Annotated in this window: 216 protein-coding genes, 1 tRNA gene and 1 pseudogene (2 of these 218 only partly in view); 112 read left to right on the forward strand and 106 right to left on the reverse strand. The window is 64.8% G+C overall.

Going from position 1 to position 230,686, the window contains the following annotated elements; all coding sequences use genetic code 11:
- Positions 1-181: the 5' end (the start) of a GntR family transcriptional regulator gene (locus OG326_RS20960; RefSeq protein WP_327138786.1), read on the reverse strand. The gene continues 503 nt to the left of window position 1, outside the view; only the first 181 of its 684 coding nucleotides appear in the window; the start codon lies at positions 179-181; its stop codon lies off the left edge, out of view.
- Between the two features lie 89 nt (positions 182-270).
- Between OG326_RS20960 and OG326_RS20965 the strand changes: the two genes are divergently transcribed.
- Together OG326_RS20965 and OG326_RS20970 are read left to right on the forward strand one after the other, a co-directional pair.
- Complete coding sequence (locus OG326_RS20965) at positions 271-804, forward strand: YbhB/YbcL family Raf kinase inhibitor-like protein (protein ID WP_327138787.1); 534 nt, start codon at positions 271-273, stop codon at positions 802-804.
- Positions 805-844: 40 nt separating this feature from the next.
- Positions 845-1,687: an SDR family NAD(P)-dependent oxidoreductase gene (locus OG326_RS20970; protein WP_327138788.1), complete on the forward strand. Its 843-nt coding sequence runs from the start codon at positions 845-847 to the stop codon at positions 1,685-1,687.
- A gap of 143 nt (positions 1,688-1,830) precedes the next feature.
- Here the strand turns inward: OG326_RS20970 and OG326_RS20975 are convergent, their stop codons facing one another.
- Positions 1,831-2,382 (reverse strand): TetR family transcriptional regulator, encoded by a 552-nt coding sequence (locus OG326_RS20975; RefSeq protein ID WP_327138789.1) that lies wholly within the window; start codon positions 2,380-2,382, stop codon positions 1,831-1,833.
- Positions 2,383-2,465: 83 nt separating this feature from the next.
- Here OG326_RS20975 and OG326_RS20980 point away from each other — a divergent pair, with 83 nt between their 5' ends.
- The 5 genes and pseudogenes from OG326_RS20980 to pucL form a co-directional block, all read left to right on the forward strand.
- Positions 2,466-3,458 carry an NADP-dependent oxidoreductase gene (locus OG326_RS20980; RefSeq protein WP_327138790.1) on the forward strand — a complete coding sequence of 331 codons (993 nt, stop codon included), beginning with the start codon at positions 2,466-2,468 and terminating at the stop codon, positions 3,456-3,458.
- Between the two features lie 609 nt (positions 3,459-4,067).
- The gene (locus OG326_RS20985; RefSeq protein ID WP_327138791.1) at positions 4,068-4,712 is read left to right on the forward strand and encodes a hypothetical protein; all 645 of its coding nucleotides are present in this window, start codon (positions 4,068-4,070) and stop codon (positions 4,710-4,712) included.
- A gap of 209 nt (positions 4,713-4,921) precedes the next feature.
- Positions 4,922-5,296 (forward strand): hypothetical protein, encoded by a 375-nt coding sequence (locus OG326_RS20990; RefSeq protein WP_327138792.1) that lies wholly within the window; start codon positions 4,922-4,924, stop codon positions 5,294-5,296.
- Positions 5,297-5,557: 261 nt separating this feature from the next.
- Positions 5,558-5,938: a hydroxyisourate hydrolase gene (gene uraH / locus OG326_RS20995; protein ID WP_327138793.1), complete on the forward strand. Its 381-nt coding sequence runs from the start codon at positions 5,558-5,560 to the stop codon at positions 5,936-5,938.
- A gap of 140 nt (positions 5,939-6,078) precedes the next feature.
- Positions 6,079-7,056 (forward strand): annotated as a pseudogene (gene pucL / locus OG326_RS21000) (factor-independent urate hydroxylase); the annotation flags it as partial.
- 772 nt (positions 7,057-7,828) lie between these two features.
- Here pucL and OG326_RS21005 read toward each other — a convergent pair.
- Positions 7,829-8,575, reverse strand: coding sequence for a hypothetical protein (locus OG326_RS21005; RefSeq protein WP_327138795.1), 747 nt, complete (start codon positions 8,573-8,575; stop codon positions 7,829-7,831).
- 387 nt (positions 8,576-8,962) lie between these two features.
- Here OG326_RS21005 and OG326_RS21010 point away from each other — a divergent pair, with 387 nt between their 5' ends.
- Complete coding sequence (locus OG326_RS21010) at positions 8,963-10,195, forward strand: 2OG-Fe(II) oxygenase (protein ID WP_327138796.1); 1,233 nt, start codon at positions 8,963-8,965, stop codon at positions 10,193-10,195.
- Positions 10,196-11,071: 876 nt separating this feature from the next.
- Here OG326_RS21010 and OG326_RS21015 read toward each other — a convergent pair.
- Positions 11,072-11,145 (reverse strand) — tRNA-Ile (locus OG326_RS21015).
- 68 nt (positions 11,146-11,213) lie between these two features.
- Between OG326_RS21015 and OG326_RS21020 the strand changes: the two genes are divergently transcribed.
- Together OG326_RS21020 and OG326_RS21025 are read left to right on the forward strand one after the other, a co-directional pair.
- Positions 11,214-11,339 (forward strand): hypothetical protein, encoded by a 126-nt coding sequence (locus OG326_RS21020; protein ID WP_327138797.1) that lies wholly within the window; start codon positions 11,214-11,216, stop codon positions 11,337-11,339.
- A 194-nt stretch (positions 11,340-11,533) separates the two neighbouring features.
- Positions 11,534-11,935: a hypothetical protein gene (locus OG326_RS21025; protein WP_327138798.1), complete on the forward strand. Its 402-nt coding sequence runs from the start codon at positions 11,534-11,536 to the stop codon at positions 11,933-11,935.
- A 435-nt stretch (positions 11,936-12,370) separates the two neighbouring features.
- Here the strand turns inward: OG326_RS21025 and OG326_RS21030 are convergent, their stop codons facing one another.
- Positions 12,371-13,462 carry a hypothetical protein gene (locus OG326_RS21030; protein ID WP_327138799.1) on the reverse strand — a complete coding sequence of 364 codons (1,092 nt, stop codon included), beginning with the start codon at positions 13,460-13,462 and terminating at the stop codon, positions 12,371-12,373.
- A 471-nt stretch (positions 13,463-13,933) separates the two neighbouring features.
- Positions 13,934-14,464, reverse strand: coding sequence for a hypothetical protein (locus tag OG326_RS21035; protein ID WP_327138800.1), 531 nt, complete (start codon positions 14,462-14,464; stop codon positions 13,934-13,936).
- Positions 14,465-14,663: 199 nt separating this feature from the next.
- Here OG326_RS21035 and OG326_RS21040 point away from each other — a divergent pair, with 199 nt between their 5' ends.
- Positions 14,664-15,242, forward strand: coding sequence for a ferredoxin (locus OG326_RS21040; protein ID WP_327138801.1), 579 nt, complete (start codon positions 14,664-14,666; stop codon positions 15,240-15,242).
- 9 nt (positions 15,243-15,251) lie between these two features.
- Here OG326_RS21040 and OG326_RS21045 read toward each other — a convergent pair whose 3' ends face one another.
- From OG326_RS21045 to OG326_RS21070, 6 genes are all read right to left on the reverse strand, one after another.
- Positions 15,252-15,554 (reverse strand): hypothetical protein, encoded by a 303-nt coding sequence (locus OG326_RS21045; RefSeq protein ID WP_327138802.1) that lies wholly within the window; start codon positions 15,552-15,554, stop codon positions 15,252-15,254.
- Positions 15,555-15,613: 59 nt separating this feature from the next.
- On the reverse strand, positions 15,614-16,072 hold the full coding sequence (locus OG326_RS21050; RefSeq protein ID WP_327138803.1) for a hypothetical protein: 459 nt from the start codon (positions 16,070-16,072) through the stop codon (positions 15,614-15,616).
- Between the two features lie 497 nt (positions 16,073-16,569).
- Entirely contained in the window at positions 16,570-16,923 is a 354-nt protein-coding gene (locus tag OG326_RS21055) for a ubiquitin-like domain-containing protein (RefSeq protein WP_327138804.1), read from the reverse strand.
- A 123-nt stretch (positions 16,924-17,046) separates the two neighbouring features.
- Positions 17,047-17,283 (reverse strand): hypothetical protein, encoded by a 237-nt coding sequence (locus OG326_RS21060; protein WP_327138805.1) that lies wholly within the window; start codon positions 17,281-17,283, stop codon positions 17,047-17,049.
- A gap of 590 nt (positions 17,284-17,873) precedes the next feature.
- Positions 17,874-18,887, reverse strand: a complete 1,014-nt coding sequence (locus OG326_RS21065) for a hypothetical protein (RefSeq protein ID WP_327138806.1) — start codon at positions 18,885-18,887, stop codon at positions 17,874-17,876.
- Positions 18,888-19,049: 162 nt separating this feature from the next.
- Positions 19,050-19,937 (reverse strand): LysR family transcriptional regulator, encoded by an 888-nt coding sequence (locus OG326_RS21070; protein WP_327138807.1) that lies wholly within the window; start codon positions 19,935-19,937, stop codon positions 19,050-19,052.
- 70 nt (positions 19,938-20,007) lie between these two features.
- Here OG326_RS21070 and OG326_RS21075 point away from each other — a divergent pair, with 70 nt between their 5' ends.
- The 9 genes from OG326_RS21075 to OG326_RS21115 all read left to right on the forward strand — a co-directional run bounded on the left by OG326_RS21075 (position 20,008) and on the right by OG326_RS21115 (position 26,887).
- Positions 20,008-20,751, forward strand: a complete 744-nt coding sequence (locus OG326_RS21075; protein WP_327138808.1) for an SDR family oxidoreductase — start codon at positions 20,008-20,010, stop codon at positions 20,749-20,751.
- 223 nt (positions 20,752-20,974) lie between these two features.
- Positions 20,975-21,463, forward strand: a complete 489-nt coding sequence (locus tag OG326_RS21080) for an SRPBCC family protein (RefSeq protein WP_327138809.1) — start codon at positions 20,975-20,977, stop codon at positions 21,461-21,463.
- 322 nt (positions 21,464-21,785) lie between these two features.
- Positions 21,786-22,406 (forward strand): alpha/beta hydrolase, encoded by a 621-nt coding sequence (locus tag OG326_RS21085; RefSeq protein ID WP_327138810.1) that lies wholly within the window; start codon positions 21,786-21,788, stop codon positions 22,404-22,406.
- 147 nt (positions 22,407-22,553) lie between these two features.
- Positions 22,554-22,709: a hypothetical protein gene (locus OG326_RS21090; protein WP_327138811.1), complete on the forward strand. Its 156-nt coding sequence runs from the start codon at positions 22,554-22,556 to the stop codon at positions 22,707-22,709.
- Between the two features lie 371 nt (positions 22,710-23,080).
- Positions 23,081-23,461, forward strand: coding sequence for a hypothetical protein (locus tag OG326_RS21095; protein WP_327138812.1), 381 nt, complete (start codon positions 23,081-23,083; stop codon positions 23,459-23,461).
- A 903-nt stretch (positions 23,462-24,364) separates the two neighbouring features.
- Positions 24,365-24,700, forward strand: a complete 336-nt coding sequence (locus tag OG326_RS21100; RefSeq protein ID WP_327138813.1) for a histone-like nucleoid-structuring protein Lsr2 — start codon at positions 24,365-24,367, stop codon at positions 24,698-24,700.
- 234 nt (positions 24,701-24,934) lie between these two features.
- Complete coding sequence (locus tag OG326_RS21105) at positions 24,935-25,882, forward strand: TerD family protein (protein WP_327138814.1); 948 nt, start codon at positions 24,935-24,937, stop codon at positions 25,880-25,882.
- A gap of 129 nt (positions 25,883-26,011) precedes the next feature.
- A complete protein-coding gene (locus OG326_RS21110) occupies positions 26,012-26,275 on the forward strand; it encodes a hypothetical protein (protein WP_327138815.1) in 264 nt (87 codons plus the stop codon).
- A 261-nt stretch (positions 26,276-26,536) separates the two neighbouring features.
- Positions 26,537-26,887, forward strand: coding sequence for a hypothetical protein (locus tag OG326_RS21115; protein WP_327138816.1), 351 nt, complete (start codon positions 26,537-26,539; stop codon positions 26,885-26,887).
- 564 nt (positions 26,888-27,451) lie between these two features.
- On the opposite strand, the gene OG326_RS21120 is transcribed toward OG326_RS21115, so the two are convergent.
- The 4 genes from OG326_RS21120 to OG326_RS21135 form a co-directional block, all read right to left on the reverse strand.
- Positions 27,452-28,156 carry a flavodoxin family protein gene (locus tag OG326_RS21120; RefSeq protein ID WP_327138817.1) on the reverse strand — a complete coding sequence of 235 codons (705 nt, stop codon included), beginning with the start codon at positions 28,154-28,156 and terminating at the stop codon, positions 27,452-27,454.
- A 68-nt stretch (positions 28,157-28,224) separates the two neighbouring features.
- A complete protein-coding gene (locus OG326_RS21125) occupies positions 28,225-28,452 on the reverse strand; it encodes an anti-sigma factor family protein (protein WP_327138818.1) in 228 nt (75 codons plus the stop codon).
- Positions 28,442-29,104 carry an RNA polymerase sigma factor gene (locus OG326_RS21130; RefSeq protein WP_327138819.1) on the reverse strand — a complete coding sequence of 221 codons (663 nt, stop codon included), beginning with the start codon at positions 29,102-29,104 and terminating at the stop codon, positions 28,442-28,444. The genes OG326_RS21125 and OG326_RS21130 overlap by 11 nt, the downstream gene beginning before the upstream one ends.
- Positions 29,105-29,126: 22 nt before the next feature.
- Positions 29,127-31,349 (reverse strand): hypothetical protein, encoded by a 2,223-nt coding sequence (locus OG326_RS21135; RefSeq protein ID WP_442791045.1) that lies wholly within the window; start codon positions 31,347-31,349, stop codon positions 29,127-29,129.
- Positions 31,350-31,858: 509 nt separating this feature from the next.
- Between OG326_RS21135 and OG326_RS21140 the strand changes: the two genes are divergently transcribed.
- The 3 genes from OG326_RS21140 (at position 31,859) to OG326_RS21150 (ending at position 35,543) form a co-directional block, all read left to right on the forward strand.
- On the forward strand, positions 31,859-32,941 hold the full coding sequence (locus OG326_RS21140) for a tyrosine-type recombinase/integrase (protein WP_327146547.1): 1,083 nt from the start codon (positions 31,859-31,861) through the stop codon (positions 32,939-32,941).
- Positions 32,938-33,261 (forward strand): helix-turn-helix domain-containing protein, encoded by a 324-nt coding sequence (locus OG326_RS21145; protein WP_327138820.1) that lies wholly within the window; start codon positions 32,938-32,940, stop codon positions 33,259-33,261. Before OG326_RS21140 ends, OG326_RS21145 begins: the two co-directional genes overlap by 4 nt.
- Positions 33,262-34,388: 1,127 nt before the next feature.
- Positions 34,389-35,543, forward strand: coding sequence for a hypothetical protein (locus OG326_RS21150; protein ID WP_327138821.1), 1,155 nt, complete (start codon positions 34,389-34,391; stop codon positions 35,541-35,543).
- A gap of 178 nt (positions 35,544-35,721) precedes the next feature.
- On the opposite strand, the gene OG326_RS21155 is transcribed toward OG326_RS21150, so the two are convergent.
- A complete protein-coding gene (locus OG326_RS21155; protein ID WP_327138822.1) occupies positions 35,722-43,221 on the reverse strand; it encodes a LamG-like jellyroll fold domain-containing protein in 7,500 nt (2,499 codons plus the stop codon).
- A gap of 498 nt (positions 43,222-43,719) precedes the next feature.
- Here OG326_RS21155 and OG326_RS21160 point away from each other — a divergent pair, with 498 nt between their 5' ends.
- Positions 43,720-45,183: a cation:proton antiporter domain-containing protein gene (locus tag OG326_RS21160; RefSeq protein ID WP_327138823.1), complete on the forward strand. Its 1,464-nt coding sequence runs from the start codon at positions 43,720-43,722 to the stop codon at positions 45,181-45,183.
- Between the two features lie 43 nt (positions 45,184-45,226).
- Here OG326_RS21160 and OG326_RS21165 read toward each other — a convergent pair whose 3' ends face one another.
- The 5 genes from OG326_RS21165 to OG326_RS21185 form a co-directional block, all read right to left on the reverse strand.
- Positions 45,227-45,379 carry a hypothetical protein gene (locus OG326_RS21165; protein ID WP_327138824.1) on the reverse strand — a complete coding sequence of 51 codons (153 nt, stop codon included), beginning with the start codon at positions 45,377-45,379 and terminating at the stop codon, positions 45,227-45,229.
- A 56-nt stretch (positions 45,380-45,435) separates the two neighbouring features.
- Complete coding sequence (locus OG326_RS21170; protein WP_327138825.1) at positions 45,436-45,597, reverse strand: hypothetical protein; 162 nt, start codon at positions 45,595-45,597, stop codon at positions 45,436-45,438.
- A gap of 723 nt (positions 45,598-46,320) precedes the next feature.
- Positions 46,321-46,809, reverse strand: coding sequence for a MarR family winged helix-turn-helix transcriptional regulator (locus OG326_RS21175; protein ID WP_327146548.1), 489 nt, complete (start codon positions 46,807-46,809; stop codon positions 46,321-46,323).
- Between the two features lie 121 nt (positions 46,810-46,930).
- Entirely contained in the window at positions 46,931-47,599 is a 669-nt protein-coding gene (locus OG326_RS21180) for a hypothetical protein (protein ID WP_327138826.1), read from the reverse strand.
- The gene (locus OG326_RS21185; RefSeq protein WP_327138827.1) at positions 47,596-48,585 is read right to left on the reverse strand and encodes a cytochrome c oxidase assembly protein; all 990 of its coding nucleotides are present in this window, start codon (positions 48,583-48,585) and stop codon (positions 47,596-47,598) included. Before OG326_RS21185 ends, OG326_RS21180 begins: the two co-directional genes overlap by 4 nt.
- A gap of 263 nt (positions 48,586-48,848) precedes the next feature.
- Between OG326_RS21185 and OG326_RS21190 the strand changes: the two genes are divergently transcribed.
- The 5 genes from OG326_RS21190 to OG326_RS21210 all read left to right on the forward strand — a co-directional run bounded on the left by OG326_RS21190 (position 48,849) and on the right by OG326_RS21210 (position 54,886).
- Positions 48,849-50,579: a chloride channel protein gene (locus OG326_RS21190; RefSeq protein ID WP_327138828.1), complete on the forward strand. Its 1,731-nt coding sequence runs from the start codon at positions 48,849-48,851 to the stop codon at positions 50,577-50,579.
- A gap of 124 nt (positions 50,580-50,703) precedes the next feature.
- Positions 50,704-51,321: a TetR/AcrR family transcriptional regulator gene (locus OG326_RS21195; RefSeq protein ID WP_327138829.1), complete on the forward strand. Its 618-nt coding sequence runs from the start codon at positions 50,704-50,706 to the stop codon at positions 51,319-51,321.
- A complete protein-coding gene (locus OG326_RS21200; protein WP_327138830.1) occupies positions 51,293-52,033 on the forward strand; it encodes an ABC transporter ATP-binding protein in 741 nt (246 codons plus the stop codon). Before OG326_RS21195 ends, OG326_RS21200 begins: the two co-directional genes overlap by 29 nt.
- 5 nt (positions 52,034-52,038) lie before the next feature.
- Positions 52,039-54,390 (forward strand): ABC transporter permease, encoded by a 2,352-nt coding sequence (locus tag OG326_RS21205; RefSeq protein ID WP_327146549.1) that lies wholly within the window; start codon positions 52,039-52,041, stop codon positions 54,388-54,390.
- A 28-nt stretch (positions 54,391-54,418) separates the two neighbouring features.
- Complete coding sequence (locus OG326_RS21210; protein ID WP_327138831.1) at positions 54,419-54,886, forward strand: nitroreductase family deazaflavin-dependent oxidoreductase; 468 nt, start codon at positions 54,419-54,421, stop codon at positions 54,884-54,886.
- Positions 54,887-55,009: 123 nt separating this feature from the next.
- Here OG326_RS21210 and OG326_RS21215 read toward each other — a convergent pair whose 3' ends face one another.
- The 3 genes from OG326_RS21215 to OG326_RS21225 all read right to left on the reverse strand — a co-directional run bounded on the left by OG326_RS21215 (position 55,010) and on the right by OG326_RS21225 (position 57,633).
- Positions 55,010-55,669: a hypothetical protein gene (locus tag OG326_RS21215; RefSeq protein ID WP_327138832.1), complete on the reverse strand. Its 660-nt coding sequence runs from the start codon at positions 55,667-55,669 to the stop codon at positions 55,010-55,012.
- A gap of 486 nt (positions 55,670-56,155) precedes the next feature.
- Entirely contained in the window at positions 56,156-56,620 is a 465-nt protein-coding gene (locus tag OG326_RS21220; protein WP_327138833.1) for an ATP-binding protein, read from the reverse strand.
- Between the two features lie 167 nt (positions 56,621-56,787).
- Positions 56,788-57,633 (reverse strand): hypothetical protein, encoded by an 846-nt coding sequence (locus OG326_RS21225; RefSeq protein ID WP_327138834.1) that lies wholly within the window; start codon positions 57,631-57,633, stop codon positions 56,788-56,790.
- 780 nt (positions 57,634-58,413) lie between these two features.
- On the opposite strand from OG326_RS21225, the gene OG326_RS21230 reads away from it, so the two are divergent.
- Entirely contained in the window at positions 58,414-58,662 is a 249-nt protein-coding gene (locus OG326_RS21230) for a hypothetical protein (RefSeq protein ID WP_327138835.1), read from the forward strand.
- 29 nt (positions 58,663-58,691) lie between these two features.
- Here OG326_RS21230 and OG326_RS21235 read toward each other — a convergent pair whose 3' ends face one another.
- Positions 58,692-58,946: a hypothetical protein gene (locus OG326_RS21235; protein WP_327146771.1), complete on the reverse strand. Its 255-nt coding sequence runs from the start codon at positions 58,944-58,946 to the stop codon at positions 58,692-58,694.
- Here OG326_RS21235 and OG326_RS21240 point away from each other — a divergent pair.
- A complete protein-coding gene (locus OG326_RS21240; protein WP_327138836.1) occupies positions 58,875-59,387 on the forward strand; it encodes a DinB family protein in 513 nt (170 codons plus the stop codon). The two genes, OG326_RS21235 and OG326_RS21240, sit on opposite strands and share 72 nt — an antisense overlap.
- An 89-nt stretch (positions 59,388-59,476) precedes the next feature.
- Here the strand turns inward: OG326_RS21240 and OG326_RS21245 are convergent, their stop codons facing one another.
- Positions 59,477-60,829 carry an IS110 family transposase gene (locus OG326_RS21245; protein WP_327138837.1) on the reverse strand — a complete coding sequence of 451 codons (1,353 nt, stop codon included), beginning with the start codon at positions 60,827-60,829 and terminating at the stop codon, positions 59,477-59,479.
- 160 nt (positions 60,830-60,989) lie between these two features.
- Positions 60,990-61,457 (reverse strand): hypothetical protein, encoded by a 468-nt coding sequence (locus tag OG326_RS21250; protein WP_327138838.1) that lies wholly within the window; start codon positions 61,455-61,457, stop codon positions 60,990-60,992.
- A 258-nt stretch (positions 61,458-61,715) separates the two neighbouring features.
- Here OG326_RS21250 and OG326_RS21255 point away from each other — a divergent pair, with 258 nt between their 5' ends.
- Positions 61,716-61,877 carry a hypothetical protein gene (locus OG326_RS21255; RefSeq protein WP_327138839.1) on the forward strand — a complete coding sequence of 54 codons (162 nt, stop codon included), beginning with the start codon at positions 61,716-61,718 and terminating at the stop codon, positions 61,875-61,877.
- Positions 61,878-62,131: 254 nt separating this feature from the next.
- Here the strand turns inward: OG326_RS21255 and OG326_RS21260 are convergent, their stop codons facing one another.
- The 5 genes from OG326_RS21260 to OG326_RS21280 form a co-directional block, all read right to left on the reverse strand.
- On the reverse strand, positions 62,132-63,487 hold the full coding sequence (locus OG326_RS21260) for an IS110 family transposase (protein ID WP_327138840.1): 1,356 nt from the start codon (positions 63,485-63,487) through the stop codon (positions 62,132-62,134).
- A 193-nt stretch (positions 63,488-63,680) separates the two neighbouring features.
- Positions 63,681-64,022 (reverse strand): hypothetical protein, encoded by a 342-nt coding sequence (locus OG326_RS21265; protein WP_327138841.1) that lies wholly within the window; start codon positions 64,020-64,022, stop codon positions 63,681-63,683.
- Between the two features lie 522 nt (positions 64,023-64,544).
- On the reverse strand, positions 64,545-64,916 hold the full coding sequence (locus tag OG326_RS21270; protein ID WP_327138842.1) for a hypothetical protein: 372 nt from the start codon (positions 64,914-64,916) through the stop codon (positions 64,545-64,547).
- 235 nt (positions 64,917-65,151) lie between these two features.
- A complete protein-coding gene (locus tag OG326_RS21275; RefSeq protein WP_327138843.1) occupies positions 65,152-65,283 on the reverse strand; it encodes a hypothetical protein in 132 nt (43 codons plus the stop codon).
- Between the two features lie 511 nt (positions 65,284-65,794).
- Positions 65,795-66,247 (reverse strand): hypothetical protein, encoded by a 453-nt coding sequence (locus OG326_RS21280; RefSeq protein ID WP_327138844.1) that lies wholly within the window; start codon positions 66,245-66,247, stop codon positions 65,795-65,797.
- A gap of 263 nt (positions 66,248-66,510) precedes the next feature.
- Between OG326_RS21280 and OG326_RS21285 the strand changes: the two genes are divergently transcribed.
- Entirely contained in the window at positions 66,511-66,747 is a 237-nt protein-coding gene (locus OG326_RS21285; protein ID WP_327138845.1) for a hypothetical protein, read from the forward strand.
- A 733-nt stretch (positions 66,748-67,480) separates the two neighbouring features.
- Here the strand turns inward: OG326_RS21285 and OG326_RS21290 are convergent.
- The gene (locus OG326_RS21290; protein ID WP_327138846.1) at positions 67,481-67,975 is read right to left on the reverse strand and encodes a PAS domain-containing protein; all 495 of its coding nucleotides are present in this window, start codon (positions 67,973-67,975) and stop codon (positions 67,481-67,483) included.
- Positions 67,976-68,136: 161 nt separating this feature from the next.
- Here OG326_RS21290 and OG326_RS21295 point away from each other — a divergent pair, with 161 nt between their 5' ends.
- Positions 68,137-68,295, forward strand: coding sequence for a hypothetical protein (locus OG326_RS21295; protein WP_327138847.1), 159 nt, complete (start codon positions 68,137-68,139; stop codon positions 68,293-68,295).
- Between the two features lie 261 nt (positions 68,296-68,556).
- Here OG326_RS21295 and OG326_RS21300 read toward each other — a convergent pair whose 3' ends face one another.
- A complete protein-coding gene (locus tag OG326_RS21300) occupies positions 68,557-69,183 on the reverse strand; it encodes a winged helix-turn-helix transcriptional regulator (protein WP_327138848.1) in 627 nt (208 codons plus the stop codon).
- A 545-nt stretch (positions 69,184-69,728) separates the two neighbouring features.
- On the opposite strand from OG326_RS21300, the gene OG326_RS21305 reads away from it, so the two are divergent.
- The 3 genes from OG326_RS21305 (at position 69,729) to OG326_RS21315 (ending at position 72,545) form a co-directional block, all read left to right on the forward strand.
- Positions 69,729-70,091 carry a nuclear transport factor 2 family protein gene (locus OG326_RS21305; RefSeq protein ID WP_327138849.1) on the forward strand — a complete coding sequence of 121 codons (363 nt, stop codon included), beginning with the start codon at positions 69,729-69,731 and terminating at the stop codon, positions 70,089-70,091.
- Between the two features lie 259 nt (positions 70,092-70,350).
- The gene (locus tag OG326_RS21310; protein ID WP_327138850.1) at positions 70,351-71,787 is read left to right on the forward strand and encodes an MFS transporter; all 1,437 of its coding nucleotides are present in this window, start codon (positions 70,351-70,353) and stop codon (positions 71,785-71,787) included.
- The gene (locus OG326_RS21315) at positions 71,784-72,545 is read left to right on the forward strand and encodes a winged helix-turn-helix transcriptional regulator (protein ID WP_327138851.1); all 762 of its coding nucleotides are present in this window, start codon (positions 71,784-71,786) and stop codon (positions 72,543-72,545) included. The genes OG326_RS21310 and OG326_RS21315 overlap by 4 nt, the downstream gene beginning before the upstream one ends.
- Positions 72,546-72,551: 6 nt before the next feature.
- Here the strand turns inward: OG326_RS21315 and OG326_RS21320 are convergent, their stop codons facing one another.
- The gene (locus OG326_RS21320) at positions 72,552-72,914 is read right to left on the reverse strand and encodes a hypothetical protein (RefSeq protein ID WP_327138852.1); all 363 of its coding nucleotides are present in this window, start codon (positions 72,912-72,914) and stop codon (positions 72,552-72,554) included.
- Positions 72,915-73,406: 492 nt separating this feature from the next.
- Here OG326_RS21320 and OG326_RS21325 point away from each other — a divergent pair, with 492 nt between their 5' ends.
- From OG326_RS21325 to OG326_RS21355, 7 genes are all read left to right on the forward strand, one after another.
- On the forward strand, positions 73,407-74,363 hold the full coding sequence (locus OG326_RS21325; protein WP_327138853.1) for a DUF1702 family protein: 957 nt from the start codon (positions 73,407-73,409) through the stop codon (positions 74,361-74,363).
- Positions 74,360-75,331: a DUF1702 family protein gene (locus OG326_RS21330; protein WP_327138854.1), complete on the forward strand. Its 972-nt coding sequence runs from the start codon at positions 74,360-74,362 to the stop codon at positions 75,329-75,331. The genes OG326_RS21325 and OG326_RS21330 overlap by 4 nt, the downstream gene beginning before the upstream one ends.
- Complete coding sequence (locus tag OG326_RS21335) at positions 75,325-76,302, forward strand: DUF1702 family protein (protein WP_327138855.1); 978 nt, start codon at positions 75,325-75,327, stop codon at positions 76,300-76,302. The genes OG326_RS21330 and OG326_RS21335 overlap by 7 nt, the downstream gene beginning before the upstream one ends.
- A complete protein-coding gene (locus tag OG326_RS21340) occupies positions 76,299-77,246 on the forward strand; it encodes a DUF1702 family protein (RefSeq protein WP_327138856.1) in 948 nt (315 codons plus the stop codon). The genes OG326_RS21335 and OG326_RS21340 overlap by 4 nt, the downstream gene beginning before the upstream one ends.
- Positions 77,247-77,312: 66 nt before the next feature.
- Positions 77,313-78,821 (forward strand): MFS transporter, encoded by a 1,509-nt coding sequence (locus OG326_RS21345; protein WP_327146550.1) that lies wholly within the window; start codon positions 77,313-77,315, stop codon positions 78,819-78,821.
- A 17-nt stretch (positions 78,822-78,838) separates the two neighbouring features.
- Entirely contained in the window at positions 78,839-80,605 is a 1,767-nt protein-coding gene (locus OG326_RS21350) for an NAD(P)/FAD-dependent oxidoreductase (protein ID WP_327138857.1), read from the forward strand.
- 177 nt (positions 80,606-80,782) lie between these two features.
- Positions 80,783-82,102 (forward strand): cation:proton antiporter, encoded by a 1,320-nt coding sequence (locus OG326_RS21355; protein WP_327146551.1) that lies wholly within the window; start codon positions 80,783-80,785, stop codon positions 82,100-82,102.
- Here OG326_RS21355 and OG326_RS21360 read toward each other — a convergent pair.
- Positions 82,030-82,686, reverse strand: coding sequence for a bacterial transcriptional activator domain-containing protein (locus tag OG326_RS21360; protein WP_327138858.1), 657 nt, complete (start codon positions 82,684-82,686; stop codon positions 82,030-82,032). The two genes, OG326_RS21355 and OG326_RS21360, sit on opposite strands and share 73 nt — an antisense overlap.
- 533 nt (positions 82,687-83,219) lie before the next feature.
- Between OG326_RS21360 and OG326_RS21365 the strand changes: the two genes are divergently transcribed.
- The 5 genes from OG326_RS21365 to OG326_RS21385 all read left to right on the forward strand — a co-directional run bounded on the left by OG326_RS21365 (position 83,220) and on the right by OG326_RS21385 (position 93,809).
- Positions 83,220-85,013 (forward strand): NAD(P)/FAD-dependent oxidoreductase, encoded by a 1,794-nt coding sequence (locus OG326_RS21365; RefSeq protein WP_327138859.1) that lies wholly within the window; start codon positions 83,220-83,222, stop codon positions 85,011-85,013.
- Positions 85,014-85,065: 52 nt separating this feature from the next.
- Positions 85,066-86,790, forward strand: coding sequence for an NAD(P)/FAD-dependent oxidoreductase (locus OG326_RS21370; protein WP_327138860.1), 1,725 nt, complete (start codon positions 85,066-85,068; stop codon positions 86,788-86,790).
- Positions 86,791-86,799: 9 nt separating this feature from the next.
- Positions 86,800-87,705, forward strand: coding sequence for a thioesterase II family protein (locus OG326_RS21375; RefSeq protein ID WP_327138861.1), 906 nt, complete (start codon positions 86,800-86,802; stop codon positions 87,703-87,705).
- Positions 87,698-93,442: a type I polyketide synthase gene (locus tag OG326_RS21380; RefSeq protein WP_327138862.1), complete on the forward strand. Its 5,745-nt coding sequence runs from the start codon at positions 87,698-87,700 to the stop codon at positions 93,440-93,442. The genes OG326_RS21375 and OG326_RS21380 overlap by 8 nt, the downstream gene beginning before the upstream one ends.
- 82 nt (positions 93,443-93,524) lie before the next feature.
- Positions 93,525-93,809: a 4Fe-4S dicluster domain-containing protein gene (locus tag OG326_RS21385; protein ID WP_327138863.1), complete on the forward strand. Its 285-nt coding sequence runs from the start codon at positions 93,525-93,527 to the stop codon at positions 93,807-93,809.
- Positions 93,810-93,984: 175 nt separating this feature from the next.
- Here OG326_RS21385 and OG326_RS21390 read toward each other — a convergent pair whose 3' ends face one another.
- A complete protein-coding gene (locus tag OG326_RS21390; protein ID WP_327138864.1) occupies positions 93,985-94,314 on the reverse strand; it encodes an SCP2 sterol-binding domain-containing protein in 330 nt (109 codons plus the stop codon).
- Between the two features lie 94 nt (positions 94,315-94,408).
- Positions 94,409-95,287 carry an AfsR/SARP family transcriptional regulator gene (locus OG326_RS21395; RefSeq protein WP_327138865.1) on the reverse strand — a complete coding sequence of 293 codons (879 nt, stop codon included), beginning with the start codon at positions 95,285-95,287 and terminating at the stop codon, positions 94,409-94,411.
- 314 nt (positions 95,288-95,601) lie between these two features.
- Between OG326_RS21395 and OG326_RS21400 the strand changes: the two genes are divergently transcribed.
- Complete coding sequence (locus OG326_RS21400) at positions 95,602-97,284, forward strand: MFS transporter (protein WP_327138866.1); 1,683 nt, start codon at positions 95,602-95,604, stop codon at positions 97,282-97,284.
- 171 nt (positions 97,285-97,455) lie between these two features.
- Here OG326_RS21400 and OG326_RS21405 read toward each other — a convergent pair whose 3' ends face one another.
- From OG326_RS21405 to OG326_RS21415, 3 genes are read right to left on the reverse strand one after another with little or no spacing between them, the layout of a single operon-like run.
- Positions 97,456-98,271: an alpha/beta fold hydrolase gene (locus OG326_RS21405; RefSeq protein ID WP_327138867.1), complete on the reverse strand. Its 816-nt coding sequence runs from the start codon at positions 98,269-98,271 to the stop codon at positions 97,456-97,458.
- 9 nt (positions 98,272-98,280) lie between these two features.
- Positions 98,281-99,837 carry an AMP-binding protein gene (locus OG326_RS21410; protein WP_327138868.1) on the reverse strand — a complete coding sequence of 519 codons (1,557 nt, stop codon included), beginning with the start codon at positions 99,835-99,837 and terminating at the stop codon, positions 98,281-98,283.
- Positions 99,838-99,879: 42 nt separating this feature from the next.
- On the reverse strand, positions 99,880-100,776 hold the full coding sequence (locus OG326_RS21415; RefSeq protein ID WP_327138869.1) for an alpha/beta hydrolase family esterase: 897 nt from the start codon (positions 100,774-100,776) through the stop codon (positions 99,880-99,882).
- 142 nt (positions 100,777-100,918) lie between these two features.
- On the opposite strand from OG326_RS21415, the gene OG326_RS21420 reads away from it, so the two are divergent.
- The 12 genes from OG326_RS21420 (at position 100,919) to OG326_RS21475 (ending at position 116,310) form a co-directional block, all read left to right on the forward strand.
- Positions 100,919-101,986: a GAF domain-containing protein gene (locus OG326_RS21420; RefSeq protein WP_327138870.1), complete on the forward strand. Its 1,068-nt coding sequence runs from the start codon at positions 100,919-100,921 to the stop codon at positions 101,984-101,986.
- Positions 101,987-102,067: 81 nt separating this feature from the next.
- The gene (locus tag OG326_RS21425) at positions 102,068-103,300 is read left to right on the forward strand and encodes a GAF domain-containing protein (protein ID WP_327138871.1); all 1,233 of its coding nucleotides are present in this window, start codon (positions 102,068-102,070) and stop codon (positions 103,298-103,300) included.
- A 116-nt stretch (positions 103,301-103,416) separates the two neighbouring features.
- On the forward strand, positions 103,417-103,965 hold the full coding sequence (locus OG326_RS21430; protein ID WP_327138872.1) for a hypothetical protein: 549 nt from the start codon (positions 103,417-103,419) through the stop codon (positions 103,963-103,965).
- A gap of 440 nt (positions 103,966-104,405) precedes the next feature.
- The gene (locus tag OG326_RS21435; RefSeq protein WP_327138873.1) at positions 104,406-104,582 is read left to right on the forward strand and encodes a hypothetical protein; all 177 of its coding nucleotides are present in this window, start codon (positions 104,406-104,408) and stop codon (positions 104,580-104,582) included.
- Between the two features lie 581 nt (positions 104,583-105,163).
- Positions 105,164-107,080, forward strand: coding sequence for a cutinase family protein (locus OG326_RS21440; protein ID WP_327138874.1), 1,917 nt, complete (start codon positions 105,164-105,166; stop codon positions 107,078-107,080).
- A 224-nt stretch (positions 107,081-107,304) separates the two neighbouring features.
- A complete protein-coding gene (locus tag OG326_RS21445) occupies positions 107,305-108,297 on the forward strand; it encodes a peptidoglycan DD-metalloendopeptidase family protein (RefSeq protein WP_327138875.1) in 993 nt (330 codons plus the stop codon).
- Positions 108,298-108,450: 153 nt separating this feature from the next.
- A complete protein-coding gene (locus tag OG326_RS21450) occupies positions 108,451-109,830 on the forward strand; it encodes a MinD/ParA family ATP-binding protein (RefSeq protein ID WP_327138876.1) in 1,380 nt (459 codons plus the stop codon).
- A gap of 32 nt (positions 109,831-109,862) precedes the next feature.
- On the forward strand, positions 109,863-110,258 hold the full coding sequence (locus OG326_RS21455; RefSeq protein WP_327138877.1) for a hypothetical protein: 396 nt from the start codon (positions 109,863-109,865) through the stop codon (positions 110,256-110,258).
- A 25-nt stretch (positions 110,259-110,283) separates the two neighbouring features.
- Positions 110,284-111,033, forward strand: coding sequence for a hypothetical protein (locus tag OG326_RS21460; RefSeq protein ID WP_327138878.1), 750 nt, complete (start codon positions 110,284-110,286; stop codon positions 111,031-111,033).
- Between the two features lie 14 nt (positions 111,034-111,047).
- Complete coding sequence (locus OG326_RS21465; RefSeq protein ID WP_327138879.1) at positions 111,048-113,219, forward strand: hypothetical protein; 2,172 nt, start codon at positions 111,048-111,050, stop codon at positions 113,217-113,219.
- Positions 113,216-114,790 carry a hypothetical protein gene (locus OG326_RS21470; RefSeq protein ID WP_327138880.1) on the forward strand — a complete coding sequence of 525 codons (1,575 nt, stop codon included), beginning with the start codon at positions 113,216-113,218 and terminating at the stop codon, positions 114,788-114,790. Before OG326_RS21465 ends, OG326_RS21470 begins: the two co-directional genes overlap by 4 nt.
- 14 nt (positions 114,791-114,804) lie before the next feature.
- A complete protein-coding gene (locus tag OG326_RS21475) occupies positions 114,805-116,310 on the forward strand; it encodes an ATP/GTP-binding protein (RefSeq protein WP_327138881.1) in 1,506 nt (501 codons plus the stop codon).
- 5 nt (positions 116,311-116,315) lie between these two features.
- Here OG326_RS21475 and OG326_RS21480 read toward each other — a convergent pair whose 3' ends face one another.
- The 3 genes from OG326_RS21480 to OG326_RS21490 are packed head-to-tail and all read right to left on the reverse strand — an operon-like array spanning position 116,316 to position 119,444.
- Positions 116,316-117,998 carry a hypothetical protein gene (locus OG326_RS21480; RefSeq protein WP_327138882.1) on the reverse strand — a complete coding sequence of 561 codons (1,683 nt, stop codon included), beginning with the start codon at positions 117,996-117,998 and terminating at the stop codon, positions 116,316-116,318.
- 41 nt (positions 117,999-118,039) lie between these two features.
- On the reverse strand, positions 118,040-118,363 hold the full coding sequence (locus OG326_RS21485; protein ID WP_327138883.1) for a helix-turn-helix domain-containing protein: 324 nt from the start codon (positions 118,361-118,363) through the stop codon (positions 118,040-118,042).
- 4 nt (positions 118,364-118,367) lie between these two features.
- A complete protein-coding gene (locus tag OG326_RS21490) occupies positions 118,368-119,444 on the reverse strand; it encodes a tyrosine-type recombinase/integrase (protein ID WP_327138884.1) in 1,077 nt (358 codons plus the stop codon).
- Positions 119,445-119,743: 299 nt separating this feature from the next.
- On the opposite strand from OG326_RS21490, the gene OG326_RS21495 reads away from it, so the two are divergent.
- Genes OG326_RS21495 through OG326_RS21520 form a run of 6 tightly spaced genes read left to right on the forward strand, consistent with a single transcriptional unit; the run spans position 119,744 to position 126,268 of the window.
- On the forward strand, positions 119,744-120,184 hold the full coding sequence (locus OG326_RS21495) for a hypothetical protein (protein WP_327138885.1): 441 nt from the start codon (positions 119,744-119,746) through the stop codon (positions 120,182-120,184).
- On the forward strand, positions 120,181-121,581 hold the full coding sequence (locus tag OG326_RS21500; RefSeq protein ID WP_327138886.1) for a type IV secretory system conjugative DNA transfer family protein: 1,401 nt from the start codon (positions 120,181-120,183) through the stop codon (positions 121,579-121,581). The genes OG326_RS21495 and OG326_RS21500 overlap by 4 nt, the downstream gene beginning before the upstream one ends.
- On the forward strand, positions 121,574-122,065 hold the full coding sequence (locus OG326_RS21505; protein WP_327138887.1) for a hypothetical protein: 492 nt from the start codon (positions 121,574-121,576) through the stop codon (positions 122,063-122,065). The genes OG326_RS21500 and OG326_RS21505 overlap by 8 nt, the downstream gene beginning before the upstream one ends.
- A gap of 3 nt (positions 122,066-122,068) precedes the next feature.
- The gene (locus tag OG326_RS21510) at positions 122,069-123,445 is read left to right on the forward strand and encodes a DUF1173 family protein (protein ID WP_327138888.1); all 1,377 of its coding nucleotides are present in this window, start codon (positions 122,069-122,071) and stop codon (positions 123,443-123,445) included.
- Entirely contained in the window at positions 123,364-124,953 is a 1,590-nt protein-coding gene (locus OG326_RS21515) for a hypothetical protein (RefSeq protein ID WP_327138889.1), read from the forward strand. Before OG326_RS21510 ends, OG326_RS21515 begins: the two co-directional genes overlap by 82 nt.
- A 16-nt stretch (positions 124,954-124,969) precedes the next feature.
- The gene (locus OG326_RS21520) at positions 124,970-126,268 is read left to right on the forward strand and encodes a hypothetical protein (RefSeq protein ID WP_327138890.1); all 1,299 of its coding nucleotides are present in this window, start codon (positions 124,970-124,972) and stop codon (positions 126,266-126,268) included.
- A 358-nt stretch (positions 126,269-126,626) separates the two neighbouring features.
- Here the strand turns inward: OG326_RS21520 and OG326_RS21525 are convergent, their stop codons facing one another.
- The 4 genes from OG326_RS21525 to OG326_RS21540 form a co-directional block, all read right to left on the reverse strand.
- On the reverse strand, positions 126,627-126,944 hold the full coding sequence (locus tag OG326_RS21525) for a hypothetical protein (RefSeq protein ID WP_327138891.1): 318 nt from the start codon (positions 126,942-126,944) through the stop codon (positions 126,627-126,629).
- Positions 126,945-126,995: 51 nt separating this feature from the next.
- Positions 126,996-127,193: a hypothetical protein gene (locus tag OG326_RS21530; RefSeq protein WP_327138892.1), complete on the reverse strand. Its 198-nt coding sequence runs from the start codon at positions 127,191-127,193 to the stop codon at positions 126,996-126,998.
- A 56-nt stretch (positions 127,194-127,249) separates the two neighbouring features.
- Complete coding sequence (locus tag OG326_RS21535) at positions 127,250-127,678, reverse strand: hypothetical protein (protein ID WP_327138893.1); 429 nt, start codon at positions 127,676-127,678, stop codon at positions 127,250-127,252.
- A gap of 737 nt (positions 127,679-128,415) precedes the next feature.
- Positions 128,416-128,862 (reverse strand): hypothetical protein, encoded by a 447-nt coding sequence (locus tag OG326_RS21540; RefSeq protein ID WP_327138894.1) that lies wholly within the window; start codon positions 128,860-128,862, stop codon positions 128,416-128,418.
- Between the two features lie 241 nt (positions 128,863-129,103).
- Here OG326_RS21540 and OG326_RS21545 point away from each other — a divergent pair, with 241 nt between their 5' ends.
- Positions 129,104-129,973 carry a helix-turn-helix domain-containing protein gene (locus tag OG326_RS21545; RefSeq protein WP_327138895.1) on the forward strand — a complete coding sequence of 290 codons (870 nt, stop codon included), beginning with the start codon at positions 129,104-129,106 and terminating at the stop codon, positions 129,971-129,973.
- Complete coding sequence (locus OG326_RS21550; protein WP_327138896.1) at positions 129,970-130,299, forward strand: DUF397 domain-containing protein; 330 nt, start codon at positions 129,970-129,972, stop codon at positions 130,297-130,299. Before OG326_RS21545 ends, OG326_RS21550 begins: the two co-directional genes overlap by 4 nt.
- Positions 130,300-130,392: 93 nt before the next feature.
- On the opposite strand, the gene OG326_RS21555 is transcribed toward OG326_RS21550, so the two are convergent.
- The 5 genes from OG326_RS21555 to OG326_RS21575 form a co-directional block, all read right to left on the reverse strand.
- The gene (locus OG326_RS21555) at positions 130,393-132,432 is read right to left on the reverse strand and encodes a hypothetical protein (protein ID WP_327138897.1); all 2,040 of its coding nucleotides are present in this window, start codon (positions 132,430-132,432) and stop codon (positions 130,393-130,395) included.
- 161 nt (positions 132,433-132,593) lie between these two features.
- Positions 132,594-133,985: a cysteine--tRNA ligase gene (gene cysS / locus OG326_RS21560; protein ID WP_327138898.1), complete on the reverse strand. Its 1,392-nt coding sequence runs from the start codon at positions 133,983-133,985 to the stop codon at positions 132,594-132,596.
- A gap of 23 nt (positions 133,986-134,008) precedes the next feature.
- Positions 134,009-134,770 carry a hypothetical protein gene (locus OG326_RS21565; RefSeq protein ID WP_327138899.1) on the reverse strand — a complete coding sequence of 254 codons (762 nt, stop codon included), beginning with the start codon at positions 134,768-134,770 and terminating at the stop codon, positions 134,009-134,011.
- Entirely contained in the window at positions 134,683-135,438 is a 756-nt protein-coding gene (locus tag OG326_RS21570) for a hypothetical protein (protein WP_327138900.1), read from the reverse strand. The genes OG326_RS21565 and OG326_RS21570 overlap by 88 nt, the downstream gene beginning before the upstream one ends.
- A gap of 69 nt (positions 135,439-135,507) precedes the next feature.
- Complete coding sequence (locus OG326_RS21575) at positions 135,508-136,977, reverse strand: DinB family protein (RefSeq protein WP_327138901.1); 1,470 nt, start codon at positions 136,975-136,977, stop codon at positions 135,508-135,510.
- Between the two features lie 764 nt (positions 136,978-137,741).
- Here OG326_RS21575 and OG326_RS21580 point away from each other — a divergent pair.
- From OG326_RS21580 to OG326_RS21600, 5 genes are all read left to right on the forward strand, one after another.
- On the forward strand, positions 137,742-138,827 hold the full coding sequence (locus OG326_RS21580) for a helix-turn-helix domain-containing protein (RefSeq protein WP_327138902.1): 1,086 nt from the start codon (positions 137,742-137,744) through the stop codon (positions 138,825-138,827).
- 22 nt (positions 138,828-138,849) lie between these two features.
- Complete coding sequence (locus tag OG326_RS21585; protein WP_327138903.1) at positions 138,850-139,779, forward strand: inositol monophosphatase family protein; 930 nt, start codon at positions 138,850-138,852, stop codon at positions 139,777-139,779.
- Between the two features lie 68 nt (positions 139,780-139,847).
- Complete coding sequence (locus OG326_RS21590; RefSeq protein WP_327138904.1) at positions 139,848-140,897, forward strand: Gfo/Idh/MocA family protein; 1,050 nt, start codon at positions 139,848-139,850, stop codon at positions 140,895-140,897.
- Positions 140,898-141,496: 599 nt separating this feature from the next.
- The gene (locus OG326_RS21595) at positions 141,497-141,691 is read left to right on the forward strand and encodes a hypothetical protein (protein ID WP_327138905.1); all 195 of its coding nucleotides are present in this window, start codon (positions 141,497-141,499) and stop codon (positions 141,689-141,691) included.
- Positions 141,692-142,143: 452 nt separating this feature from the next.
- Positions 142,144-142,440 carry an STAS domain-containing protein gene (locus OG326_RS21600; RefSeq protein WP_327138906.1) on the forward strand — a complete coding sequence of 99 codons (297 nt, stop codon included), beginning with the start codon at positions 142,144-142,146 and terminating at the stop codon, positions 142,438-142,440.
- Positions 142,441-142,847: 407 nt separating this feature from the next.
- Here the strand turns inward: OG326_RS21600 and OG326_RS21605 are convergent, their stop codons facing one another.
- The 5 genes from OG326_RS21605 to OG326_RS21625 form a co-directional block, all read right to left on the reverse strand.
- The gene (locus tag OG326_RS21605) at positions 142,848-143,189 is read right to left on the reverse strand and encodes a DUF6907 domain-containing protein (RefSeq protein ID WP_327138907.1); all 342 of its coding nucleotides are present in this window, start codon (positions 143,187-143,189) and stop codon (positions 142,848-142,850) included.
- A gap of 71 nt (positions 143,190-143,260) precedes the next feature.
- A complete protein-coding gene (locus OG326_RS21610) occupies positions 143,261-144,724 on the reverse strand; it encodes a cytochrome P450 (protein WP_327138908.1) in 1,464 nt (487 codons plus the stop codon).
- 87 nt (positions 144,725-144,811) lie between these two features.
- Entirely contained in the window at positions 144,812-145,750 is a 939-nt protein-coding gene (locus OG326_RS21615; RefSeq protein WP_327138909.1) for a terpene synthase family protein, read from the reverse strand.
- Positions 145,751-145,889: 139 nt separating this feature from the next.
- Positions 145,890-146,420, reverse strand: coding sequence for a hypothetical protein (locus tag OG326_RS21620; RefSeq protein WP_327138910.1), 531 nt, complete (start codon positions 146,418-146,420; stop codon positions 145,890-145,892).
- Between the two features lie 114 nt (positions 146,421-146,534).
- Entirely contained in the window at positions 146,535-149,510 is a 2,976-nt protein-coding gene (locus OG326_RS21625; protein ID WP_327138911.1) for an amino acid adenylation domain-containing protein, read from the reverse strand.
- 516 nt (positions 149,511-150,026) lie between these two features.
- Between OG326_RS21625 and OG326_RS21630 the strand changes: the two genes are divergently transcribed.
- Positions 150,027-150,920: an SGNH/GDSL hydrolase family protein gene (locus OG326_RS21630; protein ID WP_327138912.1), complete on the forward strand. Its 894-nt coding sequence runs from the start codon at positions 150,027-150,029 to the stop codon at positions 150,918-150,920.
- A 263-nt stretch (positions 150,921-151,183) separates the two neighbouring features.
- On the opposite strand, the gene OG326_RS21635 is transcribed toward OG326_RS21630, so the two are convergent.
- The 3 genes from OG326_RS21635 to OG326_RS21645 form a co-directional block, all read right to left on the reverse strand.
- Positions 151,184-151,885: a hypothetical protein gene (locus OG326_RS21635; RefSeq protein WP_327138913.1), complete on the reverse strand. Its 702-nt coding sequence runs from the start codon at positions 151,883-151,885 to the stop codon at positions 151,184-151,186.
- A 100-nt stretch (positions 151,886-151,985) separates the two neighbouring features.
- A complete protein-coding gene (locus OG326_RS21640; RefSeq protein ID WP_327138914.1) occupies positions 151,986-153,485 on the reverse strand; it encodes an MFS transporter in 1,500 nt (499 codons plus the stop codon).
- A gap of 42 nt (positions 153,486-153,527) precedes the next feature.
- A complete protein-coding gene (locus tag OG326_RS21645) occupies positions 153,528-154,727 on the reverse strand; it encodes a DUF1214 domain-containing protein (protein ID WP_327138915.1) in 1,200 nt (399 codons plus the stop codon).
- Between the two features lie 177 nt (positions 154,728-154,904).
- On the opposite strand from OG326_RS21645, the gene OG326_RS21650 reads away from it, so the two are divergent.
- On the forward strand, positions 154,905-155,579 hold the full coding sequence (locus OG326_RS21650) for a TetR/AcrR family transcriptional regulator (protein ID WP_327138916.1): 675 nt from the start codon (positions 154,905-154,907) through the stop codon (positions 155,577-155,579).
- 185 nt (positions 155,580-155,764) lie between these two features.
- Here the strand turns inward: OG326_RS21650 and OG326_RS21655 are convergent, their stop codons facing one another.
- The 7 genes from OG326_RS21655 to OG326_RS21685 form a co-directional block, all read right to left on the reverse strand.
- On the reverse strand, positions 155,765-156,574 hold the full coding sequence (locus OG326_RS21655) for a class II aldolase/adducin family protein (RefSeq protein WP_327138917.1): 810 nt from the start codon (positions 156,572-156,574) through the stop codon (positions 155,765-155,767).
- 45 nt (positions 156,575-156,619) lie between these two features.
- Entirely contained in the window at positions 156,620-157,258 is a 639-nt protein-coding gene (locus OG326_RS21660) for a DUF3159 domain-containing protein (protein ID WP_327138918.1), read from the reverse strand.
- A gap of 17 nt (positions 157,259-157,275) precedes the next feature.
- Positions 157,276-158,727: a sulfatase-like hydrolase/transferase gene (locus OG326_RS21665; protein WP_327138919.1), complete on the reverse strand. Its 1,452-nt coding sequence runs from the start codon at positions 158,725-158,727 to the stop codon at positions 157,276-157,278.
- A 35-nt stretch (positions 158,728-158,762) separates the two neighbouring features.
- Positions 158,763-159,749: a formylglycine-generating enzyme family protein gene (locus OG326_RS21670; RefSeq protein ID WP_327138920.1), complete on the reverse strand. Its 987-nt coding sequence runs from the start codon at positions 159,747-159,749 to the stop codon at positions 158,763-158,765.
- Positions 159,750-159,778: 29 nt separating this feature from the next.
- A complete protein-coding gene (locus tag OG326_RS21675; RefSeq protein ID WP_327138921.1) occupies positions 159,779-160,105 on the reverse strand; it encodes a DUF202 domain-containing protein in 327 nt (108 codons plus the stop codon).
- Positions 160,102-160,515 (reverse strand): YidH family protein, encoded by a 414-nt coding sequence (locus OG326_RS21680; RefSeq protein WP_327138922.1) that lies wholly within the window; start codon positions 160,513-160,515, stop codon positions 160,102-160,104. Before OG326_RS21680 ends, OG326_RS21675 begins: the two co-directional genes overlap by 4 nt.
- Positions 160,516-161,172: 657 nt before the next feature.
- Positions 161,173-161,781 carry a TetR/AcrR family transcriptional regulator gene (locus tag OG326_RS21685; protein ID WP_327138923.1) on the reverse strand — a complete coding sequence of 203 codons (609 nt, stop codon included), beginning with the start codon at positions 161,779-161,781 and terminating at the stop codon, positions 161,173-161,175.
- A 444-nt stretch (positions 161,782-162,225) separates the two neighbouring features.
- Here OG326_RS21685 and OG326_RS21690 point away from each other — a divergent pair, with 444 nt between their 5' ends.
- Together OG326_RS21690 and OG326_RS21695 are read left to right on the forward strand one after the other, a co-directional pair.
- Positions 162,226-162,948, forward strand: coding sequence for a hypothetical protein (locus tag OG326_RS21690; protein WP_327138924.1), 723 nt, complete (start codon positions 162,226-162,228; stop codon positions 162,946-162,948).
- 26 nt (positions 162,949-162,974) lie between these two features.
- Positions 162,975-163,721, forward strand: a complete 747-nt coding sequence (locus OG326_RS21695) for a hypothetical protein (RefSeq protein ID WP_327138925.1) — start codon at positions 162,975-162,977, stop codon at positions 163,719-163,721.
- 563 nt (positions 163,722-164,284) lie between these two features.
- Here OG326_RS21695 and OG326_RS21700 read toward each other — a convergent pair.
- Positions 164,285-165,013: a hypothetical protein gene (locus tag OG326_RS21700; RefSeq protein WP_327138926.1), complete on the reverse strand. Its 729-nt coding sequence runs from the start codon at positions 165,011-165,013 to the stop codon at positions 164,285-164,287.
- Between the two features lie 155 nt (positions 165,014-165,168).
- On the opposite strand from OG326_RS21700, the gene OG326_RS21705 reads away from it, so the two are divergent.
- The 3 genes from OG326_RS21705 (at position 165,169) to OG326_RS21715 (ending at position 167,485) form a co-directional block, all read left to right on the forward strand.
- Positions 165,169-165,627: a hypothetical protein gene (locus tag OG326_RS21705; protein WP_327138927.1), complete on the forward strand. Its 459-nt coding sequence runs from the start codon at positions 165,169-165,171 to the stop codon at positions 165,625-165,627.
- A gap of 278 nt (positions 165,628-165,905) precedes the next feature.
- Positions 165,906-166,556 carry a hypothetical protein gene (locus OG326_RS21710; protein WP_327138928.1) on the forward strand — a complete coding sequence of 217 codons (651 nt, stop codon included), beginning with the start codon at positions 165,906-165,908 and terminating at the stop codon, positions 166,554-166,556.
- Positions 166,553-167,485, forward strand: coding sequence for a hypothetical protein (locus OG326_RS21715; RefSeq protein ID WP_327138929.1), 933 nt, complete (start codon positions 166,553-166,555; stop codon positions 167,483-167,485). The genes OG326_RS21710 and OG326_RS21715 overlap by 4 nt, the downstream gene beginning before the upstream one ends.
- A gap of 664 nt (positions 167,486-168,149) precedes the next feature.
- Here OG326_RS21715 and mobF read toward each other — a convergent pair.
- The 11 genes from mobF to OG326_RS21770 form a co-directional block, all read right to left on the reverse strand.
- Positions 168,150-172,772: a MobF family relaxase gene (gene mobF / locus OG326_RS21720; protein WP_327138930.1), complete on the reverse strand. Its 4,623-nt coding sequence runs from the start codon at positions 172,770-172,772 to the stop codon at positions 168,150-168,152.
- A gap of 604 nt (positions 172,773-173,376) precedes the next feature.
- Positions 173,377-173,703 carry a hypothetical protein gene (locus OG326_RS21725; protein ID WP_327138931.1) on the reverse strand — a complete coding sequence of 109 codons (327 nt, stop codon included), beginning with the start codon at positions 173,701-173,703 and terminating at the stop codon, positions 173,377-173,379.
- A gap of 101 nt (positions 173,704-173,804) precedes the next feature.
- The gene (locus OG326_RS21730; protein WP_327138932.1) at positions 173,805-174,086 is read right to left on the reverse strand and encodes a hypothetical protein; all 282 of its coding nucleotides are present in this window, start codon (positions 174,084-174,086) and stop codon (positions 173,805-173,807) included.
- Positions 174,087-174,213: 127 nt separating this feature from the next.
- Positions 174,214-174,663: a single-stranded DNA-binding protein gene (gene ssb, locus OG326_RS21735; protein ID WP_327138933.1), complete on the reverse strand. Its 450-nt coding sequence runs from the start codon at positions 174,661-174,663 to the stop codon at positions 174,214-174,216.
- A gap of 382 nt (positions 174,664-175,045) precedes the next feature.
- Complete coding sequence (locus tag OG326_RS21740) at positions 175,046-175,267, reverse strand: hypothetical protein (protein ID WP_327138934.1); 222 nt, start codon at positions 175,265-175,267, stop codon at positions 175,046-175,048.
- A 59-nt stretch (positions 175,268-175,326) separates the two neighbouring features.
- Positions 175,327-176,199 carry a bifunctional DNA primase/polymerase gene (locus tag OG326_RS21745; protein ID WP_327138935.1) on the reverse strand — a complete coding sequence of 291 codons (873 nt, stop codon included), beginning with the start codon at positions 176,197-176,199 and terminating at the stop codon, positions 175,327-175,329.
- A gap of 79 nt (positions 176,200-176,278) precedes the next feature.
- Entirely contained in the window at positions 176,279-178,090 is a 1,812-nt protein-coding gene (locus OG326_RS21750; RefSeq protein ID WP_327138936.1) for a ParB/RepB/Spo0J family partition protein, read from the reverse strand.
- Between the two features lie 138 nt (positions 178,091-178,228).
- The gene (locus OG326_RS21755) at positions 178,229-178,435 is read right to left on the reverse strand and encodes a hypothetical protein (protein ID WP_327138937.1); all 207 of its coding nucleotides are present in this window, start codon (positions 178,433-178,435) and stop codon (positions 178,229-178,231) included.
- 137 nt (positions 178,436-178,572) lie between these two features.
- The gene (locus OG326_RS21760; RefSeq protein WP_327138938.1) at positions 178,573-179,805 is read right to left on the reverse strand and encodes a hypothetical protein; all 1,233 of its coding nucleotides are present in this window, start codon (positions 179,803-179,805) and stop codon (positions 178,573-178,575) included.
- An 85-nt stretch (positions 179,806-179,890) separates the two neighbouring features.
- Entirely contained in the window at positions 179,891-180,472 is a 582-nt protein-coding gene (locus OG326_RS21765; protein WP_327138939.1) for a hypothetical protein, read from the reverse strand.
- Between the two features lie 46 nt (positions 180,473-180,518).
- Positions 180,519-181,220 (reverse strand): hypothetical protein, encoded by a 702-nt coding sequence (locus OG326_RS21770; RefSeq protein ID WP_327138940.1) that lies wholly within the window; start codon positions 181,218-181,220, stop codon positions 180,519-180,521.
- A 231-nt stretch (positions 181,221-181,451) separates the two neighbouring features.
- On the opposite strand from OG326_RS21770, the gene OG326_RS21775 reads away from it, so the two are divergent.
- On the forward strand, positions 181,452-181,640 hold the full coding sequence (locus OG326_RS21775) for a hypothetical protein (protein WP_327138941.1): 189 nt from the start codon (positions 181,452-181,454) through the stop codon (positions 181,638-181,640).
- On the opposite strand, the gene OG326_RS43055 is transcribed toward OG326_RS21775, so the two are convergent.
- Together OG326_RS43055 and OG326_RS21780 are read right to left on the reverse strand one after the other, a co-directional pair.
- A complete protein-coding gene (locus OG326_RS43055; RefSeq protein WP_442790816.1) occupies positions 181,627-182,175 on the reverse strand; it encodes an Rv3235 family protein in 549 nt (182 codons plus the stop codon). The two genes, OG326_RS21775 and OG326_RS43055, sit on opposite strands and share 14 nt — an antisense overlap.
- Before the next feature lie 68 nt (positions 182,176-182,243).
- The gene (locus OG326_RS21780) at positions 182,244-183,347 is read right to left on the reverse strand and encodes a DUF4192 domain-containing protein (protein WP_327138942.1); all 1,104 of its coding nucleotides are present in this window, start codon (positions 183,345-183,347) and stop codon (positions 182,244-182,246) included.
- Between the two features lie 929 nt (positions 183,348-184,276).
- On the opposite strand from OG326_RS21780, the gene OG326_RS21785 reads away from it, so the two are divergent.
- A complete protein-coding gene (locus OG326_RS21785; RefSeq protein ID WP_327138943.1) occupies positions 184,277-184,465 on the forward strand; it encodes a helix-turn-helix transcriptional regulator in 189 nt (62 codons plus the stop codon).
- A 1-nt stretch (position 184,466) separates the two neighbouring features.
- Positions 184,467-185,789: a tyrosine-type recombinase/integrase gene (locus tag OG326_RS21790; RefSeq protein ID WP_327138944.1), complete on the forward strand. Its 1,323-nt coding sequence runs from the start codon at positions 184,467-184,469 to the stop codon at positions 185,787-185,789.
- Here OG326_RS21790 and OG326_RS21795 read toward each other — a convergent pair.
- Positions 185,761-186,903, reverse strand: coding sequence for an acyl-CoA dehydrogenase family protein (locus OG326_RS21795; RefSeq protein WP_327138945.1), 1,143 nt, complete (start codon positions 186,901-186,903; stop codon positions 185,761-185,763). The two genes, OG326_RS21790 and OG326_RS21795, sit on opposite strands and share 29 nt — an antisense overlap.
- 68 nt (positions 186,904-186,971) lie before the next feature.
- Here OG326_RS21795 and OG326_RS21800 point away from each other — a divergent pair, with 68 nt between their 5' ends.
- Complete coding sequence (locus tag OG326_RS21800) at positions 186,972-187,565, forward strand: TetR/AcrR family transcriptional regulator (RefSeq protein ID WP_327138946.1); 594 nt, start codon at positions 186,972-186,974, stop codon at positions 187,563-187,565.
- Positions 187,566-187,659: 94 nt separating this feature from the next.
- Entirely contained in the window at positions 187,660-189,138 is a 1,479-nt protein-coding gene (locus OG326_RS21805; protein WP_327138947.1) for an FAD-binding oxidoreductase, read from the forward strand.
- 72 nt (positions 189,139-189,210) lie between these two features.
- Here the strand turns inward: OG326_RS21805 and OG326_RS21810 are convergent, their stop codons facing one another.
- Entirely contained in the window at positions 189,211-189,957 is a 747-nt protein-coding gene (locus OG326_RS21810) for a S1 family peptidase (RefSeq protein ID WP_327138948.1), read from the reverse strand.
- A 103-nt stretch (positions 189,958-190,060) separates the two neighbouring features.
- On the opposite strand from OG326_RS21810, the gene OG326_RS21815 reads away from it, so the two are divergent.
- A complete protein-coding gene (locus OG326_RS21815) occupies positions 190,061-190,552 on the forward strand; it encodes a pyridoxamine 5'-phosphate oxidase family protein (protein WP_327138949.1) in 492 nt (163 codons plus the stop codon).
- A gap of 152 nt (positions 190,553-190,704) precedes the next feature.
- Entirely contained in the window at positions 190,705-191,400 is a 696-nt protein-coding gene (locus tag OG326_RS21820) for a helix-turn-helix transcriptional regulator (protein WP_327138950.1), read from the forward strand.
- A gap of 4 nt (positions 191,401-191,404) precedes the next feature.
- On the opposite strand, the gene OG326_RS21825 is transcribed toward OG326_RS21820, so the two are convergent.
- Together OG326_RS21825 and OG326_RS21830 are read right to left on the reverse strand one after the other, a co-directional pair.
- Positions 191,405-191,794: a VOC family protein gene (locus OG326_RS21825; RefSeq protein ID WP_327138951.1), complete on the reverse strand. Its 390-nt coding sequence runs from the start codon at positions 191,792-191,794 to the stop codon at positions 191,405-191,407.
- An 88-nt stretch (positions 191,795-191,882) separates the two neighbouring features.
- Positions 191,883-192,098, reverse strand: coding sequence for a DoxX family protein (locus tag OG326_RS21830; RefSeq protein ID WP_327138952.1), 216 nt, complete (start codon positions 192,096-192,098; stop codon positions 191,883-191,885).
- Between the two features lie 165 nt (positions 192,099-192,263).
- Between OG326_RS21830 and OG326_RS21835 the strand changes: the two genes are divergently transcribed.
- Complete coding sequence (locus OG326_RS21835) at positions 192,264-193,157, forward strand: serine/threonine protein phosphatase (protein WP_327138953.1); 894 nt, start codon at positions 192,264-192,266, stop codon at positions 193,155-193,157.
- Positions 193,158-193,280: 123 nt separating this feature from the next.
- Here the strand turns inward: OG326_RS21835 and OG326_RS21840 are convergent, their stop codons facing one another.
- Positions 193,281-193,901 (reverse strand): helix-turn-helix domain-containing protein, encoded by a 621-nt coding sequence (locus OG326_RS21840; protein WP_327138954.1) that lies wholly within the window; start codon positions 193,899-193,901, stop codon positions 193,281-193,283.
- Positions 193,902-194,015: 114 nt separating this feature from the next.
- Between OG326_RS21840 and OG326_RS21845 the strand changes: the two genes are divergently transcribed.
- The 7 genes from OG326_RS21845 to OG326_RS21875 all read left to right on the forward strand — a co-directional run bounded on the left by OG326_RS21845 (position 194,016) and on the right by OG326_RS21875 (position 198,714).
- Positions 194,016-194,384 carry an ester cyclase gene (locus OG326_RS21845; RefSeq protein WP_327138955.1) on the forward strand — a complete coding sequence of 123 codons (369 nt, stop codon included), beginning with the start codon at positions 194,016-194,018 and terminating at the stop codon, positions 194,382-194,384.
- 173 nt (positions 194,385-194,557) lie between these two features.
- Positions 194,558-195,052: a hypothetical protein gene (locus tag OG326_RS21850; protein ID WP_327138956.1), complete on the forward strand. Its 495-nt coding sequence runs from the start codon at positions 194,558-194,560 to the stop codon at positions 195,050-195,052.
- Between the two features lie 73 nt (positions 195,053-195,125).
- Positions 195,126-195,464 carry an ArsR/SmtB family transcription factor gene (locus OG326_RS21855; protein WP_327138957.1) on the forward strand — a complete coding sequence of 113 codons (339 nt, stop codon included), beginning with the start codon at positions 195,126-195,128 and terminating at the stop codon, positions 195,462-195,464.
- Between the two features lie 3 nt (positions 195,465-195,467).
- Positions 195,468-196,112 (forward strand): dihydrofolate reductase family protein, encoded by a 645-nt coding sequence (locus OG326_RS21860; protein ID WP_327138958.1) that lies wholly within the window; start codon positions 195,468-195,470, stop codon positions 196,110-196,112.
- Positions 196,113-196,121: 9 nt separating this feature from the next.
- Positions 196,122-196,583 carry an SRPBCC domain-containing protein gene (locus OG326_RS21865; RefSeq protein ID WP_327138959.1) on the forward strand — a complete coding sequence of 154 codons (462 nt, stop codon included), beginning with the start codon at positions 196,122-196,124 and terminating at the stop codon, positions 196,581-196,583.
- A gap of 109 nt (positions 196,584-196,692) precedes the next feature.
- Complete coding sequence (locus OG326_RS21870; RefSeq protein WP_327138960.1) at positions 196,693-196,971, forward strand: hypothetical protein; 279 nt, start codon at positions 196,693-196,695, stop codon at positions 196,969-196,971.
- A gap of 225 nt (positions 196,972-197,196) precedes the next feature.
- Entirely contained in the window at positions 197,197-198,714 is a 1,518-nt protein-coding gene (locus tag OG326_RS21875) for an AMP-binding protein (RefSeq protein ID WP_327138961.1), read from the forward strand.
- Positions 198,715-198,752: 38 nt separating this feature from the next.
- On the opposite strand, the gene OG326_RS21880 is transcribed toward OG326_RS21875, so the two are convergent.
- Positions 198,753-199,415: a class I SAM-dependent methyltransferase gene (locus tag OG326_RS21880; RefSeq protein WP_327138962.1), complete on the reverse strand. Its 663-nt coding sequence runs from the start codon at positions 199,413-199,415 to the stop codon at positions 198,753-198,755.
- A 354-nt stretch (positions 199,416-199,769) separates the two neighbouring features.
- On the opposite strand from OG326_RS21880, the gene OG326_RS21885 reads away from it, so the two are divergent.
- On the forward strand, positions 199,770-200,081 hold the full coding sequence (locus OG326_RS21885) for a DUF4190 domain-containing protein (RefSeq protein ID WP_327138963.1): 312 nt from the start codon (positions 199,770-199,772) through the stop codon (positions 200,079-200,081).
- Between the two features lie 9 nt (positions 200,082-200,090).
- Here the strand turns inward: OG326_RS21885 and OG326_RS21890 are convergent, their stop codons facing one another.
- Positions 200,091-200,462 (reverse strand): hypothetical protein, encoded by a 372-nt coding sequence (locus tag OG326_RS21890; protein WP_327138964.1) that lies wholly within the window; start codon positions 200,460-200,462, stop codon positions 200,091-200,093.
- Between the two features lie 149 nt (positions 200,463-200,611).
- Between OG326_RS21890 and OG326_RS21895 the strand changes: the two genes are divergently transcribed.
- Positions 200,612-200,812, forward strand: coding sequence for a CsbD family protein (locus OG326_RS21895; RefSeq protein WP_327138965.1), 201 nt, complete (start codon positions 200,612-200,614; stop codon positions 200,810-200,812).
- Between the two features lie 4 nt (positions 200,813-200,816).
- Here the strand turns inward: OG326_RS21895 and OG326_RS21900 are convergent, their stop codons facing one another.
- Together OG326_RS21900 and OG326_RS21905 are read right to left on the reverse strand one after the other, a co-directional pair.
- Positions 200,817-201,632 (reverse strand): hypothetical protein, encoded by an 816-nt coding sequence (locus tag OG326_RS21900; RefSeq protein WP_327138966.1) that lies wholly within the window; start codon positions 201,630-201,632, stop codon positions 200,817-200,819.
- A gap of 21 nt (positions 201,633-201,653) precedes the next feature.
- Positions 201,654-202,481 (reverse strand): DUF3097 domain-containing protein, encoded by an 828-nt coding sequence (locus tag OG326_RS21905; protein ID WP_327138967.1) that lies wholly within the window; start codon positions 202,479-202,481, stop codon positions 201,654-201,656.
- 129 nt (positions 202,482-202,610) lie between these two features.
- Here OG326_RS21905 and OG326_RS21910 point away from each other — a divergent pair, with 129 nt between their 5' ends.
- Both OG326_RS21910 and OG326_RS21915 read left to right on the forward strand, forming a co-directional pair.
- Positions 202,611-203,042 carry an NfeD family protein gene (locus OG326_RS21910; protein ID WP_327138968.1) on the forward strand — a complete coding sequence of 144 codons (432 nt, stop codon included), beginning with the start codon at positions 202,611-202,613 and terminating at the stop codon, positions 203,040-203,042.
- A complete protein-coding gene (locus OG326_RS21915) occupies positions 203,042-204,313 on the forward strand; it encodes an SPFH domain-containing protein (RefSeq protein ID WP_327138969.1) in 1,272 nt (423 codons plus the stop codon). The genes OG326_RS21910 and OG326_RS21915 overlap by 1 nt, the downstream gene beginning before the upstream one ends.
- 40 nt (positions 204,314-204,353) lie before the next feature.
- On the opposite strand, the gene OG326_RS21920 is transcribed toward OG326_RS21915, so the two are convergent.
- Positions 204,354-206,456, reverse strand: coding sequence for a phosphocholine-specific phospholipase C (locus OG326_RS21920; protein ID WP_327138970.1), 2,103 nt, complete (start codon positions 206,454-206,456; stop codon positions 204,354-204,356).
- A gap of 151 nt (positions 206,457-206,607) precedes the next feature.
- Here OG326_RS21920 and OG326_RS21925 point away from each other — a divergent pair, with 151 nt between their 5' ends.
- Positions 206,608-206,775: a hypothetical protein gene (locus OG326_RS21925; RefSeq protein WP_327138971.1), complete on the forward strand. Its 168-nt coding sequence runs from the start codon at positions 206,608-206,610 to the stop codon at positions 206,773-206,775.
- A gap of 66 nt (positions 206,776-206,841) precedes the next feature.
- Here the strand turns inward: OG326_RS21925 and OG326_RS21930 are convergent, their stop codons facing one another.
- From OG326_RS21930 to OG326_RS21955, 6 genes are all read right to left on the reverse strand, one after another.
- Complete coding sequence (locus OG326_RS21930; RefSeq protein ID WP_327138972.1) at positions 206,842-207,774, reverse strand: TauD/TfdA dioxygenase family protein; 933 nt, start codon at positions 207,772-207,774, stop codon at positions 206,842-206,844.
- A gap of 53 nt (positions 207,775-207,827) precedes the next feature.
- Positions 207,828-209,168 carry an LLM class flavin-dependent oxidoreductase gene (locus OG326_RS21935; RefSeq protein ID WP_327138973.1) on the reverse strand — a complete coding sequence of 447 codons (1,341 nt, stop codon included), beginning with the start codon at positions 209,166-209,168 and terminating at the stop codon, positions 207,828-207,830.
- A 22-nt stretch (positions 209,169-209,190) separates the two neighbouring features.
- Entirely contained in the window at positions 209,191-210,060 is an 870-nt protein-coding gene (locus OG326_RS21940; protein ID WP_327138974.1) for an ABC transporter permease, read from the reverse strand.
- The gene (locus OG326_RS21945) at positions 210,053-210,889 is read right to left on the reverse strand and encodes an ABC transporter ATP-binding protein (protein WP_327138975.1); all 837 of its coding nucleotides are present in this window, start codon (positions 210,887-210,889) and stop codon (positions 210,053-210,055) included. The genes OG326_RS21940 and OG326_RS21945 overlap by 8 nt, the downstream gene beginning before the upstream one ends.
- A complete protein-coding gene (locus OG326_RS21950; protein WP_327138976.1) occupies positions 210,886-211,968 on the reverse strand; it encodes an ABC transporter substrate-binding protein in 1,083 nt (360 codons plus the stop codon). Before OG326_RS21950 ends, OG326_RS21945 begins: the two co-directional genes overlap by 4 nt.
- Before the next feature lie 231 nt (positions 211,969-212,199).
- Complete coding sequence (locus OG326_RS21955) at positions 212,200-212,994, reverse strand: IclR family transcriptional regulator (RefSeq protein ID WP_327138977.1); 795 nt, start codon at positions 212,992-212,994, stop codon at positions 212,200-212,202.
- Between the two features lie 534 nt (positions 212,995-213,528).
- On the opposite strand from OG326_RS21955, the gene OG326_RS21960 reads away from it, so the two are divergent.
- Positions 213,529-213,834 (forward strand): transglycosylase family protein, encoded by a 306-nt coding sequence (locus OG326_RS21960; protein WP_327146552.1) that lies wholly within the window; start codon positions 213,529-213,531, stop codon positions 213,832-213,834.
- Positions 213,835-213,925: 91 nt separating this feature from the next.
- On the opposite strand, the gene OG326_RS21965 is transcribed toward OG326_RS21960, so the two are convergent.
- Genes OG326_RS21965 through OG326_RS21975 form a run of 3 tightly spaced genes read right to left on the reverse strand, consistent with a single transcriptional unit; the run spans position 213,926 to position 216,698 of the window.
- The gene (locus OG326_RS21965) at positions 213,926-214,768 is read right to left on the reverse strand and encodes an ABC transporter ATP-binding protein (RefSeq protein ID WP_327138978.1); all 843 of its coding nucleotides are present in this window, start codon (positions 214,766-214,768) and stop codon (positions 213,926-213,928) included.
- Positions 214,765-215,823: a taurine ABC transporter substrate-binding protein gene (locus OG326_RS21970; protein WP_327138979.1), complete on the reverse strand. Its 1,059-nt coding sequence runs from the start codon at positions 215,821-215,823 to the stop codon at positions 214,765-214,767. The genes OG326_RS21965 and OG326_RS21970 overlap by 4 nt, the downstream gene beginning before the upstream one ends.
- Positions 215,820-216,698: an ABC transporter permease gene (locus OG326_RS21975; RefSeq protein ID WP_327138980.1), complete on the reverse strand. Its 879-nt coding sequence runs from the start codon at positions 216,696-216,698 to the stop codon at positions 215,820-215,822. Before OG326_RS21975 ends, OG326_RS21970 begins: the two co-directional genes overlap by 4 nt.
- 300 nt (positions 216,699-216,998) lie before the next feature.
- Here OG326_RS21975 and OG326_RS21980 point away from each other — a divergent pair, with 300 nt between their 5' ends.
- Complete coding sequence (locus OG326_RS21980; protein WP_327138981.1) at positions 216,999-217,424, forward strand: DUF4189 domain-containing protein; 426 nt, start codon at positions 216,999-217,001, stop codon at positions 217,422-217,424.
- An 83-nt stretch (positions 217,425-217,507) separates the two neighbouring features.
- Complete coding sequence (locus OG326_RS21985) at positions 217,508-219,316, forward strand: alpha/beta hydrolase (RefSeq protein WP_327138982.1); 1,809 nt, start codon at positions 217,508-217,510, stop codon at positions 219,314-219,316.
- Between the two features lie 4 nt (positions 219,317-219,320).
- Here the strand turns inward: OG326_RS21985 and OG326_RS21990 are convergent, their stop codons facing one another.
- Both OG326_RS21990 and OG326_RS21995 read right to left on the reverse strand, forming a co-directional pair.
- Entirely contained in the window at positions 219,321-220,193 is an 873-nt protein-coding gene (locus OG326_RS21990) for an LLM class flavin-dependent oxidoreductase (protein ID WP_327138983.1), read from the reverse strand.
- Between the two features lie 54 nt (positions 220,194-220,247).
- A complete protein-coding gene (locus tag OG326_RS21995; RefSeq protein WP_327138984.1) occupies positions 220,248-220,940 on the reverse strand; it encodes a CPBP family intramembrane glutamic endopeptidase in 693 nt (230 codons plus the stop codon).
- A gap of 209 nt (positions 220,941-221,149) precedes the next feature.
- On the opposite strand from OG326_RS21995, the gene OG326_RS22000 reads away from it, so the two are divergent.
- Both OG326_RS22000 and OG326_RS22005 read left to right on the forward strand, forming a co-directional pair.
- Complete coding sequence (locus OG326_RS22000; protein ID WP_327138985.1) at positions 221,150-221,566, forward strand: hypothetical protein; 417 nt, start codon at positions 221,150-221,152, stop codon at positions 221,564-221,566.
- Positions 221,567-221,720: 154 nt separating this feature from the next.
- Positions 221,721-222,032 (forward strand): hypothetical protein, encoded by a 312-nt coding sequence (locus OG326_RS22005; protein WP_327138986.1) that lies wholly within the window; start codon positions 221,721-221,723, stop codon positions 222,030-222,032.
- A gap of 59 nt (positions 222,033-222,091) precedes the next feature.
- On the opposite strand, the gene OG326_RS22010 is transcribed toward OG326_RS22005, so the two are convergent.
- Positions 222,092-223,813 (reverse strand): N-acyl-D-amino-acid deacylase family protein, encoded by a 1,722-nt coding sequence (locus OG326_RS22010; protein WP_327138987.1) that lies wholly within the window; start codon positions 223,811-223,813, stop codon positions 222,092-222,094.
- Positions 223,814-223,907: 94 nt separating this feature from the next.
- Between OG326_RS22010 and OG326_RS22015 the strand changes: the two genes are divergently transcribed.
- Together OG326_RS22015 and OG326_RS22020 are read left to right on the forward strand one after the other, a co-directional pair.
- Positions 223,908-224,522, forward strand: a complete 615-nt coding sequence (locus tag OG326_RS22015) for a TetR/AcrR family transcriptional regulator (RefSeq protein ID WP_327138988.1) — start codon at positions 223,908-223,910, stop codon at positions 224,520-224,522.
- A gap of 74 nt (positions 224,523-224,596) precedes the next feature.
- Entirely contained in the window at positions 224,597-225,010 is a 414-nt protein-coding gene (locus OG326_RS22020; RefSeq protein ID WP_327138989.1) for a hypothetical protein, read from the forward strand.
- A gap of 59 nt (positions 225,011-225,069) precedes the next feature.
- Here OG326_RS22020 and OG326_RS22025 read toward each other — a convergent pair whose 3' ends face one another.
- Entirely contained in the window at positions 225,070-225,735 is a 666-nt protein-coding gene (locus OG326_RS22025; RefSeq protein WP_327146553.1) for a TVP38/TMEM64 family protein, read from the reverse strand.
- 331 nt (positions 225,736-226,066) lie between these two features.
- Here OG326_RS22025 and OG326_RS22030 point away from each other — a divergent pair, with 331 nt between their 5' ends.
- The 3 genes in view from OG326_RS22030 to meaB are tightly spaced (at most 2 nt apart) and all read left to right on the forward strand, a layout consistent with a single transcriptional unit that may run on beyond the window.
- Positions 226,067-227,926, forward strand: a complete 1,860-nt coding sequence (locus tag OG326_RS22030; RefSeq protein WP_327138990.1) for a methylmalonyl-CoA mutase family protein — start codon at positions 226,067-226,069, stop codon at positions 227,924-227,926.
- A gap of 2 nt (positions 227,927-227,928) precedes the next feature.
- Entirely contained in the window at positions 227,929-230,190 is a 2,262-nt protein-coding gene (scpA, locus tag OG326_RS22035; protein ID WP_442790817.1) for a methylmalonyl-CoA mutase, read from the forward strand.
- Positions 230,187-230,686 carry the 5' portion of a methylmalonyl Co-A mutase-associated GTPase MeaB gene (meaB, locus tag OG326_RS22040; protein ID WP_327138991.1) on the forward strand. Its footprint extends 604 nt past the window's final position, so only the first 500 of its 1,104 coding nucleotides appear in the window; the start codon lies at positions 230,187-230,189; its stop codon lies off the right edge, out of view. Before scpA ends, meaB begins: the two co-directional genes overlap by 4 nt.

Here is a 230,686-nt window from a genome sequence, read left to right on the forward strand (position 1 = left end):
GCACCAGCGCCTCGCGCACCACAGCCAGGCTCACACCGTGTTGCCCGGCTAGATCCTGCGGCTTGAGCGCCGCACCGGGCGCGTACTCACCGCGCATGATCGCGCTCCGCAGTTGTGCGTAGACCTGCTCGGAAAGCATCTGCTTCGCCGGCTGGGCTGGGTCGGGGATTGTCCGAGTCATCACTCGATCATAGACGATTTGACAAATCATCGATTATTTCTGTTATCGTCGATCTTGTACATCCGGTACGACGCGAAAGGCGCGACACGATGAGCGCAAACAATCCCTTCGCCCGCCTCCCCGAGGCAGCCGCATTCACGGTCACCAGCACCACGGTCAGCGACGGCGCCGCCTGGCCGCCCGCGCAGTGGTCCTCCGGCGCCCCCGGCGGCAAAGACGTTTCCCCGCAGTTGAATTGGAGCGGCGCACCAGCAGGTACCAAGAGCTATGCCGTGACCGTGTACGACCCCGATGCCCCCACCGGCTCCGGCTTCTGGCACTGGGCCGTCGCCAATATCCCGGCCACGACCACGACCCTCCCCGAGGGCATCGGAGACGACACGGGCAGCGGCCTGCCGCTCGGCTCCTTCCAATTGCCCAACGACGCGCGCCTACCTCGATACATCGGTGCGGCACCCCCGGCAGGGCACGGTAAGCACCGCTATTTCGTCACCGTGCACGCCCTGGATGTGGATGACATCGGCATCGCGTCCGACTCCACGCCGGCGCTGCTCGGATTCACTATCGCCGGCCACATCCTGGGCCGAGCCACGCTCGTCGCCACGGCAGAGACAGTGCAGTGAATTCGCTTCGGAGACGGGATATGAGATTCCAGGAAACACTATGAGCAACAACAACATCGACCGCATGGACGATCGAACCGTGCTGATCACGGGTGCGACGGACGGGCTCGGCCGCGAACTCGCGGTGCGGCTCGGCGCAGCGGGTGCCCGGCTGATCCTGCACGGCCGCAACGCTGATCGGGCCGCAGCGGTCGCCGCCGAGGTAACAGCCGCGAGCGGACACGCTCCGCTGATCATCTTGGCTGACCTGTCGCGACTTGCGGAGGTAGACCGGCTGGCCGACGAGATCATCGCCGGTACTTCGCGATTGGACGTGCTCGTGAACAATGCCGGCACCGGCGGCCGCCCGGACGGGAAACGCGAACTCAGCGCCGACGGCAACGAATTAGTGTGGGCGGTCAACCATCTGGCCCCCTATCGGCTGACACGGCGACTGCTTCCGCTGCTGCATACCTCGGCTCCGGCGCGGGTGGTGAACGTCGCCTCCGCCGGGCAGCAGGAGATCGACCTCGACGATCCGACCCCCGAGCACGACTACAACGCGTATACCGCTTACTGCCGAGCCAAGCTGGCGATAATCATGGCGACCATCGAGTACGCCGAGGAACTCGACGGAACCGGTGTCACCGTGAACGCCCTGCACCCCGCCACCCTCATGGCGACAACCATGGTGCGCGAATCCGGCGCCACCCCGATCAGCACTATCGCCGAAGGCGCCGACGCGACCCTCCGACTGATCTGCGATCCAGCACTGGCGCAGATAACAGGCCGGTATTTCAACGGCGCCAGGCAGAGTCGTCCGCACACACAGGCCGACGACCCGAAGGCACGCCGTCGACTCATCGAAATCAGTGACACCGCAGTCATTTCGGCGGTGGGCTGAGACAGTCGACCGGGGTACGCCTCACGTGACCTATCGGCCCACCACCCCGAGTCTGCAGACTGCGTCCATCATCGAGCACACTCTCTCGTCAAATCCGGCTTGGTCGAGGCAGGTTACGCCAGTTAGCTCGACACTCATTGCCGCTACATGACCGCCTCGCGAAGCTCGGCGGCGGCCAGGGCTATGAGCTGAGAGAGGGTGGTGTCCGCCTCGGCCAGCCAGCGGGGCATTGCGCGCCGGTGGATCGCCAGCACCACGTCGATGATGAAGCGTGCCTCGCCGGGCTCCACACCGCGGCGCTCGACCGCCGGTGCCAGCGCATCAGCGATGGAGGCGAGCTTGATGAGCTCGCGCTCAGCCAGCGCCGGATTGGCGGCGATCACTCTGCCCCGGCGCAGCAAGAACTCACGCGGGCGAAAGATCTCCTCGGCGGCTCCCACCGCGGCCAGCAGCGCTTCGAGCGGCGTGAGGCCCGGGTCGGCCGCCTCGACCTGGGCGACGAGGTGCGCCTCAACCTCGTCACCGGCGAACAGAACTTCCCGCTTGTCGGGGAAATAGCGGTAGAACGAGCGCTCCTTCAGACCCGCGGCGCCCGCGATCTGCGCGACCGAGGTGCGGTCGAATCCCTGCGACTCGAACAGCTCGAGTGCCGCGCGCTCGAGCCGGCCCTGTGCGTCGGATTCCCATCTCGGCATACACACCAGCCTACGACAACACCAGTTGTCATCACGATGCTACGTTGTATGACAACAGATGCTGTCATCACAGAGTAGGTGTTATGAAGGCTCTTCAATTCGACCGGTTCGGTTCCCCGGACGTGATTGCGCTCCGCGATGTCCCGCAACCGCAGCCGGGACCCGGCCAGATCCGAATCGCTGTGCGAGCATGCGGCCTGACCCCGGCCGACTGGCACCTCGTCGACGGTCTGCTCGCCGATCATCTGCCGCCGCTGCCGCGCGGGCTCGGCCTCGAGATCGCGGGCACCGTCGATGCACTCGGTGAGGGTGTCACCGACGTCCGGATCGGCGACCGCGTGTTCGGCCCGGCCACCTTCGACGGCCCGACAGCCGGTGCTGCCGAGTACGCGCTGATGCCGGCCTGGGCGCACATCCCCGCCGGAGTCACCACCGAGCAGGCCGCCGCGCTGCCGATGGCGGCCGAGACGGCAAGGCGCGCGCTCGACGACCTCGAGGTCCAGTCGGGCGAGCTGCTGCTCGTCCACGGTGCGGGCAGTACCGTGGGCGAAGCCTCGGTGCGCCTCGCGCTGCACCGAGGTATTCGGGTGATAGCCACCGCCGGACACACCCGCGCAGCAGCCTTGAAGGAGATCGGCGCCCAAGTCACTGCTTACGGCGAAGGCATGGCCGAACGCATCAAGGCACTAGCCGGAGGCCACGTCGACCGCGCCCTGGACACGGCGCCGACCGGCGGCCGGATCGACCGCGCCGACCAGCCTGCTCCGGCCGGCGGCTCGCTGCCGACCCTGATCGAGCTGACCGGTGACCCCGACCGTGTCCTCACCGTCTCGGACTTCGCTGCCGCGGCCGACCTGGGCGTCCGGATCACCACCGAGATGCGCTACGACCGGATGGACGAGTTCGCCCGACTCGCCGACGACGGCATCCTGGTCGTACCAATCGCCCGGACCTACACGCTCGACCAGATCCAGAAAGCTGCCAAACTCAGCCAATCCCGCCGACCCGGCGGCAAACTCGTCCTCGTCATGTTGAACTGTGATCACCCCGCCGCCCTCGCCGGCAAAGTCACCTAGCGACGGCCGAGTGCTGTTTTGCCCTGCAAACGAAGGTGCCGGGGTCGGCCCCCTCGGCGAAGCCAATTCCCGGTCTTCCCGACGCACGTTCGTGGAACGTCCGCTCGTGCCGCGACCCGCGCGTTGGTCGGCCGTCCAAACAGATTGACCGACAGCTCTTCCTGGTGCGCGCGCACGCTGAGTTCAATGCAAGCTTTAGACGCGTGGACTGGCGTTTCGAGGCTTTGCGGCGGGGGCGACAGGGCAGACTGTGTAGCGGTCCGAGGTCGGTGAGCGGCACCGGCCGGGTTCTCATCGAGTGTCGATCGTTCCGAGCGCGAGATCCGAATGTCCGGGAAGGGTGTTTCGATGATGTTGTGCCGGAGTACTTTCCGAGTGGGGCAGGCCGGAGTTGTGCTGGCAATGGCTGCCGGTAGCTTCTTCCCCCTGGGCCTAGGGTCCGCGACGGCGGCACCTGCGCCCACGACACAGATCGTGAACGGCGCCGACGCATCCGCTCGAAATGTCCCGCATGGTTCGGTCGGCTGCCCTTCGGGAAGCCGCCTCACAGCCGGCGGCGCCCAGGCCGATATCCATGCCAGCGACAGTCCCGGGGCCAGCGAGTGGGACGTGTATCTGACCGAGTTGCAACCGATCTACGGGGCCGACGGCAGCACCTCGCTGTCCGCGCGCGCCGTGGCGAAACAGGCCGGCTCGGTCGACTTCGCAACGCGCGCGGTCTGTATCACCTCCGGTCCCGCCACCCAGGTCGTGGCGAATACCGCGACCAGCACCGCCACCGGGAGGGTGGATGTGACGGTGCAGTGCCCGCAGGGAACGCATGTCGTGGGTGGCGGCGCCGGCACCAGGACCGGTGTCTTCCCGCCGTCCGATTACCTTGTCAGCAGTTATCCCGCTGCCGATCTGCACTCGTGGAATGCGACCGCGGTGACCCAAACCAGCTCCGGGACCGCGACCGCCTATGCGGTCTGCGCGCAAACCGGTCCGGCCACCCAGATCGTGTCCGTCACCAACAACCAGCTGACCGGGAAGGCGGCCGGCGGTTTCGTGGAGGACTGGGCCACCTGCCCCGGTGGAACCCACATGACCGGGGGCGGAGCGCAAACCATGGGCGGTTACCCCGTCAAGGTATTCCCCGCCGGCCAGCCGAATCAGGTGGGCGGTCCGATCGGGTGGCGGACCCAGTTCATCATCAAGGCCCCCGCAATCGCCGCACTCACCACCACCGCCATCTGCGAATCGGATACCTGGTAGAACACCCCGACATACTGTTCGGCTCCGTCGACACGACTGTTCAGCGCAGCGTCCGGAGATCAACAGGCCGAAGTCATCTCGGTGTCGGCGACACGCTGAAATGTCGAATTCCGTGCGTCTCCCTGTACGTAAGCCGTTGCTGCACAGAATTGTTGGTGCTCGAATAAGCTATTCGGTGGCAAATGGGATCTCGACCAAGGGGAGTTCGGATGAGCCTGACTGAAGTAGAACTGATCGGCGCGGGTGGGGTTTTCCTTCAAGCCAATCGGCGGTCCAGTGAGGAGTCGAGCACCGGCGAGGTGACCTACCGGTTTCGTGGCGTTGAGTTGAGTGATGAGATACCGGCCGCGCATGTGACTTTCGTGGCATCAGCTGCGGGAACAGTGGTCGTGGAAGTGATCAACGAGCGTCGTGGTGGCCATGGCGAGAATGAGACGTTTACTCGCGAGGTCTCCGCGAGCGAGGTTGGGACGACGCTGAGGATCAGAAGTATCGCGGAGTACGTGAAGGCAGTTGAGTTGCCCGACGGCACTCTGGACTTCAGTCCAGCTCACGTTTTCGACGTGAAGGTCACCATGTCGTAGACCCCATAGTCGGAGTGTCTGCTCTTGCCGCGGCCCGCGCGTTGGTTGTCGGCCAAACTGGTTGGCCGACAACTCTTCCTGGTACGCGCTCATGCCGATGAGGTGCTGATTCGGGCTGCGATTCGGGTGATCACTCGGGTGGGCCGATGGGCCATTGCGTTACGTCAGTACGTACCGCGTGGTCCAGGATGCCTTGATCGGCCGTCTGTGCCGAGTTATGCGTCCAGCGGCGGCGCGCCATGCGTGTTAGCGTCAATAGTATTGAAGCGCAACATGTTTGCTGTTCCGGTGGAGGGGTGTGTCGCGGTGACGGTTTCCGCGCATGTGCTCGATGCAGTACACGGCGGTCCGGTCGGCGGGGTCGGTGTGCGCCTGGATCGGCTGCTCGGCGGCGATTGGCTGGTGCTGGCTCAGGGCAGTACCGATTCCGGTGGCCGGTTCGCGCGATTCGAGTCGGGTGATGCCCCGGTGGCGGGCGTGTATCGGTGGGTGTTCGCGGCCGGGGAGTATTTCACCGCCCGTTCGATCGAGTCGTTCCATCCCGAAATCCCGGTCGTGTTCACGATCGCCGATCCGCGGCAGAACTATCACGTGCCGGTACTGCTGAGTCCGTTCTCCTATACGACCTACCGGGGGCATTGAGCGATGGACATCGTTTTCGGGGACAACCAGTACGGCAAGGTCGATTGCCGGCTGGTCCGCGTCGACCGTGACGTGCAGGGCCGCCCCGGTCGTAACGCGCTGACCGATATCACCGTCACCACCACGCTGGCGGCGATTTCGAGGCCACACACCTGCACGGGGACAACCGGGCGCTGTTGCCTACCGACAGTCACAAGAACGCGGTCTACGCCTTCGCCAAGGACGGTATCGGTGAGATCGAGGACTTCGGGTTGCGGCTGGCGAAATATTTCGTCGGCACCGCGCCCACGGTGGAGCGGGCACGGATCACGGTGCAGCAGCATCGCTGGGATCGGGTCAACGACGGCGCGTTCATCCGCGCGGGCCAAGACATCCGCACCGCGACGATCACCTACGACGGCAGCAGCGCGACGGCGGTGTCCGGGCTGACCGGGCTGGCGTTGTTCCAAACCCGGGGCTCGCAATTCCACACCTACTTCAAAGATGAATACACCACGCTGGGGGAGACCAAGGACCGCACCTACGCCACCTTGATCACCGCGGATTGGCGTCACGAACGGTTCGTCGAGGGCCACGACTGGACGGGCTCGCATGCGCGGCTGCGGGAATCGCTGATAGACACCTTCACCACCATCGCCAGCAGTTCCACCCAGCAGGTTCTCTACACCATGGGCGAGCGTGCTCTGCGCACATGCCCGGGCATCGTCGAGATCCGCCTGAACATGCCCAACCTGCACCACCTGCATATCGACCTGACCCCCTTCGGGCTGGACAACGAGGAAGAGGTGCTCTACCCCTCGGACCGGCCCTACGGCCTGATGGAAGCCACCGTGCTGCGCGCGGACGCACCCCGCCCGGACTGGCTTGGTGGTGACCGGCGCACACCCGCCAAGCTGGACGGAGGAATAGTGCAGCAATCGAATAACTACCGTCCGCCAGGTGAACTGGATAAATCCGATGCAGGAGAACCGAACTCAGTCCCGACGATGGCCTGGCTCTTTACGCTAAGGCCAACGTTCCGAACGCAGAAATGCACTATTTTGCCGATGACCGTGAGTTCACTTCGTTTGGGATGGAACCGAACTCGTCACCACTGTCGCAGCAGTCCGGCAGACTGAGTGGCGTCGGCACCGCCGCCCGGAAAGGATCGAACTACGATGACAAGCGCAGATGACCAGTACCCCGAGGACATGATCGATCCCATCCGCAACGTGGACAGACTGGCGAATTCCCTTTGGTACGACGCGATCAGCCAAGCTGAGCCCCAACGAACTTGAGGTTCCCGCAGACAATGCCGACGGTACCGACGCTGAGGCATCGTCCTAAGCCAATCGTGTGAAGGGTGGCATGAGTGGGCGTTCGTCCTCCGGCCGCTCTATGCCGCTTCCAGCGCTGTTTCGACTGGCCGCACGACGTTGACTGGCAGTGTCGTTATCCAGCAATCGCCGACGTGAGTGTCTGATCTGATCTCACTCTGTGCAGGGGCCAGGTGTGCCCGGCAGGTGGTGGCCGAGCTCGTCGGCGCGTACGACGAGCAGTTCCACGCAGTCATGAAGGTGCGGGAGGGGTTCCCCGAGGTGCTCGCGCACCAAGGCGACGGCCTGAATGGCATGGCCAGATGTAAGCAGAGCGTCGAACCGATCTTGGGTCTCCGGCGACATCCGATTCCACAGTTCGCGAGCCGCATGTTCTCTGAGCATCTGGGCACACCATCACATGCTCGGCCGGATGGCGAATCAATTTCCGGGCGAAGTGCGGGCTGCAATCATTCGCTCTTGCCGCGACCCGCGCTGTCTCAAGCGGCCAGCGCAGGCCGCGGAAGATCAACTGGCCGTACTCATCCGCGGCCGACCGAACTCACCATATTGCCGATGACCGAGTCACGCCGACTCAGTTTGTGGGTGGCGGGGTGAGCGCATAGTCGGTGAACTGTTCACGCATGGCCGTATTGAAGGCACTGACGCGTTCGATCGTGTCTGCACCGGTGAAGCGAGCACGTCGTAAATACCATTCGGTCAACGTGGCAGCGTCGGATGCTCGACCATTCGATATAGCCAGGACAACGATGCCTCGGAGCCTGATGGGATCCGGATTGGATTGATCGCCACCCATCGTGCTGGGACGGTGGGCAAGCTCGAAAAGCTTGTCCACGCTGTCCCGTTCGGACAACCAGCTGTGGACGGGGCCGTGCAGCATCGACATGAAGCGGTCCAGAGCCTCCACGACGTCGGACTCGCCGGCGAGCCAGATCTTCTGAGAGGAGGGATCGAATTCGGAGTAGAAGAAGCCGAAGCTGACCGATTCCAGGTAGTGGGGCTGCCAACGGTCGCCCTCGTCCTCAGCATCGATGGGCAAGGCACCGGTTGGCATGTCGCGTAAGACTGTTGCAACCGTGTCGGACACCATCTGGGCGTGAGCGTTCAGGCTCAAACCGCCCCGGGAGCCGTCCCATTGCAGCACGACGAGCAACACTGACGTCAGTCCCTGCACAGAGACAACTGGCGCGGTGAACCAGACCCGCTTCCACGTCGGATAACGTCGTCCAGGCTGTTCGTCCGGGATATCGTCCAGTGCTCCGGAAGGTCTGAATCCCTCCGTTGCAAGTCTTTTCGCCAACTCTTCCGCCACGGCGTTCATCAACCGCAGAGATCGCGACCCAGACATAACACCTCCCCTCCGCTTACGACGATCCGATCTTGCCAGGAACGTCTGACACGGCACTTCGCGGAATTCTCGGAGGGATCGTTGCAGCACGCAATGCCCTGTACTGCCGCGACCCGGGTGTTCCCGAACCGGCCGCGGGCTCGGCAAGCGGGTGCACGCACGTGCCGATACAAGGCTGTTCGGTCCCGAACGGCGCGGCTGGCCCGGTGACTGAGAGTCGGTGGGCCCTGGGAGGATGCCCGTAAGCGGTGACGAATACGGGAGAAATGCATGGCGGGCAAGGCGATACAGATAATCGGTGAGCTTTTGGGGGCGGTTCCGTCGGCGAGGGCGTTCGCTGCGCGGCGGACGGGTTCGGCGGTGGACCTGGTGATCGAGGTGGACGGGGTGGGGCCGATCGGGTTGCCTGTGACGCCGACGCAGGCGCGCCGACTGTGCGAGGTCGCGCGGCCGGCGCGGTATGGGCTGCGCGAGCAGACCATCTTGGACGCGAACGTGCGTGACACCTGGGAGGTTCCGCGGGAACGCGTCACGGTCGACGAGCGGCGGTGGCACGAGAGATTGTTGCCGATGCTGGACGCACTGCGGGCCGAGCTGGGTTTGCCGCTCCACTGCGAGCTGTCGGCGGAGCTTCATTCGATGCTGGTGTACGAGCCGGGACAATTCTTTCAACGCCATCAGGATTCGGAGAAGGCCGACGGCATGATCGGCACGTTGGTGGTGACACTGCCCTCGATGTTCACCGGCGGGGAGCTGGTGATCGAGCAGCAGGGGAGAAAGGTCACCGACCCGGGTTCCGCGCAGGAGCTGTCCGTCGTCGCGTTCTACAGTGACTGCGCGCACGAGGTGCTGCCGGTCACCGACGGTTTCCGGATTACGCTGACCTACAACCTGATCGCGAAGGGGCGTACCGGGCCCGATGCCACCGCGTTCGCCGGGCATCCGTCTGTCGCGTTGCTGGCCGAGCAGTTGCACGAGCATTTCACTACACCGAGGGAATCGGGACCCGCCCGAAAACTCGTCTGCCTGCTGGATCATCAGTATTCCCAGCAGGGATTCGGGTGGGATCGACTCAAGGGCGGCGACGCCGCCCGGACCGGAATGCTGCTGGCCGCAGCCGAATTCGCGGGATACGACACGTCGTTGGCCCTCGCGGAGGTCGAGGACTCTTATGAGGAGGACTACACCTCCTACATGCTGATCCATCGACAGCGTTGGGAGCGTGTCGAGGACGGGTGGAAATGTGTCGAAAGCGCCGAGGTGGAGTTCGACGACGGCGAATTAACGGAGCCGGTCCCCGAGGATACCGCGAGCTTTCCGGTGAGTTCCTGCCTCCCGCTGGCTCCGGATTCGGACGAGATCGGCGAGCTGCTTTCCTCGACAATCACTTTGACGTGGCTGATCGACCGCTCGGGGGCATCCGGTGAGCCCGCTGCGCGAGAGATCGTCGAGGACAGCGAGCTGTGCACGGGCGAACCCAAGTCGACGCTCGAGCCGTTCGCATCGGAAATCGAGGGCTACATGGGCAATGAAGGAAACACTGCCAATTTCTGGTACCGCCGCGCGGCCACCGTCATCCGGCCCCGTCAATAGAAGGCCCGGCAAGCTGGACCACGCCTGGCCGTGGACGAGCGGCTGATCCAACAACGGCTGAACGCACTCATCTACCGCGTGTCGCGCTGACCGAACCGGCCAGCGCTGAGCAGCGGAAGATCAAGCGGCCATATCGATCCGACGTCGGCGGAACGTCCTAAACTGCCGAATGGCGCGCTGATCGAATCGGCCCGCCCGCAGTCTGGAAGTCAACTGGGACTGCCGATCCGGAACTGGCCGAACGCGCCATATTGCCAAGGACGCAACGTGGATTCGTGCTCGTGACGCAGCGGACTGTTGAATGGCAGCGTACCGACGTGTTGGCTGGTTGGTGTAGTGCGCTTGTGATCAGGAGTTTGGTGATGCCAGATTGTCGTTGTATGACACCTCCTTTCCGAAGAGGGATGTATGTCGAAAAGCGGATCGGTGTAGATGAGACCCACGGCCGTTTCGCGAACGTAACGCTCAAGACCTGCAGGAGTGCGGCAGATTGTGGCTGTGCTATCAGTGGGAGGAGGAGCACCTCCGCGAGTCGGGGCAGTGGTATCAGGGGATGGTCACACCGGAATCCGTTGAGTCGCTGGCACCGGAGGATGCGCCGGCCGTAATCGATGCTCTGCCTTGGCATTTCTACGGGGGCAGTTACTTTCGGACTGCGGGGCGCAAGGGAGTGGGTCGGATTTGCTGAAGCCCGCGAACGCTCCTTCTGCCCGACGCCGTACCATTCTCTAAGTAGCCGAGTTGAGGTGCTGGCTATTCGTCGGTTCGGGTTCAGTCCGGGTGTGGATCTGTCAGCAGCACTACGCGGCCAGCGGTGGGGTCGAAACCGAGTACTGGGACTGATGGCCGTCCTCCGCTGACGTGCCCAATCCTGAGTACCCTCGGCGGGGTTTGAACCCGCGACCTTGACGTTATAAGCGTCCTGCTCTAACCGGCTGAGCTACGGGGGCATGTGCACGACGAAGCCCCGAGGCGGCTGGCCCCGGGGCTAGGTATGCACTGACCCAGTAGTTCGAGCATGAGGACAGTATGGCAGCGTGAGCAGTTCCACCGGTGGGATTCCCTCGAGGATGCGTCCGCGTTCGATACCGCGATGCGCGAACGGTTCCCCGGCTATGCCGTGGAACGGTCGAACCGGTCCTAGCGCGCAGGAATCGTTGCGACGCAAAGCATCCGCTACTGCCGCTTACAAGTCTATTCGGCATGCCATCTGGCGGGGCCGACCGAACATCAACCATGTGGAGTCGGTGCGGTGGCGTCCACGTAGGGTCGGGCGGTGCGAGCACTCGGGTATCCATGGTTCCGGTCGACGTGGTGAACTCGGGGATGGAGAAAGCGATGGACCTGGATACCCACTTCGCCCGCCGGATAAGGGAATCCGGGCTGAAACTGATCGACCCGAACAGTCTTACCGAGCGTGAATACCTGCGGCAGTTCGCGGCGCGCCCAGGCATGTTCATCGGTTTCACCAGTGTTCGTGGGGTGACGTGCTTCCTCGACGGCTACGACTACGCGGCGCGTCGCTCGGGAGGGCCTGGACTGGATGGCTTTCGGGACTGGCTTCTCGCGAATCATCTTCGCCGCCAGAGCAACTTTGCCTGGCCCGGTTTGATCAAGCAGATCGCACTGCCTGAGTGGGATTTCGAAACAGATCTGACTCCCGAGCAGGAAACTCAGATTCTCGAAGTGCTGTTCGACTTGCTCGACCGATTCCTCGCAGAACGCGAGATCGTCGACTAACCTTCCGTTCTTGGCGTGTATCGGCCGTCCGAACCGGCCACCGGAGTGGGTAAACGCCAACTGGCCGTGTCGATCCGAGGTCGACGGTCCGCGATTCGTTCGCTTGCCTCTCCTACGATGTGCCGTACCCGTCAGTGGGCCGCTGGGGGATCGGCTCCTGGCGGTAAAACCATTACGCATCTTCGAAGGGACCCACCCACTCGCCACCCGCTCCGGGCAGGGCAGCGACCAGGCTCCCCGTCGGTTCGAGATGTGAGAAGTCGGGGTAGTTCGCGACCGGAAGCCGAACCCCCGCTCAGCATCGACGACTAGAGCGGTACCCGTTGCCGCGTCCGATCCCTCCACCGGGCGTTGGCGCGCGATCAGGTCGGTGTTCCGGTGAAACAGGCCATCCACCCGGCGGCGGTGAAACTCGAATGCTCGACATGCCAGGCGTCATTGCCCACCCGCCAGGCGTTGGCGCAGCTCGTCGAGGATACGGATCGCCCATTCGCGAGTTCGTTCGTTGTCCGATGCTGCGGTGAGCACCGAATGCCATGCGGGTGTGGCCAGTAGTGACCAGTAGCCGGTGCGGAGGGGTTCCAGGGCTGCCCAGTTCAGGGGAGCCAGGTTGGGGCGACCGTCCAGAAAGCACGCGAGGGCCCACACCGATTGATAGCGAACCAGGTTCGGTGTGAGCGCGCCGATGTGTGAGAGGTAGTGCGTGAGAGCCTGTTCGGAGTGTGCGTACTCCCGCAGGGTTTCGCCCATGCCGTCGCACCAGGCCAGGGTGGACAGCAGGTCGCCGGTGTGGTCGATGAGAGCCTCGTCGGCGTCGGGTGCGGCTATTGCGTCGTGGACCGGCGCGGCGCACGCGACTTTGTAGGCGAATTCGCCGTTCAGATGGTGTCCGTCGCAGGCCCTGCGCAGTAGCCACGGATCGGCCGCGGGATCAGCCAGCTCGCAGATGGCGCACACCGTGTACACCCGACCCCAGCCCGCGGTGCGGTCGGCGAGCCAGATGAGGTTGGTGCTGGCTTCGGGTAACCGGGCCAGAGCCTGGGAGGCCAGTAGTCCGAACGTGTCCGACAGCAAACCGATTGTCTGCATCAACGAGATGTCGTCCTCGGTGCCGGCGACCGCGAGCAACGCCATACCCAGGACGGTCGGGTTCTGGTCGGTGCTGGTGCGAGTGAGGTGACGGCCGAGCTCGCGAGCCTGGCCGGGGTCCGCACGGCCGATCGCTGCCGCGATCGATGGCCACAGAGCGATCGCGATGTCGTAGTCGACAACCTCGCGACACAGACGGGCGATATCGCGGTGTTCGGTTGGCGCGCTGAAGAATTCGTCGATGAGCCGACTCGTGCGGGTACCCTGGTCGTCGGACCTGCCCGCACTCCACACGCGGTTTCGTCTGCGGTCGGCATCCGGGTACGGCTCACCGTCACGAGGCAGCGGAACGTCCGGATACCTGCGGACGAGGGCGAGCGCGTGGTTGTAGAAAGTGGTCGGGGAGCTGGGCTGGGCGGAGCCCGTGGACGCGCTCATCGCGCGGGGGTGAACTCGATTCTTTCGATCATGGGAGCCGATACTGACAGGCGTTGACGGCCTTCGCAATTGGATTGGGCCGTGCCGGTTCGAGGTCCCTCATGCAGCATCGACTGCTAATACTGGTAGGTGAAGTACCCGGAGGTCCAAGCGTCGCGATCCACACGAGATCTGTCGATGTGAAAACAGTCAGGTTCGTCCTCGAAGCCGCATGACCTCGCTGTTGCATCGACTGACCTGCTCGCTGCGCCGTAGCGCGGTCGCAGAGGTCGATCCTTCACCCATGACCAGCATCGCAACCCGCTCGACTCTCCTGGCCAGCGCCTGACCCAGCGCGGCGTACTCCCACGCCAGCCCGATCGATCGCAGACTCGCGTTGGATCACACCTAGTCCAGGTATCAGACCATCCACACATACGTGTCGGGAGCCGGTTCGACGTGTTGCAGCAGACCCCAGTCGAAGGTCGCGAACTAGATGCGTTCGTGTCCTGAGCCTGGATCGACACCGCGGAAACAGGCCACGGTCGCGCGGCCGCCGAATCCGTCGAAAACCTCTGTCGGGCACAAGCTTCCATCGTGGAACTCATCCCACGTACACGACCACGGCGTCAAGTCCGCCACAGATGCCAGTCGCGGAGGTACGCAGTCAGGTCCGCGGTGGAGTGTCCTGAACAAGTGCGGTTGATTCGGCAGCTGCATCCATTCCATGCGCAGTCCGGGCCAAAACGGCAGATCCCATGCCGCGTAACGAACCTCACGCCCAAGGTGAAATTCGACCCGCTCCGAAGCCGGTGCGCCCCATGCCGATATGTACTCATCGACAGTGCTGAACTTGTTCGTCGCTTCGGTGAACCACCATCGCTTCTCAGCGGCCTCGGCCTGCTGGCGAGTGGCACCGATCCGGTCGAGCAGTTTCCCCGCTGGTGCCGGAGCACTTTTGCACATCGCGAAGAGCATCGACAACTGGAAGTCGTACAGCGTCGTCACACTCTCACCGGCCATCCTGCCCTCCCCATCGGCGCGATCGACACCGAAAATACCAGCACTCAGCAAACCTGCTTCTCAAACGGACCACGCTGAACAGCGCCCAGCTTCTCGGGTCCGAAGATCAACCGACAGTGGCGATCTCACCAGAGTAGATGTCCACTACCGCCGAGTTGAGTGTGCTGCGGTTACCGAGCTCAATCGATACTGTGAGCTCGTGTATTGGGACCCTTTACCGACCGTCGCTGTCTCGCACACACTTCCGATCGCGGGCGCGGGACCGGGAAGTGCGCTGGGGCCGCCGAGCGGATATCTGCTCGGCGTGTGGAGCGAGCGGGATTGGCGCAATGTTCCCGGGCCTTTCTATGGCGCGCAAACCGATTCGTGCGGGACTGGTCCGCTCGCCGCACCTGATCACGTCCTGTGCGAGGACAAGTACGGCAGCGAAGTGGTGTTCCGGCAACCCCGAACCGTACGTGAGACACAGCTGGTCCTGACCGCGGCGTGGTCGGACCCCTTCGCCGGTTACGCCTGCGACGGTGACGATCACTGGACGCTGGGACAAATCCGGCAGTGGTGGGCTGATCGAACTCGCCTGGTCGAGTGGATCGACCGCGTCGACCACATGTGGTCGGTCAGCGATCATGAGTACGAGCGCGCGCACGTCTCCGCCGTGCGCGCCTACCACCACTATCTGGAGCACGGGCTTGAAAACGAGTTACGCGAGTACGGGTTCTGGCTCGAGCATCGCCGCGCTATCACCCCTACCGAAACTCTGCCCGACCTCGGACCCTGACCGATCGATTCACTCTCTCAAATCGCGGTCATCGAGCACTTCGATCCCGGTCACCGATCTCGCCACAGGGTCGTAATTCAACAAGGCGACGGTCGCGCTATCGCGTTCCAGCACAATGACTCCCGTACTCGGCGAACCGAGCGGTGCCGTCAATAGAACCCGGCAGGTGGGAGCGCAGGCGCACCGCCCATGGAAACGTAGATCAGGGATGGTTCGCGCGAGCCCAGGGTCCTCACCGATCAACAACTCGACGATTTCGGCGGTCAGGCTGGGAAAGGCCTCGGCCAGGCTCGGGTAATGAACCGCCGTCATACCCGAACGATACAGCCGATCAGAGTGCGAAAGGTCGTGCCTGTTCACTGGGACCGGTGTCATGCGCTGGTGCTCGGAGTCCATCGGAACCACATGTCGGTGCCTTCGATGCGATAGCTGTCGCCGTTGTCGTATCGACGTTCAGCCAACAGCTTTCGTGGTTCGTCTGGAATTCGACGGTAGGGAGCCAATAACTCGGTCAGTTCGTCATAGCGCGCGTCGACGCCACCGTGACCTGGATGGCTGTCCTCCCCGACCTGGCCCGCCTCCCGGAGCTGATGCCAGCGAACCCAGATCGCCCACTGCTCGAGTTCCCAGGCCACCGCTTCCGCATTCGCCGGCCAGACGTAGTACTCGTAGCCTTCGTCGAGGTAATCGAAGGACCAGCCATTGTAATAGTGCGGACGACCATCCACGGTTGCCAGACCCGCGCGCGGCCAGTCACACCGCTCCGACTCGGTGGACACATACTCGAAACCATCCGCAATAAGGTCTGTTCCATCCCACGCCTCGGCCACATCCGCATGCTAGCCGCAGCCCCAGCGGCTCACACGCCGGTTCGCGCGTCCGCTCATAGCTGCCCTACCAGCGGCACGAGGCTTTCTACCTTGAGGAGTCCTTCTACAAGCGGCAGCCTGTGGCGGACTCCCGGTAGTCCGGGCCCTCGCGGTGCGACGGAAGATCAATCAGTCGCGCCGATCTGACCGCCCCGGACATCCGCTACTGCCGCGACCCGGGCGTTGATCGGACGTCCAAACTAGTTGGCCGACAGTGCTTCCGGGTGCGCGCTCATGCCGAATATCGTGTGCTCCCGCGAGGGAATCGGACTTCACCGCCTGAAGTCCCGAGCGGCATCGCCTGCGGGCACACCGACCTAGCAGAGCCCCACCCGATACCGGGTGGGGCTCTGTGGCGAGGATCGGCCTACGCCGTGGAATCGACCGAAATACCCGGCGGGGCAGACCCGCTCGGGATTCGGCGACCGGTGAGGGCACAGCCCACCGCGCGCGGGGCCCTACGCGGGAAAGACAAAGACCTCACAGCCGTCGTACATGCCGTAGGACGCCAAGGTCTTCGCGTCTTCCAGGATCACGAATTGCTGGTTCTTGGTGTCGTTGAATTCCAGATTGCTGTTCTCGGGAAGAAAGCCGGAAGTGGCGCCGGTCTGGGCGAGGATGGTTTGCTTGAACTTGGCCACGGTCGCGGTCGGTGCGATCACCACCGAGATCGAGCTGTTCGACTCTGACGTCACGGTGATCGTGATGGTCTGGACCGCTTGCCTGGCCGGACTGTCGAGGAAGGTTCCCGACGGCGCGGGTACCGCTTGGGCGACGGCGGGAGTGAGGATGATTCCTGCGACGGACAACACGAGAAGTGCTCTACGAATCATTGTCTAGCCCCTTCACATCGGCGTTCATTCCAACTCGGCGCGAACAAGGAACAGCCACAGCCTACGGTCGATATCCCTGCGGCCCTGTCGATCCGGGTGACGTCAGCCCCCAACGAGGACGTGTCGGCCACCCGATCCCGACAAGGCCGACAAGATGGTCGAGTCTGCGGAGTAGGCCAACAATGAGGCCTCGGCAGGTTCCACCACCCGAGGCAGGACCACGGTCGGGTCCTCCAGTTCGCGGCGCAACTGCACGCAGAAGGCGTCCAGGCTGCTGTATCGGGCCGTGATCTCCGCCAGCAACCGCAGTGCGCCGGCGCTCTGGCCTGTCGTGCTCACCCTTGCCAGTCGTCCTCCGCCGGTTGCTCGAACTCTGACAATCTGTGCCACAGAAACGATCGAAGAAAGCACCGGCGGGCAGCGGGCGTCACAGCCTGTTGGGTGCCACCCGCCGGTGTCGGAACTGCCGTACAGCGATCGGTCCCGTTTGCAGGCCAGAACCGGGGAGCCGCTCGGGCGGGCCACCCCTCAAACACCTGAACACGAAGGCTGCCAACGGACGGGCGTCCGCGACACCGTGCCCTGTGCTCGAAATGCCCGCGAGCAACATAATCTCGACCCCCGTCATGAGGACCCCCGTCATGAGAGGGAAAACGCACGCATTGACGCAGAATGTCCGAGTATCCAGCGTTGCTCGTTCTTGGGTGTCCGAATATTCGCAGGGATCATGATGAGCCCACACACGAACGCGCTGCATGCCGTGACCCGCGCCTTCCGAAGAGGCCGCGCGGGCCCGCCGAAGATCGACGGGCAGAACGTCGTTCGGCCGCGGGCGATGCACCATAATGCCGATGAGCGCGTCAACCGCGGCCGCTGTTGGCTTCGGACGGTCCATCCGAAGGTCAAGAGTGAGGGACCGAGATCCGGCGTCATCGTGCGTGGGTGTAGGCCGGAAACGTATCTGCCATCGCTATATCGAACGCTGCGACCCGTTGAGGAGAGTCCCAGGAGTGGTACTGCTCGCGCTGCACATAGTCGTGCATCACAGCGATCGCTTCCGAAGCTCGGTTCTTCAACAGCGCCAGGATCACCGCTCCTCGTAATCGCACCGGATCAGGATTCGACCTGTCGGAGAACATGAGGTTCGGCGAAGACGCCAGCGCGAGTATGTCGGTCACCGTTTTGCGCTGAGCAAACCACTTCTGAACTGGACCTCGAACGCTCTCCATGAAAAGAGCGGCACAAAAATCGATACCGGATTCGAAGATGAGGTTCCTGCCGGACCTGGAGGGGTCCTGGGGATTGCGGAAGAAACCGAACGCGATGCTCTCCAAGGGATCCGGCACGCTCCGGGCGGCACTCTCGAGTGCCTCCGGCGGCAGTTCACTACGGATCTGAGCAACCTCGTCCGACCACAGCACCGCCGCCCCGGTAACCCCGACACCACTGCCGTCCCGAACCAACATCGCCTCGATAGCATGTCTCAGGCCCGGTCCAGCGCCGTCTGTGGAACAGAACCACGCTCGTCTCCAGTCCGGATACCGTTTGCCGGGCTGCGCCTCGTCCCGTCCATCCGGTGCTGGACAGGGAACGAAACCCTCGGCAGCAAGCGCTTCGGTCAACCTTTCGATGATCAGCTTCATCACTCGATTCGCCTCTGCCGCAGTCAATTCAATCTCCCTCCGAACCCGATGATCCGATCTTGGCAGACATGCTGCAGCCGAAGCTTCCCGACCTTCGATCACATCCGCTTCTGCCGCGACCCGCGCGTTGGTCAGGCGTCCAAACATGTTGGCCGGCAGGGCTTCCCAATGACTCCTCGTGCCGAATGGAGTGCGTTCAACTGGCCCGTCGTCCCGGACGAGCCAGCTGGCTACAAACGTCCGGATCCGCCGATTATCGAGTCCCAGGGGGAGGGCTTCGTTGATGGTCGCGAACCGCATCACGCGTGGCGGGCGGTTAGTGCCCCCTGGCCTGCGGTGATCAAGGCGTGCTACACGGTGAGTGTGTGCGGATGAAACAAGATCGGCCGGATGACCCCGCGCGGTAGGTCGGGTGATCCGGGCGCTGTTGTAGTGGACAGCGAGAGCTTCCGACGCCGAACGCTAACCGGTGAGGTGGGCCAGCGCTGCGTCTTTCAGTGCTGTGATCATTGGGTTCCGATCGTGCGCTCGGGTGACGAGTACGACCTCGCACGGCTCGATGCCATCGAGGGGCACCAAGGCGATATCGTCGCGGACGGTGGCGCGGCGGTCGCCTGCGGGGAGGATCGCGACGGAGTGACCGGTGGCGATGAGTTCGAGCTTGTCCTCGAAACTGTCCTCGATGGCGGGACCGGGTGGTGCCGGGCGGTCGCCGACGGGTCGGGGTGTGCTCCAGATCGTCGGTGTGCTCTTGCAGGCAACGAGTTCCTCGTCGGTGAGCTCATCGAAGCCGGCGGATTCCTTGCCCGCCAAGCGGTGCGTCACCGGTACGACAAGCACGCGTGATTCCTGATACAACGTCCGCACGCGCATGTGGTCTGTCGGGAAGGGGAGCGGGCGTCGGGCAATGAGCGCGTCGACCCGGCGTTCCGGGAGGGCGTGTGTGGCGTTCCAGGCGAGGTGCCGCGTGCGGATCCGCGCGTCGGGGTGGCAGCGGCGCAACGCCTGCACGGCAGACGTGATGACCAGGCCCTCGGTGTAGCCGATGGTGATCGCGCGGGGCGGGTCGGCGGCTTTGGCCGCACGTGTGGCCTGCTCGGCGGTGTGCAGTAGTTCTCGCGCATGGGAGAGGAAGGCTCGGCCGGCGTCGGTGAGGCTGCTGCCCTGTGGGGTGCGGTCGAGCAGCCGGACACCGAGCTGGTCTTCGAGGCGCTGGATCTGGCGGCTGAGCGAGGGCTGTGCCAGGTGGAGCGCGGAGGCGGCGCGCCCGAAGTTGCCGTGCTCGGCAACGACGGTGAAGTAGCGCACGAGCCGCAGGTCGAGGTCCACACGTCCAGAATAGATCGTCATACGCGTGCGGCATGACGACGTGCGAAACAGGTCTTGGACGGCGGGCGCACGTCGCCGTTGACTCGTAGGCATGGACAATTACGACGGCAAGAACATCGTGATCACCGGTGGCAGCAACGGTTTTGGTCTGACGACGGCCCAGCGGTTCGTAGATTCTGGAGCGCGAGTATTGATCACCGGCCGCACCCAGTCGACATTGGACGCGGCGCGGGAACGGTTAGGGAGCAACGCGATCGCTGTCCGCAGCGACGCGGCATCCATACCGGACATCGAGGCATTGGCGAACCGCGTGGCGGTGGAGTTCGGTCTGGTGGACGCGTTGTTTGTGAACGCGGGCGTCACCGCGTCCGCGGCGTTCGAGTCAACACCGGAGGACATGTACGACGAGCTGTTCGCGATCAACACGAAGGGGCCGTACTTCACGGTGCAGAGGCTTGCGCCACTGATGCGCGAAGGCGCCGGTGTGGTGCTGACGACGTCGGTGGTCAACGTCAAAGGCCTCGAGATGATCAGCGCTTACGCGGCGAGCAAGGCGGCTCTGCGCTCGATGACGCGATCGCTGGCGCGGGAGTTGCTGCCGCGGAAGGTGCGCGTCAACGCGGTCAGCCCCGGACCGATCGACACCGGGATCCTGGATCGGTCGATGCCGGCCGAGACGGCGGCGGCGGCGAAGGAACAGTTCCGCAGCGCGAATCCGATGCAGCGCTTCGGGCTGTCCGAGGAGATTGCCGCAGCGGTGGAGTACTTGGCGTTCGGTGCGACATTCTCGACGGGAGCAGAGTTTCCGGTGGACGGTGGGGCATCACAGCTGTAGTTGTCGGCACTGGCATCCCGACCGAACCGGTCAACGCGCTCGCGGAAGATCAACTAGCCGTGCACATCCGAGGCCGGCGGAACGCACCATATTGCCGGTTTCGTGCGAATAGACCTTCAGTGGCATCCGAGACGAGGCATGCTGAGTCTGCTCGCGCTCACGCAACCGATGGTTGCGTGAGCGCGAGCGGTGACCTACTCTTATGCAACCTAAGGTTGCGAGATTGGACATCGGCATGAAGCAGGAATCGGGCACGACAAGCACGGTGCACACCGGGCGCGGCTACTCGACGTCATACACGGTCGAGCAAGCGCCAGGGGAGGTCTTCGCCGCCATTCTGGATGTCCGCGCCTGGTGGACCGGCCAGATCGAGGGGCACGCCGACGAGCTGGGCGCCGAGTTCACCTACCGGCACCTCCCTCAGCACTACAGCCGCCAGCGCGTCGTCGAGCTCGAGCAGGGTCGCAGGGTGGTTTGGCGTGTCACCGACAGCCATCTGGAGTTCGTTTCGGAGCCGGGTGAGTGGACCGGCAGCGAAATCGTGTTCGACATCGCGCCCGCGGCCGACGGCGCTGAGCTGCGATTCACCCATGTCGGCTTGGTACCGGACGTCGAATGCTTCGGTGCGTGCTCCACGGCCTGGCTGCACTACATCAACGGCAGCCTGCACAGCCTGATCACCACGGGCGAGGGCTTGCCTGATCCGTGGTGACCGGCGGTCGGCCAGCCGGGCGGATGAGCCCGCGAGTTCATCAGCCGCGGCTGCCGGCCCCGATCGGTTCACTGACGTGAAAATGGTCCCGCCGATCAGCTGCCCTCGATCCGTAGTGAGCCATGCTGTCCACCTCGGAACGGGAGACCACCAGGAAACGCATGGGTGACAGTCTGTCTCAGAGATGGCTACGAGCGCGAACGCCCGCTATTGCCTCGACCCGCGCGTTGGTCGGCCGTCCAAACTGATTGGGCGACAGCGCCTCCTAGTGCGCGCTCATGCCGACGAGCGTGCACCCATCGACCCCAATAGTCTTACGTCTATGTCGAACTCGGCACACGCCCTCAATCTCGCAGTCGGCCCCGATGCCGATCGGGCACCGGTTGTTCTGCTGCACGGTTCACATGGCAGCGAATCCGATCTCATGTCTCTTGCCTGTGAGTTGGCACCCGGCGCGACGAGGCTCGGTGTCCGCGGAACGGTCGATATGGGCGAGGGGTATGCCTTCTTCCATCGGCTTCCAGACCGCCGGGTGGACGAGGCAGACATGGCGGCCCGGATTCCAGTGCTAGCGGAGTGCATCGAAACCGCCTGCATCAGCTGCAATCTCACCAAGCGGCCCTTCGCCATAGGCTTCTCGAACGGAGCGATCATGGCGGCGGCTCTGCTGCTGACCCGTCCCGGGCTGTTGGCCGGAGCGGTCTTGTTCCGACCGCTCTCACCATTCATCCACCCGCCTTGTCGCCGCATGAACGGCACGCCGGTCCTGATCATCGATTGCGCGCAAGACACCCGCAGATCACCGGGAGATGGTTCAAGACTGGCCGAGCAGCTCAGTGCTGCTGGAGCGCTCGTGGCCCACCACGTGTTGCCAGTAGGACATATGGTGACTGCCGAGGACAGCGAGATAGCGCGCGAATGGCTTCGGGTGTTTGAACTTTGATCAAGGCAGGTCGTCCACTCTCGTCGTCGGCGCGAAGCACCCTGGTGAAGGAGACGGTTGTGCAACGTTGCCGCAGACACCCCGCTCACTCCTCGGCGCGGTAAGATCGGCGCAGGTAAACACCTCATTCAGCGAGGAGTGGACATCATGGCTGAGACCAACCCCAAAGAATCCGTACAGCCACAGTCACGTTTGGAGCCGGTCGACTCGGAGGAGTTCGACATTCAGATGGAGGACTATCCGGCTGTTCACGGCACCTCGGTTGACATTCCGGAGCCGATCATCGTGCGGGAATGGAAATAGTCCGACACACGAACGGACCCCTCGGCATAGGTGAACGACCATCTGCCGAGTGGTGCTGAGCTAGCGAACAGCCGCTCTTCCTGGTTACAGGGAGTGCGGCTGCTCGGTGATCCGTACGTCCTAGCGCTCGATGGTGGCAATCACCTCGCGTGTAGTCAGCACGGTGTATTCCCCGCTGGGGACTTCGACTTTGACGCCGCCATAGCGCGAATCATTCACCCTGACTGGGTATTTCATTGCCTCAGGCGCACACATGGACGTGATGGCCGATCGGCTGGCGAGCCATCCCGAAGTTCAGAGATTCCGTCGGCGCCGAACGCGGGCTCATTCCGCGACCCGCGCGTTGGTCGGGCCCCTTTGAATCTCGATCCATGAGCATCGCCACCGGCGAAGCCGGTGAAGTCGTCACTCTCCAGCCTGGTCCGGTAGTGACACTCGACATCCAGCGGATCGAGACCGAGGACGAAAACGCGGACGTTTTCACGATCGCCTACGCCGCTTCCGAGCTCGTCTTCACACTGCCGGCCGCCGCGGACGGAGCATCTCAGTTAGTAGCGGCCGCCGATGCGTCCGACAAGAGTTCGTGGTGGGCGATCGAAGCGGCCCCTAGTTCCACCCTCCGGAATACGTATACGATCCGCTGCTTCAGCCAGGACGACTGCTATCTGACCGCGCAGGCGCCCTTCCCCGGCGCGGCTGCGGTTTCGTCCGCCACGAGCTTTCCATGGTTAATCACGCAACTGAAAGGGTGATCGTCTGCATCGCTCCAGGCTGGAGCGGTGCAGACACGGGGCCGCTGCACGACGATTTTCGCCGGGCAGCTCTCGGCCCCTGATCGGGAAGTCGGCTTCTGCAAGATCGAGAGGTCCGATCAGTGCCTGGGATGCTGCGCCATCGCAGAATCAGCCGTTCGCCAGGCTCCTGGCGATAACAAGCCGCTGAATCTGGTTGGTGCCCTCGAAGATCTGGGTGATCTCTCAGGCGATCGCGCCGACGTTTGGGGGCATACACGAAATACGCGCTGAGCTGGGCATTGGTCTCTTCCGGCTTCTGTCCAGTTCTATGGTGTTCCGTGACTGCCACGGCCTGTAGACGGCCTGGGCCAGCCTTCGGGATGATCGTTCTGCTATCGAGCCGGACTCGGCGCTGGACGGTTCCTGGATTGTGGGTTGCCCTGAAGCACAAGACCAAACTCTTGGCGTGTCGCGGCAGTGACACGCCGACGAGTTTGAGCCGTGCGCGAACTGTTGGCAACCTCTCTTTCGGGAGGTTCTTGATGTCTCTCAGGGGTACCCGGTAATGCCGCGATCATAGGTGTAATCGACGGTGGCTCAACTGGTTTGGGTGATGTGAAGAGCCCCGCGAGAACCCTGTATTTCCTGGGAGTTCCCGGATTTTGGGAAGCGAACTTACACCGAATCGTGGATCCCGATTCCCGTGAGTTCCCTCGGGGCGACCGTCTGCTTCTCTAGCGGTGTAAGGGAATTGAGCTGAGCCGATGGACAGCTGTTGCGCGCGCCGTCTACGGCATCCAGCTCAGCCGGTCTGCTGCCGGTGCCTCTGCGGGGCTCGATTGCCTCACTGTGTCTAATAATGAAGTAGAGGGTCAGTAGCATTCAGCAGACGTCCTCATTTACCCGAAGGGAACTCCGTTCATGGCACGCAAGGTCGTTGTGACTCTCGTTGATGACTTCGATGGAAAGTCCGAGGCGGAGGAGACGGTGTCGTTCGCGCTCGACGGTGTTGAATACGAGATGGATCTGTCGGGCTTGAACGCCAAGCAGCTGCGGGGCGAGCTCGAGCAGTGGACTGCGCACGCCCGCAAGGTGGGTCGAGCGCCGCGCGGTAAGAGCGGTGCGGCCCGTCCGGCCGTTGATCGTGAACAGAGTGCCGCCATCCGGGAGTGGGCACGGAAGAACGGGCATGAGGTGTCGAGCCGCGGCCGGATTCAGGCGGGCATCGTTGCGGCGTATCACAACGCGAGCAAGTAGGAAGTAGGTGCTCCTGCACCAGCTTCGGCCTGGGTGAGGCTCCGGGTGCGTGGTCTGCCTCAGCCTCGGATGTGGCTGGATCGGGAGTTGCCTGGTTCGGGAGTTCCCTCTAGATGTCTGGCTGGCTCGGACGGTCGGCGCAACGTCATTGCTCTCCGTGGCGATGCGTCAGGTGCCGGGTCTCGACCGGCTCTTGTGATTCCGGTGGTTGCTGAGTGGTGGAAGGGTTGGACTGTGGCCTACCCGAGACTGTCCAAGGGGCAGAACTCGCCGCTGCCAGGTCATACTTGCCGCGTCTACGCAAGCATCGAATGGGCGGACTCGACGTTCGAGGTCGACATGTCGGCCCTGCTACTCGGGGCGGATGGAAAGGTGTTCTCGGACAGGGATTTTGTCTTCTACAACCAACCTGTGTCGCCGGACGGCTCGGTGCGGTTTCTGGGCGGCACGGAAACTGGCGGGGGCTCGCATGCCCGCATCTCGATCGATCTCTCGGCGGTTCCGGGCCGTGTTCAGACAGTGGCCCTGGCGGGAAGTCTCGCTTCCGGCACCTTCGGGGCGCTCGGTGAGCTCAGGTTCATCGTCGTCGATGGAGCGGGTCAGGCGTTGGCGGAGTACATCATCGCTGACGCCACCACCGAATCGGCACTGCAATTCGGTGAGGTCTACCGGCGCGGCGGCGGATGGAAGATCCGCGCGGTCGGACAGGGCTGGACATCCGGGCTGGCCGGTCTGGCAACGGATTTCGGTGTCGAGATCGACCACGATCCGGAAGCTGAGTCGATTCAGTCGCCAGTTCCTTCGACGGGCGTCAGTGGCTCCGAACAGGCTGGCAGCGCGGCAACCAGGCGGCGAGCTATAGGTAGTCCGTATCGGTTGTGGACCCAGGCGCGAACATACTGTGACTATGACATCACCGTCGAACAGCGGCATCTGCCGGCGATTCGAAACCTGTATCCGCAGGACTTCTCTGTGAAAGACCGAGAACAGACGCGTGATGTCGAGTTGGTTCCGGAACCGGAAGGCGCGCAAGGCCCGTGGGCGATATCGGTTCGATCTGCCGGACGGACGATCGGCTATCTCGGAGCTGGCGAAGCCCGGAAATGGGCAGGAGTCATCAGACGGATCGTCGCATCAGGATTCATGCCGACGACCTCCGGTCGAATTTGGGCGAACGAGTAAGACGGCTGGGACGGTATCGAATTCGACGCGAACATACGGATCGCTCTGGGCAGTCCCAGCGACGCTGTTCCTCTGAACGACCCGCCCCCGATTCCGTACACGATGCTGCCGCGGTCCGCGATCGTGCAGGTGACGAAGGAGGACGAGCACTTCGACGTGTTGCTGAAGCATGTCCCCGCGCAGGGATACGGACTGCTGTTCGTCACACTGGAAGAGAATGTGCCGGAAGGAAATCGGGCGAAGTCCCACGTCGAGATCCGCATCGACGGTGAACGAGTAGGGCAACTGACCCCACAGATGAGCCAGCGTTTCCTGCCGATGATCCGGCATCTGCGGAAGCGGGCTGGCGACTGCCTGTTGGAGCGACATCACTGGCTCGGCCGTCGCTGCTAAACTCCGCATCGACGCGATCAAAGCCAACCAAGCGAAACCAGAATTGCTGAACGGGCCGCCGATCACCATCGCCAAGCTGCGGCCGTCATTGCCGGACCCACTCGCATACGACCTGTCTGCGATGCGGTCGGCCCTCAGACCGCTTCCGCTGGTTCGTCCCACCACACCATCGATACCCCTCGAGCCGCCGGACGGGTCGCTAGTGCGCTTCGACAAAGGCGGTGGCCATTACAACTATGTCGCGGTGCGCCGAGGAGATGCGTGGGAAACCACCGCGACGGGCAATGGGGGATCGATCAACGAAGTAATGCCATGGGCGAACTTGGCATCACGAGTCCGAAAGTTCGATATCGCAACCGCATGGGACCGGGTCGATCGACGTGGCGACTGCGAGTCCGCGAACACCGGGCCGCCGTGCGATTCACGATCGGCGACATTGACTTCGCTGCTGTCAATATTCGCACCGACGAGCGCGAGGACGGCGACTGGTACACGACAGTCACTGAGCAAGGTGAGCAGCAGTTGCCTCTCGGTCACCGCGCGATATGGTCCGAGATAGCGAGCAATGGGCACCGTATTCAAGTGGTTACCATTTGGGCGCCACTCAACTAGTCTTCCCTCACCATGGCCAGCGGTGATCGGATTATGTCCCTGCCTGCGCGGTGGTCGTCGATGGAGTTGTTTCAGTACCGTTCGAAGATCTGCTGGCGCGCTGCCTGGTAGATAGGGCTTTTTTGCTGGTAAGGATAGGTTTTGACGTCTAGTTGGCTCGTGCTGGAATCACTGGGCGTTCGAACAGATCACGGAAGATCGGCCTGAATAAGTTCGCGAAAACGTCTGCGGCGATCGAGTGGCCTTCGGTGTGTCGTTGAGCGGCACGCCGAAGTAGTTGCAATGTCGGCAACTTCTGGGCAAATATGTTTGCGGTTGGGTACTTCGGCCAGGCTCGAGGTGCTGGAGAAGTGCCCGTGGCGGCGGCGCTCGCAGAAATGTGGCCGATGGTTGATGAATCAGAATAACTGGGGCCTGAGGCACCGGTTGCCGACCGGCCTGCCGGATAAGGGCGGCCGGCAAGGCGTTACAGGTATGAAGGGACGCCCGTCGTGGCCACCGGTGATCCGGTGGCCACGACGGGCGTCTCCCGGGACGCACCGACTACTTTGCAGCCGGGCGTGCCTACCGGTATTCCGGATTCTCGTAGTCGAACCGGCAACCGGCGTTCCATTCCGAGCGCTGATTGCCGTGCGCGGGGATTCCGTTGTTGTCCTTGAGCATTCGGGCCAGATGCAGCAGGTTCCAGGTCATGAAGGTGGTGTTGCGATTGGTGAAATCGTTGTCGGGGCCGCCGGAGCCCGCATCCAGGTAGGAGGGGCCGGGTCCGGCCTCGCCGATCCAGCCGGCGTCGGCCTGCGGCGGGATGGTGTAGCCCAGGTGCTGCAGGCTGTAGAGGATGTTCATGGCGCAGTGTTTGACGCCGTCCTCGTTACCGGTGATCAGGCAGCCGGCAACGCGCCCGTAGTAGGCGTATTGCCCGGCCTCGTTGAGGATCGAGGAGTTCGCGTACAGCCGCTCGATGACCTTCTTCATCTCGGAGCTGTTGTCGCCCAGCCAGATCGGCCCGGACAGCACCAGGATGTCGGCATCCATCACCTGTTGCTGTAGCGCGGGCCAGGCGTCGGTGGCCCAGCCGTATTCGGTCATATCCGGGTACACACCCGTCGCGATGTCATGGTCGATGGCTCGTATATGCGTCACCTCGACGCCTTGTTTCTCCATGATGTGCGAGCTGGCATCGATGAGCCCCTGGGTATTGCTGATGGCGGGGGAGCGCTTGAGCGTGCAGTTGATGAACACCGCGCGCAGATCGTCGTATGTCGTCATAGCGGCACAGTGTCGCGGGAACGCCCATCGTTACGGCTGAAATCGCGGCCGCCGGAGAAATTGTCGAGCTAGCGCCGCCAGCTGCGGAACGCGGACAGCAGTGTGTCGCGCGCCGGAGCGGAGAGGCTCTCCGCCGGGAGTTCGCCCGTGATCTGGATGGTCTGCCGGAACTGATCCAGGTACGCATCGCACCCGTCGCACAGGGACAGATGGTCGACAAACCGTTGTTCGGTTGCCGCATCGAGAGCGCCGTCCAGGAAAAGTGTTACCAGCTCCACGAATTCGTCACAGTCCACGGTGGATACCCCTCTCGGCGTCGAAGTAATGCTCCAGCTTGACCCGCACCGCCGCCCGCGAGCGATGCAGGATCACCCGCTGGTTGCCCTGCGAGATATCGAGCAGCTCGCAGACCTCGTCGGAGCTGTAGCCCTCCATATCGCGCAGCGTGATGACGATGCGATTGCGATCGGGGAGTTCCGCCAGAGCGGCGGCGACGACACGCATGATCTCCGCCCGTTCGGCAGCGATTTCCGGCTCTGACCAGCGCTGCGGTTTGCGGTCGGCCAGCCAGTGGCCAGGATACGGATCACCAGCGGACCGGAACCGGCTGGGGTCGACGGTGGGCCCCTCGTCTTCGGAGGTGAGACTGCCGAACGGCAGCGTCCGTCTCTCCTTCAGACCGCGTTTCTTGGCGGTGTTCACCAGAATCCGGAAGACCCAGGTCTTCAAGGCCGCTCGGCCTTCGAACCCGTCGATGCCGCGGATCACCGCCAGCCAGGTCTCCTGCACGACTTCTTCGGCGGAAGCATTCGTGGAGACGAAGGAACGGGCCAGCCGCAGCATCGAGGCAGACCAGGCGTCCAGAAGCTGCTCGAAGGCAGACTCGTCGCCTTTGCTGAGCCTGCCGACCAGGACGTCGTCCGGCGGCAACGCGCCGTCGTCACTCACACGCACTCCTCGCTCGGCACGCTCAGAACTTCTCGGGCACTCTATCGCTGTGCCCGCGGCGCTGCCCGACAACCGAACCCATCAGCGAATGACGGGATGCGGGCGGAGCTTCCGAATTTTTCGCGGAGGGCTGTCGGTGTGCGCGAGGACGGGATCCTCGCGGCCCGTGCTCGAGTACGGATGTACCTCCCAGTGTGATGACAGTCATTCTATCGAGGCCATTTGTGCTGGTCCGATAGCTTTCGCGCGTCCCGCTTTTCCAGCCGGGGGGCCGCCAGGTGACGAGCAGGTCGCCGTCGCGGGTTCCCGGCGGGATATCGACGGCAACAAAGGTATTCGCGATGGTGTGGAATCCGATGTCGTGTCCGTCCAAGGTGACGCGATAGCCGGGCCAAGCCAGGCGGGCGAGAACCACTTGCCCACCTTCGGCCGAGGTGACCCGAATGTGGCTGGTCACGCTGTCCCGGCCGATCGGTGTGGTGGTGACGCCCGGTGCATCGGCGATGAATCCGTCGCGGGTGGAGATGGGCCCGTTCTCGCGCTCGAGCACCCAGATATAGCTTTCGTGCCCGGGGTAGTCCACCCACTTCCAGCCCGGTGGGGCGGGATAATTGCGAGCGTCCGGATACTGGGCGCGTTGCAGCACAACACGATCCACCTTCATCAAGTCGGCATATGTTCGCCCAGTGGCGGGTTCGCCGGAGAAGGCGGCGCGGTATGCGGCCGGGCAGGTGCTGCCGTCCCAGCCCATGCACAGCAGCTTGCTGAATGTCGCGAACCCGATCGGGGTGTAGGCGTTGACATAGTCCAAACGCAGATTCTTGGCATAGTTCCCGAAAGCCAGTGAGCCCCAGGCCTCGGTGCTGCTCTGCTGCGCCGGTGGCACTAGCGCCCGGTCGGCGAGTTGCAGTGTGACGCCGTCGAAATGCGGGAACGTGGACTTCATGTCCGAGCGCCGTTCGGGGAAGTGATACGACATCGGCGTCGGTGATTGCGCACGCACCTGGTCGTAGGCGATCGGAAACATCGCCACGATCGCCAGCAGGCATGCCGCCGCGATGCCGCGCGTGCGGCGCAGACACACCAGTGCGGCGGTGAGAGCGGCCACCACGACGGCGGCGACGAGATGGCGGATAACCAGATGCGGTGCCGCGCAGAATGATCGGACGAACAACAGTCCGAGCAGCACGGTCGCGGCGATGCCGCGGCGGCGCCAGTCGGTGAAACTCCCGTACCGGCTGAGCCATACGCACACCAGCACCAGCAGACCTACCGCCAGCATGGGAAGCACCCGCGCCGGCCAGCGCAGCGGCCCGACCCGGCCGGGTCCGGCGGTCCACATCAGGAACAGCGCCGCGAACAGCATCGGCCCGGCGAATTCGCGCGCCGCGCGCCGGACGGCGGCCCAATCGATGAAGGCCAGCAGGGGAATCAGGAACCACGCGATGTAGACGATCGGCAATGGTTGTACGTATCCCCACCATCCGGTGAACGCCGGGACCGTGCTGGGAAGGCTGGCGTTGAGCGATTCCGACCACGGGACGTTCAGGAAATCCTCGTTGAGGATGCGCTCGTTGCCGCGCCAGCTCACCGACGAGGAGAGCATGCCCGGCAGATATGTCTCCAGCCCGGCCAGGCCCGCGCAAGCGGCGACGGCCAATAGTTGCAGAGAGGGCTTCCATGTCCGTTGGTAGAGGACCTCTCCGGCGGCGACCGCGATGATCATCAGCGCGGATTCCACTGCGGGGAAGACGTATTGGACCGAGATCGCCAGGTACAGGAAAATGAACACGGGAATCGGCCCGCGGCTCCAGTTCCGGTCGTCGTCGGCGCGCGTATAGCGGATGGCCGAAGCCCAGGCGTGCAGCATCCATGCGGTGCCGGTGAGCGAGGTCGCCCAACTGGCCTCGTCGAAGAGCAGGAACCAGCCCGACAGCGGAAAGGCCACCCCGGCCACCGCCGCCCAGGCCGGGTCCGAGCCGTAGGCGAGGCAGACCCGGAACACGCCCAGCGCGGCGATGATCGAGAAGATCAACTTCACGATGGTCACATACAGCGCCAGATTGTCCACCGACGGTGCGATCAGGTCGACGAGCATCTGCGGCGGGTTGTAGAGCCCGGCCTCCTCCATCGAGTAGTTGCCCGACATCCACTCCCAGGGCACCAGCGCCGGGAATCGCCCCTCGCGCAGATGCCGGCCCAGCATCACCCACATCGGCCCGTACTGGGATTCGGTGTCGTCCATATAGAAGTGGCGCCGATCGGCCAGAAGCACCGCCGCATACCCCGCGACCACCCCGACGACTGTCACCACACTCCATCGGCACACGTCCCGCCGTGGCACGAGCGCTGTACGAACTCCCACGAGCCGGAGACCCTACCCGATTCACGCAGTATGCAACAGTTTCCCTATGCTTGAGTCGGTTCGGGCCGATCTCGGGCGGTCCGGATGACATGTAGCCCGCTGCCGATCGGCAAAGCCGCTGGCGTCGATAAGGTCTGTTCAAGTGTGTCGGGAAGGCTGGTCGGCGATGTCGTTGCTCGTTTGGTATGAAGAGGTAACCGAGCGGAATTGCAACTGATGCAACATATTGCAGCCCGGCGCGTGCCCTGTTCTGCCTGGTCGGTACGTCCTCCGACTGCGAGGTGACAGGTGCGGCGGCGGGGGTGACCTGCCGTTGACCTCTGACGCATTTATGTTGCATTGGATACAACAGGAGGGTGACTCGGCTCGCTCCCGGTTCCGCGCATCTGATGCTGGCGGAGAACGTCGTTCACCTCGATCCCGCGTCGGCGGTCTTCGAGGCGATGCTGGAGGGGTGGCGTAGGCAGCAGTCGGCACAGATACTGTGCCGCAAGACAATTCATCGCCGCCTCTGCCTGATCCGGCGGCTGATGGAGTTCACCGGCATGTTTCCGTGGCAATGGACGCCGGAGGAGGGTGAGGCGTTCATCGATCACTTGCGTAGTGGCAGCACGCCGATCGCCATATCGACGGCCCGCAATTACGAAGTATCGATCGGAGTGTTCCTGACGTTCATCCGTGACCCCCGGTATGCGTGGGCACAGGTATGCGTGGAGCGGTTCGGGTCCGCGCCGCAGTTGATCTTCCATGAAGGCAACACTGTCCGGCACAAACTTGAGTACGAAGGAGACCCGCGGCGGCGCCCGTTGACCTATGACGAGATCCAAGCGCTGTTCGATGCCGCCGATGCCCGGCCGTCGAGAATCCTCGGCCGCGGTGTGAAGGGCGCACTCAGCGCGGCGCGCGATGCGGCGATACTGAAAACGATCTACGCCTACGGATTCCGCCGCACCGAGACTGCGATGCTGGACCTGGTCGATTTGCGCGCGAACTCCGCGATGCCGCGATTCGAACGATTCGGCATGGCGATGGTGCGTTACGGCAAGGCGTCCAAGGGCACGCCGCCCAAACGTCGCGCGGTGCTGCTGGTTCCGGAGTTCGATTGGATCATCGACGTCCTCGACGACTGGATGACCGTATTGCGTCCGCGCTTGTCTCCCGGCCGTCACCCGGCCCTGTGGCTCACCGAGCGGGTCGGTCGGATATCGCCGCGCACCATCAACGAGGCCTTCGTCGCGGCCAAACATGATGCTGGTCTGGAAGAGCGGCTCGACGTGCATTGTTTGCGACATTCGTTCGTCACTCACCTGATCGAGTTCGGCTATCCGGCGCGGTTCGTGCAGGAACAGGTCGGTCACGCGCACGCCTCGACGACTGCGGTCTACACCGGGGTATCCAACGAATACCGCAACACGATGCTCGCGGCCGCGCTCAAAGCGAGGCTCGGAACCGACTGGGACACGTCCACATGATCAAGAAGATGGGATATCGCTGGCGCTTGCGGGATCTGATGGCCGACCAGCAAATGTTCCAGACCTCGAACTTGGTGCCTCTGCTGGCCGAGCGAGGTATCACCCTGTCTCGTGAACAGGTCTACCGGTTGGTGACTCAACCACCTCAACGCATGAGCATGGACGTACTGGTCGCCCTCTGCGACATCCTGGCCTGCACCCCCAACGACCTGATCGAGCCACAGATCGTCAACGAACAGCTCCGCAAGACCGCGGACACCCCCGCCTCGAGCCCGATCACTCCACGCCGCACCACCATTCGACGCCCGGGACAGCCATGAGCAGACACGGTTCCACTCGCCGACCAACCGAACTGATCGAGACCCGCGCCAGGCTGATCGAGATCCTCCTGCGAGTCGCCGGCCCCGAATTGAGTCGCGCCCGTGCCGAGGAGTTGCTGCGTGCGGCCAAGGGGTGGGGTGCGACCGGTGCCTACGGCCTCGACGCACACCTGAGTGAGCACCCGGACGCGTTCACCGCTCCACGCCATCAGAGCCCGTCTCCGCTGCCGAAACTGTTGCGGCTATTGGCCGCGCGGGGTTTCGCCGACAAGGTGGTATTGCTGGGCTGCGCCCGATGTGGGCGCACCGACAATGACTTACGGTGCCCGAGCCCGCAGGGGCGCTGTTGCGAACGGTGCATTGCGCATGGACGCAAGCCGAAACCGTGCGCTCGCTGCGGTCGGATCGTGGCCGAGTTCGCCACTCGCGATGCCGCCGGATCGATATGTCGCCGCTGCTACTACAACGATCCGAACCGGATGGTCCAATGCCAGGGTTGCGGGAGAACACGACCCCCGAAACAGCGACTGCCCGACGGTGGAATGTTTTGCAGCACATGTCAATCCGATCAGCGGCCCAGAGTGTGCTCGCACTGTGGACAACTCGCGCGCATGCAACTTCGGACTTCGACCGGGTCGATCTGCCGTGCGTGCAGCCTGCTGCCGCAGTTTCAATGCGGGGTCTGCGGTGGAGCGAGTTCGGTATCGGCCGCTGGTTCGGGCGAGGGTCCCGACCGATGCCCGCAGTGCGCCCGCGCGGTCGGAGAATGCGTTATCTGCGGTCGAACCAAAGCAGGATCCTTGGTAGAGAAGCGATTTCACTGCTCGGCATGCCGACCACCCAAGACCCGCGTGTGCGCGCTCTGCTCGGAAATGGCACAGACCTGCGCGCATTGGCCGGTCGGGCCGATCTGTTTCCGATGCCACCGGCATCGGACCCATCACCCGCAGGCATGCAGTAGCTGCGGTGAGGTTCGTGTGCTCGTCGGATCCTCCGCCGCAGGACCGATCTGCCCACGATGTGCGGGGTCGACGCTGAACTACACGTGCCGCCAATGCGGTCACGAAGGCGATATCTTCGCCAAGGGTCGCTGCAGCAAGTGTGTCGCGATCGATCGTGTAAACGAGTTGATTTGCGACGCCGAGGGCAACGTCATCGACCAGTTGCGCCCCTTCGCCGACGCACTGGCCACCGCGAACTCTTGGACCCTGATGCGCTGGGTGACTTCCACCCGCTCCGCGCAACGGCTCTCCCAGCTCGTCGCGGCCGGAACCGAGATCAGCCACGATGCCCTCGACCGGTTGCCCCAGGGCCACGCCACCCGCTATTTGCGTGAACTACTGGTCTCGACCGGAGTGCTCGGCCCGCGCAATGAGCCGTTCGCCCAGCTCGTGCTTTGGACGGAGAATCTGACCTGCACCCTGCCCGACCCACAGAGACGCCTGGTCCGCCCGTTCGCCGAATGGTCGATTCTGCGTGACGCCCGCCGCCGCGCTGAACGAGGCCGATACACCGACGCGGCCTCGCGCGCCGACCGGGCCCAGATCCGTGCCGCCATCCGATTTCTCACCTGGCTCGACGGCTACGCAATCGACCTCGACTCCCTCGACCAGGGTGCGCTCGACACCTATCTGGCCGCGAATCCTTCTCAACGACAAACACTCTCGGCCTTCCTGCGATGGTTCCTGCCACGAATCACAGACAGAAAGCTCATCTTCGTCCCGCATCGCCCGAACTCACCGTGCAAAGTTCAAGAGCTCACCGACCAGCAACACCAGCTCCGGCGGTGCCTGACCGATGCGAGCTTGGACCTCGAAGCCCGCGTCGCCGGAACGCTGAGCAGGCTCTACGCCCTCTCGCTGCAAGACATCACCACGTTGACCATCGACAGATATTCGCGTGAGGGCCAAGACTCCTACCTCACCCTCGCACGACACCCAGTTCTGTTGCCTCCCAGCCTCGCTCGGCTGATCGAACAACTGATCGCCCAACCCGTCGCAAGAGCGCTGATCCCGGCAACGAGTACCTCGATCTATCTGTTTCCCGGCAAACCCGCGACCCGTCCGCGACATCCACGCTCGTTGCAACAGCTACTCAGCGAGAGCGGACTGCCTCACCTGCCCGCACGCAATACCGCCATGATCGCGATCGTCAGCGAACTCCCTTCACCAGTTGTCGCTGACTTACTGGGCATCCACCCCTGCACCGCCAACCGATGGACCGAAATCGCCCAGACCAGCTGGGCCGGATACCTCGCAGCGCGGGACACACTCAAGGCGTAGCCCGCTCGGAACAGAAGTCCCACCGGTTCCAACCTATCCGCTCATAGCCGATGAGCGTGACCGTGATCCGAGAATCGGGCAACGTGTTCCTTGAGCGGCCTATCGCCTGCGGCAATCGGCTCGGTGAGAGCGGCCGACCGTCGCCGTGCGTGCGACGGTCGGCAGGCAGCGAGGGTGTTCAGGCGACGCCGAAGTACTGAGCGAGGTAAGTGGTGATTTCCTTTGCGTTGGGCAGTAATTCGGGCAGGTTCACCGCGAGGGCGTTCTTGGTGGCGGCGGTGAGTTCGTCGAGGGTGGTCGCGGCGTCGCGGACGTAGGGTTCGAGGCGTTTGATCAGTTCGTAGTTGCTTTCGATGTTCTCTGCGCGCATGGCCTTTTCGAGTGGGGCCGCAGTCGGCAGGGGGATCGGCTGCAGGATGCGGCTGACGTAGGTGACGCGGTGCATGATGCGCCAGCAGGGTGGTTTCTTGGTGGACTGGCGGGCTTGGCGCAGGGCCGCGGCGTAGCTGTCCTGGCTTTGGGCCAGCCAGAGGGGGTCGACGACCTTGCCGTAGAAGTCCTCGAAGTTGTTCTTGTCGGAGTCGAGGTAGAAGGTCATGAACCGGTAGGCGTCGACCTTGCCCGGCACCTTGACCGGTCGGCCGTTGGTGTCGAAGACCAGCTTGCCTTGATCGTCATAGCGGTTGAGATCGCCACTGGGAGAACAGGAGACGTCGAGCCCGAAGCTGTGGGTGGCCTCTTTGGATTTGGTTTGCGTGGTGCTGTGAGTGCCGCCGCCGGACAGTTCGAAGTTGAATTCGAATCCGCTGCCTCCAGGGCCGTCGAATTTCAGTCCGCCGCCACCGGAGAGCTTCCAGCCCGTGGTGTAGGTGCCGCCCATGGTTTCGGTGACGGTATCGGTGGTTTCGGAGGTCTCGGCGAAGAATCCGCCGGCCGCGGTCCAGACGTAGGTGTTGGCGAGATTGCGGTGGGCGAAGCTCTTGGCGACCTCGCTGGTCGCGACGTCAGCGCCTTGCCCGCCGGGCGGGGCGAAGGAGTAGTTCGTGAGTTTGTTGAGCGCCCGGGTGGAGTCCAGACCGGAGGGATCGATCACCGGCTCGTTGGACATCGAGGTGTAGAGCCCTTCGAGGCGCTGTTGTTCGCGTTGGATGCGGCGTTTGACCGCGTATGCCTCGGTGGGTTTGAAGTAGCTGTATTCGCCGCGATCGGTGGCTTGGGGGTAGTCGGGGTCGAGGACTTTGCCGGTGTCGGTGGCGCCGACCGCACCGTCGAGGGTGCCCTGTTTGGTGTATCGGGGGTTGAGGGGGAAGGGGATGATGTTCCAGTCGCGGGGGATGTCGGGGCTGGGCAGGATGCGGTAGGAGACCAGTGCGTTGTTGTGGGCCAGGCGGACTGCGAAGATATCGACGGTCTCCGATTGCACGACAGCGAATCCGGTGTTCGCGGGCAGGAACCGGCGCCCGACATTCGCGTTGAGAATCTTGTTCGGATCCTCCCACGCGCCGGTGAGTTTCACCGAGGTGTCGCGGTGGGTGCTCACGCCCCGCGAGACCGAGTTGTCGCTGGTCCAGTTGTGTGAATAGTCGTAGCCGCCACCGAATTTCACTTTGCCCTGGATCTTGAGCAGCGGTGTGCCGATCCCGACGCCCAGAGGTGCGGTGATCTGCATGATCTCGCCCCCGAGGACGGCCTCCAGGGACGCTTGGAAGGCGAAGTTCTTGCTGTCGGCACTGTTGGATGCCTGAGCGATGGTGACCGCGTCCGCTTGCCGGAACGCCACGGTCGAGGCGCCGGTGAGGTCGGGAGTGGCTGGGTCGGTGAGGTTTTCCGATGGCACCGGCGGCGCGCCCTCGATGTATCCGATGATCTGCGGATCGAATTGGGCCTGGCTGATCCATTCGGTGATCAGGTTGCCGATCTTGTATCCGGTGATCAGATACCAGGCGCCGTCCCGCCGGTAGGAGTAGCACCGTTTCATCACCCCGCCGAGGACACCGCGGCTGTCGAATTGGGCGTCGGCGTATTCGGTGACCGCCGGGATACCGCTGATGCGGTCCTGGAAGGCGGTGGTCACCCCGGACAGCGCGGACCGCACCTGCGCGGTATCGGTGGACATCGGCGCGGTGGACAGCACCATCTTCGGTTGCTGATCCGCGGTGCCGAATGTGAGGTTGTTGCCGCGTAACCCGGTATCCCGCAACGCGGACACCGCAGTCAGACTGGAGTCGGCGTCGAAGCTGTAACAGGCGATGAGCTGATCCTTCTCGCCCTTGAGACGGCTGAACATGTTATCCGTGATCTGTTCGTCTGTGCGCAGGGTGCGCCAGATCCGAACCTCCTCCAGCACACCGCTGAACGGGTACTGCAGCGTCGCGCCCGCGACGCGGCCGCCCAGGGTGAACTGGGGATCGCCGGGGCCGGCGGTCCGCAGTTCGTCGCCGCTGCCGACGGAATCGAAGGCCACGTATTGGCCGTTGCGGTACATCTGGGCCGGGCTGCCCGCCGGGTCGGGGCTCTTGACCCAGGTCGCGCCGGTCAGTCGCGCCGGGTAGGAGTTGGTGGTGTCGGCGGTGATGTTGCCGGTGTTCTCCGGGAATTTCCAGTGCGCGATCAGGCCGGAACTGCGCGGCGGCGCATCGCGGCACACGTCGGTCGCGGAGCGGGCCACGCTCCACAGCCGCACCTCACTCAGCACTCCCCGCAGACCGGCGACCGCCGTGCCGGTGCGGGCCCGGCCGAATTCCAGTGGGCCGGGACTGCTCTGGGGTGCGCTGCCGTCATAGCGGACGGTGCCGGCCTCGCTGCCGTCGATGTAGAAGCGAATTTCGTTGCCGCCCTTGCGGGTTACCGCGATACGCGCGAAGGTGCCCGCTGAGATTCCGCGGGTGGACACCTGGTTCTGCGGGTTGCCGTCGAGATCCTCGAAGGAGAACCGCAGCTTGCCGTCGGCCTGGACCACCAGCTGGTACGGCACCCCGCCGGGTTCGCCGTCACCGATACGACCGTAGGACAGGATCCCTTGATCCTGGCCGAGCGCGTCCACGCGCACGAACGCCTCGACGGTGAGGTCGCCGACGATATTGAGCGCTTCGTCGCGACCGGCATCGAGGAACCCGCGCCCCTCCAGTCGCACCGCCCAGGACTGGCGGACCGTGACGGCGAGGTGTTCCCATTCGGTGATCGGGAACGCGTCGCGGCTGCGGATGAACCTGTCCCCCAGGGCCGCGAACACCTGGTGACCGGCGAAGAAGGACGCCGTTTGCACGCAGCCGCCGATCAAGATCCCGTCCTGGCCCGCCGGGGAGAGATCGGTGGCACGTTTGTTGGCGAAGGTCCAGTAGCGCAGCAGCCCCGATTCTCGTCCGGTGAGTCGGCGCGCCCGATCGGCGTTGAGCTCAGCGACGGTGCGGACCCGTCCCCACACGCGCACCTCGTCCATGGCGACATTGGCAGAGGAGTTGCTGATGGCCCAATTGGCCAGTGTCAGAGCACCACTGCCCGCATACGGCGAGGGGACGGTGCGCCGCCCGATTTCCGTGCCGTCCCGGTACAAGATCTGCAAGCTGTTGGCCCGGTCGTACACTGCGGCCCAATGGTGCCATTGCAGGTCGGTGAAGGGCGTGGCGATATTCAGGTCGTTGCTGTAAAACGCGAACGTGAAGGTGTTGTCTGCGCGGAATCCGATGTGCAGCACACGGTTCACGCTCGGCGAGTCGCCCTGGGCGATCATCAACTCGCTGCGGCCGGTGACGGCCTGACGTTTGGCCATGAACTCGATGGTGAAGTCGGTGTTGTCGAGCGGAACCGGCCCGCAGTCGACGCGGCCTCCCACACCGTCGAAGGTCAAGGCCGACATGAGCGGCGCCGGGTTGATTCCGAGTTGGAGGCGGGTATCGACCGGATCGGAACCGGTGTTCACGTGCAACACCTGGCCGCGCTGCGGCACGCGGTCGGGGAACAGCCACGCCTCGAGGGTCATATCGGCGGTGGTACGCGCCTGCGGCAGCAAAGCCGCGGGCAACATGAGCCGGGTCTGGTTGCCGTCGAAGGCGAACGCCCTGCCGGGCGCCTCACCCCGCCACTGACTGGTGCGACCCGGGACCAATTCGGTTGTGGTGCAGTTGAGTACGGAGCCCGAGGTGGTGGCGGTCTCCACTCGGACGCGGGTGGAACCGGCGTCGAGGGAGACCCCGGGGCGGCTGGCGGCGGCCCAACTGGAGTCGTAGGCTACCGCGCGAACTTCCGCACCGGCTGGAATACCGGTGACGCTGCCGGTCAGCACGACAACGGCTTTCGAACCAGCCGGAGTGCTCGCGGCAACCAGGAACGCCTGCCCGCCCACCGCGACCGCCGCGCCCCCTGCCAGTGCCTCGATCGAGGGGTCCGTCAGGGTCAGGGTGGTGCCGTCGGCCTGCTGCACGACACCGATCAATACCGAAGCGGGGTCGGGGTTTCCGTTCAATACGCTGGCGAACTGTACGGGCGTGCGGGGTACCGCCCGGAAGGTTTCCACCTCGGTGCCGGTGGTGATGGTCACCGTGCACCGTTGCGGAGTGTCACCGTCGCCGACAGTGATCGTCGTTCCCGCGAGGTCGACGAGGGCGTCCCGGCTCACCGCGCGCAGCGGTGCGCTGTCGGTCGGCAGGGTCCGGCTCGAGCGCGAGACTGTCGTGTCGTAGTAGGCGGCGAAGAATTGCCCGTCGCCGCCGCGGAAGTACATGGCGACGTGACCGACCGTGCTGTCCAGGAGGAAGGGAGTGTCGGGTGTCCACGCGAACGCCAGCAATCCGCCTGTGTAACTGAGGCCTTGGCGATCGACACCGAGATACGGCATCGGCAGCACCACGTCGGCGCTGCCCTTCGCACCGGCGGTCAGTACCGCCAACTCGTCCTGTTTGGCGGCCAACTCGACCCGGCCGGCGGCCAGGCGAGCGCGCGCCTCGTCCATCAACCGGAGCCTCATGCGGGCCTCGTCGATCTTCGTGTATATGGCGGCGAGCCGGACCTTGGCGGTTTGGAGCGTGCCATCCACACCGGAGGCCAAGGCGACCCGCTGGAACTGGTATCGGACCGCCTTCGGGTCAACAGTTTCGCCCGCTTTGGCAGTGCGGTAGCGGTCTTCGGTACCGGGATAGTCCTTGGCCGATGCCAACGGCCGGAACAACACTCGGCACCCGTTGGACTGGGCGATGATCTCACCTTCGGTCGAGGACTCGTCCGCGACACTGATCAGGAATCGCGCCCAGGAGCCGCTGCCCGGCTTCGGTCCGGCCGTGGCGCCGAACATGTACTGGAAGTCGAAGAAGATGACATCCGGCGCGCCGGTCGGCGGGGCCCCGATCAGCGGACCGGAATTGTTGCCCGGTCGCGCATCCGACACCCGCAGCGGAGCTTTGAAACCGTAGCCGCCGGTGAGCGGGGCGATGAGGTAGTAGGGTCTGCCGTCCGCCCGGCGGACCCCCGAGTCCTGGATCCGGAAGGTGGTGGCGGCCGAGAGCGGGTCCATCGTCGCGCTGAGCCGCAGCATTTGGCCGGTCGCGGAGAACACCCCCATGAAGGAGTTGTCCGCCATATTGCGGATTCGGTAGCTCCAGTTGGTGACCGTGTTTTCCTTGTTGTACTGGTCTTGCAGCCGAGCGACTTCCGCCGCAGCGGCGTTGACCTCGGCCTGCCATGCGGCGATGGTCTGTGCGCCGACTGCGGGTTGGGCGAGGAACGCTTCATCGTTCGCATTGCGGGTCTGCAGGGCCTTGATCGCCTGTTCCAGCGCGCTGATGCGGTCCAGGCCGCTGCCCGGCTCGGGAATGCCCACCACCGGCAGAGAGATCTGATCCGGTACCTGTGCCAGCCGACCATCGCGACCGACCGCGAAATCCAGCGTAGCGACATACGAGCGGCCCGCAACACCCGCAGGTGGCACCGGCCCGTTGGTCACTCCGGCCAGTAGCACCCGGGCCTGCTTCTTCAGCGGCTTCTGCTCGGTGCCGTAGCCGGTAGCGACATTCTCCTGCTGGAAGTACAGCGTGGCGGCCAAACCGGAAATCACTGTGCGCCCGGCGAATACGAAACTCTCCCGGCGCATGCCGGGGTGGTCACCGATGGGCGCGTTCGAGGTCACCCACGCCGGGCTGTTGATCAGGGTGCCGTCGCAGCGGTTGTCGGTCTGGTCGAACAGCACCGTGCCGCCGCCCTCGTCGAACCGGTAGTAGGCGATGAGGCCGGGCTCGTTGCCGACCAGCCGCACACCCCGCTCCTGGGCCAGTTCCGACTGTCGCCGGACCCGGTTCCAGATCCGGATCTCGTCGATCTCGCCGTTGTACCACGCGGCTCGGCCGCCGGTCCGGGCACCGATCAATACGTCTGTGTTGATCGCTGTTCCGACCGGTAGCGGTCCTGCGGCGACCTGCTCACCGTCGAGATACAGCGTCCCGGTGTCGCCTTCGAAGGTGACCGCGATATGGCAGTACGTGTTCAGTTGCACCGGTCGATTCGACTCGAGCGTTATCCCGCCCCCGCGCCGCGCGATCACCGTGCCGGTGTCGCTCAACGCCAGCGTGAACGTGCCCAGGACACCGTTCTCGTCGTGTTTGGTCAGGATGGTGCCATCCACAGCGGACGGCCGAATCCAGGCCTCCACCGACCCCGCCGCGCTCGTAAACTGCAGCGGCGCCGGGTTACCCAAGGCGACGAAGGTGTACTTGGGTGGTCCGGTGAATCGCAACGCGGTCTCGGCATACCCCGAGGTGCTCACCACCGGCACCAGCGGCTTGCCGGTGAACTGGTCCGTCCCCGGGCGGCGCTCGAATACCGCACTCGCATAAGCGGGGTCGGGGCTGGTGTAGTACTGGCTGCCCATGGTGTTGAACAGACCATCACCGGACTGCTCGATGTTGAGACTGTCGATCCGCTGCGTCTTGTTGTTGCGGGCGAACAACTGCCAGCGCCGCACTCCCGACACCTGGGTCGGCAGCAACAGCACCGTGAACGCGCCATCGGTGAGGTTCGCGACGAACGTCAACTCCTGCGTCGGCTCGTAGAACGACCTACCCTCCATATCCTTGGTCCCCAAGGTGTCACGCAGCGAATCGGGCCGGGTGCGCTGACGACTGCGCCGATAGCGCACCTCCATCAACGGCCGCAACTCCGCACCCGCCAGCACGAACCTGTCGCACAATAAAGTGTTGTCCACCAACACAATTCCGCCGCCGCCCGCGCTGCCAGTCACCTGTCCGCTGGGCAGTTTGAACACCGAGTCCGGGTGTGCCGCGTCGATCGACTGCCGGAATACCAGAATATTGGTGCCGTCCGACACCGCCTGGAACGGCGCGGCCGAGCCGAGTCTCGCGGTGGAGGACAGGAACGGATCGATCTCCGCGGGCTGCAGCTGTTCCGTGGCCTCGACACGCCCGCCCCGCTTGATCACTGGCAGTACCGCCGCACCGGCCGCCGCGAAACCGACCTCGACGATCTCGTTCGGGAAGACCAGTTCTGTCGGGTTGTCCGCCCAGTTCCCCGCGTCGTAGGCATCGCCGGTGTCACCGGACATATCGAGAACGGAGTACAGGATTCGCCGGGTGTCGTCCATCGCGAATGCCACTGTCACACCCTGATGTTGAACCATGGTGGTGTGGATGTATCGGCGCTGACTGTAAACCTTGACCAGCTGCGGATTGGGCATGGAGCCTCCTTCAACCCACCCAGTGAACGCCGAATTATGCTGTGGCGCAATGGGAAACAGCCAACCAACGGGTCGGTACTATCGCCGGTTCGACCTCACGGGCAGGTCCGGCAACGTCGAAGTCGGAGTGGATCCGTGATGACGGCAAGCTCACCTGCCCCGCAGCACGTCGTGAGGAAACCAATCCAATGGCCGCAGCACCATACTCGGACCAACACTGGTTCTGGATCGTCAACTTGCCGTCCGGGTCTGACGGAACGCGATCGTGCTCCGCGACCCGCAGCCAAGCGCGGTAGCCTACGAATTCAGCGTCGAAGATGCGATCGATCCTCAATGGTCACCCGGACGTCCCACTGCGCCATGCCGGAGTCGGAATAGTGCAGCAATCGAATAACTACCGTCCGCCAGGTTCTCGCGAGATTGCGTGGTCCTCACCGAGCCTGCGCTCACCGTGCGATGTCGTCCTCGGTGCCGCTGTGAACGATTCGTGGCGTATCGATGACTGACGTGGACCCCTTTGCGCTGGTTCTGCTGATCGCGTCACTGGTCGGGCTCGCTGCTGTGCTGTCGAGCCGGTTGGGCGCGTGGATTCCCATACCCGCACCGGCATTGTTTCTGGTGGGAGCGGCAGTAGCCTCCGATATCTGGCCGCGACTGGGCGAGGTGCCGGTCGGCCTCGTCGAACGAGTCGTCACCGTCGCCCTGGTGATCATCCTGTTCGACGGTGGAATGCAGATCGGGTGGCGCAGTCTGCGCACCACGGCCGGGCCGATCGTATGGATCGGCGTGGTCGGAACGGTGTGCACGGCCGCGGCGCTCGCGGCCTGCGCGCACTTCGTATTCGGGCTGGACTGGCGCCTGGCATTGCTGCTCGGCACGGCCCTCTCGCCGACAGACCCGGCGGTGGTGTTCTCGGTGCTGGGGCGTCGTGAGATCACCGGCCGCAGCGGCGTTCTGCTGCAGGGGGAATCGGGAGCCAATGACCCGGTCGGCATCGCGCTGATGGTGGTGCTGTTGGGCAGCACCACTTTTCACGCCTCCGCGGTAGCCTCCGCGGTCGGGGTGTTCACGACGCAGATGCTGGTCGGCGCGGCGGTGGGTGGCCTCGGGGGCGCCGCACTGCTGTGGTTCATGCGGCGCATTCCGCTGCCGGCGGCGGGGTTGTACTCGGTGCGGGTGCTGATGTGCGCGCTGGCGATCTACGGGCTGGCGACCCTGGCGCACGGATCGGGGTTTCTCGCGGTCCTGGTGGCGGGAGTGGTGCTCGGTGATCGCCGCGCGCCGTTCAAGGCCGAGATCGTGCGCTTTCACTCGGCGTTGGCGAACCTGGCGGAGATCGTCGCGTTCATCATGCTGGGACTGACAATCCAGCTCACCGGCGGCGAGGGCATTGCCGGTGGTGGCGCTTGGGTGATAGGGCTCGGATTGGCGGTGTTGCTGGCCTTCGTCATTCGGCCGGTCGTCATGGGCGCGCTGCTGTGGCGGGTCGATCTCACCGCGGGTGAACGATGGTTCGTGCTGTGGACCGGTCTCAAGGGCGCCGTGCCTATTCTGCTGGGCACCTTCATCATCGATGCCGGCGTCAGCGGCGCACACCGGACTTACGAGATCATCTTCGTTGTCGTCGCGTTCTCGGTCATCGTGCAGGGCGCCGCGGTCCCCTTCCTCGCGCGCCGCCTCGGAGTGCCGGTGCGCGAAGTGAACCCGCGCCCTTGGGGGTTGGGCGTGCGGTTCGAACACGAGCCGGTCGGGTTGCATCGCCTCACCGTCGCTGCCGATTCGGAGGCCGACGGTATGGCAGTCGCCGATCTGCCCTCCGGCGCCTGGGTCAGCGTCATCATCCGCCGCGGGCATATGGTGCCCGTGACCGCCGAAGTGACGCTGCGGGCCGGCGATGAAGTGCTGTTGCAGGCGGATCCTGAAGCAGCAGAACGCGATATCGTCGCGCTCTTCACGCGGTAGGTTCGCCGCACCGGACAATGTTCGCCCGTGAAACCAGCGTCGGTCAGGCGTGGATGGGTCTGCCGCTGGCCTTTCGGAAAATTGCCTCGACACCGAAGGACAGGGCGATCATCGCGACGAGGAACCTCACGGCTCCGAGACTGTTTTTGGCGATCAGCGCAGCCAGAGCCGCGAGGCAGGCAGTGGCGGCCAGCACGGAAATCCAAGGCGCCGACCCACGTTGGCGCGAGGTGCGGGCTTCGGCGGCGTTGACTAGGACTTCGACAGCAGCGCATACGAGCGCGCGGTCAGCAATGCCACCAGCCCGGCGAGCAGGAATGCCACCGGCGCAGCACCTTTGGTGATCTGCACGGACAATCCCAGCACCGCGAAGATGCCACCACCCACCATGCCGCCGATGCCGATCGCGACCACGCCCTACAGTCCGATCCGGCGGCTGGTGGGTGGGGGCGCCGGCATTGTCAGAACCCGGGCAACGGTGCGTCGACCGGTCGATGCGTACCGGTACCGCCGCGGAGCCGTTGGTTGCTTTCGTGCGCTGTCAAGGCATGAACCGCAAATCAGGATCACAGAGGGTGCGACGTCACGCTCACCGTACGGCCGGAAGCCGAGGAGATGGTGCTGTCTCGGCCGAGGGCGTAATCTTCCCGGCGCAGTTGGGGATAAGGCAGGCGAGGACCTCGGTGCGCATGGTCAAGCGCCCGTGCGGATCCGGTCCGCAAACGGCTAGCGGCCGACATCGGTCGAAGCGTGGGATCCACCGCCGGTGAGGCGGCACCGCATGCACGTCGGCTCGTGTCGGTGATTCATGTCGTAGGTCCAGTGCGAACACTGCCGGCACCGGACACAGACCGGCATGTCCGCGAGGTTGGCGAAGCCGATCATCAGCATCGCGACTGTCGCGAGCAGACCTATTGTGGCCAGTGATACGGCCAAGATTTCCAGCACCATGGGGCTCAGCTCCTCGAATGGGTTTCGGTTGCCGCGCGGGAATTCCCGCCTAACCGCCCCGAGCCCTTGGTGTGGTCACTCGTACCCTGCTGCCACACCCTGGAGCGTGCTTCCCGCTCTATCCGAAACAGGCACTATGCCATAGTTGCACTATGCCTCGGTTTCATCTCGAAAGGAGACAGGGAATCAGAGCTGATAGCTGTCGATATCGAGATCGGCGTGCGGTTCCCCGCCCGCGACGGTGAACGCCGTCAGCGCGCGCACCAGACCGGATCGGTCCGCCTTCGGCATCTGCTGCACGACCGAGGCGATCTCGCGCCGCCGGTGCGCGGTGACCTCGTCGACCACGCGGCGGCCGTGCTCGGTCAATTCGATGATGAGTTCGCGCCGCGAATCGGGATTGGGGTTGCGATCCACCAGATCTGCGACGACCAGTCGTTCGACCATCCGCGCTGCGGTCGAAGGCTGCACGTTGAGTGCCCCGGCCAGTGTTACGACCTTCGACGGTCCTCTGGTCGACAGGATCACCATGGTCCGGAACTGCGGGATGGTGAGAGAGTCGTCGACCAGTGCGATAGAGCGCGCCGACAGGGCGACGAGCAATCGGGACGCGGCCAGCAGCGCGTCGGTGATCTCATCGACGGACTCTCCGACCACCGCATCCTTCGCCACCACAACTACCTCCGACACTCCGTGTTCACCGATTGGTCCCATCCTGCCGCGACGGCTGGGCCGGTGTACAACCGCATCGCCGAAGTGATGGAATCGAATTCGGGCATACAGAGACTGTCGCACATCATCGGGGGGTGCCGGGCCAAGGCTGGTACTCGTCCATCCCGTTCAACGGCTCGAGGTTGCCGCCGCTGGCCGGTAGCTCGGCTTTCCAGTCGGCATCGGCCCAGATCTCGATGACATGCAGGGAGTACAGGGTGCCGTCGTTGGTCTGCAGGGCAAGGTCCGCCTCCGCGCGATCGGCGGTGAAGGACAGCCAGCGGAACCCGGCGAAGTACGGGAGCGGAGACCCGGTGTCGAAGCCCGTGGCGATGCGATGGGTCGGGGGCTGGTCGGCGGGAGCGACGACGGCCATCGCGCGGGCGGCGGCGGGCCAATCGGTGTCGCTGGTTCCGGCGAGGCGGGCTTGGTGTTGCATCATGGCCATGACCGCCCCCTCCGGAGTGTGGCTGAATCCTGTTGCGGCGTCGCCGTGGACAGTGGCCGGACCCCACCGGTCGGAGGTGGGCAGTCGGGTTCCGTGCCACGGTCGCCAGGTGATCCAGTGGAACATCTCCAGCGAGACCGGGGTGGTATCGCCCGGACGCGGGGTATCGAGCACGGATTTCGCGGGCGCCGACGTCCCGCCGGCGGTGGGAGATGCACAGGCGACCGCGGTAGCGAGCAGGAGAGCCGCTGTGCCGCAACGGGTCAGCGTGTGAAGGCATTGAAAAGTATTGTGGGCGTGTGTCATTGCGGAGTGTCCTTCTCGACGGGATCGGCCGGATTTCGAGACCGGCCGTGGAGTGCGGCCAACCGCGCGTTGTAGGCATCCAGCGCGGCTTGCTCGTCGTTGATGTCGGTGACGGCGGATGCGGATTCGCCGAGGGTGGCGCGCTGTCGGACGCCGTCGAGCCAAGGGCCCAGGCCGTGGTCGCCGGACCGGATCCATTGCGCGACAACGATGAGCATCAGCACCATCATCAATCCGTCACCGCCGACCCACATGATCACTCCGGCGGTGCTTTGATCGCTGAGTGCGGTCGGTCCCCAGGTGCGGGATGCGCCGTAGGCGGGCGCGAGTACGGTCGAGGACATCATCAGCGTGACGCCGACGAGGGTGTCGGGTCCGGTGCAGGCGGCCAGCACGATCAGCCGCAGTGGGTACGGGCGCGGCGGTTCGGTCGTCAGCTCGCCGCCGATCAGCGGTAGTAGCAGCAGATAGCCGCTGAGGAAATACAAGGCCAGTTCGGCGTCGTGAATCCACATGTGTGTCGCCATGGCCTGCTGGAATCCGGTGAGATGGGTCAACAGCAGGACCGCACTGTAGAGCGGGAAGGTGAACCGCACCGAGATCAGAAACCGCAGCGGGCTGCGGGTGCGCAGCCGATCGATCATTGCCTGCATGCGTGGCCCTGATGTGCTGTGCACCAACCTGATCGGCTGCGCCCAGATGAACAGTGCAGGTACGACCATGATCATCAACAGGTGTACGACCATGTGCACCGCGAACAGAGTGTGCGCGTAGACCGCGAGCGCCCCGTTGGTCGTCAGCGCCAGGACTGCCAGTCCCGAGAACCAGCTCTCGATCCGCTCGCCCGGCCAAGGCCGGCCCTGACTTCGCGTTCGGCGTACCAGCCACGGGTAGATCACGGCGCAGGCGACGATCGCGACGTCGACGAACGGTGACAGCGTCCATGTCCTCAGTAGAACCTCGGGAGTGGGTGCTGAATCGCTCATCGCCGCCAACATAGAGGCAGTATGCAACAGTTGCTCACTGCGTGTGTTGAAAGGGTGGTCGGCGCCTCGCGTGCGTCGGTGTGGCCACCCGGGTGGCCACATCCGGATTGACGCACACTACAATAGTTGCAGTCTGCATGTTTATGGTTGTGATGAGGTTATAGATGACAGCGACACAGGTCCCATCCGCTCGACGATGGTCCCTACAGGCCCCGGCTCGTGTGCCGGTGGGGGAATGGTTACGCGGCAGCCGGGGCGGACTGGTGATTCTGGCAATCGTCATCGGTGCGGGCGCGGGCGGCGGCGCGATCGTATTCCGCTGGATGATCATCTCCTTCACCCGGCTTTTCTCCGGCCACGAGGACTACTCGGCGGCCGGTCACACCGCCAATCCGCACGTGCCGTGGCTGGGGCCGTGGTTCGTACTGCTGGCGCCGGTGGTCGCCGGATTGATCTACGGCCCGTTGGTAACCCGGTTCGCACCGGAAGCGCGCGGGCACGGGGTGCCTGAGGTCATGTACGCCGTCGCCGCGCGCGGCGGCCGGATTCCGCCGCAGGTGACGATCGTCAAGGCGCTGGCCTCGGCGCTGTGTATCGGCGGCGGCGGGTCGGTCGGCAGAGAGGGGCCTATCGTGCAGATCGGCTCGGCCTGGGGCTCGAGTCTGGGCCGGCTGACTCGGATGCCGGAGAACCGGATGCGAATCCTGGTGGCCTGCGGGGCGGCGGGCGGCATCGCGGCCACCTTCAACGCCCCGATCGCCGGTCCCTTCTTTGCGATGGAGCTGATTCTGCGCGACTTCGCCGCCGAGTCCTTCAGTGCGGTGGTGCTGTCGAGTGTCACCGCGAGCGTCATCGGCCGGGCGGCGCTCGGCAATCACCCGTTCCTGGATCTGCCTGTGTTCTCACTGCATTCGGGGTGGGAATACCTGATCTTCGTTGTCCTGGGGATCGCCATCGGCACGGTCGGTGTCGGATTCACCCACATCCTGTACTGGATCGAGGACGCTTGCGACTGGGCCTGGCGCGGCCCGGAGCGGTTGCGCCCGGCTGTGGGCGGGCTCGTGCTCGGCGGGGTGCTGCTGGTCTTACCGCAGATGTACGGCGTCGGCTATCCGGTGCTGGCCCGCGCTATCGACGGCCGATATGTGCTGTGGATGTTACTGATCTTGATGGCGGGGAAGGTTATCGCCACCAGCCTCACCATCGGAATCGGCGGCTCCGGTGGGGTTTTCGCGCCCTCGCTGTTCATCGGGGCGATGGGCGGCACCGCGTTCGGTGTCGTCGTCCACGATCTGTTTCCCGGCGCCACGGCGTCGCCGGGAATGTACGGTCTGATCGGTATGGGAGCCGCCTTCGCCGGCGCCACCCGTGCGGCGATCACCGCAGTGATCATCCTGTTCGAGCTGACCGGCGAATACAGCATCATCCTGCCGCTGATGCTCGCGGTCGTCGCGGCGACCGGGGTGTCGCGATTGCTGTCGAAGGAAACCATCTACACCCTCAAGCTGACCCGTCGTGGTGTGAATCTCGATGCGGCACACCATGGTTCGGTTGCTCTTCTGCAGAAGTCCACCGTCGGATCGGTGATGGAATCGATGCCTGAGCCGATCTCTGCCGCCGTTCCGCTCACTGCGGCGAACCATGTTGTGTGGATGTCGGCCAACGGAATTCTGCCAGTGGTCGGCGCGGATCAGAGGTATCACGGCTGCGTCACCGCACGCTCGGTGGCAGAGGCGCTGTCGGACCCCGAATCCGACCACGAGACCGTGAGCGACGTCGCCATCATGCCGGCGAAGGTTACCGAAAGCGCTTCTCTCGCAGAGGCGCTCGACGCTCTCAGTGGCGCCGAAGGGACCGGTATACCCGTCCTCGACCGCGACGGCAGCTCCGTTGTCGGCTGGTTGACCTACCGCGCCGTCCTCGCCGCATTGCAGGGCTCTCGCGGTGCGCCGCCTCGGGTGATCGAACAGGAATCGGCGGTGCCGTCCGCATAGTCGTTCGCGGCGGTGTGATTCGGAGGAGGATCCGAATCATGCGCAATGCATCTATTGCACAGTGCCACTTTCGCTGTTAGTTTGGGCATATGCCCAAGGTGATTGTCCAATCGGAGGAGGTTCGGTGGTCACCGCAGCAGAGCAAGGCCGCGAGACCCGCACGCGCCTGATGGCCGCAGCGGTCGAGCTCGTCGCCGAACTCGGCTGGGGTGCGGTGACCACACGACTGGTTGCCGAACGAGCGGGTGTGCGGCCGGGACTGGTGCACTACCACTTCTCGTCGGTGACCGACCTCCTGATCGACGCCTCGGTGCACACGGCCAGGTGTGAGTACGAGTCGGTCATGGTGGGTGTGCTGGCGGTTCCGGGGCCGGACGCGATGCGCGGGATGCTCACCGCGATCAGCTCGTACACCTCCGCCGACCCGATGACGGTGGCGATGACGGAGATGATGCTGGCCGCGACCCGCCACGAGCGGCTCCGGGCCGAACTGGGGCAACTGGTGGCGGAGGCGCGGGCGGTGCTGGCGCGCTGGTTTCGCGACAACAGTGCGGTGCCGGATCCGGAAGCGACGGCCGCGGTGGTGGTGGCGTTGCTCGACGGACTGATTCTGCACCGGCTGATGGATCCGAGTTTGGGTGCGGTGGATGTGACGGGCCCGCTGCTGCGCGCGGCGGGATTGACCGAAAGCCGAGCGAGCGAAGGACTGTCGGATGAACGAGCCGGACCCGACCAAAGTTGATGACCCCCGCGGTGGATTCACGCTGAGCGGGGTGAACAAGACCTACGGCACCGGTGAGGCCGCGGTGCACGCCCTCATCGACGTCGACCTCGGCATCCGGCCGGGGGAGCTGGTTGTGGTCCTCGGCGCCAGTGGTTCGGGAAAGACCACACTGCTCAATGTCATCGGCGGCATAGAAGGTGCCGACAACGGTTCGGTAATCGTTGCGGGGCAGCAGATCTCGGGACGTCCACCGTCCGCTCTGGGGGAGTTCCGGCGGGACCATATCGGATTCGTCTTCCAGTTCTTCAACCTCATCCCGACCCTCACCGCGCGCGAGAACGTCGAGGTCATCGTCGAGCTGACCGGCCGCGGTGATCGCCGTCAGATACCGGAGTTGCTGGCCGCGGTCGGATTGGCCGATCGCGCCGATCATTTCCCGGCGCAGCTGTCGGGTGGCCAGCAACAGCGGGTGTCCATCGCACGAGCCCTGGAGACCGACCCGGACCTGCTGCTGGCGGACGAACCCACCGGCGCGCTGGACGTCGCTACCGGGCAGGGTGTGCTCGCCCTGCTGCAACAGACCAGTCGCGCCGGTCGGGGCGTCGTGATGGTCACCCACAACGAGGTCGTCGCCGGGATCGCCGATCGGGTGATCCGGATGCGGGACGGGCGCGTGGTCTCCGACGAAGTCGTCGCGAATCCCGTTGCCGCCACCACCATTCAGTGGTGAGTGCGATGCTCATGCCCACGAGTCGAGTACTCACGAAGAAGATGCTGCGAGATCTGCGGCGGCGAACCGCCCAGGTGGCCGCCATCGCTGTGACGGTGCTGCTCGGGGTGCTGCTCTTCGTCGCCAGTTTCGACTCGTTCCGCAATCTGGAGTCCTCCTACCAGCGCACGTATTCGCGGCTGCACTTCGCGGATTTCACCGCCGACGGCGGAGACTCCGCGCGAGTAGCCGACGCTGTGCGCCATGCGCCCGGGGTTGCGCGGGTCGCGGTGCGCACCCATACCGATGTGCCCATGACCATCGGCGGTTCGAAACTGCTGGGCCGGGTCGTAGGACTGCCCGACGGCCCGACCGTGAACGAGATCAGCTTGACCGCAGGGCAATTGCCCGATCCGGCGCACCCCGATCAGGTGGTGGTCGAGCGGCACGCGGCGCAGACCTTCGACCTGCGGGTGGGCAGCGGCCTGCGACTCTTCGACGGTACGACCTGGCATACGGTCACCGTCTCGGGCATCGCCTGGTCGCCGGAATACCTGTGGCCGGCTCGCAGTCGTCAGGAGGTCCTCGGCGATCCGCACGGATTCGCGGTGGTCTTCGGACCTCAGGATCAGGTTTCGCGCCTGTCCGGGGGGACGGTTCCTGATCAGGCTCTCGTCGAGATGTCCTCGACAGCAACGGCATTCGACCGTTCTCAGGTCGAGAACCAGTTGCGCGGAGCGGGGGCGGTGGACGTGCAGCGGCAGGCCGACCAGCCGTCCAACGCGGCACTGCACGAAGACCTCAGCGGATTCTCCGAGCTCGCAGTCGCCTTCCCCACACTGTTCCTGGTCGCTGCGGCCGTATCGGTATACATCCTGATCACCAGGCTCGTACTGTCCGATCGGCCGATCATCGGCACCCTGCTGGCGATGGGCGCGCGCCGCCGGACCGTCATAGCCCACTATGTGAGCTACGGCGTCGTCATGACGATCATCGGCACCGTCCTCGGTGTCCTGGGCGGTGTGGTGGCCACCTCGGTGATAACCACCGCATACACGAAAGCGATCGGAATCCCCGACACGGTCGTTGATCACCGACTGCCGACCATGGCTGTCGCCGCCGGTCTCGGCGCGCTCACCGGACTGGTGGCGGGCCTGGCCCCCGCGGTGGCGGCGGCGCGCATGGCGCCCGCGGCGGCCATGCGGGGTGACGGGCTTCGTCCCGCACGTGCGGGAATGCTCGGCCGTTGGTCGGCACGCCAGCGTCGGTTGCCCGTGCTGGTGCGAATGACGTTGCGCTCGTTGGCGCGTGAGCGCCGCCGCACTGTCGCGACGATGACCGGCACCGTACTCGCGCTGGTGCTGATCCTGGCTTCGGTGGGAATGCTCACCAGCATGCGCTCGGCCGTGCGCATCCAATTCGACGAAGTCGAACGGGCGGATGCCACGGTCATCGCTTCGGCACCGTCGAATGAGCTTGCCGCCCAGTTGCGTTCGATATCCGGTGTCACCGCCGTCGAACCGGTCACCTTCACGCCGGTAACCCTCACCGCCGGCGGGCGGACATACTCGACCACACTGACCGGGCTGGTATCCGGCACGACGATGCACACGTTCCGCACTCCCGGCGGCGGTACCGGGCAGCTCCCCGGCGCGGGCATTCTCGCCGGCACCGCCGCGGCGCAGCGGCTTGGCCTCTCGGTCGGCGACACCCTCACTGTCACACCGCTTCTCGGGACTCCTCGAACCGAGCGGCTGGCAGGGCTCGTGGATGAGCCGCTGGGCACATTCACCTATGCCGCCCAGGCGACAGCGGCCGAAGTCGGCGGTGCCAGCCAGCAGGGCTACCTACTGGCTTTCGCCTCTGGAGTAGAACGAGATACGTTGCGCGCCAGTGTTATCGACATGCCCGGCGTTGTCGCCTACAGCGATTCCCGGGCAGTGCACAACGAGATCGACCGATTTCTGGGCCTTTTCTGGGTATTCATAGGCGCGATGCTCCTGTTCGGCGCGGTCCTGGCCTTCACCGTCATCTACATGACCATGACGGTCAACCTCGCCGAACGCACCACCGAACTGGCCACACTGCGCGCGGCGGGAGTTCCGGTACGCCGGTTGACCGCCGTGCTCGCGGCCGAGAATCTCACCGCCACCCTGCTGGCCGTTCCGTTCGGGCTGGCCGCCGGATATCTGGCGGCCTGGACACTGCTGCGCTCGTTCACCAGCGACATGTTCACCTTCGGCCTCAGCTTCGGCGTCGCGGCCCCGGTCCTGGCCGTTATCGCGGTCCTCACCGCCGCGGCACTCTCACAGCTCCCGGCCGCGCGCCTGGTCAAGCGCATCGATATCGCCCACGTCGTCCGCGAAAGAGCCCAATAGATCCCTGAACAGATCAAGGAGAACGATAATGACCGCACCCGGCCTTGCCGCCAAACTCGGTGCCCGAGCGCTGCACACCCGATGGGTCGTTCGCGCCCCGATTGCCCTCTACCGCGCCCGCCTGGGATTTCTCTTCGGCTCCCGGATGCTGATGCTGCAGCACACCGGCCGCCGCAGCGGCGCCCAGCGGTATGTGGTCCTGGAAGTCGTCGACCACCCGGCACCCGATCAGTACGTGGTCGTCTCCGGGTTCGGCGTCGGCGCCCAGTGGTACCGCAATATCGCCGCAGATCCGCGCGTGCACCTGTCGATCGGCACCCGGAACGGGGTGACCGCGACCGCCACACCCATGACCGAGGCAGAATCCGCTGACACGCTGCAGCGATACATCCACCAGCACCCGAAAGCCTGGAGCAGACTGCGGGGCACGATCGAGCAGGCCACCGGCACTCCCGTGGACACGTTGCCGATGGTTCGATTGTCAATCGGCAGCTAGCGCTTGATATCGCGGTCGGTGCGCGACGTCGGCCGGCTCGGCAACCATCGCTTCTTTGCGACGTACTGTCACGAATAGTTTTGTTGTGCAATCGATTCGATTGCATATCGCAGCCGTGCAGGTCTATTCGCGTGGGCGACCCGGCCAACCGGGAAAGGGCGTCTGGGAAACCGGTGGGGGATTGGCCGGAGTGCCTGGTTGCCGGCCATCGGCCTCCTCATTCTTCTGAGTCCAGGTGGTGCACGCATCGGAGAGAACAGTGTCGGTCGGTGTTCGGGCGGATGGTCCCCAGGCATCGGTGACAAGCCATCCGTCGAACGAGTTGTAGCGAGGCGCGCGGTCGAGGCTCTCTCGAATCGGTGACTGTGTCTGCGATGTGTGCGTTGCGGGAACAGACCGCGCGGTCAGCCAAGTTGTCCAGCCGCGCTGCGGCTCGCCCGCGTCACCCGTTCTGGCCCAGCGATACGTCGCGCCGCCGTCCTCGGACTCTGCAACAGCTCCGAAGTCAAGGCAATAGGCCGCAGCGAACCCGTCCGGGCGGGGCTGAATCTGGAGTATTCGCGCCCGGAAAGTGCCGGCCCAGCGCAGCTTCCAATCACCTTGTGCCGCCCCCGAGGGATACGCGCCGCCATACGGAATATGAAGCCAATCGACATCGGAGACCGCGTCACTGAAACCCGGGTAGGAGAGGTCGGTGCCTACAGCCAAAGCCAGCCGCTTGGCCTCGGCGAACGCACGCACGAAAGTGGCTTCGGGTGCTGTCAGGTCGACGCCATCAGCCACGCTCCACTGGAATGAGAAGTCACCTGCCCACTTGGCGGGAAAAGCGTAGTCCGGTGCTGGTACGGCTGTCGGGTGTACGTCAGCGCCGACAGTGCTCGGACGGTCCCGAGGGGCACATGCCGTGCTTGGGAAAAGTAGCGCAGCGACGACGGCGCCCAGCATTGCACGCCTGGTCAAGCGCATAACGATCCTTACGCATCATTCTTCTGCGGAGGCAGCTACCGCAATCAGCAAGAACGTAATTGCTGTGGCCGCTCCGGTGTCGTTCGTTCTCGGCCCGCATCGGTCTGAAGCGTAGCGATCTGGTTGCTGTCATACTGGGCATGACGTTCGATCAGGTGGTCCAGCGATAGCTGGGGCTTTGACCACACTGTATAGCCTGTCCAGCCCTTCGGCCAGCCGAGCTGTCTCATCATCCGCATGGCTGTTTGCATCGATATCGGCGGACCCTTGGTCTGGATGTGTCCAGCGGCGCGGCATTCGCGCCTACGAACCGCTTGTGGGATCGGCCTGTTCCGATAATGATGCGGTGGCCATCGGGGGAGAGTGTGGTCGATCCAGAGGCAACTCGGCCCAGACGACTTTGAATCCCTCATACCGGATGACCGCCCACTCGGTCGCGAGTTTATCGACGTGGATCATTCCGCGCCCGCCGGTCCGATCGGGCACGCGCAGGTGGGGGTCGCCGGTTCCGCAGTCCTCGACTTCGATTCGCAGCCGAGCCGGGGCAGTGCGGAGCGCGAGTTGGCAGTGCCGCGGTGGGCTTCCGTGCTCGTATGGGTTGGCGACCATCTCGTCGACGACAAGTAGCGCGTCCTCTACGACGACGCTGGTGTCAGGAGCCAGTAGCTCTCGTACAGCATCGCGTATCCACCGACCCGGTGTCGTTTCGAGGTCGAACTCCAGCACTTGCGCCTCGTCGCCGGGAGACGATGACAGCGGTGTCGTCAACGCATTCACCTCCGCTTGCCACTGGGCCGAAGATAGCGCTTGACTACCCATGTACCCGGGGAAGAAACTCCGTCGCTCAGACTAATGCGAATGGGCAGCTGGCGTCGATGTCGTCTGTTCGAAACGTGTGTGCACCGATCAGGTACTCCCAAACCGCTTGGTGTGGACTACTTTCGGTTGCCTGTCAGTTCCTCGAAGGCGTCTACCACAAGACCCATGTAGTACTCAATGAACTCCATACGGACTTGGAGACTGTCGTTACGGATGTTCGCAGCTATGCCCGACGTATGGGCCTCGCGGAACCAATCGAGAAGCTCGATGTGGTGCTCGATGTCCAGTTCTACACCATCTTTCAGCCACTTCGGAATGCTGTCGTTCTTGCAGTGCAGTCGCCCCAGAACGAAGGACTCGCCTCCGCCGACGAGCGGCGGAGCCTTCGTGGGGTCGAATAGGTCGTAGCTGATGACGTTGGTTCCGTAGGGGGCTTGAATTTTCGCGTTGAATGACTTGACGAGGGTTCCGATAGTGAAGGGTCGCCGATGGCGATCCTTGCGTGCCAGGTCGTGCAGCCAGAGCAATGCGTTTCCGTCCGCGCCGTACTTCGTGTGGTACGGCTGCATCGACTCGATCATGCCGACGGTATCGGCCGCCATTCCATGGAACACGTCCTTGGTTCGGAGCTTGTCGAAGTCGTCTACGGTACGAGTGATGGGGAACTGCCGATCCCGTGGGCGAGTCGGCGGATCTCGCTGCTCGTCATGAATCGCGAGTTGGAAGAACGAGTAGTCCAGGGCTGCTCGGATGTTCGCTAGCCAGTCGCCGAACACGATGCCTGCCATAATCGGGGGCTCTGCATGTGCCTCGATCACAATGTGGTCGCCGACTGCTCTTCGTTCTACGTAGAACGTCGTGGAGGACTCGTTCAGCAGCTTGGCCATCTCGGAACGCACAGCGTGTGCGCGCTCGATCCGCGCCCGCGTAGCGGCGAAATCGGCGCGTGAGATAGCTGGCACCGTAGCCTCCTCATCAGGTAAAAGTCTATGGAAGACAAGGGTAGGCATCGCTCGGCTATCTCGACAACTTGATTTTCAGTGGTCCGGAATCGTGGAAGTGCTTCCAGGGCAGGATGATTTGTTCTCCTCACCGATCTGCTCCACAGCGTGGTCGGCACCATCGCAATGGGGCAAGGCTGGACACGGTGGCGGCGGCGGTTTCGAAGATCAGACTGCGGAGCCGGGTATGCGGCCCTCTCGAACTCCACAGCGACGCTTGCGGGTTGAACTGTGTGCCTTGGTTCGTCGGGACAACGCCATGATCTTGTCGCCTCGTGTGTCGGGTTTCGCTCTCCGGGCGAATGTAGATTCCACCGGCTACGGCTGTCAGGTGCACGGCGCCCGGTGGGAAGCAAGCCATGAGAGAGCCACACCAATTCCGACGGTGGGCAGCCGCATAAGAGGAGCACCCCACCGCGCACCTGGATCAAATCCTGGCCGGGATCTGATCCTAACACCAGTCTCTTACTAGCCGCATATCGCGCTGACAGAACCGGCCATCGCGGCGCAGCGGAAGATCTACCAGCAGAGCGCTTCCGCTGAGCCGGGTGCTGGCCGAAACCGGTTCTGTGCCTGCCGAACTCAGTTCCCGCGCGTTTCGCCGTCGCCTGATCGCGCGCACGCTGGAACGAGATCGGATGCCCCAGGAAGTCGGGGCATACGGATTAGTTGAATCGTCGACATTTCACTATGCTGGGCGGTTAGCGTTTGCCCGGCACAGCACACAATCTGGAGGTAAGCGTGAAACGTGGTCTCACAATTCTTGTTCTCGCGGGCGGGTTGATCAGCGCGGTTTCGGCCGGTTCCGCCGTGGCGGCTCCAGGCGCACAATCCGTCGCGGACTCCGGCAGCTCGGTCCTCTCGGCCGGTTCTGCGATGATGCAGGGCATGGGATGCGCTTCCAAGTATCCGGTGCCAGCGGAATGCGACACCTTCCTCGAGCGGTTGCTGAACGGGATTTCCGCCGGGTCGGCCGAATTCCAGCGCTGATCGGAGCGGTCACGAAGAACGCCCGAAGATCAATGGGCTGAAGCAATCTCGATGATCTGCAAAGCATTCTTCTGCCGCATGTCGCGCTGAGTGAACCGGCCAACGCGAGACCTCGTCGGATCTGCTGCGTAGTCGGACCTGAAGGACTGTTGGCGGTCGAGGGCAGCGATCTTCGGAATGCCGACCGCAGTAGTCCGGGCGAGAATGATCGAATGATATCGGTCCAGCGGGAAGAACCGCCTCGGATTTCCGGAGAACGCCAGACGCTCACCGGTTTTCTCCAACTCCAGCGAGAAACCTTGGCGTGGAAGTGTTCAGAGCTCTCGGCTGCCCAGTTGCGTCAGCAGGCGGTGCCAACGTCGAAGCTGTCGTTGCTCGGACTTGTCCGCCACATGACCGACGTGGAGCGAGGCTGGTTCGCCCGCACCCTCGGTGGCGTGGACGCGCCCGCGTTCTACTGGCGTGCGGACCGATCCGAGGACGTGGACTTCGATGTCGCGGATGCGGACGTGGATGAGGCGTTTCGCTTGTGGCACGAGGAATGTGCGCGCTCGCGTGCACTGGTAGCTCACTGCGAGTCCCTCGACACTGTAGGTACCCACCAGCCCAGCGGTCTCGATTTCAACTTGCGCTGGATTCTCATACACATGATCGAGGAGTACGCCCGCCACAACGGTCACGCAGACCTACTGAGGGAACAACTCGACGGTCACACGGGCGAATAGGGCCGATCGCGCAGGTATCCGGTCATGCCGCGACCCGCGCGTTGGTCGGCCGTCCAAATCAGTTGGCCGCCAGCGCTTCCCAACGCACGCTACTGGCACCCCTCTATGTCAAGACGTCGCTGCGGGTGTGGGGTTAGCCTGTGTGGTGGGTCCGGGATGTGGCTTGTCCGAAGGATCGGTGTGCGGGTTGGAACCGGTCGCGCTGGAGTCAAGAGTCGTTCCCGATTGCCCTCCCGGGCCTGCCAAATCACGCCGTCGCTGATAGGTGAGCATCTGGGCGTAGACCACGTTCGAGAGTCGGCGTTTGAGCGCTCGGATCGCTTCCATCGAGGTTTTCCCGCTCTGCGGCCGTCGTAGTAGACCCTGCCCGGGGTGCGGTTGCGGAGCTGGACGATGGCCATGATGTGCAGCACCCGGTTGATCTTGCGGTTGCCGGCCCGGGAAAGCCGGTGCCGCTGTTGATCACCTGATGACGCGTCCAAGGGTGCGGTCCCGTTCCAGGACGCGAACCGGTCCCGGTCCCGGAACCGGCGGATATCACCGGTATCGGCCAAAAGTCTTGCCGCGGAAGATGGTTCGATCCCGTGCAGGTCCATCAGCGTGGACCCTCGCTCGGTGACCAGCTGCCGCAGTTCTTTGTCCGCGGCTTTGGTTTTGCGGTCTATCGTTTCCAGGTCCTCGATCAATTCCACGACCAGACGCAGCCGGACCCGCGCGGCCGCGTCTGCTGGTGTGATCGGGGCGATCAGTTCGCGGGCCTGGCGGGCGGACAGGAATGTCTTGGCGCCACCGGGAATCAACTCCAGCAGTAGCCGGTGCAGCCGGCACACGGTTTCGGTGCGGGTGCGGCCGAGTTCGTCACGGCGGTCGGCGAGCATGCCGAGCGCGATCAGTTCCGAGTCGGCTTCGACTCGGCGCAGATTCGGTGCGTGCAACGCGGCCAGGGCGACCGAGTGGGCATCGACCGGGTCGGTTTTGCGGCCGTTGCCGGTCGCGAAGACCCGTACCTGTGCGGAGAGTTTCGCAGGCACGTCGATCACGATTTCCCTGTCGTGGACCAGCCGGTGCGCCAGGTGGCGGCCAATGCCGTTGCATCCCTCGACCGCCCAGACACGATCCGGGAATTGCCTTCCAGCAGTGAGCATTTCCGCATAGCCGGTGGTGTCGGTGCCGTATCGGCCCGTGGCCAGCACCTTGCTGGTGGAATCGATGGCTTCGATGGTCGCGGAGCGTTTGTGTGGATCCATTCCGATGATTACGGTCATCGCCCGGTTCCTCCCGTGTCGGCCAAACATGGTGTCCGTGCGGGAGGGCACCGCTAGATCGAGCTTTGGGGCAGGCCCCTCTTCAGCCACTCCCTGCACGGCACCCGGTGGGAAGCAAGCCAGAAGAGAGCCACACCAAACCAGATGGTGGGCAGCCGAATATTGGGAGCATCCCACCGGGCACCTGGATCAAATCCTGGCCGGGACCTGATCCTGACACCAGTCTCTATCTAGCCGAATTGAGGTCGTTGGGGAATGTTGCCCACGAGACGAGAGGGCGGTCCGGCGCAGATCGCTGGACCACTTTGAGTTCGGTGCTGCGTATCCGCCTCGATCCCTACGAGCTGGACAGATTCAGCTCGATCGCTGCGGTATCGGACGGGCCGCCAATGTTTCCGGCACGGTCTGTGGCGGTGTAGTAGAACTTGTGCGATCCATTGCCAAGGCTCGTGAGCTGCGCACGTGTGTACTGAAGTTTCACACCTTGGAAGACTTGGTCACGGCTGGTCGTGTGTGTTGGGCCGGGGATCGAGCCCGGGTCGCTGTAGAGGGCGATGTCATCGCCCTCCGCCAAGTCGTCGTAGCTCACGACCACTGTCAGGACTTCACCATGCCGAGCCAGGCTCTCATCTGTGACGATATCGTCGACACCAATGAAATACGGTGCGCGGAAACTGTTCTGACCGGGTGGGGTCGAGTCGACGGAGACCAGAACGTCGTCGGTGCCGGAAGGCGCGGCGAGGTTGTCATCGACCGTGATCGGGGTGTAGGTCAACTGCACGTCGTCCTGCGATTCGTTCGACACAGCGAGCCTTTCTCGAAAGCCATTGAAACCACCATCATTTCACAGACATCCGAGCACGATTCATCCTTCGCGGGACGTACTCATCTGCCGCGTCCCGCGCGTCGGTCGGTTGTCCAAACTGACTGGCAGACAGCGCTTCCCAATGCCCGCACATGCCGATTCTCGGATATTGAGACGCGCTAACTCGTTGCAGCACAGAACTAGTCGGTGCTGGGTACGCTATTCGGGCCATTCATCGAATCGCGAGAGGAACCAGATATGCCCGAGAAGGATGCCACGAACTCGGCGACGGGAAGCCCGTTCGAGAGTGGCCTGGAGACCGGAAAGTTCTTCCCCAAGCTTGAGGGATCCAACGAAGATTTGAAAAACTCGCCGGAGGAACCAGACAACATGCCTCCCGCTGGCGGGCGGATCGTGTAAGGCCGAATCAGCTGCGCGGGTCTCTGAATCGAGCGTCCGCTCATCAGCGTAAGGCATTTTGTGTCAAGCGGTTTGGGTCGGTGCCCCTGGTCTGTCGTCGTCCCGGCATAGCAGTAATGGGGCTGGTAGCCCTGCAGCGTGTAATCGGGTTGAGGTGACGACAGGCCGGGGCTGCCCGTGATGAGCGACGAGATCACGGAGTGTCTCGATGCCGCGTGGGGCTCGCCCCGACCGACCGCTCGACAAGCCGCCGTTCAGGCGGCCGCCGAGTTCATGGTGGGCACCGGTTTCGTTCCATGGGTAGCGATATGCGGGTCCCAGGGTTGTCGGGTGGTGACGACGGCGTGCAGGTGCCGCAGGATCGCCGCGGCGATCGCGGCCTGAGCTTGGGTGGGAGTGAGCGGATTGGTGTCCCGGCTGGTCAGATGCCGATAACGGGCGGCATAGACCGGGTTGGTGCGTTGGGCTCCCCACACCCCACACCCCGCAGCAAGGCGCAGGCTTGGTCGGCCCTGGCCGGTGAGTTTGCTGCGACCGGTGAACGTGCCTGATTGTTTCTCCCGTGGCGCCAGCCCGGCGTGTTTGACCACGGCTCTGGCGGTGGGAAACCTTGTGAGATCACCGGTTTCGACAAGGATCGCTGCCGCTCCGACCGCCGACAACCCGACGATCCAGGTCACCAGTGCGGTGAGTTCGAGTTCGTCGAGAACCGCGAGCATGCGTGTTTCGGTGTCGACCAGCCTTCGTTTGTCTTCGGTCCAGTCCTGCAACAGCAACAGCACCCGTTCGAGCGCACCCGTCCGGTGCGCGGTCACTCCGGCCGAATCATTCAGGGCCGCAAATAGATTCCGGATGATCCGTAGTGCCGGTTTCTGCCCACCCGCGCGAACGACTTCCCGGCGAACGGCGTGCTCGAACCGGGCGGGTCCCAGGCGTCGGGTTCGAGCGAGATCGCCGTGGTCGCGCCCGCAGATCACCCGCATCCCCGCGACCCACGAGCGCGAACGAAACGGCTGGCGAGCAGCATCGAGGGCAGCCGGCCACACACACTCGAGCAACGCCCGGATCTGCTGGACCTGGGAGACCATATCGACCAACAACCCTTCACGGCGGATCCCCAGATGCCGCAACCTGCCCCAGATTTCATCTACCGGCTCGGGCTCATAGCAACGCAACTGCGCGGTCAATCGGGCGATGAGGACTGCGTCCTTCTCGTCGGTTTTGTCGCAGGTGAGGTCTTCGGCACGCCGCGACCAGGCCGTCATCGACGGTTGCACGCACACAAATGCCATGCCACGGTCGGCGGCCAGCTGGCCCAGCACCCGCCACCGATGCCCGGTCGGCTCACACGCCACCGTCACACCCGTGAAGCCCGCCGCAGCAGCGCGTTGCCGGGCCCGGTCCAACGCGGCCCCGAGGTCCCACGCGCGGCATGGGAATGTTCTGCGGGCCAATACTTTCGAGTCGTGATCGGTGACCACGACCATCTGTTTGCGATCGGCCAGATCGATTCCGACGAGCGCATGCGTCACCGGCACCAAGGTCCGCAACCGGATCAGGCGCGCGTTGCGGTTGCGATCACCCCGGGACAAGCGGCTACCGTTGTTCATCGAACGTCCTCCTCCTGCGATGGGACATCAAGCCCGACTAGCGCATCAGGAGGACGTTCCCTCGTCCAGACACCGACGCCTAAACGTCTTTCTATGCCGCGACCCGCGTGTTCCGGCGCGGTAGGCAGCGCTCCGCCGAAGACCAACGGCTCGAGGTGAACCCGAGCCGCTTCAGTGCACGATAAGCCGATGACTACTCGAGACCTTGAACCTGGTCGGGAGCTTGCGAGTCCGCTGCACCGTCGGCGGCCTGGTCATCTGCGGGGAAGGGCCAGGCAGAATCCGTGCCGGAGTCCGTGCGCTGTTGGGCGAGATCCCCCAGGGAGCCGATGCCCTGCGTGCGGTCGCTCAGGGTCTGCTCGAAGGGCAGCAGGAAAGAATGCGGTTGCCTTGGGGTTTCGTCGTCGGGTTCCCGGGTGATATCGGACATGGTGACTGTCTCCTGTTCCGGCGCCCGGCCGGTCGACGGGAAGTCCGCGGCTACGGCAGTGCCGGGTAGCGGGCGGATCGCACGGGCGACTCGCGGGAAGATCATCCCAGAGGCGGACAGCGGGCGTCCAGCCGACGACGACTCCGGACTTTGGCTATTGCCGCACAACACCATTCAGCGGGCTGCCACCACCTCATGCCGTGATGCCTGTTGCGTGGACATCGACCGGGCACGACGATAGAGACTTTGGCTTCATGATCGGTGTGCCATGAGAGTCGGATACATGCGGCATGGAAGTCGCGCATCATGATCACACCAACGGTGCTCAACATCGACTTACGACGCCAGTTTGGACTACGCATCCGAACGCGATGGCAACGTGGTCACCCTCATCGGACCGCGGACGGGCGTAGCCCTGACGGCTGGCCGGACGATGCTCTTGTCCGGCCAGGCCGCCAACACACTGTCCTGCCGCGACCCGCGCGGTTGGAACCGGCCATCGCAGCGCCCCGAAAGTCAACTGGCCGAGAGCATCCCACCGAATTCGGACCCGCCTTCCCGGCGGCTGCACTCGCCGGCGTGCGAGCTGATCCTCCCGAAAACAGTCAGCTCGCACCAGGTACGACGTTATATCTCGAGCTCGGTGACGGACTTCAAAAGATCGGTGACAGGCCGCAGCTCCATCACAACTCTGGTCAGACTGTGGACGGTGATCGTCCATGCCTGATCGGGTGTCGAACTGCCCGTGAAATACACGCGCTCCTCGTCGCACTCAAACTGGGGCACTACGGCCTCCCGGTCCTCCTTCCACGAACCTATCCACAGCGTCTGACCGCCATGGCCGCGGAGAAGCAAGTGGTCCCTGAGATTGTCCTCTTCCTCCCAGGTCTGAAGATTGCAGAGAAATCCATCGCCCTCTGTCCCTACTTCGCCCTCTTTCGCCACTTTCCACGCATCGGAATGGGACAGCAACGTTTCATTCACAAAGAATTCCTTCACAGGATTCCCCTCGATAGGTCCGGGCGGCAAACACGTTGTCGCGGAGATCATCTCAGAACCGGACCAGCGGTGCACCGCCCGGCTGTTCCTGCCCTCCGTGGGCTGCGCGAAGCGCGGCTGCAATGGGGGCCTCGTCGCGAACGAGTGCCGGCAGCGTGGCGCAGTATCCGTCGAGTGGCGGAGTATCCGTCGAATTGATGCACGAGCCTGCCGCGAGCTGCGTGGTTCGAAGCGGTCACGCGGCAGGCGCGAAGATCAACGGGCAGAGATTATCTCGATCATCGGCAACGTACTGATCTGCCGCGACCCGCGCGTTGGTCGGCCGCCCAAACTGGTTGGCCGACAGCACTTCCAGGTGCGCGCTCATGCCAAAGATCGTGCTATGACGTGTCAAGCTTGGGCACCGGTCTGCGAACACTCCGACGAACTAGCACCGCCACTGCGATGATCATCGAGAACACCTCGCTAGGAAGGACTCTCGGACATGACTACACCAGGCGAACCCTGTCGCGGCGACGTTTACAAAACGAAATTTCCAGACGGAACGAGCCCCCTCTACTTGCAGTGCATTAACGGGCGTTGGGAGGAGAGAAGTTGCGGGGAGGGGATGGTTGCTTACACAGACCCCAGCCACAAAGACTGGATCTACTGCAGTTGGCCCCCGCAAACGCCCGAATAGCATGACAGAGGGCTCCCTGTACCCGTCCCGAATGCGCGCTCATGCCGCGACCCGCGCGTTGGTCGGCCGCCCAAATTGGTTGGCCACCACCGCTTCCAAACGTCCGCAACTGCCGAATATCGTGCATGAATACAGCTGCGGCCGGGAACAACACAATGTCGTTCCCGGCCGTATCTCGTCGCGTGGCCGGCCTCAGGGCTTACGGCGAAGGGCGCGCGAAATATTCGATTCTGCCGCTGGCAAACGGGGCTGTGCCGAGCTCGAAGTTCACCCACGGCGAGGTGAGGTCTCCAGCGCCCCAGACCGCGACGTCGGGTGCCAGCACCGCTACTTCGTTCGCGGCCAGGTTCAACGGCACGTCGGAGACGGTCAATACTGTTCCGTCTTCGGAGATCACGCCCTCGAGCTCCAGCGGTTCGTCGAGGCTGGAAGTGTCCACGGTTACCTTCGGGGACTCGAAAATGCACAGTGACAGCGTCACCACGAGAGGCTGCGAACCGATCGGTTCCGATCCGGTGTTGGTGATGAGCGCCTCGGGATAGACATGCCGATCCGTTTCGATCTCCACAGTCTGGTCGCCGTCGCGCGCGGTAAGCGAGAAGGTAAGTGCCGGAAGGGTTCCCGGAGAGTTGTCAGTCATGCGAACCATCATGGCAATGTCCTCGCAATGGTGCGCGGTCAAGGCCGTATGCGGTGGTCGCCCCTGGTCAGAGTGCTGCTCAGAACATCCGCATCTGCCGCTGACTGCGCTGACCGAACCGGCCAGCGGGGTGAAGCGGACCGCTGGCGACTGCGGGGGACAACGACGCCTCGCATCTTCCACGGCCGGTTTCAACCGCGATGCAGCGCTTCGGAAAGAACTAGTTGAACTTGGATGTCGCGGGTGGTGAGTACTGTTCTCGCGGAATAGATGTGATGAACAGGAGTATCGCCGTGGGGGACCTCTTTTGGTCTGAGTTGGCTGTTGAGATGTCGGGGTACCTACCTTCGGTCGAAGTCGTCGAGGGGTCGTGGTGCACGAGCGAAGACGCTGTGGTGGAGCTGCGTGATATCCGCACCGGTGAGCGCATCGCGTTCGTGGGATTCGGGGACTACGTCGGGATCGTCGTGGACTGTCCGACCGATCCTTTCCTGTCGGACAGTCCACGCTGAGAGCTGCGATCGAGTCACAGCCGGACGGCGTGTGGCCTATCCGAAGCATCATGGAGAGCGTCCTGGCCAAGTGATGCAGGCCAGGACCTTCGGTATCCTCGCGGCATACCAATTCTTCCAAAACCTGGGACAGCCTGCGGTCAATAAATAGTTTTCAGCGAGGTGTTCTAGGCTCGAGATTCTGAATTTCGCCGTTTATCGGGCATTCCTTTGGAACTATGGAAAAGTGAGATATCTGCATTGATTTTCGGGTATATCTCGGCACGTTCAGTGCCTGATTGATTGTCGCCGGCGAACGCCCGCGTCCCACCGCTATTCGGTCGATGCTCCCGTCGACGATCGAGCACCGCTGCCGAACATGCGGATCAGCGGACGGCTACTCTCGCTACGACCGGCACGCGCCAGTCGGATAGTTCTTCATAGTCTGCGCGGTGGGGCTGTTGCCAGCTGTGCACCATGGGGTAGGGCAGCGATCGCCGCCCCGATCTTGCCGTGTCGATGTGAGCCGATGATGCTGGATCGGTGGATGTGGGATTATCCAGCTGCCAGTGCTGGCCGGTTCGCTCACCGCGCGCTCACCGCAGCACGTCATCGCGTGCTGTTGCTTCTGGTCGGGGCCTGACCGGTGCTTCTGGTTGAGGCTCTTACCGGGTTGCAGCCGGACGTACGGAACGCCGCACCCAGCAGGCGGTTCCTGCCGCGGTGCGGCGTTGCGTGAATTGTGCAATGGTGCTCAGCCGATGCCTGCCGACTCCAGCAGTCCTGGAACGGTTTTGGTGGTGTTGTGGCGGAATATATTGACCGCTCCTACTACCTGGTCGGACTCGTCGCGGATCGGGAAAACGTTGACCAGTGCGAGCAACCGGAAACCATTGGGCTGTTCGCAGATGACGTCGGCGTCGCGGACGGCGCCGCCGTTGTTGATGACCACAGAAGGCGGGGCCGCTTCATGCGGCATGATCTCACCGGACGGGTAACGCAGGCGGAACGCTCCGCAGTACTTCTCGCTCGTGCCCAGTTCAGGACTGCGCCCCCAGGCTCCGATGGCGGTCTTGTTGCAGGCGATCAGCGTGCCGTCCTTCTCCAGCACGTAGATGCCGACCTCGATGTCGTCCATCGCGTCCTGGTCGCCGAGCAGACCGCCGGGCACCAGATGCCCGTCCTCGAGCTTGCCGTGAAACGTGAGATCGTCCAGTTCTCCAGCGGTGATCTTTTTACTGATACTCATTTCGTTTCCTTCACTAGAAATAGTGACAAGCTGTGTTCGATAAACGAATCGAGGTGTCCTTCAGCTAAGTAGAGGTGACTTACGACCGTCTTTCGCCTCACGTAAGTGAATCGAATTGCGGCCGAACAGTCTGTTCGCGAGAAGAAGCTATTACTGGGAAGGTGCGGCAACAACTCTCCGAGTCGTCCGATGATCAGAAGGCTGCGCTGGCTAAGGCGATGCGCGGACGGCAGGCTTCCCTTCCGGCGGAGTCGGCTCAGTACGACGTGGTCATGCCGCGGCGGCTCGATGATGTTGACCTCGAACCGATCTCCGGTTGATCTATGTCCGCTGTCCTCGAATCCTGTTGTCGCCGATTCGTTCCTGGACCGGCCGATCAAACACAACCATGGGAGGAGGACATCATCCAGAACCGTGAATCAACGCCGCGAGAATGCCGCTAGTCTCGGCAGATGTGCCGATGGCTGCAGCGCAGCTTCGGCCTAAATCCTCGCCAGGCCTGGGCTGGCCGACTGCTTCGATGGGCTGGCCTGGCGAGCAGCGGGACGGTGTCGCGCGTCGGCACCTGATCTCCTGGCTTGTCAGCCGGGGCTCAATGCGTCGGCGAGATCCTTCTTGTTGCCGCGGAATTCACCCGCGGCGATCGCTTGCTCGGCTGTGAGCATTCCCGACGCCAGGCCCAAAACCACCATAGGCTCTGCGCGAAGGACGGTTTCGGGTTGTGCATCGTCATCGAGTGCGATGCTTATGCCTGACTTGTCGGTACGCACCGTGATGAGCGTCCCGTCGACCTCCAGGCCGACGGCCCTGGGCTCGTCGGTGTGCTTGTTGTCCAGGAGGGAACTCAGCGCCACCGACAGCCAATGCGTCTGGAAGGTATCGCTTTGGGGTCCGGAGATCATGAGCGGAGTGCTCCACTTGACCAGTCCGGTGACCACGCCGCGGAGTTCGCTACCCCAGGGTGTGAGCGAGTAGACCACGCTGTTGCTGTCGGCGTCGAGCGAGCGTTGGACCACGCCGGCTTGTTCCAGTTCCCGCAGGCGTTCGGCGAGCAGATTGGTGGCTATTCCGGGGAGACCCTCGAGGAGCCTGTTGTACCGAGCCGGCCCGTCGAGGAGTTCGCGCACGACGAGCAGGCTCCACCGGCCGCCCAGGACATCGAGCGACCGAGCCAGACCGCAATACTGGCCGTAGGACCGCTTGCTCATTGCTGCGACCCCCTCGAGTGCTTGACCTTTTCCAACTCGCTTGACTATACCTCCCGGTCGGATCTTGGGACCGACCCGGCGTAGGGGGTCGACGGCCCATCCTGGAGTACCGTTCCGGCCTGCGGCGGCGCACTGAAACCCGAGGTCAACCTTTGTGTCGCGACATTGCCGCAAACCTGAGATCCCGTAGGCCGTGCGGGATCGTGCGAGGCATCTGACCTGCGAAGCTTTAGTTTTTAGTGTCAACTTGACTATTCAAGCCGCCTCCGCAAGGATAATGAGGGCATGGCCGCTGTGCAACCTGTAGCCGAACGTCCCGATCGGGTGGACGATGAGCCGTTCCCGTTCGAGAGTCGTTTCGTCGAGCTGGACGGGAACTGTGTTGGACGGCGACTTATCGGCCGAGTTCTTCTCCCGCCATCAGGGGCGGTCTGGTCGGGCGCAAGTTGGTCCGATTTGTTCCATAGACATTGTCGCTGTTCGAGCGGTGGGAAATCGTACTTCGAGTGCAGGAACAACAACCACATTGCGAAGGGGAACATAATATGACTCAGCAGCAGATGACCGCGCTGGACTCCGTTCTCGAATATCACCGATGCTGGACAAGCGGAGACATCGACGGGGCGATGCAATACATTGCCGATGACATGGTCTGTAAAGCACCCGGCGCGGATGTCGTGGGTAAGGAACAGTACCGGGCGTTCCTCGGCGGATTCGCATCGATGCTGACCGGGCTCGAGGATTTGGCAGCTTTCGGCGACGACGATCATGCAGTTCTCTTCTACTACCCGCACACCCCGCAGACTTCTACCTCCCCGACTGCGGAACATTTTACGATTCGCGACGGCAAGATCGTCGAGACCGTACTGTGCTTCGACCGGATGTCTTTCATCCCGCCGCAAGCGTAGTCACCCTCGCGCTGACGAGTCGAGAATGCGCGCCCTGATCTCGATCCACCGAGATGGGAATTCGGGCGAGCGTGTCCGAAATAAGTAGAGTGCCCTCCGGGCTGGGGCGTCTGAGTTTCTCACTATCAAACGGAACAGCATCGGAGGGCATTTCGAGTGTGCTTTGCACAGGTTTCCCCTCGGGGATTCCTGTCAGCTGGAATCGGTACCGAGCCACTAGTTCGAAGTACTTATCCTCAGTAAGGGAAGGCACCTTGTCATGAATCACGCGGTGGAAAATCCATCCGTTCTCTCGACCACACGCGGCAAACTGATTCTGGTGCTGCTCTGCTCGGTCGGTTTCCTCGACTTCATGGACTCAGTGATCGTGAACGTGGCGCTGCCCTCGATGCAGCATCACTTGAACTTCTCCGAGCAGGGCCTGCAGTGGGTGGCCACCGGCTACCTGCTGACCTACGGCGGCTTCATGCTGCTCGGCGGGCGCGCGGCAGACATGATCGGGCGCCGGCGAGTGCTCGTTATCGGCGTGGTCGTGTTTGCCCTCGCATCCTTGGTCGGCGGGTTTGCCACCACCTCGTCGATGCTCGTGTGCGCCCGCCTCGTCCAGGGCGCCGGTGCGGCGTTGATGATGCCGGCGGCGCTGTCGCTGGTGACGACCACCTTCGAGGAGGGATCCGATCGGCATCGGGCCCTCGGTGTCTGGGGGGCCATGATCGGCCTGGCTTCGACGGCCGGGGTCCTGCTCGGCGGTGTGCTGACCCAGGCGTTCGGATGGCGTTCGGTGCTGCTGATCAACCCGATCATCTGCGTGTTGATCTTCGCCGCGATCTATCGGCTGCTGCCCGACGATCGGCATCGCGCGCCGAGCGGGGGCTTCGACGCGGCCGGCGCCGTGCTCGGTACCGGGGGAATGCTGCTGCTGGTATACGCAGTGGTCGAGGCGCCCAACACGGGCTGGAACTCGCTCAGCACGATCCTTCGTCTTGCGTGCGCGGCATTGCTCCTGTTCGCATTCGTGGTGAACGAACATCGCCATCCGAATCCGTTGATGCCGTTGTCTATCTTCCGGGTCCGCGGGCTCGCGGCCGCCGATGCTACCCAGCTGCTCGCGATCGCCGGATTCCTGTCGATGTTCTTCTTCCTCAGCCTCTACATGCAGAACGTGCTCGGATACTCCGCACTGCGGACCGGTCTGGTCTATCTGCCGGTCACGTTCGCCGTCGGGCTCGGAGCCGGTGGCTCGACCAAGCTGATTCCGCTCACCGGGACCCGGCCGCTGATCGTCGGTGGATCGCTGGTCGCATCCGTCGGTGTCTTCCTGCTGTCTCGCCTGCAGGTCGACGGCGACTTCGTGACCGACCTGCTGCCCGGCATGCTCGTGATGGGTGTGGGCCTCGGAACGGTCCTGGTGTCGATCACGAACGCAGCCAACGCCGGAGTATCGCCGGATAAAGCAGGGCTCGCGGCATCATTGTTGAACAGCTCCCAGCAGCTCGGTGGCGCGCTCGGTCTCGCGGTGCTGACCACGATCGCGACCTCGCGCACAACCAGCCTGCTGGCCAGCGGTACCCCTCCGCCCGAAGCGCTGGCATCCGGATTCAATCGCGCATTGTTGGCCAGCGCTGTCGCCATCCTTGTCGCAGCCGTGATCGGCCTGGGCACCTACAACACACGCACCAACGACGCACCCATGTGACCTACGCCGTGCAGCAGCCCGGCGATTCCCCGGAACTGCGGGAGCAGTCGGGTGAGACGGCGGGCGGCGGCACCGGCACCTGCGATTGTCGAGGGGTAGAAGTGAGTCGAAGCTACGACCTGTACGACGGTCTCGCGCGGGCTCTCGACGTCGTGGGTGACCGGTGGAATCTGCTTATCGTCCGCCAACTCCTCATCGCTGCCGCCCGATACGGCGAGCTGCTGGACAAGCTTCCTGGCGTGTCCACAAACCTGCTCGCCGAGCGGCTGCGCGACCTCGAGGCCGCTGGCGTAGTCGCGCGGCGGCTGGCCGTGGAGGGCAACTCCGTCGTCTACGCCCTCACCCCGTGGGGAACCGGGCTTCGGGAGCCGATCGAGAGCCTCATCCGCTGGTCCACCCCGCTGATGGCGCCCGCGCCCGCGGCCGCCGGTTTCCGCGCCGAGTGGCTCGTCATCGCGCTACCGGCACTGCTCAGCGGCAGGCCGGCCGGCCGCGGGTCATCGACGGTGGCGATCGTGATCGACGGTGAGCTGGTCCAGGTGCGGGCGACACCGTCGGGCATCGATGTCGGCGAGCCGGATGGTCGCGATCTCGATGCTGTTGTGCGCGCTGATGCTTCGATCGTTCTCGGCCTGGCTGCCGGCGCACTCGTACTCGACGAGGTCCGCGAACTCATCGACATCGAAGGCGACGAGGCGGCCGTGCGAGCCGTCTTCGGTGGCCGATCCGTCGAGGCCGGCGGCTCCGCACGACGATGACAGTATTCAACTCGCCTGTCGAGGCAATTGGTCATCGCGGGCCGACCGAACCCGGGCCAGGACGCCGCCTCGACGCCCCTCGGCGAGATTGCGCATGTTCATCATCTCTCGGCGCATCATGAACAGGTCCAGCCATCCCAACAGATACTCCTTGATCACGCCGAGCCCCCTCGCGCGGGGAAGGGTCAATTTCACAATGAGCCGGGTGCCCTCAGCCCCAATCGGACGAATGACGTAACTGATCGCCAAATCCCCGAGCAGCAATCGCGCGATCCAGTGACTCACACGTATTGTGACATGTTCGTCGTAGACGAAGCTGACCAAGCTGAACAGTGTCATGAATCGCTGACCAAGCTCGAGCTGCTCCAATCCCGGTGTCAGCGTACGAGGACTCCTTCGTCCCAAATTGTTGAGCAGGTCGTAGCTGTAGGGTGCCACCCTGATCTGACACAGCCACCTGTAGACAACCGGCGGCGGAGCCGCAATATCGATTGCACGGTGCGGCTCTGTCCGGGGGCCATCTCCGACCTCGACGTCACACGGAAACCGCTCACGCACCTCGGCGTCCGAAGATCCCCATACGTACGGCAAACCGGACGTACCGAATAATCTCCTTCTCACGCTCGCGTTGATGGCTCCTGCCTCGCTTTCCACGTTGCCCGTCGCTGACAGGCAAAACTCAATTCGTGGCAACTGTGTAAACGGATCAACTTCCCACTGGCTTGCATTATCTGTAAGTAACCCTCACTATCGGCGGTCTTCCAATCTTGGTAAGCGCTGGGTAATGCCTACTCGCATTCTGTGTCGAGAAGAGTGTTAGTCCTCGGCTCCTTCCAGGAGAGGTCAGACAAATTGACTACTATGCTGGCCCGGGCGCGTTTGGCGGTGCTGGGCGTTTCAGAGCGGGAAATCCTCGGATTCAAGCAGGGCGATTCGGCGAGGTGGCGTCACCTGGAGGATGCGTTACGGGCCGCGGTCGGCGGCTATCACGCGGTGCTCGAGGGCGGAGGCGTGGACGCGATCGTGCACCGGCTCGACCGCTTTCCCAAGCATATGAACGGTTACGCCCACGAAGGCGTGGCGATGGGTCTCACGGGAATGGACTGCTGGTTACCGGGGAAGTCGCGATTTCGACAGTTTCTCTCCGGTGCCGGTGATGCTCACATCTACATGTCGTATATCGGCGCGGGCGAGGCTTTGGCACGTATGCGGCGCCTGCCCGAACCGTTCCTGAATCGTCTCGACGACCCGGTGGAGCGGTGGCTGGTCATGGATGGCTATGGCTTCCACCAGGGCTTCTTCCATAGGAGCCGCTACGTCGATCGACAGATCGTGCCGCCATACCTGTCACCGTACGGGCGTCGTGTCTTCGACCAGGGTGTCGGGCGCAGTATCTGGTTCACCTCCGGTGCCGAGGTGGATCGCGTCGCCGCCGACGTGGCTGCTTTTCCCCCGGCTCGCCAGCCCGACCTGTGGTTGGGAATCGGGACCGGGTGTTGTTACGCCGGCGGAATGGAACGGCAGGAAATCGAGCACCTGCGGGAGGTGTGCGAACCGCACCTGGCGCACATCGCGACGGGCGCGGCCTTCGCGGCAAAGGGCCGCCACCGCGCTGGAAACCCGGTCTCCGACACCGAAATGGCCTGCGAAGTGCTGTGCGAAACCAGCAGCGCCGGCGCCGCCGCAATCGTGGACGACGTGCTGGCCAACCTTCCGGCGCACTACGCCCGTCCAGCCTGTGAACTCGTGCAAGACGATGTGATCGAGGCGTTCTCCGCACTTGCTCGTCCTGCCGCGGATCCGGGGTGCGCACCATGACCCTCGCGCCTACCGCCCCCATCGACAGTGGCCTGCGTGAGGCTGTCGGCAATCTCCTATGGCGTTCCTTCGCCGCGGTCGGTGTCATGCCGTCGGCTCCGAGCGCCGGTGACAGCGCCTCGGCTGCGCGGCTGAAGCAGGTTGTGTTCACCGTCACCGAGTGCAGCCGTACGACACTGCTCAACCCCGGATTCGACGCGCTGGTGCCCAAGCTCGAGGCATACGACCAGGAGCTTCACGGATTCGCCTACGAAGGCGCCGGAGTCGGACTTGCCGCGCTCGATTGCCTGCGGCCCCGGAAGAATCGGACCGCGGCCCTGGCCAGCGGCCCGGGAGCGCGGCACGTCTTCGGGATCTATCTCGGCGCGGGAATGTGCCTGGCCAGAATGTGGAGAAACCCCGAATCGTTCCGCAGGCGCATCGGCGATCCGCTGCTCAGCTGGCTCATCCTGGACGGGTACGGCTTCTACAAAGGGTTCTTCGCCTACGAGCGCTACGTGCACTATCGGCAGGTGCCGGTGCACCTGTACGGATATGGCCGGCGCGTCTTCGATCAGGGTGTGGGACGGGCGATTTGGTTCGGTGCCGATGCCGACGTCGATCGGGTTGCGGCGATCATCGGAGCCTTCTCGCCGCAGCGCCAGGCCGACCTGTGGAGCGGAGTGGGATTCGCGTGCGGCTACTCCGGGGGTATCGAGCGCAGCGCACTCGATGCGCTGCCCGCCCTTGCCGACAGGCACCGCGGTCACCTCGCTGTCGGGGCGGCGATCTCGGCCAAGGCACGGCATCTGGGGGGCAACCCGGCATCCCACAACGAGTTGGCATGTGAGGTTCTGTGCGGGACCACATCGCAGCAGGCATCAGAAATTGCGGATGCCGCAGTGCGAGGGATTCCGTCAGGCAACGATGTTCCGGCCCATGCGTTGTGGCGCCAGCGAGTACTTCAGGAGTTCCGATCACCATGTTGAGCAAAGTTCTCGAGCCTGTACTGAAGTTATCGGTGAACGACTTCCCGCGAGTGGCCAAACAGCACTTCGGCGCCCTCCCGGAAATGGATGACGTATGGCCGCACTTCGAACCGCCTTCACACGCGATCCTCGACAACTTCTGGGAGACCCTCGACCATCCCGGCTTGGATCACCTCATTCCGATGGTGGAAGCCAATCCCGCGAAAGTGCGTGGCGTCGCCTACGAAGGCGCGGCCATGGGTCTGATGCTGCTGGATTTCATGCTTCCGTACCGGAAGCGTCTCAAAGGCCTTCTCGCCGTCTGCGGCGCTTACAAGCCGATGGTCTATGTCGGCGCGGGCATGGTCCTTCCTCGCCTGCCGGTCGATCCGCTCCGGGTTATCGCGCGCTTCGACGACCCGGAGCGATGGCTGATGCTCGACGGGTATGGCTTCTTCGCCGGCTTCTTCACCGCCCGAGCCAGTTTCGATAGACAGGCCAGGCCAGACGGACTCACCGGCGAATCGGCACGCAACTTCGACAGTGGACTGGGACGCAGCCTCTACTTCCTCAGCGCGGCCAATCCGGATCGGATTGCCGGTGTGCTTGGAGCCTTTCCCGATTCTCGCCGCCGGGATCTGTGGGCCGGTGTGGGCCTGGCCTGCGGCTATACCGGCGGAGCACTCGACCGTGCGGGTTTCGAGCGGTTGCTGTACAGCTCGGGCACCTATGCCGCTGAAGTTGCCGTGGGCCTCGCGGTCGCGGCGGGGTTTCGCGAGCAGACCAATCATCCCGCCGACCACACCGAAGGGGCGTGCACTGTGTTCTGGGGCCTGGATGCCGACAAGGTCGCGAGGTTGGTTGAGGCCGAATGCACTGGCGCACAACCGGATCCGTCGGGCCCTCGGTATGAGGAGTGGCGGCAGCGCGTGAAGGCCGTCTGGACCGAACGCCGCGAACTTGCCGTCGACATGGGGAGGGCAGATCGATGACTGCACTGGGTACTGTGCGTCGCAGCATTTTCGGCATAGCCGAGCCGCGAAAGGTCTTCAGCAGACCAGGATTCGCTCCGGAGGGGTGGGGCCGATTCGCCCCGGTGATCGAGTCACTCGCCTTGGGTTACAACATAACCCTGGAAAACAGCTCCCCATCGGTGCTGGTGCCCAGGCTGGAGGCGGTCGACCCGGCGCTGCACGGATTCGCTTACGAGGGTGCGGCAATGGGCCTCGGCGTTCTGGACGTCATCGCCCCTGGGAAGCGCAGGGTAGGCGCCTTCGCCACTGGTCCGGGCGCGCATCACATGGCCACGGTCTACGTCGGGTTCGGCCTCGCCCTTGCCCGCCTGCGGCGGCAGCCGGAAAAGTATCTGGAACAGCTCGACCCTGTTCTCGGTTGGGTCGTTGTCGATGGCTACGGCTTCCACGAAGGCTTCTTCGCGCGGCGGCGTTCCATTGGAAAACAACTGCAGCCGGCGCACCTTTCCGATACTGGCAGGGAATTGTTCGATCAGGGTTTGGGCCGGTCGATCTGGTTCTCCAGCGGGGCCGGCATCGCGTGCGTGGCCGAGACCATCTCGAGTTTCGCACCCGAGCGCCAGGCGAATCTGTGGACCGGAGCGGCTATGGCCTGCAGCTTCGCCGGAGGCACGGACCGGGCCGGCCTGGAACAGGTGCGCCAGGCAGCCGGCGCACACCGCCTTCGACTGCGGTGGGCGGCCGCGGCGGCGGCCTGGACCCGGGGCCTTGCCCAAAACCCGACACCACATACCGACCAGGCATGTGAAATGTTTGCCGAAATCTCGAGTTCTGATGCTGCCCGTGTTCTGGAAAAGGCCCGCCGCGAACTTGCCGGTAATTCGTCGTCCGCGTCGTATCGAACCTGGCGCGAAACCTGCATCCAGAAACTCTTATCGGAAGCCTGCGGTCGAACCAAGTGAATTGACAGCACTTCGAGAGGCACGCGCATGCGCAAATACAGGGACACAATAATTGTTCTCGTGCTGATGTCCACCGCGTATATCGCCGCCGTGGAAATTACGGTCATGAACGTGGCGCTGCCGACCCTGTCCAGGGCGCTATCGGCCGGTACCACCGAACTGCAGGGGGTGGTCGATGCTTACAACTTGTTCCTGGGAGCGTTCGTCCTGGCCGCCGGCAGCCTGAGTGATCGGCAAGGCCGAAAAGGATTCCTTCTCCTCGGGATGGGCATTCTCGGCTCGGCTTCGCTGGTGGCGTCCTGGGTTGACACGAGCAGCGCTCTCATCGCGGCGCGGGCAGTGATGGGACTCGGTGCTGCCCTCATGTTTCCCACCACTTTGTCGATCCTGGCGAACGTGTTCACGGGAAGGCGTGCCCGGGCCCGCGCCATCGGACTGTGGGGTGCATCAACAGGTTTGGGCGTCGCCACCGGCCCGATCGTCGGGGGCTGGCTGCTGAGCCGATACTGGTGGGGAAGCATCTTCGCCTTCTTGGCGCTTCTCACTCTGGCCATAGCGGTTCTGGTCGTCTTGTTCGTTCCGACCTCGCGCGACCCGCGGACGCCCCCGATCGACTGGCGAGGGTTGTCGCTGTCGAGTCTGGGGCTCGGAGCATTCGTCTTGGGCATCATCGAAGCCCCCAGATGGGGGTGGGGCTCGGCTTCCACAATCGGGTGCGTCACGATCGGCGCTCTGCTGGTGCTGGTATTTCTCGCTGTGCAACGACGCACCGAGCATCCCATGCTGGACATTTCATTGTTCTCCGACATGCGTTACACCGCTGCCACCGGGTCGATCGCCATCTCGTTCTTCGCCCTCAACGGATTCATCTTCCTTATTACCCAGTACATGCAGCAGGTCAAGGATTGGAGCGCATTGTCGATGGGCCTGCGTTTACTACCGATGGCCGGCTCGATAGGAATCGCATCGATAGTCGGCGCATGGCTCGCCGTGCGGATCGGGAACAAGGTCGTTGTCACCGCCGGCCTGATCCTCTTCGCTGTAGGCCTGGTCTGGGCCTCGACGAATACCCAAGACACCGCCTACAGCTTCATGTCGGTCAATATCATTGTGCTCGGTTTGGGATTCGGGCTGACCAGTACACCAGCGACCGAAGCCATCATGGGTGCAGTCTCCAAGGAGAAGGCAGGGGTCGGCGCCGCGGTGAACGACGCGACCCGACTGTGCGGAGCCACCCTCGGGGTCGCAGTGATCGGAAGCATGGCGTCCTCGCTCTACCGCAACAAAATGGACGGAACGCTGCCCAACCGGGTGACCGACGCCGCATCCTCGGATCGATCTCTCGGCGGCGCGCTGGCCGCGGCAGACAAGCTGCACTCCACGGGGGACGTCGAGGGCGCCCGGCAATTGTCCGAAGCCGCTACGTCGGCCTTCCTGCACAGCATGCAAGGCGGTTCACTGCTGGCAGCGGCGGCGGTCTCGGCCGGTGCCCTCATGACAGGGTTCCTGCTTCCGGCCCGTCCGCGCCAGCTCGATTCAAGTCCTGACTTGGCGGCACAAGTTGTCAACCCCTGAGCGCTGGAGGTAGCACCGTGACCGAGCAGAAGACATCCGACGACACGGCCCGCGAATTCGACGTGGCGATCCTGGGCGGCGGTGCGGCTGGGCTGGCGCTGGCCGTGCAGTTGCACAAGACCCGCCCCGAGAGCTCGATCGTGGTGGTGGAGAAGAGCGTTCGCGCACCCGAGGCCGCGCACAAGGTCGGCGAGTCCACCGTCGATATCGCCGCCCGCTACATGCGCGAGGTGCTCGAGATGGAACCACACATCACGAGCCGGCAGCTCGAGAAGTTCGGGCTGCGGTTCTTCTTCACCCAGGCGGACAACCGCGACATCGCGCGCCGTATCGAACTCGGCCACGCACGCCGCCCGACTGTCGGCGCCACCTACCAACTGGACCGGGGGCGGTTCGAGAACTACCTGTCCGATGAACTGGTCGCTCGCGGTGTGGATCTGTGGACCGGCCACAAGGTCACCGAGGTCGATATCGTCGACTCCGGTGGGTGGCACCATGTCGATGTGACGGCACCGGACGGTAGTCGCCGTGGTGTCCGGGCACGGTGGGTGGTGGATGCGTCGGGTCGCGCGAGCCTGCTCAAACGCAAGCTCAGCCTGTCGAAACCGAACGGCCACAATGTGAATGCCGCCTGGTTCCGGATCGACCACCCGATCGATATCGACGAATGGTCGAGCTCGGCCGACTGGCATGAGCGCATCAGCGGAGGCCATCGCAGTTTGTCGACCAACCACCTGATGGGGGAGGGCTATTGGGTGTGGCTGATTCCGCTGGCCTCGGGAACGATCAGCGTCGGTATCGTCGCCGACGCGCAGATACATCCCTTCGCAGAGATCAGTCGCTTCGACAAGGCGTTGACCTGGCTGCAGGAGCATGAGCCGCAGTGCGCCGAGGTGGTCGCCGCACATCAGGACAAGCTGCTCGACTTCAAGGTCATGCGGAACTATTCGTACGGCTGTCAGCAGGTGTATTCAGAGCAGGGCTGGTGCCTGACGGGAGAGGCCGGCATCTTCCTGGACCCGCTGTACTCGCCGGGATTCGACGTCATCTCGATGAGCAACGGGCTGATCACCGACTTGGTCACTCGCGCGCTCGACGGGGAGGATGTCAGCGAATTGGCCGCGATACACAACAACGTGTTCTTCATGGTCACCGACGGCTGGCTGCCGATCTACGAAGGCCAGTACGCCATCATGGGCAACGCCCGGGTGATGAGCGCGAAGGTCATCTGGGACACCGGAGTCTATTGGGCGGTGCCGTCGCTGCTCTACTACCACGACCAGTTTCGGCAGCTGGCCGATCGCCCGAGACTGGTGGCGCAATTGGCGCGGATGTCCGCGATCACCGACCCGGTCCAGCGGTTCTTCCGGCAGTGGTACGAGGTCGAGCCCAGGACGCACGCCGACGGCATGATCACCTACTACGACTTCGATTTCATGACTCGCTTCCACGAGGGTTTGTCGGCAGGTCTGTCCGATGCCGAACTCGGCGATCGGCTCGCCGCCAATTTCGACGAGTTGGAGCGCATCGCCGGCGAGCTCGTGTCCGCGGTAATGGCGGAAGGTGATGCGGCCGTTGATGTCCGGCGGCGTGAGCAGGCCGTGCGGTGGCGGGCCGATAAGGCGTTGATGCGGCTGGTCGAGGTCTACGAGGCGCACGGCGGGTGCGGCGAAGCATGGGTCACCGCGGGGCCGGACGGAGTGGGACTGGGCGGCGGCCGGGATTTCTCCGTTCGCGGCCTGGTGCCCGATCCGGGACCGGCCGCGCGAACCGGTGTGCGGTAACACGGCTTACGTACTACGTAAGCGCGACGGAACTCGGCCCGGCCAGGATCGCCGACGATGGACGAAAAAGCCTCCGGCGCAAGATAAACCAGTGGGATTGCCGGAGGCTCGGCCGCTGTGAGGAAAGGGCCTGCTGTGCCGACACTGTTGGAAATCACCACTCATCTGTTTCTGCAAATGCTGGTCATTCTGGTGACGTACCGCCTGATCTGGCCGATACTCCGCAAGCTGGCGCAGGTGCAGGTCGTGGCGATCATGGTCGCCGGTTTTCTGCTCGGCCCCTCGGTCCTCGGCCTGATCTGGCCGACCGGCCAGCGATGGCTTTTTCCGACCACGCTCCATATCGGGGGCACATCGATCACACATCCGAATCTGGTCGCGATCTACGTCGTGGGCCAGCTGGGACTCGTGCTCTACATGTTCCTGGTCGGGGCGTCGTTCAAGCTCGATATTCTCGGCGCGCACCGGCGGCAGGCCGGTGTCACGTCCGCCTTCGGAGTCGTGGTTCCGCTGATCCTCGGCAGCCTGCTCGGCTGGACGATGGTCACAAAGCACGGACAGTACTTCACCGACAAGGTGGGGCATTGGCAAGGCGCGCTGTTCATCGCTTCCGCGGTGGCGATCACGGCCTTTCCGATGCTGGCGTGGATCGTTTACGACTCCGGGCTGATGAATACCAGGCTGGGCACGATGTCGCTGTCCTGCGCCGCCGTCGATGACGCATGTTCGTGGATGCTGCTGGCTGCCGTCGTCGCCAGTACCAGGGGATCGATGAACGGTGCCCTGATCGCCGTCGCCGGCGGTGTCGGCTACCTCCTGTTCATGGTGTTCATCGTGCGGCGCTGGCTTGCGCGACTGAACACCTGGTCCCCGCGCGGAGACAACGCGCTCACCGGCGGCATCCCGATCACCCACCTGACGATCGTGCTGCTCGTTATCCTCGCGGGCTGCTGGTTCACCGACTATGTCGGCATCTTCTCGGTATTCGGCGCTTTCGTGGCGGGCACCGTGATGCCGCGCGGGGAGTTTCTCGATACGATCCGCGCGCGGTTCGAGCCACTGGTCGCGTATCTGCTTCTTCCCGCGTTCTTCATCTATTCCGGTCTGAACACACAGCTTTCCCTCATTCTCAAGCCGTCGGTGCTCTTGATCGGCGCGGCGATTCTGGTCGTATCATTCGCCGGAAAATTCGGTGCGGTCGGCCTCGCCGCCCGATGGCAGGGCATGGGCTGGCGGGAGGCAGGGTCGATGGGCGCGCTGGCCAACGCCCGCGGCCTGATGGAACTCATCCTGTTGAATATCGGACAATCCGCAGGCCTGATCACGAACGAGCTCTACACGATTCTGGCGCTGATGACGATCATCACCACCCTTCTCGCCACTCCGATCCAGCGCATGTTCGAACGCCACGCATGGAAGGAGGGCTATGTGTTCGGCCGAACGGGTGAGGAACCCAAACCGGTCCGCGCTACTACACCGGCAACCGACGTCCCGTGAACGGCAGAATGACCCCGGCGATGTTGCTCCCCGAGTTCCTGCTCGATGCGCTTCCAGAGTTGCGATGCGTTTCGGCCCACGTCGGCGCCGAGTTCATGATGGATCGTTTCCAGGTAGCGGGCGAGCTGTGAGCGCGCGGCGAGGACATTGCCCTGCAGCAGGCTGACCTCGGCGATGGCCGTGCACGCCTCCTCCGAGTAGGGGTCCCGCTCCAGGATCGACAGCGCGATCGGCAGCGCCTTGTGGGGCAGGCCGCCGATCAGGTAGAGGCGCAGCAGACCGCTCTCCAAATACCGATATGCCACTTCGTGTTCGGTGCGACAGGAGTCGAAGGCCTCGTCGAAGAGATTCTCCGGCAGGAAGGTTCGTTCGTAGTAGTCCAGCAGCGCCTCATACGAGGCGATCGCGGTCTCGAGGTTGCCGTGCGTCTCGGCGGCCTTGCCCGCAACGAGCAGTCGTTCGGCCTCGACCACGTCGGTCCACCAGCAGCCGGCGAAGTCGAACCAGTACCGGCCCTTGCCATCGGAGCGAATGAAGGTGGACGGCTGCCGGGGCGCCAGAGCGGGCTCGAGCAGATGCCGCACGCAGTGCAGCGTCACGTGTAGCTGGTTCGGGGTACTTCGCGAGCGACGGCTCGGCCACAGCAGCTCGCCCAACTCCGGCGAGTCGATTCGGACGCCCTCGTTCAGTAGGAACCATTTCAGGAGCGTGCACGCGCTGGTGCGTCCTAGTCCGGCCGCATTGCCGAGTGGGTCGCCATCGCGTGAGAGCCGGAAGGGCCCGAAGAAACGGGCCGTGAAACGGTGTTCCGTGGATGCCGAACGATCTCGAATCTCATTCCGCGGGTATGCATGCCGGTTCTGCATTGGGCTCCCCTCCCAGTGCCGAAGCACATCGGACAACCGTGGTGTGGTCGCTCGAATGCTGCCCCCGCCTGGATGCGCCGTTGCGATGGGACCGTGGGCCCAAACCAACCCGTTCGGTCGATTTGCGAAGGTCGCCGGGACCTCATTGTCTCGGGTCGAGATTAGTTAAGTATAGGGGACTTTCGTGATCCTTCCGAGCAGCGTAAGAGCACGGGAAGTGCTGGCCGTGACAGTTGCGGCGAGGAGGAATCATGACTTCAGCGGTACGGCATCGGCTTTCCGAATTGACCGGAGATCAGCTGGCGGTTCTGGCGCAATCGCTGCGTGCCCGCAAGGCGATGGAACCGTCAGAGCCGGGCGACTACGACGTAGTCGTGCTCGGCGGTGGCACCGCCGGCCTGACGCTCGCGCTGCACCTGCGCCGGGCGGTACCCGGGATCCGGGTTCTCGTCGTGGAAAAGCTGGCTCATCCGGTCCCCGAGACCACACACAAGGTGGGGGAGTCCACCGTCGAGATCGCCGCGCACTATCTGCGCGATGTGCTCGGACTGCGCGATCATCTCGAGACGTGCCAACTGCGCAAGTTCGGGCTGCGAATGTTCTTCAGCCACAACGACAACTCCGATATCGCCGAGCGCGTCGAGCTGGGTAGCTCGGTATTTCCGCCGCTGAGCACCTATCAGCTCGACCGTGGGCGGCTGGAGAACGAGCTCGGTGTGCGCTGTGTCCAGGCGGGCGTCGAATTCCTCAGTGGCTACAAGGTGTTCGACGTGGAGTTGCGGCCCGGCCAGCCGCTGCACCAGATCCGGGTCACGCGGCCGGACGGCGAACGCGGCGTGAGTGCGCGATGGGTGGTCGATGCCACCGGGCGCAGCCAGCTGCTGCAGCGCCACTCTCGCCCGTTGCGAAAGCCGGTCGGGCACAAGGCTAATGCCGCCTGGCTGCGAATTGCGCACCCGATCGATGTCAACGCCTGGACCGGTGACCCCGAATGGGCTGCGCGGGTCACTGAGGGAGACCGCGCCCTGTCGACGAATCACCTGATGGGCGACGGCTATTGGGTCTGGCTGATCAGGCTCGCGTCGGGCTCGACGAGCGTCGGGATCGTCGCCGACAGCGACGCGCACGGGTTCGACACCTTCAACACTCTGGACAAGGCGCAGGACTGGCTGCGCCGGCACGAACCGCAATGTGCGGCTGTGCTGGACGCACATTCGGACGATATCCAGGACTTCCGGGTCATGCACGACTACTCCTACGGGTGTGAGCAGGTGTTCTCGGGTGAGCAGCGGTGGTGCCTGACAGGTGAGTCCGGGGTGTTCCTCGACCCGCTCTACTCACCGGGCCTGGATCTGATCGCCATCGGCAATGTGCTGGTGGTCGACCTGATCGCCCGCTCGCTGGCCGGTGCGGACGTCACGGCGCTGGGTGCGATCCACGACAGCCTGTTCCGCAGTGTCACCGATATCTGGCTCGCGGTCTACGAGAAGCAGTACCACCTGATGGGCCACGCGGAGGTGATGACGTCGAAGGTCATCTGGGACACCGCGTTCTACTGGGGCGTCTTCGGCCTGCTGTTCTTCCAGGACAAGTTCCGCAGCGCGGCCACCACCGCGTCGGTGGCCGCCGATTTGGGCCGGCTGACCCGGATCAGCAACCGTGTTCAGCAGTTCTTCCGTGAGTGGGCATCGATAGACGACTCGCAGCTGCCCCCGCAGTTCGTGGACCTTTACAAGCCACTGAACTTCATGGTCCGGCTGCACGCCGGCATGGCCGACCAGCTGACCGCCGCCGAGTTCGAAACGCGGTTCGGTGAGAACACCCGGCTCTTCGCGCAGCTGGCCGGACAACTGATCAGCACGGTCATTGCCACCTATGCCGAACGGACCTGCGACGACGCTGTCGTCGCCCGCATTCAGAGCTGGCAGCGCGACCCGATCATCGCTGAACTGCTGGCCACCTATCGCCGTGAACGGCACCGCAACCCGACCAGCCCGGAGTGGATGACGATCGGCCGCTCCGTCGTGCACACAGCCAACGCCTGAGCCTCACCCACCCGGCCGGCGCGGCCGGACCACCGTCCTCGTAGGAGGCACCATGAATTCGCCGACCAACTCCGATGACACCGTCGATGTGGCCGTCCTGGGCGGCGGCATCGCGGGACTCACCCTCGCCTTGCAGCTCAAGCAGTCCATGCCCGATCTCGCCGTCACGGTCATCGAGCGGCAGGCGCATCCGGTCGCCGAGGCCGCCCACAAGGTCGGCGAATCCAGCGTCGAGATGCAGGCCCACTATCTGCGAGATGTCCTGGGCCTGCGCGAGCACCTCGACAGCGCCCAGTTGCGCAAGTTCGGTCTGCGAATGTTCTTCCCCAGCAACGGGAACCGCGACATCGCCCGCCGGGTGGAATTCGGGCAGATCGAGGAGGCGCCGCTGTCGACCTATCAGCTCGACCGCGGCCGCCTCGAGAACCACCTGGGCGCCCGGATCGCCGCCGAAGGGGTGCGTTTCCTCGACCACCGGCGCATCACCGGGATCGACCTGCGCGCCGGCGACGAGCCACACGTGATCGAGATGAGCGACGGCGGCGAGCGCCGCACGCTCCGGGCTCGCTGGGTGGTCGACGCATCCGGGCGCGCGGGCCTGCTCAAGCGCCAACTGGGACTCGCTAAACCGGTTGCGCACCAAGCGAACTCCTCATGGTTCCGAGTGGCGCATCCGATCGATATCGGCACCTGGTCTGCAGACGTGGACTGGGTCGCCCGCACTGACGTCGAACGCGGTCCCTACGGCAGGCGTGGTGGTGCACGCCGGTTCTCTACGAATCATTTGATGGGCCATGGCTATTGGGTGTGGCTCATTCCGCTCGCATCGGGATCGACCAGCGTCGGCATCGTCGCGGACGCGCGGATCCACCCGCACTCCGGGTTCAACACTCTCGACCGCGCGCTCGAATGGCTCGGTGACCACGAACCACAGTGCGCGGCGGATGTGCAGGCCCACCGGGACCGGATACAGGACTTCCGGGTCATGCGCGACTACGCCTACGGCTGCAAACAGGTGTATTCCCAGGACCGCTGGTTTCTCACCGGCGAGGCCGGGGTTTCGATCGACCCCCTGTACTCCTCCGGCGGCGACCTCATGGCGGTCAGCAACGGGCTGATCGTGGATCTGATCGGCCGCGGCCGTGCGGGGGAGGACATCAGCGACAGGACAGTCGCCCACAATCAGCTCTACCTGCTGCTCAGCGAAATCTGGCTGGTCGCCTACGCGCAGCAGTACCCGCTGATGGGCAACTCGCAGGTGATGGTGGCCAAGGTCATCTGGGACACCATCATGTACTGGTCGGTGCCCGGGCTGCTGTTCTTCCACGGCACGTTTCCGCATCTGAGCGAGCATCCCGGATCGCTGGTAAACCTGTTCCGCGCCTTCAAGATCCACAGCCGCGTGCAGCAGTTCGTTCGTGAGTGGCACGCGGTGGACGACCGGCCCGCCGAGGGGCTCTTCGCCGATCCGTACACGCTGATGCCGTTCATCGTCGACCTGCACGAGGGGATGGCCGCAGGGCTGCCGGCCGACGAATTGGACCAGCAGTTCGCCACGAATGTCGCGCTGCTCGAGCAGATCGCCGGACAGTTGGTCACCACCGTCATCGACCAGCTGCGGCATGCGCCGGAACCGGCGGCCGGGTCGCAGCTCGAGACGTGGCTCGCAGATCCCCTGCTGACCGAACTGCGGGTGCTCTACCAGCGCAGGCAGGAGACCAACCCGATCGACAGCGGGTGGATCACGCTGGGGCGGCAGAGCCCCTCGATAGCGTGAGTGGGAACCATGACCGGTACCGAGGATCGGATCCGGGCGCGAGTCGCGGACCTGCCGCCCGAACAACGTGCCCGGCTCGCCGAACGACTACGCGGACGGTCGCCGGAAACGGCAGCGGCGCATAACCACACAGCTGCCGGGCCCGATCGGCACAGCGCGGTGTGGTTCGTCCGGCACGGTTGCGCAGATCCCGCAGTGCGGCTGTTCTGCTTCCCGTACGCCGGTAGCGGGGCATCGGTGTTCCGTGCCTGGGGCAACCATTTGCCCGCCGACGTCGAGGTGTGCGCGATTCAGTTGCCCGGCCGCGAATCCCGGGCCGCAGAGCCCGCCTACCGGCGGCTGGTCGCCTTGGTATCCGACCTGCAGGCGGTGATCACACCGCTGCTCGACCGGCCGTTCGTGTTCTTCGGGCACAGCATGGGTGCACTGGTGGCCTTCGAACTGGCGCGGCAGCTGCGGCAGTTCGGTGTGCCACAACCGGAACGTCTGTGCCTAGCGGCATTTCGGGCGCCACAGCTGCCCAATCCCAATATTCGGATCTATCACCTGCCGGACGAAGTCCTCAAATCGGTTCTCGCCAAGGACGGCACGCCTCGCGAGGTGCTGGACGATGACGAGCTGATGCGCGCCTGGCTGCCGATGCTGCGCGCGGACATCGAACTGTGCGACACCTACCAGTACACGCTCGAATCGCCGCTTCCGATGCCGGTGTCGGTATTCGGCGGCACGCACGACATGCGGGTCGGGCGCGCGGACCTCGAGCAATGGAAGATGCAGGCGGGCAACGAATTCGACCTCACCATGCTGCCGGGCTCGCATTTCTTCCTCCGCGACAGCGCGGATCTGCTACTGGCTCACCTGTCCACCGAACTCCAGTCGATGACGACCTACGAGGGGGCACCACCGCATGAGTGAATTGACCTGCGATACAGCAGATTCCCAGCACGAACCCCTCGCGATCGTCGGAATCGGATGCCATTTCCCCGGTGGAGCCTCCACCCCGGCCGCCTTCTGGGATCTGCTCTGCGCCGGCGTGGACGCCACCCGCGAATTGCCACCGGACCGCTGGGAGGTCGGCAAGTTCTACGATCCCGACCCCGCCAAACTCGGCAAGATGAGCACCTGCCGCGGCGGCTTCCTGGATCGGGTCGACCAATTCGATGCCGCCTTCTTCGGCATCTCGCCGCGTGAGGCGATCTGGCTCGACCCCCAGCAGCGCATGCTGCTGCGCGTGGCATGGGAGGCCTTCGAAGACTCCGGTGCCGACATGGATCGCCTGGCGGGCAGCGACGTCGGTGTATTCGTCGGAGGTTTCACCCTGGACTACAACCTGCTGCAGAACTACGGCGTGCACAGCCGCTACGAACTCCAGGCGAATTCGGCCACCGGCATGATGATGACGATGCTGGCCAACCGGCTGTCCCATGCCTTCGACTTCCGCGGCCCCAGTCTCACCGTCGACACCGCCTGCTCCGGATCGCTGGTGGCACTTCACCTTGCGGTGCAGGCGATCCGGAACGGTGAATGCTCGCAGGCCCTCGTCGGCGGCGTCAACGTGATGCTGGCCCCGAACATGACGATCGCGGAATCCAAGGGCGGATTCCTGAGCCCCGACGGGCGGTGCAAGACCTTCGACATCTCGGCGAACGGCTACGCGCGCGGCGAGGGCGCGGGCGTGGTCCTGCTCAAACCGCTCGCCCGGGCGCTGGCCGAGCGCGATTCGATCTACGCGCTCGTCCGCGGGACCGCCGTCACGCAGGACGGCCACACCAATGGCATCACCGTGCCGAACGGCGATGCGCAGGAGGCGACCATGCGCGCGGCTTACCTGCGCGCCGGAGTGCCGCCCCGGCAGGTGCAGTACATCGAGGCCCATGGCACCGGCACGCCGCTCGGCGATCCGATCGAGGCCGCCGCCATCGGCCGGGTGCTGTCGGCGAACCGGCCTGTCGGCGAACCCATTCTCCTCGGGTCGGTCAAGACCAATATCGGGCACCTCGAGGCCGCGGCCGGCGTTGCCGGGCTGATCAAGGTCGCACTGTCGTTGCAGCACAAGCGAATTCCGGGCCACCTACACCTGACCGAGCCCAACCCGGCGATCCCGTTCGAGGAGTTCGGATTGCGCGTGCCCACCCGGGTGATCGACTGGCCGAGTGGAGACGGCCCCCGATGCGCAGGTGTGAACTCGTTCGGGTTCGGCGGTACCAACGCCCATGCCGTGCTGCAGGAGCCGCCCGCCGAGACCGCCGTGGCAGCCCGCACCGACGACCGCCGCCACGTCGTCGTGCTGTCCGCGCGCAGCGCTGCCGCACTGCGCGAGCTGACCGAGTCGATGTGCGCACACCTGGGCGAAACCGACTGCAGCCTGGCTGATATCGCGTATTCATCGAGCCTGCGCCGCACCCATCACGACCATCGCCTCGCCGTGGTCGCCCGGAGCTGCGACCAGGCCCGCGAACGGCTGCGCGCCTCCCTTGATGCGGATCAGGCCCCCGGTGTCGTCGCGGGGCGGGCGCATTCAGGGAACAGGCCCAAACTCGCCTTCGTCTGCTCGGGCATGGGCCCGCAATGGTGGGGCATGGGGCGGCAGCTGTTGGAGACCGAGCCCGAATTCCGCCAGGCTGTCGAAGACTGTGCCACAGAGCTTTTCAAGTACACCGGTTGGTCACTGCTGGAGGAGATGCTCGCGCCCGAGGAACGGTCCCGGATAGGCAGGACCGAGGTCGCTCAGCCCGCCAACTTCGCGCTGCAGGTCGGCCTCGCCGCACTGTGGCGTTCCCGGGGCATCGAACCGGACGCGATCATCGGTCACAGCGCGGGTGAGGTCGCCGCGCAGTACCTGGCCGGGGTGCTGAGCCTGCACGACGCGATCAAGGTCATCTACTACCGCAGCAGCCTGCAGCAGCGCATGGCGGGACGCGGCCGGATGCTGGCGGTCGGCCTGACACCCGAAACCCTCGAGCGGGCGGTCGCCGACGCCGGCCCGACGGTATCGGTGGCGGCGATCAACAGCCCGAGCGCGGTCACGCTGTCCGGCGACGCCGAAGTCTTGGAGAGCATGGCGGCGCAACTGGATACCTTCGGCGTCTTCCACCGGTTCCTGCCCGTCGAGGTCCCGTTTCACAGCCACTACATGGATCCGCTGCGCGCGGAGCTCGAGTCCGGCCTGTCCGGCTTGTGCCCGGCCACTGCGACATTGCCGCTGTACTCGACGGTCACCGGCAGCCGGATCGACGGCGGCGGGGTCGACGCCCGCTACTGGTGGCAGAACGTCCGCGCGACGGTCCTGTTCTCGGCCGCATTCAGCGAGATGGTCGACGACGGCTACACCCATTTCCTCGAACTCGCACCGCACCCGGTCCTGGCGAGCTCGATGCACGAACTGCTCACCGGGTCCGGGCGCGAGGGCCTGGTCGTTGCGTCGCTGCGCCGCGACGAGGCCGACGACGAGATCCTGCTCCGGTCACTGGGATCACTGCACGGCCACGGACATTCGGTGAGGTGGGCGACCCTGCACGGCGACGATGCCAAGTACGTCAAGCTGCCGAACTACCCGTGGCAGCTGGAGAGGTACTGGAACGAATCGGCGGAGGCCCGTGAGGACCGCCACTACCGGCAGGTGCATCCACTGTTGGGACAGCGGATGAACGCCGCGCATCGCACCTGGGAGGTGGAGCTCAACACCGGCCGTCTGGCATATCTGACCGACCATCGCATCCAGGACAACACCCTGCTGCCCGCCGCGGCTCTGGTCGAGATGGCGCTGGCTGCCGCCCGTGAGGCGTACGGGCCCGGCGATTACGCCGTCGAGGATCTGCAACTGCGCAAGGCGCTGGTCGTATCGCCGGTCTCGGACGCACGGATGCGCACGACGCTGTACCAGGAGCAGGCCCGCGTCGAGATTTCCAGCTACCTGGCGCTTCCCAGCGGCGAACGGCAGTGGACGATCCACGCCAGCGCCCAGCTCGGCACGAGTACAGCCTCGCCCGCTCCCCGCGACCTGGCCGGAACCCGTACCGGATGTGGGAACTACGTCTCGCGAGACGAGTTCTACACGCGCACAAAAGAAATGGGGTTTCAGTACGGTCCCGCCTTCCAGGGTGTGCGCGATATCGTCACCGGCGAGGGGGTCGCAGTCGGCTCGGTCACGATTCCGGACGAGATCAGCACGGATCTGCTCGACTATCAATTCCATCCGAGCCTGCTCGACGCGGCGTTCCAGATCCTGCTGGTCGCCGCGACCGCACCCGATCAGCAGCGCTCGACACCATATCTCCCGGTCCGCATCGACCGGATCCGCGTACTGGCCCCACCGGTCGCAGACATGGTCGTCGTCGCACAGGTCCGAATGGCAGACCTGTCGCGAATCGTCAGCGATATCGCCCTGTGCGACCGCACGGGCCGGGTCCTGGTCCAGATCGACGGCTTCCGGGCGCAGTCGCTCGCCGTCGCGGCGAGCCTCTCGCCCGACCGCATCGACCGCGGCCTCTACGAGTTGACCTGGCAGCCGGCACCTCCGGCGACGGCCATCACCGACGATGATGAGGCGCTACAGGTCCCGCAACCCGGCCTGGTCGTCGCCGGCGATGGTGTGCCGGTGCAGGTCCCAGAACCCAGCCTGGCCGGCGCCGGCGGGGATTGGGTGATCTTCGCCGATACGACAGGCGTCGGCGACGAGGCAGCGACCGTTCTGTGTGCCGCGGGGCACCGTGTCTTCCGAGTGATCCACGCCGAGGTCGCAGAGCTCACTGACTGTGGTGCGGACACCTACCTGATCGATGCCGCGAATCCGGCGCACTATCTGCAGTTGATGCAGGCGCTGCACGACCACGAGATCGGTGTGCTCGCGCATCTGTGGAGCCTGGACATCGAGGTGAGCGATACCGACTTCGACGACCTCGGCTCGGCCGACGATCTCCAGGATTCCCAGGAGATGGGCGTGCTGTCGGTCATGCGGCTGATGCAGGCCCTCTCCGCCGAGCAGACGTGGGCGCCGAAGTTGTGGCTGGTCACCCGCGGCGGGCAATCCGTTGGTGCGCAGGGCAATCGGTGCAATGTCGCGCAGGCGCCGCTGTGGGGCCTGGGCCGCGTGATCGGCCACCAGGAATTCGCGACCCGCTGGGGCGGCCTGTGCGACCTGGACCCATCCGGCAGCGCCGCCGAGCAGGGCCGCCTGCTGGTCGGCGAGATCGCCGGTGGCCTCGAGGATTCCGGCCGCACCGGGACCATCGAGAGCGTTGCCGAGGATCAGGTCGCGCTGCGGGGGAGTGAGCGATACGTCGCCCGCCTGGTCGAAAGTGGCAGTCTCACAGCACCGTTCCCCGCTCGCATGCGTGATTCGGGTAGCTATCTCGTGACCGGTGGACTGGGCGCGCTCGGCCTGCTCGTCGCGCGGTTCCTCGTCGATCAGGGCGCGCGTGATGTGGTCCTGATGGGACGAACCTCGATCCCGCCGCGTTCGTCCTGGGATGAGCTGGCGTCGGACGACCCGCGGCGCAGCCTCGCCGGCACCATTCGGGAACTCGAATCACAGGGCGCGAGAATACATCTGGCCACAGTCGATGTGACTTCCGCAGAGCAGCTGCGGCGGTGGTCCGACACGCACCGCGAGCAGGGGCTCCCGCCGCTGGCCGGTGTCGTCCACGTTGCCGGCGTCGTCGAGGACGAACTGCTGGTGCGGACGAACGCGGCGACGTTCACGAAGGTGTTGCGGCCCAAGCTGATCGGCGGATGGCTGCTGCATCGTCTTCTGCGGGACGTACCGCTGGATTTCTTCGTTCTGTTCTCCTCCACCGGTTCGGTGATCGCCTCGCCGGGCCAGGGCAATTACGCGGCGGGCAACGCCTTCCTGGACGCACTGGCGCACTACCGGCGCGGACTCGGGCTGCCGGCGCTCAGCATCGGGTGGGGGCCGTGGTCTGTGGGCATGGTCGAACAGCTCGACCTGGAACAGATGTATGCCCGTCGCGGTATCGAGCTCATCACCCCCGAGGCCGGGATGCAGATTCTGGGTCGCGTCCTGCACCAACGCCCGGCCCACCTGGTCGCGATCACAGCAGACTGGGCGCGGGCGCGGGAGACCTCGCTCACGGGGCAACTGCCGCCGATGTTCTCTCTGCTCGATGTCCCGGCCGAGGAGCCCGAGAACGCTGGAGCAGACGCTCATGCGCTCCTCGGGGCGCTGCGCCGAGCCCCGGAAAGCGAGCGTGTCGCAGTGCTCGGAGAGCATCTGCGCGAGGTCGCGGCGCGGGTGCTCGGTATGGCCGCGGAGCAGGTCGGTACCGATGAGACCCTCAGCAGCCTCGGACTGGATTCGATGATGGCGATCGAGATGAAACACCGCGTCGAGGCCGTCCTGGGGATCGACGTCTCGGTCCTGGACCTGCTGCAGGGCGCAACCATCATCGGGCTCGCGGATGGACTCATCGCGCGGCTCGAACTCGCAGGGGCCGCCACCGAGCAGTCGCCGACCTCCGAAGCCGGTGAGCCAGCACCCGCCGGTGATCAGCTCGGCGATCTGGAGCAACTGCTCGCCGGTGCCGACCCGGACGAACTCGAGGCGCTGCTGAACGAACTGGAGGATCACCGGCACACCAACGGTCACGATCTCGGCGACGTCCCGGCGACGGCGAACCGTGGCGAGCGATCGTGACGCGGCCGCACACCGTGCCCGCCGAGCCGCGATCGAGGACCTGACCGAAGCGGCAATTCCACTGCACCCCAAGGAGATACACATGACCTACGTGATCACCGAGCGATGCCTCGGCAGCAAGATCGCCTCGTGCTATGACGTCTGCCCGGTCGAGGCGATCGGGCCCTCGCCCGACGGACCCGACTTCGACGGGCAGGATCAACTGTTCATCGACCCCGTGGCCTGCATCGAATGTGGTGCGTGCACGGCGGTCTGTCCGGTCGAGGCGATCTACGACGAGGACGATGTCCCGGAAGAGCTCCGGGTGTCGATCGCGGCCAACCGGCGGCACTTCACAGATGAGGCATCTTCGGCACCGCAGGAATGACGGTCGGCCCTGACCGAGGCCCAAGTCCCTGCCGAGGACTTGGGCCTCGAGTACAACGTGCAGAGATCACGCGGAGCCCCAAACGGGTTCAGCCCCAACGCATTGCGCCAGGTCGGCCACGACACGATCGACACGTGCCCCGGTGAGACCGGAGCACGTGTCGAACTGTGCGGCTTCAGGCTTCGGTGTCGAAGAGTTCGGGGACCCGCAGTGCGAGCGTCATATCACCCTCGACCTTCATCCTGCCCGTCATGAAGGCATGCATCGCGTCCATGCGGCCCTCGGCGATGGCGAGCCAGATCTCGCTGGTGGTGCTGAAGGTGGTATCCGGCGCGGGGACGCCGCCGGGGATGAGGCGCCCGCGGCCGCCCTTGATCTCGACAGCCCACACTCCGGGGTCGAGGTCGGTGAGCCGCCACTGGAGCGTGCGTTCGAGACCCGCCGCGGCTTCGGTGCGGAGGCGGCCGGGCAGTTCGTCGAAGAGTTCGCCGACAGTGAGAGTCATGGGACTGCGCTCCTGATCTCGTATTGTTCAGGCGGGCATGGCTTTTCGGTCGGCCCGCGCGTGATCAACCTAACCGGGTCCACTTCCCCCCGTATTACCGTGCGGGTAAGTGCGGTGGGCCACTGCGGTGCAGACGTCCGTTCAGCAGTTGCCGGCGCAGTTCGACGAACTCCGCCGGCAACTGCACGCCGAGGTCGCGCTGGACGGCACTGCAGAATGCCTCCAATCGGCGTTCGGCTCGGCCGTGCTGGCCGTTGCGCAGCAGCACCTCGATGATCACCGTGGTTGCGAGCTGGTTGTACCGATCCAGCCGGAGCATCTGGTAGGCGGATTCGAGGAGTTCTTCATCAGGGCCGCAATCGATATCGATCTGCATCAGGCGGGTCAGTGCCTGCGAGCACATGAGGTCGTACCGGCGCCGGTGGTGCTCGAGCCAGTGGCACGATTCGTCCTCGAGCAAAGGGCCCTGCGAGACATATTCGGAGACGCGGCGATAGTAGAAGCGTGCGCGGGCGACGTCGCCCGCGATATCGCAGGCGTGGCCGCGCTGATACAGCAGCCCGAGGTCGGCCACATCGGTCCACCACAGGCCCGCCGGGTCGAAGGTGTACACCCGGCTTGCGTGGCGTTGAATGAACGAGGACTGTTCTCGCGGACCGAGTTCCGGCTCGAGCAGCCGCTTGAGCGCGTGCATGCTGACGTCGAACCCCTGGATCGCCTTGTCCGGATCGGCCCCGGGCCACAGCGTGTCGACGAACTGATCCGTCGAACACGGCTTCCCGGGGTTGAGCAGGAACCACAGCAGGATGTGCAGGCCCTTCCTGCGGCTGGTCTCCAGCGTCAGCCGATGATCCCCGTGGTATATCCGCAGGTCGCCGAACAGGTGGGCACGGTAGGGAGCCTCTCGCTCGAGTTCTCTGGGATGAGCGAGGTCGTTTCTGCGTAATCCGTCGATCGCGTATGAAGCAGTCATTGCTCCCTCGTTTCAAGCGAAACCACGCCGACTTGCGGAACGCTGTCGGCCTCGGCCCGAAATAAACGATCTTCATAAACGATAGAACGCGCTGGTCAAGTTTGCGACCAACATAATGATACTGGGGTCCAAGGCTTTTGGATCGGGGACCATCCGGTCTGTCTGAGTTCGACCGTAGTGGACGGTCTTTCAGTTCAGTGCGAAAGGATATGCATTTCGACCAGTCGGTCTGTCGTTGCCCACTTTCCCGCCGAGTAAGTGAAGTGTAAGAGCGCCCGTTCAGAGTCGGGCGGGATCCACGGGAGGCCGGGCAGATGAAATCAACTGCGGCACAAGGACACATCCCATCGCCGTCGAGTGCCGAGCCTCCGCGTCGCGGTCGCCGCCTCAACGGCGCCTCGTACGAGCACCCGGCCGCATTCTGGATCGGAGTCGCTCTCACGACAATCGGCGTACTACTTCAACTTCCGATGTACTTCTCCGCGCGGAATATGCACTACCACCTCGCGGGCATGCCCATGACCACAGAAATGGTCCTCGGCATGGTCATCGTGTTCGCCGGAGTCGGCTGCACCTTCTACAGCCTGTTTCCACGGAAACAGGAGGCCGCTGCCCGGCTGGGCGATATAAGCGTCGCGCCTCTCGACGACGCACCGATCAAGCCGGCCCATATCGCCCTACTCGCCGTCGTCGCGGTCGCCCTTGTGATCGATGCGATGAAACCGGTCGCGTTCGCCTTCCTGACCCCCGGAGCCGCAAGCGAGTACGGCCTCCGGGGTCCGCTGAACCCGAACGCGCACGCCTTGCCGATCGGGCTCTACCCGCTGGCAGGCATCAGCGGCACCATGGTCGGTTCGTTCCTCTGGGGATGGCTGGGTGACCGGATCGGCCGGCGTGCCTCGATCCTGCTCAGCGCCATCATCTTCATCGCGACCTCGTGCTGCGGCACGATGCCCGAATACTGGATGAATCTCGTCACCTGCTTCGTCATGGGCTTGGGTGTCGGCGGTCTGCTGCCGATTACCTTCGTGCTGCTGTCGGAGACGGTCCCGCGCAGACATCGCGGATGGATGATGGTGCTCGTCGGCAGCGCCCTCGCCGGTGCCTACATCGTCGTCAGCTGGCTCGCGGGGACCTGGGCGTCATCGGCACACTTCGGCTGGCGGCTGTTGTGGCTGGTCGGAATTCCCACCGGCCTGCTACTGCTGGTGCTCAATCGGTGGATACCCGAGTCCCCGCGTTTCCTGCTGCAGCAGGGTCGCGCGGAGGAGGCCCGGGCTGTCATGCGCCGCTACGGTGCGAGACTCGTGGAATCGAAATCCGAACCGGTGGTGGAGGATTGGTCGCCGGCGGGGTCCGCGCGGTTGCTCGGCCGCCGTTATCTCGGGCTGTCCGCCGCGGTGGTGCTGCTCGCGATCAGTATCGGCACCACCCAGTACGGCTTCCAGCAGTGGATGCCGTCGAATCTGCAGCGGCTCGGGTTGTCCGAGGTCAACGCCAGCACTCTGCTTCGCAATGCCGCCGTCATCGGGATGCCGCTGAGCGTTCCGATCGCGTTGCTGTACGGATTCTGGAGCAGTAAGCGAACAGTGATCATGACCGGTGCCCTGATGGGCGTCGCGCTGGTGACCTTCGCGGTGCTCGGCGACCACGTCGTCGACAACCGCGCCTTGCTCTACATCCTGCTCGTCGTCCCGGTTTGGGGCATCAGCATTCTCACTTCGGTTCTTGCCGCCTATACCGCCGAGGTGTACCCGACCGTGATCCGCGCACGCGGTAGCGGATTATCCGCCGGCGCAACGAAAGCCGGCGGTGTCTTCATTCTCGCCTGTGTCGTCATGGCGATCGCCGCCCCTTCCATCCGGGTGACTGCCGCGCTCGGGGTGATCCCGCTGGCCCTGGCGTTGGTGGCGCTCATGATGTACGGCCCTGAAACCCGGAACCGGCAGCTCGAGAAGATCACCACCCGCGGACCCCGCGCGAGGAGCCGGTCCTAGTGCGGGACCGTCGGACGAATGACTCTGGCGCATTCGGTGGCACGGAGGGCCACGGACCGAACAGTATTGCGGTCGAGCGAGCCCGCGGGCTGACCGATAAGCCTGTGAGTCAACCGAACACAAGGCAGTCCCGATCGTGGCGAGAGTCGACTGGAATCGAACGTGCGGATCTCAGTCGGTATTGAAAAACTGCTCAAGTATGCGGGCGACATCAGTCGGCTGTTCGAGGACTGAGCAGTGCCCTGAGCCGGGGATCTCCTCGAACTGTGCACCTGGGATCGAGTTGGCCATTTGTCGTGCGAGCCGGGGCGGTGTCATCGCGTCGTTCGCGCCGACGACGACAAGGGTCGGCAAGGTTATGCGACTCAACTCGATTTCTACCGAGGCGCGGGACATTGCAGCCCGCATCGCATGCGCTATGCCCCCCCGATCGCATTTGCCAAGCCGATCGAGCCATTCATCAACCACCGCTTGGCCTTCCGTGCTGGAGAGGTAGGCAGAACTAAACATCAGCGGTGCGACGGTGTGTTTCAATATCCGTGGTCCCAGTATACGAAAGAGGATGGCCTGTAAGTCATTTCGGTGCACGACTCTTTTGGGTGCGGTGCTGGCGCAGGTATCGAGCAGGACCAGGGACCGTAGAAGTGTGCCGTGCCGTATGGCCAAACGTTGTCCGACGAAACCACCGCTGGATAGCCCCACCCAATGGACTGGGGAGATTCCAAGCGCGGTGATCAGCGCCGCTGCGTCGGCGGTGAGAGTTTCCATGTCGTAGTCCGTCCGTGGTGCTGGCGTGTTGCCATGTGCGCGCCAATCGACGGCGACGCAGCGGAACTCGCTGCGCAGGGATTCGATTTGATGCCGGAACATCCATCCGCCGAAGAGCGTTCCGTGCCCGAACACGATGGTCTGCGCCTGCGGCCGGCTGGGTGGTGCTCCGGTGTCGGTGTACGCGAGGGTGATGCCGTTGACGTCGATGGTCGGCATGCACGGCCTCTATCGGCGCTCGTAGAGGGCACGCAGCTGGCGCTTGTAGATCTTGCCCGAGTCGTCGCGGGGCAGCTCATCGACAACGCGGATGACTGCGGGGACTTTGTAATCGGCGAGTTGTCCTACGAGTTCGGTACGAATGATCGTTTCGTCGAGCTTCGCGCCGGGCCGGGTGATGATGTGCGCGGCGACTTGCTCACCGAGATCTCCAGGGTGAGGGATTCCGAAGACTGCGACATCTTCCACGTGGGGGAGGGTGCTGATCGACGCCTCGATCTCGGCGGGGTAGATGTTCACGCCGCCTGCGATGATCACCTCGCTGGTGCGTCCGGTCAGGTAGAGGTACCCGTCGGTATCGAGGTAGCCGAGGTCACCCACGGTGATCATGCCCGGCCGGGGCGTGGTGTTTGGGGAGGGCTGGTTGAGGTAGTCGAAATCGGGCCAGTAGTCGGCGCTTTTGATGAATACGCGCCCGATCTGGCGGGGCGGCAATTCGGTGCCGCGCTCGTCGAAGATGACGACAGCGGCACCGTCCAGTGGGCGGCCGACGGTCCCAGGGTGCTCGAGCCAGTCGTTGCTGCTGGTCCATGTGATGGCACCGGATTCGCTGCAGCCGTAAAACTCCCACAGCGCGGCGCCGAACCAGTCGATGGCGGCTCGTTTCACTGCAGGCGGGCAGGGCGCAGCCGAATGGATGAGGTGGGTAAGGCTGGTTACGTCGTAATGGGCCCGCACGTCCAGAGGCAGGGATAGCAGCCGAGAGAGCATGGTCGGGACGATCTTGGCGTGTTGGATTCGGTTCTGGTGCACCAGCTTCAGGAATTGCTCGCCGTTCCAGCGCGGCATGACGGTGATGTTGGTGCCCATGCGCAGCGCCAACAGTGCCACCGCGTTGGGGCTGGTGTGATAAAGCGGCCCAGCGACCAGCATCTGGCCTCCGGGCGTCAATCCCATCCGCTGCGCCGTCGCGCCGGCGATCGCGAGCAACTGCTGTGGTGTCATGCGCTGCCGCAGTACACCTTTCGGTCGTCCGGTGGTACCGGAGGTGTAGATCAGCCCCATAGAATCGGCGATCGCGCCCTCTACCCACCCCAGCGGTTCACTGGCCGCGTCGATCCACTCCTCGAACATTGCGTGCCGCCCGGTCGGCTGATTCGGCGATCGGCCCACGCCGGTCTCGCGCGTCAGTCCCTCCGGCATCGCGATCTCGACGATGACCGGACTGACATGTGCAGATTTGGCTGCCTGCTCGATGATGGGCACGAATTCGGTGTGGGCGAAGACCATTCGGACATCGGCGTCGGTGAGTATGTGCGCGACTTCGGGTGCCTGCCACCGCGTATTGATCGGCACCGGGTTCGCGCCGCAGGTAGCGGCGGCGAGGGAGACCTCGAGGAACTCGATGTCGTTGCGGGCCATGATCGCGATGCGCTGACCCGCGCCGACTCCGGCATCGGCGAGAGCGGCCGCGAGTCTCCCGGCACGCTGGTGCGTCTCCGATTGGCGCCGTGTCCGAGCGCCACAGGTGATGATCGGGTCCGACGCTGCAGCCGCCTCGCTCATATCCCGAAGTCTGCCATCCTCGGTACGAACAGGCGCGCACCTTCAGCGATCTTGGAACAATCCGAAGAACGTGGACATGGTCTCGACCGTGACCGGGTTGTCACTGGGCTTGCCGTACAGGAACCGTGGACCTTTTGAGGCACCGGGGATTTGGTGACCGCCGTCGACGATCGTGTAGAGACTGACCGGTGACCGGTCTGCCTGCGTGTAATCCGTTCGGCGGACCGTGGTGCGTGAAGGGCGGTCCGGGGCGAGCCACTGAACGGTCGGGGGAGCGTCGATACCATTGCGCGCTGCGAAGTACTGCGCGGTGTCGAGGGCAGACAGATGAGCTCCTTTGGAGAACAGTCCGCGAAAGCTGACTCGGCCACCCTCGTACGGGGCCAGCGGGTCCGCGGTCCCGTGGATGGACAGCAAGGGCACTGCCCTGCCCGGCTGATCCGAAACCGAGCGGTTCTCGGGTGCGGGCAGATTGCAGCCGATCAATACCGCGCCGGCGAGCACATCCGGAGCATCGTGCAGGAGCCGAATCGTCATCTGGCCGCCGAGCGAATATCCGACAGCGAAGACCCGCTGGCGGTCGATTGTGTGCTGTTCGGCCAGGTCCTCGACCAATCGGCGTAGAAATCCCACGTCATCGATGGTTTTTGCCGTTGCCGACAGCATGACCGCCTTCCGGGCCCCGTTCCATTCGCGGCCGATAGCATCCGGATACGCGACGACAGCGTGTCCGCGGGCCGCGAGGGCATCGAAGGCGCGGGTGCTGAACTCGCGCATCGAATCCCCGGTCTGGAGAAACCCGTGCAGCACCAAGACGAGCGCCGGAGTGTCGACCGGATTTCGTGGAACGACCACTGTTGAGGCGCGCCGGCGTCCTCCATGATCGACGACGTATCGGTCGACGACGACGTTCGTAGCCAGGTCCTGCGGATCATCCACGGACTCGATTGTTGCTGGCCACGACGTCGGATGTCAGCGATATCGCTGACGATGCCCCGATCGTCACTAAACTTGATCTTGCTGGCGCGCACGCCAGGCAGTGTTAGGTACTGGCCGTCCCGACATCGAAGGGAAGGATCAGATGTGGTATCTCATCGACGCCGCCGAACCCGAGGCACTGCTGCGGTACGTGCCCGAGGAGGGCTCGGCGCGATGGCGGTCCCTTTACCGGGCTGTGCGCCCCAATTCCCTTGCGAACCTGGCTCATTCAGTGATCGTGCGAGCAATTGAGACTCATGCATCGTGCACTCGGTCGATCACTATCCGCGGCGCGGCGCACAATGTGGTGGCCAATCCGATCAACGGGTTGGATGGACGCACCCTCGCCGTGCAGCTCTGGGCTGGGGACGACGGGGCCGAACTCTTGGATCCACCGCAGGTGGATGCCTTCGTATGGGATGGGCAGTTGTGGACGCTGATCAGCGCTGGAGCTGGAGGGTCGGTGCTCCCGGCCAGTCATAATTTGCTGCATGGTGCCTGGTTCCTGTCCCGGATCATCGAGTGCGAACGCCGAGATCAGCTGATCACCGCCGCCATCGACCCACAGCCGGACACCGAATGGCAGGGTCCGATCCAGATCCTCACCGCCGATGATGCCCGCACAGCGCGGGTAGCAGGCTACTTTCGATATCACGAGCCGCACCGGCTGCGGGGACTGCTTCTACAAGTCGAACATGGACGCGACCCTGGCATCGTGCTGCCCACCTACCACAACGACGCGACTGTGGCGCTGCTCGGCGGTACCACCGCGTTGATCGATATGCGACTCATGCAGATCATCGAGTGGCTGACGCCCCCACTTCCACAGATCGCCTGGCGGCACCACCCAACGTCGGGGGATACGGTCGCGTCGACAAGTGAAGGCGAGTGGAACCTCGCGACAACGCATCTGGTTCATCCCGACGACAAAGCGATCTTTCTGAGCATGATGGCGGACCTGGCAACGGGCAGAGTATTCGGAGCTCACAGCGTTGTCCGACTGCTCACAGTCGACCATGATTGGCTGCCGATCGAGATCTACACCGTGCCTCTGCCGTCGGGTTTTCCGGGATCGGAGGGGGCTCTCAGGTTCTTCACCTCGCTCATTCGGCCTGCTGGTGACTTGCCAATAGGGCGGATAGCTGAACCGTTGCGGAAGGTTCAACTGTGATCTACGCTACAAAATGCACTCCCTCCAGGGAGTTACGCGAGATGTGAAGTCAGCCGTCTCCGCGTCGCTAGGTGGCTACGCATGCGCGCAGCCGAAGACGTCCTGGAGGTGGTTCCGATGGTCGAGATCCCTATGGAGGCATCGCAGTCTCCGAACTCTGGCAGGCCTACATCCCAGCATTTGCCATGCGATGAGAAACCGCGGCTCGCATCGCCGGCGGACATGCCTGCGCGCATCGCCCGATGCTTGCATCCCAACGGCACACACTCCCCGAAACGCTGGGTGGTGGTGGAAAGACTCGGCGACGCCAACGACGTCACAGTTCTTGTGGACGGTCAGTATCCGCGCCGGTTCGCCAACCTCAACCGCGTCACGATCGCGACGAACATCGCGATCGCCCGTCGGCTGCCGCGCCTCGTCGAGCGATGCGCGGTGAGCCGTCGGGTCGCGATCGACCAACTCAAGTTGGCGTGCGGAGCACCGATCAATATCGTTGCCAACCCGTTCTTCGGTCCATACGGACATGTCCGTGCGGTTGCCCTCTGGGCAGGCGACGCTGACGAAGGACTGCCGCCACTGCCGAACATTGGTGTCCTGGAGTGGGATGCCACGGTCGTGGTCTCCGCGTCCGCGTCTGCGCGCTCGATGTTGCTCGACGACCAACAGGTGGAACGACTCATGCTGCCGGAGATGTTGTCGCACTTCGATCGTTTCGAGGACCGCTCCGAGTTCCTGGCCCTCCTCAGCTTCGACAACCCGATCGATGAATGGATCGGTTGCGCCACAAGGACCTTCGGTGATGGTGCTGTGCACCGGCTTCACCTCGCTGCGCGTGCTACTGGTGCGGGAATCGGCCGCAACGTTCGTGCCGTCGTGTGCGACATTTCTGATGTCGAAGCGCCGGTGCCCCCCGACATGTACTCCAGTGCATTGCGGAATGTGCCGGTACTGCCCGGCCACGCCTTGGCTCTCATCGACCTGAATGGACTGGTCATTCATGATTGGGTTGCCAACGACCATGACCGGATCGCAGGATGGGCCCACCATCGACCCCTGTTGCACCCAGAGGACCAGGCCGCCATCGTCTCCGCGGGTCTCGAAATGCTCGCCGGCACTTCGACTACCGCGAGCGTGCGTGCCCGGATCCGATTCGATCCTGACGACGACTGGATCCAACTGGAATCGCACTGGACCCGAATTGTCACCGGCGATCAGCCCCAGGTGCTCGCGGACATCGCGATCGTTCCGCCGATGCCAGCATCTGTAGTCGACAAATGTGCTCGGTGCCAAGGGATTTCCGATGAAGCCGCCTAGCGCTGGTGAGCTACTTATGCACAAGAGCTGCCGACCCGCAGTGGCGGCATCCGAAGCGCGCGTATCAGCCGGACTGGACGAGAACTGTTCAACAAGAACAGATTCGGAGAACATCGATGAAGGAGGCTGTCGTGAAGAATAACGTCTACCGACTAGAGGACCACTCTCCGGCGGTCATCGATGGTATGCCGCTGGACCCGACCTACGCCGCTGGAGCAGCGCTGCGGGCCGCAGAGTCTGCCCTGGACCACTATCGAACTCGGCCATACGATCCCGCAGGATGGAACAACCAGACGTCGGCTGCGGCGGCCATGGAACGCATCACCTCGTTCGATGCTCGACTGCTGCTGCAGCCCGAGTGCCGGAACGCGATGAGTGATGAGGAATTCGAGCTCTATCGTGCCGGCTCGGAGAAGCAGTGGCGGCTGCAGGAGCTGATCGCGCACTGGGCGGCCGCCGAGGCCAACCGGGACAGGGATCCGCAGCTGGCTGATCGGCGTTCTGCCCTGGTCGGTGGAGCGGGGATCGACCTGGACCGTGCCCGAGCCTGCGCTGCCGAGCATGGGGAATCTGGTTGGCCGCCGCCGGTGTGGACACGGATGGAACAGCTCGCTGTGGACTATGTCGAGATCACAGCCCTACTGGGCTGGGATCCATGGCAGTGAATCCTGAATGACGTCGAGCAACCCTCTCGCCCGGTCGATGTGGACAAATGCGCAACAATGGCCCCGCGTGGGGTGTTGAAGAATCATGCGACCGCAATGTTTGACACCATTGCCCACCTGGGAACATCAAATTCCTATACTCGCCACTATTTCTGTTTACTCGATGTCAGAGTTTGTAGTCCGTCACCCAGGAAAACCTTGCGCAACTATGTGACATCGGTTACATTAAATGTATGCCTCTCTTTTGAGAGATTCCCGGCACCCGCTATGCGGAACCGGATGACAAGCTGGACTCCCCACATACCTCGACCGATCGGTTGAGCGTAGGCACTTTCAGGCCCTGGGACAGCCCGGCATGGCCTTGCGATTCTGGCGACTTCCGAATGCGTCCTGACACGTATTCCGGTGAGGGTCCGTCGGATCGGAAGGGAGTGGGTGCGATGAAAATCCTCGATCACGCCTGTCGGCGTTCGCATCGGTCTTCTGAGCGTGGAGCGATCCTGATATGGGATGAGGCCCTCGATGAACGATTCGAGCGGCTCTACGACAAGATGCTGGACAACGAGCTACGGCTGAAGCGCCGCGTTCGGCAGCGCCGGATGCTCGACGCAGAATAGCGAAGCTCTGGTCACTGCGAATGCACAAATTTGCAGTTCGAACGCCTAATCATCCGCTACTCGATTGCATCCCGTTGCGATCTGATCGAAGCGACCGCTGTCATTCATCGTTAATTGCAGTCCCGACAACGCTGACCGGTTCAGTGCAGGCAATTCGAATCGCGAAACTTCGGGGCTAGCTGAGTCATGCCGAATCCAGAATCTCCGTGTCTTCATACGTCGCGGATGAAGCTGGCTATTCGGCGTTGGGATTGGAGGTTTTCCGTGGCAGAAAATCCGTGTGATCACTGTGGTCGTATGTGCCGCGATCGATTGCTGAATATTCGTCAGATAAGCGAGCGGACAGGACATTCTCCGGACCGGATCAGGCACTTACGGATACTGGGGCATTCACTGTATTCGCAGGCGTGGAAGAACAGTGATGCCGCGAATTCCCCGCTGCTGCTGGAGGCGTCGGTGGTCGATGAATGGGTGCGAGCGCGCAAAGAATCCCAGGGGAACCGGTGATGACCGGCGCTGGCAGGAGCCGGCGAATCGGTGAGAGCCGCCGAGGTCGGGCACCGGGCTACCGTGCCGGGCTGGTGGTGATCACGGCCTGCGCGACCGCAATGACCGCGACCGCTGTCTCGGGCACCGCAGTAGCGGACGAATCCCCGTCAGCATCGAGCTGCCCGGCGGTGACGGGTGTGTTCCTGCCCGGGACCTGGGAAACACATGCGGGCGCTGACGAAACCCAGGCTGTGGGCTTGTTCGCACCGGTGGCGACGGCGTTGGCACAGCAGTTCGGCTCCCAGTTCCAATATCGGTTCCCCGCGTACGCCGCCGAGGCGTTCGACGGCATGGCCTACAGCGACAGCAAGGCCACCGGCGTCGCGGCCGTCCGGCGGGTCGTCGGCGATATCGCAGGTGCCTGTCCTGCAACGAAATTCGTCCTGGCCGGCTACAGCCAGGGCGCCGACGCGATGGGCGATGTCGGCGCCTCGATCGGATGCAACGGGGATCCCCTCACTGCGGATCGAGTACTCGGGGTAGGACTTGTCGCTGATCCGAAGCAGGGCACCTCCGGCGGCAAGCTGATCGGACCCTCGGTAGACGGTCAGGGCATCGCCGGCACCCGCGCGAGCGGATTCTGTGCCTTGTCGGCGGTGACCGCGGAAATCTGTGCCACTAAGGACAAATACTGCGCCACGAACTCAAGTGAAGACCCGATCACCGCAGGCATCGGGCGTGCGCTGACCCAGTCTGGCGACTCGACGGCCACCGGCAGCGACAGCGGTACGAGCCAGAAAGACGATCTGGGGCACGCACTCTCGACTGATCTGTCGGCGGACAAGATCGCGGATCTGCCCGCGACCCTCACCCATCTGGGCAGCCAGGCGACCGCCGGCACGGACTCGTCCGCACTGAGCGCCACTGCCTCCGATGCTGCGAAAACCCTTCAGCCCCTGGTCGATCTGAGTACCTGGGTCGCCAATACCCCCGACGCGCAGAAGAAGCTATCGGACGCGTCGGACGGTTCCGCGGACAAACTCGCCGGGTCCGTTCTCGACGGGGTACGACGTTCCGACGTCAGCACCGCATTGGATGCGCTGTCGGATCTCAGCACACAGAGCCCGAAGACCAACGACAAGACCGACCGAGCACAGGATGCTCAAACGGCCGCGAATGCCGTAGCGCCCCTGACGGATTCGCTGTCCTCCTCCACCTCCGATCTGGCCTCGCAGGCCGCGCAGGTCCTGGCGGTGCTCAAGCCCACGGTCATTGTCAACCAGCTGGTGAACGTCGTCGAAAACGGATTGTCGTTCGCGCAGAACGTCCCCACCCTGGCAGACACGCTGGGACAGATGATCGGACTGCTCGGGAACCCGGCAATGGACACCGCCGGCAAGGTGAACGGACTGCACGAGATGTTCGGGCAGCTGAACAATCTGTTCCAGCCGCTGGCGAAGATGGCCGCCGGAGTCGACCTGCACACCGCGTCCCGGCTGATCGCGATGATCCCGGATCCGAGCGGCACCGCTCAAATCGTCTCGGCGATAGTGGGTGTACTGGCCAACCTCGACGTGGCGAAACTGGCAGGGCAGGTCGGTCAGCTGCAGGACAAGGTGTGGGCGCTGGCCCAAACCATCAGCAGCGGAGGCGATCTGCTCGCCGTCGGCGCCCGCCTACTCGACTTCGTCCCCACCGCACTCGGATTCGCCACGCTGGCACTGAACACCCTCACCGGACAGTCGAGTTCCTCAGAGGGAACGCAGAGCACGACCGATCTGAGCGGATTGTCGAAATCGCTCACCACCAAGACCGATGCAGCCGGCGGCGACGGCGTCGACGCGCTCTCGAAGCTGCTGTCCGAGGGTGCGGACGCGGTGTCGTTCCTGACCTCGGGTGTGCACGAAAGCTACGACCACTACGTCGTGGATTCCGATGGTCGTACCGCGGTGCAGTGGCTGAGCGACTGGTTCAGCAACCGTATCCGCCATGTCGTCGGAGTGGTGTGATGGGCGCGCTGGCCGTGGTGCTCGTACCGGTCGCCGCCCTCGCGATCGCAGGCGCCGCGTTGCTGCTCGGGTCCGGGGACCGCACACCGATCCAGCAGGGCTGTCTGCCCGATGTGCCACGCACGCAACCACATACGGGTAATCAGGTCGTCGTGCCGCTGCCGGCGGGAAGCTACACCGTGTCCTCACCTTTCGGGCCCCGCGACGGTGGGACGCACCTGGGCGTGGATCTGGCCTCCGCGGCGGGCACCGCGATCCTGGCGGCCACCGACGGCACGGTGGCTGCGGCCGGCCCAGCGGAGGGGTTCGGGAACTGGATCATCATCGACACCCAGATCGACGGCAGCCTGCTCTCGACCGTGTACGGGCACATGTTCGACGACGGCGTGAACGTCACTGTCGGACAACAAGTCCAGGTCGGACAGCGCATCGGCGCGGTGGGAAGCAACGGCGAGGCCACCGGCCCGCATGTGCACTTCGAGGTGGTGCCGGGTGGACGGCTGCAGGGCGGTCATCAGATTGACCCCGTGCCGTGGCTGGCGCAACACGGCGCCGCAATCGACATCACTGATGCGGTGGCGCAGCAAATCGCGACTACGACAACCGCCGATGCGACGAGCACTGCGAAGACGACGGGCGGCGCGAAGACATCACGAGCGAGATTCGGTGTCGCACAAGAGGCCGGTTTCTCCGCGGGATGTATGCCGGTCGTCGCGAGCGGCAGCGGTGGCGGCCCGGATCTGAGGGCCGGCTCTGTCCCTGCGGCATTCGAACCGTGGATCCGCCGGGCGGCCACCACCTGCGCGGAAGTGACCGGACCTTTGATGGCCGGGCAGGAGGAACAGGAATCGGGGTTCAACACCGACGCGGTATCGCCGGACGGTGCCCGGGGGCCGGCACAGTTCATGCCCGGGACATGGGCGACATACGGCATCGATGTGGAAGGCAAGGGGTATGCCGACGTCACCTCGATTCCCGATGCGGTGATGTCGCAGGCACGCTACGACTGCGACCTGGCCCAAAGCGCGAAAAATGGTCTGGCGCAAGGAACGTTGCACGGTGACCTGACCGAGTTGTGGCTGAGCATGTACAACTGCGGCCCCGCCGGCACCTTCGCGGCCGGGGGAGTCTGTCAGAACTCCCAAACCCTGAACTACGTGAAAGCCATCCCCGCTTTGGCCACCAAGTACGCCGCGGCACTGGGTGGCTCGTCATGACCGCCGAGCCGCAACCGGGCACTCGCGATATCTGCTGGACGAGCATGCGATCGCCCATGGCCTGCGAGCGCTTCGTCCACACACTGCTGCGCGAACTCGCAGCCGACAGCGAAACCGACACGCCAGCACAGGAACTGGGAAAGGAGGCCCGTGATGGACAACGACATCGAAAGTGGCACCGACACCGCTGAACGTGACGACTACACCGCTGAGCAACCGGTAGATCTGCGCAGGCAGCGACTGCGGATCGGCAGCGACGACGGCAGCCGCGGAATCAGCGAGGACACAGATCCCTCGGCGGGCACCGAACCCGGCGACGACGACCCAGTCGGGGTGATGCAGGACGAACGCGACCCGTACGGGGTCGGTGAGCAGAATTTGGCCGGACCCGGGGAGCCCTCGGCGGACGAGGTCGCAGCGGTCCGTGAGGCTCGACTGGCGATGCTGCTCAAGCCCGCAGCAGGAGTACACACCGACCCAGCTCGCTGGGGCTGGCGGGGGCGAGCCAACGCGTTCGGACTCCGTATGCGGCCTCGCCGGCGCGGGGACGAGGTGGCATATCGGCAGGCAGTGGAACGTATCCGCCAGCCGCTGCCCGGCACCCCGGTAGTCGTGGTCGCGAATCCGAAGGGCGGCAGCGGCAAAACTCCCGCGGCGGTGTTGCTGTCTGCGCTGTTCGGCCGCCATCGCGGTGGCCGCGTGGTGGCCTGGGATGCTCACGAAGCGTGCGGGAGTCTCGCCGCGCGGACGGCCTGCTGCCCGAGCGAGCACACCGTGTGGGATGTGCTCGGCTATGCCCGAGAACTGTGCACCGCCAACGCTGACGCGTCCGGGCTGGCACGGTTCCTGCAACGGCAGCCCACTCTGGACGAGATCTTGGCCTCGGACCAAACACCCGGCGGCAGTGTGTGTATCGGGCGTGAGGAGTGCGCGGCGATCCTGGCGGTCTTGCGGCGCCATCGTGAAGTCGTGATCGTCGATACCGGCAGCAACGACCGGGCAGAGGGATTCCGGTGGGCGGTCGCCAACGCCACCCAGCTGGTGGTGCCGATCATCGGTCGCCGGGACGTGATCGTGTCAGCGCTGCGGCTACTGGACGGCATCGCCGAAGACGGTCATGAAGACCTGGCCGCACGCGCGGTGATCGCCCTGTGCGGCGGCGGCTCCCAGCAGGCCGAGATCACGGACACCTTGGCGTCCGCGGGGATTACGCGCGTCGTGCCGGTGCCATTCGACCCGGTATTGGCCGGCGGCGAACGCATCGTCGTCAGTCGCCTGGGCCGGCAGTCGGTGCGCGCCTGGACCGAAGTCGCGGCCACGGTGGCCGACAGTGTCGCGGAAACCCTTGCCGCCCGGCACCTTCCGATGCAGTCGCGGTTCGTCCCCGATACCCGATGGACCGCGAGTGCGGATGAGGCGACTCATCAGCGGCTGCTGGCGTACGCGCTGCGCGAAGGGCAGCTCTCGCGTAGTCGAACAGTCCGCACTCCCGCCTCCTGCGCCCCGGTCGAGGACCTCGACCCGGGCTGGTGAGAACCGCTCCGAACACAAAGAGGTGAACGGCTATGGAAATGAAACACATTGCCCTGCTCGGGTTCCGGGCATGCCAAGGCGTCGGATCGGCCCTCGCGGGCGCGGTGGTCGTCGTATGCGCCGCACCCTCGGCGTCCGCGCAGATCACGAATCCGCTGGGTGGCATCAAGCCGGATTTCGGGCTCTTCGATGGCGCGCTGGATTCCTCGTGGAAACGGATCGTGGCGTTCCTGTGGGCGCTGGTGGTGATCGGCGCCTCGGTACGGGTGATCGTCGGGGCGTTCAAGGTCAAGCGCGCCAAGTCCCGCGGCTACGCCAACGATCTCGCCGAAGGCAGCGAGGAACTGCAAGATGCGCTGGTCTCCCTCGGCCTGGTCGGGCTCGCATCCCCGCTCGTAGCCACCGTCCTGTTCGTCGTCGGCGGATGAACCGCCCGCCGGTGAGGAGGCCACTATGAAATACACCCACCGCACACGATTCGGCGAGCTCACGCCCGAATCGGCGGCGAGCGCCCCGGCAACCGCCGCGACCAACACCGAGACGGATCGACCTCGAATGCCGTTGCGCCGATGGTTGATCGCAGCGTTGATCATCGTGTCGACCGCTGCGGCAGGGCTTTTGGCCGTCGGCTCCTGCGGGTCGAAGTCCTCCGGCGGCCACAATCCGATCAGCACGGTGCGGGTCGCGCATGGGCCGACAGCGACCACCAGCGGGGTCCCGGTCGGCTACGCGCGCGATCGCGCGGGCGCGGAAACGGCGGCGGTCAACACCGTGCAGGCATTGACCCAGGCCGGTCAAGGGCGCATCCCGATGTCCGCGGTCGAGCACGCCGTCATCGCACGCGATCCCGGGCCCGGACTGCGGCGTTCGCTGGGCATCGGTACCGGCCGCGCTCCCGGACGTGACGTGGTCAACCTCGTTCCGGCGGCCGTGTCGATGCTGGAATTCTCCCCTGCGGCCGCACGGGTGAGCGTGTGGACGGTCGCGGTATCACGGTCATCGATCAGCGACGGCGACCCGGCCTCGGTGATCACCGCCTGGGCGACCCACAGTGTGTCGCTGGTGTGGGAGGGCGGGGACTGGAAAGCCAAGGAGCTGACCTCCCAGACCGGCCCGACACCCGAGCAGAGCGTGGCTCCTGGCGCGCAGTCCCCGCTGGCCGGGGCGCTCGAGTCCGGTTACTACAGCTTCTACGTGAATTAGGGGGTGGACAGGTCATGCGTCTACGGCAAATCGTCACCGTAATCGTCACCGCGACAGCAATATTCACCGCCTGCCTCCACTCGGTGGGGATCGCCGCCGCGGACCCGGACACCACGACACCAGCCTCGGCGGGCTCGCTGCCGGACGGGTTCCCCGCGGATCTGCGCCAATTCATCGCCAACACCGACGAATTCAAGGCGGCGTGGTACTCCGGGGCCTGCGCCGACCGCGGCGGTGACGTCGGCGCCTACGTGAACGCGGTCATGCCGGCCGAAGACCGGCTGATGTATTGGACCGCCGATGACAAGCAGAAAGCACAACTCCTCGGAGGCGCTCTGCAGGCCACCGGCCAAACGAGCCAAGTCCAAACGATCATCACCCAGCACACCGAACCTCCGAAAATCATGCTGCCGAAGGTCTTTCCGGCCGGAGACCCCGATTACCGGATGCCCGCACCCACATGCGCAGACGACCTGAAGCGCTGGACCGGCCGGGCGGCGGGGAACGCATGGGGCTTCGACTGGGCCACCCATCCCGACGACCAATCGATGAGTGCTATTCGCACCCAGTTGGGTGATCAGAAGGTTCCCGACCAGGTATGGACCGATCCCTGCCGCGTCGGGTTCGCCTATTGCACACACGCGTACTTCGTCGACTGCGCCAACTCCGATCCCGCCACCGGCGACCAGACCCAATGCCTGCTCTGGAATCGTGCGGTCGGCAAGCTCTTCGGTGGCACTGCCCACTGGCTCGAGAAGAACACCAGCCTGTCCGACACGATCGAGACGACGCTGGCTTCGGTGGTCGGAGAGCAATTCGCCAGCGGCGTGGCGATCGTGTCGGCCTTCGGATGGCTGTGGAAAGCCGCAGCGGCAACACTGCGATTCGTCGACAACCCCCAAAGCGTCATCGACGACTGGGCCAACTCCTCCAAAGACAGTGCCGTGCAATTGAGTTCACGGGTCCTGGACGGGCTGGCCAGCGTCGGCAAGTTCGATCCGAACGCAGACTGGTTCCTGCACTGGTACGCCCTGAGCACCGGCATCGGGGTGATCGTCATGGGCGCGATGACCCTGCTGGCGCTGTGGCGAGCTGCCGCGAAAGGCGAAACCCTCAAGTCCATCAGTGGTGACCTGTTCGGCTACATGCCCGCCGGGGTGCTGCTGATGCTGTTCGCCCCGATGTTCGCGACCCTGCTGGTCAGCCTCGCGAACGATGCTTCCGACGCGATCACCCACGCCTCGGGCCCGGACATGGGACAGATGATCACCAATCTGCAGACCTTCACCGGAGAACTCACCGCCAAAGATCTGGTCGGGGGAGCGCTGGTCGGACTGTTGCTGTTCCTGCTGCTGATCGCCGGCGCACTGGCGGTGTTCTTCGGACTGCTCATGCATCAGGTCGCTCTGCCGATGCTGGCAGTAGCGTCCGGGATCGGGTTCGGCATGTGGGTGCACCCGCAGTGGCGCAAGAAAGCGCTGCGGCCGGTGTTGCTGTTCATCGCCATCGTGTTCTCCAAACCCCTGCTCTTCCTGCTGCTGGCCACGATGACCGGACTGCTGAACTCTGCGTTGACCGAGGGCGGAGCCGATCAACAAAAGCTCGGCACCCTCGGGCAGCTGTGCCTGGTGGTTGTCGCCTTTCTCGTGGTCGGTCTGGCACCGTGGACGCTGCTGCGGTACGCGCCACTGCTGCCTTCGCGTTCGGACGCAGCCGGATTCGGGCAATCGGGCTCCCTCATGGCCGGCGCGGTCGGCGGCGCCGGCACCGCGATGTGGTGGACCGGCCGCCGCAGCTCCGGAAGCGGCGGAGCCGGTGGACAACAAGCAGGCTCCGGAGGTGGGCAACGAGCCGGTGGTGCTGGCCAGCGTGCAAGCGATGGACGCGATAACTCGAGCGGAGACAATTCGACCAGGTCGCGTAGCAGTGGGGAGTCCTCGTCTGGATCGCCGACCGCGGCGCGATTCTCCGGAACCTTGAGCGCGAACGCCCGGGCGAAGACTGGCCGGGGGAGGTCGGCAGCACGCACTTCGATCGGCGCGGTGGGCTCGGTCGGCCGTGCTCTGGGCAAGGCGGCGATGGTCGCGACACCCATTGCGGCGCAAGCGGCTTCGGGGGCGTTGAACAAGGCCCGCAGCACCGCCGAATCCGCACCCGGTGAGGCCGAGCAAGGGGGCGGCGAATGAGCACCGGTATGCGCACCAGCATCCTCGGAGGGGAGATCGCCCGCCGCAGCTGGCTGGGCCTGTCACGACCGGTCCTGACCGCGTGGGCGCTCAGTATCGTTGCGGCACTGGCGATCTACATCCTCGGCGGCGGACAGGCATGGGCCATCGCTGCCGCCCTGGGGTGGCTGGTTGCCGTGTTCGCGGCGACGATGGAATGGCGCGACAAACCCTCCTGGGCCTCGCGGCGCGCCCACGATCTGCGGACGTGGACCCGGCGTCGCCGCGGCGAGCATGTCTACCGCAATCCCGGTGACCCCGCCCGCGGAGACGCGGCCCGCGATCCGGGCTGGGAATTCCCACCGCCGCTGGGCAATACCGCACCGTTGCCGGTCGCCGGCACCGGCCTGGACGACATGTTCATCGTGCGGACCGCCAATCCCGGTGAGCGCCCGTACTATTCGGTGATCATCGCGGTCGACGGTATCGCCGACGGGCTGCGCGGTGACGCCGCCTATGCCGCGATGTCGACGGCGTTCGGGACGTTCCTGTCGCAGATGGCCCGCACCAGCTCCTACGTACGTGGCCTGCAATTGCTGCATCGCAGCGTCCCGCACGACATGACGCGCCACACCCGCTGGGCGCACGCCCGCGTGGCACGGCTGCGTGACGGGCGGCTATTGCCAGCGGTGCAGTCCTACGGCACCCTCATCGACACCCTCACCCCGCTCGCCGAAGAACATCGCTCCTTGCTCGTGCTGCGGTTTCCCCAGACCGAGGCATTCATGGCCGAGACCGCCCGGCTCGCGCGCACCAAGAACGCCCCGATCGGCGGTGGCATCGCCCAAGTCGTCCGCGACGAAACCGAACGTGCCACACGACTATTGGCGATGGCGGGCATGGGCCGGGTCGATGTGCTCGGCGAACGGCGGGCATGTGCGGTCATCCGGGCACTGCTCGATCCCGGCTACAAGATCGACCGACACCGCGACGCCGGCTGGGCGAGCTGCTGGCCCAGCTACGTCGGCGGCCGCGACTGCGTCGCGATCGGCCCGCACGGGCAGTGGCGCACCCGGGTCGGGCACATCCGCCCGCGGGCGATCGAACCCGTTGCGCTGGGACCGTTGTGGCTGGCGCCGTTGCTGACCGGTGTCGAGGCCGATCCCGGCGACGACGACATCGCCCCGATGCCCACCATCCGCACCCTGAGCGTCCGTGTGGATTTCGTGCCCGCCCATCGTGCCCGCGCCGCCGCCAAGGGCGATGTCACCGCCGACCAGGCCCGCAAAGCGAAGGAACAGGAGAAAGGCAAACTCGACGACGGCTCCACCGAAGTCCTCGCCGACGCCTCCGAACGCCGCCGCCAAGACCTCATGCCCGGCACCGGACACCACGGCGCCATCTACACCGCCAGCATCGCCGTCACCGGCCGCGACACCGACGACCTCGACCGCGCCTGCCTGCGCGTCACCGAAGCCGCGAACGAATCAGCAATCACCGAAATCGACTGGTGCGTCGGCGATCACGACGTCGCCGTCTTCACCACCCTGCCCTTGGCCCGGGGACTCGCGGCCACCCCGCACACCCGGTAAGGAGGAGGTGCCCTATGCCGCGACACCCTCGAGTCGCCACCCGCAAGGTATCGACGAACGACGACCCCACCGCGGTGAACGGACTCACCGAAAGCGCCCAGCAGCAATCGTCGATGACGCGACGGCGAGGACCGCGGCGCGCACGATGGCTGGACCGCTATGGCTGGTACGAGCCACGCAGCGAGGGCGCCTGGACCACCACCCGCCAGGCCGAGGCATGGAATCTGGCCACCAGCCGCCGCCGCGTCCGCCAAGACGGCGTGCTGGCCGGACTCAACACCATCTCCCAGGAACTCGAGATCGTCGACGCCTTCGCCGCCTACGGCGACGAAACCTCCGGCATCAACGTGTGCGTCATCGGCGATATCGGCCGCGGCAAATCCTCCTGGATCAAAACCGTTTGCGTACTACGCCAACTCGTCGCCGGCCGCCAAGTCGTAGTTCTAGACAAGAAACCCCAAGCCGGACGCGGCGAATACACCCCGCTGGCCGAAGCACTCGGGGCAGAAAGCATCCGATTCAAGGTCGGCGGTGCCGGTGCCCGGCTGAATCTCCTCGATCCGGCCATCAGCGCGGGTGGCGAACACCGCGGCGGCCTCGACGGTGTTGTGCCCGCCGGCCAGGAAGCGCTGGTACTGGCTGTGCTCACCGACGCCATGGGCCGCCCACTCGACGAGAAAGAGAAAGCCGCCGTCGGCTCGGGACTGGGACTGGTCAACGCCGACGCCCGCGCCCAAGGACGCGACCCGATCATTCGAGAACTCGCGATGCGGCTGCTGGACCCGCACCGAGGCGACGGGCACGAACTCGGCGGCCGCTGGAGCGAACGCGCCCTGGAATGGGGCCTGGAACCGGGTCTGGCCCTGCTGCGCTTGGCCGACCGCGACCTGCGCGGCCTGGTCGACGCCCCCACCAGCCCCGCGGTACGCGACGCCCTAGATACGCACCCGCTGGTCCATATGGACCTGTCCGCGCTGCCCACCGAAGGACCGGCATTGCGGGTGGTGATGACCACCGCGAACACCTGGCTGGCCAACAAGCTCGCCGCCCGCTCGGCCGCGCACGAGCAAACCATCCTCGTCGTCGAGGAAGGCTGGCACGTCGCGGTCGGCTCCACCGGAGAAGTCTTCCGGTCGAACCTGAAACTCTCACGCGGGCTCGCACTTTCGACCGTCTCGGCATTCCACCACCCCGCCGATACACCCGCCGATTCCCCGGCGCGCTCACTGATGGCCGAAGCCTCGATCGTCGTATTGTTCGGCCAGGCCCGCGCCGACGACGCCGCCGAAACCGCACGCCTGTACCGGCTGCCGGCCGGAACCGAGGAGACATTGATGCGGCTCGGGCGCGGGCAGGCACTGGTCAAGATCGGTTCACGAGATCCGATCCTGGTCACGCACATCCGGTCTCCGTTCGAGACAGCGCTCACCGACACCGACGCCGCGATCACCGGCCACATGAGTGGGTTCACTCCAACTGAGGCTTTCCAGAATCTGACGCGAGGCGGTGAGCAGCAGTGATTAGTCTATGTGCGGTCGTGGGTTCCCTGGTCTGGCTCGGTCGTGGTGTGGTCGAGGGCGCTGCGGTATCGCAGGGCTGCTTCGATGCCAATGCCGAAGAAGTCGCAGAGACGGCGGACGTCGCCGCCGGTGGCGTAGATCTCCTGGAGGATTCGGTCGTCGCGCAGGGATTTCGCGTCGATATTCAGTGTCTGCCAAGGGAATTGCTTGCTGACCGGTGTGGTCCGGGCGTGGGTTTTGTGGTTGACGAACAGATGTGGGTTTGCCGTCTGTGGCCACTTGTGTGCTCGGTGGTCGAGGTAGGCGGTCAGACGGGTCCTGACCGGGGTGGCGAGCGGGATGCCGCGCTGGCCGAGTCGGAGACGACCGTCGACGATGTCGGTCAGCAGGATTGTCTGCAGTTGCCGACCGTTGAGCGCGTGAAATGCCACCAGGGCGACCGCGAGTGCGGCCGCGGGGTTCGAGGAGTTGAGCGCTTCGCGGATCTTTTGGGTGTCCAGCGGCAGCGGGATGTTGGTGTTGGCTTTGGTGGCCGGCATTCCGCGCATCGGGTTGGTGAACACGCGGCGGTGGGCCTTGAGGACGGTGAAAAGCGAGCTGAGGCCGCGTTCGGCGAAGATCCGTTTCGTTCCGGTGGCGGGCAGAGCGTTGATCACGTCCTGGCGCGTGATTTCACTGAAGGATGTGTGGCCCTGCCGAATCCAGATGTGCCAGATCGGTGCCATGCCGGCGATTTGGGTATAGATCGTATCCGGCTGCCGTGGGCGGCTTCGGGGGGCTGTGGGGCTGCCGTGCAGCACGATGTCGAACCAGAACTGGAGCTGGCTGCTCATCGTGGCGGGCAGGTCGACAGTGTGCTGAGCGAAGTAGCGCTCGACGGCCAGACTTCGGTCGTCCTCGAGAAGGTCCATGGCTGCAAGGATTTCCAGCGTCGAGATCACGGTCGCGCCGTAGCGGACCGCGGCGAGAACATCGCTACTGCGGATCTTGGCGCCCGGTGTGTCGTAAAGGGCGTCAAGGATTCTCAGGGTTCGGGCGACACCGTTGATCAGACGTTTGGACCAGCCGTGCTTGCGGGCGTGCTCACGCAGGGTCTGGTCGCAGTGCCGCAGCAACGGCGACTGCTGGATCTGGATCCGCCTTTTGATCACTCCGTAGCCATAGGGCATTTGGAACAGCGCCAGTTGCTGGTGGGCGGTGTAGGACAGCGGTTTGGACGAGGTCTCGAGGCTGCGCAGATGCCGCTCACGGGCGAGGCGTCGTCGGTGGGCAACGGTTGTGTCGTATTGCATGTTGGCCAGGAACAGTTGCTGCCCATGCTGATTCGCCTCGCGCAGGTTGAGCGCACGGCAGGGTTCTTGGACGTGGCGGGCGTTCTCCCAGCACAGGCGGCAGGCTCCCGCGCCGTTGACGGGGGTCGTGCGTGCGCAGAACGCGCAGGTGCCGACCGGGTAGTGGCCGCGCCACCAGCGGCAGATCCAGCACCGATAGTGGCGGCGGTAGACGCCCCAGGCCAGGCACTCGTGGCAGGACCCCACGTGCAGCGGCGCGCCGGGGTGGCAGCGCTCGCAGCGGCCTTGGCTGAAGTAGTCCGAACTCGATCCGCAGGTCCGGCACGGCGGGGGCGTGAACGGCCCGCCGGGCAGGCATGCGTAGCAGAAGTCGACGCGCGGGTTGGTCCAGGCCACCCGATTGACCCGGCACGCAACGCATTTGGGTGGTGGCGCGCTCACAGTGGTGGTTCGGAGCGCCGGTTGCCCAGTCGTGGCGTGATGATCTGTGGCGTAACGGATGCCGAGGCAGCCTGCTGCTGGTCGGGTCGTCGCTGGTGGACCTTGTGGGGTTCACGGATCAGCAGGTCCGACGGCTCGCAGTTCAGGATGGAGCAGATTACGTCGAGCTCGTCGAGGCGGACGATGTTGGGGGTGCCGGTCCACAGCTGGGACATCTTGCCCGCGCTGATCTCCACGCCGGACTCGGCGAGCAGGCGCCGCATCTCGGTCGACTTCCAGATACCGCGCTCAGCGGCCTTCATCCGCAGGTTCCACTGCACGGGATCACATCTCCTCGAAACGGGCTTCCAGCCGCTGGTTGGCTACGGTCCACGCCTGTTCGATGTGCTGGCTGTGGACGTGGATGTAGCGGGTCGTAGTCGAGAGCCACTCGTGTCCGAGCAGCTCCTGCAGCGCCACGACGTCCATGCCTTCGGCGTAGAGCGACGAGGCGCAGTAGTGGCGCAGCACGTGTGGAGTCAGCCGCCCGGCCCAGCCGGGCAGCCACGTATCTGCTGCTGCGGCAAGGCTTTTGCGCAGCGGGTCAGTGGTAATGCGCAGGCATCGGCCGAAGTCCCGGTCACGCCGTTCGCTGGGCAACAAGGGTGCGTCGGGGTTGGACCAGTCACTGCCGAACTGGTGGCGCACGTCGCCGAGCCACCAGTCGATCAGCCGGTCCGCGCCGTTGATCGCGGGCACCAGGCGCGGTTTGGGACCGCGGCCGCGGCTGCCCTTGCCGTGGCGCACATGCAGTTTCCCGAACGCACCGAGGTCCGGACGCCAGTCCCTGATGTCGAGCATGACCGACTCGTTGATCCGCAAGCCCAGCCGGCGCCACAACGAGGCTGCGAAGTAATCCCGCGCTGCGGGAAGGTATTTGCGGGCTTGGGTGATCGACGAGCGCCACTGCCCGAACAGCAGCTCCATCTCCGCATTCGACGGTGGCACGCGAACGTCGGCGTACACGGGACTGCGTGGCCGGTTGTACTCGTCGATCGGCTGCTCGACGACGCAGCCGGTCAGGGCATGGACATCGCCCTGGTAGCGGCGGATCACGAAATCGTAGAAGCAGGCCAACTGTCCGGCCTTGCTCGCGCGGGTGCTGTGAGCCAGGCCCGCGAGTCGCTGCTGAGCGAGGAAACGATCCCCATCATCGCAAGTGGCCGTCCAGAGTGGGCCATCCAGGGACCGGGCGAACTCGACGATCACGGCCCGGGCGCTGCCGATGTGACTGTCGGAGAGATTCGCGGCCGCCATAGCGATCGCGTACTGGTCGACGACTTCTTGCTCGAAATCCTCGACATCGTGCTGCGTCCGCAGCGCACGCGCGGACGAAAGATTGCGAACTACAGCCAAGTTCATCGACCACTCGCTTCACCGAGGGTGCCAGTACGTCGATTCTACCGACTGAACGTCACTCCCAATGAAGGAATTTCAAAACCCGCAGCCCACATGAGCCACCCCCAGCGAGCTGGGCAGATGCTTCAGCTCCTACAAGTGGCCACGAATGAACTCGCTGCCCTGCAGACAGTTTCCGACACCCTGTCGCTGCGCGACCTTGCCCGCACGAACGTCCACGACGATGAGCCGGAAGACGAACCGCAATGAATGGGGGACGGATCCCGCACCCCGTGCGGCGCGAGCCTATCCTCCCGGCGGGGATGACCCTGGCTGGGTACCTTCTCGCCGCCGTCATGGTGGGGGTGTTCGGTGGTGGCGCGGTCTCCGGCGCAATCGCAGGTCATGGATTCGGAATCGTTGCACCAGAACAGATGTCGGCGACCTTGGTCCGACTGGTGACGCGACCTGCCGATCCGGCCGCCGCGTGGCCCAGCGACCCGCGCCCGGGGTCTGCCTGGCTGACCTGGCTGTGCATCGGCCTGGTCGCCGGACTGTGGTGTACGGCGATTGCCATGGCGGGCAGCGAAATCGACGCCCGCCTGCACCGTCGCCATCGCGACGGGCTCGCCGGCACCGCCGACCTGAACCATCTCGCACTCGACGAGCACTCCGCCGCGCAGAAGGCCGCCTACGAGTATCCCCGGTTGGCAAGGCAGCGGCCGACCCGTCGAAAGATTCGCCTGCCCAGGCGGACACGGTGAAAAGGCTTGTACGGCCAGGGAAACCGAACCCGCCGCCATTGGCGGTGGATGTCGGTGCTCTGATCGAGCAGCCGCGCCGGCACGTGTGGTTGCAGCACCGCGACGGAGTGATCGTGCACGGCCCCACCGGCGCGGGCAAGACCTGGCGGGTCGCCTGGCAGCGCGTCATCGACGCACCCGGTTTCGTTCTGGCCACCACCACCAAAGCCGACCTGGTCGCCGCCACGCTCCTGGACCGAGCCGCTCGCGGCGCGGTGGCGGTGTTCGATCCCGAGCATCTGACTGGGTGGCCCGACGGCATCGCCTGGTCCATCCTGACCGGCTGCACCGACCCGGACACCGCGATCCGCCGTGCAGATGCTCTCGCGCGCGCCATGCCCTTGGAAGGCACACGCAATGGTGCCTACTTCGAGCAGAAGGCTGCCACCATGCTGCGGTGCTGCCTGCACGCCGCGGCGCTGCGCGGGCTCTCGATTCGCGAAGTCCGCGTGTGGGTTTCAGCACGCACCAACCACACCCCCGTCGACATCCTCGCCGACACCCTGCCCGATTGGGCCAGCGAACTCGACCAAATCCTGTCCTCGGCAAGTGAATCGAGCGACGACGTCCTCGCTGCCGCCTCCCGGCTGCTCGAGCCCTTAGCGTCCCCGACCCTCCTAGCGGCGGTCGACGTACCGGCCGAACAGTCCTTCGACGTCGGCGAATTCGTGCTCTCGGGAGCGAACACCCTGTACCTCGTCTCCCGAGGCACCACGCGGTCGATGGCACCGTTCGTCGCGGCCCTCGCCGCTGAAGTGCACTACGTCGCTGACCGAGCTTCGCAGCTGTTGCCCGGCAAGCGGCTAGATCCGCCCGTGCGGCTGGTGCTGGACGAAATGAACAACGTCGCACCGATTCCCGACCTGCCGCAGATCATGACCGACTCCGGCGGCAAAGGCATCACAGTGTGGGCCTTCGCCCACAACCAAGACCAGAACGAACTGCGATGGGGCGCCGAAGGCGGCAAAGTCCTCGCCCAATCCGCACCCGCCATGCTGATCCTGCCCGGCCTACGCGGCGTCGAGGAACTTTCCGCGCTCTCGCGGCTGATCGGGGAACGCCGCCGCTGGGAAGCGAGCCTGCACGAAGGCTCGCGCAGTTACGCCCTGCACGACGACACCGTGCTGCGCACCGACGAAATCCGCGAACTGGGCACCGACCACGGCTTGCTGATCTACCGCAACGCCCCCGCCATGCTGCTACGCCTACCCAGCGTCTGGGAACGCCGCACGTGGCGGGAAGCCGTGACCGCCTCCACCCGCGCCTTCGACGACATCGTCGCCGGGCGCCGCCCACCCCCAGGGGATCACCAAATCAGCCCACCGCGCGAGAAGGAAGGAGGGGACTGTGATGAATAGTCCACTGACACAACCAGGCCCGCAGCCGAGCAATCCGGCACCATCGACGCTGCAGCCGTGTCGCTATTGCTGGCGTGAGATCGATCAGCGCGATGCCGCCCGGCTGTGGGCCGAACTTCTGGACTGGGTGGACTGGTTGCGCCAGCGCTACCAACTCGGCTCCCGCGTACCGGCCTGCTGGTACCGCCACGAGGTCGTCGTCGAAGAACTCACCGCCCTGATGGCGGCTCACACTGCCGCCTACTGGTGTGGCCCCGACAGCATCGAGTTGCCGCGCGAGGACATGACCGCCTGGCACACCCAGTGGCTGTGGCCGGCGATCGAACGCCTCACACGTATCAGCGACTTCTCCGCCTGCCGCCCCCACCACTGCCGCTACCAGAATCATCCACAGCCTCTACACGCGGGAGTCGACGAGTACCTCGCCGCCGAAATCGGCACTCACGCAACGCCACTCAGCATGGTTCCGGGTACGGAGGGGTAGGGGATGTACGCGATCGACGATCAGATCATCGACCGGGCCCGCGTCGGCGACGACTACTTGCAGCCCTTGCTGGCGGCGGTGCACTGCAGCCCCCACCACCGTCCCCGATGTTTGTGCAGCGCAAGCGAAACCGGTGGGGTCGATATGTACGTCGCCCGCATCAGTGGCCGATACGTGCTCAAACGCATGCCTGGCACCGGACCACATCATGCCTCCGTATGCGCGTCCTACACCCAGCCGATGGAATTGACCGGCTTAGCGCCTCTGCTCGGCACCGCGATTCGTGAACAACCCAGCACTGGACTCACACGCCTCGCGCTCGGATTCCCTATGGCCCGCAGCACAGGTCGCGCCGCGGCCCAGGCCGACACCGGTGGTATCGAGGCGCCGGGCGAGGTGGACGTCTCCAAGCTGTCGTTGCGTGCATTGCTTCACTTTCTCTGGGACGAAGCCGAATTCGTTCGCTGGGTGCCGGCGATGTCGGGCAGGCGCAGCTGGCCCGCGATCCGCCGATACGTACTCATGGCAGCGGAAACGAAAACGACCAAAACCCGGGATCTATCCGAACTGCTCTGGGTACCCGAACCGTTCACCGTCGCCGCGAAAGCCGACATCGCTGCCCGCCGCACCGCCGCGTTCGCCCGGCTGGTCGGTACCGGCAAGCACCGCAAGCTCATGCTCGCCCTCGGCGAAGTCAAGGACATCGCCCCTGCCCGTTTCGGACGGCACAAGCTGCTGATCAAACACGCCCCCGACTGTCCGTTCATGATCGAGCCCGACACTTTCACCCACCTGCGCCACGCCTTCGCTACCGAACTCGCACTGCGCCAGGCCCTTCCGGACTCCAAGCTGATCGTGCTGCTCACCTTCGGCGTCACAGCGGCCGGCGTGGCGGTCGCGGACCGCATCGCCCTGATGAACGTGAGCACTGACTGGATCCCGTTCGAATCGGTCTTCGAGCACACCATGATCACCGGACTGATCGGCCACGGCCGCCGATTCACCAAATCCCTGCGCTACAACCAGCCCGCCACCAGCCCGCTCGCCTCGCTGGTACTCACCGACACCGACCCACCCACCGCCTGCTTCCTCGTCACAGCCACTACTACAGGACCACCTCCGCAACCGGATCCGAATCTTCCTCTGAGGCAATGGATCTGGAACACCTCCGTTAACGCCATGCCCAGCATTCCACCGACCACGCGACACACCAGCAGAACTGACCTTGACCGGGCTCCGAGCCCACGCCACAACGCCGAGGAGGCACCCCACTCGACACCCACCAAGGAGGCACCGTCATGGCCGACACACCGCACACACCCGACGGACGATTCAATGAAGAACAGCTGCGCAACGACTTCCGCTTCTACCACTACATGATCGGGTCGCTGAACTGGGCGATTGTCTCCGAAACCGAACTGCAGCAGATCACCGAGCAGATCGACGCCATCACCGACCGTTGGCGCGCCGCCCCAGCCCCCTGGAACAACCACTGGGACCACCTAGCCACTGCAGCGCAACGCTGGGAGCAGAACCCAGAAAGCATGCAACAGATGCTCGACCAGATCGCGGGGGACTATACACGCACCGGCACCACCGATCTGGCCAATCCTATCCAAGTCCGAAACTTGCTGATGGCAGGCGAACTGGCCGAATCGCGACGTACCGACATGGGCATCGGCAGCGACTCGGGCTCCCCAGACCATATCGATTTCGTCTACGGATATCTGACGAGCTATCGCGCCGCCGGTCACACGAGCTGGGCGTCGCTGCCGAGCTGGTCGGCTGCGCGCCGATGGCTTATCGACCGGGCAGCAGCGACGGCCCCCGAGAGCCGGGTGGACATCACCATCACCGGACCCGACCCGCACAGTGGCGCCGCAGCACGACCTCTTATGACCGGGACCGACCTGACGGCAGGGGAGCTCGGTGACCAGCTACGCCATCTCGACCAATTGCTCGGTACCGCAGCGATTCCCGTCGACCCGTCCGCACAGTCCTGGCTCGACGACGTGCGCTACGACGTGCTGTGTGACGCGTATCGAAACACCCTGATCGACCATGCCAACCCGTGGGCGGTAGGCCGCCGATTCGAGCATCACCTACGCGCGGATGACCTCTACACCGACATTGTCGACTTCACCGATCGAGCCGGGCTCTCTCGGACCGACCGTGGACCGGACATCGATGAGGAGCAGCCGGACACCGTCGGATCACGCCTGGACGAGATCCGGCAAGGCGTTCGACAGAGCGACATCGATTGGATGACCCCGCCGCGAACCAGCACCTGGCTCGACGAAGCCGCCGACCAAGCCCAACAGCGCGTGGACGAGTTCACCCGAGGGGCCGGCAGATACAGGTACGGCAACCTCACACGCGCCGGCCACCTCATTCAGATCGGATTCGACGAGCACCAGTGGTACGCCCAGCGCATCCACACCGGCGAGGACGGCCGAACCACCGTCTACGACACCCCACCATCCCTCTATCGCTCCTGCGACGAATTAATAGCCGCAGCAGCCACATTCGAGGCCACACCAGGCCAACAACCAGCGCCGTACGTCTCGCTCCCAGACAGTGTGGTCCGGGAGATGCGGGCCTTCGAGCGCGACCTGAGCTCACTCGAACACGACGTCGCCACCGTGCGGGGGCTCCGTGATGCCCTGCGCACCGGCAGGCCGCATACCCTCCACCGCAACCAGCCGTCCACCGCACCTACGCCGCGACGAACCGGCAGCGCGATTAGTCGCGACGCCAACCGGATCACCCTGACTCAGACCCCCGGCAGCGAACGGCCCACGCCACCAGTACAACCGGCGAAACAAGCTCGGGCTAAACGCCGACAGCCGCCGAAATCAGGCGGCCGACCACGCCGACGACGGCTTTGATCACGGGAGCGCCGCCATGAGCACCTCGATCCCGTCCTCGGGCAACCCCACCGAAGCTGATGCCATCCGCACGATCCGCACCCTGGTCGCAGCCCAGGACCTCCGTGCCGCGAAAGCGCAACTGCGCCAACTGCAAGCCGGCACCGATGATGCGACGTGGGCGATGATCGTCGAGATCGCCAACACCCTGCGATTCAAGACCCCCACCGTCGCGGTCACGAAACTGCGCAACCTCTGGCGCCACAACGAACAATTCCGGCCCCTCATCGAAGCGTGCGTGCCGAAATCCGGAGAACGCCAGTACATTCCCGAACCACCGCCCGCCAGGGCCGACAACGGACCGATCGTCCCACGAGCGAGCAAAGTCAGCCGGGACATCGACCCGGACAAACGCATTGCACCGAACAAGAGAAGCCGCACCTCCAACACGAAGATCATCGACGACTACGAGAAGGCCCTGACCCGAGATGAACGCGACGACCCAGGCGTGGCACGCGCGGAACTGATCGTTGACCGGCACGACTACGACGTCGACGCCCTGATCCACGTGTCCACCACGCTGTGTGTGTCCTGTCGGCTGGAACGCGCTGCCATCGACCGGCACACCGAACGCGCCCAGGCCGGACGAGGCGACGACGGCCTGTGCGGCGAATGCCGCAGCCTCGGCCGCTCCGGGCTGCCCGAACTTCCACCAGGACATACCCTCACCGATCAGTTGCACGGGCGCCTCGAATACCTGGCCGAACACTTCCCTACGGACGGACGTGGCATCTTCCGGCAGGAGTGGCGCTACGCCGACCGACATGCAAAGCCCATCATCAGCGCCTGGGTACAAAGCCACACCGACCCTGACCCGGCGCCAACACCCGCCCCGGCAGTTTCCGGCAGCTTCAACGACTGGTGCGACCATTGCGGCGAATTTCGCTACATGGCCGATCGCTACAACAGACTGTGTTTCGACTGCGACCCGCGCTCCAAGCAGTCAGGCTTCCAAGCTGGGGACATCGAAGCCCGGCACAGCCGCTACGCAAAGGAGATCAGCGGCGCAAGGCAAGAGTCCGGAGCGCGACGCTCGTCGGACGCAGCGCAAAATAGACCAGCCGCCGAAGAATCCCGCACGCAGGGACAAGCGTCGTCTTCAGCCGAACCCAACGGCGTAGCAGCAAAGCCGGATGCCGGCGTTCCGTCGCCCGATCGCCGGAAGAAGCTGGTCGAGAGCGCCCGCGAAAAGGCCAGAGCTACTGCGCAAGAGCGGCGACGGGCGATATCTCGTCTGCCAAAGGCAGCAGCTGTGCGGACGCGTCGTCAGCGCTAGAACGCGATCCCACGGCGTGCCGTGCGCATCCGCTGCGGTAACCGTCCATTTCGTCGTCGAAGATTTGCACGCGGACCCAGCAAATTGACGCAGTACGGCGAGTGGCCCCGTCTCGGCGGCGCCGGTTCTCTCTCGCGCGGAGCGGGCAACCTCGGGATGTAGACCGAGTCAGGCGGAAGAAGGGGTGTCACCGGTGCAGACGGCGATCCGATCCGCCCCGGCACTGACCAGACGCGTTGGAACACCTCCGACTCGCAACCGTCCAGATTCGGGTACAGCAGCCGCCATCAGGGCACTAGCGACACGCTCGGGAATCGTTCACACTCACGAAGGGCGCGTGTGGTCACACCTGTCGACGTCACCGTACGACGACTACCCGGATGCGGCGGTCTCCACTGACCACCATGTGCTGGCTAGCTGGTAGGTGCCTGCTGCTCGGCACGACGATCACATCTACGTCGGGCCCGCCTGCAGCACGGGTTAATGCCGCTATGGTCTGCTCGTCGTCGGAAGTAGCCAAATAGGTTCCACCCCAAAGATATCCTTGCTCCTCGGCCCAGATGCGGATCACCATTCCGATAGACTCCGGGTCTACACCGGCCGGAATCCGCTCGCGGTTCATGTAGCCCAGCGCCTTCTGCTGAGCTGGTGGACAGGGCTTGCGCTGCGGCAACATAGCTAGTGACCTCCAAGCCATTGAGCGGGAGTGAACGAATTCCATGGCAGATCAAGGCAGGTGAAGCTCGGCCGCTGCGAGGATCCTGCAGTCGCGGGTGTGCCCGTCGTGCAGTTCTTGCAACTGTTGCGCGCGACGTGCGGTCATGCCTTGGGGTTCGGCCTGGCACAGGTACTCGGCCATCTCGCCGTCGGCGTGCACGAAGAGATTGGCGGGGGTCGGCGGTGAGCGGTGCGTTTGCTCGGACATGGCCTGCTCCTGAGCGGGTTAGGAACTGAGTTGGGTGGCCGCCATCTGCAGTGCGGTCACCACCGCGACGAGAGGCTGCCGGGCGGGGCCGTCCGGGGTGTACAGCCAGCTACGCAGGCTGATGCCGGGGTGGGGAGCGCGAGCGGTATCGGTGCGAGGATCGCCACGACCGGCAGCCGCAGTATGGACAGCAACAATCTGCGGGAGCTGAATGACTCCGGCATGCCTTCGGTCAGGAACACCCACCGCTCGCCGACCGCGAACACGGGCACTGTTCCGGCCGCCAGCAGTCGGTAGGCGGCCACGGCGAGCGGGCGCGGTGCGACCACCCCTGCCATATCAGGGCCGGTCGCGGCGACGATGCGACCATGGTCGGGATGCCGGAACGCATTCAGCGCGAACAACTCCCGGTATGTCTGACACCGTTGCTCGATCATCCCATCGGCGTCACGCGCGTCGTAGACAGCGTCAATCAGAGAAGACATCGGCAGCCCCTTCAACTCGCCGAGGCAACGACGGCCCAGCTCGTGGTCGGCCGAGTACCGGCGGCCGGGCTCACCGCGCGAGCATGGTGACCAGTGCGCGGTGCGATGCGTTCTTCTTGCTCGATGCGGGCAGTGATGCGCTGCACCGACCAGCACTCCCTATCGCGCTCTCTGCGGGGGTGAGCGGGTTCCCCGGGTGCGGTGTGCCACATCTGGAGCAGCCACATCACCGCGCTACCCACGCCGATGCCGACCAAGAACAACACGAATGCAGACATTGGTAAGACCCTCCTCATATAGCGAAAAGCGTTATAAGACAACAAAATCGCTGTGCGGAATACCTCCCATAGGGGCATAGCGCACAGGTTCCGTCACGCTTGGGGTTCATCGGCTACAACCTGAGCCCGGCAGAAACGCCGATCGGCTTTTGGTCCCCTCGCGTGGCCAGCGTCCGAGCGGCTTGAGCGACCAAACATCCACGTCGCGCCGCGCCGCATCCATCCACCCCGTCAGATGCACTATGTGAGGTACCAGCAGACACGTGATTCCTGACGGCGCGAAGGTGACCAGCAGCCGGGCGAACTCAGTGTCGGTGTCGGTTACCCGGACGCCGCGCAGATCGAATGCGAGATGAGCTGCGAGCCTGCGGATCTCGTTCACGTGCTCGCTGGTGTGGGCACCGGAGCGGTCGCACCGGAGGAAGCCGTACGCCAAGGGGGCTCGGACTCCGCCGGTCGTCACAGCGCGACCTCGCACACTTGTGCAGCGGCGCGTCGGGCGAGAATGTCGAGGAGACATGTATGGGGCACCGCCATTCCGGACATGTGCCCGCAGACGGTGATCACAGTGTGGGCTTCGGATCGGCGGCATTCCTGCACTAGATCGAGAAATGCAGGTGGGACAGTCGTCGAGTGTGGTGCCGGTTCCAAGAAGACGGCAGCCAACTGGCATCCCAGCTGGAAGGCGGCAGTCACCAGTCTTTGCTCGCCAAGGATCAGGGCAACGCTATCGAGTAGATCGACTCGCAGGTATCCGTACGCGAGCGGCAGGGGATCGAGGGCGCGGTCGTTGGCACGAGCAGCTTGAATCGCGTCCTCGGGCGAGTGGCTCCTGCCGTCGGGCGGGACACCACTGGTTCGAAGCGATTCGCTGGTCAGCCGCGTGGCTATGGTTGGTGCAGCCATTTCTGATCAACTCCCTTGCAAGGCAACCTATCTCGGCTAATACGCCATCTCGGTTGAGCTCGGGCGGTCTGTTGGTAATCGTGAAAATTTGGCCCGGCTCAGCTATTTGGCAGGCAATGTAATCTGCGCCACAATCGTGTCTACAGATTAGTATGTAAATTTACATCCAGCAATACATAGCCTGATTGGCCACGGTCCGCGCGCTATGGTGCTGACGACTGCCGTAAACATGGAGGACAGAGTGACTGAGACGGGTAGGCGATCTGATCCCAACGCGCTTCGGTTCCTGATCGGCCGGGAACTCAAGGACGCTCGCGAAAGTGCTCGGATGTCGCAAAAACAGGCCGGCGAGAAGATCGACTGCACCGCAACGAAGATCAACTACTTGGAGACCGGCAAATCGACGCAGCAGCCGACCGAGGTGGCCGTCCTGTTGGAGGCATTCGGGGCCGATCGCACGCACATAGAACGGGTCTCCGCCCTGGCCGGACAGGCGGACCAAGCCACGTGGTGGGCGCCTTTCGGTCCAGTTTTTCCGAACTGGTTCAAGACTTTCGTCGGCCTCGAAGGGCTAGCCGAGAGTCAGGACTGCTACACCTCCCTACATCTCCCGGGGCAGATGCAAACGCCTGAATACGCAGCCGCTCTGCTGGAGGGCCACTTGCGAGTCGCGCCTGCAGACGCACCGCAGGTGGTCCGTGGGCGAATGGCCCGTCACCGCCTCACCGGCGAACATCCGCTGCGTATGCGGGTCGTGATGGAGGAGTACGTCCTCGATCGAATTGCAGGCGGCCCGCAGGTCATGAAGCCGCAGTTCGAGCACTTGCTGGAGCTGGCTGTGCTCCCGAATGTAGAGCTCCACGTCATGCCCGTCGATGTAGCCGTACATGATGGCCTTGACGGTGACTTCATCGTTCTGAACTTCGAGTCTGCCCGAAGTATCGGATACATCGAATACCCCGCTGGCGCTCTATATGTCCAGGAGGAGGACCAGGTCGAGCTGTATAAAATGGCCATTGACCGGATGTGCGCCGCCGCGCTGTCCGAGTCCGACTCGGTTGATGCGATCGAGAGTCGGCTGGTAGCACTGGAGCATAGGAGCAACCGATGAGCACCGTAGACCGCCTGGCATGGCGGACCTCCAGTTACAGCGGCAACGGTGAAGGCTGCGTCGATGTTGCCCCGACTCCGTCGACGGTGTTCGTCAGGCATGCCAAACACCATGGCCAGGGCACCATCGCGTTCACGGCTGAACAGTGGTCAGACTTTGTTCAGGAGGTCTTGGCGGGTCGTCCCAGCCGTAGTGGTGCCGTTGGCGTTACGTGCGATACTCCTGACACGGTCGTCTCATCCGGTGATGTTCGTTTGCGGTTCAACGAGATTGAGTGGTCGGCGTTCGTAGCGGGGGCGACCGACGGCGAATTCGACTTCCAGTAACTCCTGGCGACATCTCATCTAGGTTCCTCAGAAGTCTTGGCGGAGTCTCAAATGATTGGCGGTGATTTGGCGGATCCGCCAACATTCTGAGACTCAGCGGTGCGCGTGAGGTGAGTTCGGTCGTCCGGCCGCCGAACCTTGGGGTGCAAGAGTCGGGACGAGTACGCGTATAGCACCGTCGATGTGTTCCACGGCAGATCCACTGTCGGCGACGGCAACCAGAGACACGCGGTCGGCGAGCGCGAACGTACCACCGTTGCGGTGTCGTCGCCGGAACTTCTTCCACTTCTTCCATACCGCGGGCAGCGAGCTCATGACCGCGTTCACGGACTCGGCCCAGCCCTCTTGTTCCAGGGTGTTCGACAGCACGGTAATGATGTCGTCAGGGACGCCAGCGGTGGGCTTGTGGGCGTCCAACCTCAACTCCTGGCGAGTGTAGAAGTCGTTCAGTGCTTCGCTCCAATCCGCGATGACGATTCGCGCAGCATTCTCGGCAGGCACGTCATGCAGGATGGTGAGGCGGTCGACGAGATATGCGCCGAGGGCGTCTGATTCGGCGGCTACCGATGCTTTGACCGCGTGCATGCCCGCGCGTGTGCGCGCGTAGTGGTGGAAGGACGCGGGATCGGTGAGGATGTCGGCAACCATGAGCAGGTCGGTGAGTGAGACGACCCACGTCGGCCGGTTGACGGAGCCCGATACCGCTAGTCCGCCGAATGCGAACGGATCGATGCGCTCGAACGTCACGATGACGGCGGTGCCACCAGCGATCCTAATCGGGAGTAGCTCGACCGGCCGTCCGTTCGCTGTGCGGCGGAACGAACGACCAGCCTCGTCCAGGATGTAGTTCAGGGCGCGATCGGTTTGGTCGAGTGCCTTGCCGAGGATCTCCTTGATTTTCTTGTCTACTCGGTCGGGGGCGCCTCGCCGTCCTGGATCGGTCAGTGCAATCGCTTTAGCTTCGACGGCAAGTGGCCACTCGGAGACGACGAGGGCGTCGATCTCGCCGTGCTGGCCGGAAGCGGGATCGTAGTGCTGCGTCGCGTGGACGCTGTCGATACCAAACACCCGCTCTAGTGCGCCGTTGACCAAGCGTTCGTGCGCGTCCTGGCGGTGCTTGTGGTATTTCTGCGGGTCGAAGCCATCGCGTTTGGGTTCCACCGCGAGGCGCTGGTGGATGGCGGCCGATAACGACCACAGGTCCGGAACGAAGTACGTCCCGTCATCGAGCTTGATACACGGGTGCGTGCGTGCCCGGTTCGGTTGACTAAGTGCCCGAAACTCTGGTTGACAGCCGTAGGTCGCAGAGAAGAACTCCAGCATTGCGGTGACCTGCTCGATCGGAATGCCTGTGCTGGTCGCGACAGCATCTGGTGTCCACAGGGTGATGGCGTTCAGTGCGTCGAGCATCGCCATGGTGGATGCAGGGTCTGGGTTATCGCTGTCCAGTTCGATGGCCAACGCGTCGCGCGCGGCCGGAAATGCCTGGTTCAACGCCCGCGCGTGCACTCTGGTCGACCGGACCACATCTGCGGGATCGAAACCGAGTGCGCGGATGTAATAGTCGCGGTGGCGCCCGAAAACCTCGGTGTCGACATGTTCGAGATGCGTGGGGTAGCCGGGCATCCTGTCGCACTGATACTCCAGCCGCAACTGCTGAAGAAGCATCTCCCGATCCGGGCCATTGATGTCGGCTTTCGCAGTGAACTCGACGACCATGCGACCTTGGTCTGCGGCGAAGATGTCGCTGATCAGTGCTGCCACCTGCTGCGTTATATCCTGCGGGGTGTCGGCGTCCCCGTCGGCGGGTAGCGAAAGCGCGACGCCAACAAGGTATTCGACCTTCGCTGCCCATGTCGATGTCAGCTCGACATCGGCCAGACTCTCGGTGCCGGTGATTCCGAGGGTCATCGCCGGAACCACCACGGAGTTGATCAGCTGGGTGAGGTCTCGACCTACCATCAGCTCGCGGAGTTCCTCGACTAGCGTGGGCAGCTTGTCCGCCTTTGCCCGGAGCCGCTCCAGCTGCTCCCTAATGAGAGTGTCACGCTCGGGTCCCGGCGAAAGTAACCTCCGTACCGTGCCGGCGTCGGCAGCCTCCGTCGATTCAATGAGGCTCTCGAAGTCGATCATGCGGTCTTGCGGGAACCCACCAAACCTCGTCACAGCGCCGATCCTAAAGGTTGGCCAGACATGTCGGGGGCAGTCGGATGATCCACCTCAGCAGCAGGAGCTATAGCCACAGGTTCGTCCGGCACGGTGAGCGTCGTGGCATTAAGCGAGGGATGTGTCGCTCATCTGCGAAGTGTCCAATTCGCATCGTCGGGTGTGTCGGTCACGGCGATACCAGCAGCGGCCAGGCGGTCTCGCACTTCGTCGGCGGTGAGCCAGTCCTTGGCTGCGCGGGCGGCGTCACGTTGCTCAAGTTGGGCCGCTACCAGCACATCGAGTGCATGACCGGTGACGTCGACCATGCCGGTGTCGCGACGGTTCCAATGCGGGTCCAAGGGGTCTACCCCGAGAATGTCGAGCATCCTGCGCACCTGAGCGGCGATGTCGGTGGCTGCGGCCGTGTCCTTGCTGTCGAGCGCCTTGTTGCCTGAGGTTACGAGGTTGTGGATCTCGGCCAAGGCCTTGGGTATTGAGAGATCGTCGTCCAGCGCAACGGCGAACGCGCCGGTCCATTCACCCAGTGGCACCGCTCCTGCGATGTCACGGACCTTGTGCACGAAGGCTTCCAGCCGTCGGTAGGCGGTGGCGGCATCGTCGAGTGCTTGCTCGGAGTACTCCAGCATGGAGCGGTAATGCGCGCTGCCGAGGTAGTAGCGAAGTTCCACTGCGCGTACTCGGGTGAGCATGTTGGGTACCGAGAGGACGTTGCCCAGTGATTTCGACATCTTTTCCCCGCCCAGGCTTACCCACCCGTTGTGGAGCCAGTAGCGGGCGAAACCGTCACCGGCGGCTCGAGATTGGGCGATCTCGTTTTCGTGGTGGGGGAATATCAGATCGATTCCGCCGCAGTGGATGTCGAATTCGGCACCGAGGTAGGTGGTGGCCATCGCGGAGCATTCCACATGCCAGCCGGGTCGTCCCGGTCCCCAGGGTGACGGCCATGTCGGCTCACCGGGTTTCGCTGCCTTCCAGAGCGTGAAGTCGCGTGGATCGTGTTTGCCCATACCGGCGCTCTCGCCTTGCTGCACGTCGTCGAGCTTGTGCCCGGACAGCAAGCCGTAATCGGCGTAGCTGCGAACGTCGAAATACACGTTGCCGCAAGCGGAGTAGGCGTGGCCGGCATCGATGAGTCGCGCCATCAGCTCGATCATCTGGGTGATGTGCTCGGTCGCGCGGGGCTGCGCGGACGGTGGCAGTACGCCGAGTTCGTCATAGGCGCGGTCGAAGGCGCGTTCGTAGGTGGTGGCCCATTCCCACCAGGGGCGTCCGGCGTCGGCGGCTTTGTCCAAAATTTTGTCGTTGACGTCGGTGACGTTGCGTACGAAGGCAACCTCGTAGTTGTTGGCCTGCAACCACCGTCGCAGCACATCGAAGGCGACTCCGCAGCGCACATGCCCGATATGCGGTTCGCCCTGCACGGTGGCGCCGCAGAGATACACCGACGCACGGCCAGGGATGAGCGGGGTGAAATCGCGCAGGGTCCGCGTCACGGTGTCGAACAGGCGCAGCGTCATGGCCGAGGATGTTACCGGTGCCATCACCGGTCCGTCGCTGCCATCGGTGAATGCCGAATCGTGTTCTCGGGTGCGGAAACCCGGCCGTCGTCATGGTCGCCCGCCCACCATCGGCGGCCTTCCGGTGGGAGCGTGTCGAGTGGGTCGTAGAACTCGTGCAGACGGGTCAGCGCCTCGGAGTCGTCGACTTCTGCCATGGTGCGATAGTTCTTGGACCAGTAGGAAATTCCCCGTATCCGGTCGTAGTAGCACGGCTGGTGCACCCATCGTTTGCCGACGAAGGGCACGTCACACACGATCCGCGGGGTTGCGAAGCCCGGGAGATAGCCCATGATGTCCAGTTGCAGGGCCTGCGCTTGGGCTACCGAGGTTCGCCAGTGCTCGCTGAACGGGATCATGTCGCACATGTAGATGTAATAGGGCATCACTGCGGCTTGGTCGAGCAACGCGAAGGACAGATCGAGCAGAGCCTGCGCGCTGTCGTTGACCGATCGCAGCAGCACTGCCTGATTGCGAATGTCCCGTAACCCTGCTTCCAGGAGGCGACGGGCTGCGGCACACACGCTCGGGGTGATCTGCTGGGCGGCGTTGGCGTGAGTGTGCAGGGACAGCTGGACTCCGCGAAGGTGCGCGGTGCCGGCCAATCGTGCGATACCCGAGACGAGGTGTTCGTCGGCCCAGTGCTGGGGCAGACCGATCAGCGCCTTGCTCGCAAGGCGAATGTCGCGGATGGAATCGATCTCCAGCAGCTCGTTGACGAATGCTTCGACCCGCGGCCATGGCATATGTTGGCGAGGTCTCCGCCGGAGACCACCACGTCCCGCACGGCCGGCGTCGCTCGCAGATAGGTGAGCATCGCATCGAGTCGCGCTTGTGGTTTGAGCGCGAAACCGGACTTGCTGATCTGCGCGGTGGAAGTGCCGACCAGATCCATCCGCGTGCAGTGTCCGCAGTACTGCGGACAGGTGGATACCACCTCGGCCAGCACCTTGGTCGGATACCGGTGGGTCAAACCCTCGACCGCCCACATATCACGCTCGTGCAGCGAGTCCCGTTCAGCACGAGGATGGGACACGAAATCGGTCTGCCGATCGGAGAATATCGGCAGCATGTAGCGCCGGACCGGATCTCGGCGGAAGGCATCGGTGAGGCTCCCAGGTCCACAGACCGGGGCCTCGGCGGCGATCGTGTTGACCATGTGCGGGGTGATCAACATCGACATGGTCGCGCGCTCGCGTTGATCACGTGCCAGATCAGCGAAGAAGGAGTCGCTGACAAGGTCCGCGGTGACATCGCGGAGTTGACCGAGGTTCTTGAGGCAATGGGCGCGTTGCCACTGCGGCGAATTCCACTCCCGCGCAGTCGTTTTACGCCAGCCAGGAAATCGCCGGTGGTCGGGCTCCTGAGTGATTCGCCGTCGGTAGGAGTAGGGCTGGAGCAGATCGGGAGACATTCGTCCTCGCAGTGCTTTCGCTGGGGTAGGCACGTGTCCGTCGCTGGCGGCGCTTGGCTGCGACCGGTGTCAGCTATCGGTGACCTGGTTGAGCAGCCGGGCAGCTTCGTCGGCGCGTTGATTGATGGTGATTGCGAGAGAGTCGATCTGGTCGGTGAAGAATCCGTCAGCGCCGATCAGTGCGGCTTCGGCCGTTCCCAATCCGCTGAACAGTCGTGAGGCGAAGCGGTGGTTGGCGGTATGTCGGTGTCCGGAAGCGTCGAGAATCTTGTCGATCGACACGGCATGGTCGCGGGGGTGCCAGATGTAGCGCTGGAGGCGGAAGCGCAGTTCGACGGGGCCCAGTTCCCACCATGCGGAACGGATTCCGAGTTCATCGTGGGTGATGCCGGAGTAGTCCTGTGTGTTGCGCAGATGCACGCGTTCATACAGCGCCAGCAGCTCGTGCAGACTTTCGTGGTTGCCCGGCGGTTCACCGTGCTGAGCAACAGTGTCCGCAGCCGGAACCGCTTGTGGCGGTAGCCCTTTGCGGCCTCGATCCAAGGCGTGCAAGATCTGAGGCCGGTAGGCCCACCATTCCGCCATGACCACGTGGGCGAGGTTTTCACGGATGGAGCGCTCGGAACGCAGCGGTGTGTTATCCAGCAACGCGTCCGGGACACCGACGAACAGCGACTGGAATTCGCGGTACGCGAACCGGTGCTGGCCCAGCAGCCGGTACGTGTCGTTGAATTGTGGTCCGTGCTTTGCCCGTTCACGCTCGGCGGTGACCGCGAAATCGCACAGTTCTTGATAGCCCTGAAGGACAACTTCACGCAGACAGTCCGAGTACCACTGCCAGTCGCCGGCCCCAGGTTTTCCTACCCAGTCTTTCATCAGAAGCTCGTCAGGCACTGTGGCGACAGTCTGGGCGAAGCGCTCGACAGCGATCGCGAGGGGAGATGTCGTCACCTGACGATGACGGTCCCACGTTGATTCGATCACACCGCCGTTGCGGGCGACTTTGCGCCACCGTGTGGCTTCCTCCACCGTGACGCGATCGGTGGAGTGGCGCGTGATCGCCTCGTCGAAGAGCCTGATCGACTCGCCGTGCTTCTTCTTCCGCAGCGCCGCTTTGCCCCGTCCGACGAGCAACTGAGCTTTGAAGCTCTCCGGTGTCAGATGACCAGGGGTGTCGTGGAAGACGGTCTGGTAGCCGACGGACAACCGCGTGCGACGCGGTGCCCCGTTCCATTCGTGGTATCGCGTCTGGTCGGGTGCGAGCAATTGGATGGTCGGTGACCAGATGTAGATGTGGTTATTGATGATGTCCGTGGCCGCCTGGTCCGGAGCGGTGGTGACTACCCGAACCGGGAAGGTGTGCTCGGCGATGTCGCGGGCAACGTCGGAATCGGAGTAGATATCCCGATCATGACCTCGGCAGCCGGAGCATTCCGGTGAGTGCAAATCCAGAAGGACCGGCTTGTCTTCGACCTCGGATCGCTTCAATAGCGTGTGAAAATCGTGCTGATTTGCCCATTGAACTATCAATGTACTCATCCATTCGGCGTGAGTCTGTTGCGGACGCTGTCCTGTGGCCGGAGTCGATCGGTCTGATTTCCTTCGAGGGCGATCGATCGCGCGCCTTGTATGCCGTCGCTTGTTGTCATGAGTTGCGTAGCAAGGCAAAGGAATTGGCGAAATTGTCGAGCATCTTGTGGCGATGTCGTTCAACGGTGTTGTGGCGGCTCGTCTCCGCTGCCTTCTCCGGGTCCTGTGGCGGCGGTGGGTTCGTTTCCTGTGCACCGTTCGGGGTGTGCCGCACGGAATCGGGCTATCACGCCGTCGATTTCGGCTTGAGTTCCCGCATTCCCGGGTTGCGTTCGTAGCTCGCTGATGATGTCGGCCAACGTGCCGGGGTCCGCGCGGCTGGCATCGCGCAAGATCGCTTCCACCTCGACGTGCCTGTCCTGCGAGCGTGCTCGGCGGGGAATCAGGCGTCGTCCGTTGTCGTTCACATGCCACCTCCGGATGGGATGTCATCTCCTGCACTGGTTTTCGGGTGAGTTGTTTGGTGTTCACCAACCGTCGCATTCGTACCGGCCCCTGACACCTGCCTGACAGTGCGACAGCCGTCGGATTCTTGGGCTACTCTGACCTGCAGTTTTCGCGTAAGCGCCGGTCTTGCCCATCGCGATGGGTAATCTGAGGGCCGTGCAGGTTCCGGGTGTGCAGGAGTGGGTGCCGTGGAAGCTTCATCGGGGCAGTCGAATACGAGCGCGCAGATGATCCAGCCCCCGACTCCGCAGGCACGGGGCCGGGAGATGGCCGCCGTCGGCAAGAAGCTCTGGACCACCCTGGGGTCGGTCACGCGCGCAGCGACGGAGTTGATGGCCCTGTACCAGGATGTGCCGAGTCTGCAGGCATACCGATACGCCGCCGGCCTGTCGCAGGATCAGGCCGCTGAGAGGTACAACGAGAGTACCGGCAACCAGACCAGCCTCGGGGGCACCTCCATCAACGCCTGGGAAACCTGGGCCCGCGGGCGCGGGCGCGGCTCACCGCCCTCGTTATCGAGCATCTTGATCCTGTGCGCCGCGTACGGCCGGGGCCCCTTCGGCGTGGCCGAAGAGAATATTTCGCCCACCGAGCTCATCGCCGAAGCCTACGAACGCCTACCGATCGAGGACCAACTGTCCCTCAAACAGTTCACCCTCGGCTCCCAACCCGAGTCTGCGTACCGGCCGCCGAGAACAACCCCAACGTCGCATGGCCTGCTCGCAACCCCGTCGGGCAGATCGACCGGTCAGGTAGGCGAGGAGTTCGTGCTGTCAGTGCCGACCGTCGAACATGGCAATCCTGATATCTGTGTCTTCGCCCTGCCCAACCCACGTCCAGGCCAGCTGTTGGATCTGACGTGGGAGACGTTCGGGTACGGGCTGGAGCAGCTTTCGGTCCAGATCAAGAATGTGGGACGACGCCTCGATGTCGATGTGTGCTTCGGTGTGAACGAGGCCGGCCTCGTCATGGCAACCTTCATGGCATCATCGCGGTTCTCGCGCTGCAAGATCGGTTACCTGCGCTGCAACAAGATCCGCGACGGCATCGACCTGGATGACGCCTCCTTCTTCCCCGACGCACCGGCCACCCCCACGATCGTTATCTGCGATTTCGAGGTCAAACACGCCGACGTCGTCGGCTACCTCGCCCATCAGCTGCGTGTGAGATACCCGAACGCCGAACTGTACTTCGCGGTATTCGGGGCAATGACCAAAAGCCGCGGCCTGACAGTGGAAAGCTTCGACGACCTGACCGGCGCGAAAATCATGCGCGCCGCAGGTTTCGAGGCCATCTTCATCGCCGCCACCATGAACCCGCCGGGAATCGAACCCCCTATGGAGCTGCGATGACACAGTCGAAAGGTGACCCTCAATGATCACTGGGGCAACGAACACCGAACTCGCACACCACATCGCCGACCTGGTGCGCCAGATGATCACCGAAATCCGCCCCCGCCTGATCGACGCCGCCCTGACCGGTCACCGGGCGGAGAACGAGAACCTGCGCCACAGCGACAACTTCCTCTCCGACTACGACCTGTGGATGCACCACCGCTACAAAGAGCTACTGGCACAAAAGATCCCCTCATTCGTCTACGCCTCCGAGGAAGCCGACCCCGAGGTCATCGGCCCGGACCCGGACCCCGACCTGTGCGTGCTGGTCGACCCGCTCGACACCAGCGAGCTGGCCGTACGCGGCCTCTACGGATACACCCACGTCCTGATCTACTCACGCGAACTGGCACGGCCCGTGGCTGCGGTGGTCGGCGACATCTTCCACCACATCCAGATCTACCTCGCGGCCATGGACGAAGCAGGAAACGACCGAGCACACATGATCACCGCAGACGGAGCCCGGCACGCTCTCGACCGACCATCGCACGCCTCACTGCCCGACGCATTGGTCACCAACTACCTCATGCGACCTGCGCAACGATTCCAGCCATTGGCCCAACAACAAGAATTTCTGAAAGCGTTGAGCGCCACGGCCGGGAGCGGAAAAGCGAACGGACGCATCGGAGTCGATTTCGGATCGATCGGCTTATGTCACGTAGCGGCCGGATTCTCCGATGCCATGATCGAATTCGCCAAAGGCTTCGCCATCTGGGACCTGTCGCCAGGGCACTACATCCTGCACGCCGCAGGCGGTATCGTGACCGACCTCGACGGCAGAGATATCCCACTGGACTACTGTTTGAACTCGATGTCCGACATCAACAAAGCCATGAACACACGTCAGAAATTCATTGCCGCCGGAAACCGCAACCTGGCTCGCGAAATCCAGTCCACATTGCGTCCGTGAATCACAGTTCCCGGCATAGCCGGACCGCAGCTGCGGAAGGCCGGATCTTCGGTGTCAAGGGGAGTGAGATGGCGGAACTTCGAGTGGCAGTGGTGGGATACGGGCTGGCCGGAGCAGTGTTCCATGCACCACTGATCGCCGCCGAACCACGCACGCGCTTGGACGTGGTAGTCACCTCGTCGGCCGAACGCGCCGAACAGGCACGCCGGGAACATCCAGGGGTACGGGTCCTCGCCTCAGCCGAGCAGCTCTTCGCCGATCCCTCGGGAATCGATCTGGTCGTTATCGCGACACCCAACCGCAGCCACGCCTCGCTCGCACTGGCGGCTATCGAGGCCGGAATCCCGGTCGTGGTGGACAAACCGTTCACCGTCACCTCCGCCGAGGCCGAGCAGGTCATCGCCGCAGCCAACCGGCGTGGGGTGGCGTTGTCGGTGTTCCAGAACCGGCGGTGGGACGGCGACTTCCGCACCGTCCAAACCTTGATCGCGAACGGCCGCTTGGGAAAGGTACGACGGTTCGAGTCGCGGATCGAGCGGTGGCGGCCAGTGGGCAAAGGCGGCTGGCGCGAGCTCGGTGCAGCCGCCGACGGCGCCGGATGCCTCTACGACCTCGGCAGCCACCTCGTCGACCAGGCGCTGACCCTGTTCGGACCGGTCACCGATGTCTACTGCGAACTCGACCGCCGACGTGCAGGAGTGCAGGCCGATGACGACGCGTTCCTTGCCCTCACCCACACCGGAGGTGTCCGGTCTCATTTGTGGATGAGTGCAGTATCAGCACAGATCGGTCCCCGGTTCCGTGTTCTGGGATCCGAAGGCGCTTTTGTCCTACACGGAACTGATCCACAAGAAGCCGCTCTGCGCGCTGGCCGACGCCCCAATGGCGGACATCGCTGGGGTGCGGTCGAACCCGACTGTTGGGGCCGATTGGGGACCGACGGCGATAGCGATCGGATTCCCACCGAGCCTGGCGATTACCCCGCGTTCTATCGCGCGATGGCCGCCGCCCTAGACGATGGCACGCCAGTTCCCGTCGATCCTCACGACGCGCTCGAAACACTCAGGGTTCTGGAGCAGGGATTCAGGGCCGCCGATCGAACCGTAACCGGGCAGTGAAAGCGGCTGACACGCCTCGGTAAGGCATAGCCAGCTGTACCTGCCCGGCTGGCTCTAGTCCGCTCAAGTGCGCGCTCATGCCGAATGCAGTACGTGCCGGGCGCCCCACCGTTGATCGGTGAATCCTGGTGGCACCGCGGGCCGCCCCCATACCGCGCTGACCGAAGCGGCCATCGCGGCGCCTTGGAAGGTCAACCGGCAGCATCCATCTGGCGCGGTGGGATTGCACCACTCACCCCGACAGGTCAGTTTTCGTTGGAACCTGCCACAGACGGCATTCGGTGGCTGGCGTGGATCACCTGTCGCAGTGAGGTTTCGCCGGTTTTCCAACGACCCGCCGGTACCGGAGGACACGCCGTAAGGAGGTTCCAGCAATTCGCTCCGGGGGAATAATTAGCACGATCAGGCGTGGCGGCGTTCATGATCGGCGCGAGCGCGCGCCGGTAGAGTGGCCGACGGTTCCGGGACGGGTGTGGCCGTGTCCGGGGCTTGATCAGGGCGAGAAGTCCCGTCTGCCAGGCACTTCGCGGTGGCCGGTGGGCGGGACTTTTCCCTGGGGCGTCGGTGTGCCGTGACTCTTCGAGGTAAAGGGGCAGGGTGTGGACGAGTCACTCAGCGCGGAGAATCTGCGCGCCCTGCGGGAGTTGCTGGCACAGGTAATTGCCCGCTACGGCAGCCTCGATGCCTTCTTCGCGCAGATCTACCGGCTGCTCGATTACCCCACGACCGAACTACCGGCCCTGCACGCGGATCCGGTCGCCGGTGGGCGGCATCGGCTCCGTGATGCGTGCTGAACCGACAATCACCGGCCCCGCCGATGCCGTGTCCTGGGTGCGAACTATGGTGCGCGACAGGTCATCTCGGCACCGGAACAGGTGAGGGTGCGGGCACCCCGGACCACGGAAGGCGCCAGTTGGAGCACGTTGCGCGGTGGGGTTGGCCGCGCACTACAGCCCCGTGACCGGAGTGCCCACCATTATCGTAGTGAGAACCCTGTAGGGACACGGGAAAACCCGCACGCCCTGTCCGGTACTTCCCCTACCCACCACGGGCCGGGGCGGTGCCCGTTTCGTCTGTTCCGGTGTGGCCGGTCGGCCTAAGATCAGAGATACCGAGAACGCCGGAGGCCGACCGGCCACCAGGAGCGTTCCCTGCCCGAGTCGCTGTTCGGAGTCGATAAGGGGTGTGTGTCGTGCAAGACAGTCATGACTTGTGGGTACTGAGCTCAGCAGGGTCGCCGTTGTGGATGAGCGCCGAACGGATCGGTGAGCAGGTCACCGTCCAGGTCGGTGGGGATGTGGACCTTTTCACCGCGACCGAACTCGATACCGTCCTGGCCCAGGTCCAGACCTGGGTGGTGCCCGGCGGGGGGCTGCGGGTGGACCTGGCCCAGGTGCAGTTCCTGAGCGTGGCCGGGATGAACGCCCTCAATACCGCGTCGGGCCGCTGCCGCGCACACGAGATCGCGTTCTCGGTGATCGGTGCCAGCGCGGACATCAACCGCCACATCGCCCTCGCCGGCCTGCGTCACTGCCTGACCTGACTCGGTCGGAGCATGTCGACCCAACGACGTCGGCGGATCAGGTCGCGGCCGCCGGATTCGTGTCCTGGACCTGCCCCGGCCATGATGACCTCGATCGCGTCGATCTGACCCTGCAGCACCCCGGCCCGCTCTTGCGTGGACCCGCGACCGGCGAGGCGTTGATGGGCAATGCTGAGCGGCCACGCCGATTCGATCGGACCGTTCTGAGCGGGCGCCGAGGTTCTTGTTCGCCCGTTCGGTCGCCTGTCCGGCGGGGTGAGGAATGAGGGTAACCCCGCCGGACAGACACGTACCCGGACTGCAGACCGGGAATGGTTTGCGAGACCGGTAGTAGTTCGACGCAGGGGATGTGGGCGGATGGGATTGCCTGCTTGCCAGAATCTGGCCGCCCGCTCGGAGGTTGCCCCTCAGTCGAGGGATCCCTCCTGGTGCACACCCGGCTCGCTCCTGGCCTCGGCGACGAGGCGGTGTAGTTGTTCGGCCAGGTAATCGGCCTCGGCGGGGGTGAGCAGCAGCAGGGTGTCGTTCCCGTCTTGGAGCTCGATGGCGTAGGAGCCCGGCTCCCCGGCCACGGTGTCGGTCCGGTTCAGGGAGGTCGTGAGCGACTTGAGACCGAAGATGCTCAGCGTGCGGACAGATTTCAGTCCCACATGGATCTGGCCCAGATCTGGATGATCGTCACCTTGGTCGAAATGGTCGGCGCACCAGAGGGGACAGTGTCGTACCGAATCGGCAAGGACATCGCTCATGCCAGCGAGCATAAACGCACCACAGGACCGCCTCCTTCACCGCTTCGTCGAGCTTCTCCGGCATTGCGGATCTACGGTGTCTTCGGCGCCGCCATAGTTCGGCGGGCCGCCACTCTCATGTGTAGATTGCGCGGTCGCAATGTAAGAGCCTTGGCTGGTTGGATCTGTTTTCCCGGGATATGTCGTAGTTCCCAGTGTGCGGTGATCGTAGCTAGGGCAAGAACAGCTTCGGTGAGGGCGAAATTGTCGCCGATACATTTGCGAGCGTACCGCCCGAAAGGAATATATGCTCCGGGCGTGGTGACAGCGCGTTCGGAGCTCCACCGGTCGGGGTCGAAACGCTCGGGAGCGTCATATAGATCTGCGCGATGGTGGATCAGGTACGAACTGTAGACGACTGTGGTTCCGGGTGGGAGTGCATATTCACCGAGTCGGGTGTCGGCCGCGACTGTGCGAGTGAAGAGCCACCCTGCCGGATACAGTCGCAGCGTTTCGGTGATGATGTTTCTGGTCAGCTCGAGCTTGGGCACATCAACGAAATGGGCGGCGCCGCCTGCGAGTACACGGTCGACTTCGATGTGAAGGCGCTCTTCGATGTCGGGGTGCAGAGCCAAGAGGTGCAGTGCCCATCCGAGGACTGCGGCAGTGGTCTCCGAACCTGCCATGAAGAAAGTTACCGCCTGGTCGGAGATTTCGGCATCGTTGAGGCACTTGCCCTCCTCTAGGGCATCCGTTTCTGCTGCGTTGTCGTGGGCGGAAAGCAGGGTTGCCAGTAGATCGTCGTAGTTGTTTTCGGCTGTGCGGCGATCGGTGATGATCGCGGCGAGTGTCGCGCGCAGGCGCGTGTTGGCTTTGCGGTACCGCCGGTTACCGGGTATTGGTAGTCGCCGGAGTGCTGATGGTGTCGCCAGTTGCGAGTAGAGGCCGTTGAAGAGTGTCGTTACGTCACTCATCGCAATGCGCACTGCGGCCGGGGGCAGCGCGTCGGAGAACATCGCCGCCATGATCGTTCTGATCGTGAGTTCCAGCATCTGTGACGGCACGTCGAGGATTTGACCATGTCTCCAGCTGCTGGTCATGGTTTCGATCTCGTCGACGATCGTTGGCGTGAAGGCAGCGATGCGACCTTGGTTGAATCCGGGTTGAATCAGGCGGCGCTGTCGGCGGTGCAGGCTGTGCGGGCAACTGCCGAGCCCTGTCCCGATGACCTTACGGAGGACATCGAATACAGGCCCGCCCTTGTCGAACGTGCGATCGTCATGCAGAACCTGACGGGTCAGCTCAGGGTCACACACGACGACCACATCGAGTGGACCGAGGCTGACCCGAACCAGTTTGTCGTCGGAGGTTGCGAGCGCGGCCACGAACGACCATGGATCGTGAAGCACCGATAGGGTGTGACCGATCAGTGGCATCGCGCCGGGGGCACGGGGAATAGTGTTGGGCTTCTTGGTGATTCCCTCGGAAGTCGAGTTGGATCGTGCGGAGAGAAAGGGTGAGTGCGGCCTCGTGGCCTTGCGTGGAGTACGCGACATGGGAGCTCCTTGCCTGGATTGGATGTTCGAGCTACCGAGGTTCGAGATCGGCATGTTCACGGCGCTGCGGAATCCGGATCAATAGAACTACTGGGCGTAACGGCCGGTGCACAGTCCCCAATCGGCATAACCACGGACGAGATGGCGCAGCCCTTCGGTAAATCGGCCTGTATCGTCGGTTTCGGAGTAGGAAAGATGAAGGGCTCGGCACAATTCCGGTATTTCTTCCTCGATACGGATGAATTCTCGCGCCCAGGCGTTGACGGTATCCACGACGGAGCTCAGCGCTAGATCCCGTGACCACCCGTGTTCGTGTTGCCGAGATATCACCAAGTTGTGTATGTCACCGAACTTCTCTTCCTTTTCGAGGGATTGAATGTCGTTCATCGTGTCGACCATATCGGTGACCAGAATAGTCAGCTGCTGTATGCAAGGCGCACCCAATATTCTGTTCTGAAGCTCGAAATGTCCTGCCCGCTCGATAAAGCAAATACTCGGGCCCATGTATCCGGCGTTGCGGCGGACTGCGAAAAAGTCGGCTCCGACAGCCAGGATGTGGCCGTTTCGGTTGCGTGCTTCCTCGATATGGGACTGTAGGTACGCGCTCCACGCCGTACGGCAACGGTTTATCCAGGCGGGAGACATCCCGCGGACGATCCGCCACCACACGTCAGCCCAAATCATGCTGAGCGGATGCTGCGGCAGTATTGGCCTTTCCATAACGGTCGTGAGCTCTGTAATGAGGTTGTGTACTCCTGCGATTTCGGTGATGGTATCGATCCGATCATCGAGAGCGGTCGCGAATGTAACAGCGTCCAGAATGAGATCCAGATCCGCCGCAGCGGCATCGGGGTGCCAACCGGCAATGAGCAGTGCTAAATCACACGCCTCCCAAGCTTGGGCCGCCGACTCGGTCGCGGCCAGGCCATGTCCGCGTGCCCAAGAGAAATTGTCCCGACGCGCGCGATCAATATCGCGGTGCGTTCTCGATGGAATGGGGATATCGAACTGAATGTCCTGGGGCATTTCCGCGGTCCTTCGTGCAGTCATGGTTCACGGCGCCGACGCCGCGGGGACCGTTCGGGCAGTTGAGTATTTGGAACGATGACGAACAGTGCAGGTGGTGCCGATTGAGCCGCCGAGACGCTGTCGCCCGCGTGTCGGTTCAGAGGGGATGGGCGAGTGTCAGGACGACGGTGCCGTTGGAGCTGGTGACGCCTTGATCGGTGGCGCATTGGACCAAGTCCAGAGCGGGGTAGACCGCTGTCTGGTTGACCGTGTAGCCCAGGAACTGCCCGGCGGTGACGGTGCCGACGGTGGTGGCGATCGTTTGCCCGACCGGGCGTGTGACCGCGATGGTCGCGGTGACGGTGCTGGGCGGTCCGCTGTTCCAGGTGATGGTTGTCGTGCCGGTCGTTACCGGCGGGGTTAGGAGGCAGCCCGCCTGCACCGTGTAGTGGAAGCCGAAGTCCGAACCGGTCACAGCGCCGCCGCCCAGGCAGGAATAAGAGCCGTCGGCGGTGATCAACGTCGGCCCCGCAGTCAGCTTCAGACCGGGGTCGTAGGTTTGATGCCCGGTACCAGAGCAGGAGATCAGGAGCGGATCATCGGCATGGGCAGCCGGCGCCAGCATTGTTATGCCGAGAGTGAGCGCAGCTGCGGCCGTCAGAGCGAACACGCCACGGAACGTGTACATAATATTTTCTCCTCGTAGTCTCAATATTCAATGGTGTAAATAGCATCGATGCTGTTGCGCCGGCGGGGTACGCGGTCAGGTTTGCGGATGGGTGCTCGTCGGAACGGCGGGGTATTACGGCTCGTACGGCTCGAGGAGTAATCGGTCGAGATAGCGGCCCAGCAGTTCACCGCTGAAGTCGGGTTCGGGCACAGGCGCACCGGACAGAAGGGAGTCGACGTGGGCGCGGTCCCACAGATATGTGTTTTGGTACAGCTCGACAGTGCTAGATCCCTGGAATACCGAGCCTTCATACATGCTCAGCAGGGGATAGAGCGGGGCGTGGCGGTCGTGGTGCCAGAGCGCGACCCACTCGCGGAAGGGGATGACGGCTAGTGGGTGACCGAATTGGTCTCTCACTCTGTGGAAGAACTCGTGCAGTGTGAGGTTGCGTGCTGTGGATGGGATGAGGTTGAACTTGAGGCCGAGCGCGCTGGGACGGCGAGAGATGGTGGCCATGGCTCGGGTCATATAGTCGACAGTGGTCAGGCCTTCGCGAAGATTCTGCAGGTCCGGCACGGCGCTCAGGGCCAGGCAGGTTCTGACGAGTCGCCCCCACCACTGGTACTCGGCGCACTGACCGGTGCGGCTGTGGCAGGTGGCGTATCCGAGGCGAAAGATCATCAACGGCAGTCCGCGGGTAGCGGCGAGATCGGCGATCTTCTCCATCACCCACTTGCTGCGGACGTACCCGATGTCGGTCGACACCGCGGACAGGTTCTGGTCGATGTCGTCGTCCTCGTACATGCAGACCTTGCCGGTGAACAGATGCCCCCAGCTGTAGACCGAGATCGTCGATGCCAGAATCAGCGGCTTGGTGTGCTGTTGGGCGGCGAACGCTATGACATTACGCAGGCCCTGCACATTATCGCGTCGCATATGGGAATAGGGTTCGATGAAATTGACCGCGCTGGCGCAGTGATAGATGACATCGACAGTTGCCGCGAGTTCGGTATATCTGTACTCGGGCATTTGCATTAGAGGTTCTGCCAAGTCGGCGGGATAGGCGCTGATGCGTTGGTAATCCGACGGCGGGATTTGCACGTCGTATCGGTTGATGACTTGGCGCAGGCGTTGGGTGGCATGCGCGGTGGTCGTGCTTCGTACCAGGCAATGCAGGTGCGCGCCGGTCGTGGCCAGCAGTTCGGCCAGCAGGTGTACTCCGATGAACCCGGTCGCGCCGGTGAGCAGGATATGCGCGGGCGCTGAAATTTGGTCGTCGTCGTAGCCGTCGTGGAACTGCGCGCCCGGGGGGAGGCTGATGTCCTCTTCCAGTGCGCGCACCGGTTCGGGATCGGCGGTGCGGATCCTGTGGTGGGTTCGCTGCCTCAGTGCGGCGGCGAGGCTGTGAATATCAGGATGCTCGTACAGGTCTCGGACGTAGACCGGGACGGCGAGGCGGCGGCCGATGTCTTCGACCGCAGCGTTCGCGAGCAGGGAGTGCCCGCCGACTTCGAAAAAGTTCTGGGCAGTGTCGAAATCGGCGTGTCCGAGTAGTTCACGCCAGGTATCGGCGATCGACTTCTCGAACGGATCAACCAAAGCTGTTGCTGCGGAGGTTGTCTGGCGTGGTTCATGCAATAGGCCGCGCAATGCCGACTTGTCAGTCTTGCCGTTTGCGGTGACCGGCAGCGAATCGAGGCAGTGGTAGGTCGCGGGCAGCATGTAGTCGGGAATTTCCCGCCGCAGGTCGGTGCGTAAGTCTCGGATCACCGCGTCCTGGGAACTATGCGTCGCAGGCACGATGAACGCGGCCAGGCGTATCCCGGCGGCACCGACATCAGCTATCACAGCGGTGGCATCTACCGAGGGATGGCGCATCAAAGTGGACTCGATCTCGCCGAGCTCCACTCTGTGTCCACGGATTTTGACCTGACTGTCACCTCGGCCGAGGAACTGCAGCGTGCCGTCGGGCAGACGGCGAGCGATATCACCCGTCCGATACAGCCGCTGTCCCTGGTGAGCGTGTCGGACGAACCGTTGGTCGGTCAGATCAGGATCGTCGAGATATCCGCGTGCCACACCGATTCCCGCCAGACACAGCTCGCCGGCTACGCCACTGGGCACATCGTTCAACGACTCGTCGACGACGAACGCCTCCACACCAGCGATCGGGACCCCTATCGAAGCAGGCCGATGCTCCGCGCCGGGCCCGAGAACGTGGTAAGTCGAGAAAATGGTTGCCTCGGTGGGGCCGTAATAGTCCACGACCGTATAGCTCAGATGATCGGTCGCCAATGGATGCAATGCTTCGCCTGCGGTGAACAGGTATCGCAACTTCAGTCCCGGCGGTTGCGGGGCACGCACCACACTTGGTACCAACACTGTCGGCACGTAGGCGTGGGTGATCGCGTGCTTGGTGTAGAACCGAAGTAGCGCACCAGGATTGGCTCTGTCGGAGTCCTCGAGGATATGGATGCTGGCGCCGGCGGCCAAGGGCGACCAGATCTCCCATTGCGTGACGTCGAAGCCCACCCCGCCGATGAGGGTCGTACGGCAGGTCGGATTCATCTCGAAATGTGCGTTGTGCCAGGCGATGAGGTGCGCGAGGGATCGATGTTCGACCACCACGCCCTTCGGCGTCCCGGTCGTGCCCGAGGTGAAGATAATGTAGGCCGCGTCGTTGCCCGCGACACCCTGCATAGCTTGGCGAAGTCGCGGGCTCTGCCCCACTCGAGTATCGACAGCGATGACAGCCGTGTCCGGCACTGCGAGCGGTTCCGGGGTCGCGTTGACAACGATGGTGGCATGTGCCTGTTCGATGATTCGCAGCACGCGAGCAGGTGGCTGGCTGTGATCGATCGGTACTGCCGTCGCGCCAGCTTTGGCAATGGCGATCAGGCCAGCCACCAGCGCCGCTGAACGCCGACCGACGATGGGGATCTGCGATCTAGCGACGGTGCCGTCGTCCGGCAGGCGAGCCGCGATACTGGAGGCGAGCTGATCGAGATCGCGGTAGGTCAGACGGCCGCCGGGCCAGAGCACGGCATCCGCGTCTGGAGATCTGCTCAGGTGCAGATGGAATTGGTCGAGAACAGTGCGCTCCTGCATGGAGGCACCCCCATCATGTATCGGGATGTGCCGAACCCTGGGAAAAAGTCTTCCACGCGCATGGCAAGACCTGCGATAGCTGAGCGCTTGCGGCACGGATTGTCGGTACTTTGGCACGCGGGGTGCCGGACCTGAATCAGTGGAACTTCGGCGCGTGGGGAATGCTGCCGCACCATAATCGCAACGTCTCGCGGCGGGTCTTCTGTTCGATGCGAATCTTCGCGTCGAGAACATGACCGCGCTTGGTCGGGGCCGTCCGAGTTCGCTCACTGCCCGGGGTGGCGGCGGCCTCTTCTTGCGTAGTCGGGCTGCACCCCGTGAGCGCCCGACATGACATTTGTTGACACGTAGAACATAAATGGGCACTATGACCAATAGTATTCATAGTGTTAGCTGACGGCCGTGGATCTGCCGATCGGAGGTCCCGAGGACATGGCCACGTGCTGGAGAGCTACATGGAACAAGCGATGCCCGTCCGCGGTGGCGCGGTCGTGATGCTGGATGGAGAGAAGAAGAATGCGCGAGACCACCCGTAGGGCGAGCGCCGCTGCGACGGCGGTGGCGGTCATGTCGATGGCGGCCCTGGCATACCCCGCACCGGCGATGGCGACAGCGCCGCGTTACGGAGAGTATGTGGCGCTGGGAGATTCGTGGTCCGCCGACGCGACGGGTAGTCAGATCACTACCGAATTCGTACCCGCGACTTGCGCGCAGAGCGCACACAATTACCCCAAGCAGGTCGCGGCAGCATTGTCGATTCCGGTATTCCGTGATGCCACGTGCAGCGGGGCCGTGACCGCGAATATGACGGCTCCGCAGGCCACTGAGTTGAGTGTCACTCCACCCCAGTTCGACATGCTCACGGCGACAACGGATCTGGTGACACTCGGTATCGGTGGCAACGACGCGGCACTGTCGAAGACCGTATCTACTTGTCTGACCACCGATCCCGCAGCTACGCCGTGTCTCGATAAGATGACCTCCGGCGGCGTGGACCGGATGAGCGAAGCGATAGCCGCCGCCGCGCCTCGGGTGGGGGCCGCGATCACCGGGATTCGCCAGCGGGCGCCCCATGCCCGCATCCTCCTTCTGGATTACTTCCAGGGCGTCGGAGCCACCGGCTGTTTCCCGCGCATCCCGATCTCCGATCCCGACGCGGTCTGGTTGAGCGACAAACTTCGCGAGTTGCATGCCATGCTCGCGCGTACTGCTGCCGACGCAGGCGCTGACTTCGTCGACACCTATACAGCCAGCGTCGGCCACGACGCGTGCCAAGAGCCCGGCGTCCGCTGGGCGGAAGGCTTGATCCCCTTCTCCGATACGCCGTTCGGACTCGCGGTGCCGTTCCATCCGAACCAGCTCGGCGCGGACTACCAGGCGCGGCGGGTGCTGGAGGCGATCGGATCCTAGAACCGCCGTTCTGACGTGGCAGTATTCGTGGGCCAAGTTCTGCTCCCATCGATTGAGCCGATCGTCGTCGGCGTGACCGGATCCGATTGCGCATCATCGAGTGCTTGGGCGTGGCGATAGTCGCGCATGCTTGGGCCTCGCAACCAGAAAATGCCATCGGTACGATTGCCATCGCGACTGGAGGCCGTGCACGGGAACGCCGTGCACGGCCTCGGCCTGTTCAGTGACCTATTTCATTGCGTCGAAATACGCGGTGCAGCAGCCTATTTCGCGGGAGTCGGGCTGGGCTGGGTGATGGTGGTGAAGTACTGGACCAGGCCCATCAGAATGAAGGGGGCGGTGACGAGAAACTGCCCGGCGATGGTGCCCAGCGCGCCGACTGCGAGAGCGCCGCCGATACACCCGAGGACCGCGGCGGGTAGAAATGCACCGAACAGGCCGATGATCGCGGCAGCCGCGACCGTCGCGCCCGCGACGCCGCCGAGTACGCACCCGAGCGTGGCTCCGGCCATGACGCCGACGGTGCTGCCGATAATGGACCCCGAGGTGAGGGTGGTCACCAGCCGGTTCCAGGCCGTTTGTTCGCGGTCGTAGTCCGACTTCCAGGGGGCCTGGTTCTCGAACGGCAGCGCGACGGGGCTGTAGCTGGCATGTTCGCGGTCGAGGCGCGGGGTGAGTGTCGCGGTGCGACCGGTGATGTCGGCGGTGATCGGGAAGACGAAATCGTCTACCCGGAAGGACAATACGGTGCCGGCGAGCGCTTTGCCCGTCGCATCGGCGATGGTGAGTACGCCGTTGCCGACGGTCATGGCGCCGGCGTCGGTGGTGATCACCGCCGCACCGTCACGGAGCGTGGCTGTGTAGCCGACATTCTGATTCGCCGGTGCTGGGTCGGCGGTGGCGGTGGCGGCCGAGACGGCGAGTGCGCCGATCAGCAGCGCCGAGGTCGTCGCGATTTTCCTCATCTGATTTCCTTACTTTGTTGCGGGGACAGCAGGCATCGCCACCGAAGATCGAATTTCGATTCGGCGGGTGCGGTATTCGGTGTGGATCAGGGAACGCGGATCAGGCGGGGTGGCGCATACCTACGTCGCTGGGCTCGGCGCCACCTGTCGCGGGAGCGCGGCCGTGTCGCATTCCGATCGCGACAGCAAGTCCGGCGAGGCCGACCACCGCGGCAACCAGGAATGAATGTTGGAATGCCGTGTCCGAGTAAGTAATTCGACCGGTGGTCGGGTTCCGGTGCGTGATGTTCTGTGCCATCACGGCGCTCAGGACGGTGACTGCGATCGCGTTGCCGAGCTGGCCGACGACCCCGAGCATGGCCGCCCCCACGGCGCTCTGTTCGGCCGGTACCGCATCCATGACGAGGTTCGGCCCGGACGCGTAGTACAGTCCCGTCCCGATTCCGAAGACTGCGGAGAGCAGCATAATCTGCCAGCGATGTTCGGGCAGTGCGGCGGCGGCCAAGAGGCCGATGATCATCGCGCACACCGCACCGATGAGTGTCAGTCGCGCGCCCCGGCGGCGTGCGATGACACCGCCGAGGGGGCCGAAGACCATGGTCAGTAGGCCGGAGGGAAAGGTCCACAGGGCAAACGCGGTTGCCGTCAATCCGACGCCGTAGGTGATGCCGGCTTGGGCTGGGGTTTGCAGCAGTTGCGGTAGCAGCAGCCCGTTGCCGGCAATCATGAATCCGATGAACAGGTACGCGAGAAGTGTTGAGCGCAGCGCACTTCCAGCCAGCAGTCGAAGATCGATGGCGGGAGTCGGGACGCGCAGCTCCCACGCGATGAACGCGATGAGGAACCCCGCCCCGCCGATCAGCGTCAGCAGCGTCGTGCCGCTGACCCAACCCCACCTGGACCCCTGGCTGATTCCTACCAGAACCAGCCCGACCGCTGCGCCCAGGAGTGCGACGCCGACCAGATCCAGGCGTTGACGCAGTCGCAGCGAAGACTCCGGCACAACGATTGCCACCACCGGTATCAGCAGTACGACGTAGCCGAACATGAACCAGAACACCGATTGCCAGCCGTGGTTGTCGATGAACCAACCGGCGACGAAAGGCGATGCGAGCGTGCTGACGCCGATTCCTGCGGCGACCGTGCCGAGTGCGACCGGGACCCACCGACGCGGAAAGGTGTCGCGGACAAGCGCATACGAGACCGCCACCATCCCTCCGGCAGTGCCTTGCAGAGCACGACCGATCAGCAGTACCGGAAATGAGCCAGCAGTCGCGCTGATCAGAGACCCGGCGGCGAACAGCACGGCCAGGGTGATCATCACCCGTTTCTTGCCGAATGTGTCGGCGAGTTTGCCGACCAGCGGCAAGCTGACGACGGCGACCAGACTCACCATCGTCAGGACCCAACCCAGTTGCGGTGTACGGAAATTCGCGGTCATGTGTGGAATTGCCGGATACACCAGGGTGATTTCCATCGGCGCGAGCTCGGATATCAGCACGATCAGCGCGAGCGCCGCGCCATACCGAAAGCGTTGCCGCCGACCCGGCGGATCGTCACTTGACTGTGGGGAAGGACTGTTGGTCGTGGTCTCGGTCATCGTTGATCTCGATCCAGTGCGACGGGCCGGCGACAGCCGGAGTTAGTGGCTGTTTCGCAGATGTGCGGAACGACGGCGCAGGCGAATCTGCTCCGAGCGCTCAGCGGGGGTTACGGCCGGTGTTTCCGGCAGGTATTTGCGCACGTCCTCGAAGGGCACGAGCCGCATGGTCGGATTCGGGACGGTGTCGGTCAGCAGCAGGCGGCCGTTCACGGTGCCGTGGGTGTGCCCGCCGGTGTCGAGCCAGTTCGGTACGCCCGGGTCCCGGTGTGCGATGACCGCGCGGAAAACGCCGTCCTCATCGAGCCGGGCTTGCAGGTGGTTGAGCGAGGATTGGCGTGAGAACCAGTTGACGGTCTCCCAGTACCAGTTCCCCAGGCCGAAACTCCAGTAGTGGCAGTTCGGCGGCGTGAACTCCAGGATGACCGCTTCGTCGGGCTCGCACACGAAACTGCCCATGCCGTAGGACTGGTTCTGGAATCCGCCCCACGCGCTCACGCTCAGCGGACTGAATTCGAGGGAGTTCGCAGGAGCGTTCAGCGACAGTTTGCACTGTCCATCCCAGAAGGTTCCGGCCTTGTCCAGCCAGCGCATCAGCCGCTCGGTGCGGGCGGCGGCGTCGGCCTCCGATAGCGGGGCCGGCGGGGGATACACGGAGTCGAGGCATTCGATCACGAGATTGGCCGGACGTTCGGTCACCCAATCACTGAAGACCTGACGCACGCACAGTGAGCCCGCCTCGGCGTCGATCGTCAGCCAGTTCCCGGTGTACCCGGCTGGGCGCTCGGGGCCCAGGAGCAACTCGAATTCCCCGTCGGCTCCGGTCACGAGGGTGCGACTGTCGATATTGGAGTTGATTCGGTAATCGGGTGCTTCGCAGAAGTGCGGCGAGTGGACCTGAATATCGAAGTAGTGCGCCGTTCCTCTATCGCCGGAGATCCGGTAGGTGCGGTCACCGCTGACTGCGGCGAGGGTGTAGATCAAATCGGGGTTGTCGATGCCCCAGCTGCAGGTGGTGTCGGCCCAGCGGCCGAACTCCGGGTAGCCCGGATCTGCCAATTCCATGCTCAGTAGAGCGCCGGCCGCCAGGTACCGGGTGGCGAAACGCAGCCCCTCCGCCCGTAGCAGCGGGGTATCGGTATTCGGGTCGTCGAAGACTATGTTGCGGCCGAACTGCTGCCATGCCGCGCCCAGCTGCTCGAACAGCGCGCCTGAGCGCACCGACTCCACACGTTCGGTCATGTTTTCCTCCATGTCTTCGCTGTGCTCTATGTGACGTGAATGACATAGTCGGGGCTGAAAATGCCATTGTCAACCCCCAGTATCCACTCTGCGGACACCGATGGCATGCGCCCTACCTGTGATTAGGGCTATACTCAGTTGCGAAAACAGTGTTTTCAAGGATTGGAGGCCAGCAAATTGGCGTCGACGGAACAGTCGCGCGCGAACCCCATCGCTACCGCGGTGATCGAGCGGGTGTTCGACAAGCAACGCGGCGAATATTTCGCGGAGGCTCAACGTCTGATCCAGGCTTGCGCCGGTCTCATCGCCGAAACCGGGCAGGTTGATCCACCTGTCAATGCGATCCTCGATCGAGCTGGTCTCGGAACCCGCGCGTTCTACCGGCTCTTCAACTCGAAGGAAGAGCTGATCATCGCCGTACTGCAGGACGGAACCAGCTGGAAAACCGGCTATATCGAAGAACAGATGGCGAGGGCGAGCACGCCGCTCGAGCGTGTGCGCGCATGGGTCGAGGCGGCCATATCCCCGCACACCCGAGACGGGTCGCCGGGAACTCGAGTGATCCTGCTCCATACCTACCGGTGGGAAATGAGCTTCCCCGACGAGCTGGCAGCAATGCGTGAACAGATGCTGCATCCGCTCGTTCGAGCGATCGCCGATCTCCGAGGCCAGGAGGGCTCTGCGAGCGCTCACGATGCGGCCGAAATTATCTACGATGCGTACTTCGGCGTCGCCTGCCGAGCTGAGGTACAAAAGCGAAAAGTCGATGCCGACCAGGTGGCGTCTCTCGCTCGCGCGGCGGAGCTCATCGCCACTTCCTTCGACCCTGGGATCGACAGTATCGCCGGGTGAACGGGTCACGGCGGGCTTTTCGCCCGGTTCCCACGTCTCTCGGGGGCGTAGAGACGGCGATGACCTCGGGCCGGTCACTTTTGCGGGCCTTGGTCGCAGCCTGGGGCTACTCGATGTCGCAGATACGACTGGGCATCGCCCAGTCGTATCTGTGTCGCTGGACAGCGCGAATTGTGGCTGCTTGGTCAGTCCAGTAGGTCGGGCTCGCTGCGCAGGATCTGCTCGAATAACGGTTGCGCCTGAAACCAGCCCGCCAGCGAGCTGCCGAGTTGGGCGTGGCTGGTGGCTGCCACGTCGTGGTCGATGAGTTTCGGTGTGCCCGCGGCCATCGCCAAAAGCTGTGCCTGGCATGAGCGTTCCATTGTGATGAACCACCACACCGCCTCGGCGACGGACTGGCCGACGGTGAGCAGGCCGTGGTTCTGCAGGATCGCGGCCTTGTCGTTTCCGAGGGCGGCGGCGATGCGCTCGCCTTCGTCCATCTCGCTCACCACACCGAGATAGTCGGTGTAGAGGCCGTGGTCTCGGTAGAACGCGCACGCGTCCTGCGTGATCGGGTCCAGCTTGATTCCCAGTGTCGAGAACGCTTTCCCGTGAATCGAATGTGAGTGTGCCGCCGCGATCGCGTCCGGGCGCGCCTTGTGCACCTGCGAGTGGATCACGAACGCCGCCCGATTGACCAGGGCGTTACCCACGAGCACGGTGCCCTGATGGTCGACCATGATCAGGTCGGAGGCGGTGATGTGGTGGAAGCTCATCCCGAAGGGGTTGACCCAGAACCATCCCGGGTTCTCCGGGTCGCGCACGGTGATGTGCCCGGCGACTCCTTCGCTGAAGCCGAATCGGCCGAACAGCCGGAATCCCGCAGCCAGTTGCTGTTTACGGTACCGGCGTTCGTCCTGCACGGATTCGAAGGTCGGCGGGAGCGGAATCTGCGCGGTCGTGGCTTGCGGTCCGACCGCGGCGGCAAGTTCTGCGGGCAAACTCTGGGTCATGGTCGAACTCCTCTGGGTATGTCCTGTCGTGAATATGTGGGTTGATCAGCGCTCGGACGGGGCGGCGCGGCGCACCCAGACCCAGGTGCCGGCGATAGCGGCCAGCAGGGCGGGTTTGTTGAGGATCAGCGCCAATGTGCCCAGTAGGACGACGTTTCCGGCGACATAGACCGGTCCCATGATCACGAGGTGCACCGCACCGAACACCGCCCATGCGGCGGTGACACGGCGATGCAGCCGGACCCGTCCGGCAGGGTCGCCGGGTTCGAGGCGGAGCCTGCGGCAGATCGGCAATGTCAGTGGTGTCGTGGTAGCCAGGCTGATACCGCACGCGAGGGTGACGACGGCGTAGAGGATCAGCGGTGGCAGGAAGAAGTCGCGGCCTTCTCCGGTGGTGGCTGCGATCGCGGAGAACACGACGACGAGGGCGGCGGAGACTGCGACGACCTTCGGACGGTCGCCGTGGCGCAGCCGGACAGCGCCGACTATCAGCGCGGTCAGCACGGCGGCGATAATCCCGGTGGCGATGCCGTGCACGGCGAAGCCGAGGACATAGCCGAGGATCGGTGCGGTGCCGTCGATGAGATGACGGCTACCGCCCATGTCGCGGATCTTCGCGCGTATCTCCGCGACGCCAGATTCCGGGCCGCTCGGAGCGGGGTCGGGCAAGGTTGGATTGTTCACGGGGCCAACACCTTCGATCAGTCGGTCAGGGCCGGAGGAGGTGTTTCGCCGGGAGTGCCGAGGGCTGCGGCGGCTTCGGGTCCGCCGAACCGATCGATCAGTTCCGCCTGGTCGGCTTTGGCGCGCTTGTCGACGGCTTCGGTCGATTCCGGGTCCAGCACACCGGTCAGCTCGGCGATCAAATCGATGACCACGTCGGTGTGCGCGGGATCAGCTGCCAGATCACGGGTCTGATCGGGGTCGGCGGCGAGGTCGTAGAGTTCGGGCTCGTAGCCGACGTAGTAGTGCAGGACGTAATCACCCTTGCGGATCAGGAACGCAGCACTCGGCGCGCCCATCGCGTGGTATTCGCTGAACACCGCCCGCCCTGGATCGGTGTCGGCGGTGGCGAGTTCGCGTAGCGAGACACCTGGGCGTCCGGTAGCGGACGGGGTGACTCCGGCGGCCTCGAGGATGGTCGGGTACAGGTCGATCAGGCTGGCGGGAGTGTCGCAGACGTGACCGGCGGGGACGCCGGGACCGGCCATGATCAGTGGGACACCGGAAGATTCGGTGTACATCAGGGATTTGCCCCACAGGCCGCGGCTGCCGACCATATCGCCATGGTCGCTGGTGTAGACCACCACCGTATTGCCGGCCTGGCCGCTGGCCTCGAGCGCGGTGAGAATGCGGCCGAGATTGTGGTCGGTATAGGTGACCAGCGCGTAGTAGGCGGCTGCGGCGCGGCGGCGTTCCTCCTCGGTATTGGCAGCGTCCAGCCCCGGCAGGACACCGGCGAAGGTCTCCACCCACGGGTGGCGTGTGTGCCCGTGCTCGGGACGCATTGTCGGAGTGGGCATTCGGTCGGGGTCGTACATGTCGAAGAACTCCGGTGGCGCCAGATACGGAAAGTGCGGGGCCAGCAGCCCGGTGTAGAGCACCCACGGTTCGCGGCGGTTGTCCTCATCGGTCAGCCAGGCGCAGGTTCGATCGGTCACGGCGGCGTCGTAGCGGGTGTAATCCGATTCCGCACCACCGGAGATCGACACCATCAGTGGCGCGTTGTCCCGGCGGGGCAGCGGATCGCGCACCGACCCCCACACCTGCCCGATACCGTCCTTGAGATGCATCGGCAGGTGCTGGACATCGAACCCGGTGGGGTCGGAAGCATTGCGGTAGTGCAGTTTTCCGATCGATTCGACACGGCGCCCGGCGCGCTGCAACTCGTGCCCCCACCCCGGTGTCGTGCCGTCGTAGCCCATCGCGTTGTCCCAGTTCCCGGTCTGGTGCGGATACAGGCCCGTGGCGAACGCGGCGCGCGAGGGCACGCAGATCGGACTGGCGCAGTAGGCGGCCGAGAAGCGGGTGCCGCGGGCCGCCAGCGCGTCCATGTTCGGCGTGTGAATCAGCGGATTGCCCGCTGCGTGCAGGACTTTCGGGTTGTGCTGGTCGGACATGACAATGAGGACGTTCATCGGTTGTTCGGACACGGCGTGCCCCTTTCTGTGAGGTGGACGGTTCGCGGTCAGCGCGCGACCCGGAATCCGGTGTTGCCGCTGGTGGAGTTGGGGGAGTTGTGGATGCGGGCCGCGACGCGGTAGCGATTGCAGTAGCTGTCGTGGCACAGATAGGATCCGCCGCGCAGCACGTGATCGGCGCCGGTGGCCGGGCCGCGCGGATCGGCGACGAGGCTGCGCGAGTGGTCGGTGTGCCAGCGATCGACACACCATTCCCATACATTGCCGGCCATGTTGTAGGCCCCGAATGCGTTGGGCGCGAACGCATCCACCGGCGCGGTGCCGGCATATCCGTCGGCGGCGGTGTTCCGGGCGGGAAACGAGCCACGGAAGATATTGGCGCGGAAGTGAGTACCGGATTCGGGCTCGTCACCCCAGGGGTACCGAGCCTGGTCGAGCCCGCCGCGCGCGGTGTATTCCCACTCGGCCTCGGTGGGCAGTCGTACTCCCGCCCAGGTGCAGAATGCTTGCGCATCATGCCAGGACACGTGCACCACGGGATGGTTCCCGCGCCCGTCGAGGCCGCTGCCCGGACCCTCCGGCGCGCACCAGGTGGCGCCGGGGACCGCACACCACCACGGAGTGGCGTCCGGGCGGCGGGCGTCGCGGCGCAGGGCGGCGGGCAGGAAACCGGCGAACACATAGGACCAGCCGTAGCGCTGTGCATCGGTGAGATACCCGGTCGCGGTGATGAATTGCGTGAACTGGTCATTGGTGACGGTATGCGCGGCGATCGCGAATTCCGAGATCTGCACCGGACGCACCGGCCCTTCACCGTCGCCCCGGTAGCAGTCCGGGTCCTCACTCCCCATCGCGAACTCGCCACCCGGCAACGTGATCAGCGCGGTCGCGCAGCTCGCGGCCGCTGTGACGGGTGCGGCCGGCGGGAGTGGGACACCGGAGCGCGAGGGTACGCAGCAACTCGAACGAGATTCCGGTGCCGCCAGGGTGGCCGGTTCGTTCGACGGGTTCACATCCGAGCCCGGATAGGACATGGGCAAGCCTTTCTGTTCGAATCCGGTGTTCACAGTCCTGAACCGAGGGCGGCGGTGGCCGCGACCGCGACGGCGGTGACCGTCACCGCGACCGTGGCGGTGAATCCGCCGATCCCTTGCGGGTGCCGTGCTCGAAGCTCGATATTGCGGCGGTAACAGCACGCCGCGGTGACCGCCAGGGTCGCCGCGGCGGCAGCCGCCGTGACGGTGAACTCGGTGGTGGCGGCATGCACCGCGGCATGGGCCAGGACCGCGAGCGCGGCGACCGCCGACAACGCGGTGCGCCGCCACGCGAGAGCGGTGCGCTCCACCGCCAAACCCGCATCAGCGGGCCACGCTGCACTCGTGGTGCTCATGAGAGCAGCACTGCCACGCCGGCAGCCAGCGCAACCCCGCACACCCCGGCCGAGAGCACCGGCACCAAGACCGAACTCGGCAGGTGATCACTGCGACGCATGGCCGCCTCGACACGTCTCCACTGCCGGTGCGCGACTGCGGCAAGCATCACCGCTAGTCCGGCACAAGCCGCAGCGATTGCACGCCGGAACCCAGGGGTCGAGAACTGCTCGGCGAGGGTCTGCACCGCTACTCCGCCGGCCAGGAGCCCGAGCGAAGTGCGGATCCAGGCCAGGAACGTGCGCTCGTTGGCCAGGCTGAATCGGTAGTCGATCGGTCCGGCCGGTGCGTCCTCGACGGCCCGACACTCGACCGAGGCAGGTGCAGGGCCGTGGCTGCTTTGCGAGTCGCTGTTGCTGTTCACCGGCATCGTCCTGTCTCACTACTCAGCATGTACTTAATTAGACATGATGCCTACAAACAAACGTTATGTCTATAAACCTGGGAGAGTTCTAAGGATTGGTCGCGCGACCGCCGCCATCGCGAACCGTTGTTGCCGCACGCCGCGCAGTACGGGTGCGTCTGCGGCTGGTGCTTGAAAAGTGATCGCATCACCGTCGGCTCCGACCGGCGCGCACAGCCTCCTGTGCCTGCGAATGTTGAATTGCCTTGTGGGACAGTTGCTATCGGATCGACGGCGAATTCTGCCCTTCGGTCGACGGTGCGAGGAGGTCACCCTGCCGACTTCCGCTCAGGTGCCCTTGTCAGTCGACCTGACCCAGGCTCGGGCATTCACCTGCGGCGCGTCAGGCAATGTGGCAGAGCCCGGCCTCGTATGCGGACACCGCCCCGAGCTCGGGGTCATCCATCGGCAGGTGTGCTGAAACCCTTTGTCACGCAGACAGTTCGATGAATGGCGCTGCGATCCGCGGTGGCGGATCGCAGCGGCAGCCCATGCGCGCCAAGCCAGGCCGTCGATTGGGCCGCGGCGGAGTCGGGGGGCTCATTCGAAGTCGTCACAGAAATCGGTGAGTCCGGCTCGCGCGAAGTTCCATCACTGAGCAGTAGCTGAATCTACGGCTTGTTCTCAGGCGAGCAGGGCCGGCTGGCCGTCGAAACCCGAAGCCCAATAGCGGCCGCGCAGCGACAGGTTGAGCAGCTCGTCGGTGACCGCCTCGGGTGTCTGGGGCATCTCTTCTTCGAGCCACCAGGTCAGTACCTGGACCATTTCCCCTACCCATGCACGCGCGACCAGGTCCGTCGGAAGGCGCGGCGTCACCCCCAGCTCACCCGCCCGTGCGGAGAACACTTGAACGGCGGCGGCGGTGCGGTCCTGGACAAAACGGCGCAACGCGCGCCCGTCACCTTCACCGCGCAGCACTACCCGGTAAGCGTCGCGCTCCTCAGCGGCGTGCCGGAACAATTCCAGCACCGGTTTCCCGGTGAAGCCCTGCACCGAATTCGCCACCAATGGCTGTAGTCGGCGCTGCATCTCCTCGATCAGCTCCGTAACCACGGAGTCCAGCAGCGCATCCCTGTCGGTGTAGTGCCCGTAGAAGGTCGCGCGGCTCAGATCCGCGCGTTCGGTGATGTCCTCCACGGTCACCGAAGCGAAGCCATGTTCGAGCACCAGGGCTACGAATGCCTCTCGTAGCACGCGTCGACTACGGCGGCTGCGACGATCCTCGGTTGCCACCAGACCCCTTCCAGCTGCGGACGACTGTTCGACAGCATATCCAACCGGACACGATGCATGAAGCTGGACGAAACGTCCAGTAACAGCTCGTATGTCATGCATTGACATCGGGCGAGGTAGGCGCCATCGTCACTGCTCCACCTATGTCCACACATCGTACGTTATCGAACTCAACGATGCCTAGTAGACACTATGTCGCCAAACATGTATCTTGAAGGCCGTCATGAGATGCAGGTCACTCTCATATAGGGATGTGACTCAGGGCATTGGGGTTTCGGATGACAGATCCGATCTCGGCGATCCGGGCCATATGTCGTCTGACCTCAGTTGCGCGAATGCCCACTCGTGCAACCGATCTCCCGATTTCACCGAGTAATACAGCCGATCGATGGTCGCAGCGCCGTCGCCATAGGTCTGCGTCGTACTAGATGAGGAAGAACACCTATGAACATTCGCCGAGCGACTCTGGCATCAGCGGTGCTGGCCGCGAGCGTGGTCACCAGCACCGCGACCGCGACCGCAGACCCCGAGGCCACCACACCCGCAGTTTCGTACCACTCGAACATCGTCGACAGCGCGGTGGTCACCAAGCTCGACAACGGCAGCTTCACGGTCGCGGAGGACAAGCAGTCCATCACCGTGCACGATGCCGCCGGGCAGGCGTTGGAATCGGTGCCACTATCGATGACCCTTGATGGACAACGCTTCCCGCTGGCCCAGGAGATTGCCGACGGCGGCCGCACCCTCCGGCTGATCCCAGATCTAACCAAGCTCGACACCCACACGGCGCTACAGCCGGTCGCCTCTCCGCTGGAGAACCAGCTGGCCATGAACGACCTGATCAACGCGGTAAGTCTCGGCACCTCGATCGGCAGCCTCGTCGGCACCGCGATCGGCGCTGTCGCGGGTGTCGGTGTCGGCCTCGCGCTGGCCGGTGCGTCCTGCCTGGTGCTGAGCCTGGGCTGTGTGGTCGCGGTCCTTCCGATCGTCAGCATGGTCGGCGCGGTCGGCGGTCTGACCGGCCTGATCGTTGCCGGCGGACCGACGGCCGCCGTCGCGGCATTCAACTACTGGACCACGATGCACGCCGAACCGGGCCAGAGCCAGTACGCGCCGAGCGTGCAGGGCAAGCCCGGCGGCGTCCCCGCTCCCGCGCCCGCCAACTGAACCCGCAAGATCGGAAGGAATCTGGAATGAAGCTCCGCACACCGGCTTTCGTCGCCATCACCGCGGCGTCGGCAATCGCCGTCGCGGCTACCCCTGCGAGCGCGGAACCCGACGCCACAGCGCGCTACCAGGCCACCGTGGTGGACGGCACGGTCGTCACCACTCTCGACAACGCGACCTTCACCCTCTCCGGGGACCGGATGTCCGTGGTGGCGCACGACAGTGCCGCACAGCTGGTGCTGGCGCTACCGCTGGCCTTCGACCTGGACGGTGTGGTGCATCCGATCCGCCAGCAGATCCTCAATGCGGGCCGCACGCTGGTCCTGACACCGGACACCGGCCTGCATCCGGTCGCCTCGCCGATGGAGAATCAGCTGGCGCTCACTGCCTTCGCCGCCAATATGACCATGGCGTCTCTGGCCGCCACGGTCGGCGGATTCGTAGTCGGCGCCCTCGTCGGCGCGGTGGTCGGACTCGGTTCCTGTCTGCTCGTCGGCCCGGGCTGCCTGGGGACGGCCCCGGCGGCGATCCTGGCGTTCGCGGGTGGTGGCGGCGTGGCCGCCAGCCTGCTGTTCGGCGGGGCCGCGTTGGTACAAGGTCTGTGGAAATACGTCACCACACTGCAGGCCGCACCCGGCGAGAGCTCGTACGCGAACCAGGACGGCTTGCTCGATCCCGACGGGACCGGCGCGCCCGATGCCAACCTGCGGCTGCCGGCCCTGCCGCTCAAACCCCTGCTCACTGGCTCCGCCAGCGGTTCCGGTCACCACTGACCCAGAGAAACGTAGATCAGCTGCGGAATATGTTGAGTCAGTTGCTGATACAGCCATCGGCTGACGTACTCGACCGTCGGTCGATGATCGAAGAGCTCCGTCCATGTACTTCCTGAGAGACGGCCCGGGTAGTCAGCGAGTATCTGATCGAGTCTGTGTCCGTGTCGACGAACCGCTCTTTCTCGTCGAGCTGGTCGTCGGAGAACTCGAATACGACTCGCAGGGTGACGGCGAAATCGGTGATCGGCGCTCGGCCTGACGCTTGCCACTCGGGTGAGGCAAGCCCCTGACGAGCGCTGAACTGCCGTGTGTTGCCGACCCTGAACATCAGTCAACCCGCGCCAGCGCGGGGCTGACGGGCAGCGTGAGCGGTGGACAGAACGCACTGTTTCGCCGCATATCGCACTGTTCGAAACGGCCACAGCGGGTGTCAAGTTCCATCGCGACGTCAGTTTTCCTTACCGCATCGTGCTCGCTCCGACCGCCGTCGATGTTCACCGATGAAGAACGTCATGATTCGCCTATGCAGCCACCGGAGCCTCGCTGGCTTCCGCCGAACCGATTCAGGATGTTCGCGCGGTCATCACTTGCAGAGCTGCCCTGCGAGCAACACGGGTGGTCGCGCTCCCTGCACGCTGTGTCCGCCGCCACCAGGGATTGGTGTGCCATTGCTCGATGAGTTCGGTGAGTTCGGCGATCTCCTCTGTGGTGATGTCTTCTGGCGGGCGCGGTTTTCCTGCTCCCAGGGTTCGATTCAGCCACGCGTTTAGGCGGGTCTGACTTAGGTGCCGTGAGACGAACGGCCAGCGGGACACAGGCGGAAGTTCCGGTGTGTCAGCTCGTCCGCCGAATCGTCCGTACAGAAGTTGGCGACACTTCCACCGGCGTCGCGCGCCGAATACGTGGACGAGGAAGGTGATCGATGTTAGGTAGAGGACGATTCCGAGGATCTTTCCAAGAAAGGTTGGCTGGAGGGTGAGTAGCCCGGCAAATATGCCGAGCGTTGTCCCGAACAATAAGGCGTTGCCCTGGACATCTCGCTCGTTGATGTCGGTGGTGACCGCATAGAGAGCAGCGAGGTCACGGCGTGCGGCCCCGAGCTCCTGGGTTACCTCATCGGGGCAGTCGTCTGGCCCCAGCTCGTCCGATACTTCTTTGATGTGCTTGATCCGTCGAATGCGGACGCGACTGCCTGGCTTTCGAAACCAACCCCCGCTCTCGCGGTAGTTGTGAAGCGCCAGAAGAGCATTGGGCACGGCGATGAGCAACGCTAAGATCGGCACGTAATACATGGCTTCCCCCCGATGGTGGTGTGCTGCACGAGAGCGTAGCGATGGGCACCGACAAGCGGTGGGGAGAACTGCTGTGGCTAGCTACCAGGTCTAAAGGCTTGAGAGGGAACGGCTTTCCGGTCTCAGGATGCGCTATGTCTGTGGGGTTGCAGCCGTTGATCGTCGATCGCCGTGGCAGTCTTGCAGGTATGGCGAAGGGGACGCTGCTGATCGATGTGATGGGGTATCCGCACCTGTGCCGGGAATGTGGGGCGATGCAGAACTGGGTGTGGGCAGTGGAGGCTCGCGCGCTGGGTCGAGACGGCATGGTGGAGGCGATCGCTACCGATCAGGAACTCCCGGTGGAGATCGCTCGTGGCGTGCTGACCGCCGCGGATCGTCCGGAGGAAGCAGCCCTTCTCGGACAGCGCCGCGATCGCGGGCACGGGTTCAATCCGAACATTTGCGGCCGTTGTGGGCACCAAGAGTCCTGGTATTCACTGGAATCCGTTGTCATCGAAGGCGCTCACCGGCCTCGCATCATCCTCGCGAGTGCACCGCATTCAGTCGCTCAATGGCGTGAGCTCATGGGCGAGCTCCGCGACGGCGCTGGGTACTGGTATGTCGGTCGCTGAGCTGCAAGCACCTACTCTCAGCCGAACCTGCGTCGCGCCCGCTTCTGCCGCTGTTTCGGTTCGGCAAAGAGAGTGCAGATTAGGCTGCACTTCGTATGCCTGACGTCAGTTGAGGTACGCGTCGCTAGCACGTCACGGGGGGAAACCGGCCGGGTGTGGCCTGGCTGAAATCGGATTGGATAGCCAGGTTCGAGCCGCAATAATGGGCTAGCTCTGCCGCGCTCTGACAAGCAGTCTTTCACGGCAGATCCTGGCCAACAATGAAAGGAGATTGTCGGTTGCCGACATCGCCCTATGAGGTCCTCGACCAGCTGGTTGTCGATACCGCGGAGGCAGGATGGGCAACGACGACGATGCCTCTGACCTTCCTCAAAGGCTATGCGCACGAGCGTGGATGGGAACCGATTGCGACGAGACGGGGTGGGTCTGCGGTGTCGAAGCTAAAGCCGACTGTCGCCTCGGAAGCCCCGGCTCGGTCGATCAGCGCGACAGTTGGGTTGGGCGCTCAGTTGCTGCACGTGGACGGCGCGCACATCCCTGCCATGCCAGACTTCGTCGTAATGCACTCCGAGGCAGTGAATTCGACGGGCACACGGATCTGGAGGCCGGGGTTCGAGGTAGTCCATTCTTCTCCCGTGCAGCATGGTGTGTTCATTGTCGGTACCGGTCGCGACTCCTTTCTCGCCTGTGCAGCCGACGACAACGAGCTGCGGTTCGATCCATACTGCATGACGCCGGCAGACAGCCGGTCGCGGGAAGCGTTCACGTTGCTTACGTCGTATAACGATGTCCACGAGCATGTCTGGGATGAGCCGAACAAGCTTCTGCTCGTGCGGAATCGCATGGTTCTGCATGGCCGTGCGATGGCCGTGGACGGGGAAGAACGTGAGCTGACCAGGATCGGCTACAGGACGGGGCCTTTGAAGTGACGACTCCGTATGGCTATGAGCAATTCTGGATCAAGGCAAAGCTCTTCATGAATCGGGCTATGGACCCGTCGAACGACAGGACCGAGGACGAGAAGCAGCTGTGGGCTGCGTTGGCGCTCGAACTGCTCGCCAAAGCGGCTCTGTGCAAGGTCTCGCCCATCCTTGTTGCCGAACCTACAGAGGACGGATCGCATGTGCTGAAGGCGGCCGGGTTGATCGAGGGAGAAGCGCACTTCACGACGGCGCGGGCATCGACGATCTTCAAGCGGTGCCAGAAGGTGTTCCGTCCCTTCAGCGAGGAAGAGGCATCGAAGATCTCCTCGGGGCGGAACGAATACCTTCATGGTGCAGCGCCGGGGATCACAGGGATCCCTGCACACGCATGGTGGCCCAGGTTTTGGGCGCAGGCGCACATCCTGTTGACCGCGCAGGGGGCCGATATCTCGCTCCTGGTCGGGCCGGAACGCGTCGACAACGTTGAAGACCATCTGGCACAGAATAAGAAGAACATCGAACACCAGCTCATGTCGCGAATCGGGGCCGCGAAGCTGTCTCTGGCTAGATTCCGGGAGGGGCGAATGAGTGGCAGTGAACAGGCGAAGTGGCAGGCTTGGCCGCGCTGGATACCAGTCCTGGAGTACAGCACGGAGGCAACCTGTCCGGCATGTTCGAACATCGGTAGGTTGGAGGGTAGCGAGATCGTCGATCGTCGGGTGACGGAATACGGCGCTGACGAGCGGGATCACTTCGTTGGAACGATTGCCGAGATCGATGTCAGTGCCGACTACTTCAGCTGTCCGACTTGCCATCTCGTGCTCGACAAATTCGAGCTGATCGTTGAGTCCGAACTAGGTGAGGAGGGATTCACCGTTGAAGTCGATCCGGAGGACCTGGAGGATTGGTTCGAGCCCGAGTATGGCAACGACTGAGGGGCACGACGTCACGGATCTCCAGCGGACGGCATCGTTCTCGTGAGACGGCGGACCGTCGACCGACGCCGCGTCCCGAAGGTGCAGACGGGACGACCCGCACCCCCGGCACCTGGACCGGGGCGGGGTATGGCCGATTCCTGCGGCACGGGTGGGCCGCATAGCGCCGAACTGGTGCAATCCCTAGCCGTTGGTCGCCATTGGCACATTGGCCCCGGAATGGCCATGCCGAAGAAGTTGTCGCTACCGACCACCACCGTAGACGCAGTGGTCGACCGACAACCACAGCCGGGGAAATCGCTAGTCACCGGCGGGGATTTGGCATCAAATTTGGCATCAAGACAGCGCGGGACCCAGCGGACGGCGTGGGATCAGGCGGACGCCGCGGACGATTGATATTCCGCTGACCTGCGCAGACGGGACGTAGCGGTACGCAGCGGCACGTGCGGAACTGTTTCCGGTTGGCTCATAACCAAGCGATCGCGTGGCATGTGTATCCGCGCAGACCTAATACGAAGGCTGCTGGACGACATGGACGAGTCAGATTGTGGAGCTTCTGGTCGCTGCCGTTTACCTACATAGTCGGTCAAAGACGACGGATCCCTTGGAAGCTACAGAGCCTCAGAGTATTCCGAGAAGTGGACATGATTCGGTGAGTGCGGGTTCACCTGGAGCGGCGGCGGTTTCGTTGAGTAGCTGATGGCGGAACTGGTCTCGTGCGGCGGCGGTTGGGCGAAGGGGCAGGGACTCCCGGCGGAGCCACAGAGCGGGTGTCTGTATTCGGAGTTGCCGGGGGCCTGGTCGGGTTCTTCGGATCTACGGTGCGTTGCCGCGACTGCGTGTATTCGATTCTGTGTCGTAGTTCCTCGGCGAAGTCGGCGAGGTGTTCGTCGCGGCCGGGGTAGTCGGGGATCGGCCTGAACTGGCCGGGGTAGGGGCTGTCGGTGAGGGCACTGAATACGGCTGCGTGGGTGGGTTCGGAGAGGGGTAGCTGGTGGCGGATCCATAGGTCGGCGCGGTCGCGTAGCTCGCGTGCGGGGTCGCCCGCGAGGAGCAGCGAAGCGCCCAGGTCGTTGTAGTTGTCGGTGGTGATGGCCGCGATCAATGCGGTGGTGTCGAGCTGGTGGGCGTCGGCGAGGGCGGTGGTGTCCAGCAGGGCATTCCAGTGTCGGGAGTTGACCGCTAGCCGGTGCAGGACCGCAGGCATCGCGCGATAGAGAGTCCGATCGGTGTGGGCGTCGGCGAGTTGTTTCACATAGTCGTGGTAGTCGGAGAGCATTCGCGCCAGCCGTTCCGCGCTGACTGAGGGAGGCCGGCGATCGGTATCGGCTTCCGGCAAGGGCCTTGGTTCGGTGGTGAGGGTTTCAACGGTGTTGAGCCGTGCGATGAACGCGATTGGGTCGTAACTATCTGTTGCAGTGAGAGTTTCGGCATGCCAGACAACGCTACTGGCATGATCTGGGCGCTGGAGTTCGTCAGAGTTCGGGAGATTGTCGGGCGAGGCGGGCAGCGCATTCTGACAATTACCGGAGTCAGGGAGGGTGGTATCGGCGTTCGGGCCGAGGAGCCGTCGCCGAAGTTCGTGTGCGTAGTTGGCCAGTGCGGTGTCCATGCCGCGCCATGGGCTGGGCACCGGCAGGAACGGGCTTGGGTAGGGGGCATCGCGTAAGGCACGGAAGCGTTTTGCTGCGGGCGTGGTCAGGATCGGCAGAGCGTTGAGTTGTGCGATGAGGTTCGTGATAGCGGAAAAGTCTGTCATGGTGAGGGTTTCGACAGGGGTGACGGTGATCGGGTTGGGGATGGGCGAGAGTCGTTGTTGGATCCAGCGGTCGGCGCGGGAGCGTAGTACGGCGGCGGTGTCGCGGGCGGTGACCAGTGATTCGCCGAGGTCTTCGAGGTTGTTGGTAGCGATGGCGGTGACGAGTGCGCCGGTGTCGAGGTGGTGGGCGTCGGCGAGTGCGATGGTGTCGAGCAGATCCTGGTAGTTCGGCGAGTTTTTGGCCTCGTGGAGGAACACCGCGGGGAGTGCTCGGCCCAGTAGATGCTCGGCGCGGGCATCGGCCAGGAGTTGGTAGGCGTGTTGGTAGTTGACGCGGATGCGGTGGTCGGCGGCGGTTTGTTCTTCGCGCATGATGTCGGTCGCGGAGCGGTTGTCGTCCTCGCGTGCCAGCACACGAGCGAAGCAGCGGAAGGGTTCCCCCGGGTCGTCTGGTTGTTGGTCGCCGGAGAGATCGATGAGGGCGTCGGTGGCGAGGAAGACCTGATTGAGGTCGGTGCCGCGGGTCAGGCCGACGTAGGCCAGGGCGCGACCGAGGGCGTCGTTGAGCAGGGTGTAGGCGTGGCGGACGGTGATGCCCTGGGAACGGTGGATGGTCGCGGCATAACCGAGTTCGACCTGTCGGGTCACATAGTCCGCTGGCACGGTGACATGCCCGCGGTGGTCGATTCCGGTGAGGGTGATCGACCCGTCGGTGTGGATGGCATGGATGTGCCAGAGGTCGCCGTTATCGACCTGGGTGTTATGGCGGCGCCCACCGAGAACTTTCAGGAACGGGTTGTTGAGGCGGGTGACGACGGTGTCTCCGAGGTACCCGGTGTGCCGGTCCGACAACAGGATTGCTCCGCTGTCGGCGCGGACGCGACCGGCGGCCAGGTGGCTTGTTTGGGCCGCGGCATTAAGCGCTGCGACGTCCAGGACCGTCGCGGCGATCATGACCGAGGAGATCCCGGCGTCGGCATCGGCGAGGTGCCGCGACAATATCTCTGCGCGAAGTTGGTCGCCGAGGCCATGGGTGACGCGGCCATGACCCTCGTAGAACTCCCACGCCTTCTTCGCGTTTCCCGCCCGCACGGCCAGGGTTGCTTCGGCCTCCTGCGGGTCGGCGAAGCGCACCAGTTCCGAGAGTTCGGGTGAATGGTTGTCGCGGGCGATCGTGCGAATGATGCCGCCGGATTCGACGGCAGAGAGTTGTTCGGGATCCCCGATGCCCCGGATGATCGCGCCGTGGGTATCGGCGAGGGCGAGCAGGGCATCGAGGTCGAAGGTGGCGGCCATAGCGACCTCGTCGACGAGCAGCATCGCCCCGGGCGTGATCCCGGTCGGGACACCGTGGTCGGCTTGGGCGAAGAGTTTATGGATGGTCCGTGCCGGCACACCGAGACTGGCCGAGAGCTGACGGGCCGCCGCCGCCGAGGGTGCCAGGGCGATGACATCCCTCCCGCTCTCACGCCAGGTAGCGGCGACGGCCGCCATGGCGGTGGTTTTGCCACTGCCGGCGGGTCCGATCGCGACCGCGAATTTCGTTGCGGCCGTGCACAGAAATCGCGCGATGGCACGCTGCCCGGGATTGAGAACACGTCCACCACCGCGTTGAATTCGCGTGATCGCCGCGTCGACTTTTCGGGCGGAAACGGTGACAGTGCTCGGGGTGCGGGCGGCATCCAGGAGTCGGGTTTCCGCATCCAGGACAGCCCGGCTGGTCCAGCGAGCAGTGCCGGTGGCGGTGAAAATGCTTTCCCCCGAGGCGCGGGCCATGACGGCGGGAACCGGATCCGGGTCGATGGTCAGGAGAATCGAATGGTGATCCCGCACAGCGACGGTGAGCGCTTCCACGGCCGCGCGGTGCGCGGTATCGCTGAGGAAATCACACAGCCCGACCCGGTCTTCGACGGCGGAACGGATATTGGCTTCGGTCCAAGTGGCTCGGCGCCGTCCCACCGTGTCGGTGACCTCCACCTCGATCCCCGCCGGGTCGTACATTGCGCGGCGCCGTGCGAGACATATGGCGTCGATGCGGTCGAGCAACGCCTCCTCCGGGTCCGACGCCAGCCGCGCCGACAAAGTTCGCACCGCGTCAGTGACGGCCTGGGGTGTGCCGAACTGATATCGGCCGAGCTGGTCAGAGATCGCTTGCTGCAGTTGTAGTGGTGTGGCGGTGAGCAGTTCAGCGACGCCACCGAGCCCGACACCGATCTCGACAATGGCGTCGTCGGGAGCGAACGGTCGGGGTGCGTCGGGATGGTTGTGAGCCCACAACAGGTCCTCGACGAACTGTTGCCCACTCCGGTCGCGGCCGAACACACCGCGGAACCGGGCATCCCATTCGCCGATCATCTGCCGCAGCGCCTTCGGCAATGGTTTGCCGGCACGGGTTTGCAGGGTGGCCTGCTGGGCGAGCTTGTACTGGGTGACCTTGCTCGGGGTGCGACCGTGGCTGCTGCGGTAGTCGGCAACGAGGTCCTCGAAGCGCACGAGAATGTCCTCGCGACGGGAGAATTCGGCGACCATCTCCTCGCCGACACCGACCACTTCCAGAACAGGTTGTTTGCCTCGGCCCCGGGTGCGTTCCTCGAACCGTAACCCCATGCGCCGCTTCAATTTCCCCACGATGGTCGCGTTGTAGCGGCACGAGAGCGACACCGCCGCCGCGTACAACGCACGGGCATCCAACGCCGACCACTTGCCGTCGGAGCCGAGAACCTTTCCCGAAATCACCGCATGCGTATGAGGATTCATATCCCCGGCACGATTGTCGTAGTGGGTGAACGCGGCGATGATCAGCCCGGTCGCATCGATCTGCCTGACCCCGTTCGTGCCGCGGCGGGTCACCGCATACCGGGATTCGGCGAATTCCAGGACCTCCCGCACAGCCTCGAGGTGGCATTGCCAGATCTCGCGGCGCACCGCATCCGAACCCAGGCCCCACAGGATGCTGATGGACTTCTGCGGGGTGAACACGTTGTCGAACCCGGCCACCGCCTTGCGGGTGCCGGCCTTCTCAGAGGTGAGTGCCCGGTCGATCTCGGCGCGTCTGGGAGCGCGGCCGAGCACACCGGTGAGGTGTTCGCGGGCGGCATCGGTGCGCAGGATCGTGCGCTCGTCCCAGTCCGGCCGCCGCCGCCACGCGAAAGTGAACTCGGCCAATTTGCGGTCGAAAATGTCGCGAATAGGTGAGGGTTCGGTGGAGAATTCGTAGAACATTCGGCCGATCTGCGCGGCCTCGACAGCTTGCTTCACGGTCTTTCCGTCCGCTATCGCAGCGGCGATGATGGTATCGGCGTCCGGATGCAAACCCTCGCCGAAGAGCGCTTTCATCTGCGCCTCGGTCACCATTCCCGACAGGCCGAGTTCAGCCGCGCCCCGGCCCATCCATATTCCGGGCGGAGTGCCGTGCTCGGTGTAATAGTCGGTGAGGTCGCGGGTGCGATCTCGCAGGCGATCACCGCTGGCCACTTGCCTGGTCAGGTACTCGTAGCCGTCTCCGGCGTGTAAGCGGTGAATCGTCATCACATGATCGAAGATAGCGCGGAATGTAAACTTAAATGAGACATTACCCGTGAGTAGCATTGGAAATGCAAGAGGTGTGATGGGTTTGAATATAGAACCCATATGGGAACTGGGAGAACGGGATTCGGAAGGTTGAGGAAAGGGTTGATGACGAGGAAAGTGGGAGGTGAATATTGGAAACGGTGAAATGAAAGGATTCATCTCCTGGTGCGTCGCCCTGCGAATGCGGGCGGGCCGAGCGGAGGGGAGTCGGAGAGGAGGCGCGGTGGGAGACAAGACGACAGCGCGTCAGTGGGCGCGGAAGGTGACGACGGCGCTGCTGGCTGCGCAGGTGCAGTTGGTGCGAGCGAACGAAGCTGATTTGGCGGAGTTCCGCAAGCAGCACGGCCGATGGGAACGGACAGCGCAGCGGCGGGAAGCGGCGGTCGCCGCGGTGAATGCGCGCTATCGGCGCAGCGAAGTGGACGCCGAAGCGGGCGCGGGAGTCGCACTGGGGCGGCTGCATTCGCGGGGGATGAGTGAAGCCCAGCTGTGCGAGATCAGTGGGCTGAGCGTGTCGCGGGTGCGACGACTACTGCGCGGTGGGCAGTGCGCAGGCGTGGGTTCACTGGTAGGTGTCGCGCTCGATGTGGACGAGAGTGGCGCGGGGGATGGTGAGGCGCAGCCCGGGCAGCGCGAAGATGCGCAGGGCGAGACGGGAGTCCCAGATGCCGTGCTTGAACGCCGAGGTCCAGTGTCCGGCAAGCCAGATGAGCAGACCGAGCACCAGCCAGGAGAGTTTGCAGGGGATAGCGTGCGCCGGGGTGAAGATGATCGCGAGCAGTGAGTCGATGATGAGGAAGAATCCGGCGATACGGGCCAGGATGGGGAACACCCACCACAGCAACATTGCCGCCAGGACGGCGACGGCTGCCAGCCAGATCAGGCCCATGGGGACCGCTCCTCTCGTGAGGTGGGTGTGGCAGGTATCGGTGTCTTCATTGCACGCCGATACCTGCTGACAGATAACTGGATTGAGGGAACTGGACTCGATCAACTCCATGCGGCGCGTGCAGGACGATCGTAGAAACGGACGAGTCCGATCAGCCGCTCCTCGTGCGCGCACAAGGCGTGGATATCGGCGGCATCGAGTAGGTCGTCACGGACCTGAGTCAGCTCGTGCACCTGCCGAGCCAGTGCGCGGGTTTCGAGTTCGGCCGCTCGCAGCCGTGTGGAGAGCGCAAGGATCAGCACAGCCCACGCAGCCAGATCGCGCGACTGAGCGATCTGTGAGCTTCGGGGTGCACGGTAGTGCGGGGTGTTGTGGGCGGGCATCGAAGCCACCTCCGAACGGAGTCGAGACGAAAGCGAGTCCGCCCCATCGGCATACGATGAGGCGGGCTCGGTGCTGAACGGCGGCGGTGCACCCTGCGCGGCAGGGGACACCGCCGGTGATTAACGATCAGAAGTCGGGCTGGTCCCCGGCTGCGGCGGCGACGAGCGTCCGCTTGCCATGGCGTGCCGGTTGCTGCTGCGGCTGCTGGTCTGCTTCAGCGGTCGCGACTTCGACAGTGGTGAACCGCAACGAGACCGCGATGTCGTCGACCATGACCTCCGTGATCCACTGGGTGGCGCCGTTGCGGTCCTCGTAGCTGCGCTGGCGCAGCCGCCCGGTTGCGATGACCCGCATGCCCTTGCGCAAGCTCGCCGCGACATTATCGGCCATTTCGTTCCACACGACGCAGCGCATGAACGCGGCTGCGCCGTCGCGCCATTCACTGGACGCGCGATCGTAGACGCGGGAATTCTGCGCGACGGTCAGGTTCGCGACGACCTGCCCGCTGGGAAACGCGCGGTGTTCGGGATCTGCGGTGAGGTTGCCGACCAAGGTGACGATGATTTCTCCGGACATGACAATGCACTCCTTATGCGAAGGGATGAGTGAGAACCGGACCGCCTGCCCTCCGAAACCCCGATCACGGTGAATCCGTGATCGGGTGCTGCCCCGGAGGGCTGGCGATCTGCGGCTTCGCCATCAGGGGTGGGCGGGCCCCGCAGGGGCCGGCGGGGGTTCTGCGGCGCGGGATGGGGATCGCCGCGCTCTTTGCGGCGACCGGAGCGCAGCGCAGGCTCGTCCCCATGCCGTGCCGCAGGTTCATCGGCGGGAACCCGGCTCACCCCTGATCCCCTTGGGGCAGATCGCCGGGACTCCGGGAAACACCCGATGACCCAACTCGCCCCTCTCTCTTTGCTTCAGCGAGACGGCGGGGGAGGGAGCGGGACTGAAGCTGGACCTAGGTGATGGGCCTGACCCGGCGCGGGTGATCGCCGTCACGGAGCTCCCAGTCGCCGTGACTGTCGCAGTAGGCGGTGGAGAGCCAGCGCCGTATTCCCCAGCGCTCCATATCGATCCACCGGGTCGCGGGATCGGTGCATCCCATCTGATAGCAACCGAGGGTGCCGTCGGGCAATCGGTCGAAATGTCGCACGGTGCTCTTGCTGGTTCCCTTTCCCATGAGATTCCTTGTCGAATACGGTGATGGACGGACGGACAGTGCGCGGATCTGCTTGTGGCTCAGGCGCTGCCGCCGCGGCTGTTGGTTGTTGCCGCGGGGAGGTGGCGGGGTCGGCGCGCGCCGATGGTGAAGCCGCTGATGATGGTTCGCTCGAGCTCGCGGGCGGTGAACTGCTGATGCCCGATGTGCACTGCTGCGGCGCCAGCCAGGACGTCGTGAGCGTGGTGCTGGTCGAGTGCTCCTCCGGCGACCAGACGGCCGAGCGTGAACGCCGCCCGGAACAGGGCCGTGTTGCGGGTGCCGGGTACGGCGGCGGTGACCTTGCGGGTTTCTACACTGACGATGGCGCGCAGATATGCGTCCGGATTGGCCGGTGGCGCACCGGCTTCCGATGCTGGCGCCGGTGAATGTGGAGGTGCGAGCAATTGGAGTAGCCACGGGGGCAGTTCGCGGGGGTGTCGGGTGGTGAGGGCTCGGTAGTCGCCGTCGTGGGTGTGTGAGCCTGCGGCGACGACGTATCCGCCGTGGCCGCGCGAATCGATCCCCGGTGCGATCCGGGCGGCGGTGTTGGGCAGGAGTAGTCCGCCGGGCACTCGGTAGTAGAGGTGGCGGCCGCCCGGTGTGGCAACGCTGTAGGTGAGCAGTGTTGCTCGTGTGCCGATGGTGGTGGCGAGCCGGTAGAACGTCGCGGGTCCGTCGAGGCCGTGGTGGGTGTCGAGATCGATGACGTGCAGACCACTGGGACCGGTGGCGATGGCAACGTTGCTTCGGCACTGGTGCGGCCAGAAGTCTCTGATGCGGTTTTCTTCGGTGGTGGCTCGGTGCTGCCAGTCCTTGATCGCGGGGACTTTCGTGTGGGGTTGCAGTGGGAAGACGTACCAGCCCCGTGCCGCCGCGGACAGAGCAGCATCGAGGAATCGATTCGCGGACAACGGAACTCCTTCGAAGAGAAGAAGGGCGGGCAAGCTCCGCAGACGACGGAGCCTGCCCGCCCGTCAGGGGGTCAGCGGGTCAGGAGTCGATGTCGATGGTGCTGGGATCGATATCGCCGGCTGCGGCCTGCTCGACGGGGGTCAGGTGGTGGCCGTTGTCAGCGAGGAAGTGCAGGTATCGGCGTACGCCGCGGTCGGTGAAGCGCCACGCGTCCTTGCCGGTGCGCTTCTCGTACGCACCGAGCACCAGACCCAGGGTGATCACCTGGCAGCGTGTGGGTTTCGCGGTACTGATCGCGGTGAGCAGTTCGCTGCGGTATCCGGTGATGCCGAGCAGTTGGTGGGCGGTGCGGTCGGCGTTGTACTCGCTGAGCAGACCGGGTTCGTCGGTGAGAGATTCCGCGACGAACGTTGCCGCGAGCGGGGGCGGGGTCTTGCGGGTGAGGTAGCCGGTGACGTACTCGCGCCGTGCCTCGAGCGCGGCCTGGCCCTGCTTGTTGAGCTCCCGCACCCGCCGAGCGGCCTCGCGTTCCTGCTCACGACGTTCGTTCGCGACACGTTCGGCCTCGGCGCGCCGCTCAGCCGCGACTCGCGCGGCTGCCTCCCGTCGCTGGATGTCCTCGGCGGTCCCGACCTCCTGCGGCACACCATCATCGGGGGCACGAGTGCCATCGGCTTCGTCACCGCCAACGGAAACTTCATCGGTCTGCACCATGTCGGAGATGCCGTTGTTGGGGATCTCGGTGTCTTGGTCGAAGTCGGTGGCGAGTGCGAACCTGGACTCGTTCAGCCGGTCGGTACGCAGATAGCACGTCGGTTCCCACACCGGCTGGCGGTGCACGCTGTCGGCGTGCCGCTTACCGTCGGCCGGCGCGGTGTTGGGATGGCCCTGGGTTTCCCAATCGACGCTGTCGGAGTCCACACTTGCGCCGGTATCGGTATCGACGAGGGCTTCTTGATCGGTGGGATACAGGTACACCACCCAGTCGGCGGCGGTGGCGTCCAGGTCGTCGGCGGTGATGTCGCGACCGTCGGCGATGCGCAGGCGCTCGTAGTTGATGAACCGGTCGTTGTCGTCAGCGGGTTCACTGGTGAGTACCCCGAAGCCGTGCGCGGCATAGGACAGCGATTCGAGGAACCGTTGCCGTGCTTCGGCGCGATCGCCCGCGATGCGCTTGGCCTCGTAGGCGAACATCGACCGTGAGGTGGCCAGCAGACGCGCGACCGCGTCGGTGTCACTGACCTTCTCGTACTCGGCGAGGATCGCGGCCTGCTCGAAGTCGAGCTGACCGGAATCGACTGCCCGGCAAGCGGTGTCGCTGCCGCCGACGCTGACCGCGAGTTTGACGTGATCGCGTTTGCGGCCGATCTCCTGACTGATCCGGGTCAGCGATGCCCCGAAGGCGAACATTTGAGTCATCCCGGCCGCACGGTCACCGTCGGTCAACGGGATACGGCAGTCGTTGGCGTTGATCTGCTCGGCGATACGGTTGATCGCACGCTCTGCCGGGGACACCGCCGGGGCCGGGGTGACCCAGACCGGGACCCGCGGCAGGTCGAAGGCCAGCGCGGTGAGAACCCGTACCTGCCCTTCGATCACGGTGATCGTGCCATCGAGTTCCCGATAGGCCTTGACCGGTGACTCGACTCCGCGGCGCCGGATCGATTCGGTGACATCGGGGTGATCGCCGAGGTCGAACGTCTTTCGGACGTTGTCATCGATGAGCAGGTCGCCGGGCGGCAACATCAACGCTTCCTGCGCGGGCGTGGGGAAATTCGCAGGCGTTTCAACGATCGCCGATGGTTCGACCGCGACGGATGCCTCGGCGGCTGCATTGTCGAGGTCGGGGGTGGAATCGGAGGTGACAGCAAGGTCGATGGCAGTAGACATGAACCTGGTCCTTTCGAAACAGAAGGGGCGGGTACCGAAATCGCGAGGATTCCGATACCCGCCCGTGGAAGATGAGCAGAACGAGGTGGCCGATGGTCTTGTGTACGGGATGGATTCGGTCCCGCCGGATGTAGGTCGTCAGGTGCGTTTGCGGTGGGTGACGTTGAGCGGGCGCAAGGCCCAGATTCCGTCGTCGGCGGGGGAGAACAGCCAGTGCTTGCCCGACCACCCGTCGATGTCGCGGCGCCAGGTGGTGACTACGTGTTCGTCGAGATGGGAAGCGGGGCCTGCGGATCCGAAATGCGCCGCCTGCTCGTACTCCTCACGGGACATGGTGTCGATCATGGAACGAACCTCCTCGGGAAATGGAAACGGGTGAGGCACCGAACGCGCGCGGTACATCACCCGAGAGAAATGGGTTGAACTGGAACGGATTACAGCGGTATCTGAACGAAACTGATTGTGTGGCGCGGTGATTGGAGTCAGACCAGGCTCATTGCTTGCAGGGCCAGATCGTCGAGGGTGTTGGCGCGGTCGGCGTCGGAGATGGTCTGGGAGTAGCTGGTGACCGCGTTGGCGACACCGGCGGCCGTCAGCTGGCCGCCAGCGATGAAATGCGACAAGATCCCGGCGCGTTCGCTCTCGCTGAAACCCAGGCGCTTGGAAAGGGTTTCGAGGGTCTTGTCCGGCTGGGTGACCGGAGCGCCGGCAGCGTGTTCGAGTTCCTCGACCCGAGCGGCGAAGAACTCCGGCGACAACCACTGCGCGACATGATCACGCGTTTCCGCGGTGATGACCGCGAGCTTCTTGCGCAACGTGTCCTGCGACCAGGACACCGCCCCGGCGTCGAGACGTTCACCGACATGGCGGTGGGTGTGGGCGAACATGGGGACGGTCAGCCCGTTCCCACAGACCTGCACCACCAGCTCCGGGGTCAGTCGGACCGCGTGGTGGCCGGTTTCGTCGTTGCTGAACCGGAATCCGGCGAACACCACCGGCTCACTGCCGAGTTCGTACCCGTGGCCCTCACGCGCAGCCAGAGGCCGCCAACGATCGAGACTGCCTGCGACACGGCGACGTTCGGCCTCGAGCTCCGGGTTCGAAAACGCACTGCGGTAATCGGCCAGGAACCGCGGTGCCAGCGCCGACATCTGCGGGGAATACACCTTGCAGTGCATGGTGGATTCGGTCAGATCGCACCCACGGATCTCGGTGTCGGCCCCGGCATCACGGATGCCTTCGAGTACCGCGGTGAGCACGTCGAGGTTGTCGATGATCCCGTACCGATCCGACACCAGAGCGCGAAGTACCCCGGGTTGATCCGGGCGCGGTGGGGTGAACAAGCGCAGCAGAAACGACCGGTCATCGGGCTCGGGCAGCTCGGTGCCGGTGGGGCCGTGCAGCCAGCCGTTGACGTTGCCGTCGTAGAGGTCCAAGCGATTCTGCTCGCGTAAGCGGCGCAAGTACCGCACCGGGATACCGAGCTTGTCGGCGATCTGCCCGTCGGCCGTGCCGGTGGGACGGTACAGGCCATCGACGCAGGTGACGCCACGATCGTCGACGACCGGCCCGGCTCCGAACAACTCGATCATCGCGCCGGTGGCGCGAATCGAAGACGCGGAGGCAACGACATCGACCTTGGCGGCCTGCTGCTGCTCGAGCAACGGCACCAGATCCTGCAACGACAAATGACGGGTATAGCTCTCTACTGACATGAGAAGTTCGTCCTTTCAAGAGGATTGGATCAACTGCGGGGGAGTGCAAGGCGGTCGAGGCCCGCGGGATAGACACCGCGACCGTTCAGCTGCTGGACTTTCGGCGGACCGCAGCGACCAGTGCGTCTGCGGCGTCGGCTGCGATGCGGGCCTGGTGATAGCGCAGGCGGGCGATGTCTTTGCGCATTTCGGCCAATTCCTGTGCGCGCGAGGCACGATCGCAGTGCTGCGCGGCATGCGTCTGCCGATACTGCGCGACCCGCAGGTCGGTGAGGAACCGGTGCGACAAGGCGGCCAGCACGGTGTGCACCGCCTGCTGGATATGAGAGGGCTGATCGGTGAGCAGCCGGCCCACCTCGATCACCACATGGCCGGGCTCGCCCAAACTGAGCATCGGTATCCCGGGCTGGTGATCACTCCAACTCGGGTGAAACGCCGCGGTACTGACCGGCGCCCCCAACCAGCGCCCGTGCACCGACAGCCCGAAGAACCGGAACACGATCTTCGGGCGACGCTCATACCCGCCGTCGCCCAGCACAGTGTGTTCGGCCATATCGACGAACACACGCCCGTTGATAGGAACCTCACCGGCGTGGTCGATGCTGTAGCAGGTGCCGTGATCGGAGGAGTTCTCGTAGGTTTCCTCATCGAAGAAGGGAACAGACATGACAGACGGAATCCTTTCTGGTGGAGATGATTTCGACCAGTAGCAGTCACTGGATGGCTGTGGCCGGTGCAGGCGTCCAGGACGTGAGGATGTCGCCGGACCGCAGATCGGCGATCTCGATCGAATCGACCCTCTCGTCCTGTGCCCGGTTGTGCGCCAGGATCTGATCGGGGGTCGGGGTATGCGCAGTGCACGCATGCACCGCAGTCAGGAAAGGGACCATCGATCCGCGCACCGTGATGCGGGTGGCAGCGAGGACACGTTGGCCGAAATGCTCGGCCAGCTCACAGCGCGGCGGCAGTGCCACAACCACTTTCGCGCCGACCGCGAGCTTGTACAGCGCCTGGTCCTCGCGAGCGATCCACCACCCACCCGAGTGGCGGCGCACCACGAAATCGAACGGAAGCCGTGCGGTGAGCGCGCGGGCACCCTCAGCGGTCAGCGGACCGGACACCACAACGCGGACCTCGTCACCGTGATCAGTGACGGTGAAGGCCGAATCGATCGTGTAGGTCGCCGACCGGCGCTCCCGCCGACCGCTGGTGGGGTCGAGCGTGAGTGCCCCACCGGCCGAAACCCGGCGCGCCGAACAGCCGAGTTCACGCCGCGCGGCCACAGCGAGTTGCGCCGACCAGCTCGATTCGGAGATCGGCGGATCATCGCTCGAACGAGACAGCGTGACGTGCAGCAGCGAACCTTGCCGGAGCACGACAACGGTGCTGCCCTGCGGATTTCGGTATCCGGACATAAGAAACCTCCTTGGATGAAACGGACAGGAAAAGGCGTGATGTCGCCTGGATTGCTGGCCGAAGGGCCGAGGGGTGCCGGGCGGGCGCAACCCAGACGGAGCAATGAATCCGGTATGAAAGATCCTGAAAGCGAAGGGAATTCATCGACCGGCCCGGCTAGGCCCGGGGCGAGAGCCAGCTGCGCCGGATGGGTGAAGGGTTGGTGATCGGCTGGCGTGGACCACAAGGACATGTCCACGCCAGCCGACGACAGCGCGCCCGCACCGATCTCACCGCCGCGCTGGACAGCGCGGGGTGAGGTCGGTGGGGCGCATCACGCGGACACCGGCGGCGTCGAGGGCGGTCAAACCGATCCACCGATAGCGGTGCTACACGGTGTGCGATTCGAACCGTTCGGTGCCTGGTTCACCGCGGCTTGACCGCCTGCGCCGCCGGTGTAGCGTGCGCGCGTCCCACCGACCTGCTCCGCGCACCCTCATCCGACCGCCGAACACCCGGCGCTGCCTCCTCAGCGCTTCCCAGGAGGCACAGATCGGTACAGACCCACCTGCGGCTCCGCCTCTCCAACCTGGCGGCTATCGCCATGGCACGGGGTAGGCGAGTACGGAACGTGACCCATGAGGTTGCGCAGAGTTCGATCACATCTTCCGCCGGGCGGCACGTGTGCAGCGAACGCAACCGATGCAGTCCGCTCATACGATGGGAACGAATCCGCAACGCCGCCAACAACTCCGAGGTCAACGCCGCACGGAGCTGACGGGCGGGGCGCTGGTGGTTGAACACCTCCAGCACCAGCGACAGCAGATGCCACAGCTCCGCGTGCAGATCCTGAGCTTCCTGCCAGACCGGGCACTGCTCATGCCGGTGATCGCTAGGGGCCGGAACGGAGATCTGCGCAGCGTGCTGTGCGGCGATGACCTCGTCGACAGGAATCAGCATCCGAGGGTCCGACATCGCAGACTCAGCGGGTACCGGAGCGCGCGCCAGTATTGCCCAAGCGACGCGGTCGGTGGCGGTAGAGCTCACGGAGCGACCTGGATCTGCGTATCGTGCTGCGCGACACCGATATCGATGCGCAGCTCTGCAGCAGTCTCGATCCCACAGCGCACCAGCTTGTGCAGCTTCGCGGGCGGTAAGCCCACCTGCAAAGCGACGTCCAGCAGTTCGGCCATCCGATGTCCCGGATCGGCGGCCAACGCAGTCTCCAGGGCAACCCCGGCCAATGGGCCGTCGCCGCGCAGATAAGCGCAGAACGCCAACAGCGTTGCCGCTTCTGCCCGGTGTCGATCCGGCAGCGCGCGGGTCGAGAGCATCCACAACTGTTCCGCGGCAACACGATAGGTGCCGTGCGCGACACCGAACATGCAGTCACGAACAGTCGTGTCGCACAACGCCGTCGCAACCTCGGCCAGATCGACCGGAGAAACCTGTTGTGGGTTGCCCGACTGCTTGAGGACTTCCATCACGCGCCACAGCGCCTTGCGACTGTAGGCATCCGGATTACCGATACACACATCACACGCAAGGCGTCGCTGCGCCTCGGCAATCATTTGCGGCAACACCGCCGCCACCTGCTCCCGCAGACTCTCATCGACCGCAACGAGACCGAACAACTCCTCCCGGCAACCCAGAATCGGAAGCGACGCCAAGACCCGCTCCGCCGCGATCCGCGAGGCAGTCGGATCAGGCAGGGTTCCACGCTGGCGCGGGTCCCGCAGATTCCACCACGGGGCATCGGCCAGAACTCCCGCGACAGCCCACGCGCCTGCAAGGCGGACGCCGACCTTGATCAGGTGCTGCTCGAGAGTCGCCAACAGCCGATCACCACTGCGGTCGGTGACAGAACATGCGGAGGGTATGGCGAGCCGGTCATCGACGATGACAGCAAGGGCCGCAACGATATCCGCGCGCGAACACGCCTCAGCGATCCGACGCACGATGTCGGTGTCCGGTGGTTCGCCGCAGTCGTGCAGGTCCACGCGGATAGCCATGTCGACTTCGGGCTGTTCGGCGCCGCGCTGCTTGAGCGTGACGACGACCAGGGACCGTTCCGGCGTGAAGCCGAGCATGGCGGGAATGGCAGCGATGAGATCACCCGGCTCGGTGATATGCGGTTCCGACGGCATTGAAGCCTCCTTCGATTCGAAGAAAGCCCGACGGACACAACGCATTACCAACTCAACATGGCGAGCGCCGTGCCCTTCGGGGCGGTGGGCGCAACGCGTCGACACCGGCGGCGTGAGTGGGCGGTCAAGCCGAGAAACGCACGCACACGGCCACGAATGAACAGTTCGGACCGCCGGTCCTCGGGCAGACGCGGCTTGACCGCCCGCGCCGCCGGTGTAGCGTGCGCCCGCCCACCGCCCCGAAGGAACGGACGCAAGAATCCCAAATAGTGGGTCGAGCGTGCAAGCGCAGACCAGTCCGCCATGGAGACTCCAGTTGGCCGCTGCCGCCGACAAGCCCCGCCGAAGGCTGCGGCGGTGGAGTCCCATTTCCGAATTGGATGACATCCCATATTGGTTGTTCTCGTTCCGATTGCGTCGACGGTGCAGCGGTTGGAACCTGAAATTGTCGATGTATGGACGCTCTCAGATCGTCCCTGCAGCAAAACCTCGTGACTTGCACAATGAGGCTTCGCTTGAGGTGGTGATGGAAAGGTGCGCTACCCATCTCGATGTCTTTGCCGCGGGTCCTGGAATTTCCGCCGGGCGTGACAGTAAATCCTCGGCAACACTTGCGGGTCTTGATTGGGCCTGGTCCTGAAGGCAGGGTCGGTGACGTCCACGGCTGATGGATACCTGATCAAAGTGCAAGCAGCGCAACCGCTGTGCGTGCATCGCCGAGGCCGAGTTGGTCACGGGGCTGGTGTTCCTGCCTGTAGATCCGGCGACCGATATATCCGGCCGCTCCGAGTACTCGGCCATGGCCGAGATCTCGCGGTGGCCGGTTCTGGAACGAGTGCTACGCCATCGATGGGGCGATCACGGAATTGTAAGGGCTACAACAAATGTCGGAACTTCGGGCTGCGGCCCGATTGGATTGGAGGCCAATGATGGACTTGCCAGACAATCGGTTGTGGACTGTGGAGGAGACAGGCTATTTCCTCGGTATTTCAGTTAAGACGCTTTACCAGTGGCGATGGCTCGGCGAGGGTCCGCCTGTGACCACGATTGGGCGGCGACTGCGGTATGACCCGTCAACCGTGAAAGCTTGGGCCGAAAACGGCTCCGAGGCGGCCTGATATGGCGCATGTGGAAGATCGCTGGTATCGGCCGAAGCAGGACGGTGAAGGCCGAATCGTGCTGACCAGTCGCGGCAAACCGGTCATGGAGCCGACCGCTTCCCACGGCAAGGGCCTGCGTTACCGGGTGCGATACATCGATCCGGACCGTGGTGAACGATCGAAGTCGTTTCCGGACAGGCAGAAGAAGCGTGCCGATGACTTTCTGATCGAGGTCGAATCCGACAAGCGGGAGGGAAAATACATCGATCCGAAGTTGTCGCGGAAGACGTTTCGGCAACAGGCGGAGAACTGGTACAAGGTGCAGTCGACGGATCCAGCGACTCGGCTGGTGTTGCGGCAGCGGCTGGAACGTCGGATCTATCCTAGGCTCGGCGATTTGACTTTCGATCGGATCGAACGGCCCGCAACGATCCGTGATTGGGTCGGCGATCTTGATGAGCGAGGCTTCTCGGAGAACTACAAGGCAGTGCTGTTCACGGTCGTTTCGGCAGTGTGTGAGTCCGCAGTGGACGATCGGATCATTCGCCAGAATCCATGCAAGGCCAAGACAGTTCGCCGTCCGATCGGAAAGAGTCCGAAAGTCGTTGTGTGGCAGGAGGAGCGGTTGCGCAGCGTGTGTTCAGGCCTGCCGCAGCGGTTCGGCATTGTCACGAAGCTCGGCGCTGGTCTGGGGTTACGACAGGGTGAGATTCTCGGCTTCTCACCGGACGATATCGACCGTCGCATGAAGGTCGTTCGCGTCGAGAGGCAGCTCAAGACGGTCAAAGGCGCCATGATGTTCGCGCTGCCCAAGGGCGGCAAGACTCGCGAAATCCCGATGGCCGGCAGTCTTCTGGCCGATATCGATAGCCACGTGGAGCAGCACGGAACTGCGCTGGTCACGTTGCCGTGGGGGCACCCGGACGGTGAACCTGTGACGGTGCGCCTGCTCGTCACCGGTGAGGCCGGCCGCTTATACAGCGGCGATGTGTTCAACAAACTCATCTGGCGGCCCGCATTCGCCGCCGCTGGCCTAACCTATGTGCGGAGAGCGGATGGCATGCACGCTCTCCGGCACTATTTTGCCTCGGTGTTGCTGTCGATGGGTTGCTCCGTGAAGGAGTTGGCGGAGTTCCTCGGCCACAACGACCCGGGGTTCACCCTGCGCACGTACACCCATCTGGTGCCGTCGAGCCTCGATCGTGCACGGTCGGCCATCGACACCGCGCTCGGCCGGATCGATCCGCCGACGGCCTACAGACGGCCTGGGCGGGTGAATCGCAGCAGCGCGCGGGTGCTGCGACCTCGCAGAATCAGCCGTCTACCAGGCTCCTCGCGATGACAAGACGCTGAATCTGGTTGGTGCCCTCGAAGATCTGGGTGATCTTGGCTTCCCGCATATACCGCTCGACCGGGAAGTCCTGGGTGTAGCCGTAGCCGCCGAGGACCTGGACGGCGTCGGTGGTGACCTTCATGGCGGCGTCGGTGGCGATGAGTTTGGCGACGCTGGCCTGGCGGGAGTAGGGGAGGCCGGCGTCGCGGCGGCGGGCGGCGTCGAGGTAGGTGGCGCGGGCGGAGTCGACGGCGGCGGACATATCGGCGAGGACGAAGCCGAGGCCCTGGTGGTCGATAATGGCGCGGCCGAAGGCTTCTCGCTCCTTGGCGTAGGCGACGGCGTCGTCGAGGGCGCGCTGGGCGATGCCGGTGGCGACGGCGGCGATGCCGAGGCGGCCGGAGTCGAGGGCGCTGAAGGCGATCGAAAGTCCTTGGCCGGGTGCGCCGATGAGGCGGTCGGCGGGGAGGAGGGCATTGTCGTAGGCCGCGGTGGTGGTGGGGACGGCGCGCAGGCCCATCTTCTCCTCGGGCTTACCGAAGGACAGACCCTCGGTATCCGCGGGGACCAGGAAGCAGGAGATACCGCGCGAGCCCTCGCCGGTGCGCGCGAAGAGCGTGTAGTAATCGGCCTTGCCGCCGTTGGTGATCCACGCTTTGGTGCCGGTGATGCGATAGCCGCCGTCGGTCTCGACGGCCCGGCAGCGCAGCGCGGCGGCATCGGATCCGGCATGCGCCTCGGACAGGCTGTAGGCGCCGATCAGGTTGCCCGACAGCATCTCCGGCAACCAGCGCTCCTGCTGCTCGGGGGTGCCGTAGCCGAACAGCGGATGGCAGGACAGGCTGTGCACGCTCACCGCGACCGCCACGGCGGCCCAGCGCGCACCCAGTTCCTCGAGCACCTGCAGGTACACCTCGTACGGCTGCCCGCCACCGCCGAATTCCTCCGGATACGGCAGGCTCAGCAGCCCGGCCCGCCCGAGCGCGCGGAAGGCCTCCTCGGGATAGCGTTCCTGCTTCTCGTAGGCGGCGGCATTCGGTTCCAGGACCTTGTCCGCGATATCCCGGGTGAGCTCGATGAGGTCGCGGGCTTCGGACGTGGGCAGCAGGCGGTCGACGGGCATGGTCGAGACATTACGACCAGCACCCAATTGCGTGCAAGGCAGCACGCAATTACGGCTAGACTGAGGCGGTGTCAGCTGCCCTGCCCCCGAACAAACACCAGGAGAAGAGCCTGCGTACGCGGGCGCTGCTGCTGGACGCCGCCATCGACAGCCTCGCCGAGGTCGGCTACGCCAGCGCCTCCATCGCCGATATCACCGCGCGGGCGGGCGTGACCCGGGGCGCGCAGCTGCACCACTTCCACACCCGGCAGGAGTTGTTCGCGCAGACCATCGAGCACCTGACCCAGCGGCAGCAGGAGGCATTGCAGCGACGGGTGCGGACCCTGGGCGCGGCATCGGCGGGGGAGATCCTGGTGCAGCTGGTGACCGCGCCGTTCGCGGGCAAGCTGGGCAAGGCGGCGGTCGAGCTCTACGTCGGCATTGCCAATGAGCGTGAGCTGCGCCGGAATATGCTGCGCGTCCAGCACGAACTGACGGTCGAGCTCCTCGACGCGTGCGCACAGCGCATCGATGTCTCCCGGGACCGTCTCGAATCGGCCTTCTGGCTGACCATCAATCTGGTGCGCGGTGCGACCCTCGACGAGATGGTCGGGCGGGATCGATTGCGCCGCAAGCAGGTTCTCGCCGACTGGGCGCGCATGGCCGACGGCCTGCTCGGCTGAAACGGGATGCCTGACGGCCGCGATACACCGGCCGTAAGGACGTTCTGAATACCGCCCGGTGCAGCCGGGCGCAGCCTCGGGGGAGGGCATCGCCATGGCGATGAATCGGCGGAGCCTGTTGCGCGCCACCGCATTGGGTGCGGCGTGCGCCGGCCTGGGACTACGATCGATATCCGGTGGTGCGCCGGAATCGGCTGCTGGGCAAGTGGATTGGAATGCCCTGCGGCAGCGGCTGACCGGAACGCTCGCGCTGCCCGCGGATTCGGACTACGCGACCGCGAAACTGGCCTTCAACCCGCGCTTCGACGATCGGAACCCGGCCGCCGTCGTGCGCATCGCCGGGGCCGCGGATGTGCAGGCGTGTGTCGCCGTCGCGGCGGAGTGCGCCCTGCCGATCGCGGCCCGCAGTGGCGGCCACAGCTACGCCGGATACTCCACGCCCGACGCAGGATTGATTGTCGATGTGGGAGCGATGAATTCGGTGCAGGTCGCCCCGGACGGCACCGCCACGATCGGCGCGGGCGCACGACTGATCGACGTGTACGCAGGCCTGGCCCAGGCGGGGCGCTGCCTGCCGGGCGGTTCCTGCCCGACGGTCGGCATTGCGGGGCTGACCCTCGGCGGCGGTCTCGGCGTGCTGGCGGGCAAATACGGATTGACCTGTGACAACCTGCTTTCCGCGCAGATCGTCACCGCGGACGGCGTCCTGCGCCGGGCCGCCGCCGATTCCGAGCCGGATCTGTACTGGGCGCTACGCGGCGGTGGCGGCGGGAACTTCGGCGTCGTCACCGAATTCACCTTCCGCACGGTCGAGGCCCCGCAGCTCGCGGTCTTCCAGGTGCGTTTCCCCGACGGAGCACTGACCGATGTACTGGGGGCCTGGCAATCGTTCACCCGATCGGCCCCGGACGAATTCTGGTCCACCCTCGGCATTTCCGCCGGAAGCCCGCCCTCCTGCCGCATCAATGGCTGCTACGTCGGGACCGAGAGCGATATGAACGCGCTCCTCGACAAGCTGGTGGCGGCCACCGGAGCGCAAACCACCAATCGCTACTCCCTATCCCTGGACTACCTCGCGGCAATGAAATACTTCGGCGGGTGCGCGAACTATTCGACGGAGCAGTGCCATCCGAGCTGGAACGGCGGCGGGGTGCTCGGCCGGGAATCGTTCACCGCCTCATCCCGGGTACTGACCCAGCCCCTGGCGGACCCGAGCCGGCTCACCGATATGCTCACCGGCCGCGAGGGCATGGACATACTCCTCGACAGTCTGGCCGGGGCCGCGGGCCGAATCGGGGCCTGCGACACCGCCTTCCCGTATCGCGGCGCACTAGCGACCGCGCAGATCTACGTCGGTGCCAGCACTCCCGAGGCACGCACCGCGGTGAGCGAGGTCCGCGACGCGCTGGGCACTCTGGTCGGCAATACCGGGTTCGTCAACTACATCGACCACGACCTGTCGGACTGGTCGACGGCCTACTACGGCGGCAACGCCCCTCGGCTCCGCCGCATTGCCGGACAGTACGACCCGCACTGCGTATTCGGCTTCGATCAGTCGGTGACGAAGATGTGAGCCCTGTGCTGCCGAATGGCGCGCTCCTGTGCCTGGGCATGACTGGCCCAGTGGGAATTTCGCGGCTGTCGCTCAGAACGGGGCGGGCAGCCGGGTGTAGACGCCGGGGAATCCCGCCTCGGCCGCGCCCCGGCCCCACGAGGTGATACCGACCAGCTTGCCGTCGTCGCCGAGCAGCGGTCCGCCACTGTCGAAGTCGCCGGTATCGGCCTTGGTCGATCCGGCGCACACCATCTCGCGCGCATCGAAGGCGCCGGGGTAGGCGCGGGCGCAGTCGGCATCGGTCGCGAACGGCACGGTCGCACCGCGCAGTCGGATATTCGAGCTGTCGTTGTCGGAGGTCCCACCCCAGCCGAGAACGGTGGCCGAACTGCCGTGCGGCGCGGCGATCTGCACGGTCGGCCGGTCCTGCGGCTGAGTCAGCGTCAGCACGGCGACGTCGTGGTGATACACCAGCACTCCGTCCACATCGTCGGTGCGGAAGTCCGGATCGATACGCACCGCGGTCACGGTCTCGGTGACCCCGTCCGCGGACTGCAGATCCGAGCGCTCGAAGGTGACCGTCAGCCATTCCGGCAGCTGCTGTGCGACCTGCACGCAGTGCGCCGCGGTGAGCACCTGATCGGGTGCGATGAGAGCGCCTCCACAGAACTGTCCGGAGGGGCGCGCGAGGTGGAACAGCGGGCTGCCGACCGCCGCGAGCCACGGGTACGCGGAGGCCTGCACCTCGCCGCCGCCGACCACCGCACCGGCGGATCCGGGAACCAGGCATCCGAGGAGTACCGCGAGGACGACCGCGATCCGGCGAGGGAAAGACACCAGCGCACCTTCCGCGATCGGACGAGCAGAACGATTCATTCAAACAGACTCACCCCCGGTGTGCGGACCCGGAGTTGTCGGTGGTCGTGCGTATCGTCGCGGTATGACGTCTTGGAACGAGTTCGCCGAGGCCGCGCCGCGCATCGCCGAGATCTTCACCCGCCGTCACGCCGCCACCGGCAATCTGTGCCTGCTGGCCACCCTGCGCGCGGACGGTTCGCCGCGCATCAGCCCGCTGGAACCGCGCGTTTTCGAGGGCGAACTATGGCTGGTCGGCATGCCCGGTACCACCAAGTTCCAGGATCTGGCCCGCGACCCGCGCTTCTGCCTGCATACCGCCACCGTCGATACCGAGGTCACCGACGGTGATGTGAAGCTGTTCGGCGCGGTGCACGATGTGCGGGATCCGGCGCTGCATCAGCGCTGGGCGGAAGATCTGTTCGCCGAGTCCGGTTTCGACCTGCGCGGGGAGAGCTTCGACCAGTTCTACGCGGCGGATATCACCGGGGCCTCCGCTGTCGAGGTCGGTGACGGGCATATGGACGTCACCATCTGGAAGCCCGGGCAGCCGGAACATGTGGTGCGCAAGCACTGATGGGCCAAGTAATACGAAGGCATGCCATGCAATATTGCAGCGAATGCAATACGGCAGGAGATGCATTCGCGCACGAGGTGCCGAACAGAGCCTCTCTCAACGGGTTTCGCGGTTCGCGACCTGCGGTTCTCACGGACGCCACGGATGTGTATGTGCCGCAGGATTATCGGGAACGTCCGTCCGGCATTCCGGGCGCTGTGGTCTGGACGCGCGACATTACCGCCGGCTCGTCTGCTCCGGTACTGCCGGACGGCTGCATGGATCTGCTGTGGATCAACGGTCGAGTCATGGTGGCGGGACCCGACACTCGCGCATATCACCCGAGCCCGGGTGCCGGCCCGCAGGTGTCCGGCATCCGATTCTTTCCCGGCACGGCTCCCGCACTACTGGCAATTCCCGCGCACGAGCTCCGCGATGCGCGAGTGGATCTGGCTGCCGTCTGGAGTCCCGCCGTGCATCGCCATGCCGTCGATCTCCTCACGGCCGCTTGCACTCCCACCGCAGGTCTGGAAGCGATAGCCCGATGGCGCGCGATCGACCTCGATCCGGTGGCTCCCGCCATGACTCGCATCGTGACGGAACTCCGCGCGGGCACCAGGGTCGCCGATCTCGCCGACACCCTCGGCCTGGGCACCCGCCGCCTGCACCGTATGTCCTTGGACGCCTTCGGCTACGGCCCCAAAACCCTCGCCCGCATCCTGCGCATGCAGCAGGCCCTGGCCCTGGCGCGCTCCGGCACACCCCTGGCCGCCACTGCCGCCCAGACCGGCTACTCCGACCAATCCCACCTGTCCCGGGAGATCAAAGAACTGGCCGGAGTTCCCCTGACCCACCTGCTACAGCGTTGAGGCTTCACCCCAGCGCCGCATACAGATCCACCCCATTCCCGTCCGGATCGTGCACGGTCGCGTACCGCTGCCCCCAGAACGCATCGAACGGCTTCAACTCGCCGTGATATCCCGCCCCCACCAGTTCCTCGTATGTCGCATCAACTTCCGCGGTCGTCTCGCACCGGAATGCCAGGCCCATCCGCCCGCCGCTCCCCGCACTCCACTCCGGATGGAACGACCGAACAGTCGCCTCGGTATCCAATGCCAGCCTGATCCCGCCCGCGAGCACCGCCTCGACATGCGGCTCATTGTCGGAGCCCTCCGCGAACCCGACCCCGAGCCGCCGGTAGAACGCCAGCGCCGCACCCATATCGGCAACAACAATTCCGATCACATCCAGTTGAAGAGTCATACCCGAACCGTAGGCCCGCCCCAGCGCCGCTGTCTTGAAGAAATCGGACACGGCGAGGCGAGCGGGCTGCCGGGGTGAGAACTCGGGTTCAGGCGAGGAGAGTGTCGAGCACGAGCACGACTGAGGTCGTGATGGACAGCGCGAGGAAGACCATGGCTCCCACCATGTTCCGGTCGCCGCTGCGGATATGGGCGAGGATCGCGCCGCTGAAGTAGAGCACCAGTCCGATCGCGGCGGCGATCGCGAAGGGCTGGCTAGGGCGGCAATGGCAGGAAAGTATCGGCGATGACTTGGAATCCGGCATTGCCCGCCCCCGGGAGCGGTCCGGGAATCATCTGAGCGGTGGCAGACTCGTGTGATGTCAGCTGTCAGGAGCGATCGCCACGGGAGGCTCTCGGCTTTTCTGGCTTCCCGCAACGACATTGAACTCGCCGAACTCATGGACAGCGGTCGGCCCAACAGTGTGGGAGTGGGCGGCGGCACGGCAGTACTCGTCGTCGACGGCGTGCAGGTGTTCGCCAAACGCATCCCGCTGACCGATCGGGAGCTCGCCCACCGGGGCTCCACCGCGAATCTGTTCGACCTGCCGATGTTCTGCCAGTACGGCATCGGCGGCCCGAGCTTCAACGCATGGCGCGAGCTCGCGGCGAACATCATCGTCACCGACGGTGTGCTTGCCGGCGAGACGCAGTCGTTCCCGATGCTCTACCACTGGCGGGTGCTGCCCGGCCGGTCACCGGTGGCGACCGAACACGCCGACATCGAGACGGTGGTCGCCGCCCAGGGTGGCAGCCCCGCCGTGCGTGCCCGTCTGGAAGCGCTGGCCGTCGCGACGTCGAGTCTCGTGCTCTTCTGCGAGTACATCCCGAACTCGATGTCGGATTTGCTGCGCGATGATCCCGCAGCCGAGGCGTCCGCAGTCGCACAGCAGTTTTCAGAGATCGTGACGTTCCTGAGCGATCGACAGCTGCTGCATATGGACGGACACTTCGAGAACCTGCGCACCGACGGGAAGCAGATCTATCTCAGCGACTTCGGGCTGGCTACCTCACCTCATTTCGACCTGTCGCCCACCGAACGCGACTTCGTCGAATGCCACACCGCTCATGACGCCGACCACGCCGCGATGCGACTGGTCAACTGGCTGGTCACCGACGTCTGTGGCATATCGGCACCGGCCGATGGTGGCCCCGTGGCGCGCAACGAGTGCGTCATTCGTTGTGCTGCAGGCGATATCCCGACTGGCGTGCACCCGGACGTGGCCGCGATCCTGACCCGGCATGCACCTGCCGCCGCGAAGATGAACGCCTTCTACTGGAACCTCTTCGACGGCGACGTCCACGCCACGTACCCGGCTGGGTAACTGTGCGCCGAACCGCCCACCCGCTCCACTTCCATCGGTACAGGTTCCGTCGGCATCGGATAGACACGGCCGCTTGATCTTCCGCCGCACCCCGCTCGCCAGTTCCATCCGCTCGGTGTCGCGCTAGCGCCGCAGGCGTAGTCCGTCGAGGATGATGTCGCCGATATGTGTCGCGCGGGCGGGGCTGGTGTGCGCATCGGCGTGCTGGATTGCAGCGAACGCGCCGGCGACGAGTGCCATCACCTCCTCGACGGTGATGTCGTCGCGCACGATGCCGGCGGCGCGCGCCCGGTCGAGTAGGTCGGCGACATGACCGGTCAGCGCCACCGCAACCTCCGGTGCGACAACGCGCAAGTCGAATTCCGCGGCGGTGAGCGCGCTTTTGACGGCACTGTTCTCGGCGCCGTTGGCCATCATGCGCGACAACAGCACGAACAACGCAGCAGAGTCGTCGGTGGCAGCCAGTGCCGCGGCTTCGGACACCAGATGGTCGAGCTGATCGAGCGAGACTGCAAGGTACAGCGCATCTTTAGTGGGAAAGTGCCGATGGACCGTCCCCGGGCCGACCCCGGCCTGCCGGGCGATCTCGTCGAGGGAGACACCGAGTCCTTCTCGGGCGAACAGCTGCTGCGCGGTCTGCAGGACGGCTTGGCGGTTACGGCGCGCGTCGGCGCGCAACCCCCGCGAGCTGTCACGTGGGGTCGCGGGTCCGATCGGGATGTGCTGTGGCTGTGACTCGTTCATCGTGGACCTAGCATAACCGGGGCGATGCCCCGTATGCTGATTACGATAACCGGGGCGGCGCACCGTTTAAGAAGGGCTGCACTCGGATTCTGATGACCCCGGAGAGGACCACTTATGACGATGCTCGACCCTGGCGCTGTGGTGCGACGGATGCAGGAGTGCTTCAATACGCGGCAGTTCGACCAGGCCGACGATCTTCACACCCCCGATTGCTTCAGTCATGCGCTCGGCGCCACTGGATTCGACGCGGGCAAGAAGGCCTGGCGCAGTCTCGTTGCTCAGTTTCCCGACATTCGTGTGGTCGCCGAAGATGTGCTGGTGGATGGCGACAGGGTGGCAGCCCGCTCGACGGTCGAAGGAATCCCGATCCTGGATGGCGGACCACGGCCGATGATGATCGAGATCTTCCGTATCGACGACGGCCGGATCGCCGAGAACTGGGCGCTCGGCACCGGGCTGCCCTACAGCGCGGAAACTCTGTAATACCCGGGCAACACCCTCCGTGCCGGTGTCATCGCGGCCGATCACAGTAATTCGCAGGGGTGCGATCTGGCGTACCGTGCTGGGAGGCAACGATTCTCAGGGCGTCGGCCAGCCCCTGAAACTGAGGGCTCGGGAAGGCATAACGCCATCCGTGCGCAGAGCGACAGACGGGCATGAGCCTGAAAAACGTTTCCCTGCAACAGTTCACGTTCCGTACGGGTGTGATCGCGACGGCGATCGTGGCCACGTGGAGCGGGTTCACCGGGACCGCCGGTGCCAATTCCACCGATGCGGTCGCCCAGTTCACCTCGACCCTCACGCGCGTGCCGGGTCCCAACTGCGCCGCGATCATCAATGCCGAGACGGTGGCGCAGCCGCAGTCCGGCGTGTTCGGTGTTCGAGCGAAGATCACGCAGACCGGGGAGTTCTGCGGGGCCTATCAGATCACCGTGCATTGGCGGAACATCGATACCGGCGTGACCGGCGGGCAGTCGCAACGTGTCGAAGGCACCTCGGTGGTCGGCCTGCCGGACAACGTGATCACCGGCATGGGCATGGGGCCCGGCGCCGGGAAGGTGGAGGCGTGGATCGACACGTACTCCCAGGTCTATCCGCAGAATGTGGATTTGGAGCACATCGCGGGGCGCGCGACGTTCACGCTGGGCTGAGCGCTCGGAATCGACTGGGCTGAGCGCTCGGAGTCGGTTGACGGATCCCGGCACTGCTGTGATACTTAGGTTTGTGCCTAAGTATCACAGCGAACTCGACGCACTGCTCCGCGCTCTCGCGGATCCGACGCGCCGAGCCATCGTCGAGCGGCTGGCGAAGTCGCCGGCCGTCGTGTCCGAGCTGGCGGCACCGTTCTCGATGGCATTGCCATCACTGATGCAGCATCTGCGCGTCCTCGAGAACGCCGGGCTGGTGACCTCACACAAGCTCGGACGCGTTCGCACTGTGAGCCTGCGACCGGGCGCGCTCGACGTGCTGCACCTGTGGCTCGGCGAGCAACGCACCCCCGCGGAACACCAAGCCGACCGGCTCGGGATCCATCTGACCCGCACCGCTACGAAGGAGAACTGACCTATGACCCGCGTTCGCGTCAACCTGTTCGTCTCGCTGGACGGCCTCACCTCGGCCAACAGCTCCCCCGAAAATCCGATGGGTGAGGACTGGGCGCGCCTCAGCGCGGGCCACCTCGCGACCCGCACATTCCGCGAGCGCGTGTTCGGCGATACCAGCGGCGCCGGCTCGACCGGCGTCGACGACCGCTATACCGCCGCGTTCTTCGAGGGAATCGGGGCCGAGATCATGGGCGCGGGCATGTTCGGACTGCACGCGTTCCCCGGCGATCCGGAATGGAAGGGCTGGTGGGGTGACGAGCCGCCGTACGGCACGCCGGTCTACGTCCTCACGCACACCGCCCCGCGGCCGTCGATCCCGATGAAGGGCGGGACGACGTTCCACTTCCGCAGCAGCGCAATCGAAGACGTCCTCGCCGAGGCGACCGATGCCGCGGGTGGTCAGGACGTGCGCGTCAGCGGTGGCGTCGGCACCGCGCGTGCCTTCCTGCGCGCCGGCCTGGTCGACGACTTGCACCTCATGATCGCGCCCATCGTCCTCGGCCGGGGGACCAGGCTGTGGGACGATCTGGGTGGTCTGGACCTCACCCACAAGGTGACGACGGAAGTGGCCGAGAGCGGCACGATCCACGTCACGTTCACCCGTTAGGACGCGCACTTGACGATCGAACGCCGACTCGCCCGCGCCGAGTTCACCCTGACCCGCAGCTACCCGGTTCCCGTCGAGCGCGTCTGGGGCGCGTTCGCCGAGGAGCAGCAGAAGTTGGCCTGGTGGGGCGCGGGCGACGCCATCGAGCCGGGCGAGTGGGTCTTCGACTTCCGCATCGGCGGACGTGATGTCGCCGAGGGAAAGTTCCACGACGGTCCGGTGTCGCGGTACGAGGCCACCTACACCGATATCGTCGAGCACATCCGCATCGTCACGACGTACGACATGTGGATCGACGGGATTCACATGTCGACGTCGGTGGCCTCTCTGGAGTTCGAGCCGATCGCTGAGGGCACGCGCTTCACCCATGCCGAGCACGGCGTCTTCTTCGACCAGTTCTGGGCCGACGGCCCGAACCGTGAGCAAGGCACCCGGGGCCTGCTCGATGCTTTGGGCGACTACCTCGCATGACGGTCACCACCGGTGAAAGCTCCTCACCTGCGGCCCCGGCCGGAGCAGCGCCTCGCCTTCCGTGATCGGTACCCGCCGAATCCGGACCCGCGACAGGATGGTGAATCGAATGGCAGCAGCGGACAGCACCATCACGGTGCCATATTCTCACCTGTTTCCCGGCCTGACCCTCGAATTCGACTCCGCCGCAGGCGAATACGATCTGATCTTCGCGGACGGCTCGCAATCCCGAGCCACCCTGTTGCACGACGAATCGGGAACGCCCGCTTTACATGTGGACGCGTACGCGACAGCTGCCGCCACCGCGATCCCGGAGCGGCTGTGGACGATCACATCCACCCGCGAAGATGGAGGCCGGACACAAGCGACCCTGGGACGGGCCATGTGAGCGGCGCGCGACCGCGGTAACCGGCTGCCACCACCGATCGGCCGGAGGCGTGCGGTGGTTGACTACGCTCTTGACTGCATGCGGCGCCGCACGCCGCGATGTGACACCCGCGGCCCGGCCTCTCCCTTGTCCACCAGGTAGTGATGCGAGGTGATGCCCGGATGAGGGCAGTGGTCCGTCGTAGACTCGGATTCCGCACGTGCGCAACCGTTCGGAGGACACCTCATGCAGTTTCCGCTCACCGTCAACGATTTCCTCGACCGTGCGTTCACCGTGTATCCGGATCGGGTGGCCATCGTCGACGAGCCTGATCAGCCGGCGACGTCCTGGGGTGAGATCACCTATGCGCAGCTGCGGGAGCGGGCCAGGGCTCAGGCGGGTGCGCTGGATGGTCTTGGTGTGCGACCGGGCGCGCGGGTGGCGGTGGTGTCGCAGAACTCCGCGCGGCTGCTGAGCAGTTTCTTCGGGGTGAGCGGGTGGGGGCGGGTGCTGGTGCCGGTCAATTTCCGGCTCGGGGGTGATGAGATCGCCTATATCGTCGAGCATTCCGGCGCCGAGGTGGTGATCGTGGATCCCGCGCTGAAGTCCGTGCTCGACGAGGTCGATTGCCGGGTGAAGTTCGTCTTCGGCGACGATGACGACAAGATCTGGTCGGCGGGCGCCGAACCGGCTGCCTGGCAAGAGATTTCGGAGTCGGCGACCGCGACGATCAATTACACCTCCGGCACCACCGCCCGGCCCAAGGGGGTGCAGCTCACCCATCGCAATCTGTGGCTGAATGCGACCGTATTCGGCTGGCATACCGGCGTGCACGATCGTGACGTGTACCTGCACACCCTGCCGATGTTCCACGCCAATGGCTGGGGGCAGCCGTTCGCGGCGACCGCGATGGGCGTCAAACAGGTGGTCATCCGCCAGATAGACGGTGCGGAGATTCTGCGGCGCATCGAGGAGCACGGGGTCACCTACCTCTGCGCCGCGCCCGCGGTGATCAGCGCGGTTCTGGAGGCGGCACGCACCTGGGACGGCCCGATCCCCGGCCGTGATCGGGTGCGGGCCATCGTCGCCGGTGCGCCGCCGCCCACCCGGGTGATCGAGCAGGTGCGCAGTGAACTCGGCTGGGAATTCATCCAGATCTACGGCCTCACCGAAACCGCACCGCTGCTGACCATGTCGCGCATGCGCGCCGAATGGGATGAGCTGCCCGCGCCCCAGCAGGCCCGGCTGCTGGGCCGGGCGGGCGCACCCGCACTGGGCGTGCGGATCGATATCGACGCCACCGGCGAGATCCTCGCGCAGTCCAATCACAACCTGCTCGGTTACTGGAACAACCCGGATGCGACCGCAGAGGCGTTGGCAGGCAACTGGTTTCACACCGGCGACGGCGGCACCGTCTCCGATGGTTATCTCACGATCACCGACCGCAAGAAGGACGTGATCATCACCGGGGGAGAGAACGTGTCCTCCATCGAGGTCGAGGACGCCCTGCTGCTGCACGACGCCGTCCGCGAAGCCGCGGTCATCGGCATCGCCGACGAGAAGTGGGGTGAACTGGTCACCGCCCTGGTCGTGACCGCCACCCCGATCACAGCCGACGAACTCATCGCCCACTGCCGCGTACATCTGGCCGGGTACAAGTGCCCCAAACGCATCGAATTCCGCACCGAACTGGCCCGCACCGCCACCGGCAAACTGCAGAAGTTCAAACTGCGCCAGCAATTCCCGGCCGAGGGTTCCGAGTGAGCTGACCGCATCGGTTCCGCTGGTGGACGGCAACCGGTTCAGTCGGTCAGGGTCTGGGTGACTCGCCACAGGCGGTGCGGTAGGTCACCCTCGGTCAATGTTCGGATATCGCGCAGGCGCCAGCCCTCGGCGAGGTCGACCACGAGATAACGCGGGAAGAAGTGCACGGCGAGGCCGTCGTGTTCGAAAATGTCGTCCCCGTGCGCGATTCCGACGCAGAAGTCGGGGTCGCCGGTGTGACGCACCGTGTAGACGAAGGTGCCGCCCGGCCGCAGCACCCGGCGGATCTCGCCGACCAGATCGGCAATCTCGGTGGTGGACAACGCCATACACAGCAGCATGTGCGCGTACACCGCATCCACGGACGCATCGGGCAGCGGCAAGGGCTGCCGTACCTCGAGCACCGCCGTCCGCAGGTTGTGCAGTCCCTCCGTGGCGGCGTGCGCACCGAGCTGTTCCAGGCCGACACCGCTGAAATCCGTTGCCTGTACCGCGAATCCGAGCCGAGCGAAGTGCAGGCTGTCTCGCCCCTGCCCGGCCCCCAACTCCAGGACGTCGTGCGCCCCCGACGTACGGAAGACCTCGGCCGCGTACCGTGCGGGCGCTGACGGCTCGTCGCCGTACATCTGCGGATGAGCGCTGTACATCTGCTGCCAGTACTCATGCTGGATCCCGGCCAGTTTCCGGTCCTGTCCCTGCATCACCGTGACGTCATCACTTGTAGTCGATCGATCCGCTCGTCGGTCAGGCCCACTCTTTCGGGCCGGGGGCAAGACTGAAGACGTCGGCCTCGGAGGCGGCGCTGGTGGTGTGCATTGGGCAGTCCTTCTCACGCAACATTGCGGGTCGGGCCCGGAACACGCAGCGTGGGGCCTCGATCCGCTGATGCTCCCAGTACACGCCGCCCGGAGGTCGGTGTCAACAACGTAGATCTACAGTGGAAACGAATCGGTCGGCGGGCCGTGCCGATGGTGCGACGCCCGCCGGGGAATCCGCTGGTTGGCCGCTGGGCGCGGCTCGCCCGGTATGGCGGATTTCCGCTGTAGGTTCACCAGATGTTCGATCCCTACGGTTCGCAGCTCAACGGTCCCGTAATGTGGTCGCGCCCGCAGCACGGCCCGCAGGAACATCCGCACGCCATGATGGTGCTGATCCTGGGCGTGCTCGGGGTGTTCTGCTGCGGCGCGTGCGCGCCGGTCGCGTGGGCACTCGGTGCACGATCGCTGCGTGAGATCGACGCCTCCGGCGGCATCTACGGCGGCCGCCACCAGGTCCTGATCGGCCTCGTCCTCGGCATTATCGGCACCATTCTCATGGCCGCCGGCGGCGTGCTGTTCTTCCTGATGGTCCTCGGCGGCCGCAGCTGACCGGGCGACCTACGGGCAGTTGCCGGTTCCCGCATCGTGCGCCCCATCGATCGTGGCTTGCCGCTGATCGTCGGTCAGGACGGCCCAGTCCGGTGTGGTGTGAAAGCCGTTGATCGCGTCGTCCACGGCACGGTCGACGCCCGGCTGACCGGAGTCGCGCCGAATCCCATCGAACCGGGACAGCAGACCCTCGCAGGTCTTGTGCCGCAATACGGCCGGAGAGATCGCCGACGGCGCGGAGACCGATCGCGAATTCCCCGGCGGCACCAGATCACTGGATGAGGTTTCCGAAGGCGCCATATTCCCGCCGTTGACGTAGTCACACGCCGAGAGTGTGAGCGCACCCGCACAGGCGCACACGGCAATCACCTTCTGGCGCACAGAGATTCCTCCGACCCGCTTCATACCGTCGCCATACCCAGCCGCGACAGAGATATCCCCGCATCCGGCAGTCGGCCTGATTCGATCGACACGTCCCGGGTAGTTCCCGAGTAGAGGTGTCCAGCACCGATATTCGACAGGGACGAGCGATGACCAGTACCAACAAGATCCGAAACAAGTTCGACCGACTGACCGGCCAGGCCAAGCAGTTGGCCGGAGAAACCCTCGGCGACCGCCGCATGGCCGGAGCGGGCCGCCGCAAAAAGATGAAGGCCGACCTCAAAGGCGTAGGCGAAAAGGTCAAGGACGCATTGCGCTCCGGCCGCACCCGCCGCACCCGACGAAGCTGACCCCTCAGGGGCGGGCGTGGACTGCGGCCAGGCGGGCGGAGCGGATGGCGTTCCAGAGGGGGCGGAGGAGGGATTCCTGAGCGGCGATGGCGGTCGCCGAGGTGGGGGCGGAGGCGGGAGCGCGTTCCGCGACGGTCAGGATGGCGGCCACCTGGTCGGCCGTGTCGAGGATGCGGCGGGCGCGCAGGGGGAGCGAGTCGGGGTACTGGTGCTGCGAGTAGGCGGCCAGTTCGTCTTCGATGAGGTCGCGGGGGCTGGGCCCGCCGGCATCGTCCACACGGGTGGTTTGCAGCTGCTGGAGGGCATCGGCGGCGTCCCGGACCGCCTGGCGCATGGTGTATTCGGCTTCGCCGAGCGGCATTTCGGGCTCGACGGTCCGGGGGATGGGGGTGGCGTAGACGCGCCACTGGAGGCTGTCGTCATCGGTCCAGACCGGGACCAGGCCGGTGCCGTCCGCACCGGGTGAGCCGACGTACAGGCCCTCACCGGCTTCGGTTGCGGCGGCGGCGAATTCGGTGCCGACGGGCAGACCGCGGACATCTCCGGAGACAGGTAGCACCAGGCGCAGCTGCGCCTCGGGCCCGGCCATCGCCTCGCGGATGAGCTTGAGCAGCACCATGATTCCCGCACCGCGGCTGGTATCGGCGGTTTCCTCGGCGGCCCAGGGCAATCCGGTGTGGCCGCCGGTGACGGGATCCCCGGCGGCGACGGTCTGGCGCTGCGCCCAGGCGCGCAGCGCATCCAGCACATCGTCGGGGGCGCTGCGGCCGGCGAGCCAGGATGCGGCCCAGACCGTCAGCGTGGCGCTCGGGGAACTCATGAACACAGGATAACTGGCGGGCTACTGCGGGTCGGTGACGAAATCGATCAGTCGTTCGACGGCGCCGATCAGCGGGGTCTCCAGATCGCGAAACGATTCCACGCCGTTGTAGACGCGCCGCCACCCTTCCTGCGGCGTGCCCCAGCCGAGGCGGCGGCAGACGCCGGTCTTCCAGTCCTCACCGCGCGGTACCTCCGGCCAGGCCTTTATGCCGAGCACAGCGGGCCGAACCGCTTGCCACACATCGATATACGGGTGACCGGTGACCAGCACATGCGGCCCCAATCCGGTGGTGAGGTTCGTCTCCTTGGACCCGGTCACCAGATGATCGACGAGCACACCCACGCGACTGCCGGGCCCGGGCCGGAATTCCCCGAGCCGCGCGCCGAGATGATCGAGCCCTTCGAGCTGTTCCACCACGACGCCTTCGACCCGCAGATCGTGCCCCCACACCCGCTCCACGATCGCGGCATCGTGCACGCCCTCCACCCAGATCCGGCTCGCCCGCGCCACCCGCGCCCGCGCACCCTCGACCCGCGTGGATCCGGACGCCGATCGGGTCGGCTGCTTGGGCGCCACCGCCGTCGGCCGCACCAGCGTCACCGGCTGACCGTCAATGAGAAACGCCGCCTCGCGCAGCGCGAACAAGCGCACCCGCCCGCCGCGATCCTCGAGTTTGACGAAGTCGCCGTCGTAGGTCCGGTCGAAACCGATTACGGCGCCGCAGAATCCGCTCGCCGCGTCCTCCGCCACCAGGTCCCGTTCGGCGACCACCTTCGGTATCTCACGCTTACGCGTCCGCGCATGCCCGGAGTAGATGTCGCCGCTGTAGATGTCACGCCCGCTCACCGCATCGAAGGTACCGGTCGAATAACGAAATGCCCCGCTCCGACGCGCGAATTCGGCACGCCGCCCGAAACGGACCGCGCCCGGAGTCGATCTCCGGCTGAGCCGCCCCGGAGCGATTACTGTGGACTCGTGGCGGCAATTGTGTTTCTGGTCGCGGGGTTGCTCCTCGCGGCGGCGGAGATGCTCACGGGTGATCTCACGCTGCTCATGCTCGGTGGCGCGGCGGTGATCACGGCGGGGGTGAGCGGCCTGGCCGGCACCTCGCTGGTGGTGGATGCGGTGATCTTCGGCGTCACCGCGGTTGCATTACTCTTGCTCGTTCGTCCACTCTTGTTGCGTCGCTACGCGATTCCACCGCCCACGCCGACCGGTGTGGATGCGTTGCCGGGTAAGACGGCCCGGGTGCTCGAGGCGGTCGACGAGAACGGGGGGCGGGTGAAGCTGGGCGGTGAGGTGTGGAGCGCGCGCCCGTTCGAACCGGGCGACCACTATCCGGAGGGTTCGACCGTCTACATCATGAGGATCGACGGCGCGCACGTCGTCGTGTGGAAGGGGCCCTAATGGCAGTACTCATAGTCGCCGTCGTACTGGTCCTGCTGGCGGTGGTCGTCGTCTTCAAGTCGGTGGCGCTGGTGCCGCAGGCCGAAGCGGCGGTCATCGAACGGCTGGGCCGTTATTCGCGCACCGTATCGGGGCAGCTGACCTTCCTGGTGCCGTTCGCCGATCGCGTTCGCGCCAAGGTGGATCTGCGCGAGCGGGTCGTCTCGTTCCCGCCGCAGCCGGTGATCACCCAGGACAACCTGACGGTGCAGATCGACTCCGTGGTCTATTTCCAGGTCACCAGCCCGCAGGCCGCGGTCTACGAAATCAGCAATTACATTGCCGCCGTGGAGCAGTTGACCATCACCACGCTGCGCAATGTGGTCGGTGGCATGACCCTCGAGGAGACGCTGACCTCGCGCGATCAGATCAACCATCAGCTGCGCGGAGTGCTGGACGAGGCCACCGGCCGCTGGGGTCTGCGGGTATCGCGTGTGGAGCTCAAGGCCATCGATCCGCCGCCGTCGATTCAGGAATCGATGGAGAAGCAGATGAAGGCCGACCGCGAGAAGCGGGCCATCATCCTCACCGCCGAGGGTCAGCGCGAGGCGTCCATCAAGACCGCCGAGGGTCAGAAGCAGGCCGCGATCCTGTCCGCCGAGGGCGGCAAGCAGGCCGCGATCCTGTCGGCCGAGGGTGAGCGGCAGTCCCGCATCCTGCGCGCGCAGGGTGAACGCGCCGCCGCCTACCTGCAGGCGCAAGGCCAGGCCAAGGCCATCGAAAAGGTGTTCGCCGCCATCAAGAACGGCAAGCCCACGCCCGAACTGCTGGCCTACCAGTACCTGCAGACCCTGCCCGAGGTGGCGAAGGGCGATGCCAACAAGGTGTGGCTGGTGCCCAGCGATTTCGGCAAGGCACTGGAGGGTTTCGCCCGCAATTTCGGCACCAAGGGCGAGGACGGCGCCTTCCGCTACGAGCCCAGCACGGATACCGCACCCGCCGAGCGCGCCGAGGACGATTCCGACGAGGTGGCGGACTGGTTCGACACCGCGACCGACCCGGCCGCCGAGCGGGCGGTCCGGGCGGCGGAGGCCGATGCGCGGGTCCCCGCGGACCCGTCGGCACTGCCGTCCACCGTCAAGTCACGGGAAACCCCACCGCTGCAACAGCGTCCGGACGCGACGCAGGCCCTACCGCAGGATCCGGCGCAGCAGCAGTACCGCCAGGACCCGCCGACCAGTGATCCGCGGTGGCAGCAGCCCCCGCCGCCGCCCCGGCCGCTGGGCCGCTAGCCCCGCAATCAGCTGGGGCGCAGACGCGAATCGGGGACGGTCAGTCCGAGTTCACGCTCGGGGTGCCGTCCTCGATCCGTCCGGTGACCCGCCGGAAGAAGTCCGGATCGTTGTCAGCGGTGATCTCGAGGTCGTACCACCCGTCGTAGGTGGCCCATTCGAGTCGCTGCCCGCCTCCCGCCGTGAGCTCGACGCGCTGGGTGTCGCCCCCGTAGCGCCGCGGCGTGATGTGCAGAATCACCGCGCTCGCACCGTGATTGGCGAGCACGAGGACGGCGGTCGAGCGGCTCACGGCCTCGGTCCCGACCCGCACCCCCGCCGCCGGTCCACCGACCGACCCGCGCAGTTCATGCCAGAACCGGTTCGGCCCCTGGATCACCAGATCGTATTTCCCTGTCACCGTGAGCTTCTCGGTGAGCTTGGTGGTGACGTCGTAGTGGCGCGGATCGCCCGGCAGCCCCGCGAACGGATAGATCGTGAAGTGCGCCGACGACTTTCCACTGTCGGCGAGCGTCACCGACAGCACCGATCCGTCCAGCGCGCTGGAGACCGACGGTTGATACGGCAGCGGCCGGGAGGGGCGCATTTCGAGCTCCTGCACCGGAAGCGATTGCGCCCCCGGCGGATCGGGCTTCCAGCGCGTGATCGGCGCCGGAATCGGCCCGGGCGCGGCCACGTGCGGCCGCTTACCGGCGGTGGTGAAATCGAAGGCCGAGGTCATATCGCCGCAGACGGTGCGCCGCCAGGTGCTGATATTCGGCTCGCGCACCCCCGTCCACGTTTCCAGGAACCGCAGTACCGAGGTGTGATCGAAGACCTCCGAGGAGACGAATCCGCCCATGGTCCACGGCGAGATAATGGTCATCGGTACCCGGACGCCCAGCCCGATGGCCTTGCCGTCGTACCAGTCGTCGCCATTGCCGGAGCTGGGCCGCGGCGGCACCGGCGGCGGCACATGGTCGAAGTAGCCGTCGTTCTCGTCGAAGGTCAGGAAAATCGCTGTCTTGGACCAGGTGTCGATATCGCCGCCGATGATATCGAGCAGCCGATGGATGAAGGTCGCACTGCCGACCGGCGTCGATTCGGAGGGGTGCTCGGAGTACTGCGCCGGCGGCACCAGCCAGCTGACCTTCGGAAGCCGGTCGGCGGCAATATCATCGGCGAAGCGCTGCAGCAGCGTATCGGGTTCGCTGCGATACATCCCCCGGTCGAACAGGCTGCGCTCGGCGGCGGTCAGGGTATCCCGCGCGGCGCTCAGCTGCCGCACCATCCGCTGTTGCTCGCCGTAGGACCGCCCGGCCAGGGATTCGTAGAACTTCTCCGTGGTGCGGTAGCGGCCGCTCACCTCTGCCAGCATCTTCTTCCCGATCCGCTTGAACGGCACGAAGTATTCGACCGGATTGTCGGTGAAGTTGTCCCACTCCTGATAGATCTGCCACGACACGCCCGCGGCCTCGAGCCGCTCCGGATAGGTGGTCCAGTCGTAACCCTTGTGCTTGGCGTCGTAGGCCGCGTTGTCGACCGCGCGCTTCTTCCCGCCGGGCTCGAAACCCGTTGTGCCGGTGAAGAAATAGTTGCGATTGGGATTGGTGCCGCCGAACATCGAGCAGTGGTAGGCGTCGCAGGTGGTGAAGGTGTCGGCCAGTTCGTACTGCAGCGGCAGATCGCGCCGCTCGTAATAGGTCATGGTGGCCGGGCTCTTGGCCTCGATCCAGCGATCCCACCAGCCCTGCGACCAGGCCTGGGTACTGCCGTTCCACTCGTGGTCGAGGCTGTCGAGGTATTGGATATCGCTGTCGGGCCGTCCGGCCAGCGTCGCGGCGTCGCGCACCGAGAACGGCAGCACATCCCCGTCCAGCGAGCCCTGCCGCCGTGGTTGCTGAAACGCCGTGCGACCGTTGCGCAAACGTAGCGGAGAGTCGTCTCCGAACCCGCGCACCCCCGCGAGCGACCCGAAGTAGTGGTCGAATGACCGGTTCTCCTGCATGAGCAGGACCACATGTTCGATAGCACCCAGCCCGCCTGCCGGGACCGGTGCCGCCATGGCGCGTTGCAGGGAAGATGGCAGTAATGAAGCCGCTGCCGCCCCAACCGCGATGCCTGCCATCGAGCCGAGTATACGTCTGCGAGAGACGTTGACCATGCTTAGAAGTAGAGCAGCGGTTCCGGAACGCCGGGTGATCGCCGAATGATCGCCGTATGAAAGTCAGGCGGGCCAAGATGTCCGAAACACGGCCTGCGAGCGGCGGCCCGCCGAACATCCTGTGCGCGAGTACACGGAGTAGAAAGGAGCTATGGGAAGACAGGCAGCGCTCGCGCTCTACGTGGTGGCGATGGTGGTCGTCGTGATCGGCGTGGATGTCCTGATCTTCAGACACCACTTCTGGCCGCGCCTGCTGGTGAACGTCGGGATCGTCCTGGTGTTCGGTGCGTTCTATCTGAGGTTCCTGAAGGCTTCGTAATCGCCCGCGACAGCCCGAGGGCCTTCGGCGACTACCGAAGGCCCTCGGGACTATTCGCGCCGGACGTCAGTTGCCGCTGAACTTCTCACCGGCGATGGCGCGGGAGGACTGCCCGTCCACACCCACCGGAACATCACCCTCGAGCGTGGTGCGGTAGAGCACCCGGGTGACCTCGAGGAGGTCGAGGTCGCTGGGCGCGAGGTGCGCGGTGGCGCGGTTGTCCCAGAACGCGAGACTACCCTTCTCCCAGCGGAATCGGACCGTGTAGGACGGCGCGGAGATCTCCGCGAACAGCAGCTCCAGCAGGGCGTCGCTCTGCCGCGGGCTCAGCCCGACAATGCGGGTGGTGAAGCCGGGGTTCACGAACAGCACCCGCTCACCGGTCACCGGATGCACCCGGATCACCGGATGCTCGGTGACCAGCGGCGCCTTCGCGACCTTCTTGGCGTAGTCGCTGTCGGCGTCCCAGATCGGCCGCTTGCCGCCGAAGCGGTGCTCGGCGTACAGGCCGTCCAGGAACGTCTTCAGCGATTCGGGCAGGTTGGCGTAGGCGGCGGCCAGATTGGTCCACTGGGTGTCGCCACCGCGCTCGGGCGCGATCTCGGCGCGCAGCAGTGAGGCGGCCGGGGGATTGATCAGCGCCGACACATCGGTGTGCCACTGATTGGTGTAGCTGAACTTCCGCACCCCGAAGCGCTTTTCGTACAGCCGGCTGTCGACGGCCAGGATCTCCGGGAATTCGGTGGGCGCGTCGTCGTCATAGGGATGCGACGGCGTGACCGCACCGAAGCGCCGCGAGAAGGCGATGTGCTCGGCATGCCCGATCTCCTGATTGCGGAAGAACAGCACCTTGTATTCGTACAGGGCGGCCTGCAGCTGTGCGACCTGCTCGTCGGAAAGCTCATTGCGCAGATCGATATTGCTGATCTCCGCGCCGATGTGGCCGGCGACCGGACTGATCAGGAGTGTGCCCGTGGGAGTTTCGGCGACAGTGGTCATGATCGTGCCTTTCGTACTCGAACTATCGGTTGTGGCGACGTAGGGGGTGCGGCTCAGGCGGTGGCCTGGATATCGGTGGGCGCGAACTGGCTCTCCACGGGCTCGAGCCCGTAGTGCCCACGCAGGGTGGTGGCGGTGTATTCGGTGCGGAAGAGCCCGCGCTCCTGCAGGATCGGCACGACCTGATCGACGAAGTCCTCCAGTCCGCCCGGCAGGTACGGCGGCATGATGTTGAAGCCGTCGGCCGCCCCGCCCTCGAACCAGGACTGCAGATCATCGGCGATCTGTACGGGCGTGCCCGCGAGCGTGCGATGCCCGCGCCCGCCGCCGAGCTTGCCGATCAACTGCCGCACGGTGAGCTCTTCCTTCTCCGCCAGTTCCTTCACCAGCGTGAATCGGCTCTTGCCGCCCTGGATTTCGCTCTCTTCCGGCAGCGGGGGCAGCGGTGCATCGAGTGCATGTTCGGTGAGATCGATGCCCAGCAGCGAAGAGAGCTGCCGCAGTGCGTAATCGGGCGAGATGAGATCGGTGAACTCCTGCTCCAGGGCCCGCGCCTGCTCCTCGGTCTCGGCGATGAACGGCACCAGACCCGGCAGCACCTTCAGCTCATCGGCCGAGCGCCCGTACTTGGGCAGCCGCGATTTGAGATCCCGGTAGAACTGCTGCCCCTCTTCGAGCGTGCGCTGCGCGGTGAACACGGCCTCGGCGTAGTGGGCGGCGAAATCCTTACCGCTCTCGGAGGATCCGGCCTGTACCAGCAGGGGCCGTCCCTGCGGGCCGCGCGGGGAGTTCAGCGGGCCGCGGATCCGGAAGCGCTCACCGTCATAGTCGATGGTGTGCACCTTGTCCGGATCGGCGAAGACGCCCTCCTCCGGATCGAGCACGATGGCATCGGACTCCCAGCTGTCCCAGAGCTGAATGGCCACATCGACGAATTCCTCGGCCCGCTCGTAGCGGCGCGCGTGCTCGGGAATGGAGTCGTAGCCGAAGTTGAACGCCTCCTCCTCATTTCCGGAGGTGACAATGTTCCAGCCCGCGCGCCCGCCGCTGATGTGATCGAGCGAGGCGAACTTGCGCGCCAGATTGAACGGTTCGTTGTAGGTCGTGGACGCGGTGGCGATCAGTCCCACATGTTCGGTGGCGGTGGCAATCGCGGCGAGCAGCGTGACCGGTTCGAAGACGGCGAGGGTATTGCGTTTGATGCGCGGCCCGACCGCCAGCCCGTCGGCGAAGAACACCGAATCGAGCTTGCCGCGTTCGGCGATGCGGCCCAGCTCCCGGAAGTGCTCCACCTCGAGAACCTGGTGCTCCCTGGTGCGCGGGTGCCGCCAGGCGGCCTCATGATGCCCGACGCCCATGAGAAAGGCATTGATGTGAAAGCTTTTACGCGACATTGAGAAGTATTTCCTTCGGGAGTTATTGAGCGGCGGGCGTACGCCAGCGGGACAACCGGCGTTCGACGGCGACCAGTACGCCGTTGAACGTCAGCCCCAGCAGGGCGATGGCGACAATGCCCGCGTACATATCGGGAATCTGGAAGTTCTGCTGCGCGGCGGTGATCAGATAACCGAGTCCGGCCCGCGCGCCGACCATTTCGGCCGCGATGAGCACCATGATCGACGCGGACGCCGCCATGCGAACACCGGTGAAGATGCTGGGCACCGAGGCGGGCAGCACCACCTTCACGAACAGCGGAATGGGGGAGAAGCCCAGTGAGACCGCGGATTTGACCAGCAGCGGATCCACCGACCGCACACCGGAGATGGTGTTCAGCAGAATCGGGAAGAAGCTGGCGTACACCACCAGGGCGATCTTGGAGGTTTCGCCGATGCCCAGAATGAGCACGAAGACCGGCAGCAGTGCCAGTGCCGCGGTATTGCGGAACAGTTCCAGCACCGGATTGATGAGTTCCGCGACCGGCCGGTACCAGGCGATCGCCACGCCCACGGGGATTGCCGTGGCCACGGCTATGGAGAACCCGATGAGCGAGCGGGTGACGCTGGCCGAGACATTCTCCTGCATCTGGCCGTTGCGAATCAGTTCCAGCCCCGCGGACCACACATCCGAGAACGGCGGCAGGAATACCGGATCCACCAGGCCGAGCTTCGGCGCCAGCTGCCACAGCACCAGGAATGCGCCGATCACCAGGCCTGGCTTGACAATTCGCCAGGCCAATCGCCCGGCGACGCGCGCGATCCGGCTCCACGGCACGGGTGTCGCGGGCGTGGCCGGCGGCGCCGGCGGTGACAGCACCGGAGTCTCGGCAATCTGCAGTGCACTAGACATGACTGGACCTCCTGTCGGTGGCGGCGATCGCGGCCGCTTCCTGCCCCTGCGCCCGGGCGACCTCATCGCGCAGCAGCGACCAGATGTGGTGCCGGACTTCCCGGAAGCTCTCGCTGGAGCGGATATCCGGATCACCCTCGCGGTCGAGATCGATATCGACGACCGCCTTGACCCGGCCGGGCCGGGAGGTCAGCACCGCCACCCGCTGCCCGAGGTACACGGCCTCGTCGATGCCGTGGGTGATGAAGAGAATGGTCTTGCCGGTGGCGCGCCAGATGCGAAGCAGTTCGTCCTGTAGCGATTCCCGCGTCTGTGCGTCCAATGCCGCGAACGGCTCGTCCATGAGCAGTACTTCGGGATCGAAGGCGAGGCTGCGCGCAATGGCGACGCGCTGCTTCATACCGCCGGACAGTTCGTGCGGATAGCGGTCCCCGAATCCGGCCAGCCCGACCAGTTCGAGATAGTGCTCGGCGATCTGCTGCCGTTCGCGTTTGCGAATCTTCTTGGCTTCCAAGCCGAATTCGATATTCGTGCGCGCCGTGCGCCACGGCAGCAGCGCGTACTGCTGGAAGACGATGCCGCGGTCCAGCCCGGGGCCGGTGATCGGCGCGCCGTCGAGCAGAATCTGCCCGGTCGTCGGCTTGGTCAGGCCGCCGAGCAGATCCAGCAGGGTCGACTTGCCCGAACCGCTGGGCCCGACGAGTACGAGGAACTCACCCTCACGCACGTCGACCGTAATGTCCTCGATCGCGGTGAAAGAGTCCCGTTCCCCGCGGATCGGGAACTCTTTGCGCACACCGCTGAGTGCGAGTTTCACCGAGGCACTCATTTCGCCACCACCGCTTCGCCGGTCGGCCCGCTGGTCGGCGGGTAGGTGCCGTTGTCGTACGGGTTGTCCTGATTGGTGTAGAGGTCCTTGGCTGTCAATTTGCCCTGGGGCAGTTCGTTATTGCGCACCAGCCAGTCGATCCAGACCTGGAACTCGCGTTCGGCGATCACGGCGCCGGGGACGGGGACGCCGTAGCTGGTGTAGTACTTCAGCAGGCCGGTGTTCTCATTGCGCCCGCGCTTGTTGATGATCGATTCGAACTTGGCGACGACCTCGTCGTGCGGAGTCGTCTGCAGCCAGCGGGTGGCCCGTGCGGTGCCCTGCACGAAGTCCTTGACCGCGTCGGCATGGTCCTTCAGGTAGTCGTTGCGGAAAACATAAGTGCCGTAATCGAACTGCCCGAACAGATCCTTGTCGGTGTAGAGCGAGTGCAGGCCGCCGCGCGCGATGGCGGTGTCCCGGAAGACCGAGCCCAGCGCCGCGACGTCGATCTGTCCCTTGCGCAGCGCGTCCTCGGTACTGACCGGCGGCAGCACCACGAACTGCACCTGCTTGATCTCCGCCTCGCTCAGGCCCTGCTGGTGCAGCCACTCGCGGGTGATGAACTCGTGGTGCGCGCCGAGGGTATTGACCCCCACCTTCTTGCCGATGAGGTCCCGCGCGGAGGTGATGCCGGAGTCATCGCGCACGAAGTATCCGGTGTAGTTCTTGTCATCGGCCCCATAGGAACTGAGCACGGCCTTCACCGGTGCGCCGCCCGCGATGAGCTTGACCACCGCGCCGTTGAACGCGCTGCCGAATTCGATCTGCTTGGTGGCGGCCGCCTGGATATTGGCGGGTCCGCTGGTGGTGTCGCCCTCCCAGTGCAGGTTGATCTTGGTGAAGTAGCCGAGGTCGGCGGCCAGCTCGTAGGCCGTCACCTGTCCGGTCGTGCCCTGGTATCGGACAACGTCTTTGCCGTCGGCCGTGGTGGTCGGTCCGGAGGTGCCGCACGCGGTCAGGGAAAGGGCGGCGGTGGCTACGGCGAATGCGGCGGCCAGGGCGCGCAGTGACCGTGAAGGTCGAAAGGGGGAGGGCATGCGGATTCTTTCGGTGAATGCGTCTGTCGCAAGCGGAGATAGGGCACGGCGTATCAGCCGCGACATACTCCGGGCGCGACGCGCATCAAATCGACTGCACGCCGTTGCGTCAGAAAAGTGAATGGGATCATTCCAGGCCCTTTGTGAGAGTTCGGAAGTGGTAATGATCAGGTTGTTCATATCGTGCGGTCGTCCGGGTCGCCGGGCAACCGTCTTTTCACGATGTGGAAATCAGCGTGATTCTAATTCGAAGGCGGAATCCGTTGGGCCGCCGTGGGTTTGGAAGAGCGGTCCGATTCGGCCGGCGGTGGCCCGCATGGCCGGAACGATACTGCGCACCAGATCCGCATCCAGGCGCGCGGACCTGGCCTGCACCGCCAGCGCGCCGCGGACTCGTTTGTCCGGTCCGACGATCGGCACGGCGATCGCCCGGATCGGATCATCGGTCGGGACGAGTTCGCTGGCGAAGCCGGTGCGCCGCACCCGATCGAGGTCGGTGTGCAGCGCGCCGGTGCGGACGGGCTGCGAATCCCGCCGTTCCGCATGCTCCTCGGCGATCGTGCTGATGGGGGAGAAGGCCAGCAGTGCGTGCCCCGCCGCGCTGGCGCGCAGCGGCTGCCGGGCCCGCGGCACCTGATTGGGGCAGAAGTACACCGGGGGCCTGGCCTGGAACACCGTGACCGCATCGCGGTCCTCCGCCACGCTCACGCTCACCGTGATGCGAATGCCCGCGGCCAGCGCGTAGAGGTGCGGCGCGGCCGATTCCAGGCCCAGCCGGGCCAGCGCCGGGCGGGCCAGCGATGCCAGTCCGTGACCGATGCGGTAGCGGTCGTTGGCGGGGTTCTGATCGAGCAGCCGTCCCCGGACCAGCGCCTGCGCGAGCCGGTGCACGGTGCTGACGGGCAGGTCGGCGAGGTGGGCCAGCTCGCTGACCGAGAGTTCGGGATCGTCGCCCTCGAAGCAGTTGAGCACCTGGATCGCACGATCGACGGCGCGGGCGCCGGAGCGGGGTTCATCGGGGCTCATGGTGCCTCCTGCAGGGGCCGAAACAGTGTCCCCGGAACTATCGCCATTGCTCTGACCGGGGGCAATGATTCCGCGCAGCGCGATCCCAGCCGGTCGGAGCGGGGGTCCCCGAGTAAAACTGATCGGTTTGTTTTGGGTCCGATGAACGCACTCATCGTTTGATTTCGCCCCGTATTACGCGATCCGGATCACCATTTTCCAGTGGCGTCGGTCACATATTCGGGGGTGAATTCGATAAATGTAATTCACCGATCTCCCGATGCGATCTGGGGAAAGTCTGTGAGTGCGGTCGAATCCAATTTGTCAACCGACCGTGATCACCCCGTGATTAGTCGTGATTGTTCCGTTACCGTCGTTCACGGCTCGGATCAATGCCGAGCTCCAACTCGAACCGCCGAACACCGGCAACCCCGTCCCGCGGTTCGAAGCGACACCGAACTCCCTGGGGACGGGGACCCGCAGCTGAGAGCGCGGGCCGGATGGGCGCAGGCCAGGGAATCATCTATGACTCGCAACCGGAAGTTCAGCACCCGCATGATCGTCGCCACCGCGGCCGCCGGCCTGTTCGCCGCCGTCCCGCTGACGCTGACCACCGCGACCGCCTCCGCCGCCTCCGGCGACTGGGATGCCGTCGCCAACTGCGAGAGCAGCGGCAACTGGGGCGCCAACACCGGTAACGGCTTCTACGGTGGTCTGCAGTTCACCCAGAGCACCTGGAACGCCTACGGCGGCCAGGGCAACGCTGCCAACGCCAGCCGTTCGGAGCAGATCCGCGTGGCCGAGAACGTGCTCGCCGGCCAGGGCCGCGGCGCGTGGCCGGTCTGCGGCGCCTACCTGTAAAGGTAACGCTGTCGCCGGGTCACCGGCACCTCAGCATGACGATGGCCCCGGATCGCAATGTCGCGATCCGGGGCCATCGGTCTGTTCGGGACTAGCGGTGTGCGTCGTAGATCGCCTGTGCCAGTTCGGATTTCAACGCCTGGAACTCCGGCGTGGCGGTGACCGCCAGATCCCGCACGCGTCCGTCCCCGGACGCCGTATCCCCGGGAAGCACAGCGTCACCGGGGAGCACGGCGTCACCGGGGAGCTCGATGCGCCGATCCACGATGACGCGTCCCGGCCGCGCGCTCATGACCAGCACGCGGGTGGACAGGAACACCGCCTCCTCCACCGAGTGCGTGACGAACACGATGGTCTTGCCCGCCTGCCGCCACAGCCGCAGCAGTTCCACCTGCAATCGCTCGCGGGTGAGCTGGTCGAGGGCCCCGAACGGCTCGTCCATCAGGATGATGCGCGGATCGTTGATCAGCACCCGGGCGATCTGTGCCCGCTGCTGCATACCCCCGGAGAGTTCGTAGGGCCGCTTGGCGCCCACATCGCCCAGTCCGACCAGCTGCAGCAGCCGATCGGACTCCGCTCGCCGCGTCTTCTTGTCGACGCCGCGTACCTTCGGGCCGAACTCGATATTGCCGCGCACGGACAGCCAGGGGTACAGCGTCGGGGCCTGGAACACCACCCCGCGCTCGGCGCTCGGACCGTCGATGGCATCCGCGCCCACCCGCAGCTCACCGGTGGTCGGCGTCAGGAACCCGCCGAGCAACTGCAGCAGCGTGGTCTTCCCGCAGCCGGAGGGTCCGACAATGCTCACGAACTCGCCCGGTGCGATGGTCAGATCGGTGGGGGAGAGCGCCACGGTATCGCCGGTGGCGGTCTCGTAGGTCTTCGACACCTCGCGCAGCACGACCTGATCGCGCTGCGCGACGGCCGAACTCACTTGGCGCTCACTGCTTTTGCCGCATCGGCATAGACGGCCCCCGCGTACTTCTCCGGCGCGGCCACACCCTGAATCTGCCCCTGTGTCAGCAGGAACTGCGCCGAGGTCTGCAGATCCGTGCCGAGCTGCTTGCCCAGATACGGCGCACCGGCCTGCGTCGCGGCATCGAGGAAGGCGTAGCCGGTGACCTGCTTGCGCACCGCGTCCACCGGAATGCCCAGCTGCGCGGCGATATGCGTCGCCGCACCCTGCGGATCGCCGGCCAGCTGCTGCACGGCCCAGTTCTGCGCGGCGGTCCATACGGTGAGGAACTTCGGGTTGGCGGCGACGAAGTCCGAGCGCGCACCCTCCAGATCGAAGGTCGGCTTACCGGCCTTGGCGGTCTCGGCGGCGGTGGTCACGGTGTGCCCGTTCTTCAGCAGCTCGGTCAGCGTGGGTTCCCAGATGAACGCCGCATCGATACTGCTGTCGCGCCATGCCGCGGGAATCGCGTCGGGAGTGAGATTCACGAGCGTCACATCCCGCTCGATTCCGGCCGCCTGCAGCGCCGCGAGCAGGCTGTAGTGCGAGGTGCTGGCGAACGGCACCGCGATCTTCTTCCCGCGCAGCCCGGCCACCGAGGTGATGGCCGGATCCTTCGCCACCAGCGATTCGGCCGAGCCGATCACATCGTGGATCCACACCACCTTCATATCCAGATTCAGCGGGGACGAAAGCGCCTGCGCCGCAGCGGAACTGCCGAGCAGCCCGAGATCGAGCGAATTGGACCCGAACGCCTGGATGACCGTCGCGCCGGAGGCGAACTTGCTCCAGGTGATCTTCGCCTTCGGCAGGCAGGTCTCCAACAGCCCCGCATCCTTCACCACCAGCGCGCCATTGGGGATGTCCTGATACCCCAAACGCACTGTCCCGGTGAAGGAATCGTCCACAGCCACCGGGCAGGCCACCTTATCGCCCTCGGCGCGGGACTGATCGGAGCGCCCGGAGGACACGCATCCGGACAGTGCTGCCGCGAGAACTCCGGCCAATGCCACTGCGACGAGCTTGCGCTTCACGCTCTACCTTTCCATGGAACGGCGATCTCGCCGATCCACTTGATCGCCGCGTCCAGAGCGAGCGCGGTGAGTCCGATAACGATGATGCAGGCCATGGTCAGGGCGGTGTCGAGGCGCTGACCGGCCACGTAGGCGAGGCCGCCGATGCCGGGGATGCCATTGTCGAGTTCGGCGGCGACAACCGTGGTCCATGCGAATCCGACCGCCACGCGCACGCCGGTGATGACCTCGGGCAGCGTGGCGGGGAGCAGGACGCGCGTGATCACCTGGCGCTTGCTCGCTCCCAGTGATCGCGCCGCATTGATGCGATCGGCCGAAACCCCTTGTACGCCGGTGATGGTCGCGATGACCACCGGCGGAAACGCCGCCAGGAACAGCAGCCAGATCTTGGAGGTGTCGCCGATGCCGAACCAGACGATGAGCAGCCCGATGTATCCGAGCGGCGGCAGCGCCCGCAGGAAATTCAGATAGGGCTCGACAATGGCCCCGATCGTGCGTGAGGTTCCCAGCGCGAATCCCACCAGCGGACCGAGGATCACGGCCGCGCCCGCTCCGACGGCAATGCGCTGCAGGCTCGCGACCAGGTGCTCCCACAGGAAGTAGTTCTGCTCCCCGCGCACCTGCCGGGGCACCCCGGGCGCGATCTCGTGCCAGCTGTTCGCGCGCACGAATGCCCGCCACACCGCCGCGGGAGTCGGAAGGAACTGCTGTTCGACGATTTTCGCGGAACTGATCGCCCACCAGAGCGCGATCAGCACGACCAGCGACAGCACGCGCACCGAAACGCCGCGTGCCCGAGCCCGCCCGCCGGCGCTCCACGCCCGGCCGAACTCGACTGCGCGTGCGCTGTTTCGGGTTGCCCCGATGCTGATCATGCCGTCCTCCGTCGAATTCGCTGTGCGGATGCCCTCGCCCGCGATCGAACCCGGGCCGAGACCGTCCGGTCCGATCCTTTCCTGCGGAAGACATGCAGGACAGATCCACGATCACCGTGATTTCAATGCCCCGGATCGACCGGTCTGCTCCGGGTTCGCACTACCCGTCGAAGGTGAATGGCGCACTCCTGCAAGGCGATCCGAGGGGAAAACGATTGAAAGAATGTCGCACCCGGCGGTTATGCTCTGCTACGTTCGGCGCCGCGAGACAGGGGCGTCACACCAGAAGGGGAGTCTGGAATGCTTTTTTCGCAATCGACCCGTATGTCGAAACTGCTCACCACCGCGGTCCTGACCATCGGACTGTCCGCGCTGTTCGCAGCGCCCGCCCAGGCGCAGTCGGGGGGCACCTGGGGCGCGATCGCCATCGGCAATCACATGCGCGCCTACGCGATTGTCACCGGTTACCCCAGCATGCAGGAGGCCAAGGACGCCGCGGAATCGAAATGCGGCTTCACCGACTGCGCCTGGCGCACCAATTGGGATGCCGACCGATCCGATAATCTCCGCTGCGGCGCGGCGGCGGTCGCCGCGGACGGTCACTGGGGGTGGGCGCAGGGGTCGTCCTCGGATGAGGCCGAACAGGACGCCATCAATATCGCGGGTCCCGGCGCGGGCGCCCAGGTATCGGGCTGCGACACCATCACTCGCGGTCCGCAGAACTGACCCCGCCGTCCCGCGATGTGATCACGGGCATACCTGCTCAGGGCGCGGCAGTGACCTGATGCCGGGAATGAGAAGGTAGGCGAATGGACTCCTGGCGCTCGCAGATCGATACGGTGCGAGCCCGGGTTGTCCGAGCGGGTCGAGAGGGTGTGCGCGCCAGTGCGAATGGGGTGCGGGAGCGACTGCTGCCGCAGGAGACGGCCGGGCCACCGCGCCCCATCACCATTCTCGGGCTGGATTTTGTCGGTCTGGTGTTCGCGCTGTTCTTCTTCGCCTGGAGTCTGAGTCCGTCGCTGCTGCCGCGGGACTGGGTCTTTCAAGGCATCGTCAGCGGGTTCACCAGCGTGACCGGCTACGGCGTGGGACTGCTGCTCGCGTTTCCGATGCGGCGGTGGGTGGCCCCGCGCATCGCGTGGCGGCGCTTCGAACGGCGGGTCGAGTTGGTGCTGGAGATCGTCGTCGCGCTGCTCGCGGTATTCACCGTGATCAGCACCCTGCTGGTGGCGGCGAACTGGCAGGACGATGTCGACGGGCTGATGGGGATGTCCCGGTCGGCCGAAATCGCCTACCTGCGTACCGGTCTGATCATCGTGGGCATCTTCCTGCTGGTGCTGCTGGCCGCCCGGGGGCTGCGGCGCACGGCGCACGCGATCGCCCGGATGCTGTCGGCGCGGTTGCACATCTCCCTGCCGCTGGCGCATGTGATCGCGCCTATCACGCTCGCCCTGGCGGTGGCGCTCTTCGTCGACAAGGTGCTGCTGGCGGGCAGCTCCGACGCCGCCCGGGCAGTGTTCGCCGGGCAGAACAATGGAACGGAACACGGTGTCGTGCAACCGATCCAGCCCGAACGATCGGGCAGCCCGGCGTCGGCCGCACCGTGGGACACCCTGGGGTTGCAGGGCAGGACATTCGTCGCCGGCGGAATCGGCGCGGCGCGGCTCACGGCGCTGAGCGGAGTCCCTGCGCGAGAACCGATCCGGGTCTACGCCGGACTGGGGTCGGCCGACGACACCGCGGCGCGCGTGCGGCTGATTCTCGCAGAACTGGACCGCACCGGAGCGTGGGAGCGCAAGGTCCTGGTCGTGACCGGTACCACCGGCACCGGATGGGTGAGTCCGGCCGCGGCCGAATCGCTGGAGTTGATGTACAACGGCGACTCCGCCATCGCCGCGATGCAGTATTCCTTTCTGCCCAGCTGGATCTCCTTCCTGGTCGACCGGTCCGCGGCGGCGACCGCGGGCACCGCGCTCATCGACGGCATCCACCAGCGCTGGGCTCAGTTGCCGGAGGGTCATCGCCCGCGCCTGATCGTCTACGGCGAAAGCCTCGGCTCCCAATCGGCCGAGAGCGCGTTCGGAAGCCTCGCCGATCTCCGCAAATCCGTGGACGGCGCCCTGTTCGTCGGCCCGCCGAACTCCAATCGGCTGTGGAGTGAGATCGAGGATCGGCGCGATCCCGGCACGCCCGAGGTACTTCCCACCTATGCCGGGGGTTTGATCGTCCGGTTCGCCGCCGGGAAGCAGGATCTGCCTGCGCCGCAGCAGAGTTCGGCGCTGCGCGACCCGTGGCCGGAGCCGCGCGTGCTGTATCTGCAGCACGCCTCCGATCCGGTGGTCTGGTGGAATACCGACCTGCTGTTCACCCGGCCGGACTGGCTGACCGAAACTCCGGGGCGCGATCGAACATCCGCCATGAGCTGGTACCCGATCGTCACCTTCTGGCAGGTCAGCGCCGATCTGGTACGGGCGCAGTCGCCTCCGTCCGGTCACGGCCACAATTACGGAGACCTGATGCCCTACGCCTGGGCCGCGGTCACCGCGCCTCCCGGCTGGACCGATGCGGACAGCGATCGTGTCGCCGCGAACCTGGTGGCACTGCGGGTCGACAGCTGAGCGGTCACGGGACCAAGGGCCGGACCTGTTCGGCGACGAAGCGGACGAAGGCGGCGGGGTCGGGCTCATCGGCGGTGGGCTGCAGGACCACGCTGGTGGCTCCGGCTTCGGTCCAGCGGATGACGGTGTCGGCGATCGCCTGGGCATCGCCGGCAATGCCGACGTCGGGGATCGTGTCGCGTTCCTTGCCGCGCAGCTCCGCGGCGATGCGATCGGCGGCACCCGGGCCGGTGGCGGTCAGCAGGTAGGCGACAATCGGATACGGCTGGGGCGCGGCATGTTCCGGCCGTGCGGCGCGAATGATGTCGACGGCAGCGCGAATGCCGTCCGCGGACTTGGAGCTGTCCAGGATGACGCCGTCGGCGGCCGCACCGACCAGGGCCAGGGTGCGAGGCCCGGTCGCGGCGGCCAGTACCGCCGGTGCGGTCGCGGGCGGCCAGTCCAGGGCGACGTCGTCGAGCTGGATGTACCTGCCCTTCGCGGTGATTCGCTCGCCCGCCAGCAATCCGCGCAGCGCCTCCAGATGTTCACGCAGCAGGGTCACCGGCGAGGCGACCCGTGCCCCCACCTGACCCATCCACTCCTGCACACCGTGGCCGACGCCCCAGATCGCCCGCCCGTCGAACATGCGCTCGAGTGTCGCGATTTCCATTGCGGTGATCGCGACATTCCGTAGTGGCACCGGCAGTACGCCGACACCGACCCGCATCCGCTCGCTCCAGGCCAGTGCGGCCGCGGCGCTCGAGATCCCGCCCTCTTGAAAACAGTCCTCCCACAACCACAACTCGTCGAGCCCCGCCTGCTCGGCCGCCCGAACCACCTCCCGCAGCCGCTCCGGCGGATTGTGCGGACGGAATACGGCACCCAGAGTCGTCATGCACCCATGACTACCAGACCACACTGACATCTTGGGGAGGGCTTGTGAACCGGTTTACGTCAGTCCGGCAGTTCTATTGGCGCCCAATTGAATACGCGATGCCGGTGCCGCTCCGTGATAGAAATGCCGGCCCAGGCCGATGGAGAACACGAGTATTCCGTACACCGAATGCTCGACCGAGGCGGTGAACAGTGATTGCGTCCGCAGATACCGGGTCGCGAAGATCCAGCCTCCGACACCGCTCGCGGCCACCGAGAACCAGCTGCCGAAGATGATGTGCACGTAGCCGAATGCGGCGGCGCTGGCGGCGACCATGCCCGCGCCGTCACCGAATACCGGCGCATACCGATGGAACAGGAACGACCGGAAGATCAGCTCCTGCGGATACACGCTCAATGCCGGGTACAGCAGCATGACCGCAAGCCAGAGCAGCGGGTTCCGCCGAGGCAGGTCGAACAGATCCTCACGCCGCAGCAGCGCGGTCGCCGCGGTGAGCGCCAGCGCGCTGGATCCGGCCGTCACCGCCATCGGCCGCGCCTGCCCGCGAAATGCCTCGGCCCGCCACAGGGAGTCGCGGTCGAACCCGCGCGAGCGCCGCAGATAGACGGTGGCGGCGGTCCCCAGTACCAGCAGTGCGGGAATCGGCGGCCTGCCGCGCAGCACCGCGTTGTACGCCGTCGTCCCACCGAAGAACAATGCCGCGTACTCGGCCGCCAGATAGGCCCGCCGCCACCTCCGAATCCTCATGCGCCCAATCTAATTTCCAGATCGTGACCGCGCCGAACAGCGACGGGAGTTCATGTCCGGGCCATCTGCCGCACACCGGCCCACAGGTTTTAAGGGATTTGTAAGCCCTGAAATGCACAGTGATCCGTGCGCGGTCGCCCGCTTCAGGGTCCGGCGCACAGCCCGCAGTTTCCAGATCCGAGCCCCTCCGAAACACCCTGGGAGACATCTTGTTCCGCACCGGTATCGCGTGCATCGCCCTGCTCGCCGCTGTCACGCTCAGCGCTTGCAGCTCCGACAAGACACCCGCCGCGACGAATACCGGCGCGGCTCCCACCAGCGCCGCGGCACAGACCTCGCCCGCCGCACAGACGAGCACGGGTGGCGACGCCTGCACCGAGGTCCAATACGAAATCGACCTCGTCCACAACTTGCAGCAGGGCAACGAACCCGCCGACTCCGCCGCCGCGATCCAGCGCCTGAGCAAGTTCCGCGTCAGCGCGCCCCCTGCGATCATCGCCACGGTGGCCCAAACCGAAGCCGTCATCGTCGGCCACCTGCAACACCGCGGAGAGGACCAGATCAACCAGCCCGCCACCGGCATCTTCCTCGACAAACTCACGCAGTGGAAGAGCGCGAACTGCTGAGCTGCTGATCAGCGGGCGTAGACCGCCCGTAAAACCGGTGTCTGGCCGCCGCTCGGGAGTGCGCCGAGAATTGTGGTTATGCGCGAGGAGGTTTCGATGGCCGGTGGCCTAGCTGCCTACCTCGGGTGCGAGTAACCACGAGAGGAAACGGCAGATGCGAAGAACCGCAGGCATCTACGCCGACCCGCCGGTCGAACTTTCCGGCGGTCAGCTTCGAACCGCGCGGGCGGCGGCTCGCCGCGCCGCCCGTGAGTCCAGGGGGTCGTTCCGTACGGCGCGCGGCCAGTATCGGCGATATCGCCGAACTGTCGGCGAGGCCTACCTCGATTGGTCACGCTGGCATGAGGAGTACCTCCGCGAATACGCTGGCCGCCGTCGCGGTGGCCGCGGCGATGGCAGAGGCGGTTCCGACAGCCAGTGGTTCGGAATGCCGTCCGGCGGCGATTACACGATCGGCATGCCCTGACGGAGGGGAGTCGTCACCGATCGGTTGTTGTGACGGACCGATCGGTGACGCCGTGCCGGTCAGGCGGTGAGGAAGGTGCCCGCGTGCAGCGTGGTGCCGAATCCCGGTGCGAAGGTGCCGTATTCGTAGACCACGTGGCCGCCGACGACGGTGGCCGCGACTGCCGCGTCGTTGCGGTTGACCATGCGGGAGACGCCGGTGCCGGAGAGTTCCGCCTCGGCGTAGGCGGCGCTGGAGCCGTCGAAGCCCGCCGGGTCGATGACCGCGATATCGGCGCGGGAGCCCACGGCCAGCTTTCCGGCATCGAGTCCGTACCAGTCGGCCAGCTCGCCGGTGAGCCGGTGTACCGCCTGCTCGAGGGGCATGAAGCCGCGCTGCCGCACCCGCTCGAGCATGCGCAGGCCGCAGTTGTAGAAGGCCATATTGCGAAGGTGCGCACCGGAATCCGCGAAACCGATCTGGACCATGGGTGAGATCTGCAGCCGGTCCAGGACATCGTCGCGATCGTTGGCGATGGTGGTGCGCCAGCGCAGGGCCGCACCGTGTTCGACGGTCAGATCCAGCAGGGCGTCCGGTGCGGTGATTCCGCGCTCGTCGGCCACCGCGGCGAAGGATTTGCCGATGACCGACGCATCGGGGCAGGACACGATCTGCGCGTCACCGAGGTCGCGATGCCAGACTCGGGGGCCGAATCGTTTGGCCAGGTCCTTGCGGAAGCGGCGGCGGTAGCCCTCGTCCTTCAGCAGTTCACTGCGCTCGAGCACCTGCCGGATATTCAATGCCGCTGCCCCGGAACCGAATTCCTCGAAGATGACCAGATCGATTCCGTCGGCGTACACCTCGAACGGCACCGGCAGATGCTGCCACCGAAAATCGGCCCTGCCGAGGCGATTGGCCACCCACGCCGCGCCCACCGCGATACGAGCCACCGTCCGATCGGCTTTGATATCAGCGGCCGACAGCAGTGAGGTCTTGAGCGGCCGCCGCCCGAACAGTCGCCCGGCACTCTGCGCGAAGTAGCGTGCGATCTCCACTCGCGAGGTGAGATTGGGAGTGCTCTGATGAACCCGGCCGTACTGGCGCAGTACCGAATTCAGCCGCCCGTACTCCGCCCACGTGGCATAGGTCGAAGGCAGTTGGCGGGTCGGAAAGCGCGTCCCCTCGAGCTTGGAAAACGAGCTGCGAATGGTGGACAGTCCGACGAATCCCGCATCGAGCGCCTCGGCGAGCATGTCCGCCATCCGATCCAGCTCACCGCCGGTGGGCCGCTCGTTCGCGTCCACCGCGCGCCCCAGCCCCATCACGGCCACCCGAATATCCGAATGCCCCAGAAACGCAGCAACATTCACCCCGAGCGGCTTGCCCCCGATGGCCTCCACATACGACTTGGGATCCACCCACGTCCTATGCTCCTTGACCGCGTCATTGACCACATCCCACGGCAGCGCCTCCACCCGCGCGAACATATCCGCACAGTCCTGCGCCTCCGCGTACACCGTCGACAGCGAGCAATTACCGAACACCACCGACGTCACCCCATGCCGGGCCGATTCCCCCAGGCCCGGCCCGGTGAGCACCTCCGCGTCGTAATGCGTATGCACATCGATCATCCCCGGAATAACCCACTTACCGCTCGCATCGATCGTGCGCCGCCCCTCCGAAAGCCCCACTTCCACAGCCACGACCCGCCCATCGCGCACCCCCACATCCGCGACAATCGGAGCCCTCCCCGTGCCGTCGTAGACCGTTCCGCCCCGGATCACAACGTCGTAGTCGGCCATCGCACACTCCATACTCACGGGTATTGAATACTCGTGAGTATCCAACCTGGTGGGTTGCACGTCAACAGCTGCACCGGCCTCGTATTGTGTGGCTATGTCCGAAGCCGACCCGCTACCCGCGCGCTTTCGCCGCCCCAGCCGCGACGAGGTGCAGGAACGTATCCTGCGTGCTGCCGCGAAAGTCTTCGCGGACAATGGATTCGCCGGTGCGCGGCTGGATCAGATCGCGGAGGCGGCGGGCTTCACCAAGGGTGCTGTGTACTCGAACTTCGCCAATAAGGACGCGCTGTTCTTCGCACTCATGGACGCCCAGATCGCCCAGCGCTCCGAACTGGCCCTGCGGATAATCGGCAGCACCGTGCCCACACCCGCCGAGTTGGCCGATCTCGGCGCGCAACTCACGGAAGCGACCGTCGCCAACCGCGATTGGCAATTGCTGTTCCTGGAGTTCTGGCAGCGCGCAGTGCGCGACGAAACCGTGCGCGCCCAGTACGTAGCGCACCGCCGAGCCGTCCGCGCCGCCATGATCGCCGAAGTCGAACACCGCGCCGCAGCCCTCGGCCTGCAACTCCCGATCTCAGCCGAGAACCTGGTCTTCCTCGTCATGGGCCTATCCAACGGACTCGCCCTCGAGGAAATCGCCGACCCGGGCGCAGTCCCCCGCGACCTCATGTCCGAGGTCCTCTGCTCCCTCCTCGACGTGCGCTGAACCGGGTCCGATGATTTTCCTGGGCTCGAGCCGTCGGAACACCTATACGTTTCTCGAACCGGAGGGAAGTTGTCATGAGCGTTGACAGGGGGCCGAATCCGTCGCTGGCCGAGTTGGCGGTGCTGGGCGGCGAATGGGTGATCGAGTTGTCGGATGCGGAATTTCTGCCGAGTCCGGATGCCAGGGTGCAGGGGCGGGTGACTGCGGAGTGGATCGATAATGCCGCCTTGGTGATGCGGCAGTTCGGGGATGAAGGGGAGTCGGCGACCTGGATCATGGGTCGTGACGAGTCCGAGTCGGAGTACACCGTGCTGTACTCCGACGCGCGCGGTTTCTCCCGCGTCTATCGGATGACGTTCGCCGATCGTGAATGGCAGATGTGGCGCAGCACACCGAAATTCACGCAGCGCTTCCAGTCGCAGGTGAGCTCGGACGGCGACACCATCACCGGTGAATGGCAGAAGTCCTACGACAGCGGCGAGACCTAGGTGCACGATTTTATGATCGAGTACCGGCGCCAGAGCTGACCTGCGGCAGCTGAATTCGGTTACTCGGCGACTTCGAGTGCAGGTTCGGGCACGGCGAGGCGGGTATCGACTATGAGCCCGATGATGCCCACGGCCAGGCAGGCGACCGTCACGACGAGCTGGGCGGGGGAGGTGCGGTTGGTGAGGGCGTCGCCCAGCCAGACCGTGCCGATGGTGCCCGGGATGATGCCGACGACGGTCGCGATCAGGTAGGGCGTCAGGCGCACCGATGACAATGCGGCGCAATAGTTCACGATGGCGAACGGGGCGAAGGCGATCAAGCGCAGGGATCCGACGGCGAGCCAGCCGCGCCGGGCCAGGCGCGTATCCACCGCCTGCACGGTGGGATGGGTGAGCCGCGCGGCGACGCGTTCGCGTCCGAGCGCGCGAACCAGTAGCAATGCCAGGACCGCGCTCAGCGTGGTCGCGGAAATGGCCAGCGCCAGGCCGAGAACCGGCCCGAAGAGCATGCCCGCGCTGAGGGTGAATATGGTGCGCGGGAATGGGACGATGCAGATCAGGGCATGCGCCAGGAAGAAGACGACGGGCAGCAGCGGTCCGACCGAGTCGGCCCATTCGCGGATCTGCTGCGGCGCGGGATGCGGTGCGAAAGCCGCCAGCCCGAACAGGACTGCGCAAACGATCAGCACCCCGAGCACGCGGGGCTGTCGTAGCTGGGCCAGGATTTGGGCGACCGCGCCGACCTTTCCGATATCACGCGTTTCGGAGACAGCGATCGAAGTTTCGGGTACAGCGCTCGAGGATTCGGCGACTCCGCCGGGCGTCACGGAAACCTCGCTGAGCTGCCCGGACCCTGGCTCGAGGGGTCCGCGGACGGTTGTTGGCACCGCGCCAGGTTACCCGCTGGTAGCGGGACTCTGTGGACAGTAATCACTCCGGTCCGGCTAGCATCAGGAGAAAGACGAGGAATGCTCGTTAACCGAAATGACCTCTGAGCAGTGTTGATGCAGTGCAAACCGGTCGTTCGGTCGGTGAGTGGAAGAAGGAACAGGGGCTATGCCGATTGCTTCAGACCCGGACACCGAGCCGGTGCCCGGGTACGCCGACTGGCGCAAGGGTGTTGCCGGAGTATTGGCCAAGGCCCGCAGGGTCGACGCCACTGAACTCCCGGACGAGCCCGAGCAGCTGCTCGCGGTCAAGACGTACGACGGCCTGACGGTCAACCCCCTCTACACCCGCCGCGACGAGCTGCCCGAGCAGCCGCTGCCGGGTGCCTTCCCGTTCGTGCGCGGCACCGACGCCACCCGCGATGTGCATCGCGGCTGGTATGTCAGCCAGCGTTTCGGCGGCTCCGAGGGCGCGACCGTGAACCGGCAGATCCTGGACGCGCTGGAGAACGGCGTGAGCGCGGTCTGGCTGGGCGTCGCCGAGCGCGGCGTTCCGGTCGCTGAGCTGCCCGCCGCCCTGCGCGGCCTGCTGTTCGAGCTGGCCCCGCTGACCCTGGACGCCGGCCCCGCCGCGAACGAGGCCGCCGCACAACTGTTCTCGGTGCTGGACGGCTATGACGTGGCCGACCGCAAGGATATTCAGGTCTACCTCGGCGCGACCCCGCTGACGAGCCTGTTCGCCGGCTCCACCGCCATCGACCTGGACGGCGCGATCGCGCTGGCCCAGCAGGCCGTGGCCCGCCCGGAGACGGTGCGCGCAATCACCGTGTGCGGCGTGGCATTCCACAATGCCGGAGCCTCCGACGCCCAGGAGCTCGGCGCCGCCGTGGCCGCGGGCCTGGAATACCTGCGCGCGCTCACCGATGCCGGCGCCGATATCGCCGACGCGCTGAGCCAGCTGGCCTTCCGCTTCGCCGCCACAGACGACCAGTTCGAGACCATCGCCAAATTCCGTGCCGGACGGCGACTCTGGGCGCGTGTGGCCCAGGTCTGCGGCGCACCGGACTACGGCAATGCCCCGCAGCAGGCCATTACCTCCCCGGCCATGATGACCCAGCGTGATCCGTGGGTGAACATGCTGCGCACCACCCTCGCGGCCTTCGGCGCGGGTGTCGGCGGCGCGGATATCGTCACCGTGCTGCCGTTCGACAATGCCCTGCCCGCCGGGGAAATCGGTGTGTCGCCGGCCTTCACCGAACGTATGGCGCGCAATACCCAGCTGCTGCTGCTCGAGGAGTCGCACCTGGGCCACGTGCAGGACCCGGGTGCCGGTTCCTGGTTCGTGGAATCGCTGACCGATGAGATCGCCGCCAAGGCATGGGAATTCATGCAGGAGATCGAGGCGGCCGGCGGTTATCTGGCGGCGCTGCAGGCGGGCCTGCTCGCCGAGCGCATCGAGGAGACCCGCGTCAAGCGCGATTCGGATGTGGCGCACCGCAAGACGGCTGTCACCGGCGTCAATGAATTCCCGAACCTGGGCGAGGATCCGCTGTCCGAGGCGGCCCGCGAGCCCAGCCCGATCGCCCGCTACGGCGCGGCCTTCGAGACACTGCGCAATCGCTCCGACGCCTATCTGGCCGCCCACGGCGCGCGGCCCAAGGCCCTGCTGGTGCCGCTGGGCCCGGTGTCGGAGAACAATGTGCGCATTACCTTCACGGCGAATGTGCTGGCCTCCGGCGGTATCGAACCGGTGAACCCGGGTGCGCTGGCGCTGGACGGAATCGGCGCGGCGGCAACCGAATCCGGTGTCACCGTGGCGGTGCTGTGTGGTTCCGACTCGCGCTACGGCGCGGAGGCCGGTGTGGCCGCCGACGCCCTGCGCGCGGCGGGCGTGACCACTGTTCTGCTGGCCGGACCCGAGAAGGCGGTCGCGGACCTGACCGGCGCGCAGCGTCCGGACGGATTCCTGACGGCGCGGATGGATGCGGTGACGGCGCTGTCCGGCCTGCTGGAGAAGCTGGGAGCATAGAGATGAGCGATATCAAGCACCTGATCGGCAATTTCGCCGAGGTTCCGCTCGGTGAGCCGAATGCGGCCGAGGCCGCGCCGGTGGCGGCCGAGCAGGTCGACGCCTTCGTGGCCGAGGCCGCCGCCGCCAATCACTATGCGCCCGAACAGTTGACCTGGGCCACGCCCGAGGGCATCGACGTGGCACCGGTTTTCACCAAGGCCGATCGCGATGCCATTGTCGCCGAGGGCTATCCGCTCGACAGTGTGCCGGGTCTGGCCCCGTTCGTGCGTGGCCCGTACCCGACCATGTACGTGAACCAGCCGTGGACCATTCGCCAGTACGCGGGTTTCTCCACCGCCGCGGACTCGAATGCCTTCTACCGCCGCAATCTCGCGTCGGGTCAGAAGGGCCTGTCGGTCGCCTTCGACCTGGCCACGCACCGCGGTTACGACTCCGATCACCCGCGCGTCACCGGTGATGTGGGTATGGCCGGTGTCGCCATCGACTCCATCCTGGATATGCGGGAACTGTTCGATCAGATTCCGCTGGACCAGGTTTCGGTGTCCATGACCATGAACGGCGCGGTGCTGCCGATTCTGGCGCTGTACGTCGTCGCCGCCGAGGAGCAGGGCGTCAAGCCCGAGCAGCTGGCCGGAACCATTCAGAACGACATTCTGAAAGAGTTCATGGTCCGCAATACCTACATCTATCCGCCCAAGCCCTCGATGCGGATCATCTCCGACATCTTTGCCTTCACCTCCGCGAAGATGCCGAAGTTCAACTCGATCTCCATCTCCGGCTACCACATTCAGGAAGCCGGAGCCACGGCCGATCTGGAGCTGGCGTACACCCTCGCCGACGGTGTGGAGTACCTGCGCGCCGGTATCGACGCGGGTATGCCGGTCGACAAGTTCGCGCCGCGGCTGTCGTTCTTCTGGGCCATCGGCATGAACTTCTTCATGGAGGTCGCCAAACTCCGTGCGGGACGGCTGCTCTGGAGTGAGCTGGTCGCCAAGTTCGAGCCCGAGAACGCGAAATCGCTGTCGCTGCGCACACATTCGCAGACCTCCGGCTGGTCGCTGACCGCGCAGGACGTGTTCAACAATGTCCCGCGCACGTGTGTGGAGGCCATGGCCGCCACCCAGGGCCACACCCAGTCGCTGCACACCAACGCGCTCGACGAGGCGCTGGCGCTGCCGACGGACTTCTCCGCACGCATCGCCCGCAATACCCAGCTGTTGATTCAGCAGGAGTCCAATACGACTCGTCCGATCGACCCGTGGGGCGGCTCGTACTACGTCGAGTGGCTGACCCATCAGCTCGCGCAGCGGGCTCGCGCCCACATTGCCGAGGTGGAGGCGCACGGCGGTATGGCGCAGGCGATTTCGGAGGGCATCCCGAAGCTGCGCATCGAAGAGGCCGCCGCTCGCACCCAGGCGCGCATCGATACCGGGCAGCAGGCGGTCATCGGCGTCAATAAGTATCAGGCCGAAGAGGACCAGGCGATCGAGGTTCTCAAGGTCGAGAACTCGCGCGTGCGGGTCGAGCAGAACGAGAAGCTCGTCCGGCTGCGCGCCGAGCGTGACAGTGCCGAGTGCGAGCGCGCGCTGGCCGATTTGACCCGCGCCGCAGCCTCTTCCGAGGGCGGCATGGAGAACAACCTGATGGCGCTGGCCATTGCCGCCGCCCGCGCCAAGGCCACCGTCGGTGAGATCTCCGACGCGCTGGAGAAGGTGTACGGCCGCCATCAGGCCGAAATCCGCACGCTCTCCGGTGTTTACCGCGAGGAGGCCGGCAAGGTGACCAATATCAGCGACGCCATCGAGCTGGTCGAGGAATTCGCCGAGGCGGAGGGCCGTCGTCCCCGCATCCTGGTCTGCAAGATGGGTCAGGACGGCCACGACCGCGGCCAGAAGGTGATCGCGACCGCCTTCGCCGACCTCGGCATGGATGTCGATGTGGGCCCGCTGTTCCAGACGCCCGAAGAGGTGGCGCAGCAGGCGGCCGACAACGACGTGCACATTGTCGGCGTCTCCTCGCTCGCGGCCGGTCACCTCACCCTGGTGCCCGCCCTCAAGCAGGCGCTGGCCGATGTCGGCCGCCCCGACATCATGGTGGTTGTCGGCGGCGTCATCCCGCCCGGCGACTTCGACGAGCTGTACCGGGCCGGCGCGGCCTCGATCTTCGCGCCCGGCACGGTCATCGCCGACGCCGCCATCGACCTGATCAAGAAGCTGGCCGATTCGCTGGGCCACGAGATCGGCACCGGCGCAAGCGAATGAGCGACGCGCCGCGCACAGCCGAGGGTGGTTCCGGCCACCCTCGGCTCGGCACCACCTCCGGCACCGGCGTGGCGGGGAGCGGACCCAGTTCCGCGGGCCGGGCCGCCAAGCGGATCATCGACGTCGACCAGCTGGCCGCATCGGTGCGGGCGGGGGAGCGGTCGGGCCTCGCCCGCGCCATCACCCTGGTCGAATCCGCGCGCGGTGATCACCGGGAGCTGGCGCAGCAATTGCTGCTGCGGGTCACCCCCGACGCCGATGCCGCGGTCTCGAATCGTGTTGGCATCACCGGTGTTCCGGGTGTCGGCAAGTCGACCTTCATCGACGCGCTGGGTATGAAGCTGCTCGCCGAGGGCCACCGGGTGGCCGTACTGGCGGTGGATCCGTCCTCGACTCGCACCGGCGGTTCCATCCTCGGCGACAAGACCCGCATGGCGCGATTGTCCCTGGAGCGCGACGCTTTCATCCGCCCGTCCCCGACCGCGGGCACCCTCGG

Origin of the sequence: Nocardia sp. NBC_01327 (assembly GCF_035958815.1) — a bacterium.
In the GTDB taxonomy this organism is placed as follows: domain Bacteria; phylum Actinomycetota; class Actinomycetes; order Mycobacteriales; family Mycobacteriaceae; genus Nocardia.

What these genes read in the sequence shown, in the direction of transcription:
- OG326_RS21895 (WP_327138965.1), top strand. Translation starts at nt 200,612, where the DNA reads ATGACCAGTACCAACAAGATCCGAAACAAGTTCGACCGACTGACCGGC.
- OG326_RS21240 (WP_327138836.1), top strand. Translation starts at nt 58,875, where the DNA reads ATGATATCGGTCCAGCGGGAAGAACCGCCTCGGATTTCCGGAGAACGC.
- OG326_RS21160 (WP_327138823.1), top strand. Translation starts at nt 43,720, where the DNA reads ATGACTGACGTGGACCCCTTTGCGCTGGTTCTGCTGATCGCGTCACTG.
- OG326_RS21200 (WP_327138830.1), top strand. Translation starts at nt 51,293, where the DNA reads ATGAACGAGCCGGACCCGACCAAAGTTGATGACCCCCGCGGTGGATTC.
- OG326_RS21690 (WP_327138924.1), top strand. Translation starts at nt 162,226, where the DNA reads ATGAACATTCGCCGAGCGACTCTGGCATCAGCGGTGCTGGCCGCGAGC.
- OG326_RS21875 (WP_327138961.1), top strand. Translation starts at nt 197,197, where the DNA reads ATGCAGTTTCCGCTCACCGTCAACGATTTCCTCGACCGTGCGTTCACC.
- OG326_RS21915 (WP_327138969.1), top strand. Translation starts at nt 203,042, where the DNA reads ATGGCAGTACTCATAGTCGCCGTCGTACTGGTCCTGCTGGCGGTGGTC.
- OG326_RS21405 (WP_327138867.1), bottom strand. Translation starts at nt 98,271, where the DNA reads ATGCCGACCATCGACGTCAACGGCATCACCCTCGCGTACACCGACACC.
- OG326_RS21670 (WP_327138920.1), bottom strand. Translation starts at nt 159,749, where the DNA reads ATGTCCTATCCGGGCTCGGATGTGAACCCGTCGAACGAACCGGCCACC.
- OG326_RS21530 (WP_327138892.1), bottom strand. Translation starts at nt 127,193, where the DNA reads ATGTCCGAGCAAACGCACCGCTCACCGCCGACCCCCGCCAATCTCTTC.
- OG326_RS21020 (WP_327138797.1), top strand. Translation starts at nt 11,214, where the DNA reads ATGAGGACAGTATGGCAGCGTGAGCAGTTCCACCGGTGGGATTCCCTC.
- OG326_RS22005 (WP_327138986.1), top strand. Translation starts at nt 221,721, where the DNA reads ATGCGAAGAACCGCAGGCATCTACGCCGACCCGCCGGTCGAACTTTCC.
- OG326_RS21765 (WP_327138939.1), bottom strand. Translation starts at nt 180,472, where the DNA reads ATGTCTGTTCCCTTCTTCGATGAGGAAACCTACGAGAACTCCTCCGAT.
- OG326_RS21095 (WP_327138812.1), top strand. Translation starts at nt 23,081, where the DNA reads ATGAGCATCGCCACCGGCGAAGCCGGTGAAGTCGTCACTCTCCAGCCT.
- OG326_RS21265 (WP_327138841.1), bottom strand. Translation starts at nt 64,022, where the DNA reads ATGATCTTCCCGCGAGTCGCCCGTGCGATCCGCCCGCTACCCGGCACT.
- OG326_RS21580 (WP_327138902.1), top strand. Translation starts at nt 137,742, where the DNA reads ATGGCCGCCGTCGGCAAGAAGCTCTGGACCACCCTGGGGTCGGTCACG.
- OG326_RS21490 (WP_327138884.1), bottom strand. Translation starts at nt 119,444, where the DNA reads ATGAACTTGGCTGTAGTTCGCAATCTTTCGTCCGCGCGTGCGCTGCGG.
- OG326_RS21760 (WP_327138938.1), bottom strand. Translation starts at nt 179,805, where the DNA reads ATGTCAGTAGAGAGCTATACCCGTCATTTGTCGTTGCAGGATCTGGTG.
- OG326_RS21280 (WP_327138844.1), bottom strand. Translation starts at nt 66,247, where the DNA reads ATGATGGTTCGCATGACTGACAACTCTCCGGGAACCCTTCCGGCACTT.
- OG326_RS21045 (WP_327138802.1), bottom strand. Translation starts at nt 15,554, where the DNA reads ATGACGGCGGTTCATTACCCGAGCCTGGCCGAGGCCTTTCCCAGCCTG.
- OG326_RS21840 (WP_327138954.1), bottom strand. Translation starts at nt 193,901, where the DNA reads ATGAACGAGTCACAGCCACAGCACATCCCGATCGGACCCGCGACCCCA.
- OG326_RS21410 (WP_327138868.1), bottom strand. Translation starts at nt 99,837, where the DNA reads ATGAGCGAGGCGGCTGCAGCGTCGGACCCGATCATCACCTGTGGCGCT.
- OG326_RS22030 (WP_327138990.1), top strand. Translation starts at nt 226,067, where the DNA reads ATGCCGATTGCTTCAGACCCGGACACCGAGCCGGTGCCCGGGTACGCC.
- OG326_RS21850 (WP_327138956.1), top strand. Translation starts at nt 194,558, where the DNA reads ATGAGCCTGAAAAACGTTTCCCTGCAACAGTTCACGTTCCGTACGGGT.
- OG326_RS21935 (WP_327138973.1), bottom strand. Translation starts at nt 209,168, where the DNA reads ATGTCGCGTAAAAGCTTTCACATCAATGCCTTTCTCATGGGCGTCGGG.
- OG326_RS21345 (WP_327146550.1), top strand. Translation starts at nt 77,313, where the DNA reads ATGTCCACCGCGTATATCGCCGCCGTGGAAATTACGGTCATGAACGTG.
- OG326_RS21995 (WP_327138984.1), bottom strand. Translation starts at nt 220,940, where the DNA reads ATGAGGATTCGGAGGTGGCGGCGGGCCTATCTGGCGGCCGAGTACGCG.
- OG326_RS21025 (WP_327138798.1), top strand. Translation starts at nt 11,534, where the DNA reads ATGGACCTGGATACCCACTTCGCCCGCCGGATAAGGGAATCCGGGCTG.
- OG326_RS20990 (WP_327138792.1), top strand. Translation starts at nt 4,922, where the DNA reads ATGAGCCTGACTGAAGTAGAACTGATCGGCGCGGGTGGGGTTTTCCTT.
- OG326_RS21775 (WP_327138941.1), top strand. Translation starts at nt 181,452, where the DNA reads ATGTCCACGCCAGCCGACGACAGCGCGCCCGCACCGATCTCACCGCCG.
- OG326_RS21885 (WP_327138963.1), top strand. Translation starts at nt 199,770, where the DNA reads ATGTTCGATCCCTACGGTTCGCAGCTCAACGGTCCCGTAATGTGGTCG.
- OG326_RS21330 (WP_327138854.1), top strand. Translation starts at nt 74,360, where the DNA reads ATGACCCTCGCGCCTACCGCCCCCATCGACAGTGGCCTGCGTGAGGCT.
- OG326_RS21975 (WP_327138980.1), bottom strand. Translation starts at nt 216,698, where the DNA reads ATGATCAGCATCGGGGCAACCCGAAACAGCGCACGCGCAGTCGAGTTC.
- OG326_RS21605 (WP_327138907.1), bottom strand. Translation starts at nt 143,189, where the DNA reads ATGAGCGATGTCCTTGCCGATTCGGTACGACACTGTCCCCTCTGGTGC.
- OG326_RS21640 (WP_327138914.1), bottom strand. Translation starts at nt 153,485, where the DNA reads ATGACCGAGACCACGACCAACAGTCCTTCCCCACAGTCAAGTGACGAT.
- OG326_RS21930 (WP_327138972.1), bottom strand. Translation starts at nt 207,774, where the DNA reads ATGACCACTGTCGCCGAAACTCCCACGGGCACACTCCTGATCAGTCCG.
- OG326_RS21950 (WP_327138976.1), bottom strand. Translation starts at nt 211,968, where the DNA reads ATGCCCTCCCCCTTTCGACCTTCACGGTCACTGCGCGCCCTGGCCGCC.
- OG326_RS21365 (WP_327138859.1), top strand. Translation starts at nt 83,220, where the DNA reads ATGACTTCAGCGGTACGGCATCGGCTTTCCGAATTGACCGGAGATCAG.
- scpA (WP_442790817.1), top strand. Translation starts at nt 227,929, where the DNA reads ATGAGCGATATCAAGCACCTGATCGGCAATTTCGCCGAGGTTCCGCTC.
- OG326_RS21565 (WP_327138899.1), bottom strand. Translation starts at nt 134,770, where the DNA reads ATGCCATGGCCGCGGGTCGAAGCATTCGTCAACGAGCTGCTGGAGATC.
- OG326_RS21305 (WP_327138849.1), top strand. Translation starts at nt 69,729, where the DNA reads ATGACTCAGCAGCAGATGACCGCGCTGGACTCCGTTCTCGAATATCAC.
- OG326_RS21785 (WP_327138943.1), top strand. Translation starts at nt 184,277, where the DNA reads ATGGACTTGCCAGACAATCGGTTGTGGACTGTGGAGGAGACAGGCTAT.
- OG326_RS21780 (WP_327138942.1), bottom strand. Translation starts at nt 183,347, where the DNA reads ATGCCGTCGGAACCGCATATCACCGAGCCGGGTGATCTCATCGCTGCC.
- OG326_RS21635 (WP_327138913.1), bottom strand. Translation starts at nt 151,885, where the DNA reads ATGAGGAAAATCGCGACGACCTCGGCGCTGCTGATCGGCGCACTCGCC.
- OG326_RS21790 (WP_327138944.1), top strand. Translation starts at nt 184,467, where the DNA reads ATGGCGCATGTGGAAGATCGCTGGTATCGGCCGAAGCAGGACGGTGAA.
- OG326_RS21645 (WP_327138915.1), bottom strand. Translation starts at nt 154,727, where the DNA reads ATGACCGAACGTGTGGAGTCGGTGCGCTCAGGCGCGCTGTTCGAGCAG.
- OG326_RS21520 (WP_327138890.1), top strand. Translation starts at nt 124,970, where the DNA reads ATGAGCACCTCGATCCCGTCCTCGGGCAACCCCACCGAAGCTGATGCC.
- OG326_RS21155 (WP_327138822.1), bottom strand. Translation starts at nt 43,221, where the DNA reads ATGCCCAATCCGCAGCTGGTCAAGGTTTACAGTCAGCGCCGATACATC.
- OG326_RS21570 (WP_327138900.1), bottom strand. Translation starts at nt 135,438, where the DNA reads ATGTCTCCCGATCTGCTCCAGCCCTACTCCTACCGACGGCGAATCACT.
- OG326_RS21575 (WP_327138901.1), bottom strand. Translation starts at nt 136,977, where the DNA reads ATGAGTACATTGATAGTTCAATGGGCAAATCAGCACGATTTTCACACG.
- OG326_RS21700 (WP_327138926.1), bottom strand. Translation starts at nt 165,013, where the DNA reads ATGTATTACGTGCCGATCTTAGCGTTGCTCATCGCCGTGCCCAATGCT.
- OG326_RS21630 (WP_327138912.1), top strand. Translation starts at nt 150,027, where the DNA reads ATGCGCGAGACCACCCGTAGGGCGAGCGCCGCTGCGACGGCGGTGGCG.
- OG326_RS21395 (WP_327138865.1), bottom strand. Translation starts at nt 95,287, where the DNA reads ATGACTGCTTCATACGCGATCGACGGATTACGCAGAAACGACCTCGCT.
- OG326_RS21185 (WP_327138827.1), bottom strand. Translation starts at nt 48,585, where the DNA reads ATGAGCGATTCAGCACCCACTCCCGAGGTTCTACTGAGGACATGGACG.
- OG326_RS21475 (WP_327138881.1), top strand. Translation starts at nt 114,805, where the DNA reads ATGCCGCGACACCCTCGAGTCGCCACCCGCAAGGTATCGACGAACGAC.
- OG326_RS21675 (WP_327138921.1), bottom strand. Translation starts at nt 160,105, where the DNA reads ATGAGCACCACGAGTGCAGCGTGGCCCGCTGATGCGGGTTTGGCGGTG.
- OG326_RS21725 (WP_327138931.1), bottom strand. Translation starts at nt 173,703, where the DNA reads ATGGGCCTGATCTGGCTGGCAGCCGTCGCCGTCCTGGCGGCAATGTTG.
- OG326_RS21815 (WP_327138949.1), top strand. Translation starts at nt 190,061, where the DNA reads ATGACGTCTTGGAACGAGTTCGCCGAGGCCGCGCCGCGCATCGCCGAG.
- OG326_RS21255 (WP_327138839.1), top strand. Translation starts at nt 61,716, where the DNA reads ATGCCCGAGAAGGATGCCACGAACTCGGCGACGGGAAGCCCGTTCGAG.
- OG326_RS21945 (WP_327138975.1), bottom strand. Translation starts at nt 210,889, where the DNA reads ATGAGTGCCTCGGTGAAACTCGCACTCAGCGGTGTGCGCAAAGAGTTC.
- OG326_RS21925 (WP_327138971.1), top strand. Translation starts at nt 206,608, where the DNA reads ATGGGAAGACAGGCAGCGCTCGCGCTCTACGTGGTGGCGATGGTGGTC.
- OG326_RS21120 (WP_327138817.1), bottom strand. Translation starts at nt 28,156, where the DNA reads ATGACGACATACGACGATCTGCGCGCGGTGTTCATCAACTGCACGCTC.
- OG326_RS21465 (WP_327138879.1), top strand. Translation starts at nt 111,048, where the DNA reads ATGCGTCTACGGCAAATCGTCACCGTAATCGTCACCGCGACAGCAATA.
- OG326_RS21795 (WP_327138945.1), bottom strand. Translation starts at nt 186,903, where the DNA reads ATGCCCGTCGACCGCCTGCTGCCCACGTCCGAAGCCCGCGACCTCATC.
- OG326_RS21390 (WP_327138864.1), bottom strand. Translation starts at nt 94,314, where the DNA reads ATGACTCTCACTGTCGGCGAACTCTTCGACGAACTGCCCGGCCGCCTC.
- OG326_RS21610 (WP_327138908.1), bottom strand. Translation starts at nt 144,724, where the DNA reads ATGTCGCGTACTCCACGCAAGGCCACGAGGCCGCACTCACCCTTTCTC.
- OG326_RS21860 (WP_327138958.1), top strand. Translation starts at nt 195,468, where the DNA reads ATGACCCGCGTTCGCGTCAACCTGTTCGTCTCGCTGGACGGCCTCACC.
- OG326_RS21370 (WP_327138860.1), top strand. Translation starts at nt 85,066, where the DNA reads ATGAATTCGCCGACCAACTCCGATGACACCGTCGATGTGGCCGTCCTG.
- OG326_RS21655 (WP_327138917.1), bottom strand. Translation starts at nt 156,574, where the DNA reads ATGACCCAGAGTTTGCCCGCAGAACTTGCCGCCGCGGTCGGACCGCAA.
- OG326_RS20975 (WP_327138789.1), bottom strand. Translation starts at nt 2,382, where the DNA reads ATGCCGAGATGGGAATCCGACGCACAGGGCCGGCTCGAGCGCGCGGCA.
- OG326_RS21940 (WP_327138974.1), bottom strand. Translation starts at nt 210,060, where the DNA reads ATGTCTAGTGCACTGCAGATTGCCGAGACTCCGGTGCTGTCACCGCCG.
- OG326_RS21920 (WP_327138970.1), bottom strand. Translation starts at nt 206,456, where the DNA reads ATGGTCAACGTCTCTCGCAGACGTATACTCGGCTCGATGGCAGGCATC.
- OG326_RS21540 (WP_327138894.1), bottom strand. Translation starts at nt 128,862, where the DNA reads ATGGCTGCACCAACCATAGCCACGCGGCTGACCAGCGAATCGCTTCGA.
- OG326_RS21805 (WP_327138947.1), top strand. Translation starts at nt 187,660, where the DNA reads ATGGCGATGAATCGGCGGAGCCTGTTGCGCGCCACCGCATTGGGTGCG.
- OG326_RS21335 (WP_327138855.1), top strand. Translation starts at nt 75,325, where the DNA reads ATGTTGAGCAAAGTTCTCGAGCCTGTACTGAAGTTATCGGTGAACGAC.
- OG326_RS21825 (WP_327138951.1), bottom strand. Translation starts at nt 191,794, where the DNA reads ATGACTCTTCAACTGGATGTGATCGGAATTGTTGTTGCCGATATGGGT.
- OG326_RS20970 (WP_327138788.1), top strand. Translation starts at nt 845, where the DNA reads ATGAGCAACAACAACATCGACCGCATGGACGATCGAACCGTGCTGATC.
- OG326_RS21135 (WP_442791045.1), bottom strand. Translation starts at nt 31,349, where the DNA reads ATGGACGACACCGAATCCCAGTACGGGCCGATGTGGGTGATGCTGGGC.
- OG326_RS21900 (WP_327138966.1), bottom strand. Translation starts at nt 201,632, where the DNA reads ATGAGTTCCCCGAGCGCCACGCTGACGGTCTGGGCCGCATCCTGGCTC.
- OG326_RS21625 (WP_327138911.1), bottom strand. Translation starts at nt 149,510, where the DNA reads ATGCAGGAGCGCACTGTTCTCGACCAATTCCATCTGCACCTGAGCAGA.
- OG326_RS21285 (WP_327138845.1), top strand. Translation starts at nt 66,511, where the DNA reads ATGAACAGGAGTATCGCCGTGGGGGACCTCTTTTGGTCTGAGTTGGCT.
- mobF (WP_327138930.1), bottom strand. Translation starts at nt 172,772, where the DNA reads ATGACGATTCACCGCTTACACGCCGGAGACGGCTACGAGTACCTGACC.
- OG326_RS21590 (WP_327138904.1), top strand. Translation starts at nt 139,848, where the DNA reads ATGGCGGAACTTCGAGTGGCAGTGGTGGGATACGGGCTGGCCGGAGCA.
- OG326_RS21515 (WP_327138889.1), top strand. Translation starts at nt 123,364, where the DNA reads ATGGCCGACACACCGCACACACCCGACGGACGATTCAATGAAGAACAG.
- OG326_RS21455 (WP_327138877.1), top strand. Translation starts at nt 109,863, where the DNA reads ATGGAAATGAAACACATTGCCCTGCTCGGGTTCCGGGCATGCCAAGGC.
- OG326_RS21030 (WP_327138799.1), bottom strand. Translation starts at nt 13,462, where the DNA reads ATGAGCGCGTCCACGGGCTCCGCCCAGCCCAGCTCCCCGACCACTTTC.
- OG326_RS21985 (WP_327138982.1), top strand. Translation starts at nt 217,508, where the DNA reads ATGGACTCCTGGCGCTCGCAGATCGATACGGTGCGAGCCCGGGTTGTC.
- OG326_RS21075 (WP_327138808.1), top strand. Translation starts at nt 20,008, where the DNA reads ATGGACAATTACGACGGCAAGAACATCGTGATCACCGGTGGCAGCAAC.
- OG326_RS21695 (WP_327138925.1), top strand. Translation starts at nt 162,975, where the DNA reads ATGAAGCTCCGCACACCGGCTTTCGTCGCCATCACCGCGGCGTCGGCA.
- cysS (WP_327138898.1), bottom strand. Translation starts at nt 133,985, where the DNA reads ATGACGCTGCGCCTGTTCGACACCGTGACGCGGACCCTGCGCGATTTC.
- OG326_RS21505 (WP_327138887.1), top strand. Translation starts at nt 121,574, where the DNA reads ATGAATAGTCCACTGACACAACCAGGCCCGCAGCCGAGCAATCCGGCA.
- OG326_RS21980 (WP_327138981.1), top strand. Translation starts at nt 216,999, where the DNA reads ATGCTTTTTTCGCAATCGACCCGTATGTCGAAACTGCTCACCACCGCG.
- OG326_RS21585 (WP_327138903.1), top strand. Translation starts at nt 138,850, where the DNA reads ATGATCACTGGGGCAACGAACACCGAACTCGCACACCACATCGCCGAC.
- OG326_RS21145 (WP_327138820.1), top strand. Translation starts at nt 32,938, where the DNA reads ATGATCAAGAAGATGGGATATCGCTGGCGCTTGCGGGATCTGATGGCC.
- OG326_RS21510 (WP_327138888.1), top strand. Translation starts at nt 122,069, where the DNA reads ATGTACGCGATCGACGATCAGATCATCGACCGGGCCCGCGTCGGCGAC.
- OG326_RS22010 (WP_327138987.1), bottom strand. Translation starts at nt 223,813, where the DNA reads ATGGCCGACTACGACGTTGTGATCCGGGGCGGAACGGTCTACGACGGC.
- OG326_RS21275 (WP_327138843.1), bottom strand. Translation starts at nt 65,283, where the DNA reads ATGAGCGCGCACCTGGAAGTGCTGTCGGCCAACCAGTTTGGGCGGCCG.
- OG326_RS21830 (WP_327138952.1), bottom strand. Translation starts at nt 192,098, where the DNA reads ATGCCGGATTCCAAGTCATCGCCGATACTTTCCTGCCATTGCCGCCCT.
- OG326_RS21070 (WP_327138807.1), bottom strand. Translation starts at nt 19,937, where the DNA reads ATGACGATCTATTCTGGACGTGTGGACCTCGACCTGCGGCTCGTGCGC.
- OG326_RS21375 (WP_327138861.1), top strand. Translation starts at nt 86,800, where the DNA reads ATGACCGGTACCGAGGATCGGATCCGGGCGCGAGTCGCGGACCTGCCG.
- OG326_RS21260 (WP_327138840.1), bottom strand. Translation starts at nt 63,487, where the DNA reads ATGAACAACGGTAGCCGCTTGTCCCGGGGTGATCGCAACCGCAACGCG.
- OG326_RS21340 (WP_327138856.1), top strand. Translation starts at nt 76,299, where the DNA reads ATGACTGCACTGGGTACTGTGCGTCGCAGCATTTTCGGCATAGCCGAG.
- OG326_RS21100 (WP_327138813.1), top strand. Translation starts at nt 24,365, where the DNA reads ATGGCACGCAAGGTCGTTGTGACTCTCGTTGATGACTTCGATGGAAAG.
- OG326_RS21750 (WP_327138936.1), bottom strand. Translation starts at nt 178,090, where the DNA reads ATGTCTACTGCCATCGACCTTGCTGTCACCTCCGATTCCACCCCCGAC.
- OG326_RS21460 (WP_327138878.1), top strand. Translation starts at nt 110,284, where the DNA reads ATGAAATACACCCACCGCACACGATTCGGCGAGCTCACGCCCGAATCG.
- OG326_RS21435 (WP_327138873.1), top strand. Translation starts at nt 104,406, where the DNA reads ATGAAAATCCTCGATCACGCCTGTCGGCGTTCGCATCGGTCTTCTGAG.
- OG326_RS21740 (WP_327138934.1), bottom strand. Translation starts at nt 175,267, where the DNA reads ATGGGAAAGGGAACCAGCAAGAGCACCGTGCGACATTTCGACCGATTG.
- OG326_RS21450 (WP_327138876.1), top strand. Translation starts at nt 108,451, where the DNA reads ATGGACAACGACATCGAAAGTGGCACCGACACCGCTGAACGTGACGAC.
- OG326_RS43055 (WP_442790816.1), bottom strand. Translation starts at nt 182,175, where the DNA reads ATGTCGGACCCTCGGATGCTGATTCCTGTCGACGAGGTCATCGCCGCA.
- OG326_RS21495 (WP_327138885.1), top strand. Translation starts at nt 119,744, where the DNA reads ATGACCCTGGCTGGGTACCTTCTCGCCGCCGTCATGGTGGGGGTGTTC.
- OG326_RS21205 (WP_327146549.1), top strand. Translation starts at nt 52,039, where the DNA reads ATGCTCATGCCCACGAGTCGAGTACTCACGAAGAAGATGCTGCGAGAT.
- OG326_RS21065 (WP_327138806.1), bottom strand. Translation starts at nt 18,887, where the DNA reads ATGCGGTTCGCGACCATCAACGAAGCCCTCCCCCTGGGACTCGATAAT.
- OG326_RS21325 (WP_327138853.1), top strand. Translation starts at nt 73,407, where the DNA reads ATGCTGGCCCGGGCGCGTTTGGCGGTGCTGGGCGTTTCAGAGCGGGAA.
- OG326_RS21620 (WP_327138910.1), bottom strand. Translation starts at nt 146,420, where the DNA reads ATGTACACGTTCCGTGGCGTGTTCGCTCTGACGGCCGCAGCTGCGCTC.
- OG326_RS21680 (WP_327138922.1), bottom strand. Translation starts at nt 160,515, where the DNA reads ATGCCGGTGAACAGCAACAGCGACTCGCAAAGCAGCCACGGCCCTGCA.
- OG326_RS21355 (WP_327146551.1), top strand. Translation starts at nt 80,783, where the DNA reads ATGCTGGTCATTCTGGTGACGTACCGCCTGATCTGGCCGATACTCCGC.
- OG326_RS21870 (WP_327138960.1), top strand. Translation starts at nt 196,693, where the DNA reads ATGGCAGCAGCGGACAGCACCATCACGGTGCCATATTCTCACCTGTTT.
- OG326_RS21955 (WP_327138977.1), bottom strand. Translation starts at nt 212,994, where the DNA reads ATGAGCCCCGATGAACCCCGCTCCGGCGCCCGCGCCGTCGATCGTGCG.
- OG326_RS20965 (WP_327138787.1), top strand. Translation starts at nt 271, where the DNA reads ATGAGCGCAAACAATCCCTTCGCCCGCCTCCCCGAGGCAGCCGCATTC.
- OG326_RS21535 (WP_327138893.1), bottom strand. Translation starts at nt 127,678, where the DNA reads ATGTCTTCTCTGATTGACGCTGTCTACGACGCGCGTGACGCCGATGGG.
- OG326_RS21600 (WP_327138906.1), top strand. Translation starts at nt 142,144, where the DNA reads ATGAGCGCCGAACGGATCGGTGAGCAGGTCACCGTCCAGGTCGGTGGG.
- ssb (WP_327138933.1), bottom strand. Translation starts at nt 174,663, where the DNA reads ATGTCCGGAGAAATCATCGTCACCTTGGTCGGCAACCTCACCGCAGAT.
- OG326_RS21960 (WP_327146552.1), top strand. Translation starts at nt 213,529, where the DNA reads ATGATCGTCGCCACCGCGGCCGCCGGCCTGTTCGCCGCCGTCCCGCTG.
- OG326_RS21400 (WP_327138866.1), top strand. Translation starts at nt 95,602, where the DNA reads ATGAAATCAACTGCGGCACAAGGACACATCCCATCGCCGTCGAGTGCC.
- OG326_RS21755 (WP_327138937.1), bottom strand. Translation starts at nt 178,435, where the DNA reads ATGATCGACACCATGTCCCGTGAGGAGTACGAGCAGGCGGCGCATTTC.
- OG326_RS21290 (WP_327138846.1), bottom strand. Translation starts at nt 67,975, where the DNA reads ATGAGTATCAGTAAAAAGATCACCGCTGGAGAACTGGACGATCTCACG.
- OG326_RS21380 (WP_327138862.1), top strand. Translation starts at nt 87,698, where the DNA reads ATGAGTGAATTGACCTGCGATACAGCAGATTCCCAGCACGAACCCCTC.
- OG326_RS21090 (WP_327138811.1), top strand. Translation starts at nt 22,554, where the DNA reads ATGGCTGAGACCAACCCCAAAGAATCCGTACAGCCACAGTCACGTTTG.
- OG326_RS21430 (WP_327138872.1), top strand. Translation starts at nt 103,417, where the DNA reads ATGAAGGAGGCTGTCGTGAAGAATAACGTCTACCGACTAGAGGACCAC.
- OG326_RS21420 (WP_327138870.1), top strand. Translation starts at nt 100,919, where the DNA reads ATGTGGTATCTCATCGACGCCGCCGAACCCGAGGCACTGCTGCGGTAC.
- OG326_RS21845 (WP_327138955.1), top strand. Translation starts at nt 194,016, where the DNA reads ATGACGATGCTCGACCCTGGCGCTGTGGTGCGACGGATGCAGGAGTGC.
- OG326_RS21035 (WP_327138800.1), bottom strand. Translation starts at nt 14,464, where the DNA reads ATGGCCGGTGAGAGTGTGACGACGCTGTACGACTTCCAGTTGTCGATG.
- OG326_RS22015 (WP_327138988.1), top strand. Translation starts at nt 223,908, where the DNA reads ATGTCCGAAGCCGACCCGCTACCCGCGCGCTTTCGCCGCCCCAGCCGC.
- OG326_RS21425 (WP_327138871.1), top strand. Translation starts at nt 102,068, where the DNA reads ATGCGCGCAGCCGAAGACGTCCTGGAGGTGGTTCCGATGGTCGAGATC.
- OG326_RS21990 (WP_327138983.1), bottom strand. Translation starts at nt 220,193, where the DNA reads ATGACGACTCTGGGTGCCGTATTCCGTCCGCACAATCCGCCGGAGCGG.
- OG326_RS21730 (WP_327138932.1), bottom strand. Translation starts at nt 174,086, where the DNA reads ATGCCCGCCCACAACACCCCGCACTACCGTGCACCCCGAAGCTCACAG.
- OG326_RS21180 (WP_327138826.1), bottom strand. Translation starts at nt 47,599, where the DNA reads ATGACACACGCCCACAATACTTTTCAATGCCTTCACACGCTGACCCGT.
- OG326_RS21005 (WP_327138795.1), bottom strand. Translation starts at nt 8,575, where the DNA reads ATGAACGCCGTGGCGGAAGAGTTGGCGAAAAGACTTGCAACGGAGGGA.
- OG326_RS21550 (WP_327138896.1), top strand. Translation starts at nt 129,970, where the DNA reads ATGAGCACCGTAGACCGCCTGGCATGGCGGACCTCCAGTTACAGCGGC.
- OG326_RS22020 (WP_327138989.1), top strand. Translation starts at nt 224,597, where the DNA reads ATGAGCGTTGACAGGGGGCCGAATCCGTCGCTGGCCGAGTTGGCGGTG.
- OG326_RS21210 (WP_327138831.1), top strand. Translation starts at nt 54,419, where the DNA reads ATGACCGCACCCGGCCTTGCCGCCAAACTCGGTGCCCGAGCGCTGCAC.
- OG326_RS21555 (WP_327138897.1), bottom strand. Translation starts at nt 132,432, where the DNA reads ATGATCGACTTCGAGAGCCTCATTGAATCGACGGAGGCTGCCGACGCC.
- OG326_RS21770 (WP_327138940.1), bottom strand. Translation starts at nt 181,220, where the DNA reads ATGTCCGGATACCGAAATCCGCAGGGCAGCACCGTTGTCGTGCTCCGG.
- OG326_RS21140 (WP_327146547.1), top strand. Translation starts at nt 31,859, where the DNA reads ATGCTGGCGGAGAACGTCGTTCACCTCGATCCCGCGTCGGCGGTCTTC.
- OG326_RS21880 (WP_327138962.1), bottom strand. Translation starts at nt 199,415, where the DNA reads ATGCAGGGACAGGACCGGAAACTGGCCGGGATCCAGCATGAGTACTGG.
- OG326_RS20980 (WP_327138790.1), top strand. Translation starts at nt 2,466, where the DNA reads ATGAAGGCTCTTCAATTCGACCGGTTCGGTTCCCCGGACGTGATTGCG.
- OG326_RS21085 (WP_327138810.1), top strand. Translation starts at nt 21,786, where the DNA reads ATGTCGAACTCGGCACACGCCCTCAATCTCGCAGTCGGCCCCGATGCC.
- OG326_RS21525 (WP_327138891.1), bottom strand. Translation starts at nt 126,944, where the DNA reads ATGTTGCCGCAGCGCAAGCCCTGTCCACCAGCTCAGCAGAAGGCGCTG.
- OG326_RS21470 (WP_327138880.1), top strand. Translation starts at nt 113,216, where the DNA reads ATGAGCACCGGTATGCGCACCAGCATCCTCGGAGGGGAGATCGCCCGC.
- OG326_RS21615 (WP_327138909.1), bottom strand. Translation starts at nt 145,750, where the DNA reads ATGCCCCAGGACATTCAGTTCGATATCCCCATTCCATCGAGAACGCAC.
- OG326_RS21300 (WP_327138848.1), bottom strand. Translation starts at nt 69,183, where the DNA reads ATGAGCAAGCGGTCCTACGGCCAGTATTGCGGTCTGGCTCGGTCGCTC.
- OG326_RS21385 (WP_327138863.1), top strand. Translation starts at nt 93,525, where the DNA reads ATGACCTACGTGATCACCGAGCGATGCCTCGGCAGCAAGATCGCCTCG.
- OG326_RS21310 (WP_327138850.1), top strand. Translation starts at nt 70,351, where the DNA reads ATGAATCACGCGGTGGAAAATCCATCCGTTCTCTCGACCACACGCGGC.